Below are 226327 nucleotides of genomic sequence, written 5' to 3'. Positions count from 1 at the left end.
GTGCTGATCGACAGGAAGTGCGGATAGTCCGCCCGCGTGGTCCGTACCGGCTTGTTCATCGTTCAGAGCGACTCCGTCAGCATGCGCCGATAGTCCTCGGCGCTCGCCTCGCGCGGATTCGTCTTGTGGCAGTGATCCGCCAGCGCGCCCTTCACGACCTTGTCGAACATGGACGCATCGACGCCCATCTGCGACAGACGCGTCGGCAGGCCGAGGCGCTCGGTCATGTCGTGCACGGCTTGCGCGACATCGGCGTCATCCGCGAGATTCATCACGCGGCGCATGCGGGCGAAGCGCCGCTCGGCCACCACCGTCGGCGCGCTTTCGTTGAAGCGAAGCACCGCCGGCAGCACGACCGCGTTCAGCGTGCCGTGATGCAGCGACGTGCGCCCGTTCACCGCGAGGCCGCCCAGCGGATGCGACAGCGAATGCACGCAGCCGAGGCCCTTCTGAAACGCCATCGCGCCCTGCATGGATGCGGACATCATGTTGAGACGCGCGTCGCGGTCCTGACCGTCGTGCGTCGCGCGCTCGATGTTGGCCCAGGCGCGCTCGAGGCCATCGAGCGCGATGCCATCGGCGGGCGGATTGAACGCGGGCGCCAGAAAAGTTTCGATGCAATGCGCGATCGCGTCCATGCCGGTCGCGGCCGTCAGACCGGGCGGCAAGCCGAGCGTCAGCGCGGGATCGCAGACCGCGGACTTCGGCAGCAGATGCCACGAGTGAAAGCCGAGCTTGCGCCCGTCGTTCAGGATGATGATCGCGCCGCGCGCCACTTCGCTGCCCGTGCCCGATGTGGTCGGCACCGCGATCAGCGGCGCGGCGCGCTCGGTGATCTTGCCGCTGCCGCCTTCGATGGTCGCGTACGTGGTGAGCGGCTCGTCGTGCGTCGCCGCGATGGCGACACCCTTCGCCAGATCGATCGACGATCCGCCGCCCACCGCGATCAAACCGTCGCAGCCTTCGCGTTTGTATTGATCGGCGGCTTGCATGACCATCGCTTCGGTCGGATTCGACGGGGTATCGTCGAACACGGGCAGCGCGCCGAGCTTCGCGCTTTCGACGACGCGCGCCGCCAGCCCCGCCGCCGCGACGCCCTTGTCCGTGATGACGAGCGGCCGCTTGATGCCGATGCGCTCGCCTTCGCTGTGGAGCATCGCGAGCGAGTCATAGCCGAGATGGATATGCGTCAGATAGAAGATGAAGGCCATGGCGGGCGACGATTCCTAACGCAGGGTGGATAGTGCGGCCATGTTAGGAGCCGCGCGGCGCGCGTGTCAATCGGGTATCGGCGTGGAGCCGGTCAACGCGCGGCGAGCGCGCGCACTTCGTCGGTGAAACGCTCGACGGTCTCTTGCGCCGTGTCCCATGCGCACATCAGGCGGCAGCCGCCCGAGCCGATGAACTGATAGAACCGCCAGCCCTTCGCGCGCAGCCCCGCCGAAACCTGCGGTGGCAGTTCCGCGAACACCGCGTTCGACTGCGGCTTGAAGAGCACGTTGACGCCGGGGATACCGGCGAGACGCTCGGCCATCAGTTGCGCCATCGCGTTGGAATGGCGGGCGTTGCGCAGCCAGACGTCGTTATCGAGCAGACCGAGCCACGGCGCGGAGATGAAGCGCATCTTCGAAGCAAGCTGCCCCGCCTGCTTCAGGCGATACGCGAAATCCGCGGCGAGCGCCTTGTCGAAGAACACGACCGCCTCGCCCACCGGCAAGCCGTTCTTCGTGCCGCCGAAGCAGAGCACGTCGACGCCCGCGCGCCACGTGATCTCCGACGGATGCACGTTCAGCGTCGCGACCGCATTCGCGAAACGCGCGCCGTCCATGTGGACTTTCAGATGCCGGCGCTTCGCGATGGCCGCGATCGCGCGCACTTCCTCGACGGTGTAGACCGTGCCGACTTCGGTGGCCTGCGTGAGCGCGACGACCTTGGGCTTCGGATAGTGGATATCGGCGCGCTTCGTCACCAGCTCTTCGATGGCGTCCGGCGTCAGCTTGCCGTTCTTGCCCTTCGCGGTGAGTAATTTCGAGCCGCCGGAGAAGAACTCGGGGCCGCCGCATTCGTCGGTTTCGATATGCGCGAGTTCGTGGCAAATGACCGAGTGATACGACTGACACAGCGACGCCAGCGCGAGCGAATTGGCCGCCGTGCCGTTGAAGACGAAGAACACTTCGCAGTCGGTCTGGAACAGGTCGCGGATGCGGTCGCAGACGCGTGCGGTCCACGAATCGTCGCCATAAGCGGGTTCGTGTCCGCTCGTGTTCGCCTCGACGAGCGCGGCGAGCGCTTCGGGGCAGATGCCAGCGTAATTGTCGGAGGCGAAGTGTTGCGTGAGATGCGTGGGCGCTGTCATGGGATCGCTTTGATGGCTGTTGACTCAGGCGCATGTACCAGGCTCGCGCCACGAATTGCCGGCCATTTTAGCGGTTGGCCGCGCGGTCCCGCTGCATGGGTCCGCGCGGCCTGCCGGGTGTTACTTCGCTGCCGGTGCGCTTGCTGCCGCGGCCTGCTGCGCCTTCTTCTCCTTCTTGTTCGCTTCGTGATGGCCGATCGCGCAGCCGCCGACCGCGCCCGCCGTGCCGTGCTTGCCGGCCACGTGACCCGCAACGCCGCCTACCGCCGCGCCTTCCAGACAGCCCTTCGCCTGCACGGCGCCGGTCGCGGTGATCATCGTGGCGGCCAGCAGCATCGATGCGAACTTGCGATTCATCATTCATCTCCTTCGTCGTTGGGATGAACGACCATTTGCACGCGCTGTGCCTGACAAACCGTAATGCAAAACGGCCCGGTCGACGTAAGCCGACCGGGCCGCTTCATCCTGCTTGCTGCTTACCGCGATGCTCAGAGCTGCTGCTGCACCCAGCCCGTCACGCCGGCGAGCGCCGCCGGCAGCTTCGACGGCTCAGTGCCGCCCGCTTGCGCCATGTCGGGACGTCCGCCGCCCTTGCCGCCCACTTGCTGCGCGACGAAGTTGACGAGTTCGCCCGCCTTCACCTTCTTCGACGCATCCGGCGTCACGCCTGCGATCAGGCTGACCTTGCCGCCGTCGACCGAAGCGAGCACGATGGCCGCGCTCTTTAGCTTGTCCTTCAGCTTATCGACGGTTTCGCGCAGCGTCTTTACGTCGGCGCCTTCGAGTTGCGCGGCGAGCACCTGCACGCCGGCCACGTCGACGGCTTGCGAGACGAGCTCATCGCCCTGGCTCGATGCGAGCTTCGACTTGAGCGCCGACAGTTCCTTCTCCAGCGACTTCACGTGCTCCTGAACCTGCGCGATGCGCTGCGTGAGTTCGGCGGGCTGCGCCTTCAGCACGTTCGCGGCGGCGTTGATGCGCGCGTCGAGTTCCTGCACGTAGCGCACGGCGTTGTCGCCGGTGATGGCTTCGACGCGGCGAATGCCCGCCGCCACGCCGCCTTCCATCACGATCTTGAAGAAGCCGATGTCGCCGGTGCGCTGAACGTGCGTGCCGCCGCACAGTTCGCGCGAGAAGCCGAGGTCGAGCACGCGCACGGTGTCGCCGTATTTCTCGCCGAAGAGCGCCATTGCGCCGCCCTTCACGGCTTCGTCGTAAGGCATCACGCGCACGACGCCCGGCGCATTCGCGATGATTTCCGCATTGACGATTTCCTCGACGCGGCGGATTTCGTCGTCCGTCATCGGCGCGTTGTGCGCGAAGTCGAAGCGGGTTTTATCGGCATCGACGAGCGAGCCTTTCTGCTGCACGTGGCCGCCGAGCACTTCGCGCAACGCCTTGTGCATCAGGTGCGTGGCCGAGTGATTGCGCGCGGTGCGGGCGCGGCGGATGGCGTCGATCTGCGCCTTCACCACGTCGCCGACCTTCAGCGTGCCTTGTGCAACCGTGCCGTGATGGCCGACGACATCCGCTTGCACCTTCAGCGTGTCGGCCACTTCGAAGCGCGTGGCGGCGTTCACGAGCACGCCCTGATCGCCCGCCTGACCGCCGGATTCCGCGTAGAACGGCGTGTGATCCAGCACGACGACGGCCTGCTGGCCGTGAGCCGCCTCCTTCACCGATGCGCCTTCGACATAGATCGCGACGATTTTCGCGTCGTCGAAGATGTCCTTTTCGTAGCCGTGGAACGTGGTCTTCGCGCCCGAGTACTCCAGCCCCGCTGCGAGCTTGAACTTGCCGGCCGCGCGGGCCTGATCGCGCTGGCGGGCCATTGCGTCGTCGAACGCGGGTTCGTCGACGGTCACGCCGCGCTCGCGGCACACGTCCGCGGTCAGATCGAGCGGGAAGCCGTAGGTGTCGTGCAGCTTGAACGCGAGTTCGCCGTCCAGTTGCTTGACGCCCTTCTTTTCCAGTTCGGCGAGTTCGCCTTCGAGGATCGACATGCCGTGTTCGATCGTCTCGAAGAAGCGCTCTTCTTCCTGGCGAAGCACGTCGGTCACGCGCTGCTGCGCATCCTTCAGTTCCGGATACGCCGCGCCCATCTCGGCGACGAGATCGGCCACCAGCTTGTGGAAGAACGCGCCCTTCTTGCCGAGCTTGTAGCCGTGGCGGATCGCGCGGCGCACGATACGGCGCAGCACATAGCCGCGGCCTTCGTTGCCGGGGATCACGCCGTCGACGATCAGGAACGAGCACGCGCGGATATGGTCGGCGATGACCTTCAGCGAGTTGTTCTCGAGGTCGGCCGTGCTGGTTTCGCGGGCGGCGGCCTTGATGAGCGTCTGAAAGAGATCGATCTCGTAGTTGCTGTGCACGTGCTGCAGCACCGCTGCGAGACGCTCGAGGCCCATGCCGGTATCGACGCACTGCTTGGGCAGCGGCGTCATGTTGCCCTGGGCGTCGCGGTTGAACTGCATGAACACGAGATTCCAGATCTCGATGAAGCGGTCGCCGTCTTCCTCAGGCGATCCCGGCGGGCCGCCCCAGATTTCCGGGCCGTGGTCGTAGAACACTTCGGAGCACGGACCGCACGGGCCGGTGTCGGCCATCTGCCAGAAGTTGTCCGATGCGTAGCGCGCGCCCTTGTTATCGCCGATGCGAATGATGCGCTCGACCGGCACGCCGATTTCCTTCGCCCAGATGTCGAAGGCTTCGTCGTCTTCCTGATAGACGGTGACGGTGAGCTTCTCCGGCGGCAGCATGTAGACCTTGGTCAACAGCTCCCAGCAATAGTGGATGGCGTCGCGCTTGAAGTAGTCGCCGAACGAGAAGTTGCCGAGCATCTCGAAGAACGTGTGATGACGCGCGGTATAGCCGACGTTCTCGAGATCGTTATGCTTGCCGCCCGCGCGCACGCTGCGCTGCGCGGTGGTCGCCCGCGAATAGGGCCGCGATTCCGCGCCGAGGAACACGTCCTTGAACTGGACCATGCCCGAGTTGGTGAAAAGCAGCGTCGGGTCGTTGCCGGGCACGAGGCTCGACGAGCGGACGATCGTATGACCCTTCGATTCGAAAAACTTCAGGAATTTCTCGCGTATTTCGGCGGCTTTCATGGCGTACGGGGCTTTTTGCGTTTCTGCTGGTTTTCTGACGAAGCCTTTTCGAAGCCCGTGAACCGGGGCTTCGGCAAGACTAAAAGTAAGTTTTTGATTATACGGGATTGGCCCGTTGCCACCGCGCCCGTCAACCCTGCTGCGTTAAGCTTGCACCTGGCCCGCTCAACCACCGTTGAGCAGTCGAAACCGAACAAAAACCGGAGACAAAGCCTGTGGGAGCGTTAAGTCACATCCGCGTACTAGACCTCACCCGCGTGCTGGCGGGGCCGTGGTGCGCCCAGACCTTGAGCGACCTCGGCGCGGACGTCATCAAGATCGAGCGGCCGCAAACCGGCGACGACACGCGTCATTGGGGTCCGCCGTACCTGAAGACAGCCGATGGCGCGGACACCCGCGAAGCCGCCTATTACCTCGCGGCGAACCGCAACAAGCGTTCGGTGACGGTCGATATCGCCACGCCCGAAGGCCAGCGCATCGTGCGCGAACTGGCCGCACAGAGCGATGTCGTGCTGGAGAACTACAAGGTCGGCCAGTTGAAGAAGTACGGGCTCGACTACGCGTCGCTGAAAGCGGTGAAGCCGGACATCGTCTATTGCTCGGTGACGGGCTTCGGGCAGACGGGGCCGTATGCGCAGCGCGCGGGCTACGACTTCATCATTCAGGGCATCGGCGGCTTCATGAGCATCACCGGCGAGCGTGACGGCCAGCCGGGCGGCGGGCCGCAGAAGGCCGGCGTCGCGATCGCCGATCTGATGACCGGCATGTACGCGACAGTCGGCGTGCTTGCGGCGCTGGCGCATCGCGACCGGACGGGCGAAGGGCAATACATCGACATGGCGCTGCTCGATGTCCAGGTCGCGATGCTCGCGAACATGAACACGAATTTTTTGGCGAGCGGCAAGCCGCCGGTGCGCTGGGGCAACGCGCATCCGAACATCGTGCCGTATCAGACGTTCCAGACGAGCGATGGATGGATCATCGTCGCCGTCGGCAACGATGGCCAGTTCCGCAAGTTCGTCGAAGCCGGCGGACGCGCCGAACTCGCCGACGATGCGCGCTTCGCGGCCAACCCGTCGCGCGTGCGCAACCGCGACGTGCTCGTGCCGATCCTCGCGGACATGGTGCGTGCGCGCGGCAAGCACGAATGGCTCGCGGCGCTCGAAGCGGCGGGCGTGCCGTGCGGGCCGATCAACGATCTCGGCGAAGTCTTCGACGACCCTCAGGTGATCGCCCGTCAGATGCAGATCGACCTGCCGCATCCCGAAGCGGGCGCGGTGAAGCTCGTCGCCAGTCCGATCAAGATGAGCGCGACGCCGCCCGAAGCGCGCACGCATCCGCCGATGCTGGGCGAGCATACGGCCGGCGTGCTGTCGGACGTGCTGGGGTACGACGAGGCGCGGATCGCGCAGTTGCGGGAAGCGAAGGTGATCTGAGGCTCGGTGCGACGCGCTCCCGCCGGCCGGCGCCGGAGCGCATCGGCATCATGCGTCCTTACCGCGCCCTTAGCGCGTCCTTACCGCGTCCCCGCACCGATCAGGCCGCCCGCCGCCGCGCCCGCGATGGTCCCCACGGGCCCGCCCGTCAGCACGTAGCCGAGCGCGCCGCCCGCGCCCGCGCCGATGGCCGCGTGAGCCTGCTGGCGCGACAATCCCGAGCACGCGGCGAGGCTGGAGACGAGTGCAGCGGCAGCCGCGAGCTTCATGGTCGTGATGGCGATCTTCTTCATGGTCGAAATCCTTGTGTTGTCGTTGTGATGTCTTGTCCGTCCTGCGTCCGGCATCACGGCACTTTCGAAAGCGGCCGGAATCGGACTTGGCGACGCGATCTTAAATTTCTCCGAACGCCGCCCACAAGCCGATTTACGTCCCGTTACCGTCGTTACGATCGGCGCGCTCGCCATCCCGCCGCCTGACGCCGGAACCACGCCCGTCGCGGTTGCGTAAGGTAGAATCGTCCCGATATTCAATGGATTCGAACGCGTTCTAGCCGCGACGAACGTTTCCCGAACCGATTCCCCACGCAGCAGCACGTTGGCACTCTTCTCCGCATGAACACCGATCGCAACGACGCCCCGGCGCCATCCAATTTCATCCGCAACATCATCGAAGACGACAACCGCTCGGGCAAATGGGCGCAGCGCGTCGAGACGCGCTTTCCGCCCGAGCCGAACGGCTACCTGCACATCGGCCATGCGAAGAGCATCTGCGTGAACTTCGGGCTGGCCGCGGACTATGGCGGCGTCTGCCACCTGCGTTTCGACGATACGAATCCCGAGAAGGAAAGCGTCGAATACGTCGATTCCATCATCGACGCCGTGAAGTGGCTCGGCTTCGACTGGAACAAGGACGGCCGCGAGCACAAGTACTTCGCGAGCGACTACTACGACAAGCTGTATGAGTTCGCCGAGAAGCTCATCGAAAAAGGCCAGGCGTATGTCGACAGCCAGACCGCCGAAGAGATGCGCGCGACGCGCGGCTCGGCCACCGAAGCCGGCATCAACTCGCCGTATCGCAGCCGCACGCCCGAGGAAAACCTTGACCTCTTCCGCCGCATGAAGGCGGGCGAGTTCAAGGAAGGCGAGCACGTGCTGCGCGCGAAGATCGACATGGCGTCGCCGAACTTCAACATGCGCGATCCGGTGATCTACCGCATCCGCTTCGCGCATCATTACCGCACGGGCGACAAGTGGTGCATCTACCCGATGTACGACTACGCGCACTGCGTATCGGATGCGCTCGAGAACATCACGCACTCGCTGTGCACGCTGGAATTCGAGGATCATCGGCCGCTTTACGACTGGTTCCTTGCGCAGCTCGCCGATGACGGCGTGTTCGCGCGTCCGCTGCCGCAGCAAATCGAGTTTTCGCGGTTGAACCTCACGTATGCGATCACCAGCAAGCGCAAGCTGCTGCAGCTCGTGCAGGACAATCACGTCGAAGGCTGGGACGATCCGCGCATGCCGACCATCGTCGGCGTGCGGCGGCGCGGCTTCACGCCGGAAAGCATCCGGCTGATGGTGGAGCGCGTCGGCGTGACGAAGGTCGATTCGTGGATCGACATGAGCATCCTCGAAGGCGCGCTGCGCGACGATCTCGACGAAAAAGCGCCCCGCGCGATCGCCGTGCTCGATCCGCTGAAGCTCATTATCGACAACTATCCGGAAGGACAGACCGACGAGTGCAGCGCACCGGTGCATCCGCATCATGCGGATCGCGGCACACGCACCTTCCCGTTCTCGCGCGAGCTGTGGATCGAGCGCGAAGACTTCCAGGAAACGCCGCCTAAGGGCTACTTCCGCCTGTTCCCCGGCAACAAGGTGCGCCTCAAATACGGCTTCGTCGTGGAATGCACCGGCGCGGACAAGGACGAGAACGGCAACGTGATCGCCGTCCACTGCAACTACTTCCCCGACAGCAAGTCCGGCACGGATGGCGCGAACGCGTACAAGGTGAAAGGCACGATTCACTGGGTCAGCGCGGCCACGGCCTATGCCGCCGAAGTCCGCATCTACGACCGGCTGTTCAAGGAACCGCAGCCCGGCGCGGGTGGCGCGGAGTTCCTGGATGCGCTCAACCCGGCATCGAAGCGCGTCGTGAACGCGTATCTCGAACCGAGCGCCCGCGAAGCGTTGCCCGAAGATCGCTTCCAGTTCGAGCGGCACGGCTACTTCGTCGCGGATCGCGTCGATTCGCAGCCGGGCAAGCCGGTGTTCAACCGCATCGTCAGCCTGCGCGACAGCTGGGGCAAGCCGGCCTGAGGCCGGCCGCATCGCCTGAAGGACGCCGCACGGCCATGCGGCGTCCGCCTGCCGCAACGAAGTCGAGCAAGACCCCGCCGCTTCAAGCGAGGACATCATGAAGCTGCCGCATTGCCCCTTGCCCCGCCGCCTGCGCGCGCAGCGCGTTTCATGCGCGATTGCCGCCGCGCTCTCGTTCGCGGCCCTTCCCGTTCATGCCGCCACCGCTAGCGAGATCAGCTCGGCGCAGGCGCTCGTCGATCACATGCCGCCGTCGGCGACGCTGCGCAAGATCGCGGAGAACGGCGCGATCGTGCTCGGCGCGCGGGAATCGTCGATTCCGTTTTCGTACATGGTCAAGCAGCAGCCGACGGGCTACTCGTATGCGATCGCGCTCAAGGTCGTCGACGAGGTCAAGCGCCGGCTCATGATGCCGAATCTCACGGTGAAGCACGTGGTCGTGACGTCCGCGAACCGCATCTCGTACGTGGTCAACAATCAGGTCGATCTCGAATGCGGGTCGACTGCGCATCTCGCGGAACGCGATCCGCTCGTCGCGTTCTCGAACAGCTTCTTTCGATACGGCATCCGCATGGCGGTGAAGCGCAAATCGGGCATTCGCGATTACGCCGATCTCGCGGGCAAGACCGTCGCGACGACGGCGGGCACATCCGACGAGCGCATCCTTCGGCAAATGACGATGGAGCGCAAGCTCAACATGCGCATCATCAGTGCGCGCGATCACGCCGAAGGCTTCGCCGCGCTGAAGAACGATCGCGCCGTCGCGTTCGTGATGGACGATCCGCTGCTGTACGGGCAAATCGCCGAGCAAGGCGCGGCGCGCCATGAATACATGGTGACGGGCGAATCGCTTGCGAACGAGACGTACGGCTGCATGATGCGCAAGGGCGATCCCGTGTTCAAGCGCATCGTCGACGACGTGATCGCGAACATGCAGCGCTCCGGCGAAGCCACGAAGCTCTACGATGCCTGGTTCATGCAGCCGATCCCGCCGGCCGGCATCAACCTGCAATTCCCGATGTCGGCGGAGATGAAAGCGCTTTTCGCGAATCCCAACGACCGCACGATCGACTGATTCCCGTCTCGGCCTCGTTCAGTCGAGCGCTTCGTTCAGCTCGGCAAGCGACAGCGTGCTTTGAAAGAGGCGCGCGAGGCTGCGGCTCGCAAAGCGGTCGACGTCGTCCGGGCTGACCCAGCGGTAAGCATCCATTTCGGGGATCATCGTGCCGTCGCCATAGCGCGGGAAATAGGACTCGCACACGCACTTCGCGAGGTCCACCTCGCCGTCCGCCACGCGCACGGCGAACAGATGCAGGTCCTTGTCCCGCCGATAGACAAAGCGCCCCAGATCCTTCAGATGCGCGAGCCGTTCCGGCGACAGCACGATGCCCGTCTCCTCGACGAGTTCGCGCAACGCGGCATCGCGCGGACTTTCGCCGGGATCGGCCTGGCCCTTGGGCACGTCCCAATGCGTGGTTTCGGTCGCGTGGCAGAGCAGCACATCGCCGTGTGCGTTCAGGATGACCACGCCGCACGATACGGTGCGGCCGGTCATCGCGCGTCAACTCCGGCCGCGATCATTGCTTCCTGAGCTTCCACTTGCCGTCGGCCTGCTTGCAGGCCGTGGGCGTCCAGGTCTGCGTTTGCCCTTTCGCGTTCGCGACGAGCGTGACCTTCCGGCATTGCATGCCGTCCGCTTCGAAGGTTTCGTGCGGCGTCACGGTGCCGTTGACCGGCACCGGGTTGCCCGCGCCCTCGTTGTTCCAGTCGAGCGATTCGCCGGGCTTCTTTGAGTCGAGCGCGACTTGAGCGGCCTTGTTGAGGGCCTGCAAGTCGCGCTGCTTCATATAGGTGATCGGCGTATTGTTCAGAAAGCCGAGATTGGCGGCGAATGCGCCTGCGCTCGACGCAGCGAGCGCGGCGGCCGCGATCGTCCGGATGCAGGCTCGAGCAAGCGCTCGTTGATGAATCGACATGGAAAATCTCCTCGTTGCAAGGTGATCCGGCGGCGGCCCGCCGGAACGCAACGAGGATAGCATGAGGCGTTGGCGCGCTCTGCCTCCCGTCAGTTCGCGGACGCCTTCATGTCCTGCACCGCCGTGCCCTTCTGCGCGTCCTTGTCCCTGGCGGGATCGTAGCCGTCGGTGAGCGTGCCGAGAAACGCGACGACATCCTTGATTTCGGCATCGTCGAGTGCGGGCTTGTCGCCGCGCTTGCGATCGAACGGCGGCTCGGTGTTGATGTTGTCCCAATAGCGGCGGGGCAGGTCATCGAACTTCTGCACGACGCCCTTCTTCGATACCGGATAGAACTTCTCCGGGTTCGTATCGCGCTGCACGTAAAAGCGCACGACATCGTCCAGCGAATGGTAGATGCCGTTATGGAAGAACGTCTTGCGAGTCGCGACGTTGCGCAGCGACGGCGTGCGGAACAGGCCGCAGAATTCAGCGCGGCCCTTGAGATCCGTGCGCTCGGGACCGCATGCGCCGAGATCGTGGAAATTCGCGTCCTTGTTGACCGGCAACGCGCGGTTGCGAAGCACGCCGATCGCGATCAGCCCGAAGTCGCTGAACTGCGGCGGCGAGCCGTCTTTCGCGCGCTGGCTGATATGGCAGGCCGCACAGTTGCCCTTCTTCTCGTCGTTGAAAAGCTGCAGGCCGTGCAGTTCGGCATCGTTGAGCTTCGCGCGGCCGGCGAGGAACGCATCAAATTTGCTCGTGTAGGGGAAGAACTTCTGCGGCGTCTGCTCGAACGCTTCGAGCGAGGCAAGCACCCCCTTGAACGTGTTGTCATCGCTATCGAAGACGTTCGCGCCGAATGCGCGACGGAAATCGTCCGCATACGGCGAGGCCTTCACCGATTGCGCGACCTTCGCCGGCGTGCTGCCCATTTCGAACGACGACAGCAACGGAATGCGCGCCTGATCCGCGCCATGATCGACGCGGCCATCCCAGGTGAGTCCGCCAGTCGGGCCGGCATCGACGCTTTCGTCGCCTTCGTCGTCGGAATCGTGGAAATGCTCGGTGAACTGCGGCACCGATTGCAGGTACTTCAGCGAAGGCACCGCCCGAAAGCCCGAGCGATGCATGTCGCTGCCGCCGAGCTGCACCGACAGCGCGTTAGGCGGACCGAACGCATGCCCCGGGCTATGGCACGACGCGCACGCGAGCTTGCCCGAGCCGGACAGCGCGGGATCGAAGAAGAGCTTCTCGCCGATGGACGACATCATCTTCACATGCGCGAAGACTTCGGCGCGCGATTGCCCTTGCGTCGGCGGGTTCGTTGCTGCATTGGCCTGCCGCGAATCGCATCCGCTCAATGCCGCCGACGACGCAGCGAGCGCGATTGCACACAGAACGAACGGAAGACGCATCGAAGGCATGAACGAGAAGAAGAGAAGCCGAAGAGACGCGAAGGGTATGCGGCCTTTGTTGCTCCGATATGACAAGCCTTGATTCCGTCATATCCGCTGCGTGAGCGGGGAATGTTAAGCGAACATTACATCGCCGAAAGCGCCATTACATACCGGCGTAAAAGAGCGGCCGCACACTGCGCACGCCGGCGGGCAAAAAGCCTCGTCGATGCGACGGACTCACGTCATGCGCCGGCTCCCCAACACAAGAGAGAGCCTAATGAACAAGAAACTCGTTTGCGCGGTGCCGATCGCTGCGGCGCTCGCATTCGGACTGAACGCATGCGGCGGCGACGATCATCGCAGCGACGATATCTCATCCGTGAAGAACGTCGTGGTGATCTATGCGGAGAACCGCAGCTTCGACAACCTCTATGGCAGCTTTCCCGGCGCGAACGGCCTGCAGAGCGTGACGGCCGCGAGCGCGCAGCAGCTCGATCGCGACGGCACCGTTCTCGCGACCTTGCCGAAGATCTGGTCGGGCCTGACCGCGACGGGCGTGACGCCCGCGATCGGCGAAGCGATGACGGCGAACCTGCCGAACGCGCCCTTCGCGATCGACGATCCGAACGGCTTCAACACGCCGCTTTCCGTCACGACGCGCGACTTGTATCACCGCTTCTACGAGAACCAGATGCAGATCGATGGCGGCAAGAACGACAAGTTCGCCGCATGGGCCGACTCGGGCGGTCTCGTGATGGGCCACTACAGCACGCCGCCCACGAAACTGCCGCTCTGGAAAGTGGCGCAGCAATACACGCTCGCCGACAACTTCTTCATGGGCGCGTTCGGCGGCTCGTTCCTGAATCACCAGTGGCTCGTCTGCGCGTGCACGCCGACGTACCCCAACGCGGACAAGAGCGTTGCCAAGGGCTCGATTTCGGTCGTCAATGCGGATGGCGTATCGCTGACGCTCGCATCGAATAGTCCGGCGTCCGCGCTCAGCGGCGCGCCGAAGTACGTTAATTCGGGCAACCTGACGCCCGACTTCTACGCGGTGAACACGATGCAGCCGCCGTATCAGCCGAGCGGCAATGCACCGGCTTCCGGCGGCGATGCGACGCTCGCGGATCCGTCCGCCGCGACGACGCTGCCGCCGCAAACATCGACGCACATCGGCGATCTGCTGAACAAGGCGGGCGTGAGCTGGGCGTGGTACGGCGGCTCGTGGGGCGCGGCGCTGGCGAATCGTTCGGTCATCGGCGGGTCGCCGAATTCGGTGCCGAACTTCCAGACGCATCATCAGCCGTTCAACTACTTCGCGGACCTTGCACCGGGCACGGCCAATCGCGCGCAGCACTTGCTCGATGGCGGCACGAACGGCTCGGAGTTCATCAAGGCGATCGACGCAGGCACGCTGCCGCAAGTGTCGTTCTACAAGCCGCAGGGCAACCTGAACGAGCACGCGGGTTATACGGATGTCGCGTCGGGCGATCAGCACATTGCGGATCTCATCACGCATCTGCAGAAGAGTCCACAGTGGAAGAACATGGTCGTCATCGTGACGTACGATGAAAACGGCGGCTTCTGGGATCACGTGTCCCCGCCGAAGGGCGATCGCTGGGGTCCGGGCACGCGCATTCCCGCGCTGATCGTGTCGCCGTACGCGAAGAAGGGATTCGTCGATCATACGCAGTACGATACGACGTCGATCCTGCGCTTCATCACGAAACGCTATTCGCTGCCGACGCTGCCGGGTATCGCCGCCCGCGACGCCGCGCTGACCGCAAACGGTGCGAAGCCGATGGGCGATCTGACGAGCGCGCTGGATTTCTCGCAGTAAGAGGGTCGTAGTTGGGGGCGGGCCGCTATCGTTGAGATGCGGCCCGTTTTGCTTTGGCGTGGGATTAGCGTGGCGGATGGGTGGTGAAGAAGGCGTCGAGGATATCGGTCATCTGCCATACGGGACAAGGCCGGCGGCAGTGTCCGTCGTAGCCTGCTTCCTTGAGATGCGCGAGCGGTTCCTCGGGCAGAAAGGCGCTCATCGCGATGACGAGGCGCTTCGCGTCATCATCGTGGCGGCTGCGCAGCTCGCGCACGAGCGCATAGTTGCCGCAACCGCCGATGCGCGTATCGACGAACACCGCATGCGGACGCCATTCGCCGATGCTGCGTTTCAGCGATGACACGTCGGGCGCGTATCGCGAAGGGAAGCCCTTCAGATCGAAGAGCGAGACAAGCGATTCGCCGAGCGCGCGCTCGGTGAGCGCGACGACCACGCGACGCGAATCGGGTTCCACGCGCAGCCGCTTGCGGTTCCATAGCGAGCATTGCGCCGGACTGGTTTCGTATGCCCGGTTGTTCAAGATCGCCCTCCTTCGACGGTGCGTCCGGTGCATGGCGCTTTATCGCGATGCATGAGTGCACCGGGTTGGGTCGGGGTGTGCGTGAATCGCGCCCTGCAGGGGCCGATGTGGAAAGTGGTGGCAGGAACTGGGCCAGTGGCGGGAAGGTACCGCGGGTTTGCGCGGCAGGCCCATTGTCGGGAGCAGGATGAAACGCTTGCTGCATGGTCATCGGTTGCTCTCGAGATGAGCAACATGGGCACATGAATGGCAGCGCGTTGCCGGTAGGTAGTCCGGAATTTGAGTGCAGGCAAAGCCGAGTATCAGCGGCGTGTGTGCTTCCGGTCCGGCGATCCAAGCGCTAGTCAGGAAGCCGATCGGCGGCAACTGGGGCGTGTCGGGATGACGAATGCACCGCGATCTGACTGCCGTGCATCGCAATGACAGGACGCCAAGAAGTGAGACCGGCCACGGTTAGATATCGCAACCCTCGATGCGACTGGCCCGCCCACAGGCGAACCAAAAACAACACAGCGCCTTTGTTCGGAGGGCGCGCGCGGCACAGCATTGCGCGCCGCCTACATTGCGTAGGCGGTCACGGGTTGAAGAAGAACAGCTACAGGCCGTCAAACCTGTCCCTGGCACACCACGCGCCGGACTTCACAGAATACGACACGATCTCGTAAGCAGATTTCTACGATGACGTGAAGATTTGTTCTGATCGACTTTCCTCAGCAAAGAGTAATGCCGTGTCAATCGAAGGACTCAGGGGCAATCTTGCCGTCTGTGATGACCAAATGCGCTGTGCTGACTCCGGGCGCGAAAAAACGCCAATCCTCGCCGTCCTGCGGTACATCGGGGATAACTGTGAGACGCAAATCAAACGACAGAGAAAGCAATAAGCCACTCGATTCGTTTACTGTTACAGACTCAACAGTTGGTGCAAAGGCATCTCCGAGTAACAACCGTTGAATGCGCTCAGTGGTCGCGCTCGCCTTCTCATCTCCTCCTCGAAGATCACCCTCTGTTGCAGCAACGCGGCCAGCTTTTTCAAGTCGCCATGCGCATTGGATATGAAGCGCCCACGCGCCGACATATTTCACGGCCCCTCGAAAGTTAGTCACAGGTCGTAGCGCACCGAATCCCAGGGTGAGCATATCGGCAGCATGATTTACGCTGCTCAACTCTAATCCTTGGAGTACCGAGAGTCGCCGCTCGATTTCCTTTCCAGAATCAATCATCAAATTATCCCGTAAGCGCTTTACCAAAGATTAAACATGTCCTTCGCGCGCTCCATGATTTCGTGATAGCCAAGACCCTCGCCCGAAATTTCATCGTGAAGCTGCCGAGATTGACTGGGAGTCAGGCGCAAAATTCTAGCAATGTCATTAGTTTGCTTGTTCTGCGCCTGATTGTTACCGGGCGTACCTTGACTACCTGCAAGCTCTATAACTTCATCACTGAGCGTGTCCGGCTGATACTCGAACGGCTGCGCGTCCCCGAGCAACGAACCGCCTTCGCCACCGTCAGTATCTCCGAAGTTCTTGAGCATCGAATCGCCGCCAACATCGTCGCTTGAACCCGCGCCACCGAGCACGGCCCCGGCTACTGCTTCCGCAGTGCCAAGCCAGTCGAAGCCGCCGCCGCTACCGCTGGCCCCGCCGCTGCTGACCGCGTTAGCAGCAGCTTTGGCCGCAAGCCGACTGGACACGTATGGCGTGTCATCGGCGAAGGCACCGTTCGCATCGAGCGGTGAATACTTGCCATCACGGACCCCGTAGACGGTAGGCTTCGGATCGGGTGCCCGCTTCGGCCAGCTTTGCGGCGCATAATGACGGGCAACCCGCCGACTACCCCGCCACGCACGGTCAATGGCAGGAACAAGTTGACCATCCCGTACCGCATCGCGAAGGATGCGCGTGACGTCGTCCCCATCGACCGGTGCGGACAATCCCGAGATGCACAACTGTTCCCTGATAAAGGCCGCATATGCGCTGAAGTCGCTACAGGCGCGCGCAGCGCGGCGGTCGATGGACACCCGGAACATCCGGTCGAAGTCTTGCCGGCCTTGCTCGATCTGCTCTTCGCGCTCCTTGAGTGCTTTTTGACGCTCCTCATAGGAGAGCTTCCAGCCGCGATCAACGTCCTGCATGTCGCGGATCGGGACAAGGGAGCATTGCCAGTCGCTCGTAAGCGGCATATAAAGCGCGTTGCATGAATATCCCCATTCGGGAAACGACATGTCACCTCCATTCTTAGAAAGGATTACTGATCCTATCGGGAGGCGAATCGACGTTCGTTGATGCGTGTCACTTTGTGACGATTTGCTAACGTGGACTCGTTTGGCGCGAACTTGTGCCGCCCACGCTTCCATTAACGGGCGGCGCTGTTCCAGCAAGTCGGTTCCGAGATAGGCCGCTTCCCACCCATGCGCGAGCGAGCTCGGCAAGGTCGAGGGCGTAGCGTTGGGCGTTTATTGATGACCTTTGGAGGAAGACAAAATGCAACGAGGCGACAGATAGCACACGGTCAGGCGTGCGCAATGCCGAAGGCAAAAGGCGGAGCGCGCCTCATGCAATGCAGTGCGCGTTGCCCGCTACGGGTTACATGGCGCCTACACGAAGCCCCGAAAACAAAAAGCCCAGTCACACGGACTGGGCTAACTGATTGATTCCTTGGCCCGCCCTACACGATTCGAACGTGTGACCTACGGCTTAGAAGGCCGTTGCTCTATCCAACTGAGCTAAGGGCGGGTATCGCGCAGCAGAGAACCCGGGATTTTACCTCATCCGCCCTGCCGCGCGTCTAGCCGTCGTCACACCGCCTGGGCGTGCGTCATGAACCAGCCAAGAAAGAACACACCCGCAATCACGCAATACACGCCGAACGACGCCAGCTTGCCGTGACCTTCGAAGTAGCGCATCAGGAACCGCACGCTCAGATAAGCCGCAATGCCCGTCAGCACGCCGCCCAGCAACGCATCGGACAGTTGCCCCGGCGCGTGAAAGAGCTTCGGCAATTCCAGCACACCCGCCGCGAAAATGATCGGCGTGCCGAGCAAAAACGAAAACTCCGCCGCCGCTTCCGCCGTCAGGCCCGCGCCGACGCCCGCGATCATCGTCAGGCCGCTGCGCGAGAAGCCCGGAATCAGCGCGCCGATCTGCGCCAACCCGACGAGAAACGCCTGCTTGAACGTGAGCTTTTCCGGCGCACGCGATGCACGGTTGCGTTGCAAGCGATCGCCCACCCACAGCAGCACGCCGTTGACGATCAACGCCGCCGAAACGATCCGCAAGTCGTGAAAGATCGTCTCGAGCCGCTTTTCGAGCACGAGGCCCACGATGCCGGTCGGAATCGTGCCGATGATGAGCGCCCACATCATGTGGCCATCGTCGTTGCGGCGACCGCCGAGCGATGCTAACCAGCCGCCGATCAGCGCAATCCAGCGCTTGCGGAAATACCAGAGCAACGCGACCGCCGTGCCGAGATGCAGCGCAACCAGAAATGGCAGCAACTGCGGCGCATGCTTGTCGATATGCATGCCGATCACGCCGGGCACGAGCAACGTATGGCCCAGACTGCTGACCGGAAATAGTTCGGTCACGCCCTGAAGCACACTGAGAAAAACGAGAAACCAGAGAGTCACGCGACGGTCCTTGTCGTGAAGAGGAGAGAGGACGCGCCGCAGCCGCTTCCCGAGTCAAGAGCGTCGAGGAAGGGCTAAAGAAATGGTGCAGCGCGCAAGCCGGACCCGATTATGCCTAGGGGCAAATGGACCGCCAAGCGCTATGCGCACACAAGAAGACGCCGACAGCAAACCGTCGGCGAAAGAGAAAATACCTGCAAGCCAATACAAAGGAAAACGAAAGAATCGCAGTGACTCGCGATCTGAATCAGCCCTTGAGCTTATAGAGGAAGACTGCCGTGCTCGCGCCGAAGAGGCCGAACATCGCAACGCCCATCGCCATCGCCAGATCCATAACGACTCCTGTCCGTCTGATTCCCAACATTCGGAGGATATAACAACACATTGCATTTCCCTTTGAAAGTCGCAATTTCCCGCAGAGGGTTTCTCCGCATGAAAAAGCGAGGCAGAATCGGCGGATCCCGTAACCAGTCGCCGGCTCAATCCTCAAGCCGCGCGCCGCCCTTCGACGGAGTGCGTTGCCACCATGTCATCCGAGAAAGACATCATCGAAATCGAGCGCGACGGCGCCGTCATCCAGCTCGCGCCCCACGCGGGCGGCCGGCTCATGACCTGGCGCGTCGGCGGCGAACCGGTCATCCACTGGCCCGATCCGCTCGATGACGCCGCCTGGTCGAACGCAGCCAAAATCCGCGGCGGCAATCCGTTACTGTTTCCCTTCCTCGGGCGGCATTTCGTCGATGGCGAAATCGGCAAATGGCGCGATGCGGACGGCGTCGTCCATTCGCTGCCGACGCATGGCTTCGCGCGCAACCTGCCCTTCTCCGCCACACGCGATGCCGACGGACACGGCTTGCGCATGACGCTCGTCGACAGCGACGCGACCCGCGAAGGCTATCCGTTCGCGTTTCGCTTCGAAGCGGCGTACCGCCTCGTCGATGCGACCACGCTCGAAGTCGAACTCACCACGTCGAATCCCGGCGAAGTCGCGTTGCCGTACTACACGGGACATCACTTCTACTTTCATCTGCCGCACGCCCAGCGCGGCGATAGCAGCGTGGAGCTGCCGCGCACCGAACGGCGGCGGCAACGGGCGGATGGTTCGATCACCGAAGCCGAACCGGGCGCGCCGCGATACGCACTGAGCGACGACAGCATCATCGATTGTTTTCATTGCCTCACAGGACCCTCCGACGAACCGGTGCGGCTCGTGACGCCCGGCCTCAAACGCGTCGTCAGCTTCGAACTGCATCAGCCGGATTCGGTGCCGTGGCATGCCGTCACCACGTGGACCGAGTCCCGCACGGCGGACTTCTATTGCGTCGAACCTTGGACCGGCCTGCCCGACGCCATCCATAACGGGCGCGGGTTGCGCTGGCTTGCGCCTGGCAAGACGGAGACCGCGTTGCTGAGGCTCGTCGTCACCCCGACGGCGTAACGCGCACGCGAAGCCATGCCGGCGTTCTGTCGGACGAAACTCGAAACGGTAGAATCCTGCGTTTCGATCCGCCGGGCCAACGGTTGTCCGGCGGCGCTTTGCGAGGTCAGGTTTTGCGTAAAAGAAGTCGACTGTTCGTCTGCGCGTTGCTCACCGCCGCGCTCACCGCCTGCGGCTCCGGACCGGTCGCGCCGGGGTTCTACCGCGTGCAGCGGGGCGATACGCTGCTCAAGATCGCGCGTGACAATCGCACGTCGGTCAAGAACATCACGCGCTGGAACGGGCTCGCGAATCCGGATGCAATCGAAGTCGGGCAAGTGCTGCGCATCGAGCCGCCCGCCGGCAGCGCCGCAGCAGCGGGCCGTTCCAGCGGTTCGATCGGTGCCGGCGGTTCCAGCGGCGCCAGCGGTTCGAGCGCGGCCAGGAGCGACGCCGCAGCCGACGCGCGCGCATCCAGCACACCCGCTCCCGCCATGGCGATGTCCTGGCCCGCGCAAGGCACGGTGATTCGCGGCTTCGACGGCAAGAACTCGAAGGGGATCGACATCGCGAATGCGGCGGGCACGCCGGTCGTCGCGGCGGCGGCGGGCAATGTCGTCTATGCGGGCAACGGCTTGCGCGGCTATGGGAACATGTTGATCGTGAAGCACAACGACGACTATCTGACCGCCTACGCCCACAACAAGACGCTGCTGGTCAAGGAAGGCCAGACCGTGCAGAAGGGACAGCAGATCGCCGAAATGGGCGACACGGACAGCGATCGCACGATGCTGCATTTCGAAGTGCGCTACATGGGCCGTTCGACGGACCCGTCGCGCTATCTGCCGCCGCGCTGAACATGTGACGGCGTTCTGAGGAAGAGGAATGAGATTGGCGAAGAAGATGAACACAGCCGCGATGTTCGCGGTATTGGCCGCTGCCGCCTCGATCGCGACGCTGGGCGGCTGCGCCCACAACGCGACGATGACTTACCTGCCCTCGGGTGATACCGGCTTCGCCATCAACTGCAGCGGCGGCGACGCCAGCACGAGCTGGGCGGCCTGCTACAAGCAGGCGGGCGAAGTATGCGGCGCGTACGGCTACGACGTGATCTCGAAGGACGCCGACAGCGGCGCGACTGCGGGCGGATCGGTGGCGGGCATCTTCGGTGCGAACATCAAGAATCGTTCGATGGTGATTCGCTGCAAGCAGTGACGCCTGAACGCTCATGCCTCCGACGGCTCGCCGTCGCGGCGCCTGCCCGCCCGCGTTCGCCAGCGCCCCGACAACGGATCGATATGCGCGGCGAACGCAACGAGCGAAGCGAGCGCGACAGGGGCCACGGCAGCAAAAACCCACAGCAAATTCATGACGGCACCGATTTGCAACAAGGTGTCCGATATTAGCCGCGTGGCAAATATTTCGCTTGTGCGACAGCTAGAGGCTTTCGTCAAGTAGCGATGACCGATTCGGTCATCGCGGCGCCACGTTTTCGTTACTTCGGCTGCGATGGCGCGGCCTGCATCGACGGCGGACGCGTGTCGGTCGGCACGCCGTGATAATCGGGCGGATCCTGCGGCGGATGCTTGCGGTGATCGGAAGAATCGGCGCACGCGGAGAGCGTGAGCGCAGCGAGAGCGGTGACGGCGAGGGACAGGACGTAACGCGGCATGAGGCCTCTTGGCGAGTGTCGAAAAGACAAAAGGGTTACAAGCCGTGACTTGTAACCCCTTCGTTTGTTTCGTGGTCGGAGCGAAAGGATTCGAACCTTCGACCCTCTGATCCCAAATCAGATGCGCTACCAGGCTGCGCTACGCTCCGACAAGCCGCGTATTGTAGCGTCGATGATTGATAACCGCAATGCGGCCCTGGCGCGTATCGTTCTATGCAAGGTCGAAGGCACAAGACCCCTCTCACGGAGACGATCGATGAACCTCATTCTGTGGCGTCACGCCGAAGCCGAAGATCAGGCGTCGAGCGACCTCGCGCGCCAACTGACGCCGCGCGGGCGCAAGCAGGCGCAAGGCATCGCGAAGTGGCTGAAGGCGCGTATCGACGATGACGCGCTCTTCCTCGCGAGTCCCGCGACGCGCACCATCCAGACCGTCGAGGCGTTCGGCGACCGCTATCGCGTCGTCGACGACCTCGCGCCAGGCAAGTCCGCCCAGCACGCGCTCGATGCCGCAGGGTGGCCGGAGGGCGCCGCCGGGACGGTCGTGATCGTCGGCCATCAGCCCACGCTCGGGCGCGTCGCCGCGCTGCTCATGACCGGGCACGAAGCGGAATGGCCGATCAAGAAGACGGGCATCTGGTGGTTCCAGGGGCGCACGCGCGGCGGTGACGGCCAGATCGTGCTGCGCGCGGTGATGAATCCGGACATGCTGTAGCGGGACCACGTGGCGCGTGTGTCGTTTCATCGAAACGTCATTGCGAAGCCATGCGAGCGTCACCCGGCGTTACTACATTGGCGGGGACTACAAGCCACGTCCTGCCGAGGAACGCCCATGCAAGATCTGCCGACGCCCGTCCATTCGCGCCGTCACCTTCCGCGCACCGCGGAAACCGTCACCAGCCAGCACCGTCTGCAAGTCGCGTGGGCGCGTTCCGACGACGCGCTGCGCGAAGCCCAGCGACTGCGCTATCGCGTGTTCTCGGATGAAATGGGCGCGCGTCTGTCCGGCCGCGCCGGTCTCGATGTCGACGAATTCGACGCCTACTGCGATCACCTGCTCGTGCGCGATCTCGACACGCTGAAAGTGGTCGGCACGTATCGCGTGCTGCCGCCGCATCAGGCCGCGCGCATCGGACGGCTGTACGCGGAAAGCGAATTCGATGTCTCGCGCCTTACGCATCTTCGTCCGAAACTCGTCGAAGTGGGACGCTCGTGCGTGCACGCCGACTATCGCAGCGGCGCGGTCATCATGTCGCTATGGGGCGGGCTCGCCGCCTACATGATGCAAAACGGCTACGAGACGATGCTCGGATGCGCGAGCGTCGGCATGAACGACGGCGGTCATTACGCGGCGAATCTGTATCACTCGTTATCCGCCGATGCGCTCGCCGCGCCGGAATACCGCGCCTTCCCGCACACGCCGCTGCCGGTGGACGACCTGCAAACGGGCGTGGCCGTCAACGCGCCGCCGCTCGTCAAAGGCTATCTGCGCCTTGGCGCGAAGATTTGCGGCGCGCCCGCGTGGGACCCCGATTTCAACACGGCGGACTTTCTGACGCTGTTCCGCCTGTCCGACATCAACGCGCGTTACGCGCGGCATTTCATCGGCGATACCGCGCGCTGAAAGCCGCAACCGCTCAACCGCTCATTCGCCCGTATAGACCACGCGATACGGGCGTCCGATCTTCTCCCATTCCATCGCTTCCTGGACGAGGCTGTAATCGGTGAGCGGGTTGTTGGTCACCCACTGGCTCGGCAGACGCACTTCGAAGCCGCCCGCCGCCGCCCTCACTTCGATGCCGGGCAGCCCCACGTCCGTCCGGCGCCGAGACAGCAATGCCGCAAGGCGCAGGCAAAAGAGCAGCGTCCAGTCGACGTCTCTCGCCTGCGCGAGCTTGCCGAGCTTGCCCGCGTGGCCGAGCACGAGCGCCGCGAGCCGCGCCTGATCCGTGCGCGAGAAGCCGGGCATGTCCGCGTTGCTCGCGATGTAGGCCGAATGCTTGTGATACGCGCTATGCGCAATCGACAAGCCGATCTCGTGCAGCGACGCCGCCCACGCGAGAAACATGCGATTTTCCTGGCGACGCTCGGCGTCCGGTTCGCCGAGCTGATCGTAGAAGCTGATCGCGAGATCGCCGATGCGATCGGCCTGCGCGGCATCGACGCCATACCGGCGCTTGAACCCTTCCACCGTCACCGTGCGCATGTCCTGATGCTGCGAACGGCCGAGCAGATCGTAGAGCACGCCGAGACGCAAGGCGCCGTCGGTGGTATCGACGTAATCGATGCCCAGTTCCTCGAACACGCCCAGCATGATCGACAACCCACCCGCCAGCACCGGAATGCGGTCGGGCTTCAGCGCGACGAGCTTCAGGCGATTGACGTTCTCCGCCTTGATCAGCGCGCGTTTCAACCGTTCGAGGCCGCCGCGTGAAATGCCGTGCGTGTATTGCGCATCGTTGAAGCCGTTTGCTTCGACCAGTTCGGCGAGCGCGCGCGCCGTGCCGGACGAACCGATCGCCTGATCCCAGCCGGTCTGCTTGTATTCGCGCGAGATGATCTGGATCTCGCGCTTGGCGGCGAGTTCGGCCTGACGCATCGTGAATTCGTCGACGTTGCCGGCCGGGAAAAACTGGCGGCTGTGGCTCACGCACCCGATATACAGGCTTTCCATGTGGATCGGCGTGTAATGCGAGCCGATGATGAATTCCGTCGATCCCCCGCCGATATCCACCACGAGCCGCTTGCCCGCGCTCGCCGGCACCGAATGCGCCGCGCCCGCATAGATGAGGCGCGCCTCCTCGCGGCCCGCGATCACTTCGATCGGAAACCCGAGCGCGTTCTCGGCTTCGAGGAGAAAGTCGTGCGCGTTCTTCGCGACCCGCAGCGTGTTCGTGGCGACCGCGCGCACCTGATCCGGATGGAAGTCGCGCAGACGCTCGCCGAAGCGCTTGAGCGCCTCCCAGCCGCGCAATTGCGACGCACGGTCGAGCATCTTGTCGCGCGACAATCCCGCCGCGAGCCGCACGGGTTCCCGCAATGCGTCGACCTGATAGATCTGGCTGCCCGCGGGCGTTTCCTCGACGCGTCCGACGATCAGCCGGAAGCTGTTCGATCCGAGGTCGACGGCGGCGAGGAGATGAGGATGAGTGACCATCGGAGATCCGGGAATCGTGAATTAAGGAACGCAGCGGCACGGCCGCGGCGCACGAATTCTATTCCATGCCGCGCGAGGAACGGATCGGGGACGCGCGCCTCGCGCTAGCGACGCTATCCGCAATGTGAGTAGAATTTGTGACAATCGTTCTGTCACAAAAAAGCCATCTTACTGTGAGATTATCTGAGCGTTCTTGTGCCCATCCAATCGAGACTTCTTCCTCACAGCCGATGTCCATACGCTATCCGCTGTTTAACCGTGAACTCGGCATTCTAGGTTTCAACGAGCGGGTACTCGCGCAAGCGGCCGATACTTCGGTGCCCTTGCTGGAACGCCTGCGCTTTCTTTGCATCACCAGCAGCAATCTCGACGAATTTTTCGAAGTCCGCATGGCCGGGCTTCAGGAACAGATGCGCGACAACCCCGGCTCGCTTTCGCCGGACGGCATGTCGCTGCAGCACGTCTACGACCTCGTGTCCGAACGCGCGCAACGCCTCGTGCATCAACAATACGCGATGCTGCACGACATCGTGCTGCCCGCGCTCGAAATGGAAGGCATCTATTTTCATGGCGTCGAAAGCTGGAGCGAGCAGCAGACCGAGTGGGCGCGCGAGTATTTCCTGAACGAAGTGCTGCCGGTGCTGACGCCGATCGGCCTCGATCCCGCACATCCGTTCCCGCGCGTGCTGAACAAGAGCCTGAACTTCGTCGTCGAACTGGAAGGCACGGACGCCTTCGGCCGCCAGGCGATGATGGGCATCGTGCAGGCGCCGCGCGCACTGCCGCGCCTCGTCCGCATGCCGGAGGCGCTGTCGGGTTATCCGCATGGCTTCGTGCTGCTCAGTTCGTTCATGCAGCGCTTCGTCAGCGAACTGTTCCCGCACCTCGTCGTGCGCAGTTGCAATCAGTTTCGCATCACGCGCAACAGCGAGCTTTTCGTCGATGAAGACGAAATCACCAATCTGCGCGTCGCGCTGCAGGGCGAATTGCCGGCGCGGCATCTCGGCAATGCGGTGCGGCTCGAAGTATCGGCCGAGACGCCGCCGCATCTGATTCGCCGCCTGCTCGATGAAAGCCAGCTGAACGCGCGTGATTGTTATCGCGTGAGCGGCCCGGTCAATCTCGTGCGGCTCATGCAGTTGCCCGAAATGGTGGACCGTCCGGACCTCAAGTTCGTGCCGCACATTCCATCGGTGCCGAAGACGATCGCCAATGCCACGCATCTCTTCGATGTCATCGATCAGGGCGATATCCTGCTGCATCATCCGTACGAAAGCTTTCAGCCGGTGCTCGAACTGCTGCTGCAGGCGGCCAAAGATCCGCAAGTTGTCGCGATCAAGCAGACCATCTATCGCACCGGCACCGATTCGCCGCTGATGGACGCGCTCATGCAGGCCGCGCGCAACGGCAAGGAAGTGACGGTGGTCGTCGAACTGCTCGCGCGCTTCGACGAAGAGACGAACATCAACTGGGCGTCGCAACTGGAAGCGGTGGGCGCGCATGTCGTGTATGGCGTCGTGGGCCACAAGTGCCACGCGAAGATGATGCTCATCGTGCGGCGCGTCTCGCAGAACGGCAAGACCGTGCTCAAGCGTTACGCGCATCTCGGCACGGGCAATTATCATCCGCGCACGGCGCGTCTTTATACCGACTTCGGCCTGATGACCGCCGATCAGCAATTGTGCGAGGACGTGCATCACGTCTTTCAACAGCTCACCGGCATCGGCGGCGAACTTACGCTGAATCAGTTGTGGCAGTCGCCGTTCACGCTGCACGCGAAGCTCATCGACGCGATCCGCGCCGAAGCCGAGCACGCCCGTGCGGGCCGCCGCGCGCGCATCGTCGCGAAGATGAACGCGCTGCTGGAGCCGACCGTCATCGCCGCGCTTTACGAGGCGTCGCACGCGGGCGTGAAGATCGACCTGATCGTGCGCGGCGTGTGTTCGCTGAAGCCGGGCGTCGAGGATCTGTCGGAGAACATCACGGTCAGGTCGATCGTCGGGCGCTTTCTCGAGCACCATCGCATCTTCTATTTCTACGCGAATGGCAAGGAAGACGTGTATCTGTCGAGCGCCGACTGGATGGACCGCAACTTCTTCCGTCGCGTGGAAGTCGCATTCCCGATTCACGACCGGCGCCTCAAGCGCCGTGTGATCGCCGAAGGATTGTCCGTGTGTCTCGGCGACAATCAGTCGGCCTGGGTCATGCAAAGCGATGGACACTATCGCAAGCGCCGTTCGGGCAAGGCCATTCGCAATGCGCAGCTGGGCCTGCTCGCGAAGTTCTGCTCGTAACGTCTATCGAAGCGATGAAGCGGCTCACGCGGCCAGCGATTTCCTCAACGCCGTGCGCGACGCGGGAAAGCGCACGATGAACGTGCTGCCCCGCCCCACTTCGCTCTTCACATCCAGCTCGGCGTGATGCCGTTGCAGCACGTGCTTGACGATGGCGAGACCCAGTCCCGTGCCGCCGGTGTCGCGCGAACGGCTGCGGTCGATGCGATAGAAACGCTCCGTTAGCCGCGGAATATGTTCGGCGGCGATCCCCGGCCCGCTGTCGCGCACGATGAAGATCGCGCGATCGTTCTCGCGCTGCCAGGTCACATCGATTGCGCCGCCCTCGGGCGTATAACGCACGGCGTTCGTCACCAGATTGCCGAGCGCGCTCACCACTTCCGTTTCCGCACCCGCGACCGTCACGGCGTCGTCCACATGAAAGGCGATGCGATGCCGCCCGCCCGACAGGTTGTTCGCATCGTTCTCCAGATGACGGAGCACGGCGCGCATGTCGAGCAGATCATCGCTCGGGGGACGGATATCGCCTTCGAGATTCGCCAGCACGAGCAGGTCACGCACGATGTTCTGCATGCGCGTCGCCTGTTGATCCATCATGTCGAGATAGCGCCGGCGGTCGGCTTCGTCGAGCGGCAGGTCGCGCAGGGTTTCCAGAAATCCCGATAGCACCGTCAGCGGCGTCTTCAGTTCGTGCGATACGTTCGCGACGAAATCGCGGCGCATGGAGTCGGTGCGTTCGAGTTCGGTGATGTCCTGCGTGAGAATCAGCTTGCGATGTTCGCCATAAGGAAACACCTGCACGGAGATGGTCCGCTGCCGGTTCTCGCCCATCCCGCGCATGATCAGCATCTGCTCGTAATGATGCGAATTCAGGTAGCGGATGAAGTCCGGCTGACGCACGAGATGCGTAATGTGCTGCCGCAGGTCGCGCTTCGCATCGAGCCCGAAGTGCGTCTCGGCGATGGCGTTGCACCACTCGATCTGATCGTGATCGTCGAGCATCGCGACGCCGTTGGGCGATGCCTGTATCGCCTGGATAAAGCGTGAATGCTGCTGTTCCACCTGGCGCACTTGCGCGTGCCAGCGCTTCGCGAGCTTGTGCAGGCGGTAGTAGATTTCGCCCCAGATGCCGAGCGCGCTGGGCACTTCGCCATAGACCGGCGCTTCCAGCAGGCGCCATAAGCGCTGTGTGTGAAACGTGCTGAAGAAGGTCTGCACGACGAGCATGAACACCGCGAAACCGAGCGCGACGGGCACGCCGGCGAACGCGCCGATCGCCGCGCTGAGCGCGGCGAGCAGGACGAGGGACACGATGGAACGCGTCCAGATGATGTTCATGTTGTCGATCGATCAGATGAGCGCGATTGCACGCCACGCATGCGCGGGCGTCACGCGCCCTTCGCCAGCCGATAACCGCTGCCGCGCACCGTTTCGATCATAGCATCGCAACCGGCGGGCTTGAGCGCGGCGCGCAGGCGCTTGATATGGACATCGACCGTTCGTTCTTCGACGAACACATGATCGCCCCAGACCTGATCGAGCAGTTGCGTGCGGCTGTGCACGCGCTCCGGATGCGTCATGAAGAAATGCAGCAGGCGGAACTCGGTCGGGCCGAGATCGAGCTTGATGTCGTTGCCCGAATGACTCGCAGCCACGCGATGCGTCGCCGGATCGAGGCGCAGGCCGTTGATCGCCACGACGTCCTCGGTCAGCTGCGGCGCGCGCCGGCGCAACACCGCCTTGATGCGCGCCATCAGTTCCTTCGGCGAGAAGGGCTTGGTGACGTAGTCGTCCGCGCCGATTTCGAGGCCGAGCACCTTGTCCTGCTCATCGCCGCGCGCGGTCAGCATGATGATCGGAATATGCTTCGTGCGCTCGTGATTGCGCAGCTCGCGCGCGAAAGTGACGCCCGACTTGCCCGGCAGCATCCAGTCGAGCAGCACGAGATCGGGCAGCACGTCGCTAATGAGGTTCTGCGCCTGCTCCGCGTTGTACGCGCGAATCGGGCAATGACCCGCATGTTGCAGGTTCACCGCAATGAGTTCGGAGATCGCGGGTTCGTCTTCGACGACGAGGATACTGCTGGGCATCGGCACCTCTTTGACCTTTTGCTTGAAGTGAAAGGAGGGTTAGCTGAGCGCTTCGCGTTCGAGCTGGTCGCGCGAGATATGGCGCACGTCGGTCCCCTTCACGATGTAGATGATGAACTCCGCGATGTTCTTCGCGTGATCGCCGATGCGCTCCACCGCCTTCGCGATGAACAGGTAATCGAGGCCCGCCGAAATGGTGCGCGGGTCTTCCATCATGTACGTGACGAGCTTGCGCACGAAGGCGCGGAATTCTTCGTCGATGGCTTTGTCGTCGCGCACGATCTGGGCGGCGGCAACGGTATCCAGACGCGCGAAGGCATCGAGCGCGCGGCGCAGAATCGACACCGCCATTTCGCCCGACAGCTTGATTTCCGCGATGTTCACGGTGCGTCCCGCGCCGTCTTCGTTGATGCGCTTTACGCGCTTCGCGATCTTTTCGGCTTCGTCGCCGGCGCGTTCGAGATTCGTGATGGTCTTCGAGATCGCCATCAGAAGACGCAGGTCGCGTGCGGCCGGCTGGCGGCGCGCGATGATGTTGCTGCACTCCTCGTCGATCTCGACTTCCATCATGTTCAGACGCGCTTCGGCGCCGATCACCTGGTCGGCAACCTCGATATCGAACTCGTTCAGCGCGTGCATCGCGGAGACGATTTGCGACTCCACGAGACCGCCCATTGCCAGCACTTTCGACGACACCGCGTTGAGATCGGCGTCGAACTGACTCGACAGATGTTTATCGGACATATTCTGCTCCTGTTCCTTTCGTGCGATTGGCTGCGCGCGCTTCAGCCGAACCGGCCCGTGATGTAGTCTTCCGTCTCCTTGCGGGCGGGCTTGATGAAGATCTTCTCGGTATCGCCGAATTCGATCAATTCACCAAGATACATATAAGCAGTGTAGTCCGAGCAGCGCGCCGCCTGCTGCATGTTGTGAGTGACGATCACCACGGTGTAGTCGTTCTTCAGCTCCGCAATCAGTTCTTCGATGCGGCCCGTCGAGATCGGGTCGAGCGCGGAGCAAGGTTCATCGAGCAACAGCACTTCCGGGCGGATCGCGATGCCGCGCGCGATGCACAGGCGCTGCTGCTGGCCGCCCGACAGACCGTAGCCGCTTTGCTGCAGCTTGTCCTTTACTTCGGTCCAGAGCGCCGCCTTCGTCAGCGCCCATTCGACGCGGTCGTCCATCTCCGAGCGGGACAGCTGCTCGAACATCTTCACGCCGAACGCGATGTTGTCGTAGATGGACATCGGAAACGGCGTCGGCTTCTGAAACACCATGCCGATGCGCGCGCGCAGCAACGAGATGTCGCGCGTCGTCTCGAGCAGGTTCGCGCCGTCCATCAGGATTTCGCCTTCCGCGCGCTGCTCGGGATAGAGCGCGTACATCTTGTTGAACGTGCGCAGAAGCGTGGACTTGCCGCATCCTGACGGACCGATGAACGCCGTCACCTTCTTCTCGGGAATGCGCAGGTTGATGTTCTTCAGCGCGTGATACTTGTTGTAGAAGAAGTTGAGGTTGTTGACCTCGATCTTCGGCTTGATGGAATCGGCCGGCTGCGAGGCGTGCGTCGGGCGCACGCTGCCGGGCACCGGACCGTGTTCGATGCTCGCGTTGCCGGCCTTCGATTCGAGGTGGTTGACACCACTTTCGACCAGATTCATGGAATCACTCCGCCCTTATTTCTTCGTGAAGATCGCACGCGCCAGGATATTCAGACCCAGCACGCCGAGCGTAATCAAGAACACACCGGCCCACGCGAGCACTTGCCATTGCGGGAACGGGCTCATCGCGAACTTGTAGATCGTCACCGGCAGGTTGGCCACCGGCTGATTCATGTCCAGCGAGAAAAACTGGTTCGACAGCGCCGTGAAGAGGAGCGGCGCGGTTTCCCCGGCGATGCGCGCAACCGCGAGCAGCACACCGGTGACGATGCCGCCCACCGACGCTTTCAGCGTGATCGACATCACCATCTTCCACTTCGGCGTGCCGAGCGCGAACGCCGCTTCGCGCAGCGCGTTCGGCACGAGCTTCAGCATGTTCTCCGTGGTGCGGATGACGATCGGAATCTGCAGCAGCGCGAGCGCGATCACGCCCGCCCAGCCGGAGAAACGCCCCATCTTCGCGACGACGAGCGCATACACGAACAAGCCGACGACGATCGACGGTGCGGACAGCAGGATGTCGTTGATAAAGCGCGTGATGTTCGCGAGCCAGCGCTTCTGCCCGTATTCCGCGAGATAGACGCCCGCAAGAATGCCGAGCGGCGTGCCGACGCACGTCGCGAGCACGACGAGCATCAGGCTGCCGATGATCGCGTTCGCGAGACCGCCGCCATCGGTGTTCGGCGGGGGCGTCGATTGCGTGAACAGTTCCATCGACAAGCCGGAAACGCCGAGCTTCAGCGTCGTGAAGAGAATCCACACGAGCCAGAGCAGGCCGAAGGCCATCGCCGCGAGCGACAGCGTCAGCGCGATCGCATTGGTGCCGCGGCGGCGGCGCTGCAGCTTCATGCGCGTCGCTTGCACGCGGTCGTGGTCCTGATCGAACGTGGCGGGACGGTTCACTTGACACCCTCCCCGCGTTCCATGCGCAAGAGCATCAGTTTGGAGAGCGCGAGCACGAAGAACGTGATGACGAAGAGAATCAGGCCAAGCTCCATCAACGCCGATGTATGCAGGCCGGGACTCGCTTCCGCGAACTCGTTGGCGAGCGCGGACGTGATGCTGTTGCCCGGCGAAAACAGCGACACGTTATCGAGCAGATTCGTATTGCCGATCACGAAGGTCACGGCCATCGTCTCGCCGAGCGCGCGGCCGAGGCCGAGCATGACGCCGCCGATCACCCCGGCGCGCGTGTACGGCAACACGATCTTCCACATCACTTCCCAGGTCGTGCAGCCGATGCCGTATGCCGATTCCTTCAGCAGCACGGGCGTGACTTCGAACACGTCGCGCATCACCGACGCGATGTAGGGGATGATCATGATCGCGAGAATGACGCCCGCGCACAGAATGCCGATACCGATCGGCGGCCCCTGAAACAGCGCGCCGATCACGGGCACGCCGCCAAGCACGGCGCCGAGCGGCTTCTCGAAGTACTTCGCGAAGATCGGCGCGAACACGAGCAGGCCCCACATGCCGTAGACGATCGACGGAATCGCCGCGAGCAGTTCGATCGCGACGCCGAGCGGACGGCGCAGCCACGCGGGCGACAGTTCCGTCAGAAAGAGCGCGATGCCGAAGCTCACCGGCACCGCGATGATGAGCGCGATGATCGACGTCGCGAGCGTGCCGTAGATCGGCACGAGCGCGCCGAAGCTGTCGCTGGGTGGATCCCAGTCCGCGCGCCACAGAAAGCTGAGCCCGAATTTTTCGATGGTCGGCATCGACGCGACGAGCAGCGAAACGATGATGCCGCCGAGCAGAAGCAGCGTCACCACCGCCGCGAGCCGCGTGATGCCGCCGAAGATGATGTCGCCGATACGGCCGGGGGCGCGCTGCGCGTGCGCCGCCGGAGGTGCCGACGCGAGGTTGGTGTCCGACATGGGAGCCTTGGTTACGCTGCGTGTCAGACCGCGCGGCGGCTTCTGGCGCGCCGCGCGGCTTGTTGTTGCTGCTGTCCCGCCAGTGCAGCTTAGGACAGTTTCAAACTGCGCGTACTGCTTACTCCGCGACCGGCTTGCCCGACGCGTCCTTCACCTTCGCCTTCCATTGCGAGCGGATTTCCGCCACGACCGATTCCGGCAGCGAGATGTAGTCCAGATCGTTCGCCGCCTGACCGCCGTTCTTGAACGCCCAGTCGAAGAACTTCAGCGTCTCCGCGCCCTGCGCCGCCTTGTCCTGCGTCGAATGCAACAGCACGAAGGTCGCGCCGACGATAGGCCATGCGTCCTTGCCCTGTTCGTTCGTCAGGATCTGGTAGAACGACTTCGACCAGTCCGCGCCCGCAGCCGCTGCCTTGAACGTCTTCGTTTCCGGCTCGACGACCGTGCCCGCCGAGTTCTTCATCCCGACGTAGGTCATCTTGTTCTGCTTCGCGTACGCCCATTCGACGTAGCCGATCGCGCCCGGCAGACGCTGCACGAAAGCCGCGACGCCGTCGTTGCCCTTGCCGCCCGTACCGGTCGGCCAGTTGACCGTCGAACCCTCGCCGACCTTCGACTTCCACTCGGTGTTGACCTTCGACAGATAGTTCGTCCAGATGAAGCTCGTGCCCGAGCCGTCCGCGCGGCGCACGACAGCGATGTCCGTATCCGGCAGCTTGACCTTCGGGTTCAGCGCGGCGATCGCCGGGTCGTTCCACTTCTTGATCTTGCCGAGATAGATGTCGCCGAGCACTTCACCCGACAGAATCACTTCGCCCGCCTTCACGCCGGGGACGTTGATCACCGGCACGACGCCGCCGACCACCGTCGGAAACTGGAAGAGGCCGTCCTTTGCAAGCTGGTCGTCCTTCAGCGGCGCGTCCGAGCCCGCGAAATCGACGGTCTTTGCGACGATCTGCTTGATGCCGCCCGAAGAACCGATGCCCTGGTAGTTGACCTTGCCGCCGCCGCTTTTCTGATATGCGTCTGCCCACTTGGTGTAGATCGGAGCTGCGAAGGTACTGCCCGCGCCGGTGATATCGGCCGCTTGCGCAGAGATGGCGAACATTGCGCCAATCACGGCAGCCAGCGCGGTGTGCATCAATTTCATGAGACCTCCAGAGTTGTGAGCGTGTGTACGTCACGGCGAAATATAGGCGGAGTCTGTGACAGTAATATGACGTTTGGTGATGCTTCCGTGACAGCGGTCTTACGAATCGAAAGCCGGTCGGGCGATCATTCGTCAGCCGGCTGCGGACATAAAAAAAGCGGGCCGAAGCCCGCTTTCTTGCGAAGTACGCGCGTTTTCGCGAACGTCTACGAAGTCACCTCTTTCACGACTTGCGCAATCGTTTCCGCGTGCCGAACGGCGTCTTGCTGCGCGGCGGCTTCCACCATCACGCGCAACACCGGCTCGGTCCCCGATGCGCGGATCAGCACACGTCCATGCGAGTCGAGCGCGCGCTCGGCCTGCTCGACCGCGCGTCGGATTTCGTCGCTCTTTTTCCAGTCCGCGCCGGGACTCATGCGCACGTTGATCAGCTTTTGCGGAAAGAGGCTCACGCCGTCGAGCAGTTCGGCGATCGACTTGCCGCTGCGCTTGATCGCAGCCAGCACGAGCAGCGCGGAGACGATGCCGTCGCCGGTCGAATGCCTGTCCAGCGACAGAATGTGACCCGAGCCTTCCGCGCCGAGTTGCCAGCCGTGCTCGCGCAGTTTCTCGAGCACGTAGCGGTCGCCGACCGCGGCGCGCACGAACTGCACGCCCGCCTCCTTCAGCGCCACCTCGACTGCCATGTTGGTCATCAGCGTGCCGACCGCGCCTTCCACCTGGCCGTGCGTCGCGATGCGGTCCTTCACCAGCACGTAGAGCAACTCGTCGCCGTTATAGAGACGGCCGGTCGAATCGACGATCTGCACGCGATCCGCGTCGCCATCCAGCGCGATGCCGATGTCCGCGTGGTGCTCCTTGACCGCGCGAACGAGCGCATCGGGCGCGGTTGCGCCGACGCCGTCGTTGATATTGAAGCCATTCGGCGACACGCCGATCGGCACGACTTCCGCGCCCAGTTCGTGGAACACGTGCGGCGCGACGTCATAGGCGGCGCCGTGTGCGCAGTCCAGCACGATCTTCATGCCGCGAAGATCGAAGCTCGCGGGGAACGTGCTCTTGCAGAACTCGATGTAGCGCCCGCCCGCGTCGTCGAGACGGCGCGCCTTGCCGAGACGCTCGGACGGCGCGCATTCCATCGGCTGCTCGAGTTGCGCTTCAATCTGCAATTCGACTTCGTCGGGCAGCTTGTTGCCGTCGGCCGAGAAGAACTTGATGCCGTTGTCGTCGTACGGATTATGCGATGCGCTGATCACCACGCCCGCCGAGAGCCGCAGCGCCCGCGTCAGATACGCGATGCCGGGCGTCGGCATCGGGCCGGCCAGCATCACGTCGACGCCTGCCGCCGAGAAGCCGGATTCGAGCGCGGCTTCGAGCATGTAGCCCGAGACGCGCGTGTCCTTGCCGATCAGCACAGTTGGCCGGTTGCCCTTCTGCGGCGACCGGTCCGCGCCGGCGAGCACCTTGCCGGCTGCGTAACCGAGCTTGAGGACGAAGTCCGGCGTGATCGGGGCCGCGCCCACGCGCCCACGGATGCCGTCTGTTCCAAAGTATCGTCGTGCCATCGTTGTTTGACCCTCCTCGCGGACTTTTGGCGCCTGTTGTGGTCCGCGGTGTTTGTTGACTACGCTGCCAGCGAGCGCCTGCGCGGCAGTCCTGCCCGATTCAAGGCCGGTTTCAATGATGCCCGCGACGGGCTGCGTCCATGGTGGCCCGCCAGACTTTCAATGCGTCGACGGTTTCGGCAACATCGTGAACGCGGATGATCGCCGCGCCGCGCTCCGCCCCGCACACCGCCGCCGCGAGACTCGCGGGCAAGCGCTCGTCCGCGCCGCGCCCGGTCACGCCGCCGAGCATCGACTTGCGCGACATGCCCGCCAATAACGGGAAATGCGTGCCGTGGGGCAACGTCGCCGGAAGTTCGGCAAGTAGCGTGTAATTATGCCCGATCGTCTTGCCGAAACCGTAGCCGGGATCAAGACTGATACGGTCCGCAGCGACACCGGCCGCGTCCAGCGCCGAGACGCGTTCGACGAAGAAATCGCGCACCGAAGCGACGACGTCGTCGTAGACCGGCTCGTGGAGTTGCATCGTGCGTGGCTCGCCAAGCATGTGCATCACGCACAGGCCGCATTGTCTGCCGGCGACGGCTTCGATCGCGCCTTCCTGACGGAAGCCCCAGATGTCATTGATCATGTCCGCGCCCGCATCGAGGACGGCTCGCATGACGGCGGGCTTGTAGGTGTCGACGGAAATCGGCACACGCACCGCATGCAGCGCTTGGACGACCGGCACCACGCGCGCGAGCTCCTCGTCGAGCGGCACTGGCGGCGCACCGGGACGCGTCGACTCGCCGCCTATGTCGATCATGTCGGCGCCATCGGCGATCATCTGCTCGGCGCGAGCGAGCGCGGCGTCGCGCGACAGGAAGCGGCCGCCATCGGAGAACGAATCCGGCGTGACGTTGAGAATGCCCATCACCAGCGGACGGTCAAAACGGAGCATGAAACGGCCGCATTGCAGCGGCTGCGCGGAAACGAGAGGTTCGGAGGAGGTAGTCAAGCGATGCCTGCAAAGCAAGTGATGAAACGCGAGCCTTAAAGCAAAAATGGGCCGGCGTGCAGTGCACACCGGCCCATTGTCAGACTCGGAGAAGTTATGCCGGCGCTGTCGCGTTGCCCGGTTTGACTTCGTTGCCGCTATTGCCGCCCGACGGCGTGTCGCCCGACGGAGGCGGCAGGTTCTTCGGCGGACGCGGCGGACGATTTGCCATGATGTCGCTAATCTGGTCTGCGTCGATGGTTTCCCATTCGAGCAGCGCCTTGGTCATGGCTTCGACCTTGTCGCGGTTGTCTTCCAGCAGCTTGCGGGCGAGCGCATATTGCTCGTCGAGGATACGGCGGATTTCCGCGTCGACCTTCTGCTGCGTGGCTTCCGATACCGACTTGGCGCCCATCTTGCCGAACATGCCGTTTTCTTCGGTATCGACGTACACCATCGTGCCGAGGACGTCCGACATGCCGTAACGCGTCACCATGTCGCGCGCCATCTTCGTCGCGCGCTCGAAGTCGTTGGAAGCACCGGTCGACATCGAGTTCATGAACACTTCTTCCGCTGCCCGGCCGCCGAACAGGATCGCGATTTCTTCCAGCATCTTGTCGCGATACAGATTGACGCGGTCATGCTCCGGCAACTGCCACGTCACGCCCAAAGCCCAGCCGCGCGGCATGATCGTAACCTTGTGCACCGGATCGGCGTGCGGCAGCAGCTTCGCCACCACCGCGTGACCCGACTCGTGATACGCCGTGTTACGACGCTCTTCCTCACGCATGACAGCCGACTTGCGCTCCGGACCCATGAAGATCTTGTCCTTCGCGTCTTCGAAATCCTGCATCTCGACGATGCGCTTGCCCCGACGCGCCGCAAACAGTGCCGCTTCGTTGACGAGGTTCGCGAGATCCGCGCCCGAGAAGCCCGGCGTGCCGCGTGCGATCACCGATGCATCGACGTCGTTTGCAATCGGCACCTTGCGCAGGTGCACCTTCATGATGTGTTCACGGCCGCGGATGTCCGGCAGACCGACGTACACCTGGCGGTCGAAACGGCCCGGACGCAGCAGCGCCTTGTCCAGCACGTCGGAACGGTTCGTCGCGGCGATCACGATGACGCCCGAATTCGCCTCGAAACCGTCCATTTCGACGAGCATCTGGTTCAGCGTCTGCTCGCGCTCGTCGTTACCGCCGCCCATGCCAGCGCCGCGATGACGGCCGACAGCGTCGATTTCGTCGATGAACACGATGCACGGCGCATGCTTCTTCGCCTGCTCGAACATATCGCGCACGCGGGCCGCGCCCACGCCGACGAACATTTCCACGAAGTCCGAACCCGAAATGCTGAAGAACGGCACCTTCGCCTCGCCGGCGATGGCGCGAGCCAGCAGCGTCTTACCCGTGCCCGGGGGCCCGACCAGCAGCACGCCGCGTGGAATGCGTCCGCCCAGCTTCTGGAATTTCTGCGGATCGCGCAGGAAGTCCACCAGTTCCGAAACTTCTTCCTTCGCTTCGTCGCAGCCAGCAACGTCGGTGAAATTGATTGCGTTGTTGTTTTCGTCGATCAGCCGCGCCCGCGACTTGCCGAACGAAAACGCCCCGCCTTTCCCGCCGCCCTGCATCTGCCTCATCATGTAGAACCAGAAGCCGATGATCAGAATGGTCGGCCCGAGGTAGTACAGCGCGGAGACGAGCGCGTTCGGTTCATCGTCAGCCTTGCCGCTGACCTGAACGCCGTATTTCATCAGGTCGCCGACCATCCAGATGTCGCCGGGAGAGACGATCTGGTATTTCTGGCCGTCGTTCGGAGTGACCGTGAGATTGCGGCCCTGAACGGTAACGTTCTTGACCTTGCCGTTCTTCGCGTCGTCCATGAACTGCGAATACGACACGCCTTCCTGGACGCGGGGCTTATCGAACTGCTTGAACACCGTAAACAGCACCAGTGCGATCACGAGCCACACTGCCGCTTTAGAGAACATATTGTTGTTCAAAGCACCACTCCTCACTCATAGACGGGCGCCTACATAAACCTTGCAGCGCCACCAAAGCATTCTAATCCAGACCGCTAACCCCTGCCATAAGGTTTATCTACCGTCTAAATAGCGGCAGATGGTCTTTTTTCGGCATATTCGGCGAAAATATCGCTGATTTTCGCCGAGGAAGTCTAAACGGGTCCCGCAGCCGGATGTTTGAGCCGCCGCCCGAGAATAAAAGTCTCGGACGACTTGTCCCGAGAGGCCTTGGGCTTACGCGGCGCCACCACTTTGAACTGGTGCTTGAATTTCTCGACGATCTGGCTATAACCGCTGCCATGAAAACATTTGACTAGCAGCGCACCTTCCGGTTTCAGGTGGTTTTGCGCGAATTCGAGCGCCAGGTCGCAAAGATGCTCGATCCGCGCCGCGTCCGCACTTGCCACGCCTGAGAGGTTTGGGGCCATGTCCGAAATAACAAGGTCCACCTGACGCTCGCCGACGAATTCATTTAGTTGGGCGAGCACCGCGTCATCGCGAAAGTCGCCCTGAATAAAAGTCACGTCCGCGATCGGCTCCATCGGCAGAATATCGAGCGCGACGATCGTGCCGTCGATGCCGCCTTCGCGCTGCGCATCGCGCTTCGAGCCCTGAGCGAGCCTGTTGCGAGCGTACTGGCTCCAGCTTCCGGGCGTCGAGCCGAGATCGACGATCACCTGACCCGGCTTGATGAGCTTGTCCTGCTCGTCGATCTCCTTCAGCTTGTACGCGGCGCGTGCGCGATAGCCCTCGCGCTGCGCCATCTTCACGTAGGGATCGTTGATGTGGTCATGCAACCACGAATGATTGAAGCGATTTTTTGCCATTCAAACTGAACTCATGCTGCGCGCGTGTGCGCTCGCGGGTGTGTTGCTGTTGCGCGCCGGACGTGGCGCGGATGCGTGTACTGTGACGGTTGCGCGGTAATCTTGCTGCAACGCGCGATGCTTTTAGCGGATAATACGCGTCTTGTCGGCCGGAACGTTTCCGCGGGTGCTCCATGCGCCCGGCAATCGCGTATCCGGCCTATTTCGTTTGTGCGGCGATAAAGCACGCTGCGCCAGATCGTTCCGGTACGGGCTTTTCGCCCCTCGCGTTTCAGCATGCCGCCTGGCGCCAAGCGCCGCCCATTTTAGTCGAGTCCCAAATTTCTCATGCCAGCTCTTGAACTCTCCCCTGCCCAACGCTCCGACCTGCGCTCCCAGGCCCACGCGCTCAAGCCCGTCGTGCTCGTCGGCGCGGAGGGTCTGACGGACGCCGTGCTGAAGGAAATCGGCGTGCACCTCGATGCGCATCAGCTCATCAAGATACGCGTGTTCGGCGACGAGCGCGAAGCCCGCGTCGCAATCTACGACGAAATCTGCGATCGCCTGAACGCTGCGCCGATCCAGCATATCGGCAAATTGCTCGTGATCTGGAGGCCCGAAGGCGCCGCGCCCGCGAAGACCCGCGGCGAACGCACGCGCAGCACGATGCCGCCGAGCGCCGCTGAAGCGGCCGAGCGTCCTGCCAAGGGCCGCGCGCCGCGCATCGTCAAAGCCGTGAAGATCACGCGTGACGCGCCTGCCGTCAAAAAGCCGCGCAAGCAGACGTTGAAGGTGCTTGGTAACGAGCGCGTCACGGCGGGCGGCAACGTCAAGCGGGCGAAGAAGCGTCAGGCCGGTTCGAAGCGTCAGCACCAGGCAGTGAAGTAATCGTACGGCGCGGCGTCAAACACGACGCTCGCGTCGTATCGGCCAAAAGCGCTCAGCTTCTTGCGCGTTTGGCCGCCATTTTCGCCGATTTGTTCTTCGGCACGATGGCGGTCGGCGCGTTCCCCGGCAAGCGCCACACCAGCGCGACGCCGAACAGGCACTGAACCAGATAGATGGCGCTCGAGATGCCGTGCAGTATGCCGAACTGCTTCGCGTACGGGGAATCGGCCAGTGCGACGCCCGACTCCTGCGCGGCCACGCGCAGCGACTCCATGAACGGCTGCAACGCGAAGTAGCCTGCGAGCACGCACCCGAGCATCACCGCGACAATCCACCGCACACGTTTGTAGTCAGCGATGCCGCTTTTCACGAAGCGATTGCCGATCAGAATCAGAATCAGCGCGCTCGCCACGCCGACGAACGCTTCGATGCGGAAGTATTGCGCGGCGACCGATCCGGCGGCCGCGCGATCGAGCATCGAAAAGAGAACGGGGGCGGCGACGAGGCCGAGGGTCAGCAGGCTGCCGACCCAGATCATCGTCACGAAGCGAAAGAGCCGGTGCGCCATCAGACGTAACGAACCGCGATGATTTCATACTCGCGCGCACCGCTTGGCGCTTGCACCGACGCCACGTCGCCTTGCGACTTCGAAATCAGCGCCCGCGCGATCGGCGAACTGACCGAAATGAGGCCGTGATCGATATCGGCTTCATCGTCGCCGACGATCTGATACGTGACCGTATCGCCCGATTCGAGGTCTTCAAGTTCCACCGTCGCGCCGAACACGACGCGGCCATCGGCGTCGACCGTCGTCGGGTCGATCACCTGCGCGGCGGCCAGCTTGGATTCGATCTCCGCGATGCGGCCCTCGATGAAGCCCTGCTTTTCCTTCGCGGCGTCGTATTCCGCATTTTCGGACAGATCGCCCTGCGCGCGCGCTTCCGCGATCGCATTGATGACCGCCGGACGCTCGACAGCCTTAAGGCGTTGCAATTCGTCGCGCAGCAACTCCGCGCCGCGCTTCGTCAAGGGAATCGTGCTCATAGACAACCCAGAAACAAAAACGTCAAAAAAATTACCGCGGTTAAGCGCATCTCCCCGAGACGAGGAGACGCCGCTTAACCGCGGCTCGTGATGCTTGGACCAGTAATCGAAGCCTTAGTTTAGGCGAGCATGCAAGCCTTGTAAATCATAGACTTCCAAATCGCGCATGTAACGCAAGCCTTCCACCGCCGCGCGCGCGCCCGACATGGTCGTGTAGTACGTGACCTTGTTGGCCTGGGCGCTCATGCGGATGGAACGCGAATCGGCGATGGCGGCGCGGGTTTCGTCGACGGTCGTGAAGACGAGCGCGATCTCGCCGTTCTTGATCATGTCGACGATATGCGGCCGGCCGTCTTTCACCTTGTTGACGACCTTCACCGGCACGCCCGCCGCTGCAATAGCCGCCGCCGTGCCCTTGGTCGCGACGATCGGATAGCCGAGCTCGTGCAGCATGCTCGCCACTTCGACAGCCTTCGGCTTGTCGGCGTCCATCACGGTGATCAGCACCGTGCCGGACTCCGGCAGGCGCGAGCCCGCCGCCAGTTGCGACTTGAAGAGCGCTTCGCCGAAGGTGCGGCCCACGCCCATTACCTCGCCGGTCGAGCGCATTTCGGGCCCGAGCACCGGATCGACCGCCGGGAACTTGATGAACGGGAACACGGCTTCCTTCACGCTGAAGTACGGCGGCACGACTTCCTTCGTCACGCCCTGCTGCGCCAGCGTCTGGCCGACCATCGCGCGTGCGGCGATTTTCGCGAGCGGCAGGCTCGTCGCCTTCGACACGTAAGGCACCGTGCGCGACGCGCGCGGGTTCACTTCGAGCACGTAGATGATGTCCTTCTTCGAGCCGTCGTCCTGCGGAACCTGCTGGATCGCGAACTGCACGTTCATCAGGCCGATCACGTTCAACGCCTTCGCCATCGCGGCGGTCTGGCGCTTCAGCTCGTCGACGGTTTCCTTCGACAGCGAATACGGCGGCAGAGAGCAGGCCGAATCGCCCGAATGCACGCCCGCCTGTTCGATGTGCTCCATCACGCCGCCGATGAACACGGCCTCGCCGTCCGAGATGCAGTCGACATCGCATTCGATCGCATCGTTCAGGAAGCGGTCGAGGAGCACCGGCGAATCGTTCGATACCTTCACGGCCTCGCGCATGTAGCGCTCGAGATCGCGCGGCTCGTGGACGATTTCCATCGCGCGGCCGCCCAGCACATACGACGGGCGCACGACCAGCGGATAACCGATTTCCTCGGCCAGCGCGAGCGCTTCTTCTTCGGCGCGCGCCGTGCGGTTCGGCGGCTGGCGCAAATCGAGATCTTTCAGCAGTTGCTGGAAGCGCTCGCGGTCTTCGGCTGCGTCGATCATGTCCGGCGACGTGCCGATGATCGGCACGCCGTTCGCTTCGAGATCGAGCGCGAGCTTGAGCGGCGTCTGGCCGCCGTACTGCACGATCACGCCGACCGGCTTTTCCAGATCGACGATTTCGAGCACGTCTTCGAGCGTCAGCGACTCGAAGTACAGGCGATCCGACGTGTCGTAGTCGGTCGAAACCGTTTCCGGATTGCAGTTGACCATGATGGTTTCATAGCCGTCTTCGCGCATCGCGAGCGCGGCATGCACGCAGCAGTAGTCGAACTCGATGCCCTGCCCGATCCGGTTCGGCCCGCCGCCGAGCACCATGATCTTCTTCTTGTCCGTCGGATTCGCTTCGCACTCTTCTTCGTACGTCGAGTACATGTACGCGGTCTTCGTCGCAAACTCGGCCGCGCAGGTGTCGACGCGCTTGTACACCGGGCGCACCTTCAGTTCGTGACGCTTCTTGCGCACGTCGGCCTGATTCGAACCGGTCAGTTTCGCCAGACGCCGGTCGGAGAAACCGCTGCGCTTCAGATACAGCAGTTCGTCGCGGCTCAGGCTTTCGAGGGTGCGGCCTTCGAGCGCCTTCTCCTTCAGGATGATCTGCTCGATCTGCGCGAGGAACCACGGGTCGATCGACGTTTCCTCGAAGATTTCCTCTTGCGAGAGACCGAGGCGGAATGCGTCGCCGAGATACCAGATGCGGTCCGGACCCGGCTCGCCGATTTCGCGGATCACTTCGTCGCGGCTCGTGGTCTTTTCATCGAGCCCGTCGACGCCGACTTCCAGACCGCGCAGCGCCTTCTGGAACGACTCCTGGAACGTGCGGCCCATCGCCATCACTTCGCCGACCGACTTCATCTGCGTGGTCAGGCGCGAATCGGCCTCGCGGAACTTTTCGAACGCGAAACGCGGCACCTTCGTCACGACATAGTCGATGGTCGGCTCGAACGATGCCGGCGTCTGGCCGCCAGTGATCTCGTTCTTCAGTTCGTCGAGCGTATAGCCGCAGGCGAGCTTCGCCGCGACCTTCGCGATCGGAAAGCCGGTTGCCTTCGACGCCAATGCGGACGAACGCGACACGCGCGGATTCATTTCGATGACGACCATCCGGCCGTCCTTCGGATTGATCGCGAACTGCACGTTGGAGCCGCCCGTGTCCACGCCGATTTCGCGCAGCACCGCGAGCGACGCGTTACGCAGGACCTGATATTCCTTGTCGGTCAGCGTCTGCGCGGGCGCGACGGTGATGGAATCGCCGGTGTGGACGCCCATCGGGTCGAGGTTCTCGATCGAACACACGATGATGCAGTTGTCCTTCTTGTCGCGGACGACTTCCATCTCGTACTCTTTCCAGCCGAGCAGCGATTCCTCGATCAGCAGTTCGCGCGTCGGCGAAAGATCGAGACCGCGGCGGCAGATTTCCTCGAACTCTTCCTTGTTGTACGCAATGCCGCCGCCCGAGCCGCCCAGTGTGAACGACGGGCGGATGACGGTCGGATAACCGCCGCTGCCGGTGACTTCGGCGATCTGCGCCTGCACGGCGAGCGCTTCCTCCATCGAATGCGCGATGCCCGATTTGGCCGAACCGAGGCCGATCTTGGTCATCGCGTCCTTGAACTTCTGGCGGTCTTCCGCCTTGTCGATGGCTTCGGGCGACGCGCCGATCAGTTCGACCTTGTACTTCTCCAGCACGCCGTGATGGAACAGGTCGAGCGCGCAATTGAGCGCGGTCTGGCCGCCCATCGTCGGCAGGATCGCATCGGGGCGCTCTTTCGCGATGATGCGCTCGACCACTTCCCACGAGATCGGCTCGATATAGGTGACGTCCGCCGTGTTCGGGTCGGTCATGATCGTCGCCGGATTGCTGTTGACGAGGATGACCTTGTAGCCTTCCTCACGCAGCGCCTTGCACGCCTGCGCGCCCGAATAGTCGAATTCGCACGCCTGGCCGATGATGATCGGGCCCGCGCCGATGATGAGGATGCTCTTGATGTCTGTGCGCTTCGGCATAACTGCTCTCGATGTCTATGTACGGTTTCTGTTCGTGATCAGGCGGCGACCTTCGCCGACTCCATCAATCTGATGAAGCGGTCGAACAGATAAGCGATGTCGTGCGGCCCCGGCGACGCTTCCGGGTGTCCCTGGAAGCAGAACGCCGGCTTGTCGGTGAGCGCAAAGCCTTGCAGCGTGCCGTCGAAGAGCGAGACATGCGTGACCTTCGCGTTCGCGGGCAGCGTGGCGGCATCGACCGCAAAGCCGTGATTCTGCGACGTGATGACCACGCGGCCGTCTTCCATGTCCTTCACCGGATGATTCGCGCCGTGGTGGCCGGTCTTCATCTTGGTCGTCTTCGCGCCGACGGCGAGACCCATGATCTGGTGCCCGAGGCAGATGCCGAACGTCGGAATGCCGCGCTCGATGAATTCGCGCGTCGCGCGGATCGCGTAGTCGCAGGGTTCCGGATCGCCGGGACCGTTCGACAGGAAGATGCCGTCCGGATTGAGCGCGAGCGCGTCGGCGGCGCTGGCCTGCGCCGGCAGCACGGTGACGTGGCAGCCGCGCTCGGCCAGCATGCGCAGGATGTTGTACTTGACGCCGTAATCGAACGCGACGACGCGGAATTTCGGCGACTTCTGCTCGCCGTAGCCGCTGCCGAGGCGCCACTCGGTTTGCGTCCACTCGTAGCGATCCTGCGTGGACACGACTTTCGCGAGGTCCATGCCGGCAAGTCCGGGGAACGAGCGCGCGAGACGCAGCGCTTCGGCTTCGTCGTCGCTGCCAGCGAGAATGCAGCCGTTTTGCGCGCCCTTGTCGCGCAGCACGCGCGTCAGCTTGCGCGTGTCGATGCCCGCAATGCCGACGACGCCTTGCGCCTTCAGATAATCGGAAAGGGTTTGCTCGGAACGGAAGTTCGAGGCCAGCACCGGCAAATCACGAATGATGAGACCGGCGGCATGGACCTTGGTGGCTTCGACATCTTCGGCATTCACGCCGACATTGCCGATATGCGGATACGTCAGCGTGACGATCTGGCGGGCATAGCTCGGGTCGGTCAGGATTTCCTGATAGCCGGTGATGGCGGTGTTGAACACCACTTCGCCGATCGTCGAACCGGCGGCGCCGATGGATTGACCACGAAAGACCGTGCCGTCGGCAAGTGCGAGTAATGCGGGGGAGAATGACGGCAACACGGGAAGCTCCTTGGGGAACACCCTGTTACCGACCTGTCTGTCCGAAATTCAGGCTTGGGGCCGCGCTCCGGGAGCACGGGTTTCCTTAGCACGATGGCGGCGGCTCACAGGCGGGCATCGTGGCTCGAAGCGGCCCGCTTGCGCGCGGCGAGCGGAGTATCGAAGCGGACGATCGGCGGCGTGCGGCGCGCGCTGCCAGGCGCAGCGAACGACGGGGAATGGGAGGTAGGCGCTAGGGTGCGGGTTGATATGCTCAAACCTTAGAATTATAGCGCGAAGTCGGCTACTTGGCCATATTTGGGGAATTTCCGCTTGCGGACGATGCGGAAAGCCGATCGCTCATGACGCAGTGCGCTCCGTCTTTTGAAGCGCCCGGCTCGGCAGCACATACCAGACGGCGCTGGCCACCTGCAACGCGATCAACGCCACCCACACGGTTTGATGCGCCGTCGCCGGAAAATGGCCGCCCTCGGCCGGCCAGAACGACAGCATCGCGCCGATGCCGACCTGAAAGCCGAAGATCAGCAGGAAGAGCACGAGCGTGAGCGTCGTGTTCGCGCGGCCGATCATGTGCGGGGGGAAGTGTTCGGCCATCACCGCGTAGCTGAGAATGCCGGCGCCGCCGAAGATGCCGTATGCCGCAAGCAGCGCGGCCGGCGGCAACGGCACGCGCACCACCATCAGCAATTGCACGGCGACATAGAGCGCCATTCCGGCGCCGCAGAACGCGTACACCGAGACGCCCCGCCGCTCCATACCGCGCGCCGCCGCGCCGAAACCGACGCAGCCGAACATCATCGCGAACCCGAGCACGGAGACGAGCGCCGCGGCATGCGCCGGCGTAAGGCCCATCACGTCGAGCAGATAGGGGCGTATCCAGAGCGATTGCATCGCGTAGAACACGCCTTGTGACACGACCGAAAACGACGCGATCTTCCAGAACGCCCCGCTCATCAAAATGTGCCACGTGCCCTGGAACTGGGTAATGACATCCGCCTGATGACGCGTGTCCCGGGTGCGCGGCGCAAACAGCGCGATCGCGGCCGCGACAAGCAGCGTGAAGACACCCAGCCCGGCACACACTTGCCGCCAGCTCGCGACATGCAACAGCGACGCAAGCGGCGATCCGACCACGACGCCGCCCAGCCCGCCGACCGCCATCGTGAGCCCGTTGATGAGCGGCAGCCGCGCGACCGGGAAATGCTGCGCCGACGCCTTGAACGCCGCGCTCAGACAGACGGATACGCCGACGCCAATCAACAAACGCCCCGCCATGAGGCCGGCCAGCCCGTGCGACGCCCCGAACACCCAGATGCCCGCCGCCGCGAACAAGAGCATTCCGGCGGTGACCGGGCGCGGCCCGAAATGGTCGAGCATCACGCCAACAGGAATCTGCGCGACGGCAAAGCCGATGAAGTACAGCGACGTGAGCAGACCGAGATCGGCGGCGGACAGGCCGAGATCGTGCGTAATGAGCGGAGCAAAGCCGAGGTTGACGCCCCGAAATACGTACGACACGAAGTATCCGGCAGCGAACAGCAGGAAGACGCGGAGACGAACGGAGGACGGCATGCGATTCATTGCCTGCTTAATTCTTCTGGAACGCCAGTTTAACCGTGCCGCCAAATGAAAACGCCGTCACCTTGGTGACGGCGTGGATAACGCAAGGATGCGAAGCGCTCGCGCTTACTTCTTCTTGCTCTTCGCGCTGCTGGCGTGCGTGGCGGCAGCCTTCGTCGTTTTCGGCGCGGCGGGATGACTGCTGCCCGCCTTCGATGCGCTGACCGACGACGACACGCGCGTCACCGTATGGCCCGGCGCCTTGCCGCTAGGCGTTTTCGCCGTCACGCGCGTGCCGATCTTCCGCACGCCGCCCGACGAACGGCTCGACGCCGCCACTGTTTCAACGCGCACCGGACCCGGCTCGGCCGGCACCGGACGCCCATAAGGGACGTGCAGGACGACGACCTGACCCGGCATGAACATATCGCGACTCGTGCGGTTCCAGGCCTTCACTTGCGCCACCGATACGTTGTACCGGTCGGCCAGCGTGGCAACGCTTTGCTTGCGGCGCACGCGAATAGCCATCTTGCGCGTGTCCGGCACGTCGCGCTCGACGGCGAGAATCGCGTTGGCGGCGACGTCGGCGCTGATATCTTCGTCGTCGTCATCCGTGCGCGGCACGACGATGGTCGAGCCCGGCTTCAGGCGCATGCCTGCCGGAATGCGGTTGACCGACATGAGCGTGTCCGCATCGACACCGATTTTCTCGGCGATGGCCGCAGGACGCGCCCGCTCCGTCACCGTGTACGTGGTCCATGACGACAGCGCGCCCGTGTACGAACCGAGGTTGCGCTGGAAGGTGGCGGCGTTGTCGAACGGCAGAAGGATCTGCGGGTTCGTCGCACCGAGAATGACCGGCTTGGCGAACGACGGATTCAGCGAGCGGAATTCCTCGACGCTCATGCCGGCGAGCTTCGCGGCCATGGTCACGTCGATGTCGCGCGCGGTCGTGACGGTCACGAAGTACGGGTGATTCGGGATATCCGGCAGCGCGAGGCCATATTGCTGCGGATTCGCCACGATGTTCTTGACTGCCTGCAACTTCGGCACGTAGTTGCGCGTTTCGTTGGGCATGCGCAGGCTTTCGTAGTCAGTCGGCAAGCCGGCCGCTTCGTTACGCGCAATCGCGCGCTGCACGTTGCCCTCGCCCCAGTTGTATGCGGCGAGCGCGAGATGCCAGTCGCCGAACATGTCGTGCAGGCGCGAGAGGTAGTCCAGCGCGGCGCTCGTCGACGCAAGCACGTCGCGCCGCTCGTCCTGCCACATGTTCTGCTTCAGGTTGTAGTCGCGGCCGGTGCCCGGCACGAACTGCCACATGCCGGCCGCCTTCGCCACCGACAAAGCCTGCGGATTGAACGCCGATTCGATGAACGGCAGCAGGGCCAGCTCAGTCGGCATATGGCGCTGCTCGAGTTCTTCGACGATGTGATACAGGTATTTTTGCGAACGCGTCGTCATGCGCTCGACGTAGTCGGGGCGCTGCGCATACCAGTTCGCCTGCATGTCGACGAGGTCGCTTTGCAGATCGGGAATCTGGAAGCCGCCACGAATGCGGCTCCACAAGTCGGCCGACCCCGCGAGCGAGGTGACAGGCGTCTTGTCGACGTTGATGGTTTCCTTGGCGGCTGCGGTGCGGCGAATCGTGTCAGCGACTTCTTGCTGCGAGGCGGCGGTAGGAGTGGCGGAGGTTGTACTCGTGGCGGGCGCTGTCGGTCCTTGACTGGCGCAGGCGGCCAGCATCAGGACGGATAGCGCACTCAGTGTTAGTCGCATGAACGTCTCTGCTTCCAAAGAGTGAGGCTTGGAAATTTGGAGCCGATAGTACGGAACCGCACCTAGGACGTCAATAAGAATGCGCGCAAAACCCCTGCAAAATCTTGTATCTAACGCCGTTTCCAAGGTATCGGATGAACTTCTCGCGAAGTTTCGGGATTATCGGAACGTGTCTTTCCAGCCGCGCATCAGGCGAAATGCGTCCAGCCGGTCCGCGATCGGCGTGCCGAACTGCGCGGCGAGCCTGGCCTGAATCGCAGGGTCGTCGACGCGCAGGAACGGATTGACCGCCTTCTCGTGCGCGATCGTCGTCGGCAACGTGGGCTTGCCGGCGGCGCGCAAGGTCTGCGCTTCGTCGTTCCAGCGGACGAGCGCGGCGCTCTCCGGCTCGCATGCGCGCGCAAAGCGGATGTTCGACAGCGTGTACTCGTGCGCGCAATGCACCTGCGTGTCGTCGGGAAGCGCGGCGAGCGAATCGAGCGAGGCGAGCATCTGTTGCGGCGTGCCTTCGAACAGACGCCCGCAGCCGCTTGCAAACAGCGTATCGCCGCAAAAGAGATGCGGCGTGCCGCGCGCATCGCCCGCCTGGAAGTACGCGATGTGGCCAGCCGTGTGACCAGGAACGTCGATGACCGTGAATTCGAGCGCGGGCTGCGCGATGCTTACCGAATCGCCGCCGGCGAGCCGCGTCGTCACGTGCTCGATGCGCTCGCCAGCCGGGCCGTACACGGGCACGCCGCCCTCTGCCGTTCGGCTATCGAGCAGCGCTTTCACGCCGCCGACGTGGTCGTGATGATGGTGCGTGAGTAAAATAGCGGTCAGCCGCCAGCCGCGTTTCGCGAGATACGCTTCGACCGGCGCGGCGTCGCCCGGATCGATGACGACCGCATCGCGCGAATCCGACACGATCCAGATGTAGTTGTCCTCGAACGCCGGAACCGGCACGTATTCCAGCGCCGGCTTGGGCGTGCGTTTGGACGAATCTTCAGCAAGTGAATCCATGGCGATCATCTACGCGGCATCCGAACATGTCTGACCGAGCGATTATAGACTGGCCCGCCTGGACCAACTCCGCGCCCGGACGCTACGTGCTCGAATGGGAGCAGGCGCAACTCGATCGCGTGGTGTCGGACATCTTCGGCTACCACGCGCTCCAGCTCGGCATGCCCCAGCTCGATGCGCTGCGCGAAAATCGCATGACCGGCCGCGCCCTCGTGCTCGATTCGGAAAGCGGCGCAAGCGCCCCGTACACGCTGCCGCACGCGGCCGGCAACGGCGTGAGCGCGCTGCCCGCCGCGAGCGCGCCGGACGGTCGCAGTACCGTCTGGTGCGATTTGCTGGATCTGCCGTTCGAGGCGCAGAGCGTCGATCTGCTCGTGCTGCCGCATACGCTCGAGTTTTCGCGCGATCCGCACCGGCTTTTGCGTGAAGCCGAGCGCGTTCTCGTGCCCGAAGGTCAGCTGATCATCCTCGGCTTCAATTCGTTGAGTCTGTGGGGCGCGCGGCAATCCCTCGGCAAGGTCGCCGGACGCCCGTTCGTGCCGGCCGCGCACGAGATGATCGCGTTCACGCGTATCAAGGACTGGATCAAACTGCTTGGATTCGATCTTGAACGCGGGCGTTTTGGCTGCTATCGTCCGCCGCTACTCACCGACAAATGGCTGCAGCGCTACGAGTTCATGGAGCCGGCCGGCGACCGCTGGTGGCCCATCTTCGGCGCGGCCTACATGATCACCGCCGTGAAACGCGTACGCGGCATGCGGCTCATCGGTCCGCGCAAGCTGAAGAAACCCGCGCTCGCGCCCGGCCTCGCGCCCGTCGCCGCCCCGCACACCCGCAACGAGCATTGATGACTGAAGAATCCGCATCGACGAAAGTAATCGACATCTACACGGACGGCGCCTGCAAGGGCAATCCCGGCCCCGGCGGATGGGGCGCCCTGCTCCGCTTCGGCTCGCTGGAAAAAGAGCTGTTCGGCGGGGAAGCCGCCACGACCAACAACCGCATGGAACTGATGGCCGTGATCGCCGCTCTCGAAGCGCTCAAGCGGCCGTGCCACGCCGTGATCCACACCGACTCTCAATACGTGCAGAAAGGCATCAGCGAGTGGATACACGGCTGGAAGAAAAAGAACTGGATGACCGCCGCGAAAACGCCCGTCAAAAACGCCGATCTGTGGAAGCGGCTCGATGCGCTCGTCGGCCAACACCAGATCGAATGGCGCTGGGTGAAGGGTCACGCGGGCCATCCAGAGAACGAACGCGCCGATGCGCTCGCCAATCGCGGCGTGACATCGCTTGCCGATAGCTGAACGTACGCACCGACAAAGACATCTCATGCGCCAACTGATACTGGACACGGAAACCACCGGCCTGAACGCTCGCACGGGCGACAGGATCATCGAAATCGGCTGTGTCGAACTCGTGAATCGCCGGCTGACCGGCAACAACCTGCACTTCTACGTGAACCCGGAGCGCGATAGCGACCCCGGCGCACTCGCGGTGCACGGTCTCACGACCGAGTTTCTCAGTGACAAGCCGAAGTTCGCGGAGATTGCCGCCGAGTTGCGCGATTTCATCTCAGGCGCGGAGCTGATCATCCATAACGCGCCGTTCGATATCGGCTTCCTCGACATGGAATTCGCACTACTCGGGCTGCCGAAGACCACCGAGATGTGCGCCGGCGTGATCGATACGCTCGTCAACGCCAAGCAGATGTTCCCCGGCAAGCGCAATTCGCTGGATGCGCTATGCGACCGCTTCGGCATCAGCAACGCGCATCGCACGCTACACGGCGCGCTGCTGGACTCGGAGCTGCTCGCCGAAGTCTATCTGGCGATGACGCGCGGACAGGAAAGCCTCGTCATCGACATGCTCGGCGAGACGCAGTCCGAGGGCGCGGGCGACGCCCCGCGCATTTCGCTCGACGATCTCGATCTGCCGGTGATCGCCGCCACCGCCGACGAAGTCGCTGCCCACGAAGCCGTCCTCAACGATCTCGACAAGGCAGTCAAGGGCACGAGCGTATGGCGCATCGAAGCGGCCGAAACCGAGCCTGACGCAGTTGCCGCATAATTTTCGAAGTTTCTTAAAGAATGGCTTTACGAAGAGCGATAGTCCTGACATAATCTCAATCTCTTCGGGTGGTTAGCTCAGCGGTAGAGCACTGCCTTCACACGGCAGGGGTCACTGGTTCGATCCCAGTACTACCCACCAGGATTCTGGTGCTGGTAAAGCCAAGACACCGAAGATCAAAAGGCCCAAGTCTCACGACTTGGGCCTTTTTCATTTGTCCGGCGCTTTTCGCTTCAATGCGCCCACACGCCGCGCGCCATTCCGCTCGCCGCAATCACCATCACGATGACGAGCGCCGCTTGCACATCGCTCATCCACGCAAATCGCCGGGCGCGCGTGAGGTCGATCGCCCCGCCTTGCGCCAGCGCGATCCGCCAGCGAATCAGCGCGAGCATCGGCGACACTTCGATCAAGAGAATTGCCACGAGCGCGGTCATCTTCAAGTGAAAAAGCGGCTCATGCAGATAGTACGCGCCGCCCTTCTCGAAGCCGCCGAACGCGCGCATCACGCCCGTCACGATCAGCACGATGGCCGTCACGCCCCACACGGAGTCGGAGCGGAACACGTCGCGCAGACGCGTGTCATTCGCTTGCACCGACTGCACCGCATCGAGCCTTCGCAGCGCACGCGCACGCGCGAGCACCGAACCGAGCGCGAAGCCGAAAGCAAGCAGATGAAGTGCGGCAAGCAACCAGCGTATCAGCATCGTTTCCCCCACCATCGACAAGGAAGACCTGCTCGCTACAACGGCTCAAACCTGATGCAGAGTGGCGTCCAGCGCGCGGGCCGCGTTGCGATCGCCTTCCGTGGCGAGCGGCGCACGGAACACCGTGGTGCGGTTGTGCCCGGCGGCGGCCGGCGAATCCCACATGAGTTCGACCTTGGGCCGGCGCGCGAACCAGCTCCGCCGGGTGGCGCCGTTCGATTGCAGTGTCGATGCAGCCGGCTGCGTCACGGGCGTCAGCATCGTCGCGGACGATGCGCCCGCGCCCGGCGGCGTCGGCCATTTCACCGAAAGCTCGCGCGCATCGTACTGGCCGAGCTTGCGGCTTTCGGCCCAGACCATCGCGGTGCGGGTGACGGGATCGAGGGAGATGGCGTATCGGCCAATCGCGAAACGCCTTGCCGCGATGTTCGTGCGCCATAGCGCGCGCGGCCGGCAGATCCACATCACGACCGCATAGAGCGCCGGGCCGACGACGAGCCAGCCGTTAGTCGCCGCGAGCGCATCCACGAAGCCCCGCCAGCCCGCCGTCCAGACGAAAGGGACAAGCGAAAACACCGCGAACCCGAAAGTGAGCAGCGCGAGGAAGCGCAACGCTTGCCTGAGCCACTGCGGCAACGGATGCAGCGGCCGGTCCATGCGCGCCTTGGCGCCCGGCAGGACGATCAGCAGAAAAAACAGCACGAGATTCAGGCACGCCCACGGCGACAACGTCATCGCGCGCAGCGAGGACAGATAGCCGGTGTGCGACATGGCGAACACCCATCGCGCCGCGAGCACCACTCCGATTGCTCGCAGCGCGAAAACGGTGCCCGCGCCCGGTGCCGGCGCCGCGCTGGTTTGCCTGGTTCTCGCCAAAACGTGCGCTCCTCTTGACCGGAGCGGGCGCTCTTTTACGCCGCACTCGGTCCCATGCGATTGATTGCTATCGATACAGTTGCACGCCGTCGCGCGGCCGTGCGCTTCGCATCGCGAAGCCCGAACATTATAGGGAGATTACGGATGTCGTCAGAGGTTTCGCAACGCGAACGCGGCCCGGTACTCGAAATCGTCGTTTTACTGTGCCGATAGCACAACGCCCCGCGCGCCTTGGCGGCACGCGGGGCGTTTTCATGCCGCATCGCTGCGGCACGAGCGATGCAACGACGCTCAGGCGCTGGCTTCGCGCAGAACGGTGCGGCGCTTCTGACGCAGCAGTTCTTCGTAGTTCTGGACGTAGCGCGCAGCCATCACCTTCGACGAGAAGCGTGTTTCGAAGGTTTCGCGCACCTTCGCGCGCGACAGCGTGTCGAGACGCTTCACCGCGGCAATCGCCGACAACTCGTCTTCCACGACGAAGCCCGATACGCCGTTCTCGATCACTTCCGGCACCGAGCCGCGATTGAACGCGATCACCGGCGTGCCGCAGGCCATCGCTTCGATCATCACGAGGCCGAAGGGCTCCGGCCAGTCGATCGGGAACAGCAGTGCATGCGCGTTGCCGAGGAACTCGGTCTTTTCCGATTCGCTGATCTCGCCGATGTACTCGACGTGCGGCAGCGCGAAGAGCGGCTTGATCTCGTCTTCGTAATAAGCACGGTCGGCCTTGTCCAGCTTGGCCGCGATCTTGATCTTCATGCCCGCAGCCTGCGCGATGCGAATCGCCCGGTCGACGCGCTTTTCCGGCGAGATGCGGCCGAGGAACGCCAGGTAGCCCGGCTTCACGTTCGGAATCGGCGTCAGCAGGTTTTCCGGCAGGCCGTGATACACCGTCGACAGCCAGTTCGCCTGCGGCAGAGGCTGGCGCTGGTTGTCGGAGATCGACACGACCGGCACGTCATTGAACGTGTTGAAGATCGGTTGCAGTTCCGGCAGGTCGAGGCGGCCGTGCATCGTCGTCAGGAACGGCACCGGCTGGCGCGCGAACAGCGAGAACGGATAATAGTCGATGTGGAAATGCAGCACGTCGAATTCGTCGGCGCGGCGGCGGACTTCTTCGAGCAGCAGCATGTGGGGAGCCATCGTGTCGCGGATCGTCGGATCGAGACGCAACGCTTGCGGCCAGAAAGCTTCCAGCTTCGCGGACGTTTGCGAATCACCGCTCGCGAAGAGCGTGACGTCGTGTCCGGCCTCGACGAGTGCCTCGGTCAGATATGACACCACGCGTTCCGTGCCGCCATACAGCTTCGGCGGAACAGCCTCGTGGAGGGGCGCGATTTGAGCGATTCGCATTGTCGTGAAACTCCTAATGAAAGGTCAGGCAAAGTACTGCTGTCATGTTTACGTCGGGAGCAATTCGCTCGCCTCGGGCGAAAGCGGCCGCCGCGCATTCGCCGCGGCGTGAAAGCTGGTGCTCGAGTGAAAAAGCGGGGTCGCCGATCACTGTTGGGCGCGACCTAAAACGAGCAAGTCAGAGACTACATCTCAAAAAGCGCCGCGCATGGAAATAACGCGCTTCTGCTCCGCAGGTTGACGGCTTCCTACAGAAAGCTGTCAAAAAAGGCAGAGGTCGAGCCGGGGCGGATTATGAAGCCTGGGCTGGCGGCGGCAAGCGGGGCATTTCAACTTATTTACCTTGTTACACGGGGGATACACTTTGGAAACCCCTGTTTATTAAGGTTGTTCTACATTGGAGCACGTGCCCTCGACGGCGCACGGGAGGCGCTTCGCGCTTTCGGCACCGTTGCAGCGCGCCTGGCGATGCTGGCGCGGCGCATGCTTTCGTCGTCGCTGTCGTGCAGGCGCTCCGGATTGCGAGCGCGGCCCCTTGTGGACTATTTCCACGCGTGGCTGCGCTCCATCGCAAAAAAGCGCGCATTGTGCTTACAATGCGCGCCCAAGCCCAAAGCTGTGTGCGTCGGTTCCATGCGAGCAGCAACGAAGCCCCGCTCGCTGAAACAACGACGGTTCGATGCCGGACGGAAGGAAAGTCCGCGCATCATTTGCCTGAACGACGTTCGCCTCTCCGGTTACTGGCTACAATTCAGCCAGTGAAGACGGCGCGTCGTCGCCGGGTTCGATGCGATCGCGCCGCGGCGGCGGACGCATCGAACAGGACGTGCAATGTGAATGGCATCGCCCCAGGACGCAGCACACGCTCAACCGCTTTACGACCAAAAAAGACCATTGGACCAACTCACCGTCTCCCAGCGTAACGCGCACAACGCGAAGCTCGCGAGCTACGCGAATCGCCCGCTTGCGTTCCTGATGCGCTATATCCGCCGGCATCCGGTCGCGCATGCCATCGTGCTCGCCAGCGTGTTCGCCGCAGTCGGTTGCGCGCTCGCATCGCAATATGCGATCAAGCATCTGATCGACGTGCTCAGCCAGGGGCGCGGCCATCCCGGTCCGCTCTGGGGCGCGTTCATGATCCTGGTCGGCCTGATCGCCGCCGACAACCTGCTCTGGCGGGTCGGCGGCTGGGTCGGCGCTCATGTGTTCGTGATCGTCACCGGCGATCTGCGCAAGGATCTCTTTTCCTATCTCTCCGGTCACTCGCCGACGTACTTCTCCGAGAAGCAGCCGGGGATGCTCGCAAGCCGCATCACGGCGACCTCGAACGCCATTTACACGTCCGAAAACGTGATGGCGTGGAACGTCCTCCCGCCCTGCATCGCGGTGCTGGGGGCGATCGTGATGATCGTCGCGGTGAATCCGCTGATGGCCGCCGGGCTGATGTGCTGTTCGCTGGTGCTCGCGTTCATCCTGTACCGGCTCGCGAAACGCGGGTCCGCGCGGCATCACAGCTTTGCGTCGAAGGCGGCGTCGGTCGACGGCGAGCTCGTCGACGTGATCGGCAATATGTCGCTCGTGCGCGCGTTCGGCATGACCTTCAACGAGCAGAAGCGCTTCGGCTCGACCGTGAAGGCCGAAATGGTCGCGCGCCAGCAGAGCCTGCTGTATCTGGAAAAGCTGCGCCTGTTCCACGCGGTCGTCACGGCGATCCTCTCCGCCGGGCTGCTCGGCTGGGCGCTGTGGCTGTGGTCGGAAGGCCGCGCCACTTCCGGCGATATCGTGCTCGTCAGCTCGCTCGGCTTCACGATTCTCCACGGCACCCGCGATCTCGCCGTCGCGCTCGTCGATGTGACCCAGCACGTCGCGCGTCTCGCCGAAGCCGTGCAGACGCTGCTCGAACCGCACGGCATGCCCGATCGCTCGGACGCGACGGAACTGGTGCCGCAAGGCGGGCGCGTCGATTTCGAAGGCGTCACGTTCGCGTATCCGCGCCGCCGTCCGATTCTCGACAACTTCCATCTGCATATCGAGCCGGGCCAGCGCGTCGGTCTGATCGGCAAGTCGGGCGCGGGCAAGTCCACCGTGCTGGCGCTGCTGCAACGCTTCTACGAGCCGCAGAAAGGCAGCATCAAGATCGACGGCCAGGATATCGCCACGATCACGCAGGACAGCCTGCGCCACGCGATCGCGCTGGTGCCGCAGGACATTTCGCTGTTCCATCGCACGGTGTTCGAGAACATCGCGTACGGGCGTCCGGAAGCGAGCCGCGAGGAAGTGCTCGCCGCCGCACGCGAGGCGCGCTGCACGGATTTCATCGAAGCGATGCCCGAAGGTTTCGATACGATCGTCGGCGATCGCGGCGTGAAGCTGTCGGGCGGCCAGCGGCAGCGCATCGCGATTGCGCGCGCCATTCTGAAGAACGCGCCGATCCTGCTGCTCGACGAAGCGACTTCCGCGCTCGACAGCGCATCGGAAGAAGCGATCCAGCAGGCGCTCGACCGGCTGATGGTCGGCCGCACGGTGATCGCGATCGCGCACCGTCTGTCGACGCTGCAGAACTTCGATCGCATCATCGTGATGAGCGCGGGCAAGGTCATCGACGACGGCTCGCCGCAAGAACTGCGCGAGCGGCCGGGGCTGTATCGCGAGTTGCTGGCGAAACAGCACGGCAAGCTGCCGTCCATCGTCGCGACGCCGCACAAGCAGCCGGCGTAAAAAGAAGCCGCGTTCTCGAAAGAAACGCGGCTTTTTTATCGCTTAGCGCGCCTTCAGATCGCGCAGGAAGTTATCGCGCCACACCGACACGTTGTTATCCCGCAGCAGCGCATACATGTCGCGATGCCTTGCGCGGCGCTCTTCCAGCGGCATTGCGAGCGCAGTGGCGAGCGCTTCCGCCATGCCGTCGATGTCGAGCGGATTCACGATCAACGCCGCTATCAGCTCACGCGCCGCGCCCGCGAATTGCGACAGCACGAGCACGCCGGGATCGTCCGGATCCTGCGCCGACACGTATTCCTTGGCGACGAGGTTCATGCCATCGCGCAGCGGCGTGACGAAGCCGACGTGCGCCTCGCGAAACAGCGCGGCAAGCACCGGCCGCTCGTACTGGCGATGGATATAGCGGATCGGCGTCCAGTCGAGCTCGGCGTATCGCCCGTTGATGCGGCCCGATTCCGCTTCCAGTTGCAAGCGGATATCGCGATAGGCGTCGACGTCCGAGCGCGTCGGCGGAGCGATCTGCAGAAACGACACGTTGTTGCGCTGCTGCGGATCGTGCTCCATCAGGCGCTCGAACGCGCGGAAACGCTCGACCAGTCCCTTCGAATAATCCAGCCGATCGACGCTCATCACGAGCTTGCGCTGGTGCAGCGTCGCCTTGACGGTCTGCACGTCGCGGCCGCTTTCGCCGTCTTTTGCCAGTGCACGGACTTCATCGGGATACACGCCGATCGGATACGCCGCCGCCTTCAGCGTCTTGCCGAACGCGCGCACCTCCACGGGCTTCGCCGTGTGCCGGGTGAGCGTGCCGCCCGCTTCGGTTTCGACGTAATCGCAAAACGCATGCAGATCAGGCTCCGTCTGGAAGCCGAGCAGATCAAACGCACACAGCGCCTCGACGAGTTCGCGATGACGCGGCACGCTCAGCAGAATCTGCGACGCCGGAAACGGGATATGCAGGAAAAACCCGATGCGGTTCGTCACGCCCAGCTCGCGCAGCGCCTGCGCGAACGGAATCAGATGATAGTCGTGGACCCAGATGACGTCATCGGGCCTGAGCAGCGGCGCAAGTTGCGCGGCGAGCCAGCGATTCACGCGGCAATAGCCGTCGTACTCTTCGCGATCGAATTCGATGAGATCCGGGCGATAGTGAAACGCGGGCCACAGCGTCGCGTTCGAAAAGCCGCGGTAGTACTGGTCGTAATCGCGGCGCACGAGACCGATGGTCGCGAACGTCACCGGCCCCTGCTCTTCCAGCTTTATCGCTTCGGGCGGCGCGGTGAGCACGTCGCCGCTCCAGCCGAACCACACGCCGCCGGTCTCCTTGAGCGCGTCGTAGACGCCGACCGCGAGCCCGCCCGCCGCCGGGCCACCTTCCGAAATCGGCGCAACCCGGTTCGACACGATGATCAGACGGCCCATCAGGCGTGCTTCCCGGCGGTGCCCGCGATCACTTGCAGCCAGTCGAGCAGCAATTCGACCGATTCGATGCGCGCCCGCGCGACGGTATCGCCCGCGCCGATCTTGATCGACAGGCCATCGAATTCGTTGACGACCGCGAAGCCCTTCTCGTCGGTGAGATCGTCGCCGATGAAGACGGGCTTGCGGCCCGTGAACGGCGGCTCGGCCATGAAGGCGCGCAACGCACGGCCTTTATCGACGCCCCTCGGCTTGATCTCGTACACCATCTTGCCCGGCTGAAGCACGTAGGCGTCGGCGTATTCCGCGACGAGACGCTCCGTGGCCGCGCGCGCGGCCGGCTCGCGCTCGGGCGCATTCCGGTAATGCAGCGCGAGCGCCGCGCCCTTGATTTCGAGCAGCATGCCAGGATTCGCGCTGACGACGCCTTCGAGCACGTGTTCCATGCGCAAGAGCCGCTCGTCGTGGAAGCCGATGCGCTGCACGTCGCCATTGGCGTCGCGCCGCTCCGCGCCGTGCATCCCGGCGACGGGCAGATCGGGCATCTGCAGGAACGAATCGATATTGTCGATGCCGCGTCCCGACACGACCGCGACCGCATTATTGGTCGCGCGCCGCAGCGACGCGAGGATGTCGGGCACCGAACGCGGCACGAAAATGCCGTCGGGCGTGGAAGCGAGTTCGACGAGTGTGCCGTCGAAATCGAAGAAGAACGCCGTCTCGGCAAGAGACAGGGAATCGGGAAGAATTTGCATCGATCTTTAGCCTGTGGTTTGCCTCGTGTGGCGCGAGCCGAAGCCGGAGGCGCGCATGTTACGTGCGCCAGCTTTCGATTTCCAACGCGCGCAACTTACGGATTCGCTTGTCCGGCTTTCGGCGAGCCTGAAGTATGCGGCAAATCGTCTCAAAAATAAGCCGCAGGATAGATGATGCGCCACCTCCGGCCTCGAAGACGTGTATTTTGCGATAGATGTTCATGCCATCAAACCCCCGCCGCACGCCGCTTTCACCCTTTTCGATGCACGCTTCGTTCCCTATCTCGCCGGTTTCGCGTGTTCTGCGCTGGCGCAGGTTCATCGCTCTCGTTTTGTTTTGGGCGCTGGCCGCGTGCTCGCGGCCGACCGAACCGTGGCATCTGACCGATGTCTCCGGGCATCTGCCCGACCTCGACTTCTCTCTCACCGATGACACCGGCGCGCACGTCACCGGCCGGTCTTTCGCGGGCCGCGCAACGCTCGTCTACTTCGGCTATACGCACTGCCCCGATGTCTGCCCGGAAACGATGGCGCGTCTCATGCAGGTGCTTCAGCAACTCGGGCCGGATGCCGACGCGGCGCGCATTGTGTTCGTTTCCGTCGATCCCGCCCGCGATACGCCCGCGCTCCTGCACGCGTATGTCCGCGCCTTCGACGACCGGCACGCCGTCGGACTGACAGGCGACGATCGCGCGATCGAAGCCATCGCGCAGCGTTATCGCGTGGCGTATCAGATGGAGAAGCGCGATCCGAACGGCGCATACGAAGTGACGCACAGTTCGGCGGTGTATATCTTCGATCGCGACGGCCACGCGCGCGTGCTCGCCGCGGACAGCGATTCGATCGACGCCATCGCCGCCGATCTGCGCCGCGTCATTCACGCGAAGGACGCCTGACGATGACGACGCTGCTCTACTGGCTCGATCCGTGGGAGCCGTCGCCGACGGTCGTGATCGCGATACTCGTCGCCGCCGTGCTGTTCGCGCGCGGCGCACGGCATGCGCGGGTGTCGATATCGCGGCGTATCGCGTTCTGGGCCGGATTGAGCGCGCTCTACGTGGCGCTGCATACGCGGCTCGATTACTTTTTCGAGCACGAGTTCTTCATGCATCGGCTGCAGCATCTGGTGCTGCATCACCTCGGGCCCTTCCTGATTGCGCTGTCGTATCCGGGGGCGGCGCTGCGCGCAGGCGTGCCGTTCGAATGGCGGCGGCGCTGGCTGCGTCCGGCCGCGCAGACTCGCGTCGCACGCACGATGTTCGATATCGTGTTCAATCCGGTTATCGCGCTGACGCTGTTCGTCGGGCTGATCTACTTCTGGCTGCTATCGCCGATTCACTTCAAGGCGATGCTCGATTACCGGCTCTATCGCGTAATGAACTGGAGCATGGTGATCGACGGCCTGCTCTTCTGGTGGCTCGTGCTCGACCCGCGTCCCGCGCCGCCCGCGCGGCTCGCGCCCGGCCGGCGCATTCTCGTAGTGATCGCCGCCATTCCGCCGCAGATCATGCTCGGCGCGTTCATCTTCTTCACGCCGCGCGAGCTGTATCCGATCTATTCGATTTGCGGCCGCGCGTTCACCTGGATCACGCCGATGCGCGATCAGCAGATCGGCGGACTCTTGCTCTGGATTCCCGGCTCGATGATGAGCGTGATCGGCGCGCTGATCGCGCTGCGCCACTGGCTGCGGTTGTCGGCGCGTGCGCGGTTGCGTCAGGAGTCGAAGCCGGGGCGGCGCATCCAGACATGCGGGATGCCATCTTCGTCATGCACCCCCGACGAAGCGACGAACCCGAACGCGCCGTAGAAGCGCTGCAAGTGCGCCTGCGCATGCAGGCTGATCGGCTGGTCGGGCCACTGCTTGAGGATTTCTTCGAGCGCGCGCTGAAGCATCGCGTTGCCGAGCTTCATGCGGCGAAAGCCGACGGTCGTCAGCACGCGGCCGATACGGACGTCCTTTTCCTTTTCGTCCGGATGACCCGGCAACAGCACGCGCAGATAGCCCGCGAGTTTCGGGCGCGTCTCGCCTTTGCCGTACGCCAGCAGATGCCATGCGTCGGTATCGAGCCCGTCGATATCGCCGTACACGCAGTTCTGCTCGACGACGAACACCGCGCTGCGTGCGGCGAGCATGTCGTAGACTTCGGCGGTGGTCAGGTCATCGAAGCGCTTCCAGCGCCACTCGAGGTCGGAGAGTTGGGTGGTCATCGTTGTAGGTATCGGAGGCCTTGCGGCGTGCCGCAATTATGCCGCGAGGCAGCCGGAGCAAAACGCCGCGGAAAAAGAAAAAGCCCTGACGAGTCAGGGCTTTTTAAGTGGAGGCGCGAACCGGAGTCGAACCGGTCTAAACGGCTTTGCAGGCCGCTGCATAACCGCTTTGCTATCGCGCCAAAAGCGGTGTGGCTTGCCAGCCAATCTGAGTCGGCCAGTCTACCAAACAAAAAGGGAAGCTTTGCTTCCCCTTTGACTGGAGCGGGAGACGAGGCTCGAACTCGCGACCTCAACCTTGGCAAGGTTGCGCTCTACCAACTGAGCTACTCCCGCATATCCTGCGCTGCTACTGCCTTTCCGATGCCGCTTCGCCGACCGAACCGATGAGCGCTGCTCACACCGAAACTTTCAAACTGGAGCGGGAGACGAGGCTCGAACTCGCGACCTCAACCTTGGCAAGGTTGCGCTCTACCAACTGAGCTACTCCCGCATTTGCTGCTTATTTACTGCTTAACTGACTGCTTCGCTTCCTTGCTGCTCCGCGTCGCGCATCAGAGAAACGAGATTATGTAGAAGCCAAAGAGACCTGTCAACTGTTTTGTCTGCGGTTTTTTCGGCTTCGACGCAATTTTTTGCGCTTACCCTGCCGACTGTTTCAAAGCATGCCGCCGCGCTCGCGAATCTGCGGCCAGGCCAGCTTCATGTAGTAGAACATCGACCAGACGGTGAGAAACGCCGCGACATTGATAAGCCACAAACCCCACACGCGCGAGTCGAGCACCCACTGCGTGCCCGGGATATTCAGGCGGCCGTAGAACAGCAGCATCGGAATGGCGACCATCTGGCAGACCGTCTTGAACTTGCCGAGCGAATTCACCGCCACGCTCTTCGATGCGCCGATCTGCGCCATCCATTCACGCAGCGCCGAAATGGTGATCTCGCGTCCGACGATCACGAGCGCGATCACCGCGTTGAGCCGCGCGCTCTGCACAAGCACGAGCAGCGCGGCGGTGACCATCAGCTTGTCGGCGACCGGATCGAGAAATGCGCCGAACGCCGACGTCTGATTGAGCTTGCGCGCGAGGAAGCCGTCGAACCAATCGGTGAGCGCAGCGAGCACGAATATGACCATCGCGAGCAGGTTGCGATGCTCGAGGCTCAACATCATGTCCGGCAGATAGAACACGCCCACGACGAGCGGAATCAGCACGATTCGCAGCCACGTCAGGAAGATCGGTAGGTTGAACGGCATGGGCGAAAGTGAGATCGAGTGCGTGAGGGGTTGGAGGCGCCATTGTGCCGCGTCGATCCGACGCTCACAAGGCGCGGCTGAAGGCCCCGAAGCGGCGCGCAGCGGGGCCGCTCGTCAATGCAACTGCCGGTAAATCTGCTGTGCAAGCGCAAGCGATATGCCCTCGACGCTCGCCAGGTCCTCGACGCTCGCCGCCTGCACGCCGCGCAAGCCGCCGAACCGCGACAACAGGCGCTGACGCCGCTTCGCGCCGACGCCTTCGAGTTCTTCCAGCCGCGATGTCTGGCGCGTCTTCGCCCGCTTCGCCCGCATGCCGGTAATCGCAAAGCGGTGCGCTTCATCGCGGATTTGAGCGACCAGCATTAGCGCCGCGCTTTCCTTGCCGAGCTCGAGCGCGGGACGGCCGTCCGCGAAGATCAGCGTTTCGAGGCCGACCTTGCGCCCCTCGCCCTTCGCGACGCCCACCAGCATGCCATGGTCGAGCCCAAGCTCCGAAAACACCTGCCGCGCGATTTCCACCTGCCCCTTGCCGCCGTCGATCAGCACGATATTCGGCAGCGTGCCGCCCGCGGCCACGGCCGGCGCGGCGTCGGGCGTGACGTTGGGATCGGCGGCGTCATCCGGCTGCATCGTCGCGGCTTCCTCGTTCGCGTTCGCCGCCGCCTGCGCGACCATCTTCTCGTAGCGGCGCGTGAGCACCTGGCGCATCGCGGCGTAATCGTCGCCGGGCGTGATGCCGGTGATGTTGTAGCGCCGATATTCGCCCGACTGCATCTTGTGATGGTGATACACCACACACGACGCCTGCGTCGCCTCGCCCATCGTATGGCTGATGTCGAAGCACTCGATGCGCATCAGCGCGAGGTCGTCCATGTCGAGCCCGAGCGTTTCCGCGAGCGAGCGCGTGCGCGCCTGCTGCGAGCCCTGCTCCGACAAAAGACGCGCGAGCGCGAGTTTCGCGTTCTGTTCGGCCATCGACAGCCAGACGCGCTTCTGACCTTGCGGCTGACGCAGCAGCGTGACCTTGTGCCCGGCCTGCTCCATCAGCAGATCGACGAGTTCGCGGCTCGCCGGAGCATGACTCACGACGAGCACCGGCGGCACGCGATTGCCGATGTAGTGCTGCGCCATGAACGCTTCCAGCACTTCGGATTCGAGCGCGCCTTCGCGCGCGGCGGGTTCGGTCTCGTCTTCGACGTCCAGTTGAGCTTCGACGCGGGCCGCGTCCGCATCGCCTTCCGTCGTCAACTGCACGCCGTCTTCCGCCTGCGCCTCGTCTCGTGCGGCATTCGCGATCGCTTCGATTTCCGGCGCGGGAACATCGACGAGTGCTGTCGCGTCCGCTCCGACGGCTCCGACGGCTTCGACGGCTTCGACGGTTTCGTCGTCTTCGAGGCCCGTTTCGTCGTCTTCGAGGCCGGTTTCGTCGTCCTCGGGAAGCGGCATCGCGCTTTCCACGTGCGCCGGGAAATACGCCTTGTCACCGAGATGGCGGCCGCCGCGCACCATCGCCAGATTCACGCACACCTTCCCGCCCAGCGCGACGACCGCGAGGATATCGACATCGCTTTCACCGCCGACTTCGATCGCCTGTTGATGCAGCACCGTCGACAGCGAACTCATCTGATTGCGCACCGCCGCCGCCTGCTCGAACTTCAGCTCGGCTGCGAACGCATGCATCTTTTCTTCCAGTTCTTTCATCACTTCGCCCTGCCGGCCAAGCAGAAAGCGCGACGCGTTCGATACATCGCGTGCGTAATCCTCTTTGGTGATGAGACCGGTACAAGGCGCGGTGCATCGCCCGATTTGATGCAGAAGACACGGACGCGTGCGGTTGCTGAACACCGAGTCCTCGCACGTGCGCAACTGGAACACGCGCTGCAAGATTTGAATGCTCTCGCGCACCGCCCAGGCGCTCGGAAACGGCCCGAAATACTGATTCTTCTTGTCGACCGCGCCGCGGTAATAAGCCATGCGCGGAAACGCGTGCCCGGTCAGCTTGAGGAACGGGTACGACTTGTCGTCGCGAAAGAGGATGTTGTAGCGCGGCGCGAGTGCCTTGATCAGGTTGTTCTCGAGCAGCAGCGCTTCGGCTTCAGAGCGCGTGACGGTCGTCTCGATCTTGCGGATGCGCGTGACCATCATCGCGATGCGCGGCGAATGCAGCGTCTTCGTGAAGTAGCTCGACACGCGTTTCTTCAGGTTGCGAGCCTTGCCGACGTAGAGCACGTTGCCGTCGCCGTCGTAATAGCGGTACACGCCCGGCAGATGCGGCAACTGCACAAGCGTCTTCTTCGGGTCGAAAGTCGGATCGGGGGCGTCGGTCTGAGTCATGCAGCGAATATCGTGACGGTGCGCGGAAGGGACAAGGCAGGCGGCGCACCGTGTCTTAGAATCGCCAGTTTAGAACATTACGACGCGGTCTCGCCGCCGCTCATGCCGCCATGTCCACGCCCCCGTCGCATCAAGCAGGCCCGGAACTCGCCTGCGACATCTTCTGCGCGGTCGTCGACAACTTCGGCGATATCGGCGTGTGCTGGCGGCTCGCGCGTCAGCTTCGCGCGGAGCACGGCTGGCGCGTGCGGCTCTTCGTGGACGATCTCGCCGTCTTCCACGCGCTGTGCCCCGCCGTCGATACGTCGCTCGCGCGGCAGGAAGCGGCGGGCGTCGTCATCGAACACTGGCGCGAGCCGGCGCATGCGGGCGACGCGCTCGAGATTGCCGATGTCGTCGTCGAAGCGTTCGCGTGCGAGATTCCGCACGCGTACATCGCCGCGATGGCGCGTCGCGAGCCGAAGCCCGTGTGGGTCAACCTCGAGTATCTGAGCGGCGAAGACTGGGTCGCCGATCTCCACCTGCGGCCGTCGCCGCATCCGCGCTATCCGCTCGAGAAGAGCTTCTTCTTCCCCGGCCTCGGCGCGGGCACGGGCGGCGTGCTGAAGGAGCGCGGCCTCGATGCCGCCCGCGAACGCTTCGATGCCGCGACGTGGTGGCGGGAGCGCGCGGGCATCGAGCGGCCCGACGAGGCATCGACGGTGATCTCGCTGTTCGCGTACGAGAACCCCGCCGTCGATGCGCTGCTCGCGCAGTGGCGCGATGGCGCGTCGCCCGTCGTGCTGCTGGTGCCGGAGGGGCGCATTTCCGGCGCGATCGCGCGCTTCTTCGGCCTGCCGAAGTTCGCTGCGGGAGCATCGGCGCGTGCGGGCGCGCTGCAGGCGCATGCGCTGGGTTTCGTCGAGCAGCCGCGTTTCGACGAACTGCTCTGGGCCGCCGATTTCAACTTCGTGCGCGGCGAAGACTCGTTCGTGCGCGCGCAATGGGCGCAAAAGCCGTTCGCGTGGCACATCTACCCGCAAGCCGACGACGCGCATCTGCCAAAACTCGATGCCGCCCTCGCCCATTACGCCAGCGGACTTTCGCCCTCGGCGCGGGATGCGATCAATCGCTTCTGGCATGCGTGGAACGGCGCGGGCACGCCGGACTGGGCGGATTTCCGGCGGCATCGGGGGGAATTCGAGGCGCGTGCGGCGCAGTGGGCCGATGAACTCGCGGACGTCGGCGATCTGGCGGGCAACCTCGTCGCGCACGTGGCTGCGCGCATGGGCGGCTGACACGGGCGCGCCTGCCCGGCGGCTGGCCAAATCAGCAAAAACTCAGTTAAAATAAGCGGTTATCCGAGCGCAGGCCGCAGTTTTGTTACCGCGGACGGCGCTCCACCTGAATCGATCTAATCCGCAGATCAGCAATCCACGGCAACACTGAAGCCAAATTCAATCGTAAGGACCCAGTTTTTATGAAGACCGCACAAGAACTCCGCGTCGGCAACGTCGTCATGATCGGTAACGATGCCATGGTCGTGCAGCGTGCCGAATACAACAAGTCCGGCCGTAACTCAGCGGTCGTGAAAATGAAGTTCAAGAACCTGCTGACGAACGCCGGCATGGAAACGGTCTACAAGGCCGACGACAAGTTCGACGTCGTCGTGCTCGAGCGCAAGGAAGTGACGTACTCGTACTTCGCGGACCCGATGTACGTCTTCATGGACGCCGACTACAACCAGTACGAAGTCGAAGCCGAAATGATGGGCGACGCGCTCCACTATCTCGAAGATGGCATGGCTTGCGAAGTCGTGTTCTACAACGAGAAGGCCATCTCGGTCGAACTGCCGACCACGCTGGTTCGCGAAATCGTCTACACGGAACCGGCCGTCAAGGGCGATACGTCGTCGGGCAAGGTGCTGAAGACCGCGAAGCTGCACACCGGCTTCGAACTGCAAGTGCCGCTCTTCTGCAACATCGGCGACAAGATCGAAATCGACACGCGCACGAACGAATACCGCAGCCGCGCCTGAAGCGGCATCGCGTAAGCCTTACGCCGGCCACGCCCGGCGCCGGGCGGCGGTGACGGAACCGCCGGTCAAGGCTGTCAATGAAAGCGCCCCATCGCGGGCGCTTTTTCTTTTGCATGAATTTTTTGACAAATTCAGGCAAACTTTACCGCTTGAAAGCAATGGTCTTGATGCAGCAAGCCGGCCCTTTCCTCGCCTATGTTGCTGTTTTTGTTGTAACTACATGGCCGTACCTTGCCGCGCGAGCTGGTTTTTACAATTTGGCACAATTCCTGCTTTATCCGCGCATCGGGACTAAACACGGCACCAGATGCACTTCCAGCGCTTTCGCTTTGGCCAGTGGCCGATCGTTGCGGCGCTTGCGCTGCCTGCTTTCGCGTTGACGGCGGGATGCCAGTCCGCCGCGACCGGCGAGCCGGCCGCAGATTACGCATCGGACGCCTCGGTGACCGCGCGCGTGAAAGCGGCATTGCTTGCCGATCCGGGATTGAAATCGCTCGCGGTCAGCGTGGCGACTTATCGCGGTGTCGTTCAGTTGTCCGGTAACGTGAATTCGGAGGAACAGATTCAGAAGGCCGTCGCCGTAACCCGCAGCGTGTCGGGCGTGCAATCCATCAGCAACGATCTGCACATCAAGCCGCAATGACGCAGTAGTCGATACCCAAGCGCAGGACAAGAACAAACCGCAGCGGGATCCAACGCGCCGCGCAGTCGAAGCATGACAACGCGCCGCAGCCCGCCCACGAGCGCCCGAGTTCCAAGCATCGCCCTTGACCGGCGACGCATGCTGCAACGGCAATTACAGTCTCTTTTGATACGTTGTGTCTGCCATGCCACACGCACTGATTGTCGAAGACGATCCCAACAGCCTGTCCGGCCTGTCCGCGATCCTGTCGGCGGACGGCTTTTCCGTCGATACCGCGACCACGCTCGCCGAGGCGCGCGCCGCGCTGACGCGCTTCATCCCCGATGTCGTACTGATCGACCTCAACCTGCCCGACGGCAGCGGCCTCGATCTGCTGCCGAGCCTGCCGTCGCAACCGCCTGACGGAGCGCTGCCCGTCATCGTGATGACCGGTAACGCGACGGTCGAAAGCGCGATCGAAGGGTTGCGGCACGGCATCTGGGATTACTTGCTGAAGCCGGTCAACATCCCGCGTTTGCGCAGCCTGCTCGCGCGGATTCCGCGTCCCTACGAGCTGACCGAGGAAGTGCAGTCGCTGCGTTCGACGCTGCGCGAGCTCGGCCATTTCGGCGAGATGCTCGGCCGCAGCGCGGTCATGCAGCAGGTCTACGACCAGATCGAGCACACCGCGCCGACCGAAGCCGCCGTGCTGATCTGCGGCGAGCCGGGCACGGGCAAGAAGCTGGCGGCGCGCACCATTCACCAGTTGAGCCGCCGCCGCAAGGGACCGTTCGTGAGCTTCGACTGCTCGACCGCGCGCGCTGACGGCACGCACCGCTCGATGGAAAGCATCCTCTTCGGCCACGAGCGCAATGCGTTCGCGGGCGCGGAGAATCGCGAGCCGGGCCTGCTCGAGCAATCCGGCGGCGGCACGCTGTTCCTCGACCAGATCGATTCATTGCCCGCCCCCCAGCAGGAAGCGCTGTTGCGCGCGCTCGATTCGCAGACGTTCATGCGCGTCGGCGGCAGCAATCGCATCATGACCGACTTCCGCCTGATCGCATCGTCGCGCACGCCGGCGCGCGATGCCGTGACGAGCGGCGCGCTGCGCGAGGACCTGTTCCAGCGGCTGTCCGCGTCGTCGATCGTGCTGCCGCCGCTGCGCGAACGCGACGACGACATCGCGCTGATGGCCGAGCAATTCGTCGATGAACTCAATCGCGAGAATCACATCGCCGGAATCACGAGCGGCTCGCCGAAGCGCATCAGCCCGTCGTTCCTGCGCGAGTGCATCGCGAATGACTGGCCGGGCAACGTGCGCGAAATGCGGGATCGCGTGCGGCGCGCGTACCACGCATCGGGCGAGACGATCGAAACATTGCGCGCCGACGAGCAAGGCGGTCCGGGCGGGCGCGGCCTCAACGGCAGCAGCGTGCAGGTGACCGTCGGCACGGCGCTCGCGGATGTCGAAGACATGCTGATTCGCGCGACGCTCGAAGCGGTCGGCGGGACGCGGCATCGCGCGGCGACGCTGCTTGGCATCAGCCCGAAGACGCTCTACAACAAGCTGCAGCGGATGAAGCTGGAACCGTAGGCTTTACAGCCGCCAAAAAAGAACGCCACGGCAGTTCGCATGCCGTGGCGTTTTTTTGTGTCCATCCGACGGACTTCAGCTCAACGCGCTCGCGATCAACGTCCGGGCCGCCTGATATTCCGGCTGATTCTGCAGCTTGCTCCAGCGCAACGCCTTGCCGCGCGGACGCATCTGCCGGATGCGCTGCTGCGATGCCTTCGACGGCGTAAAGCGCAGTTGCTCCAGCACCTTGCCCGCCTCCTCCGGCTGATTGCAGATCAGCACCATGTCGCAGCCCGCCGTCAGCGCGGCCGTCGCGGCTTCGGTAAGCGTGCCGCCCGCGCGCGCAGCTTCCATCGAGAGATCATCGCTGAAGATTGCGCCGTTGAAGCCCAGCTTGCCGCGCAGGATGTCCTGCAGCCAGATGCGCGAAAAGCCGGCGGGCTTCTCGTCGACTTGCGTGTAGATCACGTGCGCCGGAATCACCGACGCAAGCGACAGCCCGAGCCAGTCGTAGGGACGCACGTCGGCGGCGAGGATTTCATCGAGCGGGCGATCGTCGGTCGGCAGCGCGACATGCGAATCCGCCGATGCGAAGCCGTGCCCCGGAAAGTGCTTGCCGCAGTTCGCCATGCCGGCGAGCGCGAGGCCGTGATTCAGGCTCTTGGCCAGCATCGTCACGACGCGCGGATCGCTGTGCAGCGCGCGATCGCCGATCACCTGCGACTGGCCGTAGTCGAGATCGAGCACCGGCGTAAAGCTCATGTCGATGCCGCACGCGCGCAACTCCGACGCGAGCACGTAGCCGAACGCAGTCGCCGCTTTGGTGGCTGCGAGCACGTCCTTGTCCCACAACGCGCCGAGCTTGCCGGGCGCGGGCAGCACCGTGAAGCCATCGGTGCGGAAGCGCTGCACGCGCCCGCCTTCGTGATCGACGGCGATCAGGATGTCATCGCGCACCGCGCGGATCGCATCGGTCAGCGCGACGAGCTGCGCGCGGTCCTCGAAATGGCGCTTGAAGAGGATGATGCCGCCCGTCATCGGATGCGTGAGGCGCTCGATATCCGCGTCAGAGAGCGTCGTGCCGGCGACGTCGAGCATGACGGGGCCGGGAATGCGTTTCATCGGATTCAATTGGTTTTCTTGGGTGGTGGTTGTGCTGTCACGCCTTGTCCGCGACTTCCGCGACGACGAAGGTCACCGCGTAGTCACGCTCGTCGGTGACGGTAACTTGCGCGGTGATGCCGCGTTGCGCGAGCCATTCGGCCAGTTCGCCCGACGCCACGACGACCGGCTTGCCGCTCGGCTCGTTGAGCGTCTGCAGCGCGCGCCATGTCATCGGCCAGCGCATGCCGAGGCCGATCGCCTTCGAGAACGCTTCCTTGGCGGAAAAGCGCGTCGCGAGAAACGCGAGACCGCGCACTTCCGAGCGGGCGCGGCGTGCGTGATAGATGCGCAGTTCGTCGGGGCCGAGCACTTTCTCGGCGAAGCGCCCTTTCGTGCGCTCCATGACCGCCGCGACGCGGCTTACTTGCACGAGGTCCGTGCCGATTCCGTAGATCGCCATGATGCCGCGCTCAGCGTTTCGTTTGCGACGCGAGCCGCGATGCGACCATGATGGCCTTCATCTCGCGCACGGCGTTGTCCCAGCCGGCGAAGATCGCGTGCGCGACGATCGCATGGCCGATGTTCAGTTCGACGATGCCATCGAGCGCGGCGATCGGCTGCACGTTCGTATAGTGCAGGCCGTGTCCAGCGTTGACCTTCAGCCCGAGCGAATTGCCGAAATCGACGCTCTTCGCGACGCGCTCGAATTCGCGCTGCTGCGCGGCTTCGTCGTGGGCTTCGGCATAACGGCCCGTATGCAGTTCGATGACCGGCGCCTGCGCTTCCGTCGCCGCGCGAATCTGCGTCTCGTCGGGATCGATGAACAGCGACACGCGAATGCCCGCATCGGCCAGTTGTTTGCACGCGGCCTTCACCGATTCGAACTGGCCAGCGACGTCGAGGCCGCCTTCGGTCGTCAGCTCCTGGCGCTTCTCCGGCACGAGGCAGACATCGTGCGGCTTGATCTCGCACGCGATGTCGAGCATCTCGCGCGTCACCGCGCATTCGAGGTTCATCCGCGTCCTGAGGAGCGGTCGCAGCGTGCGTACATCGGCATCGACGATATGACGGCGATCCTCGCGCAAATGCAGCGTGATCGCGTCGGCGCCTGCTTCCTCGGCGGCGAGCGCGGCGCGGATCGGATCGGGATAAGACGTGCCGCGTGCATTGCGCAAGGTGGCGACGTGATCGATGTTCACGCCGAGATCGATCACGCTCGCGGGCGATGAGAGAAAGAAGCTCATAGATTTTGCAGGTCGATCAGAATCTGACGGGTGGCGAGCGGCGCGCCGCCCAGGTGATAGTTCAGCAGGAAGCGCATCAGCGTCTTGCTTTGCACGGCGGTCTGGGCGCTGCCGTAGTCGTCGCGCTCCATGTCGATCAGCGTCTGCCCGGCGATGACCGGCCATTGCGGAGGAAAATCGTCGGACGCTTCGCGCACGCCCCGTTCCGGATCGAACGTGTAGCGGCCTTCCGCGACCACACTCTCGCGTGTGACCGTGCGCGTGAGCGCCATCGCATAACCGGTTTCGCGCAACAGCACGCGCTCGAACGAGCGCAGCACCTGGACCGCCGGTTCGCCATGCGCGAGGCGCGAGAGCGTCAGCACGTAGTGATTGAAAAGCGCGGGATGCGCGTCCTCGCGGGCGCAGAACTTCACGAGCAGTTCGTTGACATAGAAGCCGCAGAGCAGCGCGTCGCCGGTCAAAGGCAGCATGCCGCCGACCCATTCCGCCGTGGTCAGCGTGCGGACTTCGCCCTTGCCCGTCCACGAGAGCCCGAGCGGCTGAAAGGTCTGCAGCACGCCGCGCAGCGCGGAGTGCGGACGCTTCGCGCCCTTCGCGACGAGCGCGATACGCCCGTGATCGCGCGAGAAGACATCGATGACGAGACTCGTCTCGCGATAGGGATAGCTATGCAGCACGAAGCCCGGCTGTTCGTTGACGCGAAAGTCCGAGCGCGGCGCGGCGCGCGGTTTCGGCTTGTCCGCGCCGCCGGTGGCGGACGAAGGCGCGCGGCGGCGCTTCGCCACGGCCCGCGCGGGCCGCTCGGGTTGCGCGGTGGCGTCGAAGTCGTCGTCAGGACGACCGTCGGCGGGCGGAGTCATCCACGCGTCGCTGGTGCCGGCGTCCATGATTTCGGTCCATGCGTCATTCGTAACCGTATGCGCGCAAGCCTGCTTCGTTGTCCGCCCAGCCGCTCTTCACCTTGACGAAGGTTTCGAGATACACGGGGCCGTCGAAAAGCTTCTCCATGTCGAGCCGCGCCTCGGTGCTGATCTGCTTCAGTTTCGCGCCCTTCTGCCCGATGATCATCGCCTTGTGTCCGTCGCGGTCGACGAGAATCGTCGCGAACACGCGGCGCAGGCGGCCTTCGGTTTCGAATTTGTCGATGAGCACGGTGCTCGTGTACGGCAACTCGTCGCCGGTCCAGCGGAAGACTTTCTCGCGCAGGATCTCGGCGGCGAGGAACCGCTCGCTGCGGTCGGTGAGGTCGTCTTCGCCGTAGATCGGCTCGCCTTCCGGCAGATACGGCTTGATTACCGACATCAGGCGCTTGATGTCCTCCGGATGCTTCGCCGCCAGCGGCACGATCTCGCGAAACTCGCGCAACGCCGACATCTGCTGCATGAACGGAAAGAGCGAATCTTTATCGCCGACGCGGTCGAGCTTGTTCGCGATCAAAAGCGTGGGCGTGCCGGCCGGAATGAGGTCGAGCACCCGCTGATCATCAGGGCCGAAGCGGCCCGCTTCGATGACGAAGAGAATCGCATCGACCGAACTGAGCGTCGACGTCACCGCGCGATTCAGCGAGCGGTTGAGCGCGCCGCTGTGGCGCGTCTGGAAGCCGGGGGTATCGACGAAGATGTACTGCGCGTCGTCGATCGTGTTGATGCCGGTGATGCGATGGCGCGTCGTCTGCGCCTTGCGCGAGGTGATGCTCACCTTCTGGCCGACGAGCGCGTTCATGAGCGTCGATTTGCCGACGTTGGGCCGGCCGACGATGGCAACCATGCCGCAGCGGAAACCGGAAGATGTGGGAGCGTTCATAGTGTGTGCAGCCTGGATTCGTTGGCGCGTCTAAGCGAAAGACGCAATGCGCGTGCGCGCGTCAGTGGCCGGCGTCGGCGGCGCGCACGACTCGGCTGGCCGGTGCGTCGGGACTCGCGCCGCTGTTCGTTTCGGACTCGCCGCGCTCCGTGGATGACTCTGCCGCTTCGCCCTTCGCCGCCTTCTCCGGACGATGAATCACGTGCCGTTCCGGCTTGTCGGCGGCGGCAAACGCCCCCGCGGACGGTTCGACGTGCGTCGCGCGGATCACGGCGAGCGGCGCGGTGTCGTGCGATTCGTCCGCCGCGTGGCTGCGCTGACGATCCCGCTCGCGCCGGTCCGGCGAGCGCAAATCGAGCGCGGCCTGCACGCCGATTCCGTCCGGCATCATGTCGCTCTGGGCGAGCTTCGCCGCCCGCGCACCCTTGCGCTTCGGCTTCACGCCGAGCGACGGCGCGGCGGCGGCCACCTCGTCGAGCGCCTTTTTCGCCGCGGCCTGTTCCGCCGCACGACGGCTCGCGCCCGAGCCCGACACTTTCACGTCGAGCTTCGGCACCGAGCACTCGACTTCGAACTGCTGGTTGTGGGCAGCGCCATGCGTCGCCACGACCGTGTAAGTCGGCAGCGCGATCTTGTGTCCTTGCAGATATTCCTGCAGCAGCGTTTTCGCGTCCTTGCCGATGGTGCGCGGATCGATGTGATCGAGCACCGGCGTGTACAGCCGCTTGATGACGGTATGAGCGGCGTCGAAACCGCCATCGAGGAAGATGGCGCCGAAGATCGCTTCGAGGGTATCCGCGAGAATCGACGGGCGGCGGAAACCGCCGCTGCGTAATTCGCCTTCGCCGAGACGCAACTCTTCCGAGACGTTCAGCGCCTGCGCGATTTCATAAAGCGATTGCTGCTTGACCAGATTCGCCCGGACGCGCGACAGATCGCCTTCGTCGAGCTTGCCGAAACGCTGGAACAAAAGGGCAGCCACCACGCAATTGAGAACGGAATCGCCGAGAAATTCGAGCCGTTCGTTGTGCGTGGCGCTGTGACTGCGGTGGGTCATCGCCTGGCGCAGCAATTCCGCATTGCGAAATTCGTACCGCAGCCGGCTTTCCAACGGAGAAGAGGGCATGGACAGAGTATAACGCGCCCGCCAAGGCGGCTGATTCCGCCCGGCGGGCCGGGAAAACGCGTGGCGAGACGGTGTTAGCCGCGCTTCTTCACGCCGTTTCGAAGCGCGCGCCGACGGTGTGACGGCAGCGCGCGCAGTGCATCACTGGAACGAGCCGATGCGCTTCAGGTTGCTGAAGTTCATCCAGATGAAGAACGCGCGTCCGACGATGTTCTTGTCCGGCACGAAGCCCCAGTAGCGGCTGTCGGCGCTGTTGTCGCGGTTGTCGCCCATCATGAAGTAATGGCCCGGCGGCACCTTGCACGTCACGCCTTGCGCGTTGTAGACGCAGTTGTCGCGGTACGGGAAATCGTCCGCGCCGACGACGAACGGCGGCACTTGCGGATTGTTGAGGATGGCGTTCTTGCGGCCGTCCAGATCTTCGATGAACTGCTTCGCATAGCCGATGCGCTCGTCGTCGAAATAGTCCGGCAGCGGCGCTTCCGGCACGGGCTTGCCGTTGATCGTGAGCTGCTTGTTCTCGTACGCGACGGTATCGCCCGGCAGGCCGATCACGCGCTTGATGTAGTCGACCGATTCGTCCTTCGGATAGCGGAACACCACCACGTCGCCGCGCGTGAGCGGCTTGCCCTCGGTCAGCTTGGTGTTGGTGATCGGCAGGCGCAGGCCGTATTCGTACTTGTTCACGAGGATGAAGTCGCCGACCAGCAGCGTCGGCACCATCGAGCCCGACGGAATCTTGAACGGCTCGACGATGAACGAACGCACCACGAACACCGCGAGAATCACCGGAAAGAAGCTGGCCGTGTATTCGAGCCACCACGGCTGGCGCAGCCGCTCGTCGCGCAGGCGGGCGCGCGTTTCGGCCGCATTTTCATCGGCGAAGCGCTCGCCGACGCGTTCCTGCTGGCGGTCGAACTCGGCCACCGCGACTTCCGCCGCGCGGCGGCGTCCCGGCAGAAAGACCAGCTTGTCGAGCACCCATGCAATACCCGTCACCAGGACGAGGATCAAGAGAATCAGTGCGAAATTCATCAAACGCTTCCGGTTGTTATCGTCGGTTGTTGTTGTTCTGCGCCTCGCGGCGCGCGGACATCATTCGTCCACGCGGAGGATCGCGAGGAAGGCTTCCTGCGGAATCTCGACCGATCCGACCTGCTTCATGCGCTTCTTGCCCGCCTTCTGCTTTTCGAGCAGCTTTTTCTTGCGGCTGATGTCGCCGCCATAACACTTCGCGAGCACGTTCTTGCGCAACGCCTTGATGTTTTCACGAGCGATGATGTTCGAACCGATGGTCGCCTGAATCGCCACGTCGTACATCTGGCGCGGAATCAGCTCGCGCATCTTGGACGCCACTTCGCGGCCCCGATGCTGGCTTTGCGAACGGTGCACGATGACCGAAAGCGCATCGACCTTGTCGCCGTTGATGAGCATGTCGACTTTAACGACATCCGCCGCGCGATATTCCTTGAACTCGTAATCCATCGACGCGTAGCCGCGCGACGTCGACTTCAGTCGATCGAAGAAATCGAGCACGATTTCCGCCATCGGAATTTCATAGGTGAGTTGCACCTGGCGGCCGTGGTACTGCATGTTGATCTGCTGGCCGCGCTTGTTCGTACACAGCGTGATGACCGAGCCGACGTACTCCTGCGGCATGTACAGGTTCACCGTGACGATCGGTTCGCGCACTTCCTCGATCTTCGGCGGCTCCGGCATCTTCGCCGGATTCTCGACGGTGATCGTGGTGCCGTCGCGCTGCAGGACCTCGTAGATCACCGTTGGCGCCGTGGTGATGAGGTCCATGTCGAATTCGCGCTCGAGCCGCTCCTGCACGATTTCCATGTGCAGCAGACCGAGGAAGCCGCAGCGGAAGCCGAAGCCGAGCGCCTGCGAGACTTCCGGCTCGTATTGCAGCGAGGCGTCGTTCAGTTTCAGCTTTTCGAGCGATTCACGCAGCGCGTCGTACTGGTTCGCTTCGACCGGATAAAGGCCCGCGAACACCTGCGGCTTGACTTCCTTGAAGCCCGGCAACGCCTCTTGCGCCGGACGATTCGCGACCGTGACGGTATCGCCGACCTTCGCGGCCGTCAGTTCCTTGATGCCCGCGATCACGAAGCCCACCTGCCCCGCCGACAACTGCGAGAGGTTCGTGGACTTCGGTGCGAACACGCCGAGATGCTCGACCGGATACTGCGCGCCGGTCGCCATCATCTTGATCTTGTCTTTGGGCTTCAGCGTGCCGTTGACGATACGCACGAGCATCACGACGCCGACGTAATTGTCGAACCACGAGTCGATGATCAGCGCCTGCAGCGGCGCCTCCGTGTCGCCTTTGGGCGGCGGCACTTTCGCGATCAGCGATTCCAGCACGTCCGCGACCCCAAGCCCCGTTTTCGCGCTGCAATGCACGGCGTCGGTCGCGTCGATGCCGATCACGTCTTCGATTTCAGAGATCGCGTTGTCCGGGTTTGCAGCCGGCAGGTCGATTTTGTTCAGCACCGGCACGACTTCGACGCCGAGTTCGATCGCCGTGTAGCAATTGGCGACGGTTTGCGCCTCGACGCCCTGACTGGCGTCGACGACGAGCAGCGCGCCTTCGCACGCCGACAGCGAGCGGCTGACTTCGTAGGAGAAGTCGACGTGCCCGGGCGTGTCGATCAGATTGAGGTTGTAGACCTGGCCGTCGCGCGCCTTGTACGTCAATGCCGCCGTCTGCGCCTTGATCGTGATGCCGCGCTCGCGTTCCAGGTCCATCGAATCGAGCACCTGCGCTTCCATCTCACGATCGGAGAGCCCGCCGCACAACTGGATGATGCGGTCCGCGAGCGTCGACTTGCCGTGATCGATGTGCGCAATGATCGAGAAGTTACGAATATGATTCATTCAGTGCCGATCAAGCGAAAAAGGCGCGCCCTCACATACGCGGAGCACGCCTTGAAAATTTGGGGAAAACTTCTGCATTTTAGCCGAAAAGGGGGTGTACAGGCGTTTTCGGCGTCCGGCGGATCAACGGCCGCGTTTCTCTAAGGCCGCGTGGACGGCATTTTGGTCCAGCCGGTAATGGCACAACTCGACGCCGTCGAGCATCAGCACCGGCACGCGCTCGTTGTAGCGCGCTTCGAGATCCGCATCTTCGTCGATGTCGATCCATTCGATCGCCACGCCGAAGCGCGCGGCGATCGGCTCCAGCGCCGCGCGCATGTCCTCGCACAGATGACACCAGGCGCGCCCGTACAGGACGAAACGCGCGCCGCTCGCGTCACTCAACGCTGGACCTCACTTCTGCGACGGCACGCGCGGGCGCAACGGCACGAACTGCGTGTTGTCGCCGCGACGCACGAGAACCGCGACCATTTTGCTCGCATCGAGATTCTGCGCGATGGCTTCGAACTGCTTGGCGCTCGTGATGTCCGTATCGCCGATCCGCATAATGATGTCGCCCTTCTGGAAGCCCGCGCGCGCGGCCGGTCCTTCGACCGCATCGACCAGCACGCCGCTCGTGAGCTTCAGCGCCTTTTTCTGTTCGGCGGAGAGATCGCTCACGGCAAGCCCGAGCGAGTTGCTCGCACGTTCCTTGGGCTGCGGGGCGCGGCGCTGTTCGGCCTTCGCGACCTTGTCCGGCTGCATCTCGGCAATGGTGATCGGGAGATCGCGCGACTGACCCTTGCGCCAGATCGTGACGGTTGCCTTCGAGCCCGGCTTGCTTTCGCCGACCATGCGCGGCAGATCAGTCGCCGTCTCGACGTTCGTCCCGTTGAACTTCAGGATGATGTCGCCCGGCTGAATCCCCGCCTTGTCCGCCGGACCGCCCGACTCGACGCTGCTGACGAGAGCGCCCTGCGCCTTCGGCAAGCCGAGCGAATCGGCGACGTCCTTCGTCACTTCGCCGATCGCCACCGCGATACGGCCGCGCACGACCTTGCCCGACGTCTTCAGTTGATCGGCGACGCGCATGGCTTCGTCGATCGGAATCGCAAACGAGATGCCCATGAAGCCGCCGGTGCGGCTGTAAATCTGCGAGTTGATGCCGATGACTTCGCCCGCCATGTTGATGAGCGGACCGCCTGAGTTGCCAGGGTTCACCGCGACATCGGTCTGGATGAACGGCAGGTAATCGCCCGTGTCGCGCCCCTTCGCGCTGACGATGCCCGCCGTCACCGTGTTGTCGAGGCCGAACGGCGAGCCGATCGCAAGCACCCATTCGCCGACGCGCACCTTGTTCGAATCGCCGATGGTGATCGCCGGCAGGCTCGACGCGCTGATCTTGACCACCGCGACGTCCGTGCGTTCGTCGACGCCGACGAGACGCGCCTTGAACTCGCGCTTGTCGGTCAGCGTGACGTAGATGGTGTCGGCGTCGTCGACGACGTGCGCGTTCGTCATCACGTAGCCGTCCGTCGACAGGATGAATCCCGAACCGACGCCGCTGCTCTGTTCCGAGTTGTCCTGGTTGTCATCGGGAGCGCTGCGGCTGCCGCCCTTGCCCTGATCGCCGCCGCCACCACCACCTCCACCGCCGCGCGGCGAGCCCGGCTGACCGGGCATCGGAATGCCGAAGAAGCGGCGGAAGAACTCGGACATGTCGCCGTCATCGAGACCGGGCGGCAGACCGCGCAGGTCGTTGGCGGTGCCGACGCGCGAGGTCGTGCGGATATTGACGACCGAAGGCCCGACTCGATCGACGAGCACGGTGAAATCCGGCAGGTTCACCGCTGGCGCCGCCGCCGCTGCCGTATGCGAGAGGAGCGGCAGGCACACGGCGAGCGCCGCGGCCGCGATGAACTTGCGCAGCGAGTAGTAGCTCATAGGCTGGAGGCGAGGGATTCGATTACCGGGAAGGCTTGTATTCTATGGTAGAGGCAAATTGCTGCAACGTGCTTTGCGGCACTTCACCGAGCAAGGTAATCCAGAAATCCCCACGGCGCTTCACGAGCACATGCGTCGCGCCGCTATTGCCCGCGCCTTCCTTGCGCGAACTTTTCTCGACCGGCTCGACAAACACGGAAATGGCGGCGAGGCCATCCGAGAATACGGCCTGATCGACGGGAATCGGCGCCTGGCCCTGCTGGCTCGACGCCATCGGCCGGCGCAACTCGCGAATCTTCTTGAAGCCGGGAATGTTCGGCTTCAGTTGCCAGCCCTGCGCTTCCATGTCGACCGGCTGCACGGGCGGCCGCACGATGGTCCAGCCCGCCGTGCTGCGCATGCCGTTCGCAATCGACGTCTTGTCGATCGCCCCGCCGATGCGCACTTGCGAGAACGAAAGCTGCTCCAGCACCTCGCCGTCCGGGTCGAGCGTCTGTGCGCGCAGCAAAAGGCCGGTCTTGGCGTCCGCCCAGAGCTTGTAGGCGAAGCGGTACGCATCCTTCGGATCGAGTTCGATGACCTGGCTGTCGACGCCCGCCACGCGGTCGTTACCGAGCAGCTTCGGCTCGTAGTAATTCAGCACCTGATCCCCGCTCGTCGCGAGTAGCGACGGGAACGAGTCCCGGCTCTGCCGATGCTCCATCACGAGCAGATGCCGCTCCGGGACGAACGTGACCATGTCGTCGTCGTGGCGCAGCATGCGGCGCGGCGCGCCGTCGAGGCTTTCGAGCGATTCGTATTCGCCGTCGCCGCGCGTCGCGACGTGCGTAATGCGCGACGACTGCACCGTCGTGCCGCGCTGATAGACGAACGTGCCCTCGTAGTTCTGCTGCTGGGCCGCGTCGTGGATGCGATTGAGCAGGCTGGCCGCGGTCTTGCGCTGTGCGGCGTCGGTGGTGTCGGCAAACGAACTCGATGCCGCCGACAGCAATGCGGCTGCGCACAACATGAATGCCGGCAGCCGCCCCCAGGTTCTAGTTTTATTCAACCGCACACTTACCCTCGGTTATTGGCCCTGCGAAGTCGCGGCCGCACGAATCAGAGGCATGGAGCCGGGCATCGCAGGTTGCTGCGAGAACTGCTGATGCGCTTCGAGATATTGATCGAGACTCGCGTCGCGGATGATGTTCGCCTCCACAACAGGCGCGGCCGTGCTCACCGCCGGCACCGACGCCAGCGCGACGCGCTGCACCGGCTCCGTCTGCGCGACGCTCGCCACTTGCGCGACCGGCTGGGTGCCGACGCCCTGCAACTGCGGCACGACGATCCACGTCAGCGTCGCGGCAGCGGCGGCCACCGCGAAAGCCGGCACGACGCGCCGGCGCAGCATGCCGCCGCGCGCCTTCTGCGCCGCCGGAGCGAGCACGTGCGCTTCGGCTTCGAAGCGCACGGAGAACGCCGACATGAACGCGCTGCTGCGCCCCGGGCTTTCGACGAGATCGTCGGAGCGCAGGGCATCGCCGATCAGGTGATAGTCGGCCCACGACGCGCGGTCCTGACTCGTCAGTCCCGCAAGGAACTGGCTGATGTTCTTAATTTCGTCGAGCGACTCACCGTCGACGAACGCCGACAAGCGCTCGCCGCGCGTGCCCGCCTGAGAATGTGACTGCGAATTTCCGTGCGCTTGCATCGAGACCGACCCCATGATGCTCCCCAATCCTGTGATACCACCCCGTAGTGACACCAACTAACCCAGATATCGCGTCCCTGTCCCGTGGTTTTTCGCCGCCTACCAGCGCTTGCCTTCGGGAGTGTCCAACAACGGACGCAATTTTGCCGCAATGGCTTCCCGAGCACGGAAAATTCTTGATCTGACGGTGCCGATCGGGCAATTCATCATCTCGGCGATTTCTTCGTAGCTCAACCCTTCGATTTCCCGGAGCGTGATGGCGGTGCGCAATTCTTCCGGCAGCAGCGCCATCGCAGCATTGACCGTTTCGGCAATCTGCTTGCTCATCAACATCGACTCGGGCGTGTTGATATCCCTTAGTTGGTCGGCGTCGGAGAAAGTTTCCGCCTCTTCGGCATCTGCTTCGGTAGAAGTGGGAGCGCGGCGGCCCTGCGTGGCAAGGTAGTTCTTTGCCGTATTGACGGCAATCCGGTACAGCCAGGTGTAGAACGCGGATTCGCCCCGAAATTGCGGCAGCGCACGGTAAGCTTTGATGAAGGCGTCCTGGGCGACGTCCTCGACCTCGGCGGGGTCGCGCACGAGGCGAGAGATCAGTCGAATGATCTTGCGGTGGTATTTGGCGACCAGCAGTTCGAACGCGGCTTTGTCGCCCTTCTGCACGCGCTCGACCAGCACTTGGTCGATTTCTTTTTCGCTCACCTGGAAATCCGTTTGACTTGGGGGCTGTTCGCGGACGGCTATTGTAGCGTTACCGTCTTCGCGTTATCCCCGATGCTCATGCGCCGTTACAGTCGTTACAGGTATGCGCTCGCGGCGCGGCGGGCGCGCACTGCAAGCTGGCGGAAGGTGTCGGAATCGACGGCATCGGCGGCGACGAGCAGCGTGCGCGGCCTGTTTTTCCCCGACGACAAGGTCAGCGCCAGCAGCCGCCCGCCCCATTGCGCGCAGCCGATGATGGAAAAATACTGCGCACCGCCCGCGCGGTCCCAGACGGTCAGGCCGTCCGCGTGCAGCGCGATCGCCGCCGGCTGGCGACGCCGCCAGCGCGACGCTGCGACCCCAAGCAGCGCGGCCACGACGAGCGCCGCGACGGTGCCATCGAAAGCGCCGAAATGCCCCGCGATGCACTCGAAAACAGCCGCGCCCGCTATCGCAATGAACACCACGAGCGCGGCCAGTACGAAACGAGACGGCCGCATCGGGATGCGCGGCAGATTGCCTGCTTCCCGATGCGGCCGATGCTGTTGCGCGCCCGTCATCACGGTCCCCGATCCGCCGAGCGCGTTGCGCTCAGTGACGCTTGAACACGAGCGAGCCGTTCGTGCCGCCGAAGCCGAACGAGTTCTTCACCGCGACATCGATCTTCATTTCCCGGGCGGTGTTCGCGCAGTAATCCAGGTCGCATTGCGGGTCCTGGTTGAAGATGTTGATAGTCGGCGGCGAGATCTGGTTGTGGATGGCAAGCACCGTGAAGACGGATTCCAGGCCGCCCGCGCCGCCCAGAAGGTGGCCGGTCATCGACTTGGTCGAGTTCACGACGGCGTTCTTCGCATGGTCGCCGAGGGCACGCTTGATGCCGATGGTCTCCGCGATGTCGCCGAGCGGCGTCGACGTGCCGTGCGCGTTCACGTAGTTGACCTCGTCCGCGTTGACCTTCGCGTTCTTGAGCGCGTTGACCATCGCGCGGCGGCCGCCGTCGCCGTCCTCGGGCGGTGCCGTCATGTGGTAAGCATCGCCGCTCATGCCGTAGCCCAGCACTTCCGCGTAGATCTTCGCGCCGCGCGCTTTCGCGTGTTCGTACTCTTCGAGCACCATCACGCCCGCGCCTTCGCCGAGCACGAAGCCGTCGCGGTCCGTGTCCCAAGGGCGGCTGGCGGTGGCGGGATCGTCGTTGCGCTGCGAGAGCGCGCGCGCCGCCGCGAAGCCGCCGATGCCGAGCGGCGACACCGTCGCTTCCGCACCGCCCGCGATCATGACGTCCGCGTCGCCGTATTCGATCAGACGCGACGCTTCGCCGATGCAGTGCAGGCCCGTCGTGCACGCCGTAACCATCGACAGGTTCGGGCCCTTGAGGCCGAAGCGAATCGACAGATGGCCGGAGATCATGTTGATGATCGACGCGGGCACGAAGAACGGCGAAATGCGGCGCGGGCCGCGATTGAGCAGCTCGGTCTGGGTGACTTCGATCATCGGCAGCCCGCCGATGCCCGAGCCGACCACGACGCCCACGCGCTCCGCGTTCTCTTCGGTGATCTCGAGACCGCTGTCCTGCATGGCCTGGACACCCGCCGCGAAGCCGTAATGGATAAAGGTATCCATGTGGCGCGCTTCTTTCGCGGGCATGTAGTCCTCGATGTTGAAGCCCTTCACCTCGCCCGCGAAACGGGTCGAGAAGTTCGTGGCATCGAACTTCGTGATATTGGCAATGCCGGACTTGCCCGCCACCAGATTGGCCCAGCCGTCGGCAACGGTATTGCCGACAGGCGAAACGAGCCCAAGGCCTGTAACAACAACTCGACGACGGCTCACGGTAACCCCTTATCCATAGAATGACAAAAAGCAAAAGCCACAGCGGCCACAGGAAACCGCCCTGTGTGCCCTGTGGCTGTTAAATCGGTTTTCGCAGCGACGGTGCTTCAAGCTTGAAAAGCGACGAGTCGCCGGCGCGTCCGGCCTTAGGCCTTGACGTTCGCGCGAGCGTAGTCGATCGCTTGCTGAACCGTGGTGATCTTTTCGGCCTCTTCATCGGGAATTTCCATGCCGAACTCGTCTTCCAGCGCCATCACCAGTTCAACGGTATCGAGCGAGTCAGCGCCCAGATCGTTCACGAACGATGCTTCGTTCTTGATTTCGGCTTCGGCCACGCCCAGTTGTTCCGCGACGATCTTCTTCACGCGCTGTTCGATGTTGTCCATGCAACCCTCCGAGGGAATAAAAGTTCAAAAATACGAGTGCGCGCATTTTATCAGGTTTGGTCCCGCAAAATACGGCGCTTCTGTTCCGTGCTCCGCCGCCTGCTGCGCTTCATCAAGGCGCTCGCGGCGGGTTGCATCGTTTGTTGCGGTCACGCTGTCGACCGTGCGCGCATGGCCGTCAGAGCATTTCGCGCGCCCGTCTGCCGCGCGGATATTAAGCGAATTTCGGCGAAATGCCTATTACATGTACATGCCGCCGTTCACGTGCAGCGTCGTGCCCGTGATGTAACCGGCGAAAGGCGACGCCAGGAAGGCCACCGCATGCGCGATGTCGTCCGGGCTGCCGAGCCGGCCGAGCGGAATCTGCGCGGTCAGCGCGGTGCGCTGCTCTTCCGGCAGGACCTTGGTCATGTCCGTATCGATGAAGCCTGGCGCGATGCAGTTCACCGTGATGCCGCGGCTGCCGATCTCGCGTGCAAGCGCGCGCGTCATGCCCGCGACGCCGGCTTTCGCCGCCGCGTAATTGGCCTGACCGGGATTGCCCGACGACCCGACCACCGACGTAATGTTGATGATGCGGCCGCCGCGCGCCTTCATCATCGGACGCAGAACGGCGCGCGACAGGCGGAAGACGGCGCGCAGGTTCGTGTCGATGACGGCATCGAATTCGTCGTCTTTCATGCGCATCGCGAGCTGATCCTTCGTGATGCCCGCGTTGTTCACGAGAACGTTGAGGCCGCCGAATTCCTTCACGGTTGCGTCGATGAAGGCATCGGCGGCTGCGGCGTCGTTCACGTTCAGCACCGCGCCGCGGCCCTTGCCGCCCGCTTGCGCCAGCGCGTCGCTGATGCCCGCCGCGCCGCCTTCGCTCGTGGCCGTGCCGATCACCGTCGCGCCCTGACGCGCCAGTTCCAGCGCGATCGCGCGTCCGATGCCACGCGATGCGCCGGTGACGATCGCTACCTGATTGTCCAAGTTCATGTCGTTCTCTCTCTTATCCAGCGATCAGTTTGCGCGTTTCCTCGAGCGAAGCCGGATCGAAGATCGAGCCGCCGATCAGATTGCCGTCGATACGCTTCGTCAGCCCGGCGAGCACCTTGCCCGGCCCGCATTCGATGACGTGCGTGACGCCTTCGCGCGCCATCGCCTGAACGCATTCGACCCAGCGCACCGGACCGGCAGCCTGACGCACGAGCGCGTCCTTGATGGCGGCGGGATCGGAGACAATGGCGACATCGACGTTATTGATTAGCGGAATGGCCGGCGTCCTGATTTCGACCTTGGCGAGATACTCGCGCAACTGGTCGGACGCGGGCTTGAGCAGCGACGAATGGAACGGGGCGGACACAGGCAGCGGCAATGCACGCTTTGCGCCCTTCGCCTTCGCCACTTCGCACGCCTTTTCAACTGCGGCCTTCGCGCCGGCGATCACGACCTGCGCGGGCGCATTGAAGTTGACCGCTTCGACCACGCCCGCCGACGCGGCTTCGGCGCACACCGCGCGCACCGTGTCGTCGTCGAGACCGAGGATCGCCGCCATGCCGCCCTCGCCGACCGGCACCGCGTTCTGCATCGCCTGGGCGCGGAAGCGCACGAGCGGCACGGCATCGGCGAAAGCGAGCGCGCCCGCCGCCACCAGCGCCGTATATTCGCCGAGGCTATGGCCCGCGACGAGCGCCGGCGTGAGGCCCGTTTCCGTCTGCCACACGCGATAGATCGCGTAAGCGGCGGTCAGCATGACCGGCTGCGTGTTGGTCGTGAGATTGAGCTCTTCCGCCGGGCCTTCGGCGATCAGCTTGCCCAGATCCTGGCCAAGCGCGTCGGATGCCTGTTGCACGGTTTCGCGCACCACGGCGTGATCGGCGAATGCGTTGAGCATCCCGATCGATTGCGAGCCCTGGCCCGGAAAAACGAACGCGAATTTCATGTCGTCCTCGTTTGAATTGGAATGATCCCTATGGCTACACGGCTTGCGCACGGGCCGCGCGCTCGTGTGGCGCGCGGCGGCTGCCGTAAAGGGGAACAGTTACGAATGAGTAGAGGGGATGGCTGAACGAATCAATAGCGGAAGATCGACGCGCCCCACGTGAAGCCGCCGCCCACGCCTTCGATCAGCACGTTCTGTCCGCGCTTGATGCGGCCGTCGCGCACTGCGACGTCGAGCGCGAGCGGAATCGACGCCGCCGACGTATTGCCGTGTTCGCCGACCGTCACCACCATGCGCTCCTGCGGCAGATGCAGCTTGCGGCAAGTGCTTTGCATGATGCGGATATTGGCCTGATGGGGAATCAGCCAGTCGATGTCCTGCGGCGTCAGTTGCGCCTTCTGCAGCGCCTCGATGGCCACCTTCTCCAGCACGTTCACCGCGAGCTTGAACACCGCCTGGCCGTCCATGTGCAGGAACGCGCTGCCCGCGACCACGCCGCCGTTCACGTTGCCCGGCGTGCAGAGAATGTCCGCGTAGCTGCCGTCCGCATGCAACGCGTTCGCCAGAACGCCCGGCTCTTCCGATGCCTGCAGCACGACCGCACCCGCACCGTCGCCGAACAGCACGCAGGTGGTGCGGTCCTTGAAGTCGAGAATGCGCGAGAAGGTTTCAGCGCCGACGACCAGCGCCGTGCGGTGCATCCCGCTGCGGATGAAGCTGTCCGCCGTCGCCATGCCGTACGCGAAACCGGAGCAAACGGCCTGCACGTCGAACGCCGCGCCATTGTTCTTGATGCCGAGCTTGTTCTGCAGCAGGCAGGCCGTGCTCGGAAACACGAAATCGGGCGTGGAAGTCGCGACGATGATCAGGTCGATCGACTGAGGATCGATGCCTGCGGCCTGAATCGCTTTCTGCGATGCGACGAGCGCGAGATCGCTCGTCGTCTGGTCGGGCGCCGCGAAATGGCGCGCGTGGATGCCAGTGCGCGCGACGATCCATTCATCGCTGGTCTCGACACCTTGCGTCGCGAGACGATCCGCCAATGCCTGATTCGTAATGCGCTCGGACGGCAGATAGCTGCCGGTGCCCAGCACGCGAGCGTAAAGATTGGAGTGAGCCATTATGCCTTCGTGGGTAGCGCGGTGCCGGACGTGTCCGGCGGGTTTGGCAGGGAGTTTGGCTGAGACGCCGCGGCGGCGCCCGCTGAATCGGCGGGGCTGGCGGCATGGGCAGCCGTTGTGCTCGCGCCGGCGTCGCGCGCGGGCTGAGCATTCTCTTCCATCGCGCGCACCAGGCGTTCAAGCACGCCATTTTTTACCGCATCATACCCGCGTTTGATCGCCCACTCAAAACCGTAGGCTTCCGCCGAACCGTGACTCTTGATGACGAGGCCGCGCAAGCCGAGAAGCGCCGCGCCGTTGTATTGCGCGGGATCGACGCGTTTTCTGAAACGCTTGAGCACCGGCATCGCGACGAGCGCCATCAGCTTGCTGGACAGCGAGCGCGTGAACTCTTCCTTGATCATGTCGGAGAGCATCTTCGCGAGACCTTCGGAGGTCTTCAGCGCGACATTGCCGACGAAACCATCGCAGACGACGACATCCGTGGTGCCTTTATAGATGTCGTTGCCTTCCACGTTGCCGTAGAAGTTGAGCGTGCTCGCGCGCAGCAGTTCGCCGGCGCGCTTGATCGTCTCATTGCCCTTGATGACTTCTTCGCCGATATTGAGCAGCCCGATGGTCGGCCGCTCGCGCCCTTCGATCGCCGACACGAGCGCGTGCCCCATCTCCGCGAACTGCAGCAGATGCTCCGGCTCGCAATCGACGTTCGCGCCGAGATCGAGCACGGTGGTATAGCCCTTCTGGCTCGGCATGGCAAACGCGATGGCCGGACGCTCGATGCCCGACAGCGTCTTGAGCACGTAGCGCGATACGGCCATGAGCGCGCCGGTATTTCCGGCGGAAATGCAGGTCTGCGCCTCGCCGTCCTTCACGAGGTTCAACGCGACGCGCATCGATGAATCTTTCTTTTTGCGCAGCGCGACTTCGACGGGATCGTCCATGGCGACCACTTCCGTCGCGGAAACGACCGTCAGCCGGGGCTCGTCGACCGCCTTCGCTTTTTTCAGCTGGGCGCGGATTGCTTGCTCGATGCCGACGAGCATCAGATGCGCGTCGGGATGCGAGCGCACGAAATTGACGGCGGCGGGAACGGTCACGGCCGGACCGTGGTCGCCTCCCATGCAGTCAATGGTTATCTTTACGGTCATGGAAAGCGACGAATTTCAGGCACAAAAAAGCGGCAGTGAAATGCCGCCTTCTTGTCGTACCGGGAAAGTGTCAAAGCGTGCCAGGCGCGCACGGCCGAAGACCGGCAGCGCGCCCGCAGCGATGCGCAGAACGAACGCTTAGTCGTTCTTCGTCTTGACGACTTTCTTGCCACGATAGTAGCCGTTCGGGCTCACGTGGTGACGCAGATGCACTTCACCCGTGCTCGGCTCGACACCCAGCGGAGCCGACGGGAGGAAGTCGTGGGAACGATGCATGCCGCGCTTCGACGGCGACTTCTTGTTTTGCTGAACTGCCATGATTACTCCAGAAAAATTTTGCGAATTCTAACACAGGCCCAATTTCGCGTTCGCGAAGGAACTGCCGGGCCGTCTGGCCAACCGCCTGAAGCGGGAGGTCGCCGTGCGGCCATTGCCTGGCCACACCGCCACATCAATGCTTCTTGTCGTCCGGATCGCTCTTTTTGAGCTTCTCCAGCACGGCAAACGGATTCGGTTTCTCGACGTCGTTCTCGCCGCCCTCGGCCGCCTCGTCCTCTTCGCCGCCCGAGAGCAGGCTCTCGTGCACTTTGGGACAGACGTTGTGCTTTGGCACGAGCGGCAACGACAACAACAACTCCTCTTCGATCAAGTCGACGAGATCGAACTGGCGCGAGCCCACGATCACTTCGACTTCATCGTCCTCGAGCGGATATTCGTCCGCTTCTTCTTCCGTCGCGACGATCCGATACGTCGCATCGACGTCGAGATGCTGCGAATACGGAGAAAGACAGCGCTGGCACATGAGCCACACCGAACCGTGCACCGCGAGGCGCAGATACGGCTGCGGCGCTTCCGTGCCGTCGTCCTGCAATTCCGGCTGGGTCGAACCCTCGCCCTGCCAGGTGAACACCGTGTCGCGATCTGGCGCATCCGCCGGGACTTCGGCTAACATGCGCGGCAATTGCGAAACGCGCAGCGCGCCCGCCGCCTGCCGTTTGTTCTCGGCGCAGTCGTAAAGGTCGAGCGCGCGCAGATCGGCGGGGCTCGCAGGTTTGCCAGGATTCTGAGTCATGTGCGCTCCTGCTTATGCCGTTCGTTAATCTTGCGTGGGTTCGTACGTCTTCTGCATGTCCGGCGCGCCGGACATGCCGTGGCGCTCAGTATGGCACCGTCCGAAGCCGGAGGGCAGGCCTGGCTTGCCCGGATAAGCAACGCGAGGCTCGCATGACTTTTCCGCTGCGCTCTTCCGGCCGGCTTGCGCCTGCTTGGACCTGCTCCGGCCTTCCCGGTACGCTTCATCGAGCGATGACTAACCGCCAGCCGATGAAAAGCCCAAAATCATATAGGCTTTGTTCTTTCGAGTCAAACACTTAAGGGTGCGCCACTGTTGCACCGGCGTCCCGCCGCTTTTTCTCCCACTTCCGCTGACTTCTTGCTGATTTCGCTCATGCCGGCTACCGATTCACCGCCCCTTTCACCGAAGCGTCCAGTGCGCCTGGTTCTCGCGTCGAGCTCGCCCTACCGGCGCGAGTTGCTCGAACGCCTTCGAGTCCCCTTCGACGTCATATCGCCCGATATCGACGAAACGCCGCTTCCCGGCGAAACGCCCGAGGCGACGGCCGTGCGGCTGTCCATCGCGAAGGCGCGTGCGGCGGCGGATCGCATCGGCGATACGCGCGACGCCATCGTGATCGGTTCCGATCAGGTGGCGACGTTCGACGGCCGCCAGATCGGCAAGCCCGGCACGCATGAGAACGCCGTCGCACAGCTTCAGGGGATGCGCGCACGCACCGTCGATTTCCACAGCGCGCTTTGCGTTTTCGACGCGCGCACGGGCGGCGTGCAATCCGCCGACATCGTGACGCGCGTGCGCTTTCGCGACTACACCGACGACGAGATCGAAGCCTATCTGCGGGCGGAAACGCCATACGACTGCGCGGGAAGCGCGAAATCGGAGGGACTGGGCATCGCGCTGCTCGATGCCATCGAGTCCGACGACCCGACCGCGCTCATCGGCTTGCCGCTCATCGCGCTGACGAAGATGCTGCGCGCCGCCGGTTTCTCACCGCTGGAGGCGGCATGACCGGCGTCCTCTATCTGATCCCCAATACCCTCGGCGAAGGCGACGCCGACGCGCTCGCGCAAGTCTTGCCGGAGCCGGTGCGTGCGCGCGCCGCAGCGCTTGGCTATTACATCGGCGAGAACGCGAAGACAACGCGCGCGTTTCTGAAAAAAGTCGGCACCGAGCGGCCGATTCAGGAAATCGAAATCCGCGAGCTGAATGTGAACACGCCGCCCGCCGAAATTGACAAGCTGCTCGCGCCGATTCTCGCGGGCGCGGACGCCGGCCTCGTCTCGGAAGCAGGCTGCCCCGCTGTCGCCGATCCCGGCGCGCTGCTCGTGCGGCGCGCGCATCAGCGTGGCGTGAAGGTCGTGCCGTTCGTCGGCCCGAGTTCGATTCTGCTCGCGCTGATGGCATCGGGCATGAACGGCCAGAGCTTCGCGTTCAACGGCTACTTGCCAGTCGATGCAAGCGAGCGCGGCAAGCGCCTGCGCGAGCTGGAGCAACTGTCGCGCAAGGCGAACCAGACGCAGATTTTCATCGAGACGCCTTACCGCAATCGCGCGATGCTCGACACGCTGATTGCGACCTGCGCGCCGTCGACGCTGATATCCGTCGCGGTCGATCTGACGCTGCCGGGCGAAACCATCGTCACGCGCACGGCGGCGGACTGGAAGAAAGCCGCCGCGCCCGATTTGCACAAGCGCCCGGCGATCTTCCTGCTGCTGGCTTCGTAACTCTCAGCGCAGTTGCGGTTTGCCGCCGAGCGTCAGCGCGCGCACGGCGGCATCGCCGACGGAAGCCCCGAAGCGCCGCACCACGCGCTCGCCGATGCTTTCCTTCTGCGTGTAATCGACGATATCCGGCTGCTTGATGACTTCCCGCGCGACGTAATTCGCGTCGCCGAAACCATCGGCAAGACCGAGCTCCACGCTCTTCTCGCCCGTCCAGAACATGCCGGAGAAGAGCTCCGGATCGTCCTTCAAACGCTTGCCGCGGCCCTGCTTCACTGCGTCGATGAACTGTTTGTGGATTGCGTTCAGCATGTCCTGCGCATGCGCGGTCATCTGCGGCGTCTCGGGCGAAAAAGGATCGAACGCGCCCTTGTTCGCGCCCGACGTATGCATGCGGCGCTCGACGCCCAGCTTGTCCATCAGGCCGGTGAAGCCGAAGCCGTCCATCAGCACGCCAATCGACCCGACGATGCTCGCGCGATCCACATAAATACGATCCGCCGCCGCCGCGATGAAATAACCGCCCGACGCGCACATGTCGTCGACGACGACGTAAAGCGGCGTCTTCGGATATTTCGCGCGCAGCCGCCCGATCTCGCGATTGACGATGCCCGCCTGCACCGGACTGCCGCCCGGGCTATTGATGCGCAGGATCACGCCGGCCGTGCCTTCGTCCTCGAACGCGCTTTCGAGCGCCGCGCCGATGTTGTCGGCGCTGGCGTCGCTGTTGGCGGAGATTTCCCCTTGCAGGTCGATCAGCGCCGTGTGCTTCGCGGTTTTCGATACGTGATCGCCGGTGAAGTCGAACACGCCCCACGCGATGAAGAGGATCACCGCCAGAAACACGAAGCGAAAAAAGATGCGCCAGCGCCGCGCCGCGCGCTGCTCTCGGATGGCGGCGAGCGCAATTCGCTCGAGCGCGTCGCGCTCCCAGCGGTCGTTGCCGCGCGGGTTGGGAGAAAGGTTATCGGACATGCGTGGTCTTCCGGGCGTGCAGCCGCGTCAAAAAGAAAGAAGGAAATCAGGCGGGGCGAAGCGTGTCATCGGGCAGCCAGAAGACCGCGCGGCCTTCCGGCGTTTCGCGCTCTTCCACGCTCACGGGCCGAAGGCGCGCGCCGCGACACGGTCCGCCGACGCATTTGCCGCTGTCGGGCTCGTAGATGGCGCCGTGCGTCGCGCACATCAAGTATAGGCCCGAGCTTTCGAAGAACTGGCCCTCGTTCCAGTCCAGTTCCATCGGCACGTGCGCGCAACGATTGAGATAGCCGTACGGCTTGCCGTCGTAGCGCACGAAGAAGACCACGGCCTCGCCGCTCGCTTCCCTGGCCGCTACGCGCACGCCCGCGCCGCCATCGGCCAGTTCGTCCGATGCGCAGACGCGCACCGCTTCAAGTCCAGGCTGCAGCGATTCGTTCATGCGTGCTCCCGCAGCCAGCCCGCCAGCGACGCGACGCTATCCGCGCAAAAACGCGGCTGCAACGCCGTGAGCGAATTCGCCGGGTGCGCGCCATACGCGACGCCCACGCCCGCCGCCCCCGCGTTGATCGCCATCTGCAGGTCGTGAGTCGTGTCGCCGATCATCACCGTGCGCGACAAGTCCTGCCCGAGTTCGCGCGTGAGTTCGTGGAGCATCGCGGGATGGGGCTTCGAGAAGGTTTCGTCGGCACAGCGCGTGCCGTCGAACAGGCTCGTCAGCCGCGACTGATCCAGCGCCCGGTTCAGACCGACGCGGCTCTTGCCCGTTGCGACGGCGAGAAAATAGCCCTCGTCGCGCAATTCCTGCAGCAGTTCACGCACGCCCTTGAACAGCTCGGTTTGCTGGCCCGTCGTGAGGAAGTGAAAGCGGTAACGCTCCGCGAGACGCGGATAGTCCTTCGGATCGAGCGTCGGCGCGCAGATTTGCAGCGCGTCCTTGAGCCCGAGGCCGATGACATAGCTCGCGGACTCATCGGCCGGAACCGGCAGCCCCAGGTCGCGGCAGGCCGCCTGAATGCTGCGCGTGATGTGGACGGTCGAATCCATCAGCGTGCCGTCCCAGTCGAATACGATCAAATCGAATTGCTGCCGCGCCATTTATGTCTCTCGATTTTTGAGTTGTTCGATAAAGCGCCGGCACTCCGCCGGAAGCGGCGCCTCGAATTGCAGCGGCGCACCCGTCGCCGGATGCGTGATTTTCAGGCGATACGCGTGCAGAAACATGCGCTTGAGCGACGGATTCGCGCTCGGCCGCGCGAGTTCCTTGTTCAGCGGGAAGTCGCCGTATTTGGCGTCGCCCGCGATCGGCAGCCCGATGCTCGCCATGTGCACGCGAATCTGATGCGTGCGCCCGGTCTTGAGTTCGGCCTCGACCCACGCGTAATCGTCCCATCGCTCGATCAGGTTGAAGACCGTGTGCGACGGCAATCCGTTTTCCTGGACGCGCACGCGCCGCTCGCCGTCGGCCGCGACGTACTTGTGCAGCGGCGCCTTCACGATGCGCCGCCGTCCCCAGTCGCTCGGCCAGTCACCGTGCCCGAGGGCGTAATAACGCTTGTCCATGCGATTTTCGCGAATCTGCTCGTGCAGATTGACGAGCGCCGCGCGCTTTTTCGCGAGCATCAGCACGCCGGACGTTTCCCGGTCCAGCCGATGCACGAGTTCCAGAAACTTCGCGTGCGGCCGCGCATTGCGCAATTGTTCGATGACGCCGAACGCGACGCCGCTGCCGCCGTGCACCGCCACGCCCGACGGTTTGTCGATGACGATCATATGGTCGTCTTCGAAAAGAATCGGAAATTCGGCGGCGGGCGCATTGGACGACACCGGCGCTTCGTCGGCTTGGGCGACGCGGATCGGCGGCACGCGCACGAGATCGCCCAGTTCCAGGCGGTACGCGGCGTCGATGCGGCCTTTGTTCACCCGCACCTCGCCGCTGCGAAGAATGCGATAAATATGGCTTTTCGGGACGCCTTTGCAGACGCGTAAAAGGAAGTTATCGATGCGCTGACCGGCGGCGTTTTCGTCGATTTCGATCATCGACACCTGCTCACTTGCGACCGGTTTATGGGATTTTTTGCCTAACTCATTCATTCTGAATATAATTTGCGAGCAGCCTGAAACGGGCGCGGTAGACGAATACCGCAATCGAGATTGTTCAGACTGTTCCGGTGCAAGCAATAAATCATTATTTTACTTGTGCCCAGGGTCGGTTGCTCGCCCGGAAAATAGAGCGACGAGTTGCACGCACGGCGATATCACCGGCAGGGACGGAGCCCACAGGCGCGTTCGGTCGTGTCGATCGCCGACGGTAACGGATTTCTGGTCAAAAAGAATTTCATCGGCGAGAAGCGATTGGCGTCCGGACGTACACCCGGATGCCCGCCCGATTCAGCCCTGCCATCGCGCATGGGGCGAAAACGGCACATCGCGGCTCGCCGGTTTGCGAACAACTGACGACGCAACCCGCTGCTGCGCTGATTCCGGCGAAGCGCGAGAGGCGAAATAAGCGTCGCATGAGGCGAGACACGGCACGCCGCCGGGAGCACCTGGCCTGCGGCGGCCGGCGCGGCATGGCCGCGATGGTGAAGATGGGCAACGAAGCATCGCGCCGGTTGCGCGGGACTGCCTCGGCCGCTCTTTGCATCGTGGTCGCCGTCGGGAGGAAGAAAGGCTCTGTATCAAGAGCGCAGCGGCTTCGGCGCGTCCATTTTGAGACGCGGAACCTCCGCGCCGCCGTCATCCTCGCGCGGGCTGCATCGCCCTCGGCGCCTCTGTTGTCGCATGTGCCCCATGGCTTCGCCGCCGCTTTCCGGCGCCGCAGCCAGCTTTCGGCAATTCTCCCGCCAGAAATTCCGCTCCAGCGTGCTTTGTGACAACACACAAAAAGCGTGGCATGCACGCCCTCCCGCTTCGCGCGCCCGATGTCGACTCACCGGCGGCGATTCGCAAGACGAGGGACGGCAGAGCTGCTCTGGAGCCGTTCAATGAAACGCATGCTGTTCAATGCGACGCAGCAGGAAGAACTCCGCGTCGCCATCGTCGATGGGCAGAAGCTCATCGATATCGACATCGAAACCGCCGGGCGCGAACAGCGCAAGGGCAACATCTACAAGGGAGTCGTCACCCGCATCGAGCCGTCGCTCGAAGCCTGCTTCGTCAACTACGGCGAGGATCGCCACGGCTTTCTGCCGTTCAAGGAAGTCGCCCGCCAGTATTTCCGTGATGGCGTCGACATGCGCTCCGCGCGCATCCAGGACGCGCTGCGCGAAGGCCAGGAACTCATTGTTCAGGTCGAAAAGGAAGAGCGCGGCAACAAGGGCGCGGCGCTGACCACGTTCATTTCGCTGGCCGGCCGTTACCTCGTCCTGATGCCCAACAATCCGCGCGGCGGCGGCGTGTCGCGCCGGATCGAAGGCGACGAGCGGCAGGAACTGCGCGAAACCATGGCGCAGCTCGACTTGCCGGAAGGCATGAGCATCATCGCGCGCACGGCGGGTATCGGCCGTTCGGCGGAAGAGCTCCAGTGGGACCTGAACTACCTGATGCAGCTGTGGCGCGCGATCGAAGCTGCGTCGCAGAGCGGCGTCGCCGGCCAGCCGATGCTGATTTATCTCGAATCGAGCCTCGTCATCCGCGCGATTCGCGATTACTTCCAGCCGGACATCGGCGAAATTCTCATCGACACGACCGAAATCCATGACCAGGCGCGCGCCTTCATGGACATCGTGATGCCCGACAACCTCTCGAAGGTGAAGCGCTATCACGACGACGTGCCGCTTTTCTCGCGCTTCCAGATCGAGCATCAGATCGAAACGGCGTACTCGCGCACGGTGCCGCTGCCGTCGGGCGGCGCGATCGTGATCGATCACACCGAGGCGCTCGTCGCCATCGACGTGAACTCGGCCCGCGCGACCAAGGGCGCGGACATCGAAGAAACCGCCACGCGCACCAATCTCGAAGCCGCCGACGAAGTCGCGCGCCAGTTGCGCCTGCGCGACCTCGGCGGTCTGATCGTGATCGACTTCATCGACATGGAGTCGGCGAAGAGCCAGCGCGAAGTCGAGCAGCGCCTGAAAGACGCGCTGAAACACGACCGCGCACGCGTTCAGATGGGCAAGATTTCGCGCTTCGGCCTGATGGAACTGTCGCGCCAGCGTCTGCGTCCGGCACTGTCGGAAGGCAGCCACGTGACCTGCCCGCGCTGCAACGGAACGGGCCACATCCGCGATACCGAATCGTCCGCGCTGCAAGTGCTGCGGATCATTCAGGAAGAAGCGATGAAGGAAAACACCGCGGCAATTCACTGCCAGGTGCCGGTCGAAGTGACCGCCTTCCTGCTCAACGAGAAGCGCTCGGAGATCAACAAGATCGAGTCGCGCTTCAAGGTCAATGTCGTGCTGATCCCGAACAAGCATCTGGAGACGCCGCATTACAAGCTGGAACGTCTGCGTCACGACGATGCCCGCCTCGACGAGCCGCGCTCGTCGTGGAAGATGGCCGTCGAAGCGGCGAGCGAACTCGAGTCGGAAACCGGCTACAGCAAGCGCAGCGAGGAAGTGAAGCCGAAGCAGGAAGCGGCGGTCAAGGGCATCACACCGGAAAAGCCGGCGCCGAGCGCGCCGGTGAAGCCCGCGCCTGTCGAAGCCGTGGCCCCCGCGCCCGCGCCGGCCCCGGTTGCGGCGAGCGGCGGTTTCATCGGCTGGATCAAGAATCTGTTCGGCATTCAGCCGGAAGCGAAGCCGGCTCCAGCACCCGTCGAAGCTCAACCGGCGACGCGTCCGCAACGTGAACGCACGGAACGCGGTGAGCGTGGCGAGCGCACGGGCGGCGGCGACCGCAATCGCAATCGCCGTGGCGGCGCCGCACGCGAAGGCGCGGCGGCGGGCGCCGCTGGCGCCGCGACCGGCGGCAATGGCGCTGGCCGTCAAGGCGCGCGTCGTGAAGACCGCGAAGTGCGCAGCGGACGCGAAGGCCGCGAGCTGCGTGAAGTGCGCGAGCCGCGCGAAGCACGCGAGGCCCGTGAACCGCGTGAAGCACGCGAACCGCGCGAAGTGCGTGAACCGCGCGAGTCCCGCGAGCCGCGTGAGGCGCGCGAGCCGCGTGAAACCCGCGAACGCGGACAGGATCGCAACGCCGAACGCGCAGCGCGTCCTGAAGCCGCCGAGCGTCCGGAACGCCGTGAGCGTGCGGAGCGTCCCGAGCGTGCGGAGCGTGCGGAACGCGGTGAGCGCGTCGAACGTACGGAACGCACGGAGCGGACGGAACGAGCCGAGCGCACCGAAGGAGCCGAGCGCGCGCAACGCCCTGAGCGCGCCGAGCGTCCGGAGCGCGGCGAGCGCCGCAAGCCTCAGCCCGAAGCAGCCGTCGAGGCGCTGACGCCGTCCGAGCCGATTGATTCCGATATCGTCGATGCAGCGCAATTCAACGCCGATGCCGAGCAAGGCGTCGACGCGTTCGCCGATCAGGCCGCAGCACGCGATGGCGAAGAGCGCCGCCGCCGCCGCCGTGGCCGTCGTGGCGGCCGCCGCGATCGTGACGAAGAAGGCACGACGGTGAATCACGCCGCCGATGTCGCGGAAGCCGAAGGCGCAGCCGACAGCATGTCCGCGCAAGCCGGCGTGTTCGACGCCGAAGCCGCGCAGGAAGCGTCCGCTCGCCGCGAACCGCGTCCTGCCGCCGCCGACAAGCCGGTTACGGAAAGCCGCGACGTGAAGCCGGTGGAATCCGCGCCGGTCGTCGCCGAAGTGCCGCCCGCACAGGCCGAGGCTGCGGCTGAGGCAAACGCCGAAACGAAGCCTGAGACGAAGCCGGAACCGGCGCAAGCGCCGCAAGCCGTCGCGTCGACGGTGGACATCTTCGCGAAGCCCGCGCCCGCTGTGGCAGTCGAAAACCCGTTCGGTCCGACGCCGCACGTGTCGGAAACGAAGCCGGCCGACCCGTTCGCCTCTGCTCCGGCAGAAGCGTCCGTGCCTGCTCAGGCGGCCGCCGAAGCCGAACCGGAAGCTGCGGAGCTGTCGCAACCGCTGAAGCCGGCGGCCATCGCGAGCACGCCGGAAGCGACCGCAGTCGAGCCGGTCAAGGCCGAACCGGCAGCGGCAGCGACGGAGCGCGCGGAACCCGTGGCGATCGAAGCCGAGCCGGTGAAAACGGAAGCGGTCGAACCGACGCCGGCCGCCACGGCGGTATCGGCTGCAACGGCTGCAACGCCCGCGCCGACGGAAAAGCCGGCAGCGCCGGCAACGTCGACGGGAACGGACGCCCTGAAGCCGATGCTCGAAACCGCTGGCCTCGTGTGGGTCGGCACGGACGCGAACAAGCTGCGCGAAGCAAGCGCCGCAGCCGCGAGCGAGCCGCAGCCGGCGCGCGTGCCGCGCGAGCGCAAGCCGCTCCCGCCGCTCGACTCCGCGCCGATGCAGCAAGTGGAAACCGGCAAGGACGCGCACTGAGCGCAATCACGCCGCCGGCAACGCTGGCTGTGTGAGCAGTAACGAAAACGCCATCGATTTCGGTCGATGGCGTTTTTTATTGCGCAGCGATAGTGGAAAGCCCGAGCCGACGCGTCGCGGGCGGCGCCGACCCGGCAGGCGCGCTTCCGCTAAAATGAAACAATTCCGCATCGTTCCCACCGAGCTCCAACGCCTTATGTCCCGACGCATCATCCCTCTCGCCGATGTCAGCGCGATTCCGGATTACTCCGGCGATGCATCGTCGCCTTCCGGGCTGCTGACGGACACGCTCGCGCGCCCCTTGCGCGACTTGCGCATATCGGTGACGGACCGGTGCAACTTCCGCTGCGTCTACTGCATGCCGCGCGAAGTATTCGACAAGGATTACCAGTTTCTCCCCCATTCGGCGCTGCTGTCGTTCGAGGAAATCGAGCGGCTCGCGCGGGTGTTCGTCGCGCATGGCGTCGAGAAAATACGGCTCACGGGCGGTGAACCGCTGCTGCGCAAGAACCTTGAATTCCTGATCGAACGCCTGGCGCTCCTGCACACTCCAGAAGGCCGCCCGCTCGACATCACGCTGACCACCAACGGTTCGCTGCTCGCGCGCAAGGCCCAGTCGCTCAAGGATGCGGGCTTGTCGCGCGTCACCGTCAGTCTCGACGCGCTCGACGATGCGCTATTTCGCCGCATGAACGACGCCGATTTCGCCGTCGCCGACGTGCTCGACGGCATCGCGGCCGCGCAAGCGGTGGGACTCGCGCCAGTCAAGGTCAACATGGTCGTCAAGCGCGGCACGAACGATCAGGAAATCGTCCCGATGGCGCGGCACTTCAAGGGAAGCGGCGCGATTCTGCGGTACATCGAATACATGGATGTCGGCGCGTCGAACGGCTGGAACATGAGCGAAGTGCTGGCGTCGGCGCAGGTCGTCGAGCGAATCGAGGAGCATTTTCCGCTCGTGCCGCTCGAAGCACACACCGCCGCTGAAACGGCGCAGCGCTGGGGTTATCGCGATGGCGGCGGCGAAATCGGCGTCATTTCGAGCGTGACGCGTGCGTTTTGCGGCTCGTGCACGCGCGCGCGGCTGTCGACCGAAGGCAAGCTGTACCTTTGCCTCTTCGCGACGGCCGGCCACGATCTGCGCGGACTCATCCGCGGCGGCGCAAGCGACGAGACCGTCGCGACCGCTATCGCGCGCGTCTGGGAAGCGCGCGGCGACCGCTACTCGCAGTTGCGCGGCAGCGCTTCGGCGGCGGTGCGCGAAGACGGGCCGCGCGTCGAAATGTCGTATATCGGCGGCTGAACGGACGCGCCGCTCGTGAGTGTCCGCACTTCCCGCTCCGATATCACCGGTCTCGTGCTCGCGGGCGGACGAGGCTCGCGCATGGGCGGCGTCGACAAGGGCATGCAGTTGTATCGCGACGAGCCGCTCGCGCTGCACGCGCTGCGCAGGCTCGCGCCGCAAGCCGGCGCGATGCTCGTCAGCGCGAACCGCAACATCGAGGCGTACGAGCGGCTCGTTGCACCGTTCGATGCCCGCGTGATCACCGATACGCTCGGCGACTATCCCGGCCCGCTCGCGGGTATCGCGGCGGGCTTGCGTGCCGCGCAGACGCAGTTCGTGCTGACCGCTCCGTGTGATGCACCTTTCGTCGATGAGCGGCTCGGCCTTTTGCTCGCACGCGCACTCGACGAGGCGCAAGTCGATATCGCCTATGCCGCGACGACGGAGCCTTCGGGCGAGCGCATCGCGCATCCGGTTTTCGCGCTCGTGCGCGCGTCCCTCGCCGACGATCTCGACGCCTGGCTCGCATCCGGCGAGCGCAAAGTGCGCGCGTGGTACGCACGCCACAAGGCGGTGCAAGTGCCATTTGACGATGACCGTGCGTTTTACAATATCAATGATTTGCGCCAGCTAGCGGAGCTGGAGCGCCGCTAGTCGAAGACATCGGCGCCCGCTTGTCCCGCTTGCCCCGGCATCTTCGCAACCGGTCCCTCGCCCGCGTTCGTCGCGCCTCTCTCCGATTCATGATCACGTTGAAGCCACTTTCCGGTTGCGTCGCTCATTACGATCCGAACGCGTTGCCCGTCGAAGCAGCGCAGGAAATCGTGCGTCAATGGGCGTTGCCGCTTGCGCACGACGGGCGCGTGGAGCGGGTCAGCCTGTTCGATGCGCTCGACCGCGTGCTCGCGGAAGACGTGATTTCGCCCATCGATGTCCCCGCCTTCGACAACTCCGCGATGGACGGTTACGCGTTCTCCGGCGCGGCGCTGGCGTCCGCGCGGGAGACCGTCGAATTGAGCGTCGCGGGTGCCGCGCTCGCCGGGCAGCCCTTCACCGCGCAGCCAACTGACGGTCAATGCGTGCGCATCATGACGGGCGCGCTGATGCCGCCCGGTTGCGACACGGTTATCCAACAGGAACTCGTCACGCGCGAAGGCGATTCGATCCGCTTTGCCGCTGCCGCCGTGCGCGCGGGCCAGAACCGGCGGCTGTCGGGAGAAGATCTCGCACGCGGCAAACCGGCGTTGCGCCCGGGCCGCGTCGTGCGCGCGTCGGATCTCGGCTTGCTCGCATCGCTTGGCATCGCGGATGTGGCGGTGAAGAAGCGCGTCGTCGTCGCGTTTTTCTCGACCGGCGATGAATTGCGCTCGGTCGGCGAACCGCTGACGCCAGGCAGCCTCTACGACAGCAACCGCTACACGCTCTTTGCGATGCTCCGCCGCCTCGGCGTCGAGACGGTCGATCTGGGCATCGTCCGCGACGATCGTGCGTCGCTCGAAAGCGCGCTGCGCCGTGCGACGGAAGCGGCGGATGTCGTCATCAGTTCGGGCGGCGTATCGGTCGGAGATGCGGACTTCACGCGCGAGTTGATGAATTCGCTCGGCGACGTCGCGTTCTGGAAGATCGCGATGCGCCCCGGACGGCCCCTCGCGTTCGGCCGCCTGTGGTCGGGCGAGCGCGCGGGTGCGGGCAAGCCGGCGCTGTTCTTCGGACTGCCGGGCAATCCGGTCGCGGTCATGGCGACGTTCTACTTCATCGTGCGCGAAGCGCTGCTCGCGATGTCGGGCGCGACGCAGCAAACGCTGACGACCATCCGCGCGCGTTCGGACGAGCCGCTCAAAAAGCGCTCAGGCCGCACCGAATTTCAGCGCGGCATCGCGACGCGTGACGACGCCGGCCTCTGGCGCGTCGTCACCACCGGCCCGCAAGGGTCGGGCGTGCTCAGTTCGATGAGCGAAGCAAACTGCTTCATCGTACTCGAACACGACCGCGCCGACGTCGCCGCCGGCGACGAAGTGAACATCGTTCCCTTCGACGGACTCATCTGACGGCGGGCAAGACTGGCACGCGCCGCCGCGGCACTCACTCCCAATCATCGACAGACGGGGCTTTCCTTTCATGAAAAAGCAGATTTCTTTCATCGCGCCGGGGCAGACCGCGAAGGCGCTGATCCTCGTGTACCTCACGTTCAGCGTGCCGATCGTGCTGCTCGGCGTGGTGGTCGCGTTCGTGCGATACGGCTCCGTCGAATTCAGCACGGTCACGAGCGCCCTGCTGCTGAACGCGATTCTCGGCTTCATCCTGCTATGGATCGCGTGCCACGCGTACAACTGGGTGGCGTCGCGCTTCGGCGGCATCGAGATCGTGTTGTCCGACGCGCCGGAGGAAGCGTGAGCGCCGCGTCGATCCGCGCGGCCACACCCGCCGATGTGAGCGCGGTCTTCGCGCTGATGTACGAACTGGCCGAATTCGAGAAACTCACGCATCTCTTCGTCGCGACCGAAAGCAGCCTGCACGACGCGCTCTTCGGCACCCGGCCTGCAGCGGAAGCGCTCGTTGCGGAACAGGCAGGCGAAGTCGTCGGCTATGCGCTTTTCTTCCACAACTTCTCGACCTTCCTCGCGAAGCGCGGCCTCTATCTGGAAGACCTGTACGTGCGCCCCGCGCTGCGCGGCAGCGGCCTCGGCACGAAGCTGCTTAAGAAGCTCGCCGCCCTCGCGGTCGAACGGCAGTGCGGACGATTCGAGTGGTCGGTGCTCGACTGGAATCAGAACGCGATCGACTTCTACGAGAAGATGGGCGCGACCGTGCTGCCCGACTGGCGCGTCGTGCGCGTGACAGGCGATTCGTTGAATCGCCTCGCCAACGCAGCGGATTGAACGCCGCTCAGACTTCGTCGTCGCTTTCGGGCGACGACGCATCCCCAAGCAGCCCCGCCGCCTGTTCGTGCGGCAACGCTTCGACGTCGCGCAGGCGCTTGCCCATCTGACGCGTGCGCGTCTGCGCCGCCTCGATCGACCGCGTGACGGTTTCCAGCTGCGCCTTCGTTTTCGCCAGCACGTCGCCGAACTTGCCGAATTCCGTCTTGACCGCGCCGAGCACTTGCCACACCTCGCTCGAACGCTTCTCGATGGCAAGCGTCCTGAAGCCCATCTGCAGGCTGTTGAGCAACGCGGTCAGCGTCGTCGGACCGGCGATCGTCACGCGATGTTCGCGCTGTAGAAAGTCGCTCAGCCCCGGACGACGCAGCACTTCCGCATACAGACCCTCGGTCGGCAGGAAGAGCAAGGCGAAGTCGGTCGTATGCGGCGGCGCGACGTACTTCTGCGCGATGACCTTCGCCTCGGCGCGCAAGCGCCCTTCCAGCGCACGCGACGCCTCTTCCACCGCAACCGGGTCCGCGCGCTCCTGTGCATCGATGAGGCGCTCGTAGTCCTCTCGCGGAAATTTCGCGTCGATCGGAAGCCACACGGGCGTGGCGACATCGCCGGATGAACCCGCTACACCGGGCGCGTCGTGCCGGCCCGGCAGCTTGATCGCAAACTCGACGCGCTCGGTGCTGTTCGGGATCGTCGCGACGTTCTTCGCGTACTGATCGGGCGTCAGCAACTGCTCCAGCAACGATTCGAGTTGCACTTCGCCCCAGATGCCGCGCGTCTTGACGTTGGTGAGCACCTTCTTGAGATCGCCGACGCCCGCTGCCAGCGATTGCATCTCGCCAAGTCCGCGATGCACCTGCTCCAGCCGCTCCGATACCAGCCTGAACGATTCGCCGAGCCGCTGCTCCAGCGTCGCGTGCAGCTTTTCGTCGACGGTGCGGCGCATTTCGTCGAGCTTCGCGGCATTGTTCGCTTCGATGTCCTTGAGACGCGCTTCGAGCGTCGCGCGCACTTCGGCGAGCCGGCGATCGTTCGTCTCGGACATTTGCGCGAGATGCAGCGTCATCGAATCGGCGAAGCGCTTGAGCGCGTTGCCCTGATCCTCGCGCGCCTGCTGACTTTGCTGGGCGAGTTGCTGCGCGAGCGCGTCGAACTGCGCGTTCTGCACGCTCGACGTGCTCGCCAGTTGCGTCGCCAGCGTCTGATGGAACTGCGCGAAGCCGCCCTGCGATTCCATCCGCGATACGCGCGCGCTCTCCGCGATGTCGCCGCGCAAGCCGCGTTCGAGCCGCTCCTGCGCGCGCGCGTGCGCTTCGCCCATGTCGTTGACGCGATCGGTGAGCGCGGCGAACTCCTCTTCGATATCGACGTTCGATCCGCGCCGCATCATCGACAGCAGCGCGAACAGCACGATGACCAGCGCCACCGCCAGCACGGCGACCGCGCCATACAGCACTTCGATCATTTCGCGAGCACACCAGGGTTGATCGGATTCGGCGGATTGCCGGCGCGCGGCCCTTCGCCCAATGCGGCGATCAGGTTGTCGGCGGCGAGATTGGCCATCGCGCGGCGCGTCGCTTCGGTCGCGCTCGCGATATGCGGCGTCAGCACGACGTTCTCCAGCGCGAGAAAACCGGGATGCAGATTCGGCTCGCCTTCGAACACGTCGACGCCCGCCGCCGCGATGCGCTTTTCGCGCAGGGCTTCGATCAGCGCGGCATCATCGACGATCCCGCCGCGCGCGATGTTCGTCAGCGTCGCCGACGGCTTCATCAGAGCGAGTTCGGCCGCGCCGATCGTGTGATGGCTTTCCTTCGAATACGGCACGACGAGCACGACATGATCCGCGCGCTTCAGCAGGTCTTCCTTCGACGCATACTCGGCGTTCAGTTCGGCCTCGATCTCCGGCGCGACGCGCGAGCGGTTGTGATAGATCACGCGCATGTTGAAGCCGCTTGCCCGCCGCGCGAGCGCCTGCCCGATGCGTCCCATGCCGATCACGCCGAGCGTCGAGCCGTAGACGTCCGCGCCGAGGAAGGAATCGAACGACCACTTCTGCCACTTGCCCGCGCGCAGAAAGTGCTCGGACTCGGTGATGCGGCGAGCCGCCGCCATCATCAGCGCCCAGCCGAAGTCGGCCGTGGTTTCGTTCAGCACGTTCGGCGTGTTGGTGCCGAGCACCTTGTGCGCGTCGAACGCCTGCATGTCGAAATTGTTGTAGCCGACCGCCATGTTGGCGACCACTTTCAGGTTCGGCGCGCCCGCCAGTTCCTTCTCGCCGACCATCTCGCCGGCCGTGAACGCGCCGTCCTTGTCGGCAAGACGCCGCGCGAACTCGTCTTGCGCAAGCACGTCGCCCGGGTTCAGATCGACTTCGAAATACTGCTTCAGGCGCTCGATCACATCGGGAAAGGTGGGACGTGCGACAAGTACCTTCTTCATCGATTGCTCCTAGAAAAATAGCCAGCCGGAAACAGCAAAGAGCGGCAACAGGACGACGCACGACCAGCCCATATAACCGAAGAAACCCGGCATGCGGATGCCGCGCGATTCCGCGATCGCCTTGACCATGAAATTCGGCGCATTGCCGATATACGTGTTCGCGCCCATGAAGACCGCACCCGCCGATATCGCGGCGAGCGTCGTGGCGCCGGAGCTCATCAGCGTCTGCGCGTCGCCACCGGCGAGATTGAAGAACACGAGATACGTCGGCGCGTTGTCGAGGAACGAGGACAAGAGGCCGGTCGCCCAGAAGTACGCGAGGTCGATCGGCTTGCCGTTCGCATCCGATACCGCGTGCGCGATGCCCGCGAGCGCACCCGCCTCGCCCGCGCGCAGGATCGTGATGACCGGGGCGATCGTCACGAAGATGGCGGCGAACAGCTTGGCGACTTCCTGGATCGGCGCCCAGTCGAACGCGTTGCCTGCGCGCGCGCTTCGAGGCGTCAGCATGAGCGATGCAAACAGCACGGCGACCAGCGCCGCATCGCGCACGATGTTCTGTAGCGCGACGTGCGCGCCGAACACGCTGAATTCGACGCCCGGCTTCCACACGCCGCTCATCAGCACGAGCGCGACGACCGCCGCGAGCAGCACGAAGTTGACCTTGCCGTCGATGCTGAAGCCGCGCGTATCGGGCGTCGGATCGAGAAAGCCGGATCGCGTTTCCTCCTTCTTGCGCCAGTAATAGCTATCCAGCGCATAGAAGAGCGCGAGCAGGATGCCGCAGATGAAAAGCATCGGCAGGGCGAGATGCAGCGTCGTCCAGAAGAAGCCGACACCGTTGAGAAAGCCGAGAAAGAGCGGCGGATCGCCGAGCGGCGACAGTGAGCCTCCCGCGTTCGCCACCAGAAAAATGAAGAACACGACGACGTGCACCACGTGCTTGCGATTGTCGTTCGCGCGCAGAAGCGGACGGATGAGCAACATGGCCGCTCCCGTCGTTCCCGTGACGCTCGCGAGCGCGGTGCCGAGCGCGAGCAGCGCCGTGTTGACGCGCGCCGAACCGTGCAGGTTGCCGCGCACGCAGATGCCGCCCGCCACCGTATAAAGCGACGCGAGCAGGATGATGAACGGCGCGTACTCCTCGAGCATCGCGTGGACGAACAAGCCGAACGCCGCGCCGGCGCCGAATGCGAACGCGAATGGCACGAGCAGCAGAAGCGCCCACGCGGCCGCGATCTTGCCGAAATGGTGATGCCAGAACCGGTGCGCGACGAGCGGAAACACCGCGATCGAAAGCAGAATGCCGATGAACGGAATGCCCCACGCCGCCGACAGCGACGCGCCATCGAGCGTAGCCGCCGATGCGCCGGACATCGCGAGCAACGGCGACAGCAAGCCAAAAACGAAACGCCGCATGCCGCTCACGCTCCCCGCACGACGATCACATGCACGCGATACGGCCCATGCGCGCCGAGCACGATGGTCTGCTCGATATCGCCCGTGCGCGACGGTCCCGACACGAAGTTGACGGCGCGCGGCAGTTCGCCCCGCTCCGCGCGGATCAGCGCGAACGCATCTTCGTGCGATGCGACGATGCGCGATGCCGGGACGATGGCGATATGCGTCTGCGGCAGCAACGCGCCGGATGCGGGCGTGTCGGCTCCCGAAAGCAACACGAGCGAGCCAGTCTCGGCGGTTGCGCAGAAGCATCCGGTGATGCCGACGAGGTCCGCGTCCGCCGGCTTGCGCAGCGACGCCGCGATGCCCGCCTGCGCCCACGGCAATTCGGCGAGCGCGGGCCACGCGACGGCATCGCAGGAAAGATCGAGCGCGTGGAGATAGCGCGCCGCTTCGGCCGGTGCTTCGTCGAGCGTGCCGACTTCGGCGACGGTCGTCGCAAGCCGTTCGGCCTCCAGAGTAAAACGCGCGATCAGTTCGTCGCGGGTAGCGGGAAGCGGCGGACGGGGACCGGCGGGATGCCGCTGCACGTAGTCGTCGGCGGCGGCGCGTTCGGCGTCCGTCGGCGCGCCTTTTCTGCCCTGCGCGCTGCGAATGCGCGCGAGAATGTTGCGGCGCGCGGCCGATGTATCCATGGTGCCGTCCTCATGTTGCGTGCGGGGAAACGTTCGCGGCGATGAATCCGCGATGAGGAGCCGATTATATCGACCGGTCCGCGCGCGCGGACCTCGGCCGAACGGCATAGGCCGCGTGCGCTTCAGCCTTCCCCGACGGGCTGCTCGATGCCGAACACCTGACGCAGATAGGCAAGATACGCCTTGTCGTCGCACATGTTCTTGCCCGGCGAATCGGAGAGCTTGGCGACCGGCTGCCCGTTGCAGCGAACCATCTTGATGACGATCTGCAGCGGCTGATAACCCAGATCGTTCGTAAGGTTCGTGCCGACGCCGAACGCGAGCTGGCAGCGCCCGCGGAAGCGTTCGTACAGTTGCAGCACCTTGGGGATATCGAGCGCGTCCGAGAACACGAGCACCTTCGTGCGCGGATCGCAGCGATTCTCCTCGTAGTGCTTGATGAGGCGCTCGCCCCAGTCGAACGGATCCCCCGAATCGTGGCGCGCGCCGTCGAAGAGCTTGCAGAAGTACATATCGAAGTCGCGCAGAAACGCCTTCATGCCGTACACGTCGGACAGCGCGATACCCAGATCCCCTCGATACTCCTTCGCCCACATCTCGAAGCCGAAGATCTGCGAATCACGCAGGCGCGGGCCGAGCGCCTGACACGCCTGCAGATATTCGTGCGCCATCGTGCCGAGCGGGCGCAGGCCGTGTTTCATCGCGTAGAAGACGTTGCTCGTGCCCGCGAACTGCTCGCCGAGCCGTTCCTTCAGCGTCAGCACGACTTCCTCGTGCCACTGCTTCGAGAAACGGCGGCGGGTGCCGTAATCGGCGATCTTGCAATCGGAGTATTCGGGCGGCGTGGCGAGCAGCTTGATCTTGTCGCGCAGGCGCTCGCGCCCGGTTTCGTACTCCGGCTTGCGCTGCGTGTTGCGAAAGTACACCTCGTTGACGATCGCTAGCACCGGAATCTCGAAGAGAATCGTATGCAGCCACGGCCCTTCGATCATGATGTCGATCTCGCCATTGTTCTTCGGCGACGGCGAGATACGGATAGACTTCTCGTTGAGATGAAAGAGCGCGAGGAAGTCGATGAAATCGCTCTTCATGAAGCGCATGCGCCGAAGATAGTCGAGCTCTTCTTCCCTGAAGCGCAGGCTGCAGAGCTGGCGCACTTCATCGCGGATCTCGTCGATATACGGCACGAGGTCGGCCTCGGGCGTACGGCAGCGAAAGCGATACTCGACATGCGCGGCCGGGAAGTGATGCAGCACGACCTGCATCATCGTGAACTTGTAGAGGTCGGTATCGAGCAGCGAATTGATGATCATGGTTCTGACTAGGACACATCGAAGCGAGCAGACCGCGCGACGACGCGCCGCGAGCCTTTGGTCCATGTTACCCGAATGCGCGCCCTTTTTAAGAACCGGGCATACATACATTGCGAATCGATATAAGCCATACGCCGTGGCCCTCGCGCCGCTTTTTACCGTTACGCTACAATATGCGTTTCGGCGAACGACCCGGCGCGCCCATGCAGCCCGCCCGGCGCCGCCCCCACGAATTTCGCATGCAGGAGCCTGAATGACTCACGTTGTGACCGAAAGCTGCATCAAGTGCCGCTACACCGATTGTGTGGATGTGTGCCCGGTGGATTGCTTCCGTGAAGGTCCCAACTTTCTCGCGATCGATCCGGACGAGTGCATCGACTGCGCCGTGTGCGTGGCCGAATGCCCGGTGAATGCCATTTACGCCGAGGAAGACGTGCCGGGCGACCAGCAGCACTTCACCGAGCTGAACGCCGAACTTGCGCGCAACTGGCCGAGCATCACCAAGACGAAGGCGCCGCTGCCCGAAGCCGAAGAGTTCAAGGACGTGAAGGACAAGCTGAATCTGCTCGAGCGTTGAGGGCTTGTGCGTCGGCCAGGGGAATGGTCTTGGGAGAAGTTCGACGCAATGAAACAAGTCGTATCGAGTGAAGATTCGCCGTTGACAGGGTAGCAGACGCTCCCTATAATTCCGCTTCTCTGCTGTAGATGTTCCCCGATAGCTCAGTTGGTAGAGCGCCGGACTGTTAATCCGTAGGTCCCTGGTTCGAGCCCAGGTCGGGGAGCCAAAAAACTCCAGCACGCAGTTTCCAAAAAGCCCAGTCGGATTGCTGGGCTTTTTAATCAGTTTCATGTGGTAGATGTTCCCCGATAGCTCAGTTGGTAGAGCGCCGGACTGTTAATCCGTAGGTCCCTGGTTCGAGCCCAGGTCGGGGAGCCAAAAAGCATTATCAAAAAGCCCAGTCATTCGACCGGGCTTAATGAGATGGTCAGCCTGACCGAGATGGCCCGATTGGCATACGCTGATCGGGCCATTTCCTTTTTTGGAGGCCATCATGGCGAACACTACGCTTATCGGCATTGATCTGGGCAAGCACTGCTTCTTTTTGCATGCGCAGGACGCACGCGGCACGCAGGTTTGGCGCAAGAAGATGACGCGCAAGCAACTCTACGGGTGCCTGGCGACCTGTCCGGTCGCCGTCTTGGCAATGGAAGCTTGCGCGGGCGCGCATTGGCTGGCACGCAAATGTCAGTCATATGGACATCAGGTTCGCTTGATCGCACCGCAGTTCGTCAGGCCATTCGTCAAAGGCAACAAGACCGACTTTGCCGATGCTGAAGCGATCTGCGAAGCTGCCTCGCGTCCTTCCATGCGTTTTGTCGCAATCAAGACCGCCGAGCAACAGACTCTGCTTGCGCTGCATCGCGTGCGCGAATCGCTTGTCGCTGAACGCACGGCAACCAGCAATCAAATCCACGCTTTCCTGCTCGAATTCGGGATCGATCTGCCTGTCGGCGCACTGGCCATCACGCGCTTGCCGGTCCTACTCGATGATCCTGTGCATGCACTGCCGCCCGTGCTGGTGGCCTTGTTGCTTCGCCTGCATCAACGTTACGCACAGTTGGGTGGCGAGATCGCCGAGTTGGAGACCCAGATCAAGCGGCAGACGAGCGAAGACGAAGCCGGCCAACGCCTGCTCACCATTCCTGGAATCGGCCCGATCACCGCCAGCAGCTTGCTCGCCATGGCCGGCGACGCACGCGCGTTCAAATGTGGCCGAGACTTCGCGGCGTCTTTGGGGCTGGTTCCGCGCCAACATTCGACTGGCGGCCGAGCGACCCTGCTGGGCATCTCGAAGCGCGGCAACAAGCAGTTGCGCTGCCTGCTCGTGCAAGGCGCGCGCGCGGTGATGCGTTATGCCGATAGACGAACCGATGCGCTGGGTCGCTGGCTGCAAGCGTTGCTGCTACGTCGTCACAGCAATGTCGTTGCCTGCGCACTCGCCAACAAAATGGCCAGAATCGTTTGGGCGATTCTGGCCAAGGGTGGCGTGTACCGGGCACAACCGGCCATCGCCTGAGAGCTTTCCGCCTGCTTTTGCGACCACTGACCCGTGATGAAGATAAACGGCTCACGGCCCCGACTGAAAACCTGAAAAACAATCCAGTCCTGCAGACTGAGGGCTTTTTAAGGACAGTTGGGTGCGGCTTCTCATCGAGGGCCGGGCGCTCTGATCCGCGCCCATTTCGAGCCCGGATACATTTGCGCAAGCCCTTTTATCTTAGGTCACAGATCGAGGTTGCAGAAACTAGGCTGACCATACATTTTGTTTTTGCGCGACGCTTTACGCAATGCGACAGGGCGACGTTTCCATTCGCGGTGCGCGATCCAGCGTTTCCGGCTCGGTTCCTAGCATTTTGTCAGTCGGCACGCCCGCCCGCCTTTGTCCGCGCGCAGGCCCCACCCTCACCCCTGCGCCATCCACACCACCGTCAGCGACCTCACGCCCTGCGCCCCGCGAATCAGCACGCCTTCGATATCCGCCGTCGCGGATGGCCCCGTGACCAGCACCGCATAACGCGCGGACTGAAAATCGGGCCGTCGATAAACCTGCTGCAAACCGTCGACGAGTTGCGCGGGATCGAGCAGCACGACCAGATGCTGCGCGAGATAGCCGATCGAATTGACGACGTATTCCTTCTCGCTGAACCACACCGAACCCGTTTCCGCAACGCCGAAGCGTCCGCGCACGACGCCCACATCGACATCCTGCAGCGACGCGGGCACCGTATCCGGCGACAGCTTGCGCGTGGCCGCGATGCCCTCCACCGCCGACGCCACCACCGCGCCTTCACCGAAGCGCGCGGCGATCATCGCGTCGACATCGGCGAGGGAGTGAGCGTGGGCGCAGGTTCCGCCCATCGCCGTGAGCGCGGTGATGAAGCGCGTCATCAGATCGCCTTCGGGCGACGGGAAAACCGGCAGATCGGGGCGCGGGCGCGACGCGGGTTGCGCCGCGCGAATCTTCGAGAGAAATGCTTCGCGAGTCGTCATTTGGCTTGCTTCCGGTTCTTCTTGTACCACTCGTGAAAAGTCTGGATGGGCGCTTCGGGCAAGTCGCGCTGGCGTCCCCAGATGTTGAGCGGGTTGTACAGCACGAAGTTGGGCAGCCGCTTCAACGCGCCGCCAAGCGATGCGACCGTCGCGCGATAAAGCGTCGGACTCGCGAGCAGTCGCCCCGCCATCCTGAGCACTTCCTTCTTCACGAACGGCACTTCGTGACGCTCCGCGATCACCTCGCGCCACTTGTAAATCTGCTCGTGGATATTGACCTTCGTCGGACACACGTTGGTGCAACTGCCGTTCATCGTCGAAGCGAACGGCAGGCTGCTATAGCGTTTGAGGTCGTGCGTCGGGTTGATGATCGCGCCGATCGGCCCGGAATACGTGCCGCCATACGACAGTCCCCCGCTTCGCCGATACACCGGACACGTATTCATGCACGCGCCGCAGCGGATGCACTTCAGCGAATACCAGAAGTCGTCGAGCGCCAGCCGCTCCGAGCGTCCGTTGTCGACGAGGATGTAGTGCATCTCCGTCCCCGGCCGCGGCGCGCGAAAGTGCGACGTGTATTGCGTGATCGGCGAGCCGAGCGCGCTTCTCGACAACATGCGCACGAAGACGCCGAGATCGGCGATTGTCGGAATGATCTTTTCGATGCCGATCGACGCGATATGCAGCGGCGGCACGTTCGCGGACAGATCGGCGTTGCCCTCGTTCGTGCAGACCACGACCGTCCCCGTTTCGGCCACCGCGAAGTTGCATCCCGTCATGCCCGCCGTCTTCTCGCGCACGAAGTACGGCCGCGTGTGCATGCGCTGGCTCTCGGCGAGATAGTGAATGTCGCTGTTGGCGGGATCGGTGCCGATGGTGCGGCCAAAGAGTTCGGCCACGTCCGCGCGCAGCTTGTGAACCGCCGGCACGACCATATGGCTCGGGTCCTGATGATCGAGCTGCTGAATGCGCTCGCCAAGATCGGTTTCCATCACCGTGATGCCGCGCGGCTCCAGATAGTCGCGCATGTAGCACTCGTCGGTGAGCATCGACTTGCTTTTCACGAGCGTCGTCATGCCGCGTTCGCTCATCAGCTGGTGAACGAGCGCGTTGTGCTCTTCCGCGTTCGCCGCGAAATGCACGACGACGCCGTTCTTCTCCGCCTGATCGATGAACTGCGCGATGTAGTCCGCAAGATTCGACAGCGTGTGTTCCTTGATGCCCGAAGCCAGCTCGCGCATCGCTTCCCATTCGGGGATGCCGTGCGCCTGCGCGTCGCGCTTGCTGCGCAGATCCCACAGGCGCTTGTCGTGAAACGCGACGTGATCGGTCTTCTGCAGGAACGCGCCGGCCGCCTTGGCGTGATCGATTCGTACGGTCTTGCTCATGCCCGCGCTCCATTCAGGACCTGCGCGATGTGGATAAACCGCGCGTCGAGCTTCATGCGTTCCGCGCAGCCTTGCTGATGCATCAGACAGGACATGTCGCCCGAGACGATGTACTCCGCCCCGGCACCGATGTGGTCGCGCACCTTGTCCTGGCCCATGCGCACGGACACCGCTTCCTCGGTCACCGAAAACGTGCCGCCGAAGCCGCAGCATTCATCGGGGCGCGCAGGCGAGACGAACTCGATGCCCTTCACGCCCTCGAGCAATGCGCGCGGCTTCGAATATCTAACACCGGCGACTTCTGAATTCGATGTCTCGCGAAGATGCCGCACTGCGCTGCAACTGTTATGCAGCCCGACTCGATGCGGAAACTCGGCCCACGGAAACTCGCGGACCTTCAGTACGTCGTGCAGGAATTCGACCAGTTCGAAGGTGTTGCGGCGCACCTTCTGCACGTCGCTCGTCTGCTCGATGGCGGTGAAGTGCTCGCGCACATGATGCGTGCAACTCGCCGATGGCCCGACCACGTAGTCGTAGTCCGCGAAGTTGCGCGCGAACACACGCTCGGCGCCGGCGGCTTCCTTGTGCGCGCCGCTGTTGGCCATCGGCTGGCCGCAGCAGGTCTGATCTTGCGGATAGTCGACATCGACGCCGAGCCGCTCCAGCAATTCGAGCGTGGCGATGCCGACCTGCGGATAGAACGCATCGATGAAACAGGGGACGAACAGGGCAACTTTCATGGCGTATCGTGGGAGGAAATCGCGTGTCTGGTCAGCTTGGTCTGACCAAGACTTTAAGGATCCGGCGCTTTCGTGTCAAACTAGGTTAATCCAGCGTCCTTGCCTGTGCATTTCATTCGACCGATGACCTTCCAGCCCGTCCACCCGCATTCCTACGCCCGCGTGCGCCTGTCCGATGTCGTGTCCGGGCAGATTCGGGAACTGATCTCGAACGGCACGCTGCTGCCCGGCCAGCGCCTGCCCGCCGAGCGCGATCTGGCCGAGCAGTTGAACGTGTCCCGGCCGTCGCTGCGCGAAGCGCTGATCCGCCTCGAATCCGATGGCTTCATTCGCGCGGTGGCGCGCGGCGGCTTCGTCGTGTCGGACGTGACCGCGCCGCTGGTTTCGCTGCCGCTCGCGGCGTTGCTGCAACAGCAGCCGGACGCCAGCGGCGACGTGCTCGAACTGCGTCACGGCCTCGAAACGCTCGCCACGGCCTACGCCGCCGAGCGCGCGACCGAAGCCGACCTCGCGCGAATCCGCGCCGCGTTCGATGCGCTCGAAGCCGCCGTCGCCCAGAAAAGCGCGCGCATCGCGGAAAAGGACGCGGCGTTTCACCTCGCCATCGCCGATGCGACTCACAACGTCGCGCTCGCCCACGTGATGCACGGGCTCAACGAACTCGTGCGCGAATCGATGCTGACTTCGCACCGTCTCGTCGACTATGACGACGAAGTCGAAGCCGACCTGCTCGTTCAGCATCGCGCGATGCTCGACGCAATCATCGCCCGCGATCCGGCGCGCGCCCGGGACTGCGCGGGCGCGCATCTCGACTACGTGCGGGCGCTCTATCGCGACGGCGCAAAGGGGAAGGCGCGCAGCCGCGTTTCTCACGATGACATGACGAATTCGTAACGTGCTCGTAAGATTCGATAGGACTTCGCCTACACGCATTTCGGACGCAGACGGCTAACGCGCGATGAACGAACTCGCGATACTGAAACCGTCGTCAACAACATGCGCAAGGAGGACAACATGCCTTATCTACTCGGATGGCTGCTCGGCGTGCCGGTTATCGTGCTCGTGATTCTGTATCTAATCTTCCATTGAACCGGCCGCAACAGACCGCAGCAAAAGCAACGAAGGGCGTCGTTACAATACGGCGCCCTTTTCTTTTTTCCGAAGGATCGTGATGAACCGCGCCGCCCGTCTGACTTCGACCGCATCGCTCGTTTTTCTGCTTGGCGCGACTGCCGCGCACGCGGAGGAAATTGCGAGCGTCAACACGAACTTCCGCATCACCGGCTCGGACCGCGTGAGCGTCGAGGCCTATGACGATCCGCTCGTCGGCGGCGTGACGTGCTATGTCTCGCGGGCGCGCACGGGCGGCGTGAAAGGCACGCTCGGCATCGCCGAAGATCCGACGGAAGCGTCGATCGCGTGCCGCCAGGTCGGGCCGGTCGCGTTCAAGGAACCGCTCAGGCAGAAGAGCGATGTGTTCACGGATCGCATGTCGTTCATCTTCAAGACGCTGCATGTCGTGCGGATCGTCGATGCGAAACGCAACACGCTCGTGTATCTGACGTATAGCGACCGTATCGCGAGCGGCAGCGCGAAGAACAGCGTGACGGCCGTGCCGGTGCCGCAGGGAACGGCGATTCCGGTGAAGTGAGCACGGCTCGCGGGCAGGCGAAGTTGTAAACTGACCAATTCGCCTTCGAACGATCCGCTCAATGAACGCGCAACGTTTCTCCAACGCCGCACGCTACTGGCGCTCGCCGCTCGTGCCGGACGCGGACATGGTCACCGCCGAGTACTACGACCACGAATTCGCGCCGCACTGGCACGACGCGTACACGGTGCCGGTCATCGAAGCGGGCGCGGAGTGCTATGACTATCGCGGCTCGCGGTACGTGGCCGAAGCGGGCTCGGTGCCGGTGATCAATCCCGGCGAGTTGCATACCGGCGCGCGGGCCGTGGATGCCGGCTGGCGCTATCGCGTGTTTTATCTGCCGGTGCCATTCGTCGAAAATCTGGCGCGCGAGATGTCGGGGCGCGCGACGGCGGCGCCGTGGTTCGCCGCAGGCATCATCCGCGATACCGATCTGGCGAGGCGGCTCGTGGCCGCGCATCGGGCGCTGGAGCGCGCCGGACAAGCGGCCAGCGCGGACCCGCTCGCCGCCGAAACCGCACTCGTCGATGCGGTCAGCACGCTGCTCGCGCGCCATGCGCTCGAACGGCCCTCGCCCGCTCCGCTCGCCGCCGATGCGGTCCGCGTCGCAACGATGAAAGCCCGCCTCGCCGACGATCTTCTCGAACCCGTCACGCTCGCGGAACTCGCCCGCACGGTCGGGCTGTCGATGTTCCATGCGGCGCGGCTCTTCACCCGCGAAACGGGTCTTGCTCCGCATGCGTGGCGCAATCAATTGCGCATCGCGCGGGCGTTGCCGGCGTTGCGCGCGGGGACGTCGATCGCGCATGTCGCGGCGGCCAGCGGGTTCACCGATCAGAGTCATTTCACGCGGCACTTCAAGCGCGCGTTCGGCGTTGCGCCGGGACGCTGGCGCTGAGTCCGCCGTTTCCGCGTCGCGACCGCAAGAACGTACAAGCCGGCCAGGGCACGACTGGTTATCCTCCGCAAGCTGGCAACACGCACATGTCGTACTGGAGGGAGGACCACCTTGACCGCATCATCATCCACCAATGCGCTGAGCGAATTCGCCGCCGGCGCGCGTGACACCATCCCGATGATGATCGGCGCCGCGCCTTTCGGCGTCATCTTCGGCACGCTCGTCACCGCGAGTCCGCTCGCGTTGTGGCACGGCCAGCTCATGTCCCTCGTGGTGTTCGCCGGCTCGGCGCAGTTCATCGCGGCCGGCATGATTGCCGGGAATGCGAGCTTCGCCGTCATCTGGGCGACGACGTTCGTCGTCAATCTGCGGCACATCCTGTATTCGGCGACGCTCGCGCCCTACGTCGCCCATCTGCCCGCGCGCTGGCGCTGGGCGCTGGCCGGCCTCATGACCGACGAAGTCTTCGCCGTGGCCTACGCGCATTACCAGAAACGCACGGCGGGCGAGATCGGGCCGCATTACTTCTTCGGCTCCGGCGTCGCAATGTTCCTCAACTGGCAAGCGTGGACGCTCATCGGCCTGTTCTTCGGCGCGGCGTTTCCGGGCCTCAAATCACTCGGGCTGGACTTCGCGATGGTCGCGACGTTTATCGCGATCATCGTGCCGCAACTCGTCGCGGCGCGCTTCGTGGCGGCGGCGCTGACGTCGGGCGTGCTGTCGTTCGCGTGGCAAGGCTGGCCGTACAAGCTCGGTCTGCTCGCGGCGGTGCTCGTGGGCGTCGTCGTCGGCATGCTGCTGACGATGACCGACGCCAAAGCGGGACTCGACAAGGAGCGCGTGCGATGAACTATGTGCTGCTGATCTTCGGAATGGCGCTCGTCACCTATGTGATCCGCGCCGCCGTGTTCGTGCTCGGCGAGCGGCTCACGTTTGCGCCCGTCGCGCGTACCGCGCTCGGCTTCGTGCCGGTGACGGTGCTGACCGCGATCATCGTACCGATGACCGTGTCGCCGCACGGCAACGGCGCGGAGCTGACCTGGCGTAATCCGCAGCTCGTCGCGGCGGTGGTCGCCGTCGTCGTGTGCGCGTTGACGAAGCGCACGCTTTTGACGATCGCCGTGTCGCTCGCAGTGTTCTTCTTCTGGCAACTGGTCGTGTTGCGTTAGGCGTTGCGCAGTGCGCGCCTTACAGAAGCCACTCAAGTTTCCGGCTCCCGCGCCGATATCAGAATCGAATGGCCTCCGCTCTCTGCCGGCGGGCCGACAGCATCTCCCGCGAGTGGGCCATCGGGCTGCCCCGAGCGCGGAACCGGAAACCGACATGCCGCAAATCACCCTTTCGCTTCGCGACGAGACGATCGCTTCGCTGCAACGCGACTTCGAAGCGTTCTTGCGTCTCTCGCTGAAGCTCGACCCTCAGTTCATCACGCCGTCGTTCGAGGACTTCCTGCGCGCGAAGCTGCTCGACAACCCCACGCCGCTCACCGAGCAGGCCGTGCAGCGCATGCTCACGCACGGCCAGTACGCCTGGGCGAAGCGCGCGCTCGACAAGGAGTTTCCGGACGTCGTCGAAATCCTGATTCGTCAGGCGGCGGAGCACGGCTTCGCGTTCGCGATTCGGTCGGACTGGAGCGCGGAAGATCTGCTGAAGGCATCGCGCGAATGGGCGGCGGCGATCGTCACCGAGGCGAAGGGCGATGTATCGCAAGTCGATGTGCTTGCCTCGCAGATCAAGTCGGCGGCGGCGGATATCCGCACGGTCGAGGAAAAGATGCAGACGCCGGCCTGGCGGCTCGCCGATTCGCTTCGTCAGCGTGTCCATGACGCGAAGGTCGCCGTGGAAACCAACGTCGGCTCGACGGCGCGCGAAAAGCTCGGCGAACTGCGCGCGCTGCTGCGCCTCAGCATCTTCTACGGTTCGGTGCAGAAGCAGGAAGCGCAGCAGTTGCTCGAATATCTGCGCTCGCTGCGGCCGGAATTGTTCGTCGAAGAGCCGTATGACGGCTTCACGCGGTTCGCGGCGTGGCTGCGGAGCGTCTTCGGCCACGCGCCGCGAGCGGCGGGCGCGACGCGGGCCTCGCGCTAACGAGGGCGCGCCCTACTCCCACATTCCCTTGAGCCGCGCGGCGATATCGATCTTCGCTTTCGCCGCCGCCGCGAGCCCTGCCGCCGTCGGCGCGGCGGCGACCGGCACGGGCGGCCATGCGGCGGCCTCGAAGTGCGGCATCAGATGCGGCGGAATGAAGCGTGTGCGCTGCGCCCACACGTGCCTGTCGCCGAGGTTCGTCTGGTTGTGCACGTAGAACCGTTGCGGCGCGATGACGTGCAGGTCTTCCTTTGCCCGCGTCATGGCGACATACAGCAGGCGGCGCTCTTCGTCGAGTTCCTCTTCGCTGCCCGTGCCGAGATCGGACGGAATGCAACCGTCGACGCCATTCAGCACGAACACGTTGCGCCACTCCTGCCCCTTCGCGGAATGGATGGTCGAGAGAATCAGATAATCCTCGTCGATGAGCGGCACGCCCGATTCATCGCTTGTCGCGTCGGGCGGATCGAGCGTCAGTTCGGTGAGAAAGCGCTCGCGCGTCGGATACGTCGACGCGATGCTCTCCATCTGCATCACATCGCCAATGCGAATGGCCGCGTCCTCGTGGTTGCGCTCGAGGTGCGGCTCGTACCATCGGCGGATCATTTCGAACTCGGCGGGCCAGCCCGATTCCCGTCCGCAAAGCCTGGCCATCAGGGCGACGAAGCGCGGCCAGTCTTCGCTCGCGCGTGCGGGCGCGCTGAAGGCTGCAATGGCATCGGCTGCCCGCGCGTTCTGGGCGACGCCGTCAAGCAGGCGTCCCGCGATCGCCGGCCCGACGCCCGGCAGCAGTTGCGCGACCCGAAAGCCCGCGACGCGGTCGCGCGGATTCTCGGCCCAGCGCAGCACCGCGAGCACGTCCTTCACGTGCACCGAATCCAGAAACTTGAGCCCGCCGAACTTCACGAACGGGATGTTCTTGCGCGTCAACTCGATTTCGAGCGTCGCGCTGTGATGCGCCGCACGAAACAGCACGGCCTGCGACTTGAGCTTCATGCCGCCCTCGCGCGCCTCCAGCACCTTTTCGACGACATAGCGCGCCTGATCGGCCTCGTCGGCGACGGCGACGACGCCCGGCTTCTGCGCCGATGCCTTGTCGGTCCACAAGTCCTTCGTGTAGCGCTCGGCGGCGAGCCCGATGACCGCGTTCGACGCTTCGAGAATGGACTGCGTCGAGCGGTAATTGCGATCGAGCGTGACGGTCGCGGCGGGCGGATCGAAGTGTTGCGGGAAATCGAGGATATTGCGCACGGTCGCGCCGCGGAACGAATAGATCGACTGCGCATCGTCGCCGACGACGGTGAGGCCGCGCCCGTCCGGTTTCATCGCGAGAAGAATGCTCGCCTGCAAGCGATTCGTGTCCTGATACTCGTCGACGAGCACGTGATCGAAGCGGCTCGACAGATCGGCGGCAATCGCCGGCTCCGCCGCGAGATGCGACCAGTAGAGCAGGAGGTCGTCGTAGTCGAGCACGCTTTGCGATTGCTTCGCGCTGACGTAGGCGGCGAACAGGCGCTTCAGATCGGCTTCCCACTCGCGGCACCACGGAAACGACTGATCGAGCACCGTCGCGAGCGACGCGCCGGTGTTGACCACGCGCGAATAGATCGCGAAGCACGTCGACTTGGCCGGGAAACGCTTTTCCTTCGACGACAGCCCGAGTTCGTGCCGCACGAGGTTCATGAGATCGGCGGAGTCTTCGCGGTCGTTGATGGTGAACGAAGGCGCAAGCCCGACGATATCGGCGTAATCGCGCAGCAGCCGCGCGCCGACGCCGTGAAACGTGCCCGACCACGTAAGACCTTGCGCGATGGCGCTGCGGTTGCCGAGCGCGTTCGTCGCGATGCGCGACACGCGCCGCGTCATTTCGAGCGCCGCGCGGCGCGAAAACGTGAGCAGCAGAATGCGATGCGGGTCCGCGCCCTTCACGAGCAGATGCGCGACGCGATGCGCAAGCGTGTTCGTCTTGCCCGATCCCGCGCCCGCGATGACGAGCAGCGGCCCGCCGGTGCGGCCCGGTTGGTCCACGCCGAATTCGACGGCGCGGCGTTGCGCGTCGTTCAGTTTCGCGAGATACGCCGCTGCGGCCTGATCTTGAGTGCGGGATGATTCGGCGGCGGTGTCGGGGAGCGTGAGCACGAGGACTTGAGCGGCGGATAGAAGTGACGCGACACTGTATATCCATACAACCCACGCGTGCAAGCCTTTGTCGACGCTAGCCTTTGGCCCTAAAACGCAACGGCCCGCGAACAAGGCGCGGGCCGTATCGACGGAAGAACCCGCCCTAGTCGGCTTTCTTCGCGTTCTTCAGCTTGGCATCGGCTGCGGCTTCGTTCGCTTCCGATTGCGACTCCGTCTTCTTCTTGTCGGCCTTCGCCTGCGCGACGGCCGCGTCCTTGTCGGCTTCAGCCTGCTTCTTCGCGGCTTTCTTGTCGGCGTGCGTCATCGGCGCATCGCTCGTTTGCGCGATCGATACCGCGCTCACGCTCGTCAACGCGCCCGCGACGAGCGCCGCTAGCAACGCATTCGTACGTCTTGTCATGGTGTTCTCCCGGTGTGGTTGCGGAACGCCTCGCGACGCCCTCTTGCGGGCGTCGCGGCGACCCGTTTAGTGCTGCTCGCCCTGGTCCTTCGGCGTGCGGTCGGCTGCGGCGTTCAAATCGTCCTTGGCGGCCTGCTTGTCGGCCTTCTTGTTGATCTTCGCGTTGCGCACTTCCTGCTTGTACTGCGCCTTCGCTTCCTTGTCCGCGGCCTTCAACTCGGCCTTCGACGCCTTCTTCGACGCGCGGTATTCCGCGTTCGCCTGGGCGTCGGCGTTGCGCTTCTGCACCAGCGGATCGGTCGATGCCGGCGCGACGAGGTTCTGCGGCGGCGGCGCGAGTTGCGCCTGGGTGTCCGCGCCCGGTGCGGGCTGCATCGGCTGGGCGGTTTGCGCTTGCGCGCCGGTGGCTGCGAGGGCGGCGAATGCGGTGCCGATCATCAAAATTCGAGCCTTAGTCATGAGCTAGTCCTCTTTTTAGTGGCGCCGGCGGCTTGGCGCTCTGAAAGCGCTGTGCGCGACGCGTTGGCGTTTAGAAGATGACCGAAGCTGCATCGATCAAACTGACAGACCCGGCGATCGGCGATGGAGTTTCGCGAAATCAGTCACTGTTACCGTCCGTTTCACTTGGCTACATTTGCCACCGACTTCGCCGACGATCGGCCATGAAGCGTTTTGCGTCCGATCGTTCGCGGTCGACATTGACAGAGCACGAGGCGTACCCGATGCCTTATGATGGCTTCCTTCGCACCTTTCACTCTTCCGCCCGCCATGCCGCAGCTCCAGTTCACCCTCACGGGCGATCACGTCGAACTCCACAATCTGCTCAAGCTGATGGGCCTTGCCGATAGCGGCGGCGCCGCGAAGGCGCGCGTCGCCATGGGCGATGTCACCGTCGACGGCAAAGTGGAACTGCGCAAGACGTGCAAGATCCGCGCGGGCCAGGTCGTGATGATCGACGGCCAGAAGATTCGCGTGCGCGCGCCTGCCTGACCCGTCGCGTCGGGTTTGCGCCGGCGCGCCGCCGGATTGCCAAAACCCGGCCATAACGGGGCGCGGCATCGACATGACGTGCGTGAGGCAATAAGCTAGTCGTCTTTCGTTCTGGTTTCAGCGTCGGCCCTTTGCGCTGTTCACCGCCTGACCGCGCGTTTGCGTCGCGGCCAGTTCCGTTCCGTTTCCTTCGACCATGCCATCGCACACCACGCGCGCCACGAACCCGTATCAGGGACCGCCGACGCTGTCCCGCCATGCCGTCGACACGGCGCGCCTCGCCGCGCCGCTCGCCATCGCGCAGCTTTCTCAAATGGCGATGGGCGTCACCGACACCATTCTCCTCGGCTCGCTAGGCCCCGACGCGCTCGCTGCGGGCGGGCTCGGCGCGAACCTGTTCTTCGTCGTCGTGACGCTGCTGCAGGGCGTGCTGACGTCGGTGAGCGTGTCGGTGGCGCATGCGCGCGGCGCGAACGCGGACGACCGCGTGCCTCGCATCTACTGGACGGGGCTGCTGCTTTCCGTGCTGCTCGCCGTGCCCGCGTTCGCGCTGTTGAGCTACGCCGAGGAGATCCTGCTCGCGTTCCATGAACCGGCGACGCTCGCGCGCAACGTCGGCGAATATTGCGCGATGCTGCGCTGGGGAACGCCGGGCAGCCTGATCGGCATCGGGATGATGCGCGCGTTTCTGCCGGCGATCGGTGCGGCGAAGCGGCTTCTGTGGGTGTCGATCGGCGGCGTGTTCGTCAACGGCTTTCTCAACTACGGGTTGATTCACGGCGCGTACGGTCTGCCGCGCGAAGGCTTCGTCGGCTCGGCGGCGGCGACGACCATCACCGTCTGGCTGACGGCGTTCGCTCTCGTGGCGCTGCTGCATCTGCGGCCGCGTTATCGGCATTTCGTGCTGGCCGCGCGTCCGCATCTGCCGCTTCTCGGCGAACTGTTCGGCATTGGCTGGCCGGTGGCGATCACCTATGGCGTCGAATCGACGCTCTTTCTCGCGACCGGCATGATGGTCGGCCTGCTCGGGGAATCGCCGCTCGCGGCGCATCAGATCGCGCTCAACGTGGCGTCGGTGGCGTTCATGGTGCCGCTCGCGATCGGACAGGCGGCGAACGTGCGCGTCGGCTACTGGATCGGCGCGGGCGTGCCGGTGGCGGCGCGTCACGCGGGCTTCGTCGCGCTGGCGCTCGGCGTCGGCTTCATGATGTGCTCGGGCCTCGTGCTGATCGTCGCGCCGCACGCGATCGTCGGGCTGTATCTGCATCTCGACGATCCCGCCAACGCGCGTACCGTGTCGCTCGCGGCGTCGCTGCTGGGCGTGGCGGCGGTGTTTCAGATCGTCGACGGGATGCAGACGGTCGGCTCGGGCTGTCTGCGCGGACTCAAGGACACGCGCGTGCCGATGCTCGTGGCCGCGTTCGGTTACTGGGGCGTGGGTTTCCCGACGGGCTATGTGCTCGCGTTTCACTTCGGGCTGGGCGCGAAGGGCTTGTGGTGGGGCCTCGCGGCAGGGCTTGCGAGCGTCGCCGTCTTGATGACCCTGCGGTTTCATCGCATCAGCAGGCGGCTCGTCGATGCAAATCTCAGGTCCGATGGCGTGGAGACGGCGCCGCGTCGCGCGGCCTAGTCTTGCGGTCGCCTTCGCATATGCAAAGCAGGAATGCTTGGTTGGGGCGCGCGGGCGTCGTCGTTAAGATGAACCCGTCTCCTCCTTGAGACTCCAGTAACAGGGGTTATAGGCCCGCTCTGCCGAGCGGGCTTTTTTTCGTCTTCTCACTGGGATGAACTTGCGAAAGAAGCTTCAAGGTCGGCTGCCGTCTACGACGCTGGCAACAAGCAGCGAGCGATTGAAAACGTCGACAGGACCGCCCCGCCTTCATCCAATGCACATGTCGACCTTTCAACGAAAGTCACAATCGACCGCAATCCCTCGATGTTCAGCACGTCGATCCTGCGGTAGCGCGTTTCGATCAATTCCGCATCCCTGAGGCGCCTCAGGGCGGCGGCGGCCGCCTCTCGCGTGACGCCGAGCGAATCCGCGATGTCCGCCTGGCGCGTGCCAACCCATTGCTTGCCCTCGTCCTCATCCGCTTGCGCCAGCGGGAACCGGGCGACGCGTTGCGGCACCGATCCACGCAATGCGCTGCCGAGCCTGTCGCCGCGCGGTCGAGCACTTCGTCCTTGCAGCGGCCGGGCGCGCACATGAGGCCAAAGTCAAAGTGACACTCAGGCCGGGCGGCGGTTCGTCGAAAGACCTCGCTGCTTTTCATAAGCGAGTTCTCGCCGCGCACACTTCTTGCTCCGTTACCATGACACAACCAACGCGCTCGCAACCAGCCGAGCCGCCTCTAAACAATCAAAAGAGAGGGCGCTAAGTGTCGGAAAGCCGGGGAATGTCGAAAGCCGCATCAGAAGCGGCGCACGTTAAAACGCGAAATACACGGGCAAGATCCATCGCAGCGTTAGCCGCGCTCGCCCTTACTGTCACTCTCAACGCCTGTGCGACCCGCCCGCCCGCGACCGCTTTCGCTCGTCCGCAGACGCACGCGCTGGCCGCAACCGCAGCGACGCCGTTGGCCAATGCGCTGGGGCCGCTCGAAAAGCAGCACCCCGGCGAATCCGCCGTGCGCCTACTGCCGACCGGCACCGATGCGCTGCAGGCCCGCGTCGCGCTCGCCCGCGCAGCGTCGAGAACCCTCGACATGCAGTACTACATCGCCGAGGAAGACAACACCGGGAAGCTGTTGCTGGGCGCCGCGCTTCATGCCGCCGATCGCGGCGTGCGCGTACGTATGCTCGTCGACGATCTGAACTTCAAGGATATCGACCGCATCATGGCGGCGCTCGATTCGCATCACAACATCGAGATCCGCGTCTTCAATCCGTATGGCAGCGCGCAACGAAGCTTCTCCGAGCGGACGCGCAACTTCTTCACGAACCTCGATCACTTCACGCGCCGCATGCACAACAAGGCGATGGTCGCGGACAACCAGATCGCCATCGTCGGCGGGCGAAATCTTGGCGACGAATACTTCAGCGCCAGTCCGACGCTTCAGTTTCGAGACCTCGACGCGTTCGTCGCCGGCCCCGTCACGCAGCAGATATCCGCGAGCTTCGACGACTACTGGAACAGCACGGTTTCCTATCCGCTGCGCGTGCTGAACAAGCAGAAATTCGATCCCGCCGATCTCGACAAGACGCGCGAAGAACTCCGCGCGCACTGGCGCGCCAACGCCGACCCGCTCAACGCCAAGCCGCTCAACGCGACGCCGCTCGACCAGCAGATCGCACGCGAGCAAATGGGCCTTTACTGGGCGCCGACTGAATTCCATGTCGATTCGCCGTCGAAGATCGAGCATCCGAGTGACGACTACAAAAGCCCGCCGCTGACGCGCCTTGCCGATCTGCTCAAGAACGCGCAGAAGGAGTTTCTGATCCTGTCGCCGTATTTCGTGCCGCACGACGCCGGCGTGAAGGCGCTCGGCGATCTCACGCGGCGGCACGTCCGCGTCGCGGTGTTGACCAACTCGCTCGCCGCCACCGACGCCGTCGCGGTGCAGGCGGGCTACGCGCCGTATCGCGTTCCGCTGCTGCAAAACGGCGTAGAACTATACGAATTCAAGCCGATGCAGGCCGAAGGCGAAGGCCGCCCGACCGCCGGACTGTTCGGGTCGAAGTCGCGCGCAAGCCTGCACGCGAAGGCGTATGTGATCGATCGGAGTATCCTCGTGATCGGTTCGATGAATCTCGATCCGCGCTCGGCGCAGCTCAACACCGAACTGGCGCTCGTGATTCACAGCAAGCCAATCGCCGAACAAGCCGCCGGCCTGTTCGACCGCGGAATCTCGCCGCAAGCGAGCTATCGCGTCGAACTCGCGAGCGCGGCGGTGATGGCGGAACTGCGCCGCACGGGCTCGCCGCAATCCGGCCTCGTGTGGACGACGCAAGAAGACACCGGGACGGTCGCCTATTACTACGATCCGGAGGCCGGCCTGTATCGCAACCTGATGACGGGCCTCTTCATGATGCTGCCCGTCGACAAGCAGCTTTGATCAACCTCTTTCGGAAATTCAGGCCATGACACAGAACGCGCAAGGCGATGTACGCATGGAGAAGGACACGTTCGGCGAGATCGCCGTGCCGAACGGCAAGCTATGGGGCGCGCAGACGCAGCGCTCCTTGCAGAACTTCAAGATTTCGACGGAAAAGCAGTCGCCCGAGCTGATCACGGCGCTCGCGATCGTCAAGCGCGCCGCCGCCGAAGTGAACGCGGAACTCAAGCAGCTCGACGCCAAAAAGGCCCAGGCGATCATGCAGGCCGCCGACGAGATCATCGACGGCAAGCATCCCGACGAATTTCCGCTCGCGGTCTGGCAGACGGGTTCCGGCACGCAGACCAACATGAATCTGAACGAGGTGATCGCCAATCGCGCGAGCGAGATTCTCGGCGGGCCGCGCGGCGAAGAGCGCCTCGTGCATCCGAACGACGACGTGAACCGCGGCCAGTCATCGAACGACGTGTTCCCGACCGCGATGCACGTCGCCGCCGCTTACGCGATCGTCAAGCATCTGGTGCCGTCGCTGAAAACGCTGCGCGATACCCTCGACAAGAAGTCGAAGCAGTTCGCCAACATCGTGAAGATCGGCCGCACGCACTTGCAGGACGCGACGCCGCTCACGCTCGGGCAGGAGTTCTCCGGCTATGTCGCGCAACTGGATCAGGGCGTCCGTCACGTCGAAGCGACGCTGCCGCATCTCTACCAGCTCGCGCAGGGCGGCACGGCGGTCGGCACGGGTCTGAACGCGCATCCGCAATTCGCGGCGAAAGTCGCGCAGGCGATCGCCAAGCTCACGGGCCTGCCCTTCGAGACCGCGCCCAACAAGTTCGAAGTGATGGCCGCCGCCGATGCGCTCGTCGCCGCGCACGGCGCGCTGAAAACCGTCGCCGCGAGCCTGATGAAAATCGCCAACGATATCCGCTGGCTCGCGAGCGGGCCGCGCTGCGGGCTTGGCGAATTGTCGATTCCGGAAAACGAGCCGGGCAGTTCCATCATGCCGGGCAAGGTGAACCCGACGCAGTCCGAAGCCGTGACGATGCTCTGCTGTCAGGTCTTCGGCAACGACGTCGCGGTGAACATCGGCGGGGCGAGCGGCAATTTCGAGCTGAACGTGTTCCGCCCGATGATCGCGCACAACGTCCTGCAGTCCGTGCGCCTGCTCGCGGATGGCGCGCGGAGCTTCAACGACAACTGCGCTGTGGGCATCGAGGCGAACGAGTCGCGCATCGACAGCCTGCTGAATGAATCGCTGATGCTGGTGACGGCGCTCAATCCGCACATCGGCTACGACAAGGCCGCGCAGATCGCGAAGAAAGCGCACAAGGAAGGCACGACGCTGAAAGCCGCCGCGCTCGCGCTCGGGTATGTGACCGCGCAGCAGTTCGACGAGTGGGTGAAGCCGCAGGACATGGTCGGCAGCAAGTAAGCGGCTTCCTGCCCGAACGAGCGGCCGTCAGACCTTGCCGGCCGCCACTTCTTCCGGCTTCAGTTCGACGATGGCGTCGAGCGCGTCCTTGACGTCCATCGCGTAACGCGCGAGGCGTTTCTCTTCGTCCGATTCCGGCACGAACGCGGGCACGGGCGTCGGCTGGCCGGATTCATCGACGGCGACGAACACCATCAGGCAATCCGTGGTCTGCGCAAGCTCGCCGACTTTCGGATCGCCCGCATGGACGGAGATGTGGATGTGCATGCTGGTGCGGCCCGTCGTCACCACGCGCGCGCGCAGCTCCACGAGATTGCCGACCAGAATGGGTCGCCTGAAACGGATATTGCCGACGCTCACCGTGACCGCATAGCGGCCCGACCACATCGCGGCGCACGCATAGGCGGTTTCGTCGATCCATTTCATCAGCGCGCCACCGTGCACCTTGCCGCCGAAGTTGACCGATGTCGGCTCGGCGAGGAAACGGAACGTGGTTTCGGCACGGCCCTCGCGCACGGCGGACGGCAATGGTGATGCGGAAGGCTGGATCGGCGAGTTCATGGCGGGAAGCAAAGCGGATGGACGAAGCGCCGATTATAGGGCCGCAAAAAGTGCGGCTAGTCGTGAACAGCGATGCCCTGATCGATGGTGCCGTACATCGTGATGCTGCCACCCGACCCCGCCGACGATGACGACGGTCCGCCCGCGCATCCCGCGCAGACAACGAGAACGCCGAGCGCGGCGGCGATGATGAGCTTGGACATGCGAATCCCCTTTCGACGTGCATTCGAGGCAATGCGGCCATTCTAGCGCCGGGGCGGCTGCATCGACATTTCATCCCAAAGTGAAACGTCGGTTGCCGGCGCGCGCTACGATGGAGACCTCTACCGCTTCGTGGCAGCAGCGACATGAACGACGACGACTCACGCGCCCGCCATTTTCCCGGCCTCTCGCGCATCGGCGCCTTGCTCGCCGATCCGGGCCGCGCCGCCATGTTGTGGTCGCTGATGGACGGCGCGGCGCGCCCCGCCGGCGAACTGACGATGATCGCGGGCGTCTCGCCGTCCGCCGCGAGCGGGCATCTCGCGCGTCTGACCGAGGACGGGCTGCTGGCGCTCGAAGTCAGCGGAAGGCATCGCTATTACAGGATCGCGACGGCGGATATCGCGGCGGCCATCGAAGCGCTCGCGAATCTGGCTCGCGCGAGCGCGCCGCAACGCGCGCCGGAGCATCGCCCGAGCGCCGTGCCGCTCGACATGCGCTACGCCCGCACCTGCTACGACCATCTTGCGGGCGAACTGGCGGTGCGGATCTTCGACGGCATGATCGCGCGCAACTGGCTCGCAGCGGCGATGTACGGCCCCGGCACGCTCGACGCCACGCCCGACGGCATACAGGCGTTCGCGGAACTGGGCATCGACTTGAAGGCGCAGCGGGCGCGGCGCCGGCGCTTTGCGTGCACGTGCATCGACTGGAGCGAGCGCCGTTCGCATCTGGGCGGCGCTTTGGGCGCGGCGCTGCTTCATGCGTGCGAGGAACACGGCTGGATCGAGCGCACGGCGAAGCGTCGCGTGCTGCGCGTGACGCCCGCCGGACATCGGCATTTCGACGACTTCTTCTCCGGGCGACAGGCGTAAAAAACGCGGCCGTGGCCGCGCTTCGTGACATCGCCCAACGCCGGATCAGACGGCCATCGGCGCACTGATCGGATCATGATGCCGATACCCTTCGAGCGCGAAATCCGTCGGCTCGACCTTTTCCAGCCACTCCGGTTCGTATTTCTTCGTGACCGCGTAGTCCGGCACGCGGTCGGAGATGATGAGCTGCGGCGCGGGATACGGCTCGCGCTTCAACTGCTCGCCCAGCATATCGAGCTGATTTTCGTAGATGTGCGCGTCGCCGATGAAATACGTGAACCAACGCGGCGTGTACCCCGTCAGCCGCCCGACCAGATGCAGGAGCGCCGCGCCTTCGGTCAGATTGAACGGCGTGCCCAGCCCGACGTCGTTGCTACGGATATAAAGGCACAGCGAGATTTCGCGCTTCGTCACGTTCGGAAGGAACTGATACAGCAGGTGACACGCGGGTAGCGCGATCTCGTCGAGCTTGGCGGGATTCCAGGCATGAAACAGAATGCGCCGGTCGGTCGGGCCTTCGATGATCGTATCGAGACACTGGCGCAACTGGTCGATCGCCTTGTACAGCAGCACCTTCTCGCGCCCGCTTTCGACGAAACTCGTCACCAGTTCATAGCCGCGATTGGTCGCATCGGCGATCTGGTCGCCTGCGCTCGCGTCGATCAGCTTGTAGGCGGGCCATTGGCGCCATTGCACGCCGTACACATCGCCGAGATCATCCGTTCCCTGGCGATACGGATTCTCGAGCCACTGCGGATTTTCGTTCGCGTTCGCGTCCCAGACCTTGCAGCCGAGCGCGCGAAAGTCCGCGGCGCTGCGCGACGCGCGCAAGAAGCCCACCATTTCGCCGATCGCGGATTTGAACGCGAGCTTCTTCGTCGTCACGGCCGGAAAGCCTTGCTGCAAGTCGAAGCGCAACATCGCGCCCGGCATGCTGATCGTGCGGATGCCGGTGCGGTTTTCCTGCCAGGTGCCGGTATCGAGGATCGTCTGGACGAGCTCGAGATACTGTTTCATTGATGTTCCTTGGATGCCGGCACGAGCCGCGCTAAGAGAGCAATTTTACCAAGCGGGACAATGCGCTGCTTTGCGTCGCGCAAAAGACAACGGGCGCCTTGCGGCGCCCGTTTCGTGCAGCGACGCGGCGTGCGTCAGCCGCGCGTGGCGTGCTCCGGCGGGGCGTCGACTTCGATGTGGCGCATGCCGTGCGCGCTCAGCAGACGATACAGCGTGACGCGCGAAATGCCGAGTTCATGCGCGGCATCGCCGAGCCGTCCGCGATGGCGCAGCAGCGCGAGTTCGATGGCCTGCCGCTCCGCCGCTTCCCGCGCCTGCGCCAGCGACACCGGCGCGACTTCGACGTACTCGCCGAGTTCGAGATCACGCGCGGTGATCTGACGGCCTTCGGACATCACGATGGCGCGCCGCACGCGGTTAATGAGTTCGCGCACGTTGCCCGGCCAGCCGTAGTTGTGGATCGCGGCGATCGCGCACGGCGAAAAACCACGCAGGCGACGGCTCGCGTCTTTCTTGAAGCGGTCGAGCATGTGCTTCGCGAGCAGTTCGATGTCCTTGCCGCGCGCCCGCAGCGGTGGCTCGTCGATCTGCAACACGCAAAGACGGTGATACAAGTCCGCGCGGAAGCGTCCTTCGATCATCGCGGTCTGCATGTCGACGTGCGTCGCCGAGATGATGCGAACGTCCACCGGGGTGGAGCCGTGTCCGCCGAGGCGCTCGACCTTGCGCTCCTGCAGGAAGCGCAGCAGGCTCGCCTGGCTTTCGAGCGGCAAGTCGCCGATTTCATCGAGGAACAAGGTGCCGCCGTTCGCGGCTTCGACGCGCCCGATTTTGCGCTGATTCGCGCCCGTGAACGCGCCGCGTTCGTAGCCGAAAAGCTCTGATTGCAGCAGATGCGCGGGAATCGCCCCGCAGTTGATCGCAACGAACGGCTGGTCCCGGCGCGCCGAGCGCTCGTGGATGGCAACCGCCGTCAGTTCCTTGCCGGTGCCCGATTCGCCCGAGATGAACACGGGCGCGTCCGTCATCGCGACCTTGCGGATGGAGCGGAACAGCGCGAGCATCGCGTCGCACGAGCCGACCATTTCGCCCTCGGCGCGGCCTTCGGTGCGCGGATCGTTCGACGCGGCGTCGTGCAGGGCGACCATGCCATAAGCGTGGCCGACGGAATCGACGATGCGGTCATTCGACGTCGGCAGCGTCACGTAATCGAAGCAATAGTCGCGGATCAGCCGGCGCACGGCGGCGTCTTCGAGTTGGCCGGAGACGGTCGCGGCGACCCAGCCGACGTTGGTCATGGTCAGCGACGATTCGAACGCCGCCAGTTCGTGTGATTCGAAGTGACTCGACAGGTCCAGCAGCCCGCCCATTGCCAGATCGCTGCGCAAGGCTTTACGCGTGTCGCGCGCGCTCGCCACGATTTCGATTTGCCAGCCGCGTTCCTCGAATCGCGCGCATAGCGTCTCGCTTGGATCGCGAGTTACATAGATGAGTTGCCGCCGAGCGACGTCCATTATTCAGATCCTTGGTTCAACGTTCGTTGAAAAGGTCGCGTAGTTCAGGCTCGCGCTACATGCAGACTTCGTTGTCCTCGCACGTGCTGCGAACGGACTTGCAATTTCAATACGTTGCCCCCGGGAACACGGTGCAGGTAACACCTGCGCCCCTTCCGCGAAACCCTTTTTGTATGATTCTGCGCCGCAGTCGAGAGACTACTATAACCCAGAAACGGCGAAAACAGATATGCCGAACGGCCGCCGAATTAGCCGAAAGTCCTTGCTGGCTGTGCGTCGGCAGGTAATAACGCGGATTTATTAAATCGTCGCATGACCGCCTCTATTGCGCTCAAGCCTAACCCGAATCGCGCGGGCTTTCACGCTTTTCCGGTGCAGCGTTTCACGGGTGAAACGTTTTCGCGTCCAACAAAGCCGGCTTCCCGAGTGCGGCTTTCGGAGTGCCTTGCACCGCAAGGCACAAACGCAAATGGCACGCATTTGGCTTTGAACTTATCTGGCGACGGACTCTTTTGCGCGCCCGCGCATAACGGCGAAAATCATTTCCCGCATTGTCCTCATACCGGGCCTCCAATAACCTTATTCCCAGAATGCGATCCCGGAACAAATTGCTGGCATTTTCTTGGTCAAAGATGGCTCTCGATAACTTTTTACCGCGCGACTCACTGGCCGAGGCGCAATTGCCTGAAGCACACGACGCTGCAAGCGTCGACGGTTTCAGTTTGAACGCTTGCGAACGTCCGAGAATTGCAAGGCCCAGCGTTACGCTCTGGGACGAAATCGCGCCTGAAACGCGGAGCACGAAAGCCGATCCCGCGGACGACTTCCCCAACGCCTGACGATTGCCGCCGGAACGCGGGACCACGTGCGCGGGGTAGAATCGTGCCCCCGCCTTTCGCGGCCTGAATCCTACTTGCACATGACGACGCTGACTCTGATCGTCGCCCGCGCGCGCAATGGCGTGATCGGGCGCGATAACCAACTGCCCTGGCGCCTGCCCGAAGACCTCGCCTTTTTCAAACGCACGACGATGGGCGCGCCCATCATCATGGGCCGCAAGACGCATGAATCGATCGGCCGGCCGTTGCCGGGGCGGCGCAATATCGTCGTGACGCGCGATTCGACGCTACGCTTCGAAGGTTGCGATACGGTGACAAGCATCGACGACGCCCTCGCCCTCGCCGCCGCCGATGGCGCCGCAGAAGCCTTCGTGATCGGCGGCGCGCAGCTTTACGGCGACGCGATCGGCCGTGCGCACAAGATGATCGTCACTGAAATCGACGCGGACTTCGACGGCAACACGCGGTTCGAAGCACCGGATGCGTCGCAGTGGCGGGAAGTGTCCCGCGAGCCGCATCGCGCCGCGCCCCCGAACGATTTCGGCTTCGCCTTCGTGACCTACGAAAGGCGCGCATGAATGACAAAGGCCCCGGACGGTCGCAACCGTCCGGGGCCTTTCGTCCACTCTGCGAGCTTATTGCCCCGCGACCGTCATGCGCTCGATCAGCACCGAGCCGATCGCCTTGGTGCCGCGCACGACCGTATCCGCGCCGATCGCCTCGATGTGACGGAACATCTCCTGCAGCGTGCTCGCGACCGTGATTTCCTCGACCGCGTACTGAATCTGGCCGTTCTCGACCCAGAAGCCGGATGCGCCGCGCGAATAGTCGCCCGTCACGTAGTTCACGCCCTGCCCCATCAGCTCGGTCAGCAACAGGCCGGTGCCGAGCTTCTTCAGCATCGCTTCGAAATCGTCCTCGGGCTTCGTCTGCGTGCTTTTCATCGTCAGATTGTGCGAGCCGCCCGCGTTGCCGGTCGTCTGCATGCCGAGCTTGCGCGCCGAATACGTCGACAGGAAGTAGCCCTGCACGACGCCGTCTTCGACCACGTTGCGTTTCTGCGTGCGCACGCCTTCCTCGTCGAACGGCGCGCTGCCCATGCCGCCCCTCACGTGCGGATCTTCGACGATCTGAATGTGCGGCGCGAACACCGGCTTGCCGAGGCTGTCGACGAGAAACGTGGTCTTGCGATACAGCGCACCGCCGCTCACCGACTGCACGAACGCGCCGAGAATGCCCGCCGCGAGCGGCGCTTCGAACAGCACGCGGCATTTGCGCGTGTCGAGGCTCCGCGCGTTCAGGCGTGCGAGCGCGCGCTGGGCCGCGTAACGCCCGACCGCTTCGGGATCGGCCAGTTCCGATGCGGCGCGCCTCGACGTGTACCAGTCGTCGCGCTGCATGTCGCGGCCGCTTTGCGCGATCGGCGCGCACGCAATGTAATGCCGTGAATACGGATAGCCGGCCATAAAGCCGCGCGACGTCGCGAGCACGAACTGCGAATGCTGCGCGGACACGCTCGCGCCTTCCGAATTGGTGATGCGCTTGTCGACGGCGAAGGCCGCGTCCTCGGCGCGCCGCGCGATGTCGGCGGCTTCGTCGGCGTCGAGTTCCCACGGGTGATAAAGGTCGAGATCCTGCGGCGTCTTCTCGAGCAAGTCCTCTTCGGCGAGCCCCGCCGCGCTGTCTTCCGCCGTAAAGCGGGCGATGTTGTACGCCGCCGCGACCGTGTCGCGCAGCGCCTCGCGCGTGAAGTCGGCGGTGCTCGCGTTGCCGCGCTTCTTGCCGATGAACACCGTCACGCCGACCATCTTGTCGCGGTTGTGCTCGATGGTTTCCACTTCGCCGCGCCGCACGCTCACCGAGAGGCCATCGCCTTCGGAGATTTCGGTGGCGGCATCGCTCGCGCCCAACTCCTTCGCGTAGCGCAGGATGTCGGAGGCGATCTCCTTCAGTTCGTCTTGCGTATGCGGGAAAAAGCGTTGCTTGACGTCGATGTCTGCTGCCATTTGTCGTTGCCTTGGTTTCGTTGACTGCAAAAGCCGAGCGCGACGCGCTCCTTCTGGTCATTCAGTGCCGATGCCGGCCCATGCGCGAAACGCTCGCGTGCCGCATCGACCCGTCACGCGATCATAGCAAGGACCGCGTGCATTCACCCGCCATCACGCGCCCGCCGCGCCCGGTCCCCCGCAGGCGCAAGCTACAATGACGCCATGAACCGTAAAACCCGCATTCAACCGATCGAAGCCGGCCGCAACGACGGCGAGCCCGATGATCATGGCTACGATCGCCCCAGCAAATCGCAACTGAAGCGCGACATGCACGCGCTGCAGGAACTGGGCGAGGCGCTGATCGCGCTGCCGAAAGACGCGCTCAAGCGTATGCCGATGCCCGAAAGCCTCGACGACGCCGTGCGCGAAGCACGCCGCATCACCGATCACGAAGGCAAGCGCCGCCAGTTGCAGTATGTCGGGCGCGTCATGCGCTCGCTGGAAGAAGAACAGGTCGCCGCGCTGCGCACCGCGCTCGACACCTATCGCGGCGTGAACAAGGCGGAAACCGCGCGGATGCACTGGATCGAGCGCACGCGCGAAAAGCTGCTCGCCGACGACGCCGCGCTGACCGAGTTCATCCGTCAGCATCCGGGCGTCGATGCACAGGAAGGCCGCACGCTGATTCGCAACGCCCGCAAGGAGCGCGAGCAGCAGAAACCGCCGCGCTACTATCGCGAGCTGTTCCAGTGGATCAAGAACGCGGCGGGCGTCGAAGACGACGACGATTCCGCCGATACCGGGGAAGGCGATGATTCCGAAGCGTAATCATCCCGACGAGTTGATCGTCGGGCTCGTTTCGATCAGCGATCGCGCATCGCAAGGCGTGTATGAGGACAAGGGCTTGCCGGCGCTGCAGGCGTGGCTCGGCGAGGCGCTGGAATCGCCGTGGCGCGCCGAGACGCGGCTGATTCAGGACGACGCCGCGACCATCTCCGCGACGCTCGTCGAACTCGTCGATACCTTCGGCTGCGATCTCGTCCTCACGACCGGCGGCACCGGCCCCGCGCGCCGCGACGTGACGCCGGAAGCCACGCTGGCCGTCGCGACGAAGGAGATGCCGGGCTTCGGGGAGCAGATGCGCCAGATCAGCCTCAACTTCGTGCCGACCGCGATCCTGTCGCGGCAAGTCGCGGTGATCCGCGAGACGAACGGCCATGCCGCGCTCGTCATCAATCTGCCGGGACAGCCGAAGTCGATCCGTGAAACGCTGGAAGGGGTGAAGGACGCCGAGGGCAAGACCGCCGTGCCGGGCATCTTCGCGGCGGTGCCGTACTGCATCGACCTGATCGGCGGGCCGTACATCGAAACGCGGGCCGAAGTGGTCGCCGCGTTCCGCCCTAAAAGCGCGATTCGCCCGCCGAAGGATTAAGACGCGTCGGCGGCCGCCGACGGAATGAGGAAATGCTCGCGGTAGTACTTGAGCTCGTCGATGGATTCGTGGATATCGGCGAGCGCCGTGTGCATCGCGCGCTTCTGAAAGCCCTTGTAGATCGCCGGCTGCCAGCGGCGGCACAACTCCTTCAGCGTGCTGACGTCGAGGTTGCGGTAGTGGAAGAACGTCTCCAGTTCCGGCATCCAGCGCGCCATGAAGCGGCGGTCCTGGCAAATCGAGTTGCCGCACATCGGTGATTTGCCGGGCGGCACATACTGGCCGAGAAACTCACGAATCTGCCGCGTGGCTTCGGCTTCATTCACCGTCGACGCCTTCACGCGCTCGGTCAGCCCCGAGCGCCCATGCGTGTTGCGGTTCCACTCGTCCATGCGTCCGAGCGCCTCTTCCGATTGATGAACCGCGAGGACCGGGCCTTCCACCATCTTGTCGAGCGTCGAGTTCGTCACGACCACCGCAATCTCGATGATGCGGTCATTGTCGGGATCGAGCCCGGTCATCTCCATGTCGAGCCACACGAGGTTCATGTCGCTGCGCGCGAGCACGGGTTCGACGCCGGGAACGTTGGAAGAGTCGGTCATGGACGATGCCTGAGGAAGAAGTGAGGCCGCGTGCGCGCCGGTTGGCAATGGCATGATGTGACAACGGCGGCAGAGCCAAGAACCTATAATTCTCGCATAGTTCAATCGGAATTCCCGGATGACCAACCTCACTCTCGCTTTCTCGACGATCTTCGTCGTTGCACTGGTCGCGATGGTTTCGACCAAGCTGTGGCTGGCGTCGCGCCAGATCCGGCACGTCGCCGCGCATCGCAATGACGTGCCGCCGCAGTTCACCGGCACGATCCCGCTGACCGCGCATCAACGCGCGGCGGATTACACCGTCGAGCGCACGCGGCTCACTATGATCGAAGTGGTGACGAGCGCCGTCGTGCTCGTCGCGCTGACGCTGCTCGGCGGCGTGCAGGCGCTGGACAACGCGATCACCGCGTGGCTCGGGCGCGGCTATCTCGGGCAGATCGCGCTGGTGGCGTCGGTGGTGGCGATCACGAGCATCATCGACTTGCCATTCGACTACTTCCGCCAGTTCGTGATCGAAGAGAAGTTCGGCTTCAATCGCATGACGAAGAAGCTGTTCTTCGCGGACCTCGTGAAGGGCACGCTGATCGGCGTGCTCGTCGGCGCGCCGCTTCTGCTGTTGACGCTGTGGCTGATGGATCGCGCGGGCGCCTACTGGTGGCTATGGACGTGGATGGTCTGGGTTGCGTTCCAACTGCTCGCGATGATCATCTATCCCACCTTCATCGCCCCGCTCTTCAACAAGTTCGAGCCGCTTAAGGACGAGGCGCTGGTCGCGCGCATCGAAAATCTGATGTCGCGCACGGGCTTCGCGGCGAAGGGCCTCTTCGTGATGGACGGCAGCCGCCGCTCGGCCCACGGCAACGCGTATTTCACCGGTTTCGGCGCGACCAAGCGCATCGTTTTCTTCGATACGCTCCTCGCGCGCCTGTCGGGCAGCGAGATCGAAGCCGTGCTCGCGCACGAACTCGGCCACTTCAAGCGCCGTCACGTGCTGAAGCTGATGCTCGTCATGTTCGGCATCAGCCTCGTCATGCTCGCGCTGCTCGGCTGGCTCGCACAGACCGTGTGGTTCTACGAAGGACTCGGCGTGCGGCCTTCGCTCATCGGCAGCAATAACGGGCTCGCGCTCGTGCTCTTCATGCTGGTGCTGCCCGTATTCATGTTCTTCATCACGCCGCTGGGCAGCCTGACATCGCGCAAGAACGAATTCGAAGCCGATGCCTTCGCGGCCAGCCAGACCGATCCGAAGGATCTCGTCAACGCGCTCGTCAAGCTCTACGAAGATAACGCGTCGACGCTCACACCCGATCCGCTCTACACCGCGTTTTATTATTCGCATCCGCCGGCATCGCAACGCATCGATCGTCTGATGCAGCACGCCGCATGACCGCGCGTTCGACGCGCAAGGGCGGCGCGGCGGCGGCCGGACGGCTCACGGGCACGGTGATCGCCGCGCACGGCCGGCATTATCTCGTCAGGCCGAGCGATGGCGGCGCGATGCTCCAGTGCTTTCCGCGCGGCAAGCGCAGCGAAGTCGCAGTCGGCGATCATGTGGTGTACGAGCAGTCGTCGGCGGATCAGGGGGTGATCGTCGAGATCGGGGAGCGGCGCAATCTGCTGTATCGATCCGACCAGTTCAAGTCGAAGCTGTTCGCGGCGAACCTCGATCAACTGCTCGTGGTGCTCGCCACCGAGCCTCATTTCAGCGAAGACCTGCTCGGGCGCGCCCTGATCGCGGCCGAAGCGCATGGGCTGGAATCGCTGATCGTGCTCAACAAGATCGACGTGGAAGGCGCGTTGACGCTGGCGCGCGAGCGGCTCGCGCCGTATCGCAAGCTCGGCTACACGGTGATCGAGCTATCCGCGAAAACGCAGCCGGGCGACGTGCATCCTCAACTCGACGCCCATCTGAAAGATCGCTCGACCATCCTGCTCGGTCAGTCCGGCATGGGCAAGTCGACGCTCGTGAACCTGCTCGTCCCCGATGCCGACGCCGCCACCCGCGAGATCTCGTCCGCGCTCAACAGCGGCCGGCACACGACGACATTCACGCGCCTTTATGCGCTGCCGGGCGGCGGTTCGCTGATCGATTCACCCGGCTTTCAGGAGTTCGGCCTTCATCACTTGTCCGAAGGCCAGCTCGAGCGCGCGTTCGCGGATTTCAGGCCCTATCTCGGGCATTGCCGGTTCTATAACTGTCATCACCTGCACGAGCCCGGCTGCGCAGTGCTCGAAGCGGTCGAGGCCGGAAAGATCCGGCCAGAGCGCCACGCGCTATATGCGCAACTGGTCCACGAAGCCAGCCAGATCGTGCGATGAAACGGCTCACGCGCGCGCCCAATCTCATCACCGCGCATCACTGGGTGAACGTGCTGAAGACGGCGGGCGTGCCGTGCGAACTTCATAACCGCTATCTGAACGGCGCAATGGGCGAAATTCCAGCGGATCAGTGCGCGCCGGAAATCTGGATCGTCGATGACCGCGACGAGACGCTGGCGCAGCGTCTTCTCGACCGTGCGCAAAAAGGACCGGACGTCAACGCCCGGCCCTGGAAGTGCAAGCATTGCGGCGAGTGGCTCGAACCGCAATTCACCGTATGCTGGAAGTGTCAGACGGAGCGCGATCCGCTCGACGATTGATTCGCCTCAAGCCAGCCAGACGGCGATGGTCAGCATCAGCAGCAACAACATCCACAGGATGACCGCGCGCCACACGAGACCCACCGCCGATTGCAGCGTGCGCGGCGTGCAGTCGTCGCCGACAGGCAGCGGGCTCGCATCGCCGACGGCCAGCGCCTCCACGCTCAACGGCTCCGCAAGCGGTCCGGCCAGACGCGCGCCAAGTGCGCCGCTGCCCGCCGCGAGCAGCACGCCCTGATTCGCATCGGGCCACTGGCGCGCATGATTGCGCCAGGCGTAGATCGCGTCCTCGAAGTTGCCGACGATCGCGAAGCCCATCGCGGTGAGGCGCGTCGGAATCCAGTCGATGAAGAAGAACGCGCGCTGCGCGAACGACGAGAACTCGGCCGTGCGTTCAGGACTCGGCACGGCCCACGCACGCGCCAGATACTCCGCGATGCGATAGAACACCGCGCCCGCCGGACCGACCGGGATCAGGAACCAGAAGAACACGCCGAACACGTGCCGATGCGACGCGATCACTGCGTGAACCAGCGTATGACGCACGATTTCGCTGACGGGCATGTCGATGGTGTCGAGCCCGGTCCACTGCGCGAGCACTTCGCGCGCACGCGGCACGTCGTCGTTGTTCAGGGCGAGGTGGATATCGGTGAAATAGTGGCTGAACTGGCGGAAGCCAAGCGTGAAGTAGACGACCACCACGTTCCAGAGAAACGCCAGAGCGAAGTTGATGCGATACAGCACGTAATAGACGAGCCCGACTGCCAGCGTCCACGGCAGCACGACGACGAGCCACGCGACGATGCCGTGCTTCTGCTTGCCGGCGTCGAAGCCATGCGCGGTGGATTCCGCATGATAGTGAAGCAGCGCCGAAACGGGATTGTGCGGCGTGAGCGCGCGCACTTGCTCGATGATGAGAGCCAGCAATACGGAGAAAAAAGTCATGCGAGGCGCCGAAACAGTCGGTTAATTCGAGTTTCGCGTAACGATAGCACAGCACCTCGCGCGTGCATCACCCCGGCCGGGCGCGTGGCGCGCGCGCATCACGCATGGTGCTTGCGCCGTCCCGCTCACGCGGCGAGGAAGCGATAGAAATTGCGCAACATGCCGGCTGTTGCGCCCCAGATGAAGTACGGCGCTTTGCCGGCGGCCGGCGTGTAGGGCATCGCGAAGAAACGGCGCTCGCCGCCTTCCCATCGAAATACGCGGACTTCGTGATTCGCCGGATTCATGAGCCACGCGAGCGGCACTTCGAAGATATCGGCGACTTCGCGCGTGTCCGCCTGCAGCGAAAACGGCGGATACACCAGCGCGACGACCGGCGTCACACGAAAACCGGTGCCGGTCAGATAATCGGGCATCGCGCCGATCACTTCGCAATGCTCCGCGCTCAGGCCGACTTCCTCGTGCGCTTCACGCAGCGCGGTCGCGGCGGCGTCGATGTCTTCGGGCTCGCGCCGCCCGCCAGGGAAGCTGATCTGACCGGCATGGTCCGACAGATGATCCGCACGCTGAGTCAGCAGCACGGTCAGCCCGCCTTCGCGCACCACCAGCGGCACCAGCACGGAGGCCACACGCGGATCGCCGCCAATTGCCTTGATGCGCTGTTCAGGCGGCTCCTGCGTCCATTCGAGTTCCTTCGCGAAATGCGCGCGGAGTCCGTCCGGCGTCAGGCGCTCGGGCGGGATCGGCGGCATGTTTTCGCCGGTCGAGAGAACCGGCATGAGTTCGGGTTCGAGGATGCGCGGAGTCGATGTCTTGCCAGTGGACACGGTCTCAAGCCTGAATGTCGAAGATACGATTGGAACACATCAAAGAAAAAAGCACCCGCGAGGGGTGCTTTTTCCAGTGCAACGAACTACTGAGCCACTTACTCGGCGGCGGAAGCAGCGCGGTCCTTCGAGACCAGCTTTTCCTTGATTCGAGCCGACTTGCCCGAACGCTCGCGCAGGTAGTAGAGCTTCGCGCGACGAACGTCACCGCGGCGCTTCACGACGATGCTCGCGAGCAGCGGCGAGTAGGTCTGGAACGTACGCTCGACGCCTTCGCCCGACGAAATCTTGCGGACGATGAAGTTCGAGTTCAGGCCACGATTGCGCTTTGCGATCACGACGCCTTCGTAAGCCTGAACGCGCTTACGCGTACCTTCGACGACGTTCACGTTGACGATGACCGTGTCGCCCGGACCGAAGTCGGGGATGGTCTTCTCGCCCAGCACGCGTGCGATCTCTTCCTTCTCGAGTTGTTCAATCAGATTCATTACTGACTCCTTGTGCCATCTTGCCGAAGTTGCGTGCCTCGCACTGCTGTCGATGAGGCCCCGGTAGAGGATGGGTTTGCTTCAGACGCCGTTTTCACGACGCCCCCTTGTCCCGCTCGTTCGCGCCGGTCTATTCAGACTTCGACGCGCCCTTTGCGAGTTCTGCGAGCCACGCTTCATCGGCGCGGCTCAACATCTTCTGCTTGCGCGCCCGTGCGATCAGATCGGGCCGCTTGAATAGGGTATTGCGTAATGCTTCGCGCCTGCGCCAGGCGTCGATTTCCTTGTGATGCCCGCCGAGCAGCACGTCCGGCACGCGCACGCCTTCGTATTCCTCGGGGCGCGTGTAGTGCGGACAATCGAGCAATACATCGACGAAACTGTCTTGCACCGCCGACTGCGCGTCGTTCAGCACGCCGGGAAGATGGCGCACCACGGCGTCCATCAGCGCCATCGCGGGCAATTCGCCGCCCGACAGCACGAAGTCGCCGAGGCTGACTTCCTCGTCCACGACGCGATCAATCAAACGCTGGTCGATCGCTTCATAACGGCCGCATAACAGCACGAGGCCGGGTTCCTGCGCGTAACGCATGACGCGATCGTGGTCGAGCTTCGCGCCTTGCGGAGACATCATCACGACGCGCGTGCCTTCGATGCCCTGCTCGCGCTGCGTCGCTTTCGCCGCGGCGATCGCGTCTTCCAGCGGACGCGCCAGCATGACCATGCCGGGACCGCCGCCGTAAGGCCGATCATCCACGGTGCGATAGTTGTCCGTGGTGAAATCGCGCGGATTCCACGTGCGCAGACCGAAGCGCCCCTGTTTCACCGCCCGGCTGGTAATGCCCCAGTCGGTCAGTGCGCGAAACATCTCTGGAAAGAGCGTCACGACATCGAACTGCATCGCCCTCTCCGTATTCTGCCGGTGTCGCGTGTCGCGTGTTGCTGACGAGAGCACCGGATTAATAGTCGGCGTCCCAGTCGACGATGATGCGCTTCGCCGCCCGATCCACCGTCTTCACATACACGCCGACGAACGGAACGAGCCGCTCGCCGGTGACGGGCTTGCCATCCTTCGTTTCGCTCGGATACTCGATCCGCAGGATGGAATGCGCGCCGTTGTCGATCATGTCGGCGACGTGGCCAAGCGCGACGCCCGCCTCGTTTTCGACTGCCATGCCGATCAGGTCGACCCAGTAGAACTCGTCTTCGTCGTCGAGCGTCGGAAAGTCGCTGCGGGCAATATGCACCGTGTGGCCTTTCAGCGCGAGGGCGGCGTCGCGGTCGTCGCAGCCCGACAGGCGCGCGACGATGGAATCGCTATGCACCTTCGACTGGATACATCGCGCGAGCTTGCGGTCGCGATTCTTGACGAGCCACCAACGCTTGGCCGCGAGCAATGCATCGCCGCCCGACTTGCCGTTTGCATGCGGCGTGACCTTGACCCAGCCCTTCAGGCCGTAGGCATCCGCGACGAAGCCGACTTCCACCGCGTCTTCCGGCAATTGCTCGACGGACTCGATACTGCCCGCGGGCTCTTCCGGCTTGACTGCCGCAGAAGCGCCGGCCGCCACGCGGCGCGTGCCCGGCTTGCGGACAAACGCACCAAACGTGGCGGCGCCTTCTTCCTGCCCCGGCTTCGGTTGACTGACAGCGCCGGATTCGTGGCCGTTTCTGGGATCACGCGCGGGCATCAGCGAACCTTTTGGGCAAATTTCGAACGATTCGGCGACTGCGCCGCGCCTCGCGGCGCGCACAATCGTTTCCATCGCTTCAATCGATCAGACGGCTTAAGCAGCCGGCTGAGCTTGTTGCGACTGCTTGACCAGACGCTCGACGGTCGGCGACAGTTGCGCGCCAACGCCTTGCCAGTAGGTCAGGCGATCTTGCGAGATACGCAGCGATTCGCCCTTCGTAGCGACCGGGTTGTAGAAACCCACGCGCTCGATGAAGCGGCCGTCACGGCGGCTACGCGAATCGGTTGCGACGATGTTGTAGAACGGGCGCTTCTTGGAGCCGCCACGAGCCAGACGGATGATGACCATGCTGAAATCCTTGAAAACCGGGGTTCGGAACTACCAGAACACGCGATTATAGCGGGAATCCAAAGCCCGAACAAACACTTAACGCATTTTTCGCGAGCGGCGCGTGCTTCGGAAGAATTTTGACCTGTGTGCGATCGCTGAAACCCGCGCTTGCGGCGTTCTGTTGCGTGCGCCGGGCGCATCGTAAAATAACGGATTGCGCTGCTATCGCACGGGCGCGCCAACACCTTACCACTGCTTTCGCTGATGACCTCCCCGTCCGTCGCCACGCCCGCTGTCCCGAAGTCCGCCCCGACCTACTTTCGCTCGAAGACGCTAACTGCGGCGCTCGCGTTTCTGTTCGGCAGCATCGGTTTGCACCGCTTCTATCTGTATGGCATGCGCGACAAGTACGGCTGGGCGCATATCGTCGGAATCGTGATGGGCGCGTTCGGCTATCTGATGCTCGCGGCAAGCGAGCGCACCTCCGTGCTCGGTTGGGCGCTCGCCTTTCCGGGCGCGGTCTCGTTGCTGGCGGCGTTTCTTTCGGCCATCGTGTACGGCTTGCGCCCGGACGCAAAGTGGGACGCGCAGTTCAATGCCCACACGAATCGTGAGAGCGACTCCGGCTGGACCGTGATCTTCGTCGTGATCTTTTCGCTGCTGATCGGCGCGTTCCTGCTCATGACGGGACTCGCGCTGACGTTCCAGACGTACTTCGAAGGTCAGGTCGAGGCCGCCAAGGCCTTGTCTCAGTGAGCGCCGCGCTCAGAACAGATCGAGTTGACCCGTGCGCGGCGGCGTCCGGATAAGCGCCGGGCGCTTGAAATCCGACATATCCAGGATGCCGCGATTGCGCTGGTTCAGCCCGAGCCGCTTCGTCGCCTGATGAAAGCGCTGTTTCAACATATCGGCCCATAGACCTTCGCCTTTCATGCGCGTGGCGAAATCGGAGTCGTAGTCCTTGCCGCCGCGCATGTCGCGCACGCGGCTCATCACGCGGTCCGCCCGCGCCGGAAAGTGCGCGGTCAGCCAATCCCTGAAAAGCGGCGCGACTTCCCACGGCAAGCGCAGCACGATGTAACTCGCCGTCGTCGCGCCCGCCTCCGCGCACGCTTCCAGCACGCGCTCGAGATCCGGCTCGGTGACGAACGGGATCACCGACGCGATGCTGACGCCCACCGGAATCCCGGCGTCGGCAAGTGTGCGGATCGTGCGCAGCCGGCGCGACGGCGTGGCGGCGCGTGGTTCCAGCGTGCGTGCGATGTCGGCATCGAGCGTCGTGACGGTGATCGCGGCCATGAACTGCCCGCGCTCGGCCATCGGCGCGAGCAAGTCGATATCCCGCTCGATCAGCGATGACTTCGTGATCGCGGCAAACGGATGCCCGCAGTCGTGCAGGACTTCGGTCACGCGCCGCGTGAGCTTCAGGTCGCGCTCGACCGGCTGATACGCGTCGGTATTGACGCCCAGCGCGATGGGATCCGGCTGATAGTTGGGCTTCGCAAGCTCCCGTTCGAGCAAGTCGCCGGCATTGACCTTCGCATAGATGCGGCTTTCGAAATCGAGCCCCGGCGACAGCCCTAGATAGCTGTGCGTCGGCCGCGCGAAGCAGTAGATACAGCCGTGCTCGCAACCGCGGTATGGATTGAGCGAAACCGTGAAAGGAATGTCCGGCGAGTTGTTGCGCGTGAGGATGCTTTTGGCGCGCTCTTCGAACACTTGCGTACGCAGGACCGGCGCGCCTTCTTCTTCAGCCGATTCGTGAACCCAGCCGTCATCGACGGACTCGCGCTCGTCACGCTCGTATCGCCCCTGAATGTTCGTGACGGCGCCTCGCCCCTTGAGCGGCGAAGGCGGTGCAACGGGAAATTCGCGGTCCGGCGTCGGCATTTCGGTGAGAGCTTGTCGTCGAGATACCTGTATAAATATACAGTATCGTCGCGTCGCCGCAAGCGGAAATTTCACACATCGACGGGGATCGTCAGCGTCTCCTTGATCTCCTCCATCACGACATAGCTCTTCGACTGCACCGCCCCCGGCAGTTGCAGAAGAATGTCGCCGAGCAGTTTCCGGTAATCGGCCATTTCGCCGATGCGCGCCTTGATCAGATAGTCGAAATCGCCCGAAACGAGATGGCATTCGAGCACTTCGGGAATGCGCTGCACCTCGCGACGAAACTGCTCGAACATGTTCCCGCTCTTGTGATCGAGCGTGATTTCGACGAAAACCAGCAGCGCCGCGCCCAGTTGCGTCGGGTTCACGCGGGCGTAGTAGCCCGTGATGACGCCATCGCGCTCCATGCGCTTCACTCGCTCGATGCACGGCGTCACCGAGAGCCCGACGCGCTCCGCAAGATCCTTCATCGCGATGCGCCCGTCCTGCTGAAGGATATTCAGGATCTTGTGATCGAGCTTGTCGAGCGCCCGGATCGGATTTCGCTGCGTTCTCATGTGTTTTTTGCTAAAAATCCGCCAAATACATTAACTAAAACTGCCTTGATCTCAATAGTATAGGCGATAACACTAGACGGACAATCCGCCGCGGTTCATGCGAAGCGACAGTGTCCGGCCGGATCGAAAAACTGGAGATTTCATGCGAATCGTTATTCTCGGAAGCGGCGTGGTCGGCGTGACGAGTGCGTACTATCTGGCGCGCGCAGGGCACGAAGTGACGGTCATCGACCGCGAAGCCGGCCCTGCTCTCGAAACGAGTTTCGCCAATGCGGGGCAGATCTCCCCGGGCTACGCGTCACCGTGGGCCGCGCCGGGCGTGCCGCTGAAGGCCGTCAAATGGATGTTCGAAAAGCACGCGCCGCTCGCGATCCGGCTCGACGGCACGATGAACCAGTTGCAGTGGATGTGGCAAATGCTGCGCAACTGCACGCAGGACCGCTACACGGTGAACAAGGGCCGCATGGTGCGCCTCGCCGAATACAGCCGCGATTGCCTGCAGGCGCTGCGTGCCGACACCGGCATTCAGTACGAAGGTCGCACGGGCGGGACGCTCCAGCTTTTCCGCACGCAGCAGCAGCTTGACGGCGCGGCTAAGGACATCGGCGTGCTGAAGGATGCAAACGTGCCGTTCGAGCTGTTGTCGTCGGTGGAACTGGCGCAGGCGGAACCGGCGCTGGCCGCCGTTTCGCACAAGCTGACGGGCGGGCTGCGTCTGCCGAACGACGAAACCGGCGACTGCCAGATGTTCACCACGCGCCTCGCCGCGATGGCCGAATCGCTGGGCGTCAAGTTCCGCTACAACACGCCGATCGATGCGCTCGCAGTCAGCAACGGCCGCATCGCGGGCGTGAAATGCGGCGATGAACTCGTGACGGGCGATTCCTATGTCGTCGCGCTCGGCTCGTACTCGCCGAAGCTGCTGGGCGACCTCATCAAGATTCCGGTGTATCCGCTGAAGGGCTATTCGATCACCGCGCCAATCGTCGACGCGAACCGCGCGCCGGTATCGACGGTGCTCGACGAGACGTACAAGATCGCGATCACGCGCTTCAACGATCGCATCCGCGTGGGCGGCATGGCGGAAATTGTCGGCTACGACAAGACGCTGAAGAAGGCGCGCCGCGAGACGCTCGAAATGTGCGTGAACGATCTGTTCCCCGGCGGCGGCGATACCACGAGCGCCACGTTCTGGACCGGCCTGCGCCCGATGACGCCGGACGGCACGCCGATCGTTGGCCGCACGCCGGTGCCCAACCTGTTCCTCAACACGGGGCATGGCACGCTGGGCTGGACCATGTCGTGCGGCTCCGGTCAGTTGCTCGCCGATCTGATGTCCGGCAAGCAGCCGGCGATCCGCTCGGATGACTTGTCGGTGCATCGCTATTTCGGCGATGTCGGCGTGAATACGCGACCGGCTTACGCCAAAGTCTGAGTACGCATACACAACGGCGCCTCTCGAAAGAAAGGCGCCGTTGTCGTTTCAGAACTGATCTTCGCTGAGCGCGAGCACGCCTTCGCTGCCGTTCGCGCTGACGATCGCGGCCTCGAGTCCTGATGCGAGCGACAGAATGTGCTCCGCATAGAACTGCGCCGTCGCGATCTTCGCCGTGTGGAACGGCCCGTCCTCCGCGCGTCTTGCGTGCGAAACCAGCATCGCTCGCGCCATTTGCCATCCGCACAGCACGATGCCCGCCAGCCGCAGATACGGCACGCTGCCCAGGAACACGGCGTTCGGATCGCTCTTGATCCTGGCGACGATGAACTCCACCGACCGCCCGAGCGACAAACTGCCCGCGCTCAGATGCCGATGCATCGACTTGAACGGCTGGCCATCAACTTCTGCAAGCGCGGCGATCGTCTGATCGATGTGTGCGAGCAGCAGTTGCGCCGCCGCGCCGCCGTCGCGCACGGTCTTGCGGCCGATCAGATCGTTCGCCTGGATCGCGGTCGTGCCTTCGTAGATCGGCAAGATGCGCGCATCGCGGTAGTACTGCGCCGCGCCTGTCTCCTCGATGAAACCCATGCCGCCGTGGACCTGCACGCCGATGCTCGCGACATCGACGGCAATCTCGGTGCTGAAGCCTTTGACGATCGGCACGAGATACTCGTACACCGCCTGATGTTTCTTGCGCTGCATTTCGTCCGGATGCGCGTGCGCGACATCGCTGTGCGCGGCGGCGACATAGGCCAGTGCGCGCGCGCCCTCGGTATAGGCGCGCATCGTCGCGAGCATGCGGCGCACGTCGGGATGATGGATGATCGTTACCGCTTCCCTCGCGCTGCCATCGACCGGACGGCTTTGCACGCGCTCTTTCGCGTACGCGACCGCCTGCTGATACGCGCGCTCCGATATGCCGACGCCCTGCATCCCCACCGCGAAGCGCGCCGCGTTCATCATGATGAACATGTACTCGAGGCCGTGATTCTCTTCGCCGATCAGATAACCGACCGCGCCGCCGTGATCGCCGAATTGCAATACCGCCGTCGGGCTCGCCTTGATGCCGAGCTTGTGCTCGATCGACACGCAATGCACGTCGTTGCGCGCGCCGAGTGAACCGTCATCGTTGACGAGAAACTTGGGCACGATAAAGAGCGAAATGCCCTTCACGCCTTCCGGCGCGTCGGGCGTGCGCGCGAGCACGAGATGCACGATGTTCTCGGCCATATCATGCTCGCCATACGTGATGAATATCTTCGTGCCGAAGAGCTTGTACGCGCCGTCGCCCTGCGGTTCGGCGCGCGTACGCACCAGCGCGAGATCGGAACCGGCGTGCGGCTCGGTGAGATTCATCGTGCCGGTCCATTCGCCGGCGATGAACTTCGGCAGATAGCGCGCCTTTTGTTCGTCGGTGCCGGCCGTGAGCAGCGCTTCGATTGCGCCGTCGGTCAGCAGCGGGCACAACGCAAACGAGAGATTCGCCGAGTTGAGCATTTCCATGCACGCCGTCGCGATCAGCTTCGGCAAATTCTGTCCGCCGAACTCAGACGGATGCATGACGCCTTGCCACCCGCCTTGCCCGAACTGGCGAAACGCGTCCTTGAAGCCCGGCGTCGTCCGCACTTCACCTTCGGACCATGCGCTCGGATCGCGGTCGCCCGCGACGTTCAGCGGCGCAATCACTTCGCCGCAGAAGCGCGCGGCCTCGTCGAGGACGGCCTGCGCGGTATCGAAGTTGCCGTCTTCGAAGCCGGGCAACGCGGCGATGCTGTCCAGGTCCGCCAGTTCCTTCATCACGAACAGCATGTCCTTGACGGGGGCGCGGTAGCTCATTGTCGTGTCTCCTCCTGTGATGCTTCTCTCGTCCACGGATACAAAAAAGGGCGCAACGGTCGTCGCGCCCTTTCGCTCTTCGTGCAGCGATTACCGCCGCGCGTTTTAGCCGAGTTCCTTGACCAGCTCCGGCACGACCGAGAACAGATCGCCAACGAGGCCGTAGTCGGCCACGCTGAAGATCGGCGCTTCGGCGTCCTTGTTGATCGCGACGATGACCTTGCTGTCCTTCATGCCGGCCAAATGCTGAATCGCACCCGAGATGCCGACCGCCACGTACAACTGCGGCGCGACGATCTTGCCCGTCTGGCCGACCTGATAATCGTTCGGCACATAACCGGCATCGACGGCCGCACGCGATGCGCCGAGCGCCGCGCCGAGCTTGTCCGCGAGCGGTTCGAGCACGTGCGTGTAGTTCTCGCCGCTGCCGAGACCGCGACCGCCCGAGACGATGGTCTGCGCGCTCGTCAGTTCCGGGCGATCCAGCTTCGTGATCTCACGGCTTACGAACTGCGAGATGCCGGCATCCGCCGCCGCGTCGATTTTCTCGACCGACGCGCTGCCGCCTTCCGCCGCGACCGCGTCGAAGCCGGTGCCGCGCACCGTGATGACCTTGATCGGATCGCTCGACTGCACCGTCGCGACTGCGTTGCCGGCGTAGATCGGGCGCTCGAAGGTGTCAGCGCTGACGACAGCGGTGATGTCGCTGATTTGCGCGACATCGAGATGCGCCGCGATGCGCGGGGCCACGTTCTTGCCGTATGCGGTAGCAGGCGCAACGATATGCGAGTAATCCTTCGCAATATTCAGCACCGTGCCTTCGACGTTCTCAGCGAGGCCTTCGGCCAGTTGAGGCGCATCGGCGAGCAGCACCTTGCTCACGCCCGCGATCTTTGCCGCCGCATCCGCCGCGCCTTGCGCGTTCGAGCCCGCGACCAGCACGTGCACGTCGCCGCCCATCTTGGCCGCTGCCGCGACCGTGTTCAACGTCGCCGCCTTGATCGACGCGTTGTCATGCTCTGCAATAACCAGAATCGTCATTTTCTCGCGTCTCCCTCACAGCACCTTGGCTTCGGTCTTGAGCTTCTCGACCAGCGTCTTCACGTCGGGCACCATGACGCCCGCGCTGCGCTTCGGCGGCTCGACGACCTTCAGCGTCTTCAGACGCGGCGTCACGTCCACGCCGAGGTCGGCGGGCTTCACCGTCGTCAGCGGCTTCTTCTTCGCCTTCATGATGTTCGGCAGCGTCACATAACGCGGCTCGTTCAGGCGCAGGTCGGTGGTGACCACCGCCGGCAGTTTCAGCGACAGCGTTTCCGCGCCGCCATCGACTTCGCGCGACACCGTGGCCTTGCCATCGGCGATCGTCACCTTCGATGCGAACGTCGCTTGCGGCAGGCCCGCCAGTGCAGCGAGCATCTGGCCGGTCTGATTCGAATCGTCGTCGATAGCCTGCTTGCCGAGAATGACCAGTTCAGGCTTTTCCTGATCGACCAAGGCCTTCAGGATCTTGGCGACCGCGAGCGGCTGCAGGTCTTCCGTGGACTCGACCAGAATCGCACGATCCGCACCAATCGCCAGCGCCGTGCGCAGCGTTTCCTGACACTGCGTCACGCCGCACGAAACGGCGATCACTTCGGTCGCCACGCCTGCTTCCTTCAGACGAACCGCCTCTTCCACGGCGATTTCATCGAACGGGTTCATCGACATCTTCACGTTAGCGATATCGACGCCCGTGTTGTCCGACTTCACGCGCACCTTGACGTTGTAGTCGACCACGCGCTTGACTGGCACCAGAATTTTCATGCACACGCTCCAAAGTTACGATTACGTCAACCCAGGCTCATTATACGAGCGACACGATCGCGTTTTCCCCCTCCAGACGGGAGGGCCGGGTTAGCGTGCATCAGATTGGATAGGGATTTCGAGCTTTGCGCCCATTTTTATGGAACGGTCGTTCGTTTTCCATCCCGAAAAACCCGGACGACCGTCGCCAAGGCTTACCAGGCTGCGATCACCGCGCCTGCATACTTGCCTTCGATGAACTGCTTCACTTCGGCCGAGTGATACGCGGCGACCAGTTTGCCGACCCACGGCTTGTCCTTGTCGGCCGCGCGAATCGCGATGATGTTCGCGTACGGGCCGTGCGGATCTTCAATCGCGATCGCATCGGACTTCGGCTTCAGCCCCGCTTCCATCGCGAAGTTCGTGTTGATCGCGGCGGCGTCGACGTCGGCGAGCGAGCGCGGAATCTGCGCCGCGTCCAGTTCGACGATCTTCAGCTTCTTCGGATTCTCGACGATATCGAGCGGCGTCGCCTTCAGACCGGCGTCGGCGCGCAGTTTCAGCAAGCCCTGCTTCTGCAGGAGCAGCAACGCACGGCCGCCGTTGGTCGGATCGTTCGGCACCGCGATGCGCGCGCCGTTCTGCAACTGCGCGAGCGACTTCAGCTTCTTCGAATAGATGCCCATCGGGAACGTGACGGTATCGGCCACCTTGACGAGCTTGTAGCCGCGATCGCGCACTTGCGCGTCCAGATACGGCTGATGCTGATAGCTGTTCGCGTCGAGATCGCCGGCGGCGAGCGCGGCGTTCGGCTGCACGTAATCCGAGAATTCGATGACCGTGATCTTGAGCCCGTTCTTCGCGGCGACCTGCTTCACCACTTCCATCATCTGCGCGTGCGGGCCGCCCGTCACGCCGACCTTGATCGCGTTGTCATCCGCGTGCGCTGCGCTGAACAGCGATGCCGCACCCAGAGCGGCGGCGAACTTCAGAATGAATCGACGTTGCATGTGCTGACCTTTCTTTTCGATGGGGTTATTTATGGCTCAGACGGCGCACCAGCCAGTCGCCGAACGACTGCACGAGCTGCACGAACACGATGAGGATCACGACGACCGTGAGCATCACTTCAGGGAGAAAGCGTTGATAGCCGTAGCGGATGCCGAGATCTCCGAGGCCGCCGCCGCCGATCGCGCCCGCCATCGCCGAATAGCCGACGAGCGACACGAACGTGATCGTCAGTCCCGCGACGACGCCCGGCAGCGATTCCGGCAGCAGCACCTTGAATACGATCTGGCTCGTGGTCGCGCCCATCGCCTGGGCGGCTTCGATCAGGCCGCGATCGACTTCGCGCAGCGCCGTTTCGACGAGACGCGCGATGAACGGCGCCGACGCGATGGTCAGCGGCACGACCGCCGCCGCGGTGCCGATCGACGATCCGACGACGAGCCGCGTGAACGGAATCACCGCGACGAGCAGGATGATGAAGGGCGTCGAGCGCACCGCATTCACGACGCCGCCGAGCACGCGATTCACGCCGATGTTCTGCAGCACGCCATCGCGATCGGTCAGATAGAGCAGCACGCCGAGCGGCAGGCCGAGCGCCGCGCCGATGAGTCCCGAGATGCCGACCATGACCAGCGTCTCCCAGAACGACTGCACGAACATGTCGAACATTTCACTCAACATGGGAAAGCTCCTCCACCACGACGCCTTGCGAGCGCAAATAAGCGATCGCTTCCGCGACCTTCACCGGCTGTCCGCCCGCGAGCACCGCGAGCGAGCCGAACGCCTGGCCCTGGATCTCGTCGATCTGGCCATGCAGGATGTTGAAATCGAGTTCGTAGCGGCGAATCGTCTCCGAGAGAATCGGCTGATCGACGCCCGAGCCCGTGAACGCGAGCCGCAGCAAATGCCCGCTGCCGGTCGAAAGACGCTCGGCGACGCGCGCCTTCAACGCGGGCGGCAACTCGTGCGCGATGACGTCGCCGATCAGCGCGCGCGTGACTTCGTGACGCGGCTGCATGAAGACATCGACCACCTTCCCTTCTTCGACGACACGCCCGGCATCGAGCACGGCCACGCGATCGCAGACCTGCTTGATCACTTCCATCTGGTGCGTGATGAGCACGATGGTCAGCCCCAGCTCGCGATTGATCTTGCGCAGCAGGTCCAGAATGGCGCGCGTGGTTTCGGGATCGAGCGCGGACGTGGCTTCGTCGGACAGCAGCACGCTCGGCTTGCTCGCGAGCGCCCGCGCGATGCCCACGCGCTGCTTCTGTCCGCCGCTGACTTGCGCGGGATACTTGTCCTTGTGCTGCGTGAGGCCGACGAGTTCGAGCAGCGGCAGCACCGTCTCTTCGATTTGTGCGCGCGTCTTGCCCGCGAGTTCGAGCGGCAGCGCGACGTTGCCGAACACCGTGCGCGACGACAGCAGGTTGAAGTGCTGGAAGATCATGCCGATGTCGCGGCGCGCGGCACGCAGGTCATCCTTGCCAAGCGTGGTGAGGTCGCGCCCATCGACGACGACGCTGCCTTCGCTTGGCCGCGTCAGCAGGTTGATGGTGCGCACCAGCGTGCTCTTCCCCGCCCCGCTGCGTCCGATGATGCCGAAGATCTCGCCGGCGGGAATCGCCAGATTGACGTTATGCAGCGCTTCCACCCAGCCCCGGGGTCCCGCAAAGCGCTGCGAGAGATTACGTATTTCGATCATGCGCCGGTCGTGAAAATACAAACGGCGGAAGGCTTCGCCGGGTGAACGCACCCGCGCAGCCGGCCGCCGCTGGTTTTCTGCTGTTTTATGAGAGAAGCGATTTTACAGGACGCACCTCATTCTGTTTAATAATGAATTCCGATCGACTAATTACCGCTGGAAATTTAAGCGCTCATGGCACGAAACGTCTATTCGACGAGCACCATCACGACGCGACAGGGCGTCGAACTGTTTTTGCACCGCTGGCAGCCGTCGCCGCCAACGGAGCCGCAGGCGCGCATCGCGCTGCTGCACGGGCTGGGCGAGCATGCCGGACGTTATGACGCGCTCGCACAGACGTTGAATGCGGCCGGCATCGAAGTGATCGCGCTGGACTTGCGCGGCCACGGCAAGTCGTCGGGCGAGCGCGCGTACGTGCGCGTTTTCGACGACTATCTGAGCGATGCCGCCGTCCTGCTCGAAGCATGCGCCGCCACGCCTCCCGCCGATACGCCGCTTTTCCTCATGGGCCACAGCATGGGCGGGACCGTCGCCGCGTTGCATGCCGCGGAGCGGGCGGAGGAAGGGACGCTTGCGGGCATGATCCTGTCGAGCCCCGCGCTTCGGCCCGGCAAGGACATGCCGCGCTGGAAGGCGAAGCTGGCGCGAATCGTCGGCACGGTGTTGCCACGCTGGCGCGCGTTCCAAATCGATGCCGCGTTGCTATCGCGTGCGCCCGGCGTCGTGGAGGCTTATCGGCGCGACCCGCTCGTGCATCACGGACCCGTGACCGCGCGCACCGCAGCGCAGATTCTTGCAGCGATGGAACGCATCGCGGTGAAGCGCGCAGATATCACGGTGCCCTACCTGATCTTCCACGGCGGCGCCGACGCGATCTGCGATCCCGCGGGCAGCCGCGAATTCGAAGCCAGCGCCGGTTCGACCGACGCCACCCTCGCGATCTACGAAGGCAGCTATCACGAGACGCTCAACGATCTGGATCGCGATCGCGTGATTCGCGCACTGATCGACTGGACGCTCGTGCGCGCCGACTATGCCCGCAGCCGCCGGGCTTAAATCTCGGCCAGCGCCCGCAAGTGCGCGACGACGCTGCGGCCGAGCGCCGACAGGTTGTAGCCGCCTTCGAGACAACTGACGATGCGCCCTTGCGCGTGCCGTTTCGCCACGGCGCGAATCTGCTCGGTGATCCACGCGTAGTCGTCCTCGACGAGGCCCATGTTGCCCAGATCGTCTTCGCGATGCGCGTCGAAGCCGGCGGAGACGAACAGCATCTGCGGCTTGAATTCATTCAGACGCGGCAGCCACATGAGATCGACGACTTCGCGCACGGCCATGCCCTTCGTGCGCGCCGGCAGCGGCACGTTCACCATGTTCGATGAGTGGTTGTCCGCGCCGCTAAACGGATAAAACGGATGCTGGAAAAAGCTGCACATCAGCACGCGCGGATCGCCGGTGAAGGCGGCCTCGGTGCCGTTGCCGTGATGCACGTCGAAATCGATAACCGCGACGCGCTCCAGGCCATGCACTTCGAGCGCATGACGCGCCGCGATGGCGACGTTGTTGAAGAGGCAGAAGCCCATCGCGCGGGCGGGCTCCGCGTGGTGCCCCGGCGGACGCACGCTGCAGAATGCGTTGTCGTATCGCCCTTCCATGACGGCGTCGGTAGCCGCGATGGCGGCGCCCGCAGCACGTAACGCCGCGCGGTAGGAAGCCGGACACATCGACGTATCGGGGTCCAGTTCGCTTCGTCCCTGCTCCGGCGTGCGGCTCTTGATGTAGTCGATATGCGCCTGCGTATGCACGCGCGCGAGGTCGGTTTCCTCGGCGAGCGGCGCTTCCTCGCGCTCGATCAGGGAATCGATCCGGCTCGCGATGAGCTGGTCTTCGATCGCCTGCAGCCGCGCCGGGCATTCGGGATGCCACTGGCCGTTGTCATGCTGGAGGCAGTCGGGATGCGTAAAGAAGCCGGTGGCCATGATGTCTCGCAGTGCCGTTGTCGTCGGCTCTTGTCTCGTGTTTTTTCGTCATACGCGATTCCCGCGCCGCGTATTTGGCGTTAAGTTACCACACCGTTTCCAACGGCCGCCTTCCGGGCGGGCATCGGCCTTGCGCGCGAGGGGCGTCGGTTATACTGCCCCGACGCCTCGACAGGCAAGCATCGTCGATGGTTCGTCGCAGGACGTTGCGTCCGGTTGAGCATTCTTGCATCGGGAATAGTGACGCGTCGCTCCAAGCGCGCTCGAACATCCGGCATCGCCCCATATCGCCTCATCACGCACACTATGACTTTTCAGTTTGCCCCGCCCGACTCCACCTTCAGGCCGCTGACGCGCGCGTTCATCGCATCTCTTTTCTGCGCGATCGGCGTCATGTCCGGCAACAGTGCCGTCGCGCAATCGCAGCAGCCGCAGAGCACCGCGCAAGGGCAAGTGTTCGAAGAAGAGATCGTGCCGCAACGTTATGCGAACAACGCGAATGTCGATGCTTTCATCAACGACATGGTCGCGCGTTACGACTTCGATGCCGCGAAGCTGCACGACCTGTTCAATCGCGTCAGCTATTCCGCGACCGCAGTGAAGCTCGTGCTGCCCTCGCCGACGCCATCGACGAAAAACTGGCGTGTGTACCAGTCGCGCTTCATCGAGCCAATTCGCATCGACGCGGGCGTGAAATTCTGGCGCGCGAATCAGGCGACACTGCAGCGCGCGTCCGCGCAGTTCGGCGTGCCGCCCGAGGTGATCGTCGGGATCATCGGCGTGGAAACCATCTACGGGCGATACATGGGCAACTTCCGCGCACTCGACGCGCTGACCACGCTCACGTTCGACTATCCGAATACGCCGAACCGGCTCGAACGTCAGGCGACGTTCCGCAAGAATCTCGAAGACCTGCTCGTGTGGACGCGCGATTCGCAGATCGATCCGACCACCGTGCTCGGTTCGTACACCGGCGCGATCGGCATTCCGCAGTTCCTGCCGAGCAGCATCGTGCAATACGCGGTCGATTTCGACGGCAACAGCCGCATCGATCTGCGCACGAGCCAGGCCGATGCGATCGGCAGCGTCGCAAATTATCTGAAGCAGAACGGCTGGGAACCGGGCCGTCCGGTCGTGTGGCGCATCGCGGGAGATGAAGGCAGCCAGGGCATCGCCCAAGCCGCCGCCGATGGACAGGCCGAGCCGCACTGGTCGCTCGCGCAATTGACGAAGGCCGGCATGCTGATGGCCGAGCCGGGGCTGAACGTTGCGGCGGAGGCGGCGACGCCGCTGACCGTCGTCGATCTGCCGACGCCCGGCCGTGCCACCGAGTACACGCTCGGACTGAAGAACTTCTATGTGCTCACGCGCTACAACCGCAGCTTCTTCTATGCACTCGCCGTGTACCAGCTCGGCGAGGCAGTGAAGGCGCGCATGGCGGCGACGGGCGCCGACCACTAAGCGCAAATGCGACGCGCGGTCGGTCCGCGCGTCGTCATCGGTCAGGCAGGAAACACGCCCGTCGACAGATAGCGATCGCCGCGATCGCAGACGACGAACACGATGGTCGCGTTCTCGACCTGACGCGCGACACGCAGCGCCACTTCACACGCGCCGCCCGACGAAATGCCGGCGAAGATGCCTTCGACCGATGCGAGCCGGCGGGCCATCGCTTCCGACGCGGCCTGACTCACGTTTTCCACACGATCGACGCGGCTGCGATCGAAAATCTTCGGCATATATGCTTCCGGCCATTTACGGATGCCCGGAATGCGCGAGCCCTCTTCCGGCTGCGCCCCGACGATCTCGATCTTCTCGTTCTTCTCTTTCAGATACCGGGACACGCCCATGATCGTGCCCGTCGTGCCCATCGACGAGACAAAATGCGTGATGCGGCCTTCGGTCTGCTGCCAGAGTTCCGGGCCGGTGGTCTCATAGTGCGCGAGCGGATTGTCCGGATTAGCGAACTGGTCGAGGATGATGCCCTTGCCGTCGCGCTGCATCTGGTCCGCGAGATCGCGGGCGTATTCCATGCCGCCCGTCACCGGCGTCAGAATGATCTGCGCGCCGTACGCGCCCATGCTCTGACGGCGCTCGATCGACAGATCCTCCGGCAGGATCAGCACCATCTTGTAGCCGCGCACGGCGGCGGCCATTGCGAGCGCGATGCCCGTGTTGCCGCTCGTCGCTTCGATCAGCGTGTCGCCCGGCTTGATGCGGCCGCGCTCTTCAGCTTTCCTGATCATCGACAAAGCTGGCCGGTCTTTCACCGAGCCCGCCGGGTTGTTGCCTTCGAGCTTGCCCAACACGACGTTGTTGCGGCTGCGGATTTCATCGTCCACGACGCGGACGAGTTGCACGAGCGGCGTGTTGCCGATCGTGTCTTCGATAGTCATGTAAGCCATAGCGAACCGGATGTCGAATCCCGCGGCGAATGCTTGGACCGCGTTCAGGGATTGTGATGAGGGAATGAATCGATTGTAGCCCACCGGTCTTTCGGATGCGTCGCGCCCCTCATGCGCCAATGGCTTCCTCGCGCTCACGCAAAAAACCCGCGGTAGGCAAACCGCGGGGAGCCCAAAACATCCGAAGGCTGAAGGAGCGTGACCGATTCGGCACACCGGCGGCGAGGCTCCGCCGGTGTGCCGCGCTGCTTACTTCTTCACGACGACAGGCTTCGCGCCGGCCGGCGAGGCCACCGGCGTCGCGCTGACATGATTCGCGCCGCCCGCGCTGGCCCCAGCCGTCTTCGGCGCGTTGCCGATACTCAGGCCCTCCGCCTCCAGACGCTGCACCGTCTTGCCGCCCATGCCCTTCACGCGCGAGCTGAGATCGGCCGCGTCCTTGAACGGGCCGTGCGCCTGTCGCTCGTCGAGAATGGCTTTCGCCTTTGCCGGACCAATGCCCTTGATGCCGCGCAGGGCATCAGTATTGGCGGTGTTGACATCGACCGCCGCGAACGCCGAACCGATGGAAAGGGTCAGCGCCAGGGCGACGATCGTTGAGAGTGCTTGCTTGAACATACTGGTCTCCAGAAGAACCGGCCGGCGAACAGTGCCGACCGCGAGACCCAGTGTAGAGAGACTTGAAAGGCGTTTATAGCTGGCCGAATAGCCAACGCACGTAGCGATCGACGCCTTCCTGAACCGTGAGGAACGGCGCGTCGTAGCCGGCTGCGCGCAGGCGCGTCTGGTCGGCTTGCGTGAAGCACTGGTACTTGCCGCGCAGGGCGTCGGGGAACGGAATGTACTCGATCAGCCCCCGCTGCACCAGCTCCGCGAGCGAGAGCGGCGCTTCGCCGTTCATCGACCGCAGCGAATTCACCACCGTCGACGCGATGTCGTTGAACGGCTGCGCGCGTCCCGTGCCGAGGTTGAAGATGCCCGACTTCTCCGGATGATCGAGGAAGTGCAGATTGACCTTCACCACGTCTTCGACGGACACGAAGTCGCGCGTCTGCTCGCCCGCGCCGTAGCCGTTGTACTCGCCGAAGAGCTTCACCTTGCCTTCCGAGCGGAACTGGTTGAAGTTGTGGAACGCAACCGACGCCATGCGCCCCTTGTGCGTCTCACGCGGGCCGTACACGTTGAAGTACCGGAAGCCGACGATCTGACTGCCCGCCTTCGGCAAGACCTGACGCACGATCTGGTCGAACAGGAACTTCGAGTAGCCGTAGACGTTGAGCGGCTTTTCGACTTCGCGCTCTTCGACGAAGCGGCTCGAACCGCCATAGGTCGCAGCCGACGACGCATACAGAAACTGCGCGCCCTGCTCGAGACAGATGTCCATCACGTCCCGGCTATAGCGGAAGTTGTTGTCCATCATGTAGCGGCCGTCGGTTTCCATCGTGTCCGAGCACGCGCCTTCATGGAACACCGCACGCACCCGGCCGAAATCGCCACGGCGAAAACGCTCGACGAATTCGGTCTTGTCGAGGTAATCGTCAATCTCGCAGTCGACCAGATTCTTGAACTTGTCCGCGCGCGTGAGATTGTCGACCGCAATCACGCGGTTTTCGCCGCGCTCGTTGAGCGCCTTGACGATGTTGCTGCCGATGAAGCCGGCCGCCCCGGTAACGATAAAGGTCATGGCGAAGTAATCAAATAGGATCAGGCGAAGAGTTCGTTGTAATCGACGGTCGCCGTGCCGAGCTTGCCGACGACGATGCCCGCTGCGCGATTCGCATAGACGATGGAGTCGACGAGGGGCACGCCCGCGCCGAGCATCGTTGCAACCGTTGCAATGACGGTGTCGCCCGCGCCCGATACATCATACACTTCGCGCGCTTCGGCCGAATTGTGGAGCACTTCGTTCTCGGTGAAGAGCGTCATGCCTTCTTCCGAACGCGTCAGCAGCAGCGCGCTCAGGTCGAGGTCGGCGCGCAGTTTCGTCACGCGCTCGTGCAGGTCTTCTTCCGACTTCCACTGGCCGATCACTTCGCGCAACTCTGCGCGATTCGGCGTGATCAGCGTTGCGCCGCGATAGCGTTCCCAGTCGTCGCCCTTCGGATCGACGAGCACGGGTTTGCCGGCGGCCCGCGCATCGCTGATCATCTGCGTGACGTGCGTGAGGCCGCCCTTCGCGTAATCGGACATCAAGATGACGTCGTGCTGCGGCAGCAGTTCGGTGAAGCGTGCGAGGCATGCACGCAGCACTTCGTGATTCGGCGTGTTCTCGAAGTCGACGCGCAGCAGTTGCTGCTGACGCGACAACACGCGCAGCTTGATGGTCGTGAGCAGTTCGGCATCGCGAGCCAAATGTCCCGTCACGCGGCTTTCACCGAGCAATTCGACGATGCGCTCGCCCGGTTCGTCATGCCCCACGACGCAGAGCAGGCCCGCCTGCGCGCCGAGCGCCGCCGCGTTGCGTGCGACGTTCGCCGCGCCGCCCAGGCGGTCTTCCTTCTTCTGCACATGCACGACCGGCACGGGCGCTTCCGGCGATATGCGATTCACATCGCCGAACCAGTACCGGTCGAGCATGACATCGCCGACCACCAGCACGCGCGCCGCCGAAATGCGGGCGCGCGACACCACAGGGATATTTGCCGGCTTACTGCCGGCTGCCATTGCCGTCGAGTTCGACATGGGGACGTCCTATTGCAAAGTAATCGATGCCTAGTTCAGCCATCGTTTCCGGTTCATACAGATTGCGGCCATCGAAGATGACCGGCATCTTCAGCTCGCTCTTCAAATGCCCGAAGTCGGGGCTCTTGAATTCCTTCCATTCCGTCACGATGACGAGCGCATCCGAGCCCGTCAACGCTTCCTGCTGCGTGTTCACGAAATGGAGACGGTCCATGTCGCTCTTGCGATCAGCGAGATCGAGTGCGAACACGCGCTGCGCTTCCTGCATCGCTACCGGATCATACGCGCGCACGGTCGCGCCGCGTTCAAGCAGCGACGCAATAAGACGACGGCTCGACGCCTCGCGCATGTCGTCCGTGTTCGGCTTGAATGCGAGTCCCCACACGGCGAACGTGCGGCCACGCAGGTCTTCGCCCATGCGCTTGACGATCTTGTTGACGAGCACTTCCTTCTGCGCGTCGTTGACCTCTTCCACGGCTTCCAGAATCCGCAGCCGATGCCCGTTCTCGCGCGCCGTCTGCACGAGCGCCTGCACGTCCTTCGGGAAACAGGAGCCGCCGTAACCGCAGCCCGCATACAGGAAGTGATACCCGATGCGCGGGTCCGAGCCAATGCCGCGCCGCACCGATTCGATATCGGCGTTGACGACATCGGCGAGATTCGAGAGGTCGTTCATGAACGAGATGCGCGTCGCGAGCATCGCGTTGGCCGCATATTTCGTGAATTCGGCGGAGCGCACATCCATGTACAGCGTGCGTTCGTGATTGCGGTTGAACGGCGCGTAGAGGCGCTTCATCATTTCGCGCGCGCGATTGCCGGCCTGATCGTCGTCGATGCCGATCACGATGCGGTCCGGACGCATGAAGTCGTCCACCGCCGCGCCTTCCTTCAGGAACTCGGGGTTCGACACGACCGAGAAGCCGTGCTTGTCCGCGCCTTCGAGCCCGCGCGCTTTCAGTTCTTCGTCGACGACGCGCTTCACTTGCAGCGCCGTGCCGACCGGCACCGTCGACTTATCGACGATCACCTTGAAGCCGTTCGAATAGCGTCCGATGTTGCGCGCCGCCGCGAGCACGTATCGCAGGTCTGCGGAGCCGTCTTCGTCGGGCGGCGTGCCGACCGCGATGAACTGAATGTCGCCGTGCTCCACGCTCGCCTTGACGTCGGTGGAGAACTGGATGCGCCCTGCCGCGCGGCAGCGCCGGAGCATTTCCTGCAGGCCGGGCTCGTGAATCGGTACGCCGCCACTATTCAGGATATCGATCTTGCGCGCATCGACGTCGACACAAAATACGTCATTGCCGATTTCAGCGAGACATGCGCCGGTCACCAGACCGACATAACCCGTACCCACGATAGTAACTTTCATAACGCTCCGTTGGTTTCAAAGGTGCCGGCCGTGGCGGGCGTTCGAGTGAACACGCCTGCCATGCTGCAATTCAGGCCGAGCTCGTGATGGGTTCGACGCGTCGCGGCGCGTAAGTTTCCCAGCCGCTGCATCCGGGGCATTGCCAATAAAAAAGACGGGCGCGGAATCCACACGTTTGGCACGTGTACCGCGGCAGATTCTTGGTGCGCTGCTTGACGAGCGTGCGCATGAGTTCCAGTTCGCCGCGGCGCGGCTCCTCGGCGGTCGCTTCCTGCGCTTCGAGCAGTCGCGTCATGCCGGCAAGATTCGGCGCGCTCTGCATCTGCTTGCGTGCGAGCGCGTGCGCTGCATCGAGACCGCGCAGTTCCTGAACATGCTTGTACGCGACATCGAGCAAGTCATTCGACGGATAGCGGCTTGCGTAATCGGTCAGCAGATCGACGCCCTCGTCCTTGCGCCCGAGCGCGGCGTACGCCTTCATCAGCTTCTCGGCGACGAGCGGCAGATACGCCTCGTTCTGCGCTTCGACGCGCTTCCACACGGCAATCGCGGCTTCGACGTTGCCGGCGGCGGCTTCGACATCGCCCGCGAGGATGGTCGCGCGCACGTTGTCCGGGTTCGATGCGAGCGCGAGTTTCAGTTCGGCGCGTGCCTCGTCGAGATTCTTGCGCTGCAACGCTTCCTGCGCGAGTTCGCAATGAAAGTGCGCAATTTCCATGTGCAGCGACGGCGCGCCCATCTTCTCGATGCGTTCCGCCGTCACGATCGACTTCGGCCAGTCCTTTTCGATCTCGTAGATGGTCAGCAGCGCGCGCTGTGCGCCGAGCGAGTATTCGCCGGCTTCCAGCGAGCGGAAGGTTTCTTCGGCGCGGTCAAGCAGGCCGGCTTTCAGAAAGTCCTGACCCAGTTCATACAGCGCGTGATCGCGTTCGGCGACGGGCAAATCGGCCCGGCTCAACAGATTCTGATGCACGCGGATTGCGCGATCCGTTTCCCCGCGCCGGCGAAACAGGTTGCCGAGCGCGAAGTGCAATTCGATGGTTTCGGGGTCCAGCTTGGCGACTTCCACGAACGCGTCGATCGCCTTGTCGTGTTGCTCGTTGAGCAGGAAGTTTAGGCCGCGAAAATAGGAGCGTGGCAGATTCGCATTTTCGGACAGCAGCGTTTTCAGATCGTAGCGCGACGCCATCCATCCGAGCGCGAAGGCTACGGGAATCACGAGCAGCCACCAGAAGTCTAGATCCATGCGAATGTGTGGTTGAGTCGGTTAGGTGTCTGCTGTTGCGGGGTCCCGCCACGTATCGCAGCGACGGGTGCGCTCAAATGAGCGGCGGCATCGGCGGTTCTTCCTTGACGGCCGGCGTTTCGCGCGCAACGCGCAGTTCCCGCTTCAGACGCCCGTTTTCCATCCGCACGCGGAGCATCGCCGGAACGGCCGACACCAGCCCTGCCAGCAGGCCGACGACGAAGAACGCCAGACCGATGAGAATCAGCGGCGCGTCCCAGGCGTAGCCTGCAAGGAAATTCAGCGTGGCCGTCTGGGTATTGGCGAGCGCCAGCACGAGCAGCAGCACGAAGACCAGAACGCGGATCAGCCAGACGATGAATTTCATGTACGGTCTCGCAAAAGCGGTCGCATCCCGCAGCCTTCCCGTCGTGGTCGGCCTACGTGATTACCCGAGTCAAAGTGACCGGTATTGTAATGGATGCATCTGGCCGGGGACACCGAAGCACGGGCAAGGCTTTAGTAGGAATGTAAGCATCTGTGTGCGCTACCGAACCTCCGGACAGTGTCACAGACGCGCTCGCTTGCTTGAGACGTAAAAAAAGCACCCCGAGGGGTGCTTTTCTGGTCGATTGCCTCATGGCCGGACGTCGCGACGACCGGTCTGCCCGCATTTCGGGAGCCGGCCGGCGTCGATGCGCGCCGATCAGAGATCGTCCGCATCGTCGTCATTCGACGCCTTCAGCGGCTCGCCCGCGCGGCCATCGACGCGTTCGCGCAATTCCTTGCCCGGCTTGAAGTGCGGCACGAATTTCTCCGGCACCAGCACTTTTTCACCCGACTTGGGATTGCGCCCGACGCGCGACGGACGACGGTTGAGCCCGAAGCTGCCGAAGCCGCGAATCTCGATGCGATGACCGTTGGCAAGCGCCTCCGACATCGCATCGAGCATCGTCTTCACTGCGAAATCCGCATCCTTGAGGACAAGTTGCGGAAATCGCAGCGCCAACTGGGCGACCAATTCACTTTTGGTCATACTGCAGCAATGCCTTTAAGGCTTAGCTGTTCTGGCCGTCGAGCTTGGCCTTGAGCAGCGCGCCGAGGTTGGTCGTGCCGGTCGCGGCGGCGTTCGAATCCGAAGACTGCAGGCCGCGCATGGCTTCCTGCTGCTCCGCCGAATCCTTCGCCTTGATCGACAGGTTGATGCCGCGCGACTTGCGATCGATGTTGATGATCATCGCGTTGACCTTATCGCCTTCCTTCAGCACGTTGCGCGCATCTTCCACGCGGTCCTGTGCGATTTCCGAAGCGCGCAGATAGCCTTCGATTTCGCCGGACAGCGTAACGACCGCACCCTTCGGATCGACCGACTTCACGACGCCGTCGACGATAGCGCCCTTGTCGTTGATCGCGACGAAGTTGCTGAACGGATCGCCTTCGAGCTGCTTGATGCCGAGCGAGATGCGTTCCTTCTCGACGTCGATGCCCAGAACCACGGCTTCGACTTCGTCGCCCTTCTTGTACTTGCGCACGGCTTCTTCGCCGGTTTCCGACCACGACAGGTCCGACAGGTGAACCAGACCGTCGATGCCGCCAGGCAGACCGATGAACACGCCGAAGTCGGTGATCGACTTGATGGCGCCGCTGATCTTGTCGCCCTTCTTGAAGTTGCGGCTGAAGTCATCCCACGGATTCGGCTTGCACTGCTTCATGCCGAGGGAGATACGGCGGCGGTCTTCGTCGATTTCGAGAACCATGACTTCGACTTCGTCACCGAGCTGAACGACCTTCGACGGCGCAACGTTCTTGTTGGTCCAGTCCATTTCCGACACGTGGACAAGGCCTTCGATGCCCGATTCCACTTCGACGAATGCGCCGTAGTCGGTGATGTTCGTGACCTTGCCGAACAGGCGCGTGCCCGACGGGTAACGGCGCGAAATGCCTTCCCACGGATCGTCGCCCAGTTGCTTGATGCCGAGCGAAACGCGGTTCTTCTCTTGGTCGAACTTGAGGATCTTGGCCGTGACTTCCTGGCCGACCGACAGCACTTCCGACGGGTGACGCACGCGACGCCATGCGATGTCGGTGATGTGCAGCAGGCCGTCGATGCCGCCGAGGTCCACGAACGCGCCGTAGTCGGTGATGTTCTTGACCACGCCTTCGACGATCGCGCCTTCCTTCAGCGTTTCGAGCAGCTTTGCGCGCTCTTCGCCTTGGGTAGCTTCGATCACGGCGCGGCGCGACAGCACGACGTTGTTACGCTTGCGGTCGAGCTTGATGACGCGGAATTCGAGCGTCTTGCCTTCGTACGGCGTCGTGTCCTTGACCGGACGCGTGTCGACGAGCGAACCCGGCAGGAACGCGCGGATGCCGTTGACCATCACGGTCATGCCGCCCTTCACCTTGCCGGTGATGGTGCCGGTGACAAGTTCGTTGTTGTCCAGCGCCTTTTCCAGCGACAGCCACGAAGCGAGGCGCTTCGCCTTGTCGCGCGACAGGATGGTGTCGCCATAGCCGTTTTCCAGCGCGTCGATCGCGACGGAAACGAAGTCGCCCGCCTGCACTTCCACTTCACCCGCGTCGTTCAGAAACTCTTCGAGCGGAATATAGGCTTCGGACTTGAGACCAGCGTTGACGACCACGAAGTTGTGGTCGACACGCACGACTTCGGCGGAGATCACTTCGCCGGCGCGCATGTCCTGCTTGGTCAGCGACTCTTCGAACAGAGCCGCGAAAGATTCGGTATTCGGGGTGGAGGTTTGCAGGTCGGACATAAAAATCGGAATTTGCACAGCCTTGGCGCGGTGGTCCTGAATGGCCCGGAAAAGCCGGACACTAGACCGGTAAGTGCGCGAAGCCGCACGGGGTTAAGGGGTTAACACACGCTCCGCCTCACGGCGGAACACCTTGCTATCCGGCAGCCGTTGCCCGCCGCCGGTTACTGCTGATTCACTACGAAACCATCAGACGCGAACTTCGCTGTACCAGCCGATGATCTGCTCGACCGCCTGGTCGATGGAGAGACTCGACGTATCCAGCGTCTTCGCGTCCGCTGCGGGCTTGAGCGGCGCGGCCGCACGGTTGGTGTCCCGGGCGTCGCGTTCGCGCAAATCGCGCAGCAAGTCATCCATATTAGCAGAAAAGCCTTTTTGCATCAATTGCTTATAGCGCCTGGCCGCGCGTGCCTCGACGCTCGCGGTAAGAAAGACCTTAAGCGTGCCGTCCGGGAAGATCACAGTGCCCATGTCGCGGCCGTCCGCGACGAGGCCGGGACGCTTGCGGAACGCCCGCTGGCGAGCGACGAGCGCCTGCCGCACTTCGGGATGAACCGCGATCGCGGACGCGCGATTGCCAACCGCTTCCGCCCGGATTTCGCTCGATACGTCGACGCCGTCGAGCTGTGCGCAGCCCTCGCGGAAGGTGATATGCAGGTCGTCGACCAGTTTTGCAAGCGCGGCGGCGTCGGCCTGGTCGATGCCATAACGGATGCTCGCGAGCGCCGCAAGCCGGTAAAGCGCGCCGCTGTCGAGCAGGTGGAAGCCGAGCGTGGCCGCGACGAGCGCCGCGACGGTGCCTTTGCCCGACGCCGTCGGCCCGTCGATGGTGATAACTGGAGTGGGGTCGAATGGGCGAGTCGGTTTCATTGCGTGTGGCCGTTGCGGCCGGTCGTTGCGGTGTGAATCGAAGGCATTGCGCGGCTCACGTCCGGGTGAGCGTCGCGAAACGGTCGAAATAGTCGGGGAAGGTCTTGTTGACGCACTTCGGATCGTTGATCCGCACGGGCACGCCGCCGAGGCTGACCAGCGAGAAGCACATCGCCATGCGGTGATCGTCGTAGGTGTCGATGGCGGCGTTCGGCGTGAGCCGTGCGGGCGGCGTGACGACGAGGTAATCCGCGCCCTCTTCGACCGTCGCGCCGACCTTGCGCAACTCCGTCGCCATCGCGGCGATGCGGTCCGTTTCCTTCACACGCCAGCTTGCAATGTTGCGCAGCGTCGTCGTGCCGCTCGCGAACAGCGCGGCGACCGCGATGGTCATCGCCGCATCGGGGATCAGGTTGAAGTCCATGTCGATGGGCGCGAGCTTGCCGTCTTCCGATTCGACGCCGCGCACTTCGATCCAGTCGTCGCCCATCATCACGTTCGCGCCCATGCGGTTGAGCGCATCCGCGAACCCGACGTCGCCCTGAATGCTGGACCGTCCGACGCCTTCGACGCGCACCGGCCCGTGCCCGATCGCGCCCGCCGCCAGAAAGTACGACGCCGACGACGCATCGCCTTCGACCATGATCGCGCCCGGCGACCGGTAGCCCGCGCCGGCCGGCACGGTGAAGCGCGCCCAGCCGTCGCGTTCGACCGCCACGCCGAAGCGTTCCATCAGCCGGATCGTGATGTCGATGTACGGCTTCGAAATCAGTTCGCCTTCCACTTCGATGGCGACCGGCCCGCTGCGGCCTTCGATTACGGGCAGGCTCATCAGGAGCGCGGTGAGGAACTGGCTCGACACGTCGCCGCGCACGCGGATCGGCTTGTCGACGGCAATCTTCGATGCGTGAATCTTGAGCGGCGGAAAGCCGTCGTTCTGCTCGTAGTCGATCGACGCGCCGATCTGACGCAAGCCGTCCACGAGATCGCCGATGGGCCGCTCGTGCATGCGCGGCACGCCGTGCACGCGATATTCGCCGCCGTTGACCGCCAGCGCCGCCGTGAGCGGGCGCACCGCCGTGCCTGCGTTGCCAAGGAACAGCTCCGCTGACTTCGATGGGAAGGCGCCGCCCGTGCCGGTCACGATGACGCGGTCGCCATTGCGCTTCAGCACGACGCCGAGCGCTTCCAGCGCGGCGAGCATCACGCGCGTGTCGTCGGAATCGAGCAGATTGGTGATCGTGGTGTCGCCCGCCGACAGTGCCGCCAGCAGCAGCACGCGATTCGAGATGCTCTTCGAGCCGGGCAGCCGCACCGTGCCGGACGCGCGAGCGAAAGGTCCGAGATCGAGATGTTCCATTGTGTGTCCTGGGTGTGCCGCTATGTCGTTGCTGTGTGGTTACTTCGCGGCGGGATCGGCGGAAATCCGCATGGCGCCGCGTTCCTGCCATTCCTTTCGCGCGACGCGCGAGCGCGCAAACGCCGCCTCGAGCGCGGCGCCATCCGACGCGTCGATAGCCGCCCGAAAACGCGCAAGGACATCGGTATAGGCGTCCAGTTCGGCGAGCAGCGCGGTGCGGTTCGCGATGCAGACGTCGCGCCACATTTCCGGGCTGGATGCCGCGATGCGCGTGAAATCGCGAAAGCCGCCTGCCGCGAACGAGAACTTCAACTGCGCGTCCGGCGCTTCGAGAATCTGCTCGACGAGCGCAAACGACAGCACATGCGGCAGATGGCTCACCGATGCGAACACGCGATCGTGCTGGGCTTCGCTCATCCGATGCACGGCGGCGCCGGTCGCGCGCCACATCGCCGCAATCCGTTCGACCGCTTCCGGCGCGTTCTCATCGAGCGGACAAAGCACCACATTGCGATCGACGTAAAGCTCGGGCAGCGCGGCATCGACGCCGCTCGACTCCCGTCCGGCGATCGGATGGCCCGGCACGAACTGCGCGACGCGTGCGCCGAGCGCCGAGCGCGCCGCGGCGACGACATCGCTTTTCGTGCTGCCGGCGTCCGTCACGATGGTCCGCGCGTCGAGAAACGGCCCGATGCGCGCGAGCAGCGGCTCCGTCTGAGCGACGGGCGCGGCAAGCAAGACGACGTCTGCGCCTTTGAGGGCGCGGGCGAGCGCGGCGTCGTCGTCGCAGGCGGCGGCTTCATCGATTACGCCCAGTTCGAGCGCGCGCGCGACGGACTGCGCCGAACGCCCGACGCCGACGATGCGCCCGTGAAGGCCCGCGCGTTCACGCAGCGCGCGCGCGAGCGAGCCGCCAATCAGGCCGACACCGAAGATAACCAGTTTGTTGAAAGCGAACTCGGTCACGGAACACCGGAGAAAACGCGTCGCGGGGACGCGGGACAATCGGACGGCTGAAAGCGCGGATTTTACCGGGCGCGCGGATAGGACCCGAGAATCTTCAGGAACGCAGCCTTGCGTCCGAGTTCATCGAGTGCGGCGGCCACGGCGGTATCGTCGCGATGGCCTTCGACATCGATATAGAAGTAATACTCCCACGTGCCGATGCGCGCGGGCCGCGACTCGAAGCGCGTCATCGAGACGCCGTGCTTCGCGAGCGGCTCCAGCAGCTTGAACACCGCGCCCGGCTCGTTCGCCACCGACACGATGAGCGAAGTCTGATCGTGACCGCTCGAATCGGTCGGCTGCTTGCCGATGATCACGAAGCGCGTGCGATTGTGCGGATCGTCCTGGATCATCGGAGCGACGACGCCGAGCCCGTAATGCGTGGCCGCGCGATCGCCGGCGATGGCCGCGACGGTCGGATCGTTCACCGCGATGCGCGCGGCTTCCGCGTTGCTCGACACGGCTTGCCGCTCGAGACGCGGCGCGTTCGTCGACAGCCAGCGCTGGCACTGCGCGATCGCCTGCGGATGCGCGCAGACGCGCGTCACGCCGTCGAGCGTACCGGACGCGGTCAGCAAGTTGTGATGGATCGGCAACGCGAGTTCGCCGCCGATCATCAATTGCGTTTGCAGCAACAAGTCAAGCGTGCGCGACACCGCGCCTTCCGCCGAATTCTCGACCGGCACCACACCATACTGCGCCGCGCCCGCTTCGACCGCGCGGAACACTTCGTCGATCGACGGACAAGCCAGCCCTTCGATCGAATGACCGAAGTACTCGAACATCGCCTGTTCGCTATAGGTGCCGACCGGCCCGAGGAAGGCGGCGCGGATGGTCTGCTCGAGCGAGCGGCTCGCCGCCATGATCTCGCGCCAGATGGCGCTGATGTGCTCGGCTGCGAGCGGCCCGTCGCTCATCTCCTGAAGCCGCGCGATCACTTGCATCTCGCGCTCGGGACGAAACACCGGCGCGTTGAAATGCTTCTTCACCTCGCCGACTTCGAGCGCCACCGAAGCGCGCTGATTCAGCAAAGCGATGAGTTGCGCGTCGAGCGCGTCGATGCGCTCGCGCAGTGGCTTGAGTCTTGTATTGAGGTCGTCGTCCATGCGGTGCTGTAATGTCCGGATGCGGGTTAAGCGCATTCGCGCTCGAATTCCTTCATGTATTCGACGAGAGCCCGTACGCCCTCGACCGGCACCGCGTTGTAGATCGATGCCCGCATGCCGCCGACGGACTTGTGGCCCTTCAGTTGCAGAAGGCCGCGCGCCTTTGCGCCGGCCAGGAAGTCTGTGTTGCGCGATTCATCGGCGAGAAAGAACGGCACATTCATGCGCGAACGGTTCTGCCGCTCGACTTTGTTGACGTAAAAATCGCTGGAATCGATGGTGTCGTAAAGCAGCTTCGCCTTTTCGACGTTGCGCGCTTCGATCGCCTGCAAGCCGCCCTGCTTCTTCAGCCACTTGAAGACGAGCCCGGCGATGTAGATCGCATACGTGGGCGGCGTGTTGTACATCGAGTTGTTTTCGGCGACCGTCTTCCATTCGAAGGCGGACGGGCAGATGGCCAGCGCGCGGTCCAGCAGGTCCTCGCGCACGATGACCACCGTCACCCCCGCCATGCCGATGTTCTTCTGCGCGCCGCCGAACAACACGCCGTATTTGGCGACGTCCATCGGGCGCGAGAGAATATGCGACGATGCATCCGCGACGAGCGGGATATCGCCGAGATCGGGGATATCGAACGCTTCGACGCCATCGATGGTTTCGTTCGTGCAGAGATGCACGTAGGCGGGATCGTCCGACAGCTTCCATTCGTCGATGCCCGGCACGCGCGTGAAGCCCTGCTCCGTCTTGCCGGTGGCGGCCATGTGAGGCGTGCAGTACTTGTGCGCTTCCTTGAGCGATTTCGTCGACCACGAACCGGTCACGATGAAGTCGGCGGTCTTCTTTGCGCCGAGCATGTTCATCGGCACGATGGCGTTTTCGCCGATGCCGCCGCCCTGCAGAAACAGAATGCGATGCGAGGCCGGCACATTCAGCAATTCACGCAAATCAGTGAGCGCCGCCTCGTGAATCGACATGAATTCGGCGCCACGGTGGCTCATTTCCATCACGCTCATGCCGCTGCCTTGCCAGTCGAGCATTTCGTCGGCGGCTTGCCTCAACACTTCTTCTGGCATCGCGGCCGGGCCGGCGGAGAAATTGAACACGCGCATCTGAGGGTCCCGATTGGCAGGCGCTGCCGAGAATACGGACTGGCGAAGAGACGTGGCCTCGTTCGTCGCGCCTGAAAAAGAAATGGCTGCTTGCGCTCTCACGCAAACAGCCATTATCGCATTGTCCTGAAAACCCGCCAACGCGCGAGGCGGCATGCCTCGCTGGCGAATCTATGCGGACTGCGTGCCCGTGCTTACTTGGCGGCCTTGACGCTTGCCACTTCCGAATCGGCTTGCGTACGCGTTGCCTTGATCGCTTGCGGCATGTACTTCTGCATCAGGCCGTTGACCACGTCGCGGCCAACTTGATCCTGCACCTGGATGAACTTGCGGCCCGTCGTGCTCTTGTAGAAGTTCGTCAGGTCCTTGATTTCGTCCGTCGAGTAGTACTTCGCGTACGCGTCGTACTGAGCCTTCATGGCGTCCTGGCGGAAGTTGTCCGTTGCGAAAACCTGACCTGCCGAATCAACCAGCTTCGGCACGGCGTTCTTTTGCAGCGTCGGAACAGCAGCTTGCTTTTGCTTGTCGTTCAGCGACTTGTTTTCCGACAGTGCGTCCGACAGGATCGCCGGAACCAGTTGCTTCGCCTGCATTTGCGCGCTGTTGCCGATCGCGCCGACGAGCTTCTGTGCGTCGATTGCGTCGAGCAGCTCCTTGATCGCGGCTTGCTTGGCCGGATCAACCGGTGCTGCTGCGGCAGCCGGCGCCGCCGCCTGGTTCGGCGCCTGGTTCTGAAGCGACTGAGCCATCGCGAAAGTCGGCACGAAAGCGGCCAGCAACATCCACTGCTTGAAACGTCCTTGCATCATTACTCCCTGTAAAAAATATTCAGTTCAGCACCGGCGACGAGCTTTGCACATCTGTATGCGCTCGGCGCTGGCTTCGAAGAGAAACGAAGCGCAGTGCCGGCATGAAGCTCACGTCGCGCAGCTTAACCAATTCAGGCTTTCAAAAGCGATAACGAGAAACCGGCGACACAAAAAATATCAGGCGCTTTCACCACTTTCGCCGCCTTCTCCGTTTTCCGCATCGTCCGGCGTGGGCGTGGAGCCGTTCGCGGCCGCATCCGCTTCGTCGAGTTCGGCATCAGCTTCGGCCTCGGCGATATGCTGCAGTCCCGACAACTTCGTCCCTTCGTCAAGGCTGATGAGTGTAACACCTTGGGTTGCGCGGCCCATTTCGCGTATCTCGGACACGCGCGTGCGGATGAGAACGCCCGCCGTGGTGATCAGCATGATCTCGCTTTCGGGTTCGACGAGCGTCGCCGCGACGACCTTGCCGTTGCGCTCGGAAGTCTGAATCGCGATCATGCCCTTCGTGCCGCGGCCATGGCGCGTGTACTCGTGAATCGGCGTGCGTTTGCCGAAGCCGTTCTCCGTTGCGGTCAGCACCGACTGCGTTTCCCCGCCCGCGACCAGCAGCGCGATGACCTGCTGCCCGTCCTCGAGCTGCATGCCGCGCACGCCGCGCGCGCCGCGACCCATCGCACGGACATCGTTTTCGTCGAAGCGGACGGCCTTGCCCGCATCCGAGAACAGCATGACGTCGTGCGCGCCATCGGTGATCGCCGCGCCGACGAGGTAATCGCCCTCGTCCAGATCGACCGCAATGATGCCCTTCTTCAACGGACGGCTGAACGCTTCGAGCGGCGTCTTCTTGACGGTGCCGAGCGACGTCGCCATGAACACGTACTTGTCCGCCGAGAATTCCTTGATCGGCAGCACGACGTTGATCTTCTCGCCGTCCTGCAGCGGGAACATGTTGACGATCGGCCGGCCGCGCGAGTTGCGCGAACCCTGCGGCACTTCGTAGACCTTGATCCAGTAGACGCGGCCACGGTTCGAGAAGCACAGCATGTGATCGTGCGTGTTCGCGATGAACAGCGTGTCGATCAGGTCGTCTTCCTTCATCTGCGTGGCCTGCTTGCCGCGACCGCCGCGTTTTTGCGCGCGATATTCGGAAAGCGGCTGCGACTTCACGTAGCCCGCGTGCGACATGGTCACGACCATTTCCTGCGGCGTGATCAGGTCTTCGGTGTTCAGCTCGGTCGCGTTCATCTCGATACGCGAGCGGCGTTCGTCGCCGAATTCCGTGCGGATCTGGCCGAGTTCGTCGACGATCATCTGACGGATACGCTCAGGCCGCGCGAGGATGTCGAGCAGGTCGGCGATCTGCGCCATCACGTCGCGATACTCGCCGACGATCTTGTCCTGTTCGAGACCGGTCAGGCGTTGCAGGCGCATCTGCAGAATTTCCTGCGCCTGAACATCGGACAGCTTGTAGAGGCCGTCTTCCTGCAGACCGTATGCCGGATTCAGCCCTTCCGGCCGATACGCGATACGCCCGCCCGAAGCCTCGGTTTCCGCACGCGTGAGCATCTCGCGCACGAGCGACGAGTCCCACGGACGGTTCATCAATTCCTGCTTGGCGATAGGCGGCGTCGGCGCGGCCTTAATGATCGCGATGAATTCGTCGATGTTCGCCAGCGCCACGGCCAGACCTTCGAGCACGTGCCCGCGGTCGCGCGCCTTGCGCAGTTCGAACACGGTGCGCCGCGTCAGCACTTCCCGCCGGTGCGACAGGAAGCACTCCAGCATTTCCTTCAGATTTAGCAGCTTGGGCTGGCCGTCGACGAGCGCGACCAGATTCATGCCGAACGTGTCCTGAAGCTGCGTCTGCTTGTACAGATTGTTCAGCACGACTTCCGGCACTTCCCCGCGCTTCAGCTCGATCACGACGCGCATGCCGCTCTTGTCGGATTCGTCGCGTATGTCGGAGATGCCCTCGATCTTCTTCTCGTTGACGAGTTCGGCGATGCGCTCGAGCAGCGTGCGCTTGTTCACCTGATACGGAATCTCGTCGACGATGATCGCCATGCGCTGCCCGCGATCGATCTCTTCGAAGTGCGTGGCCGCACGCATGACGACGCGCCCGCGCCCAGTGCGATAGCCGTCGCGCACGCCCGCGACGCCATAAATGATACCGGCCGTGGGGAAGTCCGGCGCGGGGACGATTTCGATCAGTTCGTCGACGGTCGCGTCAGGGGTGTTCAGCAGATGCAGGCATGCATCGACGATTTCGCGCAGGTTGTGCGGCGGAATGTTCGTCGCCATGCCGACCGCGATACCAGCCGAGCCATTAATGAGCAGGTTGGGAATACGCGCCGGCATGACGAGCGGCTCGTTTTCGCTGCCGTCGTAGTTCGGGCCGAAGTCGACGGTTTCCTTGTCGATGTCGGCCAGCAGTTCGTGGCCGATCTTCGCCATGCGGATTTCGGTGTACCGCATGGCCGCGGCGTTGTCGCCGTCGACGGAACCGAAGTTGCCCTGACCATCCACCAGCATGTAGCGCAGCGAGAACGGCTGCGCCATGCGAACGATCGTCTCGTAGACCGACGCGTCGCCGTGGGGATGGTACTTACCGATCACGTCCCCGACGATACGCGCCGACTTCTTGTACGGGCGATTCCAGTCGTTGTTCAGTTCGTGCATCGAGTACAGCGCCCGGCGATGCACCGGTTTCAGGCCATCGCGGACATCGGGAAGCGCACGCCCGACGATTACGCTCATCGCGTAATCGAGATACGAACGGCGCATTTCCTCCTCGAGGGAGATTGGCAGAGTCTCTTTAGCGAATTGATCCATTATCCGTGTCTTGAACTGTGCAGCAGCGACACGGCAGCGCGCTCGTCGACCTCACGACACCCATCCGCCGGCCGCGCGGCGCACGCCGGGCAGGCGCGCAGCCGACGTACGCTGCGGCGCCGCGAACGCAGCGCATCAGCAGATTCTACCATGCGGCAAATTCGCATCCGGCGCGTCGCGTATCATACAGTTGCCCGGCAACGCCCCGCTTCTGAAGGAACGGTGCGCCGCTTCGTACCAATTACTTACAAAAACCGGGGAACGTTTTCGGTCATTTCGTCACGCGCGCGGGCTATCATGCCGCCTCAACTGTTTCTGCCTGCAGAATCAGCCGCAACGACGGGTTATGGAAACGCGTTTCGGGCACGCCGAATGCGCACGTGCAGCGCCTTGTCCGACGGCTGCGCCTTCCTGTCCCTTTCTTGTTGCGGAGGCACCACATAAGGTTGCGAGCGGGCTGGGTGCGGGGATATTTTTATCGTTGCAAGGGAACGATATGGCAAAATGCCAACGCACAAAGTTAGACACTGCTCGAAGTCTACACACAGCGTTTGGCTCCGCGGGGAATGTTATACTTCGAGCAATGTATGACTTGTCTTTGTCTACAGGCTCGCAGTAAACCTGCGGTAATCTCAATTTCGAGAGGAGAAATATGAATAAACTTTCAAAGCTCGCGTTCATTGCAGCTACCGCAGTTATGGCTGCATCGGCCTCGGCACAGTCGGTGCCGGCCTCGCGACAAGCCGTCAATGACAACTGGGTGAATGGCACGGGCGAGTATGTGTGGATGAACGGCACGAACGAGCTGTGCTGGCGCGATGCGTTCTGGACGCCGGCAACGGCTAACGCAAAGTGCGACGGTGCGCTGGTCGCGCAACCGCCGGCTCCGGCAGTCGCTCCGCCGGTCGCACCGGCTCCGCAAATCACGACGCAGAAGGTCACGTATCAGGCCGACGCTCTGTTCGACTTCGACAAGGCAGTTCTGAAGCCGGCTGGCAAGACCGCGCTGGACGATCTCGCATCGAAGATCGGCGCGCTGAACCTGGAAGTCGTGGTCGCTACCGGCTACACCGACCGCATCGGTTCGGACAAGTACAACGATCGTCTGTCGCTGCGCCGTGCGCAAGCTGTGAAGGCTTACCTGGTCAGCAAGGGCATCGAAGCCAACCGTATCTACACGGAAGGCAAGGGCAAGCGCGACCCGGTCACGAAGGGTTCGTGCAATCAGAAGAATCGCAAGCAACTTATCGCCTGCCTCGCACCGGATCGTCGCGTGGAAGTCGAAGTTGTTGGCACGACGCGTCAGCCGCAGCAGTAAGCTGTCGGATTGCCGCAGATCGAACCCCCGCCTCGGCGGGTAATGCCGTTCAGTTAAGGTTCTTTCTAAGGTACCGGACGGAGTAACGTGAGGGGCGGGATTTGACGACTCGGTCGCATGTGCGCCCGGGTCGTTTTTCATTTGGAAGGGACTTGAGCCGTTCGCGCAGGCGCCGAAGGCATGCGGGCAACTTTGCATAGGCCGGCGTAAGGGCGGCCCACATGAGTTCGTGCTGGATGGTATGGAGGGCGCGCACGAAGCTGATGTCGGTCGGTGCGAGTTTCGCCTCCCATGCGGCGCTGGCGATCTCACGGCGAATCAGATTGTAGGCGATCAGCGCACCCCATATCTCCTGATACACGCCTTCGACGGTGCGGCTGCGCAAGGTCAACTCAGAACCCAGCATCGATTGCTTGAGCTCGCCGTAACTGGTCTCGATCTGCCAGCGGCGCTCATAGCAGGCAACGATATCGGCGGGTTTGAAACGTCGACGATCGCCGAGCGAAGTCAACAGCACGCGTTCGCGTCCACGCGCATCGATCGTTCGGATCGCGCGCGCATTCCAGAATTCGGGCAAAGCCGGACATTTCTTGCGCGCCTGCGGCGAGACGCGCATGCGCACCGTCGCATCGTCAGCGGTACCCGAGACCACTTCCCAGCAGGTATTCGCTTTGGCTGGAATCAGGAAGTGACGATTGGGGGCGTTCATCGTCAGCCCACATAGGATTTCTGCAGCCAAAAAGCCCTTGTCGAACACCGTCAGCGAGTCTTGCGGAATCTGCGGCAGCAGGCTTTTGGCGTACATCATTTCGTTGGTGTCGTAGCGACCGAAATTGATATCGGCGACCAGATGCGTCGGAATGGCGGTGAGCGTCACGGCGCGCACCTGCGGATAACTGGCCACCTTGCCGCTGGCATAACCTTGCGCGCCAAAGTGCTCACGGTTGGCCGCACTGTCGGGTACGCGCAACGTGGTGCCGTCCATCGCCCAAAGACTTAATCCCTTGAACGCATGGTGAGCCGCGTCCTGAGTCGTCCACGCCCGTGCCGTCTGCTCGAACAGCCACGCCATCGGCGCCTCGCCCACGCGTTGGCGGGCCTGCACCACGGCGCTCTTGCTCACAAACGGCGCGGCCTCGTTGGGCAAGGCCAGATCGAGACTGTCGAGTACTTCGCTGATTGACCAGTGCCGGTACATCGCCAGCGCGATCACCAGCCACACCACCTGCTCAGCCGGCAGACGACGGCGCCGGATGCTCGCTGCGCCCGTTGCCTGGACCGCGCGCGTGACCCACTCGTAGGGCAGATGCTCAGCCAACCGTCGCAGATCGGTCGGCTCTTGAGCTTCGATTACGAAGGTGAGGTGGTTGGCAAGCATCGCCCCGAAAAGTTAACAGCTCGGCGCAACGTTTACAACTACTTCCCGCACCAAAATAAAATGCCGTTCAGTCGCTTAACTGAACGGCATTACGCCTCGGCGGGGGTTTTTTTATGCCTGGATCGCCGGGATCGACTCGCTTTCTTGCCGAATGCCGGTCGCATCGCCCGTTGCGCCTTTTGCCCGCCTCAATGAGCGCCTATATACTCGGTCTAACTGATTCACGACTTAGCAAGGGTTTTCTCTCATGACCAATGTCGATCCCCACGAACTACAAAAATTCAGCGAGCTGGCGCATCGCTGGTGGGACCCGAACGCGGAGTTCAAACCGCTGCATGAACTCAACCCGGTGCGGCTCGCGTGGATCGACGATCACGCGCACCTCATGGGCAAGCGTGTCCTGGACATCGGTTGCGGGGGCGGCATCCTGTCGGAGTCGATGGCCACGCGCGGCGCGACGGTAAAGGGCATCGATCTGTCGTCGAACGCATTGGGCGTCGCGGATTTGCATAGTCTGGAGAGCGGCGTCGAAGTCGCCTACGAAGAGATTTCCGCCGAAGCGCTGGCGGCGCGCGAGCCGGCCTCGTATGACGTCGTGACCTGCATGGAAATGCTCGAGCACGTACCGAATCCGGCGGGCACCGTTGCCGCGTGCGCGGCGCTCGTGAAGCCGGGCGGCTGGGTGTTCTTCTCCACCCTCAACCGCAACGCGAAGGCGTATCTGTTCGCGGTTATCGGCGCGGAATACATTGCGCGGATGCTGCCGCGCGGCACGCACGATTACGCGCGCTTCATCAAGCCGTCCGAACTGGCGTCGTACGCGCGCATGGCTTCGCTCTTGCCCGTCGACATCAAGGGCATCACCTACCGGCCGATCTCGAGGCACTTTGGCCTGTCCAACGACACGAGCATCAACTACATGATGGCTTGCCGCCGGGAAGCGTGACACGATGAATCAAGAAGACCAGGATGAAACGGGCGTCGTGCAGACGAAGCCCTTGCCCGACGATCCGACTCCCCTGCCCCAGCGGGCCGCCGAAGGCAACTCGCTCGGTCTTTGCCAGGCGGTGCTGTTCGATCTCGACGGCACCATCGCCGATACCGCGCCCGACCTCGTGGCAGCGGTCAACAAGATGCGCCACGACCGCGGACTAGAGATGCGTCCGCTGGAAATGCTGCGGCCGTATGCGTCGGCGGGCGCGCGCGGACTGCTCGGCGGCGCGTTCGATATCGGGCCGGAACATCACGAGTTTCCATCGATGCGCGAGGAGTTTCTCGCCAACTACGAAGCCGATCTGTGCATCGAAACGACGCTGTTCCCAGGTATCGCGGAATTGCTGGATCAGCTCGACGCGCGCGGCGTGCGCTGGGGCATCGTGACGAACAAGGTGACGCGGCTCGCGGCGCCGCTCGTCGCGCTGCTAGGTCTCGACACGCGGGCGGCCTGCCTCGTCTGCGGGGACACGACTCCGCATCCCAAGCCGCATCCCGCGCCGCTGCTGCATGCGGCCGAGCTGCTCGATGTCGCGCCGGAACGCATCGTCTATGTGGGCGATGACCTGCGCGACGTACAGGCGGGGTTCGCGGCGGGAATGATCACGGTGGCGGCCGCCTACGGCTATTGCGGCGACGACATCCCGCCGCGCCGGTGGCACGCGAACCATGTCGTCGATACCCCTGAGGAATTGCAGCATCTGTTGCGCGACATCGCGTAACGTAGGCGCGGCGGCGTCTTGAAAACGGGGCCGTTCGCCTCATATGGCTTTTCGTGGGATAATGAAAGTTCCGCTTTGGGGGCGACCTGGTTTCGACAGGGGTTGTGAAGCGGTCAGGGCATACCGAGGACCCGTCACCTCGTTAATCAATGGGAAAATCGTAACTGCAAACGACGATACGTTCGCACTGGCAGCCTAAGGGCCGCCGTCCTCTCACTAGTTCACTGACGGGCTAGGGTAGCAATACCGCGAGAGGTCATATACGTCAGTTAAGCTTTGGTGGCGTCACGACGCCAAAGTCGAAAATTTAGTGAATCGCCGTAACGCAGCGTGTTCGTCCGCGTCGTTGCGGCTAAATCAAAAGACAGAACTAAGTATGTAGAACTGGTCGTAGATCGCTTCTGGACGCGGGTTCGATTCCCGCCGCCTCCACCACCCCCTTTCAAAAACCCGCGACAGCGCAAGCGTCGCGGGTTTTTTCTTTTGTCGTCCGGCACTGCTGTGGGCCGTACGTCTGCAAGGCGCGAAAAAAAGCCCCGCGGGGCGGGGCAAACATCCTTGAGAGACATAGTCACGGCAGAGACGACGTGAACTACGGCGAGAGAATAGAGGCTCCGGCGCGTCGCTCGAATCGGACCGATCCGATAATTGCCTTCCGCCAACTATCTGCTTTTGCACTCGGTCAAGCGTACGCCAACATTCTTTGTTGACTGCAGTCAATCATCCCTGACTGATAAACGGCATCCCGCCTACCCTTCCCTTGCTGTTCGTCCGCTGAATGGCTGACCCTTTGACCTTTTGCGGACGCACAGTCATTCCAAGTACTTGGCCTCGCCTTCGGGCGAGGTTTTTTTTCGCCTGTCGCGCCGCTCGTCGATCAAGCCTCCCGCACATCCTTCATACATGTTCGCTCGGGCACCGACCCGATTGGCCAACGCGCGGCAATCTTCTGCTCTATCGTTCGAAACAGCTTGCGCGGTCGCGCAAACACGGGGAAAGCATGCGCAGAGGCATCAGGACTACATGGTTAGAATCGGCGTGCTTGTCGTTGATGTGGGCCTTCTTCAGCCTCTTCGTTCCTGTGCAGGCCCACGCCGCAGCGGCATCGCCGGATTGCCACGCCGGCACGCTCATCACCGTGGTCGCGCATCTCGACGACGACCTTCTCTTCGTGAACCCCGGCATCAGCGACAAGCTCGACGCCGGCTGGTGCATCACGACGGTTCACATCGTCGGCGGCGCTAATGGCGCGAAGTTCGACTACGTGCTGCTGCGGGAGACCGGCACCAAACTGGCCTATGCGCGCATGGCCGGCGTTCCCGACGAATGGCGTGAATCGACGGTCACGTTTGTCGGCAAGCCCGTGCATCAACTCGTGCTCGAACAGCAACCGCGCGTCAAGCTGCTCGAATTGCGCCTGCCCGGCGGCGGCGTGCGCGGCGGCAAGGTGCCGCTCGGCCTGCTGTGGGACCGCGGCCAGACGCTCACCACCTACCCGCTGAACGCGGACGGCACCGCCCCGACCACCTACGACCGCGCATCGCTCACCGCGACGCTGCGCGCGATCCTCGCCGACGCCACGGAGATCTACACGCTGAATCCCGACACCGTCGCGTTCATGGAGCATCCGGACCACATCTACGCCGCGCGCATGACCCGCACGGCGGCGCAGGGCCTCAAGCGCAGCCTGCCGATCGGCTACCACGTGACCTATCCGACCGGCGGCCTGCCGAAGAACCTCGACGCCGCCGACACGCTGCGCAAGCGCGATGTCGTCGGCAGCTATTTCGCCGTCGATGGCAACGACGCCGGCCACGTCTTCGGCGAATACATGTGGGATGGCAACTGGGTCGCGCGCCGCTACTGGAGCGCCGCCGACACCAGCGACGCAGGCCCCGACTTCCAGTTGCGCCCGTTCCAGCTCGTCAACGAGTATTCCAGCCGATGCCTCACGGCCGGCGGACCGGGCAATGCGCCGCGCCTTGGCGCATGTTCAGGCGATGCATCGCAGAACTGGTTCTGGAAGCAATTGCCCGCGACGCCCGGCGAGAAGAACGATGCGCTGCTCGTCAACGCATCGACGCGAGCGTGCATCGCGGAGCGCGACTCGGGGCTGGTCGAAGAAGCATGCGACGCAAAAAGCGCAGCGCAACGATGGACGCCGTGGGACTTCGGCTTCGTCTACACGCCGCTCAACCATTGCCTCGGCGAGAAGAACGGCGCGCTCACCGCGGGCCGATGCTCGCTCCTGACCGCCGAATACCGCTGGTCGCCGTCGCGGCAGACCGTGTGGACCGATACGCGTCAGGAAGGCGCGCTTTATGGCGACGTGCGCGGCGCGGGCCGCGACAGCACCGTCTATGTCCAGCGTCGCAAGGACGGCCCAGGCTTCAACGTGTGGGTCGCGGAGATGTCGCGCATCGATCAGGCCGCGCCCTGGTATCTGAACGCCGTGCCGTTCGATCCGAAAGCGACCGCGCCCACGTGCCAGGGCGATACGCTGTGCTTCGACAGCGCCCGCTTCCTGCTCGCCGATTTCGATGGCGACGGCCGCGCCGATCTGATGGTCGTCACGCCGCGCAATGGCGGCACCGCATTCTGGCTCTTGCGAAGCGCGGGCACGCATTTCGAAGCGCCGCGCCTGTGGCGGCAGACGAGCGCCGCATGGACGCCCGACATCGCGCAGCAATACATCGCGGGCGATTTCAACGGCGACGGCCGCGCCGATGTCGTCATCGCGCAGAAGCGCAAGGACGCGGGCCTCGATCTCTGGATGCTCGATTCCGCCGCGCCGCCGGCGCTATGGCTCGAAGCCCGGGAACTCGATGCCAGCGCGCGCTTTCTCCCGGCGCGCGTGGCGGGCTCGCCGAAAGCGGGCCTCATCGCGATGGAAAACGTCGATGGCGCGCTCGCGCTCTCGCCGCTCGCGAGCACGGGAAGCGCGTTCACCGCGCGCTATCGCACGAATGTGTATCCGCAGTTGCGCGCGGCATCGGTGAAAGTCGCGGCGGGCGATATCGACGGCGACGGCATCGACGATCTCGCCGTGCTCGAACCGCGCGGCGACGCCTCGGGCACGCGCGTCTTCACGATCAAGGGTGGTCGCGTTTTCGGCCCCGCGCAGAAGACGGCGACGCTGCGCGACACGTCTTATGCCGATTCGATGCCCGCGTTGATCCGCCGCAACGAGCACGACAATCACGCCACGCTGATGCTGTTCCGGCGTGCGAACGCGCTGCTCAAGGAGTTCTATTACACGGGCGGCGCGCCGAGCCTGGCGGGCTACGACATCGACACGTCGTTCCGTCTCGGGCCGGTGCAAATCTGGGGCGACCTGCCGGGCTTGTTCTCGGAATCGCTTTGGACGAAGACACTCGCCTACTGGAGCCGCTAAAGCAAAACGCCGCCCGATCAAGGCGGCGTTCCGGCTTTCCAGCTCTCGCTGTCTAGCTCAGTCCCACCCGCATGTTCAGCACATCGCGGGCAATCGCGAGGTAACGGTCGGCGGTGCTCTGCAACGTCAATCCTTGCAGCGGACGCTTGGCGCGCGGCTGCGTCAGCGCGTGGAGCAGCGCCCGGCCGTAGGCGTCCGCATCGTTCGTATCGAGCAGTTGCACGCCGGGAAAACCGCCCGCGAATGCGAACGACGCGATCTCGTTGCCCACCACCGGAATCCCGGACGCGAGCGCCTCCAGAAAGCCGATGCTGTGCGCCTCGAAGCTCGAAGGCATCGCGAAGACGGCCGATGCACGCAGAATCTGCGCGACGTTGGTCTGCGGCCCGTCGATCGTCACGCGATTGTTCAGTCCCAGTTGCGCGACGCGTTCGACGACCGCCTTGTGATAGTCGAGGTTCTCGATCACGCCGCACAGCAGGAGCCGCGCATCGGGATCGGCGCGCGCGACGCGGGCGAACGCTTCGACCGTCTGCAACTGGTTCTTCTCGGGAATGTAGCGGCCCACCTGCACGATCTGCTTGTACGCGACCGGCACGCGCGGACCGCCATCGTCGGCGAAGCGGGAGACGTCGACGCCGTTGGGCACGACGATCATCGACGGATGCAGGCCAATCTCCTTCACGTACTCGTCGATATTCTTCTGCGACACGCCGATCACCGCCTTCGCCCGATTCGACAGCAACCGCTCGGCACGCATCAGCGCGGCGTTGGCGAAGTCGTTCGCACCGGAGTGCATCACCCAGACGATCGGCACGCGCGTCGGCAAGGCGCGCACGTAGAGCGCGGGAATCGTCGCGTGCGCGAAGATGATGTCCGGCCGGAATGTGCGGATCGCCCGATGAAGAAACAGCAGGCGGCCGAGCTTGCCCGGCGTCTTGTCCGGGAAAATGCACGACACGCCGTGCGCGCGAAGCTCGGCGCTGATGTGCGCGAAGTCATCGTGCTCCGGCATCAGCGAAGCGATGGAGACATCGTGTCCGTCGCGCTGATGCCCGATCGCGACGCCCTTTGCAAGAACCTCCGCCCCCGACAGGCGGGGCGCAAGTATGACCTGCAGAATTCGCATGGTTGCAGTCCCTCGGATGGTCCGTAGTGCGCTCGAAGCCACGCGCCGTGCCCAAGGCATCGCGTCCCCCGTGCCTCGCCCGCGCGCGATATCCGCGTCTTCGGGCAGCCGGCGCACTCGTGTTTTTGTGATTTTTCGACGGTAAGAAAAACGACCGCGCGCACCGCCAAAAGCCGCAATGACACGCCCGGATTAAGGTACTGCCGAGGTCATGCCGCACATCCGCCATCTCGTAGTGCTTTTCGGTCCGCGCCCGAACCATTGCGCGCGCAATGAGGTGACGCGCACACGCTGCGTGCGGATGGCCGTACGGAACGGGAGAAAGCGAGGGGAAAGAATGGAACCCGATGACGGCGCGCATTGCACGCGCCGCGATTCATCCGGGCTTTAGTTCGTGCCGTCTTTCGGGCACTTCAGGTTGCAGCCGTTGGGGTCGCCGTTATCGGCGCGTCGACGCATCGCGGACGTGCCTTGCTGATACTTGTCCGACGGCGCGGACGCGGCAAACGGCATCTGCGGATGCTCGTTGAGGCGGAACTGTTCCTGCAGCACGCCGCCAGGCAGACCCGGCGAATTCTGGGCAAAAGCAACGGGCGCGAGACAGATGGCGCCGGCGACGAGCGACGCCGACAATGAAGCGAGCAACGAGAATTTCATGGCGGTATTCGCGCGGCGACGCGCGTCTCAACAAAGTGGAACTCGACAGCAAGCCGTTAGGTTAACCCAATTCGCCGCCGCAAGCCCGCTTCGCTGCCCGCGTTCCTCTTACGGATCGTTTCGCGTTCAGCCGCGCAAGCCGTCGTCGATATCGACGAGCGTGCCGCATTGCTCGGGATCGTAGCCTCCGAGATGCGCGACGCTGCGGTTGAACGCCTCGCTGCGCAACACGCCGAGCACAGTCGAGAGACGCGCTTCGTCGAGCCGCGCGCGCTCGCAGGCGAAGAAATAATCCTCGTCGATGATCGGAATGAAATCGAGTCCGAAGTGCTGCGCGGCCGGCTGCACGCCGAAGCCGAGATCGGCCATGCCGCTCGCGACGAACGCGGCGATAGCCGAGTGCGTGAGTTCGGTCGACGCATAGCCGTTGATCTGGTCCGGATCGACGCCGACGCCGCGCAGCGCCAGATCGAGCAGCATGCGCGTGCCAGAGCCCGGCTGACGGTTCACGAAGCGCACGTCGTCGCGCGCGAGATCGCGCAGGCCGGAGACGCCCTTCGGATTGCCCTTCGCGAGAAAGAGGCCCTGCGTACGCCGGGTGAGGCGGATCAACTGATGCTTCCTGGTATCAAGATAAGGCCGGTAGATATCCGCGCAGACCGAGCGGAATTCGCCGATCGGCAGATGGAAGCCGGCCAGCTCGCACTCGCTGCGCGCGAGCGCCCTCACCGCCTCCGCGCTTTCCCGATACTTGATGTCCACCGGCACGCGCCGCTCGCCGAGCGCGCGTACGAGCGTCGCGACCGCATAGCCGTGCGATGCGTGAATGCGCACCTCCGATACTTCGCCCGCGAGCCGCCGGTTCAGTTCCTTGGCGACTTCGTTAGCGACCGCCTGCAATGGCGCTTCGAGCCGGTCGCCGCACATGCGCTGCGCGCGCAGCACCGATTCGCCCAGTTCCGACAGCACGGACCCGCGCCCCCGCGACTTGGTGATCAGCGCGCCGCCCAGCCGCGCTTCGATTTCGCGCAGCAGGCCCCACGCATGCCGATAGGACAAACCCCTAGCGCTCGCCGCATTGGCAATGCTTCCCGTCTGCGCCACGAGCTGCAAAAGCGGCACAACCGCGCTGAGACTGGTTTCCCGGCCATCGACGTCCCGCAAGATGAGCTCGGCGCGGCATTCAATGTCGACCATATGCATTGCCCCTTCCTATTGCCAAGATATATCACGACGCCTATTGTTCTCTCACAGGCTCGGCGACCCTGATTATATGATCGAAATATGCATCAAGAAAACATATGCCGAGCGTGGAGGAGCCCCATGAGACAACCGCTATCCGCCGTCGCCGCAGAGGAACTCGTGCGTCGCCATGCCGTGCAAGGCGCGACCCTGATGTCCATCCTGCACGCCATCCAGGACGAAACCGGCTTCGTGCCGCCCGAGACCGTCGAGCCGCTCGCGCGCGCCTTGTCGCTGTCGCGCGCCGAAGTTCACGGCACGATCACGTACTACCATCACTTCCGTTCCGAGCCGCCCGCGCGCGTCACCGTGCAATTGTGCCGCGCCGAGGCGTGCCGCAGCATGGGCACCGAGGCTCTGAAGGATCACATCGAAGGCCATACGGGCTGCCGCTTCGATAGCGGTCACGCCGAAGACACCGAACTCGAATCGGTTTACTGCCTCGGCCAGTGCGCGCTGTCGCCGTCGATGACGATCAACGGCGAGATTCACGCCAGGATGACGCCGCAGAAATTCGATCGCCTGTTCAGCGCGGCCAAAGCCAAGAACGAGGTGACGGCATGACGCGCATCTATGTCCCTTGCGATTCCGCCGCGCTCGCGCTCGGCGCCGATCGCATCGCGCAGGCAATCGCGAATGAAGCGCAGTCGCGCGGCATCGACGTGCAGATCGTGCGTAACGGATCGCGCGGGCTGTTCTATCTGGAGCCGCTCGTCGAAGTGGAAACGGAGCAGGGACGCGTCGGCTACGCGAACGTCGATGAAGACGAGATCGCCGCCCTCTTCGATGCACGCTTTCACGAAGGCGCGGCGCATGCGAAGAACGTCGGCATCGTCGATGAGATTCCGTATCTGAAGAACCAGCAGCGTCTGACGTTCGCGCGCATCGGCATCACAGACCCGCTTTCGATCGACGACTACACCGCGCTCGGCGGCCTGCAAGGCTTGCGCAACGTGCTCGACATGAATGGCGACGCCGTCTGCGAAGCGCTCGTCGACTCGGGGCTGCGCGGGCGCGGCGGCGCGGCGTTTCCGGCGGGCATCAAGTGGAAGACCGTGCGCGCGGCGCTGGCCGATCAGAAGTACATCGTCTGCAACGCGGATGAAGGCGACTCAGGCACGTTCTCCGACCGCCTCGTGATGGAGAGCGATCCGTACATGCTGATCGAAGGCATGATCATCGCGGGCGTGGCGACGGGTGCGACCCAAGGCTATATCTACGTGCGCAGCGAGTATCCGCATTCGATCACGACACTCAATCGCGCGATCGACAAGGCGCGCGAAGCGGGATGGCTCGGCGCGAGCGTCCTCGGCACGTCGCACGCGTTCGATCTGTACGTGGCGAAAGGCGCGGGCTCGTATGTGTGCGGCGAGGAAACCGCGCTGCTGGAATCGCTCGAGGGCAAGCGCGGCATCGTGCGCGCGAAGCCGCCGGTGCCGGCGCTCGTCGGTTTGTACGGCAAGCCGACGGTCATCAACAACGTCATTACGCTCGCGACGGTTCCGGTCATCTTCGCGAAGGGCGCGGCCTTCTATCGCGATTACGGCATGGGCCGTTCGCGCGGCACGCTGCCGTTCCAGCTCGCGGGCAACGTGAAGCAAGGCGGTCTCGTCGAACTCGCTTTCGGCGTGACGCTGCGCGAACTCATCTACGACTATGGCGGCGGCACGGCAAGCGGCCGTCCCGCGCGCGCGGTGCAGGTGGGCGGTCCGCTCGGAACGTATCTGCCGGAAAGCCAGTGGGACATTCCGCTCGACTACGAAGCCTACGCGAAGGTCGGCGCGGTGGTGGGCCATGGCGGTCTCGTGATCCACGACGACACCTCGAACCTCGCCGAACTCGCGCAATATGCGATGCACTTCTGCGCCATCGAATCGTGCGGCAAGTGCACGCCCTGCCGCATCGGTTCGACGCGCGGCGAAGAAGTCATCGCGAAGATTCGTGACGGCGATACATCGGTGAGACAGATCACGCTGCTGCGCGAACTCTGCGACACTATGGTCGCAGGCTCCCTCTGCGCAATGGGCGGCATGACCCCGTTCCCGGTGCTGTCCGCGCTCGATCATTTCCCCGAAGACTTTGGCCTGCCGCGTACGCCGGCGCAAAAAGCTGCCTGAGGATAACGCTATGTCCAACACCATCAACGGCTGCGGCTCCGGCAATTGCGCCTGCAAGAGCGCCGCTTCCGTACAGCGCCGCGATCCTTTCGACGAAACCGACTACGGCACGCCGCTGCGTCACGCCGATGTCGACGTCACGCTCGAAATCGACGGGCAAAACGTGACGGTGCCGGCGGGCACGTCGGTGATGCGCGCGGCGATCGAAGCCGGCGTCAACGTGCCGAAGCTCTGCGCCACCGATTCGCTCGAACCGTGGGGCTCGTGCCGTCTGTGCCTCGTCGAGATCGAAGGCAAGCGCGGCTATCCGGCATCGTGCACGACGCCCGTCGAAGCGGGCATGAAGGTACGCACGCAAAGCGACAAGCTGCAATCCCTGCGCCGCAACGTGATGGAGCTTTATATCTCCGATCACCCGCTCGACTGCCTCACCTGCCCCGCCAACGGCGACTGCGAATTGCAGGACATGGCGGGCGTCGTGGGCCTGCGCGAAGTGCGTTACGGCTACGAAGGCGCGAACCGCCTGAAGGACAAGAAGGACGAGTCGAATCCGTACTTCACGTACGATCCGTCGAAGTGCATCGTCTGCAATCGCTGCGTGCGCGCCTGCGAGGAAACGCAAGGCACGTTCGCGCTGACCATCACCGGGCGCGGCTTCGAATCGCGTGTGGCGGCGAGCGAAAGCGTGCCGTTCATGGAATCGGAGTGCGTGTCGTGCGGCGCGTGCGTCGCCGCGTGCCCGACCGCGACGCTGCAGGAAAAGAGCGTCATCATGCTCGGCCAGCCGGAGCATTCGGTCGTGACGACGTGCGCGTACTGCGGCGTCGGTTGCTCGCTGAAGGCCGAGATGAAGGGCAACACCGTCGTGCGCATGGTGCCGAACAAGAACGGCCAGGCGAACGAAGGCCATGCGTGCGTGAAGGGCCGCTTCGCATGGGGCTACGCGACGCACAAGGACCGCATCACCAAGCCGATGATCCGCGCGAAGATCACCGATCCGTGGCGCGAAGTGTCGTGGGACGAAGCGATCAACTATGCGGCGAGCGAATTCCGCCGCATTCAGGACAAGTACGGACGCGATTCGATCGGCGGCATCACGTCGTCGCGCTGCACGAACGAGGAAACCTATCTCGTGCAGAAGCTCGTGCGCGCCGCGTTCGGCAACAACAACGTGGACACGTGCGCCCGCGTCTGCCATTCGCCGACCGGCTACGGCCTGAAGGCCACGCTCGGCGAATCGGCGGGCACGCAGACGTTCGCATCGGTCGAGCAAGCGGATGTCATCGTCGTGATCGGCGCGAATCCGACGGACGGCCACCCGGTCTTCGCATCGCGCCTGAAGCGCCGCGTGCGTGAAGGCGCGACGCTGATCGTGATCGATCCGCGCCGCATCGATATCGTCGATACGCCGCACGTGAAGGCGTCGCATCATCTGGCGCTGCGGCCCGGCACGAACGTCGCGATGATCAATGCGCTCGCGCATGTGATCGTGACCGAGGGACTCGTCGACGAGCAGTTCGTCGCCGACCGATGCGAGCCGCGAGCGTTCCAGCAATGGCGCGACTTCGTCTCGCAAGCGGAGAACTCGCCGGAAGCGATGGAAGCCATCACCGGCGTGCCCGCGCACCTGGTCCGCGAAGCCGCGCGCATCTACGCGACGGGCGGCAATGCGGCGATCTACTACGGCCTCGGCGTGACCGAGCACGCGCAGGGCTCGACGATGGTGATGGGCATCGCGAACCTCGCGATGGCGACGGCCAACGTCGGCCGCGAAGGCGTCGGCGTGAATCCGCTGCGCGGGCAGAACAACGTGCAGGGCTCGTGCGACATGGGCTCGTTCCCGCACGAGTTGCCGGGGTATCGCCATATCGGCGACGCCGCGACGCGCGCCCTCTTCGAAGAAGCGTGGGACGTAAAGCTGCAGCCGGAGCCGGGCCTGCGCATTCCGAACATGTTCGATGCCGCCACGCACGGCACCTTCATGGGCCTATATTGCCAGGGTGAGGACATCGTTCAGTCGGACCCGAACACGCAGCATGTCGCGGGCGCGCTGTCGGCGATGGAATGCATCGTCGTGCAGGACATCTTCCTGAACGAGACGGCGAAGTACGCGCACGTGTTGCTGCCGGGCTCGACCTTCCTCGAGAAGGACGGCACGTTCACGAACGCCGAGCGCCGCATTTCGCGCGTGCGCAAGGTGATGCCGCCGCTTGCCGGCTACGCCGACTGGGAAGTGACCATCAAGCTTTCTCGCGCGCTCGGTTACGAGATGAGCTATACGCATCCGTCCGAAATCATGGACGAGATCGCGCGTCTCACGCCGACCTTTCACGGCGTCTCCTTCGAGAAGCTCGACGAACTCGGCAGCATCCAGTGGCCGTGCAACGAGAAGGCGCCCGACGGCACGCCAACGATGCACATCGACGAATTCGTGCGCGGCAAGGGTCGCTTCGTCATCACGAAGTTCGTCGCGACGCCGGAAAAGGTCACGCGCAAGTATCCGCTTCTGCTGACGACGGGGCGCATCCTGTCGCAATACAACGTCGGCGCGCAGACACGGCGCACGGAGAACTCGCGCTGGCACGACGAGGACCGGCTGGAGATCCATCCGCACGACGCGGAAGAGCGCGGCATCCGGACGGGCGACTGGGTCGGCATCGAATCGCGTGCGGGGCAGACCGTGCTGCGCGCGAAGATCACCGAGCGCATGCAGCCGGGCGTCGTCTACACCACGTTCCATTTCCCGGAATCGGGCGCGAACGTAATCACGACGGACTCGTCCGACTGGGCCACCAATTGTCCGGAGTACAAGGTGACGGCCGTGCAGGTCATGCCGGTGGAACAGCCGTCGCAATGGCAGAAGGATTATTCGCGCTTCAACACGCAGCAGCTCGAACTGCTCAACATGCGCGACGTTGCGACTACTTCGGGGAAATGATCTATGGACGTGGATAACCTGATCGAGATGGCGAACCGCATCGGGCAATTTTTCGATTCGATGCCGGATCGCGCCGAAGCCGTCGATAGCATCGCCGATCACATCCGCCGCTTCTGGGAGCCGCGCATGCGGCTTGCGATTCTCGCGGCGCTCGATGACGAACGGGCGAGCGCGACGATGGAGCCGATCCTGCGCGAGGCGCTGACGCTGCACCGGGCCGATCTGCAACCGAAGGTCGCCACGGCCTGAGCGGGGACGCCTCAGTCTTCGGGATACTCGCTCACGCTGCGTTGCGGGCTGCTCGGGCGCTCCTGTACGAACCATGTTTCGCAATGACGCAGCAGCGCGCTCACATCCGACGGCACGCGTCCGCGCGCGGCGATGTAGCCGTCCGGGCGCACCAGATAGAACGCGGGGCGCGTGCGGCCATAGTTGTCGGTGAGCGAGTGCGCATCGTCGCCGCTCGTATCGGTAATGCGCCAGACGCGGACCGCGTTCGGCAGGATCGCTTCGATGGATTGCGCGAGGCCGTCGAAGTCGGGATCGCGCATCGCGTGGGCCGGAGTGAGCGTCGCGGGAGCGAGCGCGATGTCGTCGTCACCGGTCGGATTCACGAGCAGGAACAGCGAGAAGCAGCCGGGATCATGCAGATCGTAGAGGCAGCCGACGCCGGGCAAGCGGCCGAGCGGCCCATCGACGACATGCACGCGCGCATCGGGCGCGCGCTCGCCGGCGCGCGGGCCGCCATCGAGCAGACGCTCCAGCGTGAGCGGGCTCTTGCGATAGTTGATCGACAGTTCGCTGACGGTGCGCCGCATCGCGTCGCGCAAGGGTCCGATTGCCGCGAGCGCGGGCATCACGTGGTCGCGCATCAGCTTCATCGGACCGTGCCCGGCTTCGGCCATCTGCGTCAGGATGCTGGTCTGGCGCAGCACGTCGCGTTCGATCGGATGCCGCTCGGCGTGGTAGGTATCGAGCAGACGCTCGGACGCGCCGCCGGCCAGCGCGCGCGCGATTTTCCAGCCGAGGTTGAGCGCTTCCTGAATGCCCGTGTTCATGCCTTGCGCGCCTGCGGGGCTGTGGACATGCGCGGCATCGCCCGCGAGGAAGATGCGTTCGACGCGCAGGCGGTCGACCATGCGGCTGTTCACATGAAATGTCGATGACCACGTGAGACTCGAGAGCATCACGCGATGATGCACGCGCCGCTCGACGAGCGCCCGGCATTCGTCGAGTGTCGGACCGGGCTTCAGCTCATCGGCTTTCGTTGCGACGCCGGCGGCGGGCAGGTCCGCGATCAGGCGTGCGCGGCCATCGCCCATCGGAAAGAGCGCGGCGAGGCCTTCGCCCGATGCAAAGATGTGGAACTCGTCGTCGGGCCAGTCGGAATCGGCTTGCAGGTCGGCGAGCAGGAAGGTTTGATCGAAGGTCTTGCCATCGAAGCCGACGTCGAGCCTGTGCCGAACGGAACTGTGCGCGCCGTCGGCTGCAATCATGTACGAGGGGCGCAGGGTTTCGTCGCGGCCGTTGGGATGCCGCAGCGTCGCTTGTATGCCGGCGGAGCCTTGCGTGAAGTCGGTCAGTTCGATACCGCGTTCGATGTTCACGCCTGCTTCGTGCAGATGTTCGGCGAGGAGGCGTTCGGTTTCCGATTGCGCGAGAAAGAGCAGATAGGGATAACGCGTCTGGAGCGGATCGAAGTCGAGCCGCGCGAGGCGCTGACCGTTCGAGTACAGATTGGCGACGCGGGCGCGGTGTCCGGCTTCGAGAAATCCGTTGACGATGCGATGCTGTTCGAACAGTTCGAGCGTGCGGGCCTGGATGCCGATGGCGCGTGAATAGGGCGAAGGTTGACGCGCTTTGTCGATGATGCGCACGGGGATGTGCGCCCGTGTGAGGCTCATCGCGGCGGCGAGGCCGGTCGGGCCCGCGCCGACGATCAGGACCGGCGCAACGTCGAGTTTGTCGTTGGGGTTCAGCTTGTACGCGTACATGCTGGCGGCTCCGCTTTCCCTGCGTTCGGGTTAGTGTACGCTGGTTGGTCTTTGTGGTTCGCACGGGGCGTTTCTTGCTGCGTGGAGCTTTTATTCGTGTCGGTCTATTAGTGCGCCCCTCCCCGGGGCGGGGGTTACTTTCTTTGCAGCGGTGTATAGACCGGAGACATAGGTAACACCTGTGTCAGGACATAGGTAACACATTCAACTCCGTTCAGCGCTTCCCTTCAAGCTGATCGTATCGATTCGGTGATGAGCGAAGTACATATCGAAACCACCGTCGATTTCTGCACACGGCCTGAAGGCGATGTGCAGATTCGCCAGCGCATTCGACACCTTGAAACGTCGCCCGCCAAAGCGCACCTCGCCGTCGGTGCCTACCCGAACGACGGCGTCGGCCTCGCCGTACTCGATTGGCGCTAGCCGTTCCGGATACGCGCGCGCACTCGGGCGATAGCGCGAAATCGGCGTGGCCATGCCCAGCGCCTGGTGCGGGCGCTCGTGGTTGTACACGCGACGCCACGCATCGAAGGCCCGCTGCGCGCTCTTCAGATCCCTGAAGTGCCGCCCCGCCAGCAGTTCGGCTTTCAGCGTCCGATGAAACCGCTCGTCCTTCCCGTTCGTCTGCGGGTGCCTCGGCCGGCTGTACGAAATCCGGATGCCGAGCCGGATCAGCCAGACCGCCAACTCGGTCAACTGGCCCGGTTTCGATGGACTACCCCACGGCGGCCCGTTGTCCGCGTTGATGCACAGCGGCAGCCCGTAGCGGCGAAACACCGCGCGCAAGTGCTCGCGCACCACCCGCGTGGGCGTGCGCCCGCAGGCATCGAGCGCCAGATCGAAGCGCGAGTGATCGTCGAGCACCGTCAGCGGCAGGCAGCGCCGGCCATGGTCGAGCTCGATGCAGCCCTTGAAATCCATCTGCCACAGATCGTTGGGATGCGCGTGTTCGAATCGCTGCCAGCGCGAGGCATCGGCGCTGGCCTCGGCCGTAATCAGGCCATGCCGATGCAAGATACGCGTCACGGTGCTGGGCGAAGGCGTCTGGACACACCCTACATCGCTCAGGCGGCGGGCAATCTTGGCCGCACCCCACGCGGGATGCGCCTCACGCATGTCGACCACCTTCGCTTCGAGCTCGGTCGCCGTGCGCGCCGGACTGCTGCGGGGACGTCGGGACTGGTCGGCCAAGGCGGTATCGCCCTGCTCGAAGCGTCGGATCCACTTGTAACCGGTCTTCGCGCTGATGCCGTAATGGCGGCACAAGGCGCGCCGATTGGCGCCTTGCTGCGTCGCGAACTGCACGAATTCAAGCCGCAATTCCATGGTGTTTTTGCTATCCCAGGACATGCTCGACTCCGGACGAACCATTCGTCCGAAGTGTTACCTATGTCCTGGAACAGGTGTTACCTATGTCTCCGGTCTATACACTGCTGCAAAGAAAGTAACCACAGAAAGCAGCTTTCTTTTGAACCGCCCAATCCACTAACTTGCGTGGCCACTCCGTAGAACAGCGGTGGCACTCAGCTTGATAGAGCCTTGAATCACCTTCCGCGCCCGCTGACTACTAACGTCCTCCGAGCCCCTTGGCTCGTCAACACCAGTGGGGCAACAAGCGCCGCGCGCTATCCGAGCTGATCGAACGTTTGAACTTAGAACAGGTAATAGACACAGCGGCAGGGTCACGCAGCGAACACCGTCTCGAACGCGGGAATAGCCTTGTAAGAACTCGCAGGATCGAGCGCAGTTCGGCAGCGCAGTGCGCTTATCGCGAGCGTCGCGCGACTGAAGCGGTGCAGTCAGCAACTGAGCGGAACTTGACGGCAGAAGCCTAGTAAGCGGCTCTCGAAGGGATCGGGTCGGCCTTTGAGTTGTAGCGTGACGCTGTGCCTAGCGATGGTTTTGTCGAGCCAAGGGGCTCGGAGGACGTGGCGCTCAGCGGGCGTGGAAGGTGATTCAAGGCTGTTTTAAGTTCGAGGGCCACTGACTTTCTACGGAGTGGCCACGCAAATGAGTGCTTCGGGCCAGAAAAGCTGCTTTCTTTGGTTACTTTCTTTGCAGCAGCAAAGAAAGTGACCCCCGCCCCGGGGAGGGGCGCACTAATAAACCGACACGAAAAACCGAAGAAGAAAAAAACCGCCCGCCCGCGCAAGGGCAAAAAGACCGTTCACCGCCGATCCAGACTACACCCCGTAAAAGCATCCCCAAAATCGACCTGCAAAGTAGCGTGATGCATGGAATATTCGCGCCGAAGCGTCGCGACGACGCTTTGCAGGAACGCATCCCCCGGGTGCCCTTGCGGCATGACCAGATGCACGGTGAGCGCATTTTCGGTAGTAGAAAGCGCCCAGACATGAAGATCATGCACCCCCCGCACCCCGGGCAACGCAGTTAGATAACTCCGAATAACCGCAGTATCGACCCCCGGCGGCACGGCGTCCATCGCGAGCCGCATTGCATCGCGCCCCAGCCCCCACGTGCCGTAAAGAATGACGCCCACCACGATGATGCTCATCGCAGGATCGATCCAGTACCATCCCGTGTAAAGAATGACGAGCCCGCTCACTGCGACGGCCGCGGAAATCGCCGCATCGGCGGCCATATGCAGGAACGCGCCGCGAACGTTGAGATCCTCCTTGCTCCCCCGCATGAAAAGCCACGCGGAAAATCCGTTGCCGACAAGACCCAGCATCGCGACGATGAAAACATCGAATCCGGCAACCGGCGCCGGATTCAGAAGACGCTGCACCGCTTCGAGCACGATCGCACCGCACGCAAAAAGCAGCAGCGCGGCATTGGCAAGCGACGCGAGTATCGACGAACTCCCGAGCCCGAACGTATAACGCGCACTCGGCCGCCGCGCGCCGAGCCACACCGCGCCCCACGCAAGCAGAAGACCGAGGACATCCGAAAGATTGTGGCCCGCATCCGCGAGCAAGGCAGTCGAATGCGCAATCACGCCATAAACGGCCTGCACGATCACGATCACCACATTGAGCCCGACGGCAATCGCGAAGGTGCGCCCCTGCCCCGCCTGCGGCGCATGATGATGATGGTGATGCCCGCCGGCCTCATGACCATGGGCGTGCCCGGCATGATCCGCGTGGCCCGCATGATCGGCGTGATCGTGCGCGTGGGAATGATCGTGATGCGAATGCGTACTCATCGGCTTGCTCTTGTTTCAGTCGGTCGAGTCGATATCAGTGGCGTCGTGGTGCGGCTCGGCCACGTGCTCCAGCAGTTCTCCCAGCATCGAACTGATATGGCGGTCCGCCGCGACGTAGAAGACCTGCTTGCCCTGCCGCTCCGCCCGCACGATCCGCGCCGCGCGCAACAGGCGCAAGTGATGGCTCACGAGCGATCCCGACAAACCCAGCGATTGCGCAATCGCCCCGACCGCGCGCCTGCGCTCGACACAGGCCAGCACGATGCGCAGCCGCGTCGGATCGCCAAGCAAACGGAACAAGTCCGCAAGCGGCACCACGCGATCATCGGAAGTCGCCGAATCGGAGACAGGAACTGAGGACGCCACGGATATCATTAACATATGAATAGGTGTTCACATGTTAAGTATCATCGGGACAACGTGTCAACCGTAGATTCGGAAGCCCTGCCTGCCGATGTGGGAAAATGCGTGGTTTGCAACATTCCTCCGTCATGGACACCGTATTTGCCCGCGGCTTCGCGGCCCATCGTGACGGCCGCCTGACCGATGCGGAACGCGACTATCAAGCCGCGCTCGCCGCCGAACCCGCCCACGTCGAAGCGCTGCACTACCTCGGCGTGCTGCGCCATCAACAGGGGCAGCACGAGGAAGCGGCTGCGCTCGTCGGCCGCGCCGTCGATCTGCGCCCCACCGATGCCGCCCTGCAACTGAACCTCGGTAACGCGCTGAAGGCGCTCGGCCGTATCGACGACGCCATCGAGCGTTTCCGCAACGCGCTCACGCTCGCGCCGGGCTTCGCGCTCGCGCAGTACAACCTCGGCAACGCCTACACGGCGATAGGCCGGCACGAAGACGCCGCCGACGCCTTCGAGAAAGCCCTGCGCGCCCAGCCGAACGATGCCGCCGCCTGGAACAACTTCGGCAACGCGCTCTCGTCGCTCTCCCGCTACGAGGACGCCGCCCGCGCCTTTCGCCGCGCGATTGCGCTGCGGCCTCGTCACGCGGGCGCGCACAACAACCTCGGCATGGCGCTGAACGCGCTCGGCGACCCGATGGGCGCGATCGCGCATTTTCGCGCCGCGATCGACGCGGAACCGGACTACGTCGCCGCGCACTTCAACCTCGGCAATCTGCTGGACGCTCGCGCGCAAGCGGAAGAAGCGCTGCCCCGCTTCCACAAGGTAATCAGCCTGCAGCCGCGGTTCGCGCCGGGGCACTTCGGGCTCGGCCATGCGCTCGCGAGGCTGAATCGCCATGAGGAGGCCGTGCTGTCGTACGAACGCGCAGTCGGGCTCGATCCGAAATACGGCGTCGCGTGGCTGTGTCTCGGCAATTCGCATCTCGCGCTCACCGCCCACGCCGCCGCCATCCGCGCATTCGACGAAGCCTTGCGCCTCGATCCGCAGATGCCCGCCGCGCATCTCAATCGCGGTCTTGCGCTGCTCGCGACGGGCGACTACGAGCGCGGCCTCCCTGCCTACGAATGGCGTTTGCAGACGCCCGGCAGCGAACCCGCGCCGCCGCTGCCGCGCTGGTCGGGCGAACCGCTGCCGGGCCGCACGCTGCGCGTGCGCGCGGAACAGGGTTTCGGCGATACGCTGCAGTTCATGCGCTTTGCGGCTTTTGCGGCGAAGCGCGTCGGCAAGCTCGTGCTCGAAGTGCAGCCGGCGCTCGTGCCGCTGCTCGCGCCGGCGGCACGCGCGGCTCGCATCGACCTGAAAGGCCGGACCGACGAACCCGCGACCAGCGCCGATGCGTTCTGTCCTCTGCTGAGCCTGCCGCTTGCGCTCGGCATGACATCGCTGGAGACGATTCCGGCGCGCGCGCCGTATGTCGTCGTCCCGGCCGACTATCGCCGCAAATGGCGCGGCTCGCTCGGCGGTCAGCAGAAGCGCAAGATCGGCATCGCGTGGTCCGGGCGGCTGCAGCCGGGCGAAACACGCTCCGCGCCGCTCGACGCGCTCGCGCCGCTGTTCGCGCTCGAAGGCATCGACTGGATCGTGCTGCAGCCCTTCCTCACCGACGACGAACGCGCGGCGCTCGTCGCGCATCCGCGTGCGCGCACCATTCATCGCCTCGAAGGACGGCTCGAGAATTTCGCGGATACCGGCGCGATCGTCGATCGCCTGGATGCGGTCGTATCGGTCGATACGTCCGTCGCGCACCTGGCCGGCGCGCTCAACAAACCCGTCTGGGTGATGCTGCCCTTCGCGGCCGACTGGCGCTGGGGCGTCGATAGTCGACGAACGGCGTGGTATCCGAGCGCGCGGCTCGTGCGGCAGCGCGCGCCGGGCGACTGGGCGAGCGTCGTGGCGGAAGTCGCCGCCGCCGTGCGCGCCTGAACGCCGATACTAAAAAGCCCCTCGCTCAGACTGACGCGAGGGGCATTTTTGCATCCGCATCCATGCGATGCGGTTCGAACTCAGGCGGTCTTGTACTGGTTCCGCGCTTCCGGCGAACGGTACAGCACGAGCGTGGCGATCAACCCGCAGATCGCGGCGAGGCCCATCCAGAGACCGGGCGCGGCCTTGTTGCCGGTCCCGTGGATCAGCGCAGTCGAGATGGCGGGCGTGAAGCCGCCGATGGTCGTCGCGAGGCTATAGGCCATCGAGAAACCGGTGGTGCGGACATCGACCGGCATGACTTCCGTGAGCGCCACGACCATCGCGCCGTTATAGCTGCCGTACAGGAACGACAGCCACAGTTCCACCATCAGCAGACGCCCGAACGACGGTTCCGCGACGAGCCACTGCACCGCCGGATACGACGTGAGAATTGTCAGAATGGTGAAAAACAGCAACACCGGACGGCGGCCGATGCGATCCGACACCGCGCCCATCACCGGCAGCCAGACCAGATTCGAGAGGCCCACGCAGACCGTGACGACGAGCGCATCGATGGCGCTGAGCTTCAGCACTTCCTTGCCGAAGGTCGGCGTGTAGGCGGTGATCATGTAGAACGAGACGGTCGTCATGATGACCATCCCCATGCCCGCCAGCACGACGCCCCAGTTTTGAGCGATGGAACGCGCGATCTCCCCCATGCTCGGGCGATGCTTCCTGGCGAGGAACTCGTCCGTCTCACGCAGCGAGCGGCGGACGATGAACAGGAACGGCACGATCAGGCAGCCGATCAGGAACGGCACGCGCCAGCCCCACGCCGTCATCTGCTCGGGCGGCAACAGGCGGTTCATCATCACGCCGATGAGCGCAGCGAACACGACGGCCACCTGCTGGCTGCCCGACTGCCACGCGCAATAGAAGCCCTTGTTGCCGCGCGTCGCGATTTCGGAGAGATAGACCGATACCCCGCCCAGTTCGACACCCGCCGAAAAGCCCTGCAGCAGCCGCCCCGACAACACGATGATCGGTGCGAGCGCGCCGATGGTCGCGTAGCCCGGCACGAGCGCGACAAGCGCAGTGCCGACCGCCATCAGCGCGAGCGTGAGGATCAACCCCTTGCGCCGGCCGTGATGATCGATGTACGCGCCGAGCACGATCGCGCCGACTGGCCGCATCAGAAAGCCCGCGCCGAACACGGACAACGCGAGCATCAGCGAGGCGAAGTCGTTGTTGCTCGGGAAATAGGTCTTGGCGATCGCCGAAGCGTAGTAGCCGTAGACCATGAAGTCGTACATCTCAAGAAAGTTTCCGCTGACGACGCGAAATACTGTCTTGGCCTTGGATTCGTTGGCAGGTGCCAGGTGGGTCGTGGACATGAGACTTTCTCGAAGCGGGGCTCATGGCGTCCGGTCCGGTATGGGAGAAAGGACGCAAGAGCCAGCGCGGTTTTCCTAGGGTTTACCCTTTACATTTGTTTATGCATGTGGGTAATCGGAATGTTACCGCCTGCCGGCGAAACATTGCACGCAACATCACCCAACTCCGCCCAACTAACATTAATTTACGCTTTCTCCATAATTTCATTTCGCATACGTTGTACTTTCGGACTGTCAAACAGCGAGGCTAGCCGCCAGCCGGTGAAACCGCGAAAGCCGCGCGAACGCCCGACCAGCATACGGGCGCGGTTTCGTCAATCAGTGATCCTATAAAAATCTATCTTTCGGAGAAATCCGGTCGCGGGGCGTCCGGGCGTTCCGTATCATCGCGGCTCAACTTTGGCTTCTCGCTCGACGCGCCGTCACGCCGCCCATGCCGCGCACCGCGGCCCGCGACCCGTGACGGGGCTTTGGGCGCGGCTCCGGTCTCGCGCCTGGACCCATGCATCTGGAAACTTCATGACCGAACCTCTGATCGATATCGAAGGCAACCTGCGCCTGCCGCCGCTTCGCGCACTCGCCGGTCCGTCACTGATGTTCGGTCGCGAATGGTCGCCCTGGCGGTCGCGCCCTCTTCGCTCGGAGTCGGAATTCGCGATCGCAGCGGCGCTCTTTCGAACGGCTTACGTCGACGCGCTCTGCCCTCGCGATGGCAACGCGCCTTACCGCGCCGCCAACATCTGGGGCATGCTGACCGAAGGCCGCATTCGTCAAAAGATGCTGCATCTGATGCAGGCGGCGGACGCGCCAGCGAACCCCGCCGCGCAACACCCCACAGAGCCGGTCCGCGTTCCGCTTGCCGTGAGCGCACATGCGGCTGCGTCGGCTGTGAACGACCGTTACGCGTTCCTTGCGAAGCCGATGACGGGAGCCATTGCGCTCGCGTGCGCCGCGCTGATCGTGTGGCTGCTGTTCGGTCGCGGGCAGCATCCGGTGAACGAGGAACCCGACGGCGCCATCGCGGCAGTCCGGGCGATCGATGCGCCGAAGCCGATGGCGGCATCGCAAGTCGTAGTGCCTGTAAGCGCCGCTGCAAGCTCCGACGCGCGGGCATCGCACGCCGAAGCGAGCGCGGTCCCGAGCCCGGCACGAGTTGAGGCTCAGAGCGCGCCACAGCCGGCGGCAACCCCGGCGCAGGCTCGAACCGAGACGCATATCCGCACGACCCGCCAGGTCAAGGCTGCGAACGCCGAAGCGCAGGCCAGCGTCAGCAGCGTGACCGTCCATCGCGCCAAGCCGCCGAAGGCAGCATCGCCGGATCACGCCAGCACCAAGCGACGGAACGGCGCGAGCACTGCGCATGAAGCTCGCGCGCCGTCATCGGCGGTTTCCACGCGGGCGCACATGCACGTGTCAACGCACGGCGCGGCGGCGAAGCCGGAGAAACGCGCATCACATACGACCATCGCCCGAGGCGCGCGCAGGAGCACCGTCGGCGAGGATTACGCCGTCGTCGCTAACCCGGCGCCGAAGGTCGCGGCAGTGCGGCGGGCCTATTCCGAACAAGTGGCACAGGAAAGCGCCCGTTCGCGCTCGCAGCCGCCCGTCGCGATGAGCGTCGAAGCGCTCTACTCGCTCCTTCAGCACAACCCGACGCTCGACAGCAACGCCCCGACACCCAGGCGGTAGGCGGACGACGCCCGCGCGAAACAAAGCCGTGGCCCGCCTTCGACGCCCGTTCAACCTTATCGGCATGACGCCAACAATGAAGCACTCACGTCTTATCCTTATCGCGACGCTCGCCGTCGCCCTGTCATTCGTCGCGGCTTTCACGAATGCGTCCGCCGCGCCTTCCGCGAAGGCGGAACAGGCCGCGCCGGCGGCCCCGCCCATGGAGGACTTGTCCGGCCTGCAGGCCGATGGTTCGTCGAACGTCTCAGGCAATCTCGCGGAACTGCAGGACATGATCCAGGCCGGGCGCGTGAACGAACTGCGCGCAACCCGCAACGCGAGCTATGGCGCGAAGCTCTATTTCCTGCCGCAAGAGATGCTCTACTACGTCGCGCTTCAGCAGGAGACGCGCTTGTGGCGTGTCGTCAAGACACAGGACGAAACGCGCGCGGAATCGGTGTATTCGCAGTTCGCCCGCAAGACCTTCGAACTCGCGGACGGTGAGATTCGCCGCACGCGCTTGCAGGCCCAGACGGCGCTGCTGGAACGTGTGATCGCGGTATCGTCGAATCGGGCAAGCCGCCTGTCCGCCGATCTCGCGCTTGCGCAGCAGCAGGACAGCCAGGTCTCCGAGCGTCAACAGAAGCTGCAGGCGGAGTCGGCTTCGCTCCAGGGCGACAAGCTCGAAGCGGAACGCAAGCTGCACGCATTGCAGCAGCAGGTCGATCAGCTTCAGCGCGCAACGGAAGCCGGCATCACGCCGGTGACGGTGACGCCGGCGCGCTAACGCCCACGCAACAGCAGATCGCTGGAAAGCACAACGCCCGCTCGAAGCGGGCCTTTCCATTTGTGCATGACCGCTCACGCGCGCCTAGAACCGCGTCTCCCGCGCGACACGCAGGAACGTATCGAGCAAGGGCGTGCAATCGAGCAACTCCTCGCCGCCCGCGCGATGAAACTCCGGATGCCACTGCACGCCGACGACGAACGGCGCCTTGCGATACCGCACCGCCTCGATGATCCCGTCCGACGACGACACCGCCTCGATGTTCAGATCACGCCCGAGCGTTTTCACCGCCTGATGGTGGATCGAGTTGACAATCGCCTCACGCTGATGCGGGAACATGTTGACGAGCGACGATCCATCGGGGAAGCGGATCGAATGGCGATGCTGGTCGTAGTGCTCGCTGACGTGCAGGCCGGCCGTGGGCACATCGGTGGCGATATCGCCGTAAAGCGTGCCGCCGAACGCCACGTTGATGAGCTGACAGCCACGGCACACGCCGAGCACCGGCTTGCCCGACTCGACGAACTCGTGCAGCAGTTCCAGTTCGTACATGTCGCGCACGCGGTCACCGGGCCATTCGGGACGCGTCGTCGCTTCCTCGTAGGACTGCGGCGACACATCCGCGCCGCCTTGCAGCAGCAGGCCGTCCAGATGCTTCGCGTAATCGCGCAGACGGATGTTGCTCGGATGCAGCATCCCCTGATGACCGACCGTCGGGATCATGAACACGAGCACGTCGCGCGACATGACCCAGTGCGCGATCGATTCCTCCAGATACTGCAGCGTCTTGCCGCGCAAGCCCCGCGCGCCCGGCTCCGGATGAAAGATCCGCGCCGACACGCCGATGCGCAAGGTCCGCTGCGTGATGCGCTGCCCCGCCCGGTCGAAGATCTGCCGCGCGCGCGCCGCGATGATCCGCCCGAACACGGACCACGCCGAATCGGAATTCTTGAGATAGGCCGGGGGCGCGGAAGGCGCGTCCGCCATGTGCTGCGGCGGATTGAGCTTGCTGAAATCGGGCGGCAGAACGTGGGCGTTGACCTGCGTGTCCACGTCCGCCGCAGCCGAGCCTTGAGCTTCGGTGGCGGCTTCCGCTTCGGCCTCGGCTTCGGTGGCGGCTTCGAGGTTCTGCGCGAGGCTTGCCTTGGCGTCGACCGGCTCGACGCGCGCCGGATGCCGGGCGCGGACGGCGGCCTCTTGCGAGGCGGTCGCGCTTGCGGCATTGGCGCGGGCTTCGCGAGCGGACTGCTGCGCGTCGTCGCGGCGCGCGGCGGCGGTATCGACGGGTTCGACGGCCGATGCGCTCGCAGGCGAATCCGTCGATGCGCGCTGCGTCGCGCTGACCGGAGGCGATGTCGAAGCCGTGGGCGATGCGCTGTCGCGAGAGCCGCCGGCGGCGGAAGCATCCGCGCCGCCGCGCCGTGCTTCGGCGGCGCGACTGGCGGCGTCCCCGGCGGCATTGCCTGCGCGGGGCTCGTTATTGGCGGTGTTGCCTGAGTCGTTGGACGTTTTGTTTTCGCTCATCCCGATTTCAGGCGCGCGCGGCGCCACGAAAGAAAAAGAGAAGTCGATTATCCGCCCATCGAACCGCACGACGCAAACCAGCACACATTTGCTCACATCTGCATCGATGCGCGCGCCTCAATGATCGCGCGTTTCCTCCATCGTCTCGCGCAACGCGATTTGCATCGTCGCGTGGATTTTCACGCACCAGCGCCACAACACCGTCAGCAGCAGCGCCGCGCACAGCAGCACGCCGATCATCAGGCCGAACGGCGGAAGGATGCCGCCCGACAGCGCCGCGACGAGCAGGAAGACGCCGAACATCGCGACGATCGGAATCAGGCCGGAAATCGCGGTGCGAATGGCGCTCGTGAAGCGCCCCGCTTTCGCGGGCTGCACGCTGACTTCCGCGAGCAACAGCGCGAGCGACTCGAGCTTGCGATACACCGCGACCAGAAACGGCAGCGCGACGACGAGCGCGGCGCTCCACAGCACGACGCGTTGCGCATTGTCGGTGTCGAGCCAGCGCGACAGATACTGCGATGCGAACGGCGCCGAATACGACGCCCCGAGGAAGATCGCGGCGACGAGCGCGAGATTGACGGCGATCTGCAGCACGATGCGCCGCGTCATCGAGAAGAGCGTCGCGCCGCCCGTGGCCGGCGTCAGGCTCGCGAGCCATTGCGAATAGAGCCCGAACGTGTTCGCGAGCGGCGCGGGCATCGCGCGGGCGAGGCGCAGCGTCAGCGGATCGGCGGCGCGCATCAGATACGGCGTGAACAGCGTGGTGAGCGCGGAGACGGCGACCGCGATCGGATAGAGAAAGCCGCTCGTCACTTTCAGCGACAAGCCGAGCGACGCGATGATGAACGAGAACTCGCCGATCTGCGCGACGCTCATGCCGACGCGCATCGACGTGCGTCCGTCCTTGCCCGCGAGGAAGGTGCCGAGGCCGCACGACACGATCTTGCCGAGCACCACCGCGACCGTGATGACCGCGATCGGCCATGCGTAATCGACGAGGACCGTCGGATTGAGCAGCAGCCCGATCGTCACGAAGAAGATCGCGGAGAACATGTCGCGCAACGGCGCGATCAGATGTTCGATGCGCGCAAGATGCTTCGATTCCGCCATGATCGCGCCGATCAGGAACGCCCCGAGCGCGATCGAATAATCGAGCTTCACGACGAGCAGGCAGAAGCCGAAGCAAAAGCCGAGCACCGTGACGAGCAGCATCTCGTCGCTCTTTGCGCGCGCGACGTAATTGAGCGCGCGCGGCACGGTCAGAATGCCGACGACGAGCGATACCGTCATGAAGAGCAGCAGCTTGCCGAGCGTCACAACGGCGATGCCCGCGCTCACCGAGCCCGTCTGCGCGATGCCCGACAGCAGCACGAGCATCGCGATGGCAAGAATGTCTTCGACGATCAGCATACCGAACACGAGTTGCGCGAAGCTCTCGCGCTTCATGCCAAGCTCGGACAGCGCCTTCACGATGATCGTCGTCGACGAGATGGCGAGCATCGCGCCGAGAAAAAGCGAGTCCATCGCGTTCCAGCCGAACCATCGGCCAATCTCGAAGCCGATCCAGATCATCAGCACGATTTCGGAGAGCGCCGCGACCAGCGCCGTCGCGCCGACGCGAAACAGCTTGCGCAGACTAAATTCGAGCCCGAGCGAGAACATCAAAAAGACGACGCCGATTTCGCCGAGCGTCTGAATGGTCGCTTCGTCGTTGATGAGCTGAAACGGCGGCGTGTACGGCCCGATGATGACGCCCGCCACGATATAACCCAGCACCACCGGTTGCCGCAAGCGATGAAACAGCACCGTCACGACGCCCGCGATGGCCATGATGACAGCGAGATCCTGGATGAAGCCGATCGCGTGGTGCATCGACAGTTTCCTTACAAAAATATCATTCGAGCCGATGTTACAGCACGATGATCCGTTGCGGCCTGGAGGAATGCGGAACGGCGAGACGCGCATCGAACCGGTGCATGCGATGCGGAAGCGGAAAGAACAAGCCCGCTCGGGCGAGCGGGCTGCGATGCGGCGAAGCTCGACGCGCGGCGATCAGACCGCTGCTTCGTTTTCCTCGCCGGTGCGAATGCGGATGACGCGCTCCACGTCCGCGACGAAAATCTTGCCGTCGCCGATCTTGCCGGTGCGCGCCGCGCCGATGATCGCATCGATGACCTGATCGGTCTGATCGTTCGCGACGACCACTTCGATCTTCACCTTCGGCAGGAAGTCCACCACATACTCTGCACCACGATAGAGTTCGGTATGCCCTTTCTGGCGGCCGAAGCCCTTCACTTCCGTGACCGTGAGCCCCGTCAGACCGACTTCGGCGAGTGCTTCGCGAACTTCGTCGAGCTTGAACGGTTTGATGATGGCGGTGATGCGTTTCATGGCGTGCCTCGCTTCGGAGTCAGGAGTTCAGAGAAGGGGCGTCACTTTCGTGACGGATGCTTTCGATTCTAGTCGCGTTTGATGGTGCCGGCGGTTCGGTAAACCGCGAGATGAAGGTCACTCCGTCTCGGGAATCCGCTCCAGATCCTTGAGCCACACAGTGGCTTGCGAATCGCTCGGGGCGCGCCAGTCGCCACGCGGCGACAGTGAGCCGCCCGATCCCACCTTCGGTGCATTCGGGATGCAGGAACGCTTGAACTGACTCGTGCGGAAAAACCGGTCCAGAAAGATGCGCAGGTTCTTGCGGATATCCGCGAGCCCGTATTGATTGCGCGCGACGTTCGGGTCTTCCGGCCAGTCGCCGGCATCGCGGTCGCGCCAGGCCGCATGGGCGAGGAACGCAACCTTCGACGGCGCGAAGCCGAAGCGGATCGTGTAATACAGGTTGAAGTCCTGAAGCTCGTACGGCCCGATGACGCTTTCCGTCTTCTGTTCGAGCGCCCCGCTCGCCTTGCCGGGGATGAGCTCGGGGCTGATATCGGTGCTCAGGATATGTTCGAGCACGTCGGTTCCGGCATCGCCGATTGCGCCCGACTCGGCGACCCAGCGCACCAGATGCGTGATGAGCGTCTTGGGCACGCTGGCGTTCACGTTGTAGTGCGACATGTGATCGCCGACGCCATACGTGCACCATCCGAGCGCAAGTTCGCTCAGATCGCCGGTGCCGATGACGATCGCGTTATGAAGATTGGCCAGCCTGAAGAGATGGCTCGTGCGCTCGCCGGCCTGCACGTTCTCATACGTGATGTCGTATTGCTCGTTGTCTTCGCTGTGCGGATGGCCGATGTCCGCGAGCATCTGCGTGCAGCTCGGACGAATGTCGATTTCCTCGGCGGTGCAGCCGATCACCTGCATCAGTTCGCGCGCCTGTCGAAGCGTGCGGTCGCTGGTCGCGAAGCCAGGCATCGTATAGGCGAGGATGTTGGCGCGCGGCAAGCCGAGCCGGTCCATCGCCTTGGCGCACACGAGCAGTGCATGCGTCGAATCGAGCCCGCCCGATACACCGATCACGACCTTCGATATCCCCGACGACCTCAGCCGCTGCAACAGCGCCTGGACCTGGATGTTGTAGACCTCGTTGCACCTTGCGTCGCGGCGCGTGCGATCGGCCGGAACGTACGGGAAGCGCGCGACGCGACGCTCCAGCGGCAAAGCGCCTTCGACCGGCGCCGCCAGCGAAAACTCGACGACGGTGAACTTTGCGACTTCATCGGCATGGCGCGCGGTGGATCGCCCGAAGGTCGTCTGCTTCATGCGCTCGCGCGAGAGCCGTTCGAGATCGACATCGGCATAGATCACATGCGATTCGCCCGCGAACCGCTCCGACTCCGCGAGCATCTCGCCGTTCTCGTAGATGAGGCCCTGGCCGTCCCATGCGAGATCGGTCGTCGACTCGCCCTCGCCCGCCGACGTGTAGAGATACGCGGCCACGCAACGCGCGGACTGCTGCCCGACTAGCTGATGCCGATACGCCGACTTCCCCACGACGATATTCGACGCCGACAGATTCACGAGCACCGTCGCACCCGCCAGCGCCGCGAACGACGACGGCGGGATCGGCACCCACACGTCCTCGCATATTTCGACATGGAACCGGAAGAGCGGCAGGTCCTTGAGCTGGAACAGCAGCGAGGCGCCGAACGGCACCTGCTGGCCGCAAAGCGCGAGCGTGTTGGTGGTGGCCGCATCGGCGGGACTGAACTGACGCGCTTCGTAGAACTCGCCGTAGTTCGGCAGGTAGCTCTTCGGCACGACGCCGCGAATCACGCCATCCGCCACGACGACCGCGCAATTGAAGAGCTTGTGCTCCGCGCGCACCGGCAGGCCGACGATCATCGCGATCTTCAATCCCTTCGACGCCTCGACGATGCTGCCGAGCGCATCTTCGCAGGCATCGAGCAAGGCTCTTTGATGGAAAAGATCGTCGCACGTATAGGCGGACAGGCCGAGCTCAGGAAAGGCGACGAGCACCGCACCGCGGGCGGCTGCCTGCCTTGCGAGCTTGATGGTCTCTTCGGCGTTGAACGCGGGATCAGCCACCTTGCAGTTCGGAATGGCGACAGCGACGCGCGCGAAATCATGACTGTATAAATTGAAGAAGTTCTGGCTCATGTTCATCGTTGCCTGCGCGGGGTGTGTCGGACGAAAAGCGAAGCGTCGAAACGATTATCGCATGTGACCCTAAGCCTTTTTTCTGAACGGCGTATGCGCTTCGAGCTCTTCGATATGCTCGTTCATCGCGGTGGTTTCGGCATCCAGAAACTCGCTGATTGCGTGCGCGAAGCGTTGATCCGCGATCCAGTGCGCGGACCATGTCGGCGTAGGCAGAAGACCGCGCGACATCTTGTGCACGCCCTGCGCGCCGCCTTCGAAACGTGCGAGCCTGTGTTCGATGCAATACGCGATGCCCTGCATGTAGCACGTCTCGAAGTGCAGCCCCGAGATGAACTCGCGCGTGCCCCAGTAGCGGCCATACATCGTGTCGCCGCCGATCATGTTGAGCGCGCACGCGAGCCGCTCGCCGTCCGCTTCGGCGATCACGAGCAGCATGCTGTCGGGGGCATCGGCGTGAATCTGGCCGAAGAACTCGCGCGACAGATACGGCGCATTCCAGTGCTCGCGATACGTGTTGTCGTAGCAGCTGTAGAAGAAGTCGAGCGCGCTCTCGTCAATCTCCGCGCCACGCAGCCACGTGTAGCTCACGCCCGCTTCCATCACGCGACGCCGGTCCTGCTTCACCTTCTTGCGCTTGTCGTGACTCATCGTCGCGAGGAAGGCGTCGAAGTTCGCGTAGCCGTCGCCGGGCAGATTCTCCCAGTGGAACTGCACGCCTTCGCGCAGCATGTAGCCGGCGTCCGTCAGCGCATCGATGTCCTGGGCGTGCGGAAACAGCACGTGCAGCGAGGAGATATCGAGCCGGCGCGTCAGTTCGATCGCACCTCGCGCGAGCAGCACGCGATCCTCATGCTCCGCCGCGATGAGGCGCGGTCCCGTCACCGGCGAGAACGGCACCGCGGACACGGCCTTCGGGTAGTAGCGCAGGCCATGCCGCTCGAAGGCGTCGGCCCAGGCGTGATCGAAGACATATTCTCCGCGCGAATGCGACTTGAGATAGAGCGGCATCGCGCCCGCAAATTTGCCGCCGCGCCGCAGAACGAGATGATGCGCGCGCCAGCCCGTGCGCTTGACCGCGCAATGCGTGTCCTGCAACGCTCGAAGAAAGCCGTGCCGCACGAAAGGATTGTCGCCGGCGAGGCGATTCCAGTCGTCCGCCGGGATATCGTCGAGCGTATCGACCACGTGAATTTCGACTTCGCGATTCAACAGGCTACCTCGCTGTGTGACCGATGAGCGCGTCATGCGCGAAGCGGCTATTCTCGCGCAAGTCGATAAAAGGCGTCGGCATGGGCCGATGGCGCGGTCATCGGCGATAATGCGCGGCAATTCCCTGCCCTTGCCGATACGACGCGATGCCGTGGTTTCTCTATCTGATCGAATGTGCCGACGGCAGCCTGTACACCGGCATCGCCACCGATGTCGACGCGCGTTTCGCCGCGCACGCGAGCGGCAAGGGCGCGCGTTATACGCGCACGAGAAAGCCGGTCAGAGTGATGGCGTCGTTCGAAGTGTCCGGGCGCTCCGAGGCGTCGCGCGCGGAGTATTGGGTCAAGCGCCTGCCGGTGCAGCAAAAGCGCGCGTTGATCGCGGGCGAAAGAACGCTTGAGTCCGTGTTGCCCCGGACCGAGGCCGAAGCAAGCGAAGAAAAATAAAACGCCGCCGCGTCGAAGCACGCGGCGGCGTTTCTTAGCGATGAAGCGCGCTTACTTCGTGTAGTTCGCGACGCCTTCGGTGATTTCCTTGTGCGCGGCGTCGATGCCCGCCCAGCCTTCCACCTTCACCCACTTGCCCTTTTCGAGCGCCTTGTATTGCTCGAAGAAGTGCTTGATCTGATCCTTCAGGTATTCGGGCACGTCGTCGATCGATTTGATGTTCGCCGTCATCGGGCAGATTTTGTCGTGCGGCACGGCGATCAGCTTTGCGTCCACGCCGGATTCATCGGTCATCTGCAGCATGCCGAGCGCACGTGCACGCACGACCGAGCCTGCCAGCAGCGGGAACGGCGTGATGACGAGCACGTCGACGGGATCGCCGTCGCCCGACAGCGTCTGCGGGATGAAGCCGTAGTTCGCCGGATAGCGCATGCCGGTGCCGATGAAGCGATCGACCACGAGCAGGCCCATGTCCTTGTCCGCTTCGTATTTGACCGGATCGCTCTGTGCGGGAATTTCGATGATGACGTTGAAATCCTGCGGAAGGTCCTTACCGGGAGGTACGTTGTTGAAGCTCATGAGCGCTCTCTGGAGAAGTTGGTACGGGAAGCAGGCGACGCGTGAAACGCCGGCGCAGCGAGGTGAAACACTTCAGGCATTATAGCCAAAGGAGCCTGCCGGACCGGGGCTGTGTGGCGCGCCGTGCTGGACGATGGCGGACGATCGCAAGGGCCGTTTGCATGACCGACCGGCCCCGCAGCGTGCGGAACGCGGCGCGCCGTTTGGCCTCCCCCGAACAAGCGGCGCGCGGCGCGGCGATGCGGCGCGTTTCAGGCGTTCGCCGGAATGCAATTATAGTCAGGGGCTGCCGCGCAAAGACCGCTGGCCGCGTCATGCGCCTTGCAGATACGTCGACGTCGCATTCCGTGCGACCGGCCCCTTACGCGGCATCGCATGGCTGTTTTATATTCGAAAAGACCCAGGAGACACGCATGGAAGAAGGCAAGCATTTCATCGGCAACCGGTGGTCCGCGCCGTCGAGCGGCGAAACGATTCCGGTCGTCGATCCATCGGATGGGCAGGTGTTCTCGCAGATCGCACGCGGCACGAGCGCCGATATCGACCGCGCCGTGAGCGCAGCCCGCGCCGCTTATGACGGCGCATGGGGCGCGACGAGCGCTGCCGACCGCGGGCGCATCCTCGCGCGGCTCTCGATGCTGATCGCCGCGTGTCACGAGGACATCGCGCAGATCGAGGCGCGCGACACCGGAAAGCCGCTCACGCAGGCGCGCGCCGACGCGGCGGGTATCGCCCGATACTTCGAGTTCTATGCGGGCGCCGCCGACAAGCTGCACGGCGAGACGCTGCCGTACCAGTCCGGCTTCACCGTGCTCACGATCCGCGAGCCGCATGGCGTGACCGGCCATATCGTGCCGTGGAACTATCCGCTGCAAATCTTCGGGCGCAGCGTCGGCGCGGCGCTGGCCGCGGGCAACGCGTGCGTGGTCAAGCCGGCGGAGGACGCGTGCCTTTCGCTGCTGCGCATCGCCGAGCTGGCCGCCGAGGCGGGATTGCCGGAAGGCGCGCTGAACATCGTCACCGGCTACGGATACGAAGCGGGCGCGGCGCTCGCGCGTCATCCGGGCATCGATCACATTTCGTTCACCGGCTCACCGATGACGGGCGCCGCCGTCACGAAGATGGCCGCCGACAACCACGTCCCCGTCACGCTCGAGCTGGGCGGCAAGTCCCCGCAAATCGTGTTCGCCGATGCCGACTTCGACGCCGCCCTGCCCGTGCTCGTCGCGGCGATCGTGCAGAACGCGGGACAGACGTGTTCGGCGGGCAGCCGCGTGCTGATCGAGCGTGCGGCTTACGAGCCGCTCATCGAGCGGCTGTCGGAGGCGTTCGCGGCGCTGAAGGTCGGCCCGAGCAGGCTCGATCTGGACTGCGGCCCGCTCATCAGCGCGAAGCAGCAGCAGCGCGTGTGGGACTTTCTCTCCGATGCGCAGCACGACGGCATCGCGATGGCCGCGCATGGCGAAGTCGTCACCGAAGCGCCGGAAGCCGGCTTCTATCAGGCGCCGACGCTTTTGCGCGACGTGCCGCGCACGCATCGGCTCGCGCGTGAGGAAGTGTTCGGCCCGGTGCTCGCCGTGATGCCCTTCGACGATGAAGCCGACGCATTGAAGCTCGCCAACGACACCAACTACGGCCTCGTCGCCGGCATCTGGACGCGCGACGGCGCGCGGCAGATGCGGCTTGCGCGGCGCGTGCGTTCGGGCCAGGTGTTCATCAACAACTATGGCGCGGGCGGCGGCGTCGAATTGCCGTTCGGCGGCGTCAAGCATTCGGGACACGGACGCGAGAAGGGCTTCGAGGCGCTTTATGGCTTCACGACGCTCAAGACCATTGCAATCAAGCACGGCTGACGCACAGCCATCAACAGGAGACAACATGCGACTGCAAGGCAAAACGGTAATCGTGACGGGCGCGGGCTCGGGTTTCGGCGAAGGCATCGCTAAGACGTTCGCACGCGAAGGCGCGAACGTCGTCGTCAACGATCTGAACGGCGCGGCGGCCGAGCGCGTCGCCAGCGAAATTGCGCTGGCTTCGTCGCCGGAAACGAAGCACGGACGCGCGATCGCCGTTCAGGGCGATGTCACGAAGCGCGAAGACTGGCAGCGTCTCTTCGATGCGACCATCGACGACTTCGGCAGCGTGCAGGTGGTCGTCAACAACGCGGGGACGACGCACCGTAACAAGCCCGTGCTCGATGTAACCGAGGCCGAGTTCGATCGCGTCTATGCGGTGAACGTGAAGAGCATCTACTGGAGCGTCGAGCAGTTCGTGCCGTATTTTCGTCAGCAAGGCGGCGGCGCGTTCATCAACATTGCATCGACGGCGGGCGTGCGGCCGCGCCCTGGTCTTGTCTGGTACAACGGCAGCAAGGCGGCGGTGATCGTCGCGAGCAAGGCGCTGGCCGTGGAGTTGGGCCCCGATCGCATCCGCGTGAACTGCATCAATCCGGTGATGGGCGAAACGGGCTTGCTCTCCGAGTTCATGGGCATGGAGGACACGCCCGCGAACCGTCAGAAGTTCCTCGCGACGATTCCGCTCGGCCGCCTGTCGACGCCGCAGGACATCGCGAATGCGGCGCTCTATCTCGCTTCCGACGATGCCGAATTCATCACGGGCGTGGCGCTCGAAGTGGACGGCGGACGCTGCGTCTGACGCGGGGCCGACGCGCGCCCGCGTGGGCTTCATCGGTGTTTTCCCCATCTAAAACAGCCGCTTGGCGTGCAGCCGAGCGGCTAGAATCCTTACGCCAATATAACGATGCTCGCGTTTGCACGAGCGTAAGGAGACGAGATGTCGAGCACTGCCAATCCCATGCATCGCCCGGGCGCGGGCGCGCCTTCGAGCTTTGAGGAAGCGACCTATCGAAAGGTCGCGTGGCGGCTCTCGCCGCTGCTGCTGATCTGTTACGTGGTGGCGTATCTGGACCGCGTGAACGTTGGCTTTGCCAAGCTGCAAATGTCCACCGATCTCGGTTTGTCGGATGCTGTGTATGGCTTCGGCGCGGGCATTTTCTTCTTCGGCTATTTCATCTTCGAGATACCGAGCAACGTCATTCTGCATAGAGTCGGTGCGCGCGTGTGGATCGCGCGGATCATGATTTCGTGGGGCATCATTTCCGCGCTCACGATGTTCGTCACCACGCCCACGATGTTCTACGTGATGCGCTTTTTGCTCGGCGTCGCGGAAGCGGGCTTCTTTCCCGGCATCATTCTTTATCTGACGTACTGGTATCCGGCGCATCGGCGCGGGCGGATGACGACGCTGTTCATGACGGCGATTGCGCTGTCGGGATTGATCGGCGGGCCGGTGTCTGGCTGGATCATGAAGACCTTCGATGGCGCGAACAACTGGCACGGCTGGCAATGGCTGTTGCTGCTGGAGGGCATTCCGTCGGTGATCGTGGGCATCGTCGTGTTGTTGATGATGGACGATCGCATTTCCAAGGCGAAGTGGCTCACGCAGGAAGAGCGCGATTTGCTGGAGCGGAACATCGCGGCGGATAACGTCGAGAAGGAGGATCTGCCGATCAGCCGTATCTTGTCGAGCCCGAAGGTCTGGTTGATGAGCCTGATCTATTTCTCGTTCGTGATGGGTCTTTATGGCGTGAGCTTCTGGCTGCCCACGATCATCAAGGCGACGGGCGTGACCGATGCTTTGACCATCGGGCTGCTGTCGGCGATTCCTTATGGCGCGGCGGTGGTTGGCATGCTGCTCGTGGCGCGCAGTGCGGACAAGCGTGGTGAGCGTCGGTGGCATATTGCCGTGCCGGCGTTTGTTGGGGCTATCGGGCTTGTGCTGTCGGTTATCTGGGCCGGGAATACGCCGCTTGCGATGCTCGGACTCACGCTTGGCACGATGGGCATTCTCACTACGCTGCCGTTGTTCTGGAGTTTGCCTACGGCGTTTCTCGCGGGCACTGGGGCGGCGGCCGGGATCGCCATGATCAACTCTCTTGGCAACCTTGCCGGGTTTCTTAGTCCTTATCTTGTTGGCTGGCTCAAGCAAGCCACCGGAGCCAATTCGAGTGGGATGTTTATGCTTGCCGGGTTTCTCGTGGTTGGGGCTCTGCTTGTGCTCAGTGTTCCTGCGCGGATGGTCAATCGGTGATTTGGTTTGCCCTTGGGCGGGCGGGCGTCCTTTTTTTGTGGTGGTCTGTTTGCTTGCCCCTTCGCCGGGGCGGGCATCAGAAGAAGTTTTTGCCCTTGAGCGGGTAGCTTGATTTTCTCCGGTTTCTCGTGTCGGTCTATTAGCTCGCCCCTCCCCGGGGCGGGGGTCACTTTCTTGGCTGTCGACCGGAGTTGGCGCTTTAGCGCCTTACTCTGGTCCCATGCAAAGAAAGTAACCAAAGAAAGCAGCTTTTTTTCGAACCGCCCGGTGCACTAACTTGTGTGCCCACTCCGTAGAACATCGGTGGCACTCAGCTTGAAAGAGCCTTGAATCACCTTCCGCGCCCGCTGACTACTAACGTCCTCCGAGCCCCTCGGCTCGTCAACACCATCGGGACACCGGCCGCCTCGCTACAACAAAACATTTCACAAGCACCTTCCCCTTCCAACAAGTGCCTTAGCGCATCATCGACTTCGCTCGCGAACACTACGTCCGGCCATCACTCGCCGGTAGTGTGCTGAACGATGTGCAAAAACGCTGAGGCGTCAGGAGCGCAGAGGCGGGGGTGGCCGTGGTGTAAGTTGATGAATGTCCAGTTCGTCAACCTGCCCTCGGGAGGGCTTGCACCATGGCCACGACCAAGCGTAGTACTAACCGGCCGTCAGCGGAAGCGCTGGTTGCCGGCGACCGGGATCTGATGAAGGCGCTTATGAAGGATGCGCTTCAGGAAGTGCTCGAAGCGGAAATGACAGAGCTGCTGGGCGCTGCGCCCAATGAGCGCAGCGAGACGCGAAGCGGCTATCGTGCGGGCTACTACGGCCGCGCTCTGGTGACGCGCATCGGCAAACTGGAGTTGCGCGTGCCACGTGATCGGCATGGCGAATTCTCAACGGCGCTGTTCGAGCGCTATGCGCGCAGCGAGAAGGCATTGGTGGCGGCGTTGGCCGAGATGTACGTGCAGGGTGTGTCGACGCGCAAGGTCAAGGCGATTACCGAAGAGCTGTGCGGTCACAGTTTTTCGGCCTCGGCGATTTCGGCGATCAACAAAGGGCTGGATGCGACGCTGGCAAAGTTTGCACACCGGCCGCTGGAGGAAGCGTATCCGTATCTGATCGTCGACGCGCGCTATGAGAAGGTGCGTGAGTCGGGCGTGATCCGGTCGCAGGCGGTGCTGATCGCCATCGGCATCAACTGGGAAGGCCACCGGCAGGTGCTGGCTGTGGAGCTGGCCAACCGCGAAAGCCATTCGAGCTGGAAAGAGTTCCTTCTGGCGCTAAAGAAGCGCGGCCTGTCAGGCGTCGAGTTCGTCGCCTCGGACGACCACGCGGGGCTCAAGAAGGCGATCGGCGAGGTGCTGCCGGAAGCCGCCTGGCAGCGCTGCTACGTCCACTTCCTGCGCAACGCGCTGGACTATCTGCCGCGCAAGGCCGATGACGACTGCCTGCAGGAGTTGCGCTGGATGTACGATCGTCGCGACCTGCAGGAAGCGCAACGGGATCTGGCTGCGTGGATCAGCAAGTGGCAGGGAAAATATCCGAAGCTGGTGGACTGGGTCGAAGGCAACATCGCTGAGACGTTGACGTTTTACCGATTGCCGCGCGCGCATCACAAGCACCTGAAGTCCACCAACATGCTGGAGCGACTGAATGAGGAAATCCGGCGGCGCACGCGTATCGTGCGCATCTTTCCCAACGAAGCGTCGTGCCTTCGGCTGATCAGGGCCCTGTGTAGCGAAACGCATGAAACGTGGCTGGAAGACAGCCGTTATCTGAACATGGCCTTGCTGGCCGAGCAGAAGAAGGAGTTCTTGCGCGCGGCTGCATAGCGGGCGCGCGGGTTCGGCGCTGCGGGCTACGCCCTCCGCGCCGCACTCAGCGCAGATGGATCAACTGAAACCACCGGCATCCGGTTTCTGCACAACTTGACGCACACAACTCACTCGCCATCAAAATCGGTGATCCGGTCGTGGTCCGTAGTCGTGGTCCCTAGTCGTGGTCCGTCCGTGGTCGTGGTCCGTCCGTGCTTATGCTTGTAGTCGTCGCTTGCGGAGTTGCGGGTTGCGGCTACGGCTACGGCTCGCGACTTGCGACTTGCGACCTGCGACCTGCGACTTGCGACCTGCGACTTGCGACTTGCGACTTGCGACTTGCGACTTGCGACTTGCGACTTGCGACTTGCGACTTGCGACTTGCGACTTGCGACTTGCGACTTGCGACTTGCGACTTGCGACTTAACGCTCGCGGCTTGCGGCCAGGGTTTCAAGGCTTATTTCCCGTTTGAAATGTTCGTGCGTGGTGTGATGTGTTCGGATTGGTTTTGTCGATCCAAGGGGCTTGCATGGGGTCGTGTTCAGCGAGCGTGGAAGGGGATTCAAGGCTGCCAATTAACTCGAGATCCACCGATGTTCTACGGAGTGGCAACACGAGTCTGTGCTTCCGGCCAAGAAAGCTGCTTTTTTTGGTTACTTTCTTCGCATGGGACCAGAGTAAGGCGCTGCAGCGCCAACTCTGATCAACAGCCAGGAAAGTGCCCCCGCCCCGGGCAGGGGCGCACTAAACACCGACACGAAAAAAACAAAACCACCGAAAACAAAGAGGCACAAACAGAACGAAGCGCACCGCAACGATGCAAGCTCACCGTCTGGTGCACCAAAACAATTCGAACAACCGCAAGGCCGCAAGCGAAGAACGAAGCACAAACCCAGCAAACCCAAGCCAGCCGTGCGAACGGCCCCAATTGGCATACCCCTTGCAAAAGAACCCATAACATCAAATTTCGGCAGCTTTCCAAAAGCAGCGAAACCAAAGCCACATCCGCCAAGGGGAAACCAAAAATGAAACGACGCAGTCTGCTGAAACTCGGCTCCATGTCGGGCGCGCTGGCGCTCGCCGGCCAACTGCCCATGTCAAGGGCGCACGCCGCCGACACGACCGGTCCGATCAAGGTCGGCATTCTGCATTCGCTGTCCGGCACCATGGCGATCTCCGAAACATCGCTCAAGGACACCGCCCTCATGACCATCGCCGATATCAACAAGAACGGCGGTGTCATGGGGCGCCAGCTTCAACCCGTCGTCGTCGATCCCGCTTCCAACTGGCCGCTCTTCGCCGAGAAAGCCCGCCAGCTGCTCACGCAAGACAAGGTCGCGTGCGTGTTCGGGTGCTGGACATCGGTATCGCGCAAATCAGTGCTGCCCGTGTTCGAAGAACTCAACGGCCTGCTCTTCTATCCCGTGCAATACGAAGGCGAAGAGATGTCGCGCAACGTCTTCTATACCGGCGCCGCGCCGAATCAGCAGGCCATCCCCGCTGTGGAATATTTGATGGGACCGGAAGGCGGCAGCGCCAAACGCTTCTTCCTGCTCGGCACCGACTATGTGTACCCGCGCACGACCAACAAGATCCTGCGCGCCTTCCTCCACTCGAAAGGAGTCAAGGATGCGGATATTCAGGAGGTCTACACACCGTTCGGACATAGCGACTATCAAACCATCGTCGCGAACATCAAGACCTTCGCGCAAGGGGGAAAGACCACGGTCATCTCGACGATCAACGGCGACTCGAACGTTCCGTTCTACAAGGAACTCGGCAACCAGGGGCTGAAAGCCACCGACGTGCCCGTCGTCGCCTTCTCGGTCGGCGAAGAAGAGCTGCGCGGCATCGATACGAAGCCGCTCGTCGGCCATCTCGCCGCATGGAACTACTTCATGTCGGTGAAGAACCCCGCCAACAAGAAGTTCGAAGCCCAATTCGCCGAATGGGTCAAGACGCAGAATCTGCCCGGCGGAAACAAGCGCGTGACGAACGATCCGATGGAAGCGACCTTCGTCGGCATTCACATGTGGAAGCAGGCCGTCGAGAAAGCGAAGAGCACCGATGTCGACAAGGTGCGCGTCGCGATGATCGGACAGAGTGTCGCCGCACCCTCGGGCTTCACGCTAACGATGGACGGCAATCACCATCTGCACAAGCCGGTGATGATCGGCGAGATTCGCGGCGACGGCCAGTTCAACGTCGTCTGGAAAACGAAGACCGCCGTGCGCGCGCAACCGTGGAGCCCGTTCATCGCGGGCAACGAAGGAAAGCCGGATGTCGTTAGTTCCATTCCGTCGTTCCTGCGCCGCTCGCGCGTGCGCACGGCATAAGTCAGTTGCATTGATGGCTTGATGCAAGGCCGCGTGTTCGTGCATGACGTCACCGGCGTCATCGCGCGCGCGGCCGTTTCAGTTCGATCAGAAAGGCCACCATGACCGGCTCGCTCGCCTCCCCTTTTCTGCGCATAGTGCTCACATGCTTCATGGCGCTCGCGCCATTCGCGGCTCATGCACTCACCGCCGATGAGCTCGCCCCGCTCGCCGGCGACGATTTCCAGGCGAAGTCCGCCGCCATCGACAAGCTCATCGCCAACGCCGATGCCCCTTCCGTCGCCGTGCTGAACGCGCTCGCCGATGGCTCGCTCGTCGCGACCGACGACGGCCACGTCATGATGCAAACCGACGACGGCAACAAGGACCCTGTCACCAGCAAGATCGTCGATGCCCCCGACGCGCAAGCGATCACGCTCAACAATTCGCTGCGAACGAAGGTCGCGGGCGCGTTATCGGGCCTGCAACTCGCCTCGCCCGATGTCGCAAAGCGCCGCGAAGCTGTCGCCGCGTTGCTGAAGAACCCGGATGCATCGATGAAGCCGCTGATCGATCGCGCCCGCGCCGCCGAAACCGACACCGAATTAAAGAAGCGCCTCGACACCCTCTGGGCGATGACCGCGCTGCACGATCCCGACGCGAGCAAGCGTCTCGCAGCGGCGCAACTCGTCGCGGCTCGCCATGACCTCGACATGTATGAATTGCTGCGCCCCATCGTCGTCAGGAAAAGCGACGGCAGCTATAACGAATCCGATGAACGCGTGCGCGCCGTTGCGCAAGCGGGCATCGAGGAACTCGATTCGATCCAGCGCCGCAGCGAGATCGCCGGGACGATCTTCGCGGGTCTGTCGCTCGGCAGCGTGCTGCTGCTTGCGGCGCTCGGACTCGCGATCACTTATGGCCTGATCGGCGTCATCAACATGGCGCATGGCGAGTTCCTGATGATCGGCGCGTACGCCACTTACGTCGTTCAAAACTTCGTGCAGCACTACGCCCCCGCCGCTTTTGACTGGTATCCGCTGCTCGCCGTGCCTGCGTCGTTCATGGCGGCGGCGCTTGTCGGCATCGTGCTCGAAAGGCTCGTTTTGAAGCATCTTTATGGACGTCCCCTCGAAACGCTGCTGACCACGTTCGGCATCTCCCTGATATTGATTCAGGCCACGCGCACGACCTTCGGCGCGCAAAACGTGCAAGTGACGAATCCTTCGTGGATGAGCGGCGGCGTCGCGGTCACGCAGAATCTAATCCTCCCGTATAACCGCCTGACGATCCTCGCTTTCTCGATTGCCGTCGTGTTCATCGCGTGGGCCGTGTTGACGCGCACGCGGCTCGGCCTGTTCGTACGCGCTGTCACGCAGAACCGGCGCATGGCCGCGTGCGTCGGGGTGAAGACCGCGCGTGTCGATTCCTATGCGTTCGCATTCGGCGCGGGCATCGCAGGGCTTGGCGGATGCGCGCTTTCGCAGATCGGCAACGTCGGCCCCGATCTCGGGCAGAGCTACATCATCGATTCGTTCATGGCGGTCGTGCTCGGCGGCGTCGGTCAACTGGCGGGCACGGTGATCGGCGGCTTCGGACTCGGACTCGTCAGCAAGGCCATCGAGCCGTTCTGGGGAGCGGTGCTCGCGAAGATCGCGGTGCTCGTGCTCATCGTCCTCTTCATTCAGAAGCGTCCGCAGGGCATGTTCGCCCTCAAGGGCCGCAGCGCGGAGGCTTGACCCATGACCGCCTCGACGAATATCGGCGCGAATCTCGACGTCGCGCCGCAACCGGACCAAAGCGCCGCACGCGCAGGCTTCGCGCTCGGCTTGCCGCCGCGCGCCGCGCTATTGCCACGCAACGGATGGATCGCGCTGATCGCGCTCGTCATCGCGATGGGCGTCTGCGTGCCGCTCTCCGCGCTCGCACTGCCGGAAACGAGCACGTTTCATCTGTCCGCTTATGCGATGACGCTCGTCGGCAAGCTCATGTGCTATGCAATCGGCGCACTCGCGCTCGATCTCGTTTGGGGTTACTGCGGCATTCTGAGCCTCGGGCATGCGCTTTTCTTCGCGCTCGGCGGTTATGCGATCGGCATGTATCTGATGCGATCGATCGGTCGCGAAGGCACGTATCAAAGCGATCTGCCCGACTTCATGGTGTTTCTCGACTGGCGCGAGTTGCCGTGGTACTGGCAAGGCACGGAGCATCTCTGGTATGCGCTGCTGCTCGTCGTGCTGGTGCCGGGCGTCCTTGCGTGGGTCTTCGGCTTCTTTACGTTTCGTTCGCGCGTGAAGGGCGTGTATCTGTCGATCATCACGCAGGCGATGACGTTCGCGGCGATGCTGCTCTTCTATCGCAACGAAACGGGCTTTGGCGGAAACAACGGCTTCACCGATTTCAAGCGCATCGCGGGCTTCCCCGTCACGCATCCCGGCACGCGCACTGCCCTCTTTCTCATCACGTTCGCCGTGCTCGTGCTGGCGTTCCTGGCAGCGCGCTGGATCGTGACATCGAAGCTGGGCCGCGTCGTCACTGGCGTGCGCGATGGCGAAGCGCGCCTGATGTTCCTCGGCTATAGCCCGCTCGCCTACAAGCTCTTCATATGGACGGTGTCCGCGGTGCTGTGCGGCATTGCGGGCGCGCTGTATGTACCGCAGGTGGGCATTATCAATCCGAGTGAGATGTCGCCTGCCAATTCGATTGAAATGGCGATCTGGGTCGCGGTCGGCGGACGCGGCACGCTGATCGGGCCGATCATCGGCGCATTCGCGGTCAATGGCGCGAAGAGCTTTTTCACCGCATATTTCGCCGAGTATTGGCTCTTTTTTCTTGGCCTGATCTTCACGCTCGTGCCCTTGCTCTTGCCTAACGGAATCATGGGACTCATCGACCTTGCGCGTCGCAAGAAGACTGCGGGAGACACTGCGGAATGACCGCTCACAACGCATTGATCGTCGACTTGCCGCCGATTCCGCCTGTCTACGACGACTCGAACCTCAACGGCGTGGCCGCACTCGGGCATGTGCCTGCGCCAGGTGAGATCGACGTATCGCACGGCACGATTCTTTATCTGGAAGACGTGACGGTGAGCTTCGATGGCTTTCGCGCGCTCAACAAACTCACGTTGTCGATCGACGTGGGCGAATTGCGGTGTGTGATCGGCCCGAACGGTGCGGGCAAGACGACGATGATGGACGTGATCACCGGCAAGACGCGGCCTGATGACGGCAAGGTCTTTCTCGGCCAGACGTTCGATCTCACGCGCATGACGGAGCCTGTGATTGCGCGCACGGGCATCGGCCGCAAGTTTCAGAAGCCGACTGTGTTCGAGAATCATCCTGTGTGGGAGAACCTCGAACTCGCGATGAAGACGGACAAGCGGTGGTTCGCTTCGTTGCGGGCGCGGCTCGATCGGGCGGCACAGGCGCGCATCGAGGAGACGCTCGAACTGATTCGCTTGCAGCATCATGCGACGCGGCTGGCGGGAGAGTTATCGCATGGACAGAAGCAGCGGCTTGAGATCGGCATGTTGCTGATGCAGCAACCGGCGCTGCTTTTGCTCGATGAGCCCGCCGCTGGCATGACCGATCACGAGACTATGGAGCTTGCTGAGTTGCTCAATACGCTCCGCGGGTCTTGCTCGATGATGGTCGTCGAGCATGATATGGAGTTTGTTGCTGCGCTGAGCGGTGATAGCGGGAAGGTTACTGTTATGGCCGAAGGGAGTGTTCTTGCAGAAGGCACGCTCGATTGCGTCAAGCGGGATGACGCTGTTGTTGAGTCTTATCTTGGACGGTAGGGGTCTTTCTTTTGACTTTTCGTTGAGCTTGTATTCGTGTCGGTTTTTTAGCTCGCCCCTCCCCGGCGCGCACTATTAGACCGACACGAAAACCCGAAGTCACCCGTACAAAAATCGAGAGCCAAAGCCCCATGCTTGAAGTAGAAAACCTGAACCAATACTACGGCGGCAGCCACATCCTAAGGAATGTGCGACTGACGGCCCCCGACGGAGAGCTAACCGTGCTGCTAGGCCGCAACGGCGTAGGCAAAACGACGCTCCTTCGCTGCCTGATGGGCGTGGTACCGACCAAAAGCGGCACCATCACCTGGCGCGGCGCCAAGATCTCATCGATGCCAACGCATACGCGCGTCTCGAACGGCCTCGCCTATGTCCCGCAAGGCCGCGACATCTTCGGCCGTTTGACCGTCGAAGAGAACCTGCTCGTCGGCGCCGCAAGCCGCAAGGCCCCTTCCAAAATCCCCGATCGCATCTACGAACTCTTTCCCGTTCTGCGCGACATGAAGCATCGTCGCGGCGGCGATCTGTCGGGAGGCCAACAACAGCAACTCGCGATAGGCCGCGCATTGATGAGCGAACCGCAACTGCTGATCCTCGATGAACCGACAGAAGGCATCCAGCCTTCGATCATTCGCGACATCGGCCGCACGCTGCGTCAGCTCGTCGATGAAATGGGCATGACCGTGCTGCTCGTCGAGCAGTATTACGACTTCGCACGCGAACTCGCCGATCAATACTGGGTCATGAGCCGAGGCGAAATCGTCGCAGGCGGCGAGGGATCGCAAATGGATACGCATGGAGTGCGCGAGCTGATCGCCGTATGATGACGCATCATCCCCGATAGCATCGTTTCCATGCATCACGAATCCCACGCGGCGCTCGCCGATCCCGACATCTGGCGCGGCTCGCTCGAGCTCGGCTTCGCACGTCAGCACGACCGCACCGTTTGCACGCATCGCAAGCATGAAGGGCCGCTGCGCCTGCAACGGCCGCTCTATCCCGAAGGCGATATCTGTCATGCGGTGATCGTGCATCCGCCCGGCGGCGTCGCAGGCGGCGATCGCCTGAACATCGACGTCAAGCTCGGCGACGGCTCGCACGCCGTCATCACGACACCCGGCGCGACGAAGTGGTACAAGGCCAACGGCAAGCTCGCGACGCAGCACATCGCTATCGATCTCGCGGCGCACGCGAAGCTCGACTGGCTTCCGCAGAACAACATCGTGTTCGAATCGTCGAACATCGAGTTGGACCTCCGGCTCACGATAGACGAAGGCGCAACGGCCATCGGCTGGGATGCAATGCTGCTTGGCCGCGCCGCCGCTGGCGAACGATGGACGCAAGGGCATATCAAGGCGGTTTCGCGCATCACATATCGCGATGGACGCACGCTCTGGTTCGAACGCAGTCTGATCGAAGCAGGCGACCCATTGCGCGATGCCTTGCAAGGCCTCGCAGGTCATCCCGCTTACGGCACGTTATGGGCGATAGGCCCCGTATGCGACGACGCGCTCGCCGAAGCCATCACCGCACAGTTGCCATTCGACGAGCTCATACGCGCAGGGGCATCGTGCGTTGCGCCCGGCGTGCTGATAGTGCGTGCCGTAAGCCAGTCGATGGAGCCGCTGCAACGCGCGCTCACCGAATGCTGGCTGCGTCTTCGCCCGCTCGTGCATGGTGTCGAAGCGCGGCCGCTCAGGCTCTGGACCACCTGATTGCGCACCACGATGGCGCACAGCGACGCTCCATTCGTGTGCAAGCCGTTCCCATTGGACCCGCGAACCCACATGGCACAAGGCCAGTGCATCGGTGGCACGGCTCTCGCTTGAAGCGTCGGTTCTGACGCAACATAATGAAGAAGCCCAACGCTCATAGAACAAGTCCATGAAACTCACGCCTCGCGAAAAGGACAAGCTCCTGATCTTTACGGCGGCGCTGCTCGCGGAACGCCGTCGCGCACGCGGTCTCAAGCTGAATCATCCCGAAGCCGTCGCTTTCATTTCGGCTGCATTGATGGAGGCGGCCCGCGATGGCAAGACCGTCGCTGAAGTCATGCACTACGGCACCACGCTCCTCACGCGTGACGACGTCATGGAAGGCGTGCCGGAAATGATCCCCGACATTCAGATCGAAGCCACCTTCCCGGACGGCACGAAGCTCGTCACCGTCCACCATCCCATCCCTTGAGACGCACGATGATTCCCGGCGAATATCTGATCGATGACGGCGAGCACGAGCTCAACGCCGGACGCGAGACCGTATCGGTCGTCGTGGCCAACGGCGGCGACCGGCCCGTGCAAGTCGGCTCGCACTATCACTTCTATGAGGTCAACACGGCGCTCGTATTCGATCGCGAGAAGGCGCGCGGCTTCCGGCTCAATATCGCGGCCGGCACCGCGGTGCGCTTCGAGCCGGGACAGGAGCGCACGGTCGAACTCGTCGCGCTGGCAGGCGATCGTCACGTGTACGGCTTCAACGGCCTCATCATGGGCCCACTCTGATCAGGACATAACGACATGACGCTACGCATCGGCCGCCGCGCTTATGCAGAGATGTTCGGCCCGACCACCGGCGACCGCGTGCGCCTCGCCGACACCGATCTCATCATCGAAGTCGAACGCGACTTCACCACCTACGGCGAGGAAGTGAAGTTCGGCGGCGGCAAAGTGATACGCGACGGCATGGGACAGTCGCAACGCACCGCCGCCGATGTCGTCGATACCGTGGTGACCAACGCGCTGATTCTCGATCACTGGGGCATCGTGAAAGCGGATATCGGTATCAAGGGCGGGCGAATCTTTGCCATCGGCAAGGCGGGCAATCCCGACATTCAGCCGAACGTGACCATTGCGATCGGCGCGGCCACCGAAGTGATCGCGGGCGAAGGGATGATCGTGACGGCGGGCGGCGTCGATACGCATATCCATTTCATCAGCCCGCAGCAGATCGACGAGGCGCTCGCAAGCGGCGTCACGACGATGCTCGGCGGCGGCACCGGCCCGGCGACCGGCACCAACGCGACGACATGCACGCCCGGTCCGTGGCATATGGAACGCATGCTGCAGGCCGCCGATGGCTGG

Annotated in this window: 209 protein-coding genes, 8 tRNA genes and 1 other RNA gene (2 of these 218 running past the window's edge); 81 read left to right on the top strand and 137 right to left on the bottom strand. The window is 63.7% G+C overall.

Annotation, left to right across the window (positions count from 1 at the left end; genetic code table 11):
- From LDZ21_RS04615 to alaS, 5 genes are all read right to left on the bottom strand, one after another.
- Positions 1-59: the 5' end (the start) of an acyl-CoA thioesterase gene (locus LDZ21_RS04615; protein WP_244794401.1), read on the bottom strand. Its footprint begins 379 nt before the window's first position; 59 of the gene's 438 nt are visible here — the first part of the coding sequence; it begins with the start codon at positions 57-59; the stop codon falls past the left edge of the window.
- Positions 60-62: 3 nt separating this feature from the next.
- Positions 63-1211: a 4-hydroxybutyrate dehydrogenase gene (locus LDZ21_RS04610; protein WP_244794400.1), complete on the bottom strand. Its 1149-nt coding sequence runs from the start codon at positions 1209-1211 to the stop codon at positions 63-65.
- A gap of 92 nt (positions 1212-1303) precedes the next feature.
- Positions 1304-2356: a threonine aldolase family protein gene (locus LDZ21_RS04605; RefSeq protein ID WP_244794399.1), complete on the bottom strand. Its 1053-nt coding sequence runs from the start codon at positions 2354-2356 to the stop codon at positions 1304-1306.
- Positions 2357-2476: 120 nt separating this feature from the next.
- Positions 2477-2713, bottom strand: coding sequence for a hypothetical protein (locus LDZ21_RS04600; RefSeq protein WP_035959839.1), 237 nt, complete (start codon positions 2711-2713; stop codon positions 2477-2479).
- A 131-nt stretch (positions 2714-2844) separates the two neighbouring features.
- Complete coding sequence (gene alaS / locus LDZ21_RS04595; protein WP_244794398.1) at positions 2845-5469, bottom strand: alanine--tRNA ligase; 2625 nt, start codon at positions 5467-5469, stop codon at positions 2845-2847.
- A 215-nt stretch (positions 5470-5684) separates the two neighbouring features.
- Between alaS and LDZ21_RS04590 the strand changes: the two genes are divergently transcribed.
- Entirely contained in the window at positions 5685-6905 is a 1221-nt protein-coding gene (locus tag LDZ21_RS04590; RefSeq protein ID WP_244794397.1) for a CaiB/BaiF CoA transferase family protein, read from the top strand.
- Between the two features lie 80 nt (positions 6906-6985).
- On the opposite strand, the gene LDZ21_RS04585 is transcribed toward LDZ21_RS04590, so the two are convergent.
- Complete coding sequence (locus tag LDZ21_RS04585) at positions 6986-7198, bottom strand: hypothetical protein (protein ID WP_035959522.1); 213 nt, start codon at positions 7196-7198, stop codon at positions 6986-6988.
- 321 nt (positions 7199-7519) lie between these two features.
- Between LDZ21_RS04585 and LDZ21_RS04580 the strand changes: the two genes are divergently transcribed.
- Complete coding sequence (locus LDZ21_RS04580) at positions 7520-9229, top strand: glutamine--tRNA ligase/YqeY domain fusion protein (RefSeq protein ID WP_244794396.1); 1710 nt, start codon at positions 7520-7522, stop codon at positions 9227-9229.
- A 97-nt stretch (positions 9230-9326) separates the two neighbouring features.
- Positions 9327-10304 carry a transporter substrate-binding domain-containing protein gene (locus tag LDZ21_RS04575; protein ID WP_244794395.1) on the top strand — a complete coding sequence of 326 codons (978 nt, stop codon included), beginning with the start codon at positions 9327-9329 and terminating at the stop codon, positions 10302-10304.
- Positions 10305-10322: 18 nt separating this feature from the next.
- Here LDZ21_RS04575 and LDZ21_RS04570 read toward each other — a convergent pair whose 3' ends face one another.
- The 3 genes from LDZ21_RS04570 to LDZ21_RS04560 form a co-directional block, all read right to left on the bottom strand.
- Positions 10323-10784, bottom strand: coding sequence for an NUDIX hydrolase (locus LDZ21_RS04570; protein ID WP_244794394.1), 462 nt, complete (start codon positions 10782-10784; stop codon positions 10323-10325).
- A 22-nt stretch (positions 10785-10806) separates the two neighbouring features.
- Positions 10807-11205: an RT0821/Lpp0805 family surface protein gene (locus LDZ21_RS04565; protein ID WP_035959527.1), complete on the bottom strand. Its 399-nt coding sequence runs from the start codon at positions 11203-11205 to the stop codon at positions 10807-10809.
- Between the two features lie 89 nt (positions 11206-11294).
- Positions 11295-12611: a cytochrome-c peroxidase gene (locus tag LDZ21_RS04560; protein ID WP_404980565.1), complete on the bottom strand. Its 1317-nt coding sequence runs from the start codon at positions 12609-12611 to the stop codon at positions 11295-11297.
- Positions 12612-12861: 250 nt separating this feature from the next.
- Between LDZ21_RS04560 and LDZ21_RS04555 the strand changes: the two genes are divergently transcribed.
- A complete protein-coding gene (locus LDZ21_RS04555) occupies positions 12862-14424 on the top strand; it encodes an acid phosphatase (protein ID WP_244794392.1) in 1563 nt (520 codons plus the stop codon).
- Between the two features lie 64 nt (positions 14425-14488).
- Here the strand turns inward: LDZ21_RS04555 and LDZ21_RS04550 are convergent, their stop codons facing one another.
- The 5 genes from LDZ21_RS04550 to LDZ21_RS04530 all read right to left on the bottom strand — a co-directional run bounded on the left by LDZ21_RS04550 (position 14489) and on the right by LDZ21_RS04530 (position 18572).
- Complete coding sequence (locus LDZ21_RS04550; protein WP_244794391.1) at positions 14489-14947, bottom strand: response regulator; 459 nt, start codon at positions 14945-14947, stop codon at positions 14489-14491.
- A 731-nt stretch (positions 14948-15678) separates the two neighbouring features.
- Complete coding sequence (locus LDZ21_RS04545; protein ID WP_244794390.1) at positions 15679-16167, bottom strand: hypothetical protein; 489 nt, start codon at positions 16165-16167, stop codon at positions 15679-15681.
- A 20-nt stretch (positions 16168-16187) separates the two neighbouring features.
- On the bottom strand, positions 16188-17168 hold the full coding sequence (locus LDZ21_RS04540; RefSeq protein WP_244794389.1) for a hypothetical protein: 981 nt from the start codon (positions 17166-17168) through the stop codon (positions 16188-16190).
- 434 nt (positions 17169-17602) lie between these two features.
- Positions 17603-17679: transfer RNA gene (locus LDZ21_RS04535), tRNA-Arg, on the bottom strand.
- Between the two features lie 62 nt (positions 17680-17741).
- A complete protein-coding gene (locus LDZ21_RS04530) occupies positions 17742-18572 on the bottom strand; it encodes an undecaprenyl-diphosphate phosphatase (protein WP_244794388.1) in 831 nt (276 codons plus the stop codon).
- A gap of 526 nt (positions 18573-19098) precedes the next feature.
- Between LDZ21_RS04530 and LDZ21_RS04525 the strand changes: the two genes are divergently transcribed.
- The 3 genes from LDZ21_RS04525 to LDZ21_RS04515 all read left to right on the top strand — a co-directional run bounded on the left by LDZ21_RS04525 (position 19099) and on the right by LDZ21_RS04515 (position 21204).
- On the top strand, positions 19099-20010 hold the full coding sequence (locus tag LDZ21_RS04525) for an aldose epimerase family protein (RefSeq protein ID WP_244794387.1): 912 nt from the start codon (positions 19099-19101) through the stop codon (positions 20008-20010).
- A 113-nt stretch (positions 20011-20123) separates the two neighbouring features.
- Positions 20124-20846 (top strand): peptidoglycan DD-metalloendopeptidase family protein, encoded by a 723-nt coding sequence (locus LDZ21_RS04520; protein WP_244794386.1) that lies wholly within the window; start codon positions 20124-20126, stop codon positions 20844-20846.
- 46 nt (positions 20847-20892) lie between these two features.
- The gene (locus LDZ21_RS04515) at positions 20893-21204 is read left to right on the top strand and encodes a hypothetical protein (RefSeq protein WP_035959843.1); all 312 of its coding nucleotides are present in this window, start codon (positions 20893-20895) and stop codon (positions 21202-21204) included.
- A 280-nt stretch (positions 21205-21484) separates the two neighbouring features.
- Here LDZ21_RS04515 and LDZ21_RS04510 read toward each other — a convergent pair whose 3' ends face one another.
- Both LDZ21_RS04510 and LDZ21_RS04505 read right to left on the bottom strand, forming a co-directional pair.
- A complete protein-coding gene (locus tag LDZ21_RS04510) occupies positions 21485-21661 on the bottom strand; it encodes a hypothetical protein (protein WP_244794385.1) in 177 nt (58 codons plus the stop codon).
- A gap of 72 nt (positions 21662-21733) precedes the next feature.
- Positions 21734-21810: transfer RNA gene (locus LDZ21_RS04505), tRNA-Pro, on the bottom strand.
- 107 nt (positions 21811-21917) lie between these two features.
- Here LDZ21_RS04505 and LDZ21_RS04500 point away from each other — a divergent pair.
- Positions 21918-22376 (top strand): SixA phosphatase family protein, encoded by a 459-nt coding sequence (locus tag LDZ21_RS04500; protein WP_244794384.1) that lies wholly within the window; start codon positions 21918-21920, stop codon positions 22374-22376.
- A 117-nt stretch (positions 22377-22493) separates the two neighbouring features.
- Positions 22494-23285, top strand: a complete 792-nt coding sequence (locus tag LDZ21_RS04495) for a GNAT family N-acetyltransferase (protein ID WP_244794383.1) — start codon at positions 22494-22496, stop codon at positions 23283-23285.
- A gap of 21 nt (positions 23286-23306) precedes the next feature.
- Here LDZ21_RS04495 and ppx read toward each other — a convergent pair whose 3' ends face one another.
- Positions 23307-24818 carry an exopolyphosphatase gene (gene ppx / locus LDZ21_RS04490; protein WP_035959541.1) on the bottom strand — a complete coding sequence of 504 codons (1512 nt, stop codon included), beginning with the start codon at positions 24816-24818 and terminating at the stop codon, positions 23307-23309.
- A 230-nt stretch (positions 24819-25048) separates the two neighbouring features.
- On the opposite strand from ppx, the gene ppk1 reads away from it, so the two are divergent.
- Complete coding sequence (gene ppk1, locus LDZ21_RS04485; RefSeq protein WP_035959542.1) at positions 25049-27112, top strand: polyphosphate kinase 1; 2064 nt, start codon at positions 25049-25051, stop codon at positions 27110-27112.
- Positions 27113-27136: 24 nt separating this feature from the next.
- On the opposite strand, the gene phoR is transcribed toward ppk1, so the two are convergent.
- The 11 genes from phoR to LDZ21_RS04430 form a co-directional block, all read right to left on the bottom strand.
- Positions 27137-28450 carry a phosphate regulon sensor histidine kinase PhoR gene (phoR, locus tag LDZ21_RS04480; RefSeq protein WP_244794382.1) on the bottom strand — a complete coding sequence of 438 codons (1314 nt, stop codon included), beginning with the start codon at positions 28448-28450 and terminating at the stop codon, positions 27137-27139.
- Between the two features lie 50 nt (positions 28451-28500).
- The gene (gene phoB / locus LDZ21_RS04475) at positions 28501-29202 is read right to left on the bottom strand and encodes a phosphate regulon transcriptional regulator PhoB (RefSeq protein ID WP_244794381.1); all 702 of its coding nucleotides are present in this window, start codon (positions 29200-29202) and stop codon (positions 28501-28503) included.
- A gap of 39 nt (positions 29203-29241) precedes the next feature.
- Entirely contained in the window at positions 29242-29946 is a 705-nt protein-coding gene (gene phoU, locus LDZ21_RS04470) for a phosphate signaling complex protein PhoU (RefSeq protein WP_035959546.1), read from the bottom strand.
- Positions 29947-29987: 41 nt separating this feature from the next.
- Complete coding sequence (gene pstB / locus LDZ21_RS04465) at positions 29988-30863, bottom strand: phosphate ABC transporter ATP-binding protein PstB (protein ID WP_244794380.1); 876 nt, start codon at positions 30861-30863, stop codon at positions 29988-29990.
- A gap of 15 nt (positions 30864-30878) precedes the next feature.
- Entirely contained in the window at positions 30879-31712 is an 834-nt protein-coding gene (pstA, locus tag LDZ21_RS04460) for a phosphate ABC transporter permease PstA (protein WP_244794762.1), read from the bottom strand.
- Between the two features lie 50 nt (positions 31713-31762).
- Complete coding sequence (pstC, locus tag LDZ21_RS04455; protein WP_035959549.1) at positions 31763-32746, bottom strand: phosphate ABC transporter permease PstC; 984 nt, start codon at positions 32744-32746, stop codon at positions 31763-31765.
- Positions 32747-32864: 118 nt separating this feature from the next.
- Entirely contained in the window at positions 32865-33896 is a 1032-nt protein-coding gene (gene pstS / locus LDZ21_RS04450) for a phosphate ABC transporter substrate-binding protein PstS (protein ID WP_035959550.1), read from the bottom strand.
- A 206-nt stretch (positions 33897-34102) separates the two neighbouring features.
- Entirely contained in the window at positions 34103-35461 is a 1359-nt protein-coding gene (glmM, locus tag LDZ21_RS04445; protein WP_244794379.1) for a phosphoglucosamine mutase, read from the bottom strand.
- 112 nt (positions 35462-35573) lie between these two features.
- A complete protein-coding gene (folP, locus tag LDZ21_RS04440; protein WP_244794378.1) occupies positions 35574-36401 on the bottom strand; it encodes a dihydropteroate synthase in 828 nt (275 codons plus the stop codon).
- A 151-nt stretch (positions 36402-36552) separates the two neighbouring features.
- Complete coding sequence (ftsH, locus tag LDZ21_RS04435) at positions 36553-38439, bottom strand: ATP-dependent zinc metalloprotease FtsH (protein ID WP_035959554.1); 1887 nt, start codon at positions 38437-38439, stop codon at positions 36553-36555.
- A 173-nt stretch (positions 38440-38612) separates the two neighbouring features.
- Entirely contained in the window at positions 38613-39287 is a 675-nt protein-coding gene (locus LDZ21_RS04430; RefSeq protein WP_244794377.1) for an RlmE family RNA methyltransferase, read from the bottom strand.
- 327 nt (positions 39288-39614) lie between these two features.
- Between LDZ21_RS04430 and LDZ21_RS04425 the strand changes: the two genes are divergently transcribed.
- Positions 39615-40154 (top strand): YhbY family RNA-binding protein, encoded by a 540-nt coding sequence (locus tag LDZ21_RS04425; RefSeq protein WP_035959556.1) that lies wholly within the window; start codon positions 39615-39617, stop codon positions 40152-40154.
- Between the two features lie 52 nt (positions 40155-40206).
- On the opposite strand, the gene LDZ21_RS04420 is transcribed toward LDZ21_RS04425, so the two are convergent.
- The 7 genes from LDZ21_RS04420 to gloB form a co-directional block, all read right to left on the bottom strand.
- Positions 40207-40722, bottom strand: coding sequence for a DUF4149 domain-containing protein (locus tag LDZ21_RS04420; RefSeq protein ID WP_244794376.1), 516 nt, complete (start codon positions 40720-40722; stop codon positions 40207-40209).
- Complete coding sequence (gene greA, locus LDZ21_RS04415; protein ID WP_035959558.1) at positions 40722-41198, bottom strand: transcription elongation factor GreA; 477 nt, start codon at positions 41196-41198, stop codon at positions 40722-40724. Before greA ends, LDZ21_RS04420 begins: the two co-directional genes overlap by 1 nt.
- Before the next feature lie 114 nt (positions 41199-41312).
- Positions 41313-44567: a carbamoyl-phosphate synthase large subunit gene (gene carB, locus LDZ21_RS04410; RefSeq protein ID WP_244794375.1), complete on the bottom strand. Its 3255-nt coding sequence runs from the start codon at positions 44565-44567 to the stop codon at positions 41313-41315.
- 38 nt (positions 44568-44605) lie between these two features.
- Positions 44606-45748, bottom strand: coding sequence for a glutamine-hydrolyzing carbamoyl-phosphate synthase small subunit (gene carA / locus LDZ21_RS04405; RefSeq protein ID WP_244794374.1), 1143 nt, complete (start codon positions 45746-45748; stop codon positions 44606-44608).
- Between the two features lie 339 nt (positions 45749-46087).
- A complete protein-coding gene (locus LDZ21_RS04400; protein ID WP_244794373.1) occupies positions 46088-47320 on the bottom strand; it encodes an MFS transporter in 1233 nt (410 codons plus the stop codon).
- 114 nt (positions 47321-47434) lie between these two features.
- Positions 47435-49084, bottom strand: coding sequence for a transglycosylase SLT domain-containing protein (locus tag LDZ21_RS04395; RefSeq protein WP_244794372.1), 1650 nt, complete (start codon positions 49082-49084; stop codon positions 47435-47437).
- Between the two features lie 159 nt (positions 49085-49243).
- Entirely contained in the window at positions 49244-50095 is an 852-nt protein-coding gene (gloB, locus tag LDZ21_RS04390; protein WP_244794371.1) for a hydroxyacylglutathione hydrolase, read from the bottom strand.
- 17 nt (positions 50096-50112) lie between these two features.
- On the opposite strand from gloB, the gene LDZ21_RS04385 reads away from it, so the two are divergent.
- The 4 genes from LDZ21_RS04385 (at position 50113) to LDZ21_RS04370 (ending at position 52299) form a co-directional block, all read left to right on the top strand.
- Positions 50113-50934: a class I SAM-dependent methyltransferase gene (locus tag LDZ21_RS04385; protein ID WP_035959561.1), complete on the top strand. Its 822-nt coding sequence runs from the start codon at positions 50113-50115 to the stop codon at positions 50932-50934.
- Entirely contained in the window at positions 50934-51395 is a 462-nt protein-coding gene (gene rnhA / locus LDZ21_RS04380) for a ribonuclease HI (RefSeq protein ID WP_244794370.1), read from the top strand. The genes LDZ21_RS04385 and rnhA overlap by 1 nt, the downstream gene beginning before the upstream one ends.
- 25 nt (positions 51396-51420) lie before the next feature.
- Positions 51421-52158 (top strand): DNA polymerase III subunit epsilon, encoded by a 738-nt coding sequence (gene dnaQ, locus LDZ21_RS04375; RefSeq protein WP_244794369.1) that lies wholly within the window; start codon positions 51421-51423, stop codon positions 52156-52158.
- Positions 52159-52224: 66 nt separating this feature from the next.
- Positions 52225-52299 (top strand) — tRNA-Val (locus tag LDZ21_RS04370).
- A gap of 92 nt (positions 52300-52391) precedes the next feature.
- Here the strand turns inward: LDZ21_RS04370 and LDZ21_RS04365 are convergent.
- From LDZ21_RS04365 to LDZ21_RS04355, 3 genes are all read right to left on the bottom strand, one after another.
- Positions 52392-52865, bottom strand: coding sequence for a DUF2214 family protein (locus LDZ21_RS04365; protein ID WP_035959850.1), 474 nt, complete (start codon positions 52863-52865; stop codon positions 52392-52394).
- Positions 52866-52910: 45 nt separating this feature from the next.
- The gene (locus tag LDZ21_RS04360; protein ID WP_244794368.1) at positions 52911-53741 is read right to left on the bottom strand and encodes a hypothetical protein; all 831 of its coding nucleotides are present in this window, start codon (positions 53739-53741) and stop codon (positions 52911-52913) included.
- Between the two features lie 291 nt (positions 53742-54032).
- On the bottom strand, positions 54033-55094 hold the full coding sequence (locus LDZ21_RS04355) for a glycosyltransferase family 4 protein (protein ID WP_035959565.1): 1062 nt from the start codon (positions 55092-55094) through the stop codon (positions 54033-54035).
- Between the two features lie 837 nt (positions 55095-55931).
- Between LDZ21_RS04355 and LDZ21_RS04350 the strand changes: the two genes are divergently transcribed.
- Positions 55932-57812, top strand: coding sequence for an ABC transporter ATP-binding protein (locus tag LDZ21_RS04350; protein WP_229753881.1), 1881 nt, complete (start codon positions 55932-55934; stop codon positions 57810-57812).
- Between the two features lie 42 nt (positions 57813-57854).
- On the opposite strand, the gene otsA is transcribed toward LDZ21_RS04350, so the two are convergent.
- Genes otsA through LDZ21_RS04335 form a run of 3 tightly spaced genes read right to left on the bottom strand, consistent with a single transcriptional unit; the run spans position 57855 to position 60311 of the window.
- Entirely contained in the window at positions 57855-59237 is a 1383-nt protein-coding gene (otsA, locus tag LDZ21_RS04345; RefSeq protein ID WP_244794367.1) for an alpha,alpha-trehalose-phosphate synthase (UDP-forming), read from the bottom strand.
- A complete protein-coding gene (otsB, locus tag LDZ21_RS04340; RefSeq protein WP_035959568.1) occupies positions 59237-59989 on the bottom strand; it encodes a trehalose-phosphatase in 753 nt (250 codons plus the stop codon). The genes otsA and otsB overlap by 1 nt, the downstream gene beginning before the upstream one ends.
- Positions 59990-60047: 58 nt before the next feature.
- Positions 60048-60311 carry a hypothetical protein gene (locus LDZ21_RS04335; protein ID WP_244794867.1) on the bottom strand — a complete coding sequence of 88 codons (264 nt, stop codon included), beginning with the start codon at positions 60309-60311 and terminating at the stop codon, positions 60048-60050.
- Here LDZ21_RS04335 and LDZ21_RS04330 point away from each other — a divergent pair.
- Positions 60253-60885: an SCO family protein gene (locus tag LDZ21_RS04330; protein WP_244794761.1), complete on the top strand. Its 633-nt coding sequence runs from the start codon at positions 60253-60255 to the stop codon at positions 60883-60885. The genes LDZ21_RS04335 and LDZ21_RS04330 overlap by 59 nt on opposite strands.
- A gap of 2 nt (positions 60886-60887) precedes the next feature.
- Complete coding sequence (locus LDZ21_RS04325; RefSeq protein ID WP_244794366.1) at positions 60888-61796, top strand: cytochrome c oxidase assembly protein; 909 nt, start codon at positions 60888-60890, stop codon at positions 61794-61796.
- On the opposite strand, the gene LDZ21_RS04320 is transcribed toward LDZ21_RS04325, so the two are convergent.
- From LDZ21_RS04320 to uvrC, 6 genes are all read right to left on the bottom strand, one after another.
- Entirely contained in the window at positions 61703-62197 is a 495-nt protein-coding gene (locus tag LDZ21_RS04320; protein ID WP_244794365.1) for a GNAT family N-acetyltransferase, read from the bottom strand. The two genes, LDZ21_RS04325 and LDZ21_RS04320, sit on opposite strands and share 94 nt — an antisense overlap.
- A 108-nt stretch (positions 62198-62305) precedes the next feature.
- Positions 62306-62379 (bottom strand) — tRNA-Cys (locus tag LDZ21_RS04315).
- 78 nt (positions 62380-62457) lie between these two features.
- A tRNA-Gly gene (locus LDZ21_RS04310) sits at positions 62458-62533 on the bottom strand.
- Between the two features lie 81 nt (positions 62534-62614).
- Positions 62615-62690, bottom strand: a tRNA-Gly gene (locus LDZ21_RS04305).
- Between the two features lie 165 nt (positions 62691-62855).
- Positions 62856-63452: a CDP-diacylglycerol--glycerol-3-phosphate 3-phosphatidyltransferase gene (gene pgsA / locus LDZ21_RS04300; RefSeq protein ID WP_035959573.1), complete on the bottom strand. Its 597-nt coding sequence runs from the start codon at positions 63450-63452 to the stop codon at positions 62856-62858.
- A 114-nt stretch (positions 63453-63566) separates the two neighbouring features.
- Entirely contained in the window at positions 63567-65786 is a 2220-nt protein-coding gene (uvrC, locus tag LDZ21_RS04295; protein ID WP_244794364.1) for an excinuclease ABC subunit UvrC, read from the bottom strand.
- Positions 65787-65896: 110 nt separating this feature from the next.
- On the opposite strand from uvrC, the gene earP reads away from it, so the two are divergent.
- The 4 genes from earP to LDZ21_RS04275 all read left to right on the top strand — a co-directional run bounded on the left by earP (position 65897) and on the right by LDZ21_RS04275 (position 70019).
- Positions 65897-67063: an elongation factor P maturation arginine rhamnosyltransferase EarP gene (earP, locus tag LDZ21_RS04290; RefSeq protein ID WP_244794363.1), complete on the top strand. Its 1167-nt coding sequence runs from the start codon at positions 65897-65899 to the stop codon at positions 67061-67063.
- 182 nt (positions 67064-67245) lie between these two features.
- Positions 67246-67803 (top strand): elongation factor P, encoded by a 558-nt coding sequence (efp, locus tag LDZ21_RS04285; protein WP_035959576.1) that lies wholly within the window; start codon positions 67246-67248, stop codon positions 67801-67803.
- A gap of 307 nt (positions 67804-68110) precedes the next feature.
- Positions 68111-68446: a BON domain-containing protein gene (locus LDZ21_RS04280; RefSeq protein WP_244794362.1), complete on the top strand. Its 336-nt coding sequence runs from the start codon at positions 68111-68113 to the stop codon at positions 68444-68446.
- Between the two features lie 184 nt (positions 68447-68630).
- The gene (locus LDZ21_RS04275) at positions 68631-70019 is read left to right on the top strand and encodes a sigma-54-dependent transcriptional regulator (RefSeq protein WP_244794361.1); all 1389 of its coding nucleotides are present in this window, start codon (positions 68631-68633) and stop codon (positions 70017-70019) included.
- A gap of 75 nt (positions 70020-70094) precedes the next feature.
- Here LDZ21_RS04275 and nagZ read toward each other — a convergent pair whose 3' ends face one another.
- From nagZ to LDZ21_RS04165, 22 genes are all read right to left on the bottom strand, one after another.
- Complete coding sequence (gene nagZ / locus LDZ21_RS04270; RefSeq protein ID WP_244794360.1) at positions 70095-71123, bottom strand: beta-N-acetylhexosaminidase; 1029 nt, start codon at positions 71121-71123, stop codon at positions 70095-70097.
- Between the two features lie 37 nt (positions 71124-71160).
- Complete coding sequence (gene acpS, locus LDZ21_RS04265; protein ID WP_035959581.1) at positions 71161-71565, bottom strand: holo-ACP synthase; 405 nt, start codon at positions 71563-71565, stop codon at positions 71161-71163.
- A gap of 10 nt (positions 71566-71575) precedes the next feature.
- Positions 71576-72349, bottom strand: a complete 774-nt coding sequence (gene pdxJ / locus LDZ21_RS04260; RefSeq protein ID WP_244794359.1) for a pyridoxine 5'-phosphate synthase — start codon at positions 72347-72349, stop codon at positions 71576-71578.
- A complete protein-coding gene (gene recO, locus LDZ21_RS04255) occupies positions 72346-73239 on the bottom strand; it encodes a DNA repair protein RecO (RefSeq protein WP_035959583.1) in 894 nt (297 codons plus the stop codon). The genes pdxJ and recO overlap by 4 nt, the downstream gene beginning before the upstream one ends.
- 16 nt (positions 73240-73255) lie before the next feature.
- A complete protein-coding gene (era, locus tag LDZ21_RS04250) occupies positions 73256-74155 on the bottom strand; it encodes a GTPase Era (protein WP_244794358.1) in 900 nt (299 codons plus the stop codon).
- Positions 74156-74216: 61 nt separating this feature from the next.
- Positions 74217-75281, bottom strand: a complete 1065-nt coding sequence (rnc, locus tag LDZ21_RS04245; protein ID WP_244794357.1) for a ribonuclease III — start codon at positions 75279-75281, stop codon at positions 74217-74219.
- A 141-nt stretch (positions 75282-75422) separates the two neighbouring features.
- Positions 75423-76316 (bottom strand): signal peptidase I, encoded by an 894-nt coding sequence (gene lepB / locus LDZ21_RS04240; protein WP_244794356.1) that lies wholly within the window; start codon positions 76314-76316, stop codon positions 75423-75425.
- Positions 76317-76376: 60 nt separating this feature from the next.
- On the bottom strand, positions 76377-78167 hold the full coding sequence (lepA, locus tag LDZ21_RS04235; protein ID WP_244794355.1) for a translation elongation factor 4: 1791 nt from the start codon (positions 78165-78167) through the stop codon (positions 76377-76379).
- Between the two features lie 123 nt (positions 78168-78290).
- On the bottom strand, positions 78291-78485 hold the full coding sequence (locus LDZ21_RS04230; protein WP_052005570.1) for a glutaredoxin family protein: 195 nt from the start codon (positions 78483-78485) through the stop codon (positions 78291-78293).
- Between the two features lie 75 nt (positions 78486-78560).
- The gene (locus tag LDZ21_RS04225; protein ID WP_244794354.1) at positions 78561-80090 is read right to left on the bottom strand and encodes a DegQ family serine endoprotease; all 1530 of its coding nucleotides are present in this window, start codon (positions 80088-80090) and stop codon (positions 78561-78563) included.
- 22 nt (positions 80091-80112) lie between these two features.
- Complete coding sequence (locus LDZ21_RS04220; RefSeq protein ID WP_244794353.1) at positions 80113-81099, bottom strand: MucB/RseB family sigma factor regulatory protein; 987 nt, start codon at positions 81097-81099, stop codon at positions 80113-80115.
- Between the two features lie 57 nt (positions 81100-81156).
- On the bottom strand, positions 81157-81795 hold the full coding sequence (locus tag LDZ21_RS04215) for a sigma-E factor negative regulatory protein (protein WP_244794352.1): 639 nt from the start codon (positions 81793-81795) through the stop codon (positions 81157-81159).
- A gap of 84 nt (positions 81796-81879) precedes the next feature.
- The gene (gene rpoE / locus LDZ21_RS04210; RefSeq protein WP_035959593.1) at positions 81880-82479 is read right to left on the bottom strand and encodes an RNA polymerase sigma factor RpoE; all 600 of its coding nucleotides are present in this window, start codon (positions 82477-82479) and stop codon (positions 81880-81882) included.
- Between the two features lie 95 nt (positions 82480-82574).
- A complete protein-coding gene (locus tag LDZ21_RS04205) occupies positions 82575-83039 on the bottom strand; it encodes a protein YgfX (RefSeq protein ID WP_244794351.1) in 465 nt (154 codons plus the stop codon).
- Between the two features lie 31 nt (positions 83040-83070).
- On the bottom strand, positions 83071-84309 hold the full coding sequence (gene fabF, locus LDZ21_RS04200; protein ID WP_244794350.1) for a beta-ketoacyl-ACP synthase II: 1239 nt from the start codon (positions 84307-84309) through the stop codon (positions 83071-83073).
- A gap of 146 nt (positions 84310-84455) precedes the next feature.
- The gene (acpP, locus tag LDZ21_RS04195; RefSeq protein WP_004197638.1) at positions 84456-84695 is read right to left on the bottom strand and encodes an acyl carrier protein; all 240 of its coding nucleotides are present in this window, start codon (positions 84693-84695) and stop codon (positions 84456-84458) included.
- Between the two features lie 240 nt (positions 84696-84935).
- Positions 84936-85676 carry a 3-oxoacyl-ACP reductase FabG gene (gene fabG, locus LDZ21_RS04190; RefSeq protein WP_244794349.1) on the bottom strand — a complete coding sequence of 247 codons (741 nt, stop codon included), beginning with the start codon at positions 85674-85676 and terminating at the stop codon, positions 84936-84938.
- Positions 85677-85689: 13 nt separating this feature from the next.
- Positions 85690-86622, bottom strand: coding sequence for an ACP S-malonyltransferase (gene fabD / locus LDZ21_RS04185; RefSeq protein WP_244794348.1), 933 nt, complete (start codon positions 86620-86622; stop codon positions 85690-85692).
- 131 nt (positions 86623-86753) lie between these two features.
- Positions 86754-87743 carry a beta-ketoacyl-ACP synthase III gene (locus LDZ21_RS04180; protein WP_244794347.1) on the bottom strand — a complete coding sequence of 330 codons (990 nt, stop codon included), beginning with the start codon at positions 87741-87743 and terminating at the stop codon, positions 86754-86756.
- On the bottom strand, positions 87743-88891 hold the full coding sequence (plsX, locus tag LDZ21_RS04175) for a phosphate acyltransferase PlsX (protein WP_035959598.1): 1149 nt from the start codon (positions 88889-88891) through the stop codon (positions 87743-87745). The genes LDZ21_RS04180 and plsX overlap by 1 nt, the downstream gene beginning before the upstream one ends.
- 138 nt (positions 88892-89029) lie before the next feature.
- Positions 89030-89209, bottom strand: a complete 180-nt coding sequence (gene rpmF / locus LDZ21_RS04170; protein WP_035959600.1) for a 50S ribosomal protein L32 — start codon at positions 89207-89209, stop codon at positions 89030-89032.
- 133 nt (positions 89210-89342) lie between these two features.
- Positions 89343-89963, bottom strand: a complete 621-nt coding sequence (locus LDZ21_RS04165; protein ID WP_244794346.1) for a DUF177 domain-containing protein — start codon at positions 89961-89963, stop codon at positions 89343-89345.
- A gap of 375 nt (positions 89964-90338) precedes the next feature.
- Between LDZ21_RS04165 and LDZ21_RS04160 the strand changes: the two genes are divergently transcribed.
- Complete coding sequence (locus tag LDZ21_RS04160; protein WP_244794345.1) at positions 90339-90974, top strand: Maf-like protein; 636 nt, start codon at positions 90339-90341, stop codon at positions 90972-90974.
- Positions 90971-91690: an SAM-dependent methyltransferase gene (locus LDZ21_RS04155; RefSeq protein WP_244794344.1), complete on the top strand. Its 720-nt coding sequence runs from the start codon at positions 90971-90973 to the stop codon at positions 91688-91690. Before LDZ21_RS04160 ends, LDZ21_RS04155 begins: the two co-directional genes overlap by 4 nt.
- A gap of 3 nt (positions 91691-91693) precedes the next feature.
- Here the strand turns inward: LDZ21_RS04155 and LDZ21_RS04150 are convergent, their stop codons facing one another.
- The 4 genes from LDZ21_RS04150 to rluC are packed head-to-tail and all read right to left on the bottom strand — an operon-like array spanning position 91694 to position 94756.
- On the bottom strand, positions 91694-92662 hold the full coding sequence (locus LDZ21_RS04150) for a S49 family peptidase (protein ID WP_244794343.1): 969 nt from the start codon (positions 92660-92662) through the stop codon (positions 91694-91696).
- A gap of 46 nt (positions 92663-92708) precedes the next feature.
- Complete coding sequence (locus LDZ21_RS04145; RefSeq protein WP_244794342.1) at positions 92709-93104, bottom strand: Rieske (2Fe-2S) protein; 396 nt, start codon at positions 93102-93104, stop codon at positions 92709-92711.
- Positions 93101-93760, bottom strand: a complete 660-nt coding sequence (locus LDZ21_RS04140; RefSeq protein ID WP_244794341.1) for an HAD-IIIA family hydrolase — start codon at positions 93758-93760, stop codon at positions 93101-93103. Before LDZ21_RS04140 ends, LDZ21_RS04145 begins: the two co-directional genes overlap by 4 nt.
- Positions 93761-94756, bottom strand: coding sequence for a 23S rRNA pseudouridine(955/2504/2580) synthase RluC (gene rluC / locus LDZ21_RS04135; RefSeq protein ID WP_035959608.1), 996 nt, complete (start codon positions 94754-94756; stop codon positions 93761-93763).
- Positions 94757-95649: 893 nt separating this feature from the next.
- Here rluC and LDZ21_RS04130 point away from each other — a divergent pair.
- From LDZ21_RS04130 to LDZ21_RS04105, 6 genes are all read left to right on the top strand, one after another.
- A complete protein-coding gene (locus LDZ21_RS04130; RefSeq protein ID WP_244794340.1) occupies positions 95650-99111 on the top strand; it encodes an Rne/Rng family ribonuclease in 3462 nt (1153 codons plus the stop codon).
- Positions 99112-99307: 196 nt separating this feature from the next.
- A complete protein-coding gene (gene moaA / locus LDZ21_RS04125) occupies positions 99308-100414 on the top strand; it encodes a GTP 3',8-cyclase MoaA (RefSeq protein WP_244794339.1) in 1107 nt (368 codons plus the stop codon).
- A gap of 81 nt (positions 100415-100495) precedes the next feature.
- Positions 100496-101050 carry a molybdenum cofactor guanylyltransferase MobA gene (mobA, locus tag LDZ21_RS04120; RefSeq protein ID WP_244794760.1) on the top strand — a complete coding sequence of 185 codons (555 nt, stop codon included), beginning with the start codon at positions 100496-100498 and terminating at the stop codon, positions 101048-101050.
- A gap of 89 nt (positions 101051-101139) precedes the next feature.
- Positions 101140-102444 carry a molybdopterin molybdotransferase MoeA gene (moeA, locus tag LDZ21_RS04115; RefSeq protein ID WP_244794338.1) on the top strand — a complete coding sequence of 435 codons (1305 nt, stop codon included), beginning with the start codon at positions 101140-101142 and terminating at the stop codon, positions 102442-102444.
- 70 nt (positions 102445-102514) lie between these two features.
- A complete protein-coding gene (locus LDZ21_RS04110; RefSeq protein ID WP_035959615.1) occupies positions 102515-102790 on the top strand; it encodes a hypothetical protein in 276 nt (91 codons plus the stop codon).
- 56 nt (positions 102791-102846) lie between these two features.
- Positions 102847-103275 carry a GNAT family N-acetyltransferase gene (locus LDZ21_RS04105; RefSeq protein WP_244794759.1) on the top strand — a complete coding sequence of 143 codons (429 nt, stop codon included), beginning with the start codon at positions 102847-102849 and terminating at the stop codon, positions 103273-103275.
- Positions 103276-103282: 7 nt separating this feature from the next.
- Here LDZ21_RS04105 and LDZ21_RS04100 read toward each other — a convergent pair whose 3' ends face one another.
- From LDZ21_RS04100 to pncB, 5 genes are all read right to left on the bottom strand, one after another.
- Positions 103283-104740, bottom strand: coding sequence for a DNA recombination protein RmuC (locus LDZ21_RS04100; RefSeq protein WP_244794337.1), 1458 nt, complete (start codon positions 104738-104740; stop codon positions 103283-103285).
- Positions 104737-105717, bottom strand: a complete 981-nt coding sequence (locus tag LDZ21_RS04095; RefSeq protein ID WP_244794336.1) for a 2-hydroxyacid dehydrogenase — start codon at positions 105715-105717, stop codon at positions 104737-104739. Before LDZ21_RS04095 ends, LDZ21_RS04100 begins: the two co-directional genes overlap by 4 nt.
- Before the next feature lie 9 nt (positions 105718-105726).
- Positions 105727-107136 carry a sodium:proton antiporter gene (locus LDZ21_RS04090; protein WP_244794335.1) on the bottom strand — a complete coding sequence of 470 codons (1410 nt, stop codon included), beginning with the start codon at positions 107134-107136 and terminating at the stop codon, positions 105727-105729.
- Positions 107137-107141: 5 nt separating this feature from the next.
- Positions 107142-107813 carry a LutC/YkgG family protein gene (locus tag LDZ21_RS04085; protein ID WP_244794334.1) on the bottom strand — a complete coding sequence of 224 codons (672 nt, stop codon included), beginning with the start codon at positions 107811-107813 and terminating at the stop codon, positions 107142-107144.
- Positions 107814-107935: 122 nt separating this feature from the next.
- Positions 107936-109126 carry a nicotinate phosphoribosyltransferase gene (pncB, locus tag LDZ21_RS04080; RefSeq protein WP_244794333.1) on the bottom strand — a complete coding sequence of 397 codons (1191 nt, stop codon included), beginning with the start codon at positions 109124-109126 and terminating at the stop codon, positions 107936-107938.
- Between the two features lie 253 nt (positions 109127-109379).
- On the opposite strand from pncB, the gene fdxA reads away from it, so the two are divergent.
- From fdxA to LDZ21_RS04060, 4 genes are all read left to right on the top strand, one after another.
- Entirely contained in the window at positions 109380-109703 is a 324-nt protein-coding gene (fdxA, locus tag LDZ21_RS04075) for a ferredoxin FdxA (protein ID WP_035959621.1), read from the top strand.
- Between the two features lie 132 nt (positions 109704-109835).
- Positions 109836-109911, top strand: a tRNA-Asn gene (locus tag LDZ21_RS04070).
- Positions 109912-109987: 76 nt separating this feature from the next.
- Positions 109988-110063 (top strand) — tRNA-Asn (locus LDZ21_RS04065).
- Positions 110064-110178: 115 nt separating this feature from the next.
- A complete protein-coding gene (locus LDZ21_RS04060) occupies positions 110179-111204 on the top strand; it encodes an IS110 family RNA-guided transposase (protein WP_244793700.1) in 1026 nt (341 codons plus the stop codon).
- A gap of 386 nt (positions 111205-111590) precedes the next feature.
- Here LDZ21_RS04060 and LDZ21_RS04055 read toward each other — a convergent pair whose 3' ends face one another.
- The 3 genes from LDZ21_RS04055 to LDZ21_RS04045 are packed head-to-tail and all read right to left on the bottom strand — an operon-like array spanning position 111591 to position 114306.
- Positions 111591-112178, bottom strand: coding sequence for a LutC/YkgG family protein (locus LDZ21_RS04055; RefSeq protein ID WP_244794332.1), 588 nt, complete (start codon positions 112176-112178; stop codon positions 111591-111593).
- On the bottom strand, positions 112175-113566 hold the full coding sequence (locus LDZ21_RS04050; RefSeq protein WP_244794331.1) for a lactate utilization protein B: 1392 nt from the start codon (positions 113564-113566) through the stop codon (positions 112175-112177). Before LDZ21_RS04050 ends, LDZ21_RS04055 begins: the two co-directional genes overlap by 4 nt.
- Positions 113563-114306 (bottom strand): (Fe-S)-binding protein, encoded by a 744-nt coding sequence (locus LDZ21_RS04045; RefSeq protein ID WP_244794330.1) that lies wholly within the window; start codon positions 114304-114306, stop codon positions 113563-113565. The genes LDZ21_RS04050 and LDZ21_RS04045 overlap by 4 nt, the downstream gene beginning before the upstream one ends.
- A 123-nt stretch (positions 114307-114429) precedes the next feature.
- Here LDZ21_RS04045 and LDZ21_RS04040 point away from each other — a divergent pair, with 123 nt between their 5' ends.
- The 6 genes from LDZ21_RS04040 to LDZ21_RS04015 all read left to right on the top strand — a co-directional run bounded on the left by LDZ21_RS04040 (position 114430) and on the right by LDZ21_RS04015 (position 118943).
- The gene (locus tag LDZ21_RS04040; protein ID WP_244794329.1) at positions 114430-115200 is read left to right on the top strand and encodes a FadR/GntR family transcriptional regulator; all 771 of its coding nucleotides are present in this window, start codon (positions 114430-114432) and stop codon (positions 115198-115200) included.
- Positions 115201-115477: 277 nt separating this feature from the next.
- The gene (locus LDZ21_RS04035) at positions 115478-115957 is read left to right on the top strand and encodes a CreA family protein (RefSeq protein WP_370886642.1); all 480 of its coding nucleotides are present in this window, start codon (positions 115478-115480) and stop codon (positions 115955-115957) included.
- Between the two features lie 61 nt (positions 115958-116018).
- Complete coding sequence (locus LDZ21_RS04030; protein WP_244794327.1) at positions 116019-116855, top strand: helix-turn-helix transcriptional regulator; 837 nt, start codon at positions 116019-116021, stop codon at positions 116853-116855.
- Positions 116856-117032: 177 nt separating this feature from the next.
- Positions 117033-117704, top strand: a complete 672-nt coding sequence (locus LDZ21_RS04025) for an AzlC family ABC transporter permease (RefSeq protein WP_244794758.1) — start codon at positions 117033-117035, stop codon at positions 117702-117704.
- Positions 117701-118024 carry a branched-chain amino acid transport AzlD family protein gene (locus tag LDZ21_RS04020; RefSeq protein ID WP_244794326.1) on the top strand — a complete coding sequence of 108 codons (324 nt, stop codon included), beginning with the start codon at positions 117701-117703 and terminating at the stop codon, positions 118022-118024. Before LDZ21_RS04025 ends, LDZ21_RS04020 begins: the two co-directional genes overlap by 4 nt.
- A gap of 154 nt (positions 118025-118178) precedes the next feature.
- A complete protein-coding gene (locus LDZ21_RS04015; protein ID WP_244794325.1) occupies positions 118179-118943 on the top strand; it encodes a DUF4088 family protein in 765 nt (254 codons plus the stop codon).
- A 12-nt stretch (positions 118944-118955) separates the two neighbouring features.
- On the opposite strand, the gene LDZ21_RS04010 is transcribed toward LDZ21_RS04015, so the two are convergent.
- The 3 genes from LDZ21_RS04010 to LDZ21_RS04000 form a co-directional block, all read right to left on the bottom strand.
- On the bottom strand, positions 118956-121082 hold the full coding sequence (locus LDZ21_RS04010; protein WP_244794324.1) for an ATP-dependent helicase: 2127 nt from the start codon (positions 121080-121082) through the stop codon (positions 118956-118958).
- Between the two features lie 145 nt (positions 121083-121227).
- Positions 121228-121485: a hypothetical protein gene (locus LDZ21_RS04005; protein WP_035959634.1), complete on the bottom strand. Its 258-nt coding sequence runs from the start codon at positions 121483-121485 to the stop codon at positions 121228-121230.
- Positions 121486-121551: 66 nt separating this feature from the next.
- The gene (locus tag LDZ21_RS04000) at positions 121552-121944 is read right to left on the bottom strand and encodes a hypothetical protein (protein ID WP_244794323.1); all 393 of its coding nucleotides are present in this window, start codon (positions 121942-121944) and stop codon (positions 121552-121554) included.
- Between the two features lie 309 nt (positions 121945-122253).
- Between LDZ21_RS04000 and LDZ21_RS03995 the strand changes: the two genes are divergently transcribed.
- Both LDZ21_RS03995 and LDZ21_RS03990 read left to right on the top strand, forming a co-directional pair.
- Entirely contained in the window at positions 122254-122475 is a 222-nt protein-coding gene (locus LDZ21_RS03995) for an RNA-binding S4 domain-containing protein (protein WP_035959636.1), read from the top strand.
- A 196-nt stretch (positions 122476-122671) separates the two neighbouring features.
- Positions 122672-124105, top strand: a complete 1434-nt coding sequence (locus tag LDZ21_RS03990; protein ID WP_244794322.1) for an MATE family efflux transporter — start codon at positions 122672-122674, stop codon at positions 124103-124105.
- A 191-nt stretch (positions 124106-124296) separates the two neighbouring features.
- Here LDZ21_RS03990 and LDZ21_RS03985 read toward each other — a convergent pair whose 3' ends face one another.
- Positions 124297-124605, bottom strand: a complete 309-nt coding sequence (locus LDZ21_RS03985) for a helix-turn-helix domain-containing protein (RefSeq protein WP_244794321.1) — start codon at positions 124603-124605, stop codon at positions 124297-124299.
- 266 nt (positions 124606-124871) lie between these two features.
- Between LDZ21_RS03985 and LDZ21_RS03980 the strand changes: the two genes are divergently transcribed.
- Positions 124872-126530, top strand: coding sequence for a phospholipase D family protein (locus tag LDZ21_RS03980; protein WP_244794320.1), 1659 nt, complete (start codon positions 124872-124874; stop codon positions 126528-126530).
- A 25-nt stretch (positions 126531-126555) separates the two neighbouring features.
- Positions 126556-127962, top strand: a complete 1407-nt coding sequence (gene fumC, locus LDZ21_RS03975; RefSeq protein ID WP_244794319.1) for a class II fumarate hydratase — start codon at positions 126556-126558, stop codon at positions 127960-127962.
- Positions 127963-127989: 27 nt separating this feature from the next.
- On the opposite strand, the gene LDZ21_RS03970 is transcribed toward fumC, so the two are convergent.
- Both LDZ21_RS03970 and LDZ21_RS03965 read right to left on the bottom strand, forming a co-directional pair.
- Positions 127990-128523, bottom strand: a complete 534-nt coding sequence (locus LDZ21_RS03970; protein WP_244794318.1) for an acyl-CoA thioesterase — start codon at positions 128521-128523, stop codon at positions 127990-127992.
- A 56-nt stretch (positions 128524-128579) separates the two neighbouring features.
- On the bottom strand, positions 128580-128726 hold the full coding sequence (locus tag LDZ21_RS03965) for a hypothetical protein (protein WP_244794317.1): 147 nt from the start codon (positions 128724-128726) through the stop codon (positions 128580-128582).
- 144 nt (positions 128727-128870) lie between these two features.
- On the opposite strand from LDZ21_RS03965, the gene LDZ21_RS03960 reads away from it, so the two are divergent.
- On the top strand, positions 128871-129599 hold the full coding sequence (locus tag LDZ21_RS03960) for an ArsR/SmtB family transcription factor (RefSeq protein WP_244794316.1): 729 nt from the start codon (positions 128871-128873) through the stop codon (positions 129597-129599).
- Between the two features lie 45 nt (positions 129600-129644).
- Here LDZ21_RS03960 and LDZ21_RS03955 read toward each other — a convergent pair whose 3' ends face one another.
- Together LDZ21_RS03955 and LDZ21_RS03950 are read right to left on the bottom strand one after the other, a co-directional pair.
- The gene (locus tag LDZ21_RS03955; RefSeq protein ID WP_244794315.1) at positions 129645-130616 is read right to left on the bottom strand and encodes a thymidylate synthase; all 972 of its coding nucleotides are present in this window, start codon (positions 130614-130616) and stop codon (positions 129645-129647) included.
- A 134-nt stretch (positions 130617-130750) separates the two neighbouring features.
- Complete coding sequence (locus LDZ21_RS03950; RefSeq protein ID WP_035959644.1) at positions 130751-132130, bottom strand: sigma-54 dependent transcriptional regulator; 1380 nt, start codon at positions 132128-132130, stop codon at positions 130751-130753.
- Between the two features lie 919 nt (positions 132131-133049).
- Between LDZ21_RS03950 and LDZ21_RS03945 the strand changes: the two genes are divergently transcribed.
- Positions 133050-133547, top strand: a complete 498-nt coding sequence (locus LDZ21_RS03945) for a dihydrofolate reductase (RefSeq protein ID WP_244794314.1) — start codon at positions 133050-133052, stop codon at positions 133545-133547.
- Between the two features lie 57 nt (positions 133548-133604).
- Here LDZ21_RS03945 and pmbA read toward each other — a convergent pair whose 3' ends face one another.
- Positions 133605-134975: a metalloprotease PmbA gene (gene pmbA, locus LDZ21_RS03940; RefSeq protein ID WP_035959646.1), complete on the bottom strand. Its 1371-nt coding sequence runs from the start codon at positions 134973-134975 to the stop codon at positions 133605-133607.
- Positions 134976-135179: 204 nt separating this feature from the next.
- Between pmbA and yjgA the strand changes: the two genes are divergently transcribed.
- Together yjgA and mog are read left to right on the top strand one after the other, a co-directional pair.
- A complete protein-coding gene (gene yjgA, locus LDZ21_RS03935; RefSeq protein WP_244794313.1) occupies positions 135180-135785 on the top strand; it encodes a ribosome biogenesis factor YjgA in 606 nt (201 codons plus the stop codon).
- Positions 135769-136389 carry a molybdopterin adenylyltransferase gene (gene mog, locus LDZ21_RS03930; RefSeq protein WP_244794312.1) on the top strand — a complete coding sequence of 207 codons (621 nt, stop codon included), beginning with the start codon at positions 135769-135771 and terminating at the stop codon, positions 136387-136389. The genes yjgA and mog overlap by 17 nt, the downstream gene beginning before the upstream one ends.
- On the opposite strand, the gene orn is transcribed toward mog, so the two are convergent.
- Positions 136386-136991, bottom strand: a complete 606-nt coding sequence (gene orn / locus LDZ21_RS03925; RefSeq protein ID WP_244794311.1) for an oligoribonuclease — start codon at positions 136989-136991, stop codon at positions 136386-136388. The genes mog and orn overlap by 4 nt on opposite strands.
- Positions 136992-137109: 118 nt before the next feature.
- Between orn and LDZ21_RS03920 the strand changes: the two genes are divergently transcribed.
- The 3 genes from LDZ21_RS03920 to LDZ21_RS03910 are packed head-to-tail and all read left to right on the top strand — an operon-like array spanning position 137110 to position 139630.
- Complete coding sequence (locus tag LDZ21_RS03920) at positions 137110-138378, top strand: M48 family metallopeptidase (protein ID WP_244794310.1); 1269 nt, start codon at positions 137110-137112, stop codon at positions 138376-138378.
- Positions 138375-139310 (top strand): ribosome small subunit-dependent GTPase A, encoded by a 936-nt coding sequence (gene rsgA, locus LDZ21_RS03915; protein ID WP_244794309.1) that lies wholly within the window; start codon positions 138375-138377, stop codon positions 139308-139310. The genes LDZ21_RS03920 and rsgA overlap by 4 nt, the downstream gene beginning before the upstream one ends.
- Positions 139307-139630, top strand: coding sequence for a putative signal transducing protein (locus LDZ21_RS03910; RefSeq protein ID WP_244794308.1), 324 nt, complete (start codon positions 139307-139309; stop codon positions 139628-139630). Before rsgA ends, LDZ21_RS03910 begins: the two co-directional genes overlap by 4 nt.
- A 6-nt stretch (positions 139631-139636) precedes the next feature.
- Here LDZ21_RS03910 and LDZ21_RS03905 read toward each other — a convergent pair whose 3' ends face one another.
- The 6 genes from LDZ21_RS03905 to rpsP form a co-directional block, all read right to left on the bottom strand.
- Positions 139637-140575, bottom strand: a complete 939-nt coding sequence (locus LDZ21_RS03905) for a CobD/CbiB family protein (RefSeq protein WP_244794307.1) — start codon at positions 140573-140575, stop codon at positions 139637-139639.
- A 125-nt stretch (positions 140576-140700) separates the two neighbouring features.
- Positions 140701-141354, bottom strand: coding sequence for a CoA pyrophosphatase (locus tag LDZ21_RS03900; RefSeq protein ID WP_244794757.1), 654 nt, complete (start codon positions 141352-141354; stop codon positions 140701-140703).
- 146 nt (positions 141355-141500) lie between these two features.
- Complete coding sequence (rplS, locus tag LDZ21_RS03895) at positions 141501-141890, bottom strand: 50S ribosomal protein L19 (RefSeq protein WP_035959654.1); 390 nt, start codon at positions 141888-141890, stop codon at positions 141501-141503.
- 130 nt (positions 141891-142020) lie between these two features.
- Positions 142021-142791: a tRNA (guanosine(37)-N1)-methyltransferase TrmD gene (gene trmD / locus LDZ21_RS03890; RefSeq protein WP_244794306.1), complete on the bottom strand. Its 771-nt coding sequence runs from the start codon at positions 142789-142791 to the stop codon at positions 142021-142023.
- 58 nt (positions 142792-142849) lie between these two features.
- Positions 142850-143581 (bottom strand): ribosome maturation factor RimM, encoded by a 732-nt coding sequence (gene rimM, locus LDZ21_RS03885; protein WP_244794756.1) that lies wholly within the window; start codon positions 143579-143581, stop codon positions 142850-142852.
- Between the two features lie 96 nt (positions 143582-143677).
- Positions 143678-143932, bottom strand: a complete 255-nt coding sequence (gene rpsP, locus LDZ21_RS03880; RefSeq protein ID WP_035959657.1) for a 30S ribosomal protein S16 — start codon at positions 143930-143932, stop codon at positions 143678-143680.
- Positions 143933-144178: 246 nt separating this feature from the next.
- On the opposite strand from rpsP, the gene LDZ21_RS03875 reads away from it, so the two are divergent.
- Positions 144179-144670 carry a TM2 domain-containing protein gene (locus LDZ21_RS03875; RefSeq protein WP_244794305.1) on the top strand — a complete coding sequence of 164 codons (492 nt, stop codon included), beginning with the start codon at positions 144179-144181 and terminating at the stop codon, positions 144668-144670.
- Between the two features lie 9 nt (positions 144671-144679).
- On the opposite strand, the gene LDZ21_RS03870 is transcribed toward LDZ21_RS03875, so the two are convergent.
- Both LDZ21_RS03870 and LDZ21_RS03865 read right to left on the bottom strand, forming a co-directional pair.
- Positions 144680-145804, bottom strand: coding sequence for a PA0069 family radical SAM protein (locus LDZ21_RS03870; RefSeq protein WP_244794304.1), 1125 nt, complete (start codon positions 145802-145804; stop codon positions 144680-144682).
- A gap of 71 nt (positions 145805-145875) precedes the next feature.
- Positions 145876-146364, bottom strand: a complete 489-nt coding sequence (locus LDZ21_RS03865; RefSeq protein WP_244794303.1) for an Lrp/AsnC ligand binding domain-containing protein — start codon at positions 146362-146364, stop codon at positions 145876-145878.
- A 142-nt stretch (positions 146365-146506) separates the two neighbouring features.
- On the opposite strand from LDZ21_RS03865, the gene LDZ21_RS03860 reads away from it, so the two are divergent.
- Entirely contained in the window at positions 146507-147799 is a 1293-nt protein-coding gene (locus tag LDZ21_RS03860; protein WP_244794302.1) for a D-amino acid dehydrogenase, read from the top strand.
- A gap of 48 nt (positions 147800-147847) precedes the next feature.
- On the opposite strand, the gene LDZ21_RS03855 is transcribed toward LDZ21_RS03860, so the two are convergent.
- The 6 genes from LDZ21_RS03855 to LDZ21_RS03830 all read right to left on the bottom strand — a co-directional run bounded on the left by LDZ21_RS03855 (position 147848) and on the right by LDZ21_RS03830 (position 154136).
- The gene (locus tag LDZ21_RS03855; protein ID WP_244794301.1) at positions 147848-149638 is read right to left on the bottom strand and encodes an acyl-CoA dehydrogenase; all 1791 of its coding nucleotides are present in this window, start codon (positions 149636-149638) and stop codon (positions 147848-147850) included.
- A 105-nt stretch (positions 149639-149743) separates the two neighbouring features.
- Positions 149744-150679: an electron transfer flavoprotein subunit alpha/FixB family protein gene (locus tag LDZ21_RS03850; protein ID WP_244794300.1), complete on the bottom strand. Its 936-nt coding sequence runs from the start codon at positions 150677-150679 to the stop codon at positions 149744-149746.
- Between the two features lie 15 nt (positions 150680-150694).
- The gene (locus LDZ21_RS03845) at positions 150695-151444 is read right to left on the bottom strand and encodes an electron transfer flavoprotein subunit beta/FixA family protein (RefSeq protein ID WP_035959665.1); all 750 of its coding nucleotides are present in this window, start codon (positions 151442-151444) and stop codon (positions 150695-150697) included.
- 194 nt (positions 151445-151638) lie between these two features.
- Positions 151639-152433 carry a MetQ/NlpA family ABC transporter substrate-binding protein gene (locus tag LDZ21_RS03840; RefSeq protein ID WP_244794299.1) on the bottom strand — a complete coding sequence of 265 codons (795 nt, stop codon included), beginning with the start codon at positions 152431-152433 and terminating at the stop codon, positions 151639-151641.
- Between the two features lie 25 nt (positions 152434-152458).
- Positions 152459-153112: a methionine ABC transporter permease gene (locus LDZ21_RS03835; RefSeq protein ID WP_035959668.1), complete on the bottom strand. Its 654-nt coding sequence runs from the start codon at positions 153110-153112 to the stop codon at positions 152459-152461.
- The gene (locus LDZ21_RS03830) at positions 153102-154136 is read right to left on the bottom strand and encodes a methionine ABC transporter ATP-binding protein (RefSeq protein WP_244794298.1); all 1035 of its coding nucleotides are present in this window, start codon (positions 154134-154136) and stop codon (positions 153102-153104) included. The genes LDZ21_RS03835 and LDZ21_RS03830 overlap by 11 nt, the downstream gene beginning before the upstream one ends.
- A gap of 174 nt (positions 154137-154310) precedes the next feature.
- Here LDZ21_RS03830 and LDZ21_RS03825 point away from each other — a divergent pair, with 174 nt between their 5' ends.
- Positions 154311-155192 carry an alpha/beta hydrolase gene (locus tag LDZ21_RS03825; RefSeq protein ID WP_244794297.1) on the top strand — a complete coding sequence of 294 codons (882 nt, stop codon included), beginning with the start codon at positions 154311-154313 and terminating at the stop codon, positions 155190-155192.
- Here LDZ21_RS03825 and LDZ21_RS03820 read toward each other — a convergent pair.
- Entirely contained in the window at positions 155189-156112 is a 924-nt protein-coding gene (locus tag LDZ21_RS03820) for a histone deacetylase family protein (protein ID WP_244794296.1), read from the bottom strand. The genes LDZ21_RS03825 and LDZ21_RS03820 overlap by 4 nt on opposite strands.
- Positions 156113-156505: 393 nt before the next feature.
- Here LDZ21_RS03820 and mltB point away from each other — a divergent pair, with 393 nt between their 5' ends.
- Positions 156506-157573 (top strand): lytic murein transglycosylase B, encoded by a 1068-nt coding sequence (gene mltB / locus LDZ21_RS03815; RefSeq protein ID WP_244794295.1) that lies wholly within the window; start codon positions 156506-156508, stop codon positions 157571-157573.
- A 41-nt stretch (positions 157574-157614) separates the two neighbouring features.
- Here mltB and cysM read toward each other — a convergent pair whose 3' ends face one another.
- The 16 genes from cysM to gyrA form a co-directional block, all read right to left on the bottom strand.
- On the bottom strand, positions 157615-158517 hold the full coding sequence (cysM, locus tag LDZ21_RS03810) for a cysteine synthase CysM (protein ID WP_035959675.1): 903 nt from the start codon (positions 158515-158517) through the stop codon (positions 157615-157617).
- Positions 158518-158766: 249 nt separating this feature from the next.
- Positions 158767-159135 (bottom strand): ComEA family DNA-binding protein, encoded by a 369-nt coding sequence (locus LDZ21_RS03805; protein WP_244794294.1) that lies wholly within the window; start codon positions 159133-159135, stop codon positions 158767-158769.
- Positions 159136-159208: 73 nt separating this feature from the next.
- Positions 159209-160201 carry an ADP-glyceromanno-heptose 6-epimerase gene (gene rfaD / locus LDZ21_RS03800; RefSeq protein ID WP_244794293.1) on the bottom strand — a complete coding sequence of 331 codons (993 nt, stop codon included), beginning with the start codon at positions 160199-160201 and terminating at the stop codon, positions 159209-159211.
- Positions 160202-160221: 20 nt separating this feature from the next.
- The gene (gene rfaE1 / locus LDZ21_RS03795; RefSeq protein ID WP_075583075.1) at positions 160222-161199 is read right to left on the bottom strand and encodes a D-glycero-beta-D-manno-heptose-7-phosphate kinase; all 978 of its coding nucleotides are present in this window, start codon (positions 161197-161199) and stop codon (positions 160222-160224) included.
- Entirely contained in the window at positions 161165-162568 is a 1404-nt protein-coding gene (locus LDZ21_RS03790) for a UDP-glucose dehydrogenase family protein (protein ID WP_244794292.1), read from the bottom strand. Before LDZ21_RS03790 ends, rfaE1 begins: the two co-directional genes overlap by 35 nt.
- Positions 162569-162638: 70 nt before the next feature.
- Positions 162639-163814, bottom strand: a complete 1176-nt coding sequence (lapB, locus tag LDZ21_RS03785) for a lipopolysaccharide assembly protein LapB (RefSeq protein WP_244794291.1) — start codon at positions 163812-163814, stop codon at positions 162639-162641.
- Between the two features lie 73 nt (positions 163815-163887).
- Positions 163888-164181, bottom strand: a complete 294-nt coding sequence (locus tag LDZ21_RS03780; RefSeq protein WP_244794290.1) for a LapA family protein — start codon at positions 164179-164181, stop codon at positions 163888-163890.
- A gap of 318 nt (positions 164182-164499) precedes the next feature.
- Complete coding sequence (locus LDZ21_RS03775) at positions 164500-164829, bottom strand: integration host factor subunit beta (protein WP_035959682.1); 330 nt, start codon at positions 164827-164829, stop codon at positions 164500-164502.
- A 22-nt stretch (positions 164830-164851) separates the two neighbouring features.
- On the bottom strand, positions 164852-166585 hold the full coding sequence (gene rpsA, locus LDZ21_RS03770) for a 30S ribosomal protein S1 (RefSeq protein WP_174447177.1): 1734 nt from the start codon (positions 166583-166585) through the stop codon (positions 164852-164854).
- Positions 166586-166756: 171 nt separating this feature from the next.
- On the bottom strand, positions 166757-167437 hold the full coding sequence (gene cmk / locus LDZ21_RS03765) for a (d)CMP kinase (protein WP_244794289.1): 681 nt from the start codon (positions 167435-167437) through the stop codon (positions 166757-166759).
- Positions 167438-167492: 55 nt separating this feature from the next.
- Positions 167493-168797 (bottom strand): 3-phosphoshikimate 1-carboxyvinyltransferase, encoded by a 1305-nt coding sequence (gene aroA, locus LDZ21_RS03760; RefSeq protein ID WP_244794288.1) that lies wholly within the window; start codon positions 168795-168797, stop codon positions 167493-167495.
- A gap of 39 nt (positions 168798-168836) precedes the next feature.
- Positions 168837-169763 carry a prephenate dehydrogenase gene (locus LDZ21_RS03755; RefSeq protein WP_244794287.1) on the bottom strand — a complete coding sequence of 309 codons (927 nt, stop codon included), beginning with the start codon at positions 169761-169763 and terminating at the stop codon, positions 168837-168839.
- A gap of 62 nt (positions 169764-169825) precedes the next feature.
- Positions 169826-170908: a prephenate dehydratase gene (gene pheA, locus LDZ21_RS03750; RefSeq protein ID WP_035959687.1), complete on the bottom strand. Its 1083-nt coding sequence runs from the start codon at positions 170906-170908 to the stop codon at positions 169826-169828.
- A gap of 26 nt (positions 170909-170934) precedes the next feature.
- Entirely contained in the window at positions 170935-172017 is a 1083-nt protein-coding gene (serC, locus tag LDZ21_RS03745; RefSeq protein ID WP_244794286.1) for a 3-phosphoserine/phosphohydroxythreonine transaminase, read from the bottom strand.
- Between the two features lie 194 nt (positions 172018-172211).
- Positions 172212-172823, bottom strand: coding sequence for a DUF2059 domain-containing protein (locus tag LDZ21_RS03740; protein WP_244794755.1), 612 nt, complete (start codon positions 172821-172823; stop codon positions 172212-172214).
- 180 nt (positions 172824-173003) lie between these two features.
- Positions 173004-175661: a DNA gyrase subunit A gene (gene gyrA, locus LDZ21_RS03735; protein ID WP_244794285.1), complete on the bottom strand. Its 2658-nt coding sequence runs from the start codon at positions 175659-175661 to the stop codon at positions 173004-173006.
- Between the two features lie 652 nt (positions 175662-176313).
- Here gyrA and ompA point away from each other — a divergent pair.
- Positions 176314-176979 (top strand): outer membrane protein OmpA, encoded by a 666-nt coding sequence (gene ompA, locus LDZ21_RS03730; protein WP_244794284.1) that lies wholly within the window; start codon positions 176314-176316, stop codon positions 176977-176979.
- A 49-nt stretch (positions 176980-177028) separates the two neighbouring features.
- Here the strand turns inward: ompA and LDZ21_RS03725 are convergent, their stop codons facing one another.
- Positions 177029-178357: an IS4 family transposase gene (locus LDZ21_RS03725; RefSeq protein WP_244794283.1), complete on the bottom strand. Its 1329-nt coding sequence runs from the start codon at positions 178355-178357 to the stop codon at positions 177029-177031.
- Positions 178358-178604: 247 nt separating this feature from the next.
- On the opposite strand from LDZ21_RS03725, the gene ubiG reads away from it, so the two are divergent.
- From ubiG to LDZ21_RS03705, 4 genes are all read left to right on the top strand, one after another.
- Entirely contained in the window at positions 178605-179303 is a 699-nt protein-coding gene (gene ubiG, locus LDZ21_RS03720) for a bifunctional 2-polyprenyl-6-hydroxyphenol methylase/3-demethylubiquinol 3-O-methyltransferase UbiG (RefSeq protein ID WP_244794282.1), read from the top strand.
- A gap of 4 nt (positions 179304-179307) precedes the next feature.
- Complete coding sequence (gene gph, locus LDZ21_RS03715; protein ID WP_244794281.1) at positions 179308-180072, top strand: phosphoglycolate phosphatase; 765 nt, start codon at positions 179308-179310, stop codon at positions 180070-180072.
- Positions 180073-180149: 77 nt separating this feature from the next.
- Positions 180150-180507, top strand: a transfer-messenger RNA (tmRNA) gene (gene ssrA, locus LDZ21_RS03710).
- Positions 180508-181123: 616 nt separating this feature from the next.
- On the top strand, positions 181124-183466 hold the full coding sequence (locus LDZ21_RS03705; protein ID WP_244794280.1) for an FG-GAP-like repeat-containing protein: 2343 nt from the start codon (positions 181124-181126) through the stop codon (positions 183464-183466).
- A gap of 52 nt (positions 183467-183518) precedes the next feature.
- On the opposite strand, the gene LDZ21_RS03700 is transcribed toward LDZ21_RS03705, so the two are convergent.
- The 3 genes from LDZ21_RS03700 to LDZ21_RS03690 all read right to left on the bottom strand — a co-directional run bounded on the left by LDZ21_RS03700 (position 183519) and on the right by LDZ21_RS03690 (position 186449).
- On the bottom strand, positions 183519-184595 hold the full coding sequence (locus tag LDZ21_RS03700) for a glycosyltransferase family 4 protein (protein ID WP_244794279.1): 1077 nt from the start codon (positions 184593-184595) through the stop codon (positions 183519-183521).
- Between the two features lie 387 nt (positions 184596-184982).
- On the bottom strand, positions 184983-185252 hold the full coding sequence (locus LDZ21_RS03695) for a hypothetical protein (protein ID WP_035959694.1): 270 nt from the start codon (positions 185250-185252) through the stop codon (positions 184983-184985).
- 126 nt (positions 185253-185378) lie between these two features.
- The gene (locus LDZ21_RS03690; RefSeq protein ID WP_244794754.1) at positions 185379-186449 is read right to left on the bottom strand and encodes a substrate-binding domain-containing protein; all 1071 of its coding nucleotides are present in this window, start codon (positions 186447-186449) and stop codon (positions 185379-185381) included.
- A gap of 126 nt (positions 186450-186575) precedes the next feature.
- On the opposite strand from LDZ21_RS03690, the gene LDZ21_RS03685 reads away from it, so the two are divergent.
- From LDZ21_RS03685 to LDZ21_RS03670, 4 genes are read left to right on the top strand one after another with little or no spacing between them, the layout of a single operon-like run.
- A complete protein-coding gene (locus tag LDZ21_RS03685) occupies positions 186576-187058 on the top strand; it encodes an NAD(P)H-dependent oxidoreductase subunit E (RefSeq protein WP_244794278.1) in 483 nt (160 codons plus the stop codon).
- The gene (locus LDZ21_RS03680; protein WP_244794277.1) at positions 187055-188611 is read left to right on the top strand and encodes a formate dehydrogenase beta subunit; all 1557 of its coding nucleotides are present in this window, start codon (positions 187055-187057) and stop codon (positions 188609-188611) included. The genes LDZ21_RS03685 and LDZ21_RS03680 overlap by 4 nt, the downstream gene beginning before the upstream one ends.
- A gap of 10 nt (positions 188612-188621) precedes the next feature.
- Positions 188622-191549 carry a formate dehydrogenase subunit alpha gene (gene fdhF, locus LDZ21_RS03675; protein WP_244794276.1) on the top strand — a complete coding sequence of 976 codons (2928 nt, stop codon included), beginning with the start codon at positions 188622-188624 and terminating at the stop codon, positions 191547-191549.
- A 3-nt stretch (positions 191550-191552) separates the two neighbouring features.
- On the top strand, positions 191553-191798 hold the full coding sequence (locus LDZ21_RS03670; RefSeq protein WP_244794275.1) for a formate dehydrogenase subunit delta: 246 nt from the start codon (positions 191553-191555) through the stop codon (positions 191796-191798).
- An 11-nt stretch (positions 191799-191809) separates the two neighbouring features.
- On the opposite strand, the gene LDZ21_RS03665 is transcribed toward LDZ21_RS03670, so the two are convergent.
- The 4 genes from LDZ21_RS03665 to LDZ21_RS03650 form a co-directional block, all read right to left on the bottom strand.
- On the bottom strand, positions 191810-193543 hold the full coding sequence (locus tag LDZ21_RS03665) for an FAD-dependent monooxygenase (protein WP_244794274.1): 1734 nt from the start codon (positions 193541-193543) through the stop codon (positions 191810-191812).
- 204 nt (positions 193544-193747) lie between these two features.
- Entirely contained in the window at positions 193748-194893 is a 1146-nt protein-coding gene (locus tag LDZ21_RS03660; protein ID WP_425306855.1) for an IS481 family transposase, read from the bottom strand.
- An 817-nt stretch (positions 194894-195710) separates the two neighbouring features.
- Entirely contained in the window at positions 195711-196709 is a 999-nt protein-coding gene (locus LDZ21_RS03655) for a cation diffusion facilitator family transporter (protein ID WP_244794273.1), read from the bottom strand.
- A 15-nt stretch (positions 196710-196724) separates the two neighbouring features.
- The gene (locus LDZ21_RS03650; protein ID WP_244794753.1) at positions 196725-197084 is read right to left on the bottom strand and encodes an ArsR/SmtB family transcription factor; all 360 of its coding nucleotides are present in this window, start codon (positions 197082-197084) and stop codon (positions 196725-196727) included.
- Between the two features lie 116 nt (positions 197085-197200).
- On the opposite strand from LDZ21_RS03650, the gene LDZ21_RS03645 reads away from it, so the two are divergent.
- Complete coding sequence (locus tag LDZ21_RS03645; protein ID WP_244794272.1) at positions 197201-199051, top strand: tetratricopeptide repeat protein; 1851 nt, start codon at positions 197201-197203, stop codon at positions 199049-199051.
- An 80-nt stretch (positions 199052-199131) separates the two neighbouring features.
- Here LDZ21_RS03645 and tcuC read toward each other — a convergent pair whose 3' ends face one another.
- Entirely contained in the window at positions 199132-200427 is a 1296-nt protein-coding gene (gene tcuC / locus LDZ21_RS03640) for an MFS transporter (RefSeq protein ID WP_244794271.1), read from the bottom strand.
- Positions 200428-200946: 519 nt separating this feature from the next.
- On the opposite strand from tcuC, the gene LDZ21_RS03635 reads away from it, so the two are divergent.
- Both LDZ21_RS03635 and LDZ21_RS03630 read left to right on the top strand, forming a co-directional pair.
- Entirely contained in the window at positions 200947-202116 is a 1170-nt protein-coding gene (locus tag LDZ21_RS03635; protein ID WP_244794270.1) for a hypothetical protein, read from the top strand.
- A 76-nt stretch (positions 202117-202192) separates the two neighbouring features.
- A complete protein-coding gene (locus tag LDZ21_RS03630) occupies positions 202193-202885 on the top strand; it encodes a DUF2968 domain-containing protein (RefSeq protein ID WP_244794269.1) in 693 nt (230 codons plus the stop codon).
- 84 nt (positions 202886-202969) lie between these two features.
- On the opposite strand, the gene LDZ21_RS03625 is transcribed toward LDZ21_RS03630, so the two are convergent.
- The 5 genes from LDZ21_RS03625 to LDZ21_RS03605 all read right to left on the bottom strand — a co-directional run bounded on the left by LDZ21_RS03625 (position 202970) and on the right by LDZ21_RS03605 (position 210187).
- Entirely contained in the window at positions 202970-204409 is a 1440-nt protein-coding gene (locus tag LDZ21_RS03625) for a gamma-glutamyl-gamma-aminobutyrate hydrolase family protein (RefSeq protein ID WP_244794268.1), read from the bottom strand.
- Between the two features lie 117 nt (positions 204410-204526).
- Positions 204527-206284 (bottom strand): cation:proton antiporter, encoded by a 1758-nt coding sequence (locus tag LDZ21_RS03620; RefSeq protein ID WP_244794267.1) that lies wholly within the window; start codon positions 206282-206284, stop codon positions 204527-204529.
- A 180-nt stretch (positions 206285-206464) separates the two neighbouring features.
- A complete protein-coding gene (glnK, locus tag LDZ21_RS03615; RefSeq protein ID WP_008342452.1) occupies positions 206465-206803 on the bottom strand; it encodes a P-II family nitrogen regulator in 339 nt (112 codons plus the stop codon).
- Between the two features lie 117 nt (positions 206804-206920).
- A complete protein-coding gene (locus LDZ21_RS03610) occupies positions 206921-208975 on the bottom strand; it encodes an NAD(+) synthase (protein ID WP_244794266.1) in 2055 nt (684 codons plus the stop codon).
- 69 nt (positions 208976-209044) lie between these two features.
- Positions 209045-210187 carry a GNAT family N-acetyltransferase gene (locus LDZ21_RS03605; RefSeq protein WP_244794265.1) on the bottom strand — a complete coding sequence of 381 codons (1143 nt, stop codon included), beginning with the start codon at positions 210185-210187 and terminating at the stop codon, positions 209045-209047.
- Positions 210188-210333: 146 nt separating this feature from the next.
- Between LDZ21_RS03605 and LDZ21_RS03600 the strand changes: the two genes are divergently transcribed.
- A complete protein-coding gene (locus tag LDZ21_RS03600) occupies positions 210334-210633 on the top strand; it encodes a GIY-YIG nuclease family protein (protein ID WP_244794264.1) in 300 nt (99 codons plus the stop codon).
- Between the two features lie 51 nt (positions 210634-210684).
- Here the strand turns inward: LDZ21_RS03600 and ppa are convergent, their stop codons facing one another.
- Entirely contained in the window at positions 210685-211212 is a 528-nt protein-coding gene (ppa, locus tag LDZ21_RS03595) for an inorganic diphosphatase (protein WP_244794263.1), read from the bottom strand.
- A 413-nt stretch (positions 211213-211625) separates the two neighbouring features.
- Here ppa and LDZ21_RS03590 point away from each other — a divergent pair, with 413 nt between their 5' ends.
- The 13 genes from LDZ21_RS03590 to ureC form a co-directional block, all read left to right on the top strand.
- Positions 211626-213065 (top strand): aldehyde dehydrogenase family protein, encoded by a 1440-nt coding sequence (locus tag LDZ21_RS03590; protein WP_244794262.1) that lies wholly within the window; start codon positions 211626-211628, stop codon positions 213063-213065.
- Positions 213066-213090: 25 nt separating this feature from the next.
- Positions 213091-213867, top strand: coding sequence for an SDR family oxidoreductase (locus tag LDZ21_RS03585; protein WP_035959710.1), 777 nt, complete (start codon positions 213091-213093; stop codon positions 213865-213867).
- A 138-nt stretch (positions 213868-214005) separates the two neighbouring features.
- Positions 214006-215322 (top strand): MFS transporter, encoded by a 1317-nt coding sequence (locus LDZ21_RS03580; protein ID WP_244794261.1) that lies wholly within the window; start codon positions 214006-214008, stop codon positions 215320-215322.
- 628 nt (positions 215323-215950) lie between these two features.
- A complete protein-coding gene (locus LDZ21_RS03575) occupies positions 215951-217147 on the top strand; it encodes an IS256 family transposase (protein ID WP_244793817.1) in 1197 nt (398 codons plus the stop codon).
- 1008 nt (positions 217148-218155) lie between these two features.
- Positions 218156-219466: an urea ABC transporter substrate-binding protein gene (gene urtA / locus LDZ21_RS03570; protein WP_244794260.1), complete on the top strand. Its 1311-nt coding sequence runs from the start codon at positions 218156-218158 to the stop codon at positions 219464-219466.
- 101 nt (positions 219467-219567) lie between these two features.
- Positions 219568-221184: an urea ABC transporter permease subunit UrtB gene (urtB, locus tag LDZ21_RS03565; protein WP_244794259.1), complete on the top strand. Its 1617-nt coding sequence runs from the start codon at positions 219568-219570 to the stop codon at positions 221182-221184.
- A gap of 3 nt (positions 221185-221187) precedes the next feature.
- Positions 221188-222381, top strand: coding sequence for an urea ABC transporter permease subunit UrtC (urtC, locus tag LDZ21_RS03560; RefSeq protein ID WP_244794258.1), 1194 nt, complete (start codon positions 221188-221190; stop codon positions 222379-222381).
- Complete coding sequence (gene urtD, locus LDZ21_RS03555; protein ID WP_244794257.1) at positions 222378-223247, top strand: urea ABC transporter ATP-binding protein UrtD; 870 nt, start codon at positions 222378-222380, stop codon at positions 223245-223247. The genes urtC and urtD overlap by 4 nt, the downstream gene beginning before the upstream one ends.
- Before the next feature lie 131 nt (positions 223248-223378).
- Positions 223379-224071 (top strand): urea ABC transporter ATP-binding subunit UrtE, encoded by a 693-nt coding sequence (gene urtE, locus LDZ21_RS03550; protein WP_244794256.1) that lies wholly within the window; start codon positions 223379-223381, stop codon positions 224069-224071.
- Between the two features lie 30 nt (positions 224072-224101).
- Positions 224102-224962 (top strand): urease accessory protein UreD, encoded by an 861-nt coding sequence (locus tag LDZ21_RS03545; protein WP_244794255.1) that lies wholly within the window; start codon positions 224102-224104, stop codon positions 224960-224962.
- A 169-nt stretch (positions 224963-225131) separates the two neighbouring features.
- Positions 225132-225434 carry an urease subunit gamma gene (locus LDZ21_RS03540; protein ID WP_008342482.1) on the top strand — a complete coding sequence of 101 codons (303 nt, stop codon included), beginning with the start codon at positions 225132-225134 and terminating at the stop codon, positions 225432-225434.
- Between the two features lie 8 nt (positions 225435-225442).
- Positions 225443-225748 (top strand): urease subunit beta, encoded by a 306-nt coding sequence (locus LDZ21_RS03535; protein WP_244794254.1) that lies wholly within the window; start codon positions 225443-225445, stop codon positions 225746-225748.
- A 15-nt stretch (positions 225749-225763) separates the two neighbouring features.
- Positions 225764-226327 carry the start of an urease subunit alpha gene (ureC, locus tag LDZ21_RS03530; protein WP_244794253.1) on the top strand. 1143 nt of this gene lie beyond the right edge of the window, so only the first 564 of its 1707 coding nucleotides appear in the window; it begins with the start codon at positions 225764-225766; its stop codon lies off the right edge, out of view.

This window comes from Caballeronia grimmiae, from assembly GCF_022879615.1.
In the GTDB taxonomy this organism is placed as follows: Bacteria; Pseudomonadota; Gammaproteobacteria; order Burkholderiales; family Burkholderiaceae; genus Caballeronia; species Caballeronia grimmiae.
Note: the sequence above shows the minus strand (reverse complement) of the source record. Positions and strands in the feature narration are given on the sequence as shown.

Excerpts from the sequence above, each read along its gene's own strand:
- LDZ21_RS03955 (WP_244794315.1), bottom strand. The coding sequence starts at position 130,616 with ATGAAACAGTATCTCGAGCTCGTCCAGACGATCCTCGATACCGGCACC.
- LDZ21_RS03820 (WP_244794296.1), bottom strand. The coding sequence starts at position 156,112 with ATGGCCACCGGCTTCTTTACGCATCCCGACTGCCTCCAGCATGACAAC.
- LDZ21_RS03855 (WP_244794301.1), bottom strand. The coding sequence starts at position 149,638 with ATGAGCTACCGCGCCCCCGTCAAGGACATGCTGTTCGTGATGAAGGAA.
- ppa (WP_244794263.1), bottom strand. The coding sequence starts at position 211,212 with ATGAGCTTCAACAACGTACCTCCCGGTAAGGACCTTCCGCAGGATTTC.
- LDZ21_RS04220 (WP_244794353.1), bottom strand. The coding sequence starts at position 81,099 with ATGTTGTGCGCAGCCGCATTGCTGTCGGCGGCATCGAGTTCGTTTGCC.
- moeA (WP_244794338.1), top strand. The coding sequence starts at position 101,140 with ATGATCACGTTGAAGCCACTTTCCGGTTGCGTCGCTCATTACGATCCG.
- LDZ21_RS03980 (WP_244794320.1), top strand. The coding sequence starts at position 124,872 with ATGTCGAAAGCCGCATCAGAAGCGGCGCACGTTAAAACGCGAAATACA.
- LDZ21_RS04545 (WP_244794390.1), bottom strand. The coding sequence starts at position 16,167 with ATGATTGATTCTGGAAAGGAAATCGAGCGGCGACTCTCGGTACTCCAA.
- pncB (WP_244794333.1), bottom strand. The coding sequence starts at position 109,126 with ATGATCATCAATTCGCTGCTCGATACCGACCTCTACAAGTTCACGATG.
- otsA (WP_244794367.1), bottom strand. The coding sequence starts at position 59,237 with ATGGGCCGTCTGATCATCGTGTCGAACCGGGTTGCGCCGATTTCGGAA.
- rfaE1 (WP_075583075.1), bottom strand. The coding sequence starts at position 161,199 with ATGTCGAACTCGACGGCAATGGCAGCCGGCAGTAAGCCGGCAAATATC.
- LDZ21_RS03700 (WP_244794279.1), bottom strand. The coding sequence starts at position 184,595 with ATGCGAATTCTGCAGGTCATACTTGCGCCCCGCCTGTCGGGGGCGGAG.
- acpS (WP_035959581.1), bottom strand. The coding sequence starts at position 71,565 with ATGGCGATCTACGGAATCGGCACGGACCTCGTGCAAGTAAGCCGCGTC.
- LDZ21_RS03650 (WP_244794753.1), bottom strand. The coding sequence starts at position 197,084 with ATGATATCCGTGGCGTCCTCAGTTCCTGTCTCCGATTCGGCGACTTCC.
- LDZ21_RS03805 (WP_244794294.1), bottom strand. The coding sequence starts at position 159,135 with ATGTTCAAGCAAGCACTCTCAACGATCGTCGCCCTGGCGCTGACCCTT.
- LDZ21_RS04025 (WP_244794758.1), top strand. The coding sequence starts at position 117,033 with ATGATGATCGGCGCCGCGCCTTTCGGCGTCATCTTCGGCACGCTCGTC.
- LDZ21_RS04045 (WP_244794330.1), bottom strand. The coding sequence starts at position 114,306 with ATGAAAGTTGCCCTGTTCGTCCCCTGTTTCATCGATGCGTTCTATCCG.
- LDZ21_RS04165 (WP_244794346.1), bottom strand. The coding sequence starts at position 89,963 with ATGACTCAGAATCCTGGCAAACCTGCGAGCCCCGCCGATCTGCGCGCG.
- LDZ21_RS04145 (WP_244794342.1), bottom strand. The coding sequence starts at position 93,104 with ATGAACGAATCGCTGCAGCCTGGACTTGAAGCGGTGCGCGTCTGCGCA.
- LDZ21_RS04030 (WP_244794327.1), top strand. The coding sequence starts at position 116,019 with ATGAACGCGCAACGTTTCTCCAACGCCGCACGCTACTGGCGCTCGCCG.
- LDZ21_RS03585 (WP_035959710.1), top strand. The coding sequence starts at position 213,091 with ATGCGACTGCAAGGCAAAACGGTAATCGTGACGGGCGCGGGCTCGGGT.
- LDZ21_RS04090 (WP_244794335.1), bottom strand. The coding sequence starts at position 107,136 with ATGCGGCGTTTCGTTTTTGGCTTGCTGTCGCCGTTGCTCGCGATGTCC.
- LDZ21_RS03645 (WP_244794272.1), top strand. The coding sequence starts at position 197,201 with ATGGACACCGTATTTGCCCGCGGCTTCGCGGCCCATCGTGACGGCCGC.
- LDZ21_RS04320 (WP_244794365.1), bottom strand. The coding sequence starts at position 62,197 with ATGACCACCCAACTCTCCGACCTCGAGTGGCGCTGGAAGCGCTTCGAT.
- LDZ21_RS03780 (WP_244794290.1), bottom strand. The coding sequence starts at position 164,181 with ATGAAATTCATCGTCTGGCTGATCCGCGTTCTGGTCTTCGTGCTGCTG.
- pstB (WP_244794380.1), bottom strand. The coding sequence starts at position 30,863 with ATGAATCTGGTCGAAAGTGGTGTCAACCACCTCGAATCGAAGGCCGGC.
- rnhA (WP_244794370.1), top strand. The coding sequence starts at position 50,934 with ATGACTGAAGAATCCGCATCGACGAAAGTAATCGACATCTACACGGAC.
- LDZ21_RS03945 (WP_244794314.1), top strand. The coding sequence starts at position 133,050 with ATGACGACGCTGACTCTGATCGTCGCCCGCGCGCGCAATGGCGTGATC.
- LDZ21_RS04020 (WP_244794326.1), top strand. The coding sequence starts at position 117,701 with ATGAACTATGTGCTGCTGATCTTCGGAATGGCGCTCGTCACCTATGTG.
- LDZ21_RS04275 (WP_244794361.1), top strand. The coding sequence starts at position 68,631 with ATGCCACACGCACTGATTGTCGAAGACGATCCCAACAGCCTGTCCGGC.
- urtA (WP_244794260.1), top strand. The coding sequence starts at position 218,156 with ATGAAACGACGCAGTCTGCTGAAACTCGGCTCCATGTCGGGCGCGCTG.
- LDZ21_RS04570 (WP_244794394.1), bottom strand. The coding sequence starts at position 10,784 with ATGACCGGCCGCACCGTATCGTGCGGCGTGGTCATCCTGAACGCACAC.
- rsgA (WP_244794309.1), top strand. The coding sequence starts at position 138,375 with ATGACCGCGCGTTCGACGCGCAAGGGCGGCGCGGCGGCGGCCGGACGG.
- LDZ21_RS04095 (WP_244794336.1), bottom strand. The coding sequence starts at position 105,717 with ATGAAGAAGGTACTTGTCGCACGTCCCACCTTTCCCGATGTGATCGAG.
- serC (WP_244794286.1), bottom strand. The coding sequence starts at position 172,017 with ATGCGCGTGTTCAATTTCTCCGCCGGCCCGGCCGCGATGCCAGAAGAA.
- LDZ21_RS04350 (WP_229753881.1), top strand. The coding sequence starts at position 55,932 with ATGGCATCGCCCCAGGACGCAGCACACGCTCAACCGCTTTACGACCAA.
- fdhF (WP_244794276.1), top strand. The coding sequence starts at position 188,622 with ATGTCCAACACCATCAACGGCTGCGGCTCCGGCAATTGCGCCTGCAAG.
- LDZ21_RS03950 (WP_035959644.1), bottom strand. The coding sequence starts at position 132,130 with ATGGACGTCGCTCGGCGGCAACTCATCTATGTAACTCGCGATCCAAGC.
- LDZ21_RS03875 (WP_244794305.1), top strand. The coding sequence starts at position 144,179 with ATGACCTCCCCGTCCGTCGCCACGCCCGCTGTCCCGAAGTCCGCCCCG.
- LDZ21_RS04100 (WP_244794337.1), bottom strand. The coding sequence starts at position 104,740 with ATGATCGAAGTGCTGTATGGCGCGGTCGCCGTGCTGGCGGTGGCGCTG.
- LDZ21_RS03995 (WP_035959636.1), top strand. The coding sequence starts at position 122,254 with ATGCCGCAGCTCCAGTTCACCCTCACGGGCGATCACGTCGAACTCCAC.
- LDZ21_RS04130 (WP_244794340.1), top strand. The coding sequence starts at position 95,650 with ATGAAACGCATGCTGTTCAATGCGACGCAGCAGGAAGAACTCCGCGTC.
- LDZ21_RS03835 (WP_035959668.1), bottom strand. The coding sequence starts at position 153,112 with ATGTTGAGTGAAATGTTCGACATGTTCGTGCAGTCGTTCTGGGAGACG.
- LDZ21_RS04005 (WP_035959634.1), bottom strand. The coding sequence starts at position 121,485 with ATGACAAGACGTACGAATGCGTTGCTAGCGGCGCTCGTCGCGGGCGCG.
- LDZ21_RS04560 (WP_404980565.1), bottom strand. The coding sequence starts at position 12,611 with ATGCCTTCGATGCGTCTTCCGTTCGTTCTGTGTGCAATCGCGCTCGCT.
- LDZ21_RS04600 (WP_035959839.1), bottom strand. The coding sequence starts at position 2,713 with ATGAATCGCAAGTTCGCATCGATGCTGCTGGCCGCCACGATGATCACC.
- LDZ21_RS04000 (WP_244794323.1), bottom strand. The coding sequence starts at position 121,944 with ATGACTAAGGCTCGAATTTTGATGATCGGCACCGCATTCGCCGCCCTC.
- LDZ21_RS04040 (WP_244794329.1), top strand. The coding sequence starts at position 114,430 with ATGACCTTCCAGCCCGTCCACCCGCATTCCTACGCCCGCGTGCGCCTG.
- orn (WP_244794311.1), bottom strand. The coding sequence starts at position 136,991 with ATGACCGACTCTTCCAACGTTCCCGGCGTCGAACCCGTGCTCGCGCGC.
- LDZ21_RS03600 (WP_244794264.1), top strand. The coding sequence starts at position 210,334 with ATGCCGTGGTTTCTCTATCTGATCGAATGTGCCGACGGCAGCCTGTAC.
- LDZ21_RS03635 (WP_244794270.1), top strand. The coding sequence starts at position 200,947 with ATGACCGAACCTCTGATCGATATCGAAGGCAACCTGCGCCTGCCGCCG.
- LDZ21_RS03775 (WP_035959682.1), bottom strand. The coding sequence starts at position 164,829 with ATGACCAAAAGTGAATTGGTCGCCCAGTTGGCGCTGCGATTTCCGCAA.
- LDZ21_RS04495 (WP_244794383.1), top strand. The coding sequence starts at position 22,494 with ATGCAAGATCTGCCGACGCCCGTCCATTCGCGCCGTCACCTTCCGCGC.
- ppk1 (WP_035959542.1), top strand. The coding sequence starts at position 25,049 with ATGTCCATACGCTATCCGCTGTTTAACCGTGAACTCGGCATTCTAGGT.
- LDZ21_RS03690 (WP_244794754.1), bottom strand. The coding sequence starts at position 186,449 with ATGGTCGACATTGAATGCCGCGCCGAGCTCATCTTGCGGGACGTCGAT.
- fabG (WP_244794349.1), bottom strand. The coding sequence starts at position 85,676 with ATGAACTTGGACAATCAGGTAGCGATCGTCACCGGCGCATCGCGTGGC.
- LDZ21_RS04325 (WP_244794366.1), top strand. The coding sequence starts at position 60,888 with ATGACGACGCTGCTCTACTGGCTCGATCCGTGGGAGCCGTCGCCGACG.
- uvrC (WP_244794364.1), bottom strand. The coding sequence starts at position 65,786 with ATGACTCAGACCGACGCCCCCGATCCGACTTTCGACCCGAAGAAGACG.
- LDZ21_RS04335 (WP_244794867.1), bottom strand. The coding sequence starts at position 60,311 with ATGAACCTGCGCCAGCGCAGAACACGCGAAACCGGCGAGATAGGGAAC.
- LDZ21_RS03920 (WP_244794310.1), top strand. The coding sequence starts at position 137,110 with ATGACCAACCTCACTCTCGCTTTCTCGACGATCTTCGTCGTTGCACTG.
- LDZ21_RS04355 (WP_035959565.1), bottom strand. The coding sequence starts at position 55,094 with ATGCGAATCGCTCAAATCGCGCCCCTCCACGAGGCTGTTCCGCCGAAG.
- LDZ21_RS03970 (WP_244794318.1), bottom strand. The coding sequence starts at position 128,523 with ATGAACTCGCCGATCCAGCCTTCCGCATCACCATTGCCGTCCGCCGTG.
- LDZ21_RS03620 (WP_244794267.1), bottom strand. The coding sequence starts at position 206,284 with ATGCACCACGCGATCGGCTTCATCCAGGATCTCGCTGTCATCATGGCC.
- LDZ21_RS04150 (WP_244794343.1), bottom strand. The coding sequence starts at position 92,662 with ATGTCCGATAACCTTTCTCCCAACCCGCGCGGCAACGACCGCTGGGAG.
- era (WP_244794358.1), bottom strand. The coding sequence starts at position 74,155 with ATGAACGCTCCCACATCTTCCGGTTTCCGCTGCGGCATGGTTGCCATC.
- LDZ21_RS04515 (WP_035959843.1), top strand. The coding sequence starts at position 20,893 with ATGAACACAGCCGCGATGTTCGCGGTATTGGCCGCTGCCGCCTCGATC.
- LDZ21_RS03575 (WP_244793817.1), top strand. The coding sequence starts at position 215,951 with ATGGCCACGACCAAGCGTAGTACTAACCGGCCGTCAGCGGAAGCGCTG.
- LDZ21_RS04420 (WP_244794376.1), bottom strand. The coding sequence starts at position 40,722 with ATGGCGCACCGGCTCTTTCGCTTCGTGACGATGATCTGGGTCGGCAGC.
- aroA (WP_244794288.1), bottom strand. The coding sequence starts at position 168,797 with ATGGAACATCTCGATCTCGGACCTTTCGCTCGCGCGTCCGGCACGGTG.
- LDZ21_RS03685 (WP_244794278.1), top strand. The coding sequence starts at position 186,576 with ATGAGACAACCGCTATCCGCCGTCGCCGCAGAGGAACTCGTGCGTCGC.
- rimM (WP_244794756.1), bottom strand. The coding sequence starts at position 143,581 with ATGCCCGCGCGTGATCCCAGAAACGGCCACGAATCCGGCGCTGTCAGT.
- ubiG (WP_244794282.1), top strand. The coding sequence starts at position 178,605 with ATGACCAATGTCGATCCCCACGAACTACAAAAATTCAGCGAGCTGGCG.
- LDZ21_RS03845 (WP_035959665.1), bottom strand. The coding sequence starts at position 151,444 with ATGAAAATTCTGGTGCCAGTCAAGCGCGTGGTCGACTACAACGTCAAG.
- phoR (WP_244794382.1), bottom strand. The coding sequence starts at position 28,450 with ATGAACATCATCTGGACGCGTTCCATCGTGTCCCTCGTCCTGCTCGCC.
- LDZ21_RS04110 (WP_035959615.1), top strand. The coding sequence starts at position 102,515 with ATGAAAAAGCAGATTTCTTTCATCGCGCCGGGGCAGACCGCGAAGGCG.
- LDZ21_RS04215 (WP_244794352.1), bottom strand. The coding sequence starts at position 81,795 with ATGGGGTCGGTCTCGATGCAAGCGCACGGAAATTCGCAGTCACATTCT.
- cmk (WP_244794289.1), bottom strand. The coding sequence starts at position 167,437 with ATGAAACCGACTCGCCCATTCGACCCCACTCCAGTTATCACCATCGAC.
- LDZ21_RS03540 (WP_008342482.1), top strand. The coding sequence starts at position 225,132 with ATGAAACTCACGCCTCGCGAAAAGGACAAGCTCCTGATCTTTACGGCG.
- LDZ21_RS03965 (WP_244794317.1), bottom strand. The coding sequence starts at position 128,726 with ATGTCCAAGCTCATCATCGCCGCCGCGCTCGGCGTTCTCGTTGTCTGC.
- LDZ21_RS04160 (WP_244794345.1), top strand. The coding sequence starts at position 90,339 with ATGCCGGCTACCGATTCACCGCCCCTTTCACCGAAGCGTCCAGTGCGC.
- fumC (WP_244794319.1), top strand. The coding sequence starts at position 126,556 with ATGACACAGAACGCGCAAGGCGATGTACGCATGGAGAAGGACACGTTC.
- LDZ21_RS04585 (WP_035959522.1), bottom strand. The coding sequence starts at position 7,198 with ATGAAGAAGATCGCCATCACGACCATGAAGCTCGCGGCTGCCGCTGCA.
- LDZ21_RS04085 (WP_244794334.1), bottom strand. The coding sequence starts at position 107,813 with ATGGATACATCGGCCGCGCGCCGCAACATTCTCGCGCGCATTCGCAGC.
- LDZ21_RS04575 (WP_244794395.1), top strand. The coding sequence starts at position 9,327 with ATGAAGCTGCCGCATTGCCCCTTGCCCCGCCGCCTGCGCGCGCAGCGC.
- lapB (WP_244794291.1), bottom strand. The coding sequence starts at position 163,814 with ATGGATCTAGACTTCTGGTGGCTGCTCGTGATTCCCGTAGCCTTCGCG.
- recO (WP_035959583.1), bottom strand. The coding sequence starts at position 73,239 with ATGGACGCCGGCACCAGCGACGCGTGGATGACTCCGCCCGCCGACGGT.
- LDZ21_RS03545 (WP_244794255.1), top strand. The coding sequence starts at position 224,102 with ATGCATCACGAATCCCACGCGGCGCTCGCCGATCCCGACATCTGGCGC.
- LDZ21_RS03660 (WP_425306855.1), bottom strand. The coding sequence starts at position 194,893 with ATGTCCTGGGATAGCAAAAACACCATGGAATTGCGGCTTGAATTCGTG.
- LDZ21_RS04525 (WP_244794387.1), top strand. The coding sequence starts at position 19,099 with ATGTCATCCGAGAAAGACATCATCGAAATCGAGCGCGACGGCGCCGTC.
- pmbA (WP_035959646.1), bottom strand. The coding sequence starts at position 134,975 with ATGGCAGCAGACATCGACGTCAAGCAACGCTTTTTCCCGCATACGCAA.
- LDZ21_RS04155 (WP_244794344.1), top strand. The coding sequence starts at position 90,971 with ATGACCGGCGTCCTCTATCTGATCCCCAATACCCTCGGCGAAGGCGAC.
- earP (WP_244794363.1), top strand. The coding sequence starts at position 65,897 with ATGTCCACGCCCCCGTCGCATCAAGCAGGCCCGGAACTCGCCTGCGAC.
- acpP (WP_004197638.1), bottom strand. The coding sequence starts at position 84,695 with ATGGACAACATCGAACAGCGCGTGAAGAAGATCGTCGCGGAACAACTG.
- dnaQ (WP_244794369.1), top strand. The coding sequence starts at position 51,421 with ATGCGCCAACTGATACTGGACACGGAAACCACCGGCCTGAACGCTCGC.
- urtB (WP_244794259.1), top strand. The coding sequence starts at position 219,568 with ATGACCGGCTCGCTCGCCTCCCCTTTTCTGCGCATAGTGCTCACATGC.
- LDZ21_RS04500 (WP_244794384.1), top strand. The coding sequence starts at position 21,918 with ATGAACCTCATTCTGTGGCGTCACGCCGAAGCCGAAGATCAGGCGTCG.
- fabD (WP_244794348.1), bottom strand. The coding sequence starts at position 86,622 with ATGAAATTCGCGTTCGTTTTTCCGGGCCAGGGCTCGCAATCGATCGGG.
- LDZ21_RS03725 (WP_244794283.1), bottom strand. The coding sequence starts at position 178,357 with ATGCTTGCCAACCACCTCACCTTCGTAATCGAAGCTCAAGAGCCGACC.
- LDZ21_RS04580 (WP_244794396.1), top strand. The coding sequence starts at position 7,520 with ATGAACACCGATCGCAACGACGCCCCGGCGCCATCCAATTTCATCCGC.
- cysM (WP_035959675.1), bottom strand. The coding sequence starts at position 158,517 with ATGGCTTACATGACTATCGAAGACACGATCGGCAACACGCCGCTCGTG.
- rluC (WP_035959608.1), bottom strand. The coding sequence starts at position 94,756 with ATGAATGAGTTAGGCAAAAAATCCCATAAACCGGTCGCAAGTGAGCAG.
- gph (WP_244794281.1), top strand. The coding sequence starts at position 179,308 with ATGAATCAAGAAGACCAGGATGAAACGGGCGTCGTGCAGACGAAGCCC.
- plsX (WP_035959598.1), bottom strand. The coding sequence starts at position 88,891 with ATGACCGTAAAGATAACCATTGACTGCATGGGAGGCGACCACGGTCCG.
- LDZ21_RS03790 (WP_244794292.1), bottom strand. The coding sequence starts at position 162,568 with ATGAAAGTTACTATCGTGGGTACGGGTTATGTCGGTCTGGTGACCGGC.
- fdxA (WP_035959621.1), top strand. The coding sequence starts at position 109,380 with ATGACTCACGTTGTGACCGAAAGCTGCATCAAGTGCCGCTACACCGAT.
- LDZ21_RS04385 (WP_035959561.1), top strand. The coding sequence starts at position 50,113 with ATGTCTGACCGAGCGATTATAGACTGGCCCGCCTGGACCAACTCCGCG.
- LDZ21_RS04605 (WP_244794399.1), bottom strand. The coding sequence starts at position 2,356 with ATGACAGCGCCCACGCATCTCACGCAACACTTCGCCTCCGACAATTAC.
- otsB (WP_035959568.1), bottom strand. The coding sequence starts at position 59,989 with ATGCAAATTCTTCCCGATTCCCTGTCTCTTGCCGAGACGGCGTTCTTC.
- mog (WP_244794312.1), top strand. The coding sequence starts at position 135,769 with ATGATTCCGAAGCGTAATCATCCCGACGAGTTGATCGTCGGGCTCGTT.
- rnc (WP_244794357.1), bottom strand. The coding sequence starts at position 75,281 with ATGCCCTCTTCTCCGTTGGAAAGCCGGCTGCGGTACGAATTTCGCAAT.
- LDZ21_RS03870 (WP_244794304.1), bottom strand. The coding sequence starts at position 145,804 with ATGCCGACGCCGGACCGCGAATTTCCCGTTGCACCGCCTTCGCCGCTC.
- LDZ21_RS04395 (WP_244794372.1), bottom strand. The coding sequence starts at position 49,084 with ATGCGACTAACACTGAGTGCGCTATCCGTCCTGATGCTGGCCGCCTGC.
- LDZ21_RS04180 (WP_244794347.1), bottom strand. The coding sequence starts at position 87,743 with ATGGCTCACTCCAATCTTTACGCTCGCGTGCTGGGCACCGGCAGCTAT.
- moaA (WP_244794339.1), top strand. The coding sequence starts at position 99,308 with ATGTCCCGACGCATCATCCCTCTCGCCGATGTCAGCGCGATTCCGGAT.
- LDZ21_RS04035 (WP_370886642.1), top strand. The coding sequence starts at position 115,478 with ATGAACCGCGCCGCCCGTCTGACTTCGACCGCATCGCTCGTTTTTCTG.
- LDZ21_RS04540 (WP_244794389.1), bottom strand. The coding sequence starts at position 17,168 with ATGTCGTTTCCCGAATGGGGATATTCATGCAACGCGCTTTATATGCCG.
- LDZ21_RS03580 (WP_244794261.1), top strand. The coding sequence starts at position 214,006 with ATGTCGAGCACTGCCAATCCCATGCATCGCCCGGGCGCGGGCGCGCCT.
- LDZ21_RS04610 (WP_244794400.1), bottom strand. The coding sequence starts at position 1,211 with ATGGCCTTCATCTTCTATCTGACGCATATCCATCTCGGCTATGACTCG.
- LDZ21_RS03665 (WP_244794274.1), bottom strand. The coding sequence starts at position 193,543 with ATGTACGCGTACAAGCTGAACCCCAACGACAAACTCGACGTTGCGCCG.
- LDZ21_RS03535 (WP_244794254.1), top strand. The coding sequence starts at position 225,443 with ATGATTCCCGGCGAATATCTGATCGATGACGGCGAGCACGAGCTCAAC.
- LDZ21_RS03670 (WP_244794275.1), top strand. The coding sequence starts at position 191,553 with ATGGACGTGGATAACCTGATCGAGATGGCGAACCGCATCGGGCAATTT.
- pgsA (WP_035959573.1), bottom strand. The coding sequence starts at position 63,452 with ATGCCGTTCAACCTACCGATCTTCCTGACGTGGCTGCGAATCGTGCTG.
- gyrA (WP_244794285.1), bottom strand. The coding sequence starts at position 175,661 with ATGGATCAATTCGCTAAAGAGACTCTGCCAATCTCCCTCGAGGAGGAA.
- yjgA (WP_244794313.1), top strand. The coding sequence starts at position 135,180 with ATGAACCGTAAAACCCGCATTCAACCGATCGAAGCCGGCCGCAACGAC.
- LDZ21_RS04565 (WP_035959527.1), bottom strand. The coding sequence starts at position 11,205 with ATGTCGATTCATCAACGAGCGCTTGCTCGAGCCTGCATCCGGACGATC.
- rpmF (WP_035959600.1), bottom strand. The coding sequence starts at position 89,209 with ATGGCAGTTCAGCAAAACAAGAAGTCGCCGTCGAAGCGCGGCATGCAT.
- lepB (WP_244794356.1), bottom strand. The coding sequence starts at position 76,316 with ATGAATTTCGCACTGATTCTCTTGATCCTCGTCCTGGTGACGGGTATT.
- pheA (WP_035959687.1), bottom strand. The coding sequence starts at position 170,908 with ATGGACGACGACCTCAATACAAGACTCAAGCCACTGCGCGAGCGCATC.
- pstS (WP_035959550.1), bottom strand. The coding sequence starts at position 33,896 with ATGAAATTGATGCACACCGCGCTGGCTGCCGTGATTGGCGCAATGTTC.
- ompA (WP_244794284.1), top strand. The coding sequence starts at position 176,314 with ATGAATAAACTTTCAAAGCTCGCGTTCATTGCAGCTACCGCAGTTATG.
- tcuC (WP_244794271.1), bottom strand. The coding sequence starts at position 200,427 with ATGTCCACGACCCACCTGGCACCTGCCAACGAATCCAAGGCCAAGACA.
- LDZ21_RS03705 (WP_244794280.1), top strand. The coding sequence starts at position 181,124 with ATGTGGGCCTTCTTCAGCCTCTTCGTTCCTGTGCAGGCCCACGCCGCA.
- LDZ21_RS04225 (WP_244794354.1), bottom strand. The coding sequence starts at position 80,090 with ATGAGCTACTACTCGCTGCGCAAGTTCATCGCGGCCGCGGCGCTCGCC.
- LDZ21_RS04050 (WP_244794331.1), bottom strand. The coding sequence starts at position 113,566 with ATGAGCAAGACCGTACGAATCGATCACGCCAAGGCGGCCGGCGCGTTC.
- rfaD (WP_244794293.1), bottom strand. The coding sequence starts at position 160,201 with ATGACCTTTATCGTTACCGGGGCGGCCGGCTTCATCGGCAGCAACATC.
- rplS (WP_035959654.1), bottom strand. The coding sequence starts at position 141,890 with ATGAATCTGATTGAACAACTCGAGAAGGAAGAGATCGCACGCGTGCTG.
- glnK (WP_008342452.1), bottom strand. The coding sequence starts at position 206,803 with ATGAAACGCATCACCGCCATCATCAAACCGTTCAAGCTCGACGAAGTT.
- LDZ21_RS03610 (WP_244794266.1), bottom strand. The coding sequence starts at position 208,975 with ATGAGCCAGAACTTCTTCAATTTATACAGTCATGATTTCGCGCGCGTC.
- LDZ21_RS03905 (WP_244794307.1), bottom strand. The coding sequence starts at position 140,575 with ATGACTTTTTTCTCCGTATTGCTGGCTCTCATCATCGAGCAAGTGCGC.
- LDZ21_RS04510 (WP_244794385.1), bottom strand. The coding sequence starts at position 21,661 with ATGCCGCGTTACGTCCTGTCCCTCGCCGTCACCGCTCTCGCTGCGCTC.
- LDZ21_RS03740 (WP_244794755.1), bottom strand. The coding sequence starts at position 172,823 with ATGCAAGGACGTTTCAAGCAGTGGATGTTGCTGGCCGCTTTCGTGCCG.
- LDZ21_RS03630 (WP_244794269.1), top strand. The coding sequence starts at position 202,193 with ATGAAGCACTCACGTCTTATCCTTATCGCGACGCTCGCCGTCGCCCTG.
- LDZ21_RS03625 (WP_244794268.1), bottom strand. The coding sequence starts at position 204,409 with ATGAGCGAAAACAAAACGTCCAACGACTCAGGCAACACCGCCAATAAC.
- mltB (WP_244794295.1), top strand. The coding sequence starts at position 156,506 with ATGTCCGGCAACAGTGCCGTCGCGCAATCGCAGCAGCCGCAGAGCACC.
- LDZ21_RS04430 (WP_244794377.1), bottom strand. The coding sequence starts at position 39,287 with ATGGCAAAAAATCGCTTCAATCATTCGTGGTTGCATGACCACATCAAC.
- trmD (WP_244794306.1), bottom strand. The coding sequence starts at position 142,791 with ATGCAGTTCGATGTCGTGACGCTCTTTCCAGAGATGTTTCGCGCACTG.
- LDZ21_RS04055 (WP_244794332.1), bottom strand. The coding sequence starts at position 112,178 with ATGACGACTCGCGAAGCATTTCTCTCGAAGATTCGCGCGGCGCAACCC.
- alaS (WP_244794398.1), bottom strand. The coding sequence starts at position 5,469 with ATGAAAGCCGCCGAAATACGCGAGAAATTCCTGAAGTTTTTCGAATCG.
- LDZ21_RS03910 (WP_244794308.1), top strand. The coding sequence starts at position 139,307 with ATGAAACGGCTCACGCGCGCGCCCAATCTCATCACCGCGCATCACTGG.
- LDZ21_RS03590 (WP_244794262.1), top strand. The coding sequence starts at position 211,626 with ATGGAAGAAGGCAAGCATTTCATCGGCAACCGGTGGTCCGCGCCGTCG.
- ppx (WP_035959541.1), bottom strand. The coding sequence starts at position 24,818 with ATGGTCACTCATCCTCATCTCCTCGCCGCCGTCGACCTCGGATCGAAC.
- LDZ21_RS03840 (WP_244794299.1), bottom strand. The coding sequence starts at position 152,433 with ATGCAACGTCGATTCATTCTGAAGTTCGCCGCCGCTCTGGGTGCGGCA.
- LDZ21_RS03900 (WP_244794757.1), bottom strand. The coding sequence starts at position 141,354 with ATGCCGGTTCTCTCGACCGGCGAAAACATGCCGCCGATCCCGCCCGAG.
- LDZ21_RS03865 (WP_244794303.1), bottom strand. The coding sequence starts at position 146,364 with ATGAGAACGCAGCGAAATCCGATCCGGGCGCTCGACAAGCTCGATCAC.
- LDZ21_RS04280 (WP_244794362.1), top strand. The coding sequence starts at position 68,111 with ATGCACTTCCAGCGCTTTCGCTTTGGCCAGTGGCCGATCGTTGCGGCG.
- urtE (WP_244794256.1), top strand. The coding sequence starts at position 223,379 with ATGCTTGAAGTAGAAAACCTGAACCAATACTACGGCGGCAGCCACATC.
- LDZ21_RS04015 (WP_244794325.1), top strand. The coding sequence starts at position 118,179 with ATGCCGCAAATCACCCTTTCGCTTCGCGACGAGACGATCGCTTCGCTG.
- LDZ21_RS04205 (WP_244794351.1), bottom strand. The coding sequence starts at position 83,039 with ATGACGGGCGCGCAACAGCATCGGCCGCATCGGGAAGCAGGCAATCTG.
- urtC (WP_244794258.1), top strand. The coding sequence starts at position 221,188 with ATGACCGCCTCGACGAATATCGGCGCGAATCTCGACGTCGCGCCGCAA.
- carB (WP_244794375.1), bottom strand. The coding sequence starts at position 44,567 with ATGCCGAAGCGCACAGACATCAAGAGCATCCTCATCATCGGCGCGGGC.
- LDZ21_RS03860 (WP_244794302.1), top strand. The coding sequence starts at position 146,507 with ATGCGAATCGTTATTCTCGGAAGCGGCGTGGTCGGCGTGACGAGTGCG.
- pstA (WP_244794762.1), bottom strand. The coding sequence starts at position 31,712 with ATGAAGCTGCAGCGCCGCCGCCGCGGCACCAATGCGATCGCGCTGACG.
- LDZ21_RS04330 (WP_244794761.1), top strand. The coding sequence starts at position 60,253 with ATGCACGCTTCGTTCCCTATCTCGCCGGTTTCGCGTGTTCTGCGCTGG.
- LDZ21_RS03990 (WP_244794322.1), top strand. The coding sequence starts at position 122,672 with ATGCCATCGCACACCACGCGCGCCACGAACCCGTATCAGGGACCGCCG.
- mobA (WP_244794760.1), top strand. The coding sequence starts at position 100,496 with ATGGGCGGCGTCGACAAGGGCATGCAGTTGTATCGCGACGAGCCGCTC.
- rpsP (WP_035959657.1), bottom strand. The coding sequence starts at position 143,932 with ATGGTCATCATCCGTCTGGCTCGTGGCGGCTCCAAGAAGCGCCCGTTC.
- efp (WP_035959576.1), top strand. The coding sequence starts at position 67,246 with ATGAAGACCGCACAAGAACTCCGCGTCGGCAACGTCGTCATGATCGGT.
- LDZ21_RS03680 (WP_244794277.1), top strand. The coding sequence starts at position 187,055 with ATGACGCGCATCTATGTCCCTTGCGATTCCGCCGCGCTCGCGCTCGGC.
- LDZ21_RS04555 (WP_244794392.1), top strand. The coding sequence starts at position 12,862 with ATGAACAAGAAACTCGTTTGCGCGGTGCCGATCGCTGCGGCGCTCGCA.
- lepA (WP_244794355.1), bottom strand. The coding sequence starts at position 78,167 with ATGAATCATATTCGTAACTTCTCGATCATTGCGCACATCGATCACGGC.
- pdxJ (WP_244794359.1), bottom strand. The coding sequence starts at position 72,349 with ATGAGCTTCTTTCTCTCATCGCCCGCGAGCGTGATCGATCTCGGCGTG.
- LDZ21_RS03960 (WP_244794316.1), top strand. The coding sequence starts at position 128,871 with ATGAACGACGACGACTCACGCGCCCGCCATTTTCCCGGCCTCTCGCGC.
- LDZ21_RS04140 (WP_244794341.1), bottom strand. The coding sequence starts at position 93,760 with ATGGCGCGGCAGCAATTCGATTTGATCGTATTCGACTGGGACGGCACG.
- LDZ21_RS03830 (WP_244794298.1), bottom strand. The coding sequence starts at position 154,136 with ATGATCGAAATACGTAATCTCTCGCAGCGCTTTGCGGGACCCCGGGGC.
- glmM (WP_244794379.1), bottom strand. The coding sequence starts at position 35,461 with ATGGCACGACGATACTTTGGAACAGACGGCATCCGTGGGCGCGTGGGC.
- LDZ21_RS04365 (WP_035959850.1), bottom strand. The coding sequence starts at position 52,865 with ATGCTGATACGCTGGTTGCTTGCCGCACTTCATCTGCTTGCTTTCGGC.
- pstC (WP_035959549.1), bottom strand. The coding sequence starts at position 32,746 with ATGTCGGACACCAACCTCGCGTCGGCACCTCCGGCGGCGCACGCGCAG.
- LDZ21_RS03850 (WP_244794300.1), bottom strand. The coding sequence starts at position 150,679 with ATGACGATTCTGGTTATTGCAGAGCATGACAACGCGTCGATCAAGGCG.
- urtD (WP_244794257.1), top strand. The coding sequence starts at position 222,378 with ATGACCGCTCACAACGCATTGATCGTCGACTTGCCGCCGATTCCGCCT.
- gloB (WP_244794371.1), bottom strand. The coding sequence starts at position 50,095 with ATGATCGCCATGGATTCACTTGCTGAAGATTCGTCCAAACGCACGCCC.
- folP (WP_244794378.1), bottom strand. The coding sequence starts at position 36,401 with ATGCTCCGTTTTGACCGTCCGCTGGTGATGGGCATTCTCAACGTCACG.
- LDZ21_RS04425 (WP_035959556.1), top strand. The coding sequence starts at position 39,615 with ATGCCAGCTCTTGAACTCTCCCCTGCCCAACGCTCCGACCTGCGCTCC.
- LDZ21_RS04060 (WP_244793700.1), top strand. The coding sequence starts at position 110,179 with ATGGCGAACACTACGCTTATCGGCATTGATCTGGGCAAGCACTGCTTC.
- LDZ21_RS03655 (WP_244794273.1), bottom strand. The coding sequence starts at position 196,709 with ATGAGTACGCATTCGCATCACGATCATTCCCACGCGCACGATCACGCC.
- greA (WP_035959558.1), bottom strand. The coding sequence starts at position 41,198 with ATGAGCACGATTCCCTTGACGAAGCGCGGCGCGGAGTTGCTGCGCGAC.
- nagZ (WP_244794360.1), bottom strand. The coding sequence starts at position 71,123 with ATGAAACGCATTCCCGGCCCCGTCATGCTCGACGTCGCCGGCACGACG.
- LDZ21_RS03695 (WP_035959694.1), bottom strand. The coding sequence starts at position 185,252 with ATGAAATTCTCGTTGCTCGCTTCATTGTCGGCGTCGCTCGTCGCCGGC.
- LDZ21_RS04230 (WP_052005570.1), bottom strand. The coding sequence starts at position 78,485 with ATGCGCGCGGCGCTGGAGCCGATCGCCGCGCGCTTCGGCGTGGCGATC.
- LDZ21_RS04105 (WP_244794759.1), top strand. The coding sequence starts at position 102,847 with ATGTACGAACTGGCCGAATTCGAGAAACTCACGCATCTCTTCGTCGCG.
- LDZ21_RS03825 (WP_244794297.1), top strand. The coding sequence starts at position 154,311 with ATGGCACGAAACGTCTATTCGACGAGCACCATCACGACGCGACAGGGC.
- phoU (WP_035959546.1), bottom strand. The coding sequence starts at position 29,946 with ATGTCCGATAAACATCTGTCGAGTCAGTTCGACGCCGATCTCAACGCG.
- phoB (WP_244794381.1), bottom strand. The coding sequence starts at position 29,202 with ATGCCCAGCAGTATCCTCGTCGTCGAAGACGAACCCGCGATCTCCGAA.
- LDZ21_RS04400 (WP_244794373.1), bottom strand. The coding sequence starts at position 47,320 with ATGCCGTCCTCCGTTCGTCTCCGCGTCTTCCTGCTGTTCGCTGCCGGA.